We start from the raw sequence: 230,686 nt of genomic DNA, 5'->3' as shown, positions 1-230,686 counted from the left end.
AAAAAAATACAGGTATTAGCAATAGATATTGAAAGCAGGCATATCCAGCCGGACCAGGCATTCAAAAGAGTAGAAAAGATTGTAAAAAAAGCAAAGGCTTATGGTATAGAATATATCTATAAAAAGACTGACTCGACGCTAAGAGGAAATATAGGAAGTGAATTAACTGCATTGGTAAAGGCTGCCGGCAGCCAGGAGCTTATGTTTATACCCGCATTTCCGAATAATAACAGGGTTACTATAGACGGTTACCACTATGTTAACGAAATACCACTTGACCAAACGATTTTTGCACAAGACCCCTTTGAGCCGGTAAAACATAGCTATATACCTGATATTATTAAAGAACAAACTCAAATTAACGTAGTAGTGACGAATTATAAAAATTTTGAATTTATAGATAGTGATAATGAAAAGGTTGACACGATATATATTTTTGATGCAAAGGATAATAGTGACTTAAAAGAAATTGGCATTGTTTTAAAAAGGAAAGATAAGCTGAAAGTTATGGCAGGATGTGCAGGATTTGCTGAAATTTTATCTGAGTTACTGGAATTGGAGGCTAAAAATATACATTTCAAAAAAAATAGTATTGGAACATTAGTGATTTCAGGCAGTATTAATGAGGTTTCTATAAATCAAATGAATTATGCACAAAAACATGGGTATGAAAGTATTACATTAACTCCTGAACAAAAATTGCAGGAGGATTATTTAGATACCCATGAAGGAGAAAAACTTTTAGAGCGCATTGTTGAGAGGATAAGCATCAACGAAGACTTCATTATAAAAGCAGTTGAAAACCGTGACCAGATGCATGAAACTGATGAATATGCAAATAAGTTAAATATTGCTATGAATAAGGTGCATTTAAAGATCGCTGAAAACATGGGAAGGCTGGTCAAAAAAATATTGGATAAAAAGCATGTAGGAACGTTAGTTGTCTTCGGAGGCGACACTGTGCTGGGAATTATGAAGGCTATAGAATGTTATGGCATAATTCCCAGGGAGGAGGTTGTCCCGGGAGTTGTAGTTTCTGACGTAATAAGTGATGATTATAAACTCAATATTATTACCAAAGCAGGAGGCTTTGGTAATGAGGATATATTAATTCAGATAAAAAACTATTTGAAGAAGGGTGAGTAAAATGTTAATAGGAATTACAATGGGAGATGCAAGTGGTGTAGGACCGGAGTTGATACTTGGAGCTTATAAACAAAAAGCAATACAAAAGGATTTTATAGTTATTGGAGACTATGAGGTTTTAGAGTATTGCAATGAACTATTAAATTATGGAGTGCCATTAAGAAGGATTGCTGATGTAACTGAGGTGCAGGAAGGTTATATAAATGTCCTGGACTTAAAACTGTTGAAAAAAGAAGAACTTGAAATAGGCAGGATTTCCAAAAAATCAGGCTATGCTGCCATGAAATATGTTGAATACGCGACACAATTAGCTTTAGATAAAAAAATAGAAGCAATCGTAACCCTGCCCATGAATAAAGAAGCAACGAGACTCAGTAATGAAAACTTTTCAGGACATACAGAATTAATAGCGAAAATATGCGGCCAAACCAACTATACAATGATGCTTGCATCAGAAAAATTGACTGTAACCCATGTCAATACCCATGTTTCCATGGAAGAAGCAATAAAAAATGTAAAAAAAGAGAGGATCTATAATGTAATCAAGCTAACACATGATGCTCTAAAAAGATTTATAATCAAGCCTAAAATTGCGGTTGCAGGGTTGAATCCTCATGCGGGTGAAGGCGGTTCCTTCGGAAGGGAAGATATTAATGAGATAAAGCCGGCGGTATTGAAGGCGCAAGAAGAAGGCATTTATGCAGAAGGCCCTATCCCGCCCGATACCGTCTTTATTAAAGCATGTAAAAAACAATATGATGCTGTTGTTTGCATGTATCATGACCAGGGACATATTCCTATAAAGCTTTTGGATTTTGAAGGTGGGGTTAACGTAACGCTAGGGTTGAAAGTAATAAGAACTTCGGTGGACCATGGGACGGCTTTTGACATTGCTTATAAAGGGATTGCTTCTACACGGAGTCTGACAGAAGCATATAAGTTTGCGATTAATCTTGTTCAGGGCAAATAATATCATATGAAACTACTGAAAAAGTCCGATTTAGCAGGAAGAAGGGGCAAGACTCGCGGACTGGACCTCCTATAGAATTTTTAGTATCCTTTGATGTTGTAATATGTGAGATTATGTGGTAATATAGAATTACTATATTACTTAAGAGGGTGGATAGATGTTAGCTGTAAATAGACAGGAAAGGATACTTAAGCTGCTCCATGAAAAAGGCTTTGTGAAAGTATCCGATTTGAGTAAAATGTTTGACGTATCAGAAGAAACGATACGAAGAGATATGGAAAAATTGGAGAACCAGGGCCTGTTACAAAAAATCCATGGAGGAGCCACTCTTATCGGAGAAGTAAATGATGTACCTCCTATATCGCTTAGAAAAGAAATCAACCTGGAAGGCAAAAGGAAAATAGCGCAGGAAGCAGTGAAATATGTGAAAGCCGGCGATTCGATAATATTAGATTCAGGAAGTACTACACTTATGCTTGCGCACCTATTGCCGGACATTGAAATATCTGTTATCACCAACGATATTAATATCGCCTATGAACTTTCCAATAAAGAGCGGGTTAATTTGATTCTAACAGGAGGAACCCAGAGAAAAGGGTCTTATTCTTTGGTTGGACCGGAAACTGAGAAATTTTTTGAAACCTATAATGTTCAAAAGATTTTCCTTTCAACCAGCGGTATAAAGCTCGGCCAGGGTTTGTCTGTTTCAAATATATTAGAGGCACATATAAAGAAAAAGATTATTTCATGTGCCCAGGAAGTAATTTGTCTTGCTGATATTACGAAGTTTGGTAAAACTGCGCTGGTTACCTTTGCTCCGATAAACCAAATTCATAAATTAATTTGTGATCAAAAGATTGGCAAAGAATATGAAACGTATTTGAGGGATAGGGGGATACAGGTAATTATTGCAGATGAGGCTGCTGATAAAAAATTTTAAGCTTAAGTTATTGGGATGAGCTGGTATGTTTTTTAATTAAAAAATTCGCTTAGTTTGAATTTGTTTATTGAAAAATGTTGATAAGTGTGGTAATATATTTTTAAAACGACATATTAATGTGACTTTTACCAAATTGAAAGAGGTGAAAAAATGAAGATAATTATAGCGCCCGACTCATTTAAAGGAAGTAATACAACAATCGCTGTTGCAAATACAATAGAAAAAGGCATCCGAAAAGTATTTCCAGATGCAGAAATAGTCAAAATACCAATCGCTGACGGGGGAGAAGGCACTGTAGATGCATTGGTTTTAGGTGCTGGAGGAAAATTTAAGGAAATAACCGTTACCGGTCCACTAGGGGAGAAGGTACAAGCAAAGTATGGAATACTGGATAATGGTGCGGCTGTTATCGAGATGGCAGCGGCTTCTGGCTTACCTTTGGTGCCGGAAAACAAGAAAAACCCAATGGTAACCACTACCTATGGTACTGGTGAGTTAATTAAGGCGGCATTGGATGATGGATGCAGGAAAATCGTAATCGGTATTGGGGGTAGTGCAACCAATGACGGTGGACTGGGAATGGCGCAGGCTTTAGGTGTTTCATTTAAGGATAAGGACGGAAAAGAGCTTGGCTATGGCGGCGGTGAGCTTGAAAAACTTGCAGTTATAGATGTTTCCAATATTGATCCGCGAATCAAAGATACGGAAATTATCATTGCTTGCGACGTATCCAATCCTCTTTGCGGCGAAAAAGGTGCTTCAGCTGTATACGGACCTCAAAAAGGGGCAACTCCGGAAATGGTTAAGCAGCTGGATGCAAACCTCAGGCACTTTGCCAGAATCATAAAAGAACAGTTGGGACAGGATATTATTGATGTCCCGGGAACCGGGGCAGCCGGCGGCTTGGGTGCAGGCCTGATCGTCTTCTGCGGTGCCCAGCTTAAGTCCGGTATAGAAACAGTACTGGATGTAGTAAATATAGACCGGCACTTACCGACTACCGACCTGGTTATTACCGGAGAAGGTAAGATTGATGGACAATCCATCTACGGAAAAGTTCCCGTAGGTGTTGGACAGAGGGTTAAAAAGTATAATCTGCCTGTCCTTGCTATTGTAGGAGATATTGGCGATGGAGCTTCAGCAGTATATGACTATGGAGTAGATGGTATCATGAGCACAGTTAATAAAGCAATGCCGCTCAGCGAAGCAATGGGCAGATCATCAGAATTATTGGAAGATGCCGCTGAAAGGGTAATGAGAATTATTAAAATTGGAATGGTGATGAGAAGGAGTGACATTTTATGAATGAATCTATGTACAAATACATGAAAGTAGGTTTAATCCATTTCATGGCCTACCCGTCTACTATTAAGGGCGAAGGTCCAATTGCAGAAACCATTAAAAAAATAGCTGTAGATGATTATTTTAATGCAATTGAAGTTAGCTGGATGAAAGATCCTGAAGTAAGAAAACAGGTTAAAAAGATGTTTGAAACGAGCCATATGACCGTAGCTTATGGCGCACAGCCAAGATTACTCACTACTGGCTTGAACATCAACGACCTTAATGAAGAAGGAAGGCAAAAAGCTGTTGCTACTTTAAAGGAAGGTATTGATGAGGCCTATGAATTGGGAGCTGTTGGGCTCGCCTTCTTAAGCGGAAAATACGAAGAAGCTACTAAAGAAGAGTCTTTCCAGGCATTAGTAAAATCCACTAAAGAATTGTGTGCTTATGCAAAATCCAAAGGTAGTCTAAGAATAGTATTGGAAGTATTTGATTTCGATATAGACAAAAAGAGTATCATTGGACCAGTTGCACTGGCGAAGAGATTTGCAGAAGAGATCAGAAAAGAATATGATAATTTTGGGTTAATGGTTGACTTAAGCCATCTTCCTTTATTAAGAGAGACAGCAGAACAGGCTATTCTTCCAATAAAAGAGTATCTTGTACATGCTCATATTGGTAATGCTGTTGTAAAGGATCCATCCTTTGAGGCATATGGGGATGCACATCCAAGATTTGGGTTCCCTAACGGTGAAAATGATGTTCCGGAATTGGTAGAATTCTTGAGGGTATTAAAAGATATTGGATTCTTAAATACTCAAAATCCACCAATTGTAAGCTTTGAAGTAAAACCATGGGGAGATGAAGACCCGGATATTGTAATTGCTAATGCAAAGAGGACATTAAATGAAGCATGGGCAAAACTATAATATTTATATCATAATTTTTCAAGTTCCGAGATAAAAGAAAGGGGATTGAATATGAAAATAGTAGTATTAGATGGATATACACTAAACCCAGGTGACTTAACATGGGAAAGATTAGAAAAGCTTGGAGACCTGACAGTATATGACCGTACTCCAGCAGATAAAATTTTAGAAAGAATAGGCGATGCAGAAATTGTTTACACCAACAAAACTCCGCTGACTAGAGAGACATTTGAGAAAGCACCTAATATAAAATGGGTAGGCTTATTAGCAACAGGATACAATGTTGTAGATGTGGATGCAGCAAAAGAAAAAGGTATTCCTGTAGCAAACATTCCGACTTACGGGACTGCAGCAGTGGCACAATTTGCTTTTGCATTGTTGTTAGAAATGTGCCATCATGTATGGGCGCATAATGAAGCAGTTAAAAAAGGTGAATGGACAAACTGTCCTGATTTTTGCTTCTGGAATTATCCATTAATTGAATTAGCAGGAAAAACAATGGGTATTATTGGATTCGGAAGAATTGGCCAGGCAACAGCAAAAATTGCACAAGCCGTTGGTATGAAAGTACTGGCGTATGATGAATACCAAAATAAGGCATTGGAAAGCGATACATTAAAATATGTAGAATTAGATGAATTATTGGCAAAATCCGATGTAATCAGCTTACACTGCCCATTATTTGAAAGCACAAAAGGAATCATCAACAAAAATACAATCGCAAAAATGAAGGATGGAGCAATGATTATAAATACATCAAGAGGGCCATTGATTGTAGAAGAAGATTTGGCAGAAGCGTTAAACAGCGGCAAAATAGCTGGAGCAGCTGTAGACGTTGTATCCACTGAGCCAATAAAAATGGATAACCCATTATTGAAAGCGAAAAACTGCATCATCACCCCACATATCGCTTGGGCTCCAAAGGAATCAAGAGAACGTCTTATGAATATTGCAGTAGACAACTTAGAAGCATTCTTAGCAGGAAATCCTGTTAATGTAGTAAATAAATAATTTTGTGAAGAGGTATTAGAACTTCCGGACGCAGTGTCAGAGTAGCAGGCGCATTGTTTGAGCGAAGCGAGTTTGCGCCTGCCTGACACAAGCCTTGGAAGTTCTTTACCTCGAAACTCTGCGGGTGAAACAATGCACCTTTGTACGCAGTGTATTTTCATCATTTTTGTGCTGAGACCACTTGGCATGACGATTAACATGTATTAAACGGCAGTGTATTTATATACGCTGCCGTTTTGAATTTATAGATGACAACATATTAAATTTTTATTTAACTTTAACAAATGTAGACTTCTCTTGTGATTCAAGACAGGCAAGTATGATTTTAAGTGCTTTATATCCTTCTTCACCAGAAATTTCGGGGGCTCTATTATTTAGAATACAATCAACAAAGAGTTCGCTAACACCGCTATTTACCTGTTTGAGGTTGGTAGCAATATCCCCGACATTATAGCACTCTCTGGCACCATCTCTATATGTCACAGTTACCTGGAATTCCGGGTCATAACCAATCTTAAGAACACCTTTTTCACAGTACAGGATAGTGCCATTGTCTTCATCGCCCTTATAGGTCCAACTTGCGATCAAAGAACCTAAAATACCGCTTTCGGTCTTCAGAATGCAGGTAGCATTATCATCCACATTAATTATTTGACCATTCTCATATTTCTTTTCTAAAGTAGCAATAAAAGCAGCTACTTCAGTGATTTCTTCTCCTAATAGCCATCGTATCAAATCAGCCTTATGTACACCGAGATCGCCCATAGCTCCTACAAAAGCTTCGTCCTTTTTAAAGAACCATGTATCTTTAGATTTAGCTGCACTCCATTGTTCAGGGCCTCCATGTCCAAACGTTGTTCTGAAGGTAAGCACTTTTCCCAGTCTTCTGCTGTCTAATATTTCTTTAGCTTTTATATGAGGTTTCATTAGTCTTTGGTTGTGTCCAATCATCAGAAATTTATTGTTTTCTTTTGCAACCTTGATCATTTCTTCAGCTTCTTCAGCAGAAATAGCCATAGGTTTTTCGCAAAGAACATGCTTTCCAGCTTTTAAAGCGTAAATACTCATAGGAGCATGTAGATAATTGGGGGTACATACGATGACAGCATCAACCTCTTCATTAGCCAGAAGTTCCTTGTAATCAGTATAGGCCCTCATACCGTATTGTTCGGCAACTTTTTCCGCCCTTTCCTTTACAATATCACATACTGCTACTAGTTCGACATTGGGATTTTCAGAGCATTCACTGATATGCCTTTTTTGTGCAATAGACCCTGCACCAAAAACAGCTATTTTGACCTTTTTCATAATAGAGTTAAACCTCCTTAAAATATAATATTATTGATTTTATTATAGCCGGGGTGAAATTGGTTTGGTAAAAAATAAGAAATCTTAGAACTTCATAATTTACGTGAAAATTACTACATTTGAAGCTGTGGGAAAACGTATATAACGTGGCATATTAAAATATAGAAATGCCACATAAAACCATAGAAAAATCAGTAAAAATATATATGATTATTAAAAAACATAAAAATAACTATCAAACTTTATCACATGCAGAAGTTTTTTGTAATGGATTACAAAGCATAATAAATATTAAATATAAAAAATATCCTTTATCAACCTTATAATGAAAAATATTTTACCTTTATTTTCTAAAATGATGGTAACATATGGTTGGTATTCTTGTCAAGTTATTATTTAATGTTTATAATTAATAACGCTGAATTTTTAAAATATTTTAGCGATTTTCACAAAAAAGCTCATATTTATTTCATTTTACAGGATTCATACCATAAATAAAAGGAATTATTTGCAAGATTGAGTAAAAAAATAGAATCTATGATTTATTTAAGTAAATAAGAAAAATATGTGCCAAAATCAGGTTGAAAAACTAAAAAAGCTAGTTTATAATGTAATTGATTACATAAAAATAATCTCTCCAAGATGACAAAAAGACTTCCAATTATTATAAAACAAAGATAGAGGAGAAAAGGTGATTGAATGGCTACAATAAAAGAGGTTGCAGAGCTTGCAGGTGTTTCTGTTGCTACGGTATCGCGGGTATTGAATAATAGTGATAGTGTACTGCCAACTACCAGGGATAAAGTACTTGAGGCGATGGAACAACTTCAATATCAACCAAATTTACTGGCTAGACACTTGAGATGTTCAGAGACGAAATTAATATTAGTTATTATACCGAGCATAGCAAATCTTTTTTTCTCTGAGGTAGTAAAAGGCATGCAGGATGCAGCTCGCACTTACGGGTATAATATCTTGCTTTGTGCTACTGAAAATGATGCTGAAAGATTGCAGGTTTATATCAATTTGTTGAAATCCCGTCAAGCAGATGGTGCGATATTTGTTTCAACAATTATCGATGATAAAACTCTAACTGAAATTGCTGATTCATATCCTGTTGTCCAGTGCAGTGAATACAAGGAAGGTCTAAATATTTCCTATGTAACCATAGATAATAGGCTGGCAGCTTATCATGGTGTACAGCATTTAATAAAAATCGGTAGAAGGAGAATTGCTTTTATTAATGGAAGAGAAGATCATCTATCTACTAGATTAAGATTAGAAGGCTATAAGCAGGCCCTGAGTGATTATAAGATAGAGTATTGTGAGGAATTAGTGCGCAATGGGCTTTATGGAATAAAGAGCGGACATAGAATAATGAGGCAGCTTTTAGACCTCAAGGAACCTCCGGACGGTGTACTGGCTAGTTCTGATATGATGGCCATCGGTGCAATTAAAGTAGCTAAACAAATGGGGTTTCAAGTCCCGGGTGATATAGCGGTAGTAAGTTTCGACAATACAAGGTCTGCAAGCATTTTCGAACCCTCCATTACAAGTATTGCCCAGCCTATGTACGACTTGGGACAGTGTTCTGTAGAAATTCTTATCAAGAAAATTAACAGCCAGGACAAATACGAGGAGAAATTGGTACTGGAGCATGAGCTTGTAATAAGACAGTCTACTATAGGATAATTTTTTAAATAAATTCTAATTTAACCTAAATTTATCAAATTAAAGGGGGAACAATGTATATGAAACTAGGTGTATTTACAGTTTTATTTTCACAAAAACCGTTTGAGGAAATGTTGGACCATGTGAAATCAAAAGGTATTCAAGCAGTTGAAATAGGAACAGGCAATTACCCTGGCAATGCTCACTGCAATCCTGACATTCTCTTGGAAGATGAATCGAAATTAAAAGCTTTTACTAGGGCAGTAGAGGACAGGGGATTAGTAATTAGTGGCCTAAGCTGTCATGGTAATCCGTTGCACCCCAATAAGGATATTGCAAAAAACCATCATGATACTTATGTGAAAACAATTAAATTGGCACAAAAGCTTGGGGTAGGAGTAGTTAATTTATTCTCAGGCTGTCCAGGAGATTCTGACAATGCAAAATATCCTAACTGGCCTGTAGTGCCCTGGCCGGGCGAATATCCGGAACTTTTTAACTGGCAGTGGGAAAATAAAATCATTCCCTATTGGAAAGAATGGGGAAAATTTGCAGCCGACCATGGCGTAAAGCTGGCTTTTGAAATGCATGGAGGTTTTTCGGTCCACAGTCCTGCAACTTTAATGAAATTAAGAAATGCTGTGGGAGAAGTGATTGGAGCAAACTTTGACCCAAGCCATCTTTTCTGGCAGGGTATCGATCCGGTAGCTGCAATAAAAATCCTCGGGAAAGAAGGGGCTATCTATCATTTCCACGCAAAAGATAATATTGCAGATGCCGATAATGCTAATTTCCGGGGAATATTAGATACAACAAGGTTTGACGATATGGTCAACAGACCCTGGATGTTTAGGACAATAGGCTATGGACATGACATTAAGCAGTGGAAGGATATAGTAAGTGCTCTCAGACTTGCCGGATATGATTATGTATTAAGTATTGAACACGAGGATTCATTAATGTCTATTGAAGAAGGATTTGATAAGGCTGTTGCATTATTAAAAGATATTATTCTAGAACAACCTCTGCCTAAAGTTTGGTGGAGTTAATTTAGAGAGGGTGTCGATGTTGAAAGCTGGTATTATAGGATGCGGAAATATATATGGGATGCATGCAATTTCTTTGAATTTATTAGATGACGTAAAGCTTGCAGCCGTATGCGATGTAAAAGAAGAAAGGGCAAAAAATGCAGCACAGCAATATAACTGTACATACTATACTGATTATAAAAAGATGATTGAAAATGAAGGATTGGATGTAGTACATATCTGTACACCTCATTATCTTCATGCTGAAATGGCTGTATATGCCGCCAATAAGGGAGTCAATATACTTACTGAAAAGCCCATGTCTATCAAACTGGAAGATGCTGAAGCTATGATAAAAGCTGCAAAAGATAATAACGTTGTCCTGGGAGTAATCTTTCAAAACAGGTATAATCCCGGGTCTAAATTGATAAAAGAGACGCTGCAGTCCGGGAAGTTAGGGAAAATCATATCAGGAAGAGCTTTAGTAGCGTGGCACAGGCCGGATGAATATTATATCAAAAGCGACTGGAAGGGGACCTGGGATAAAGAAGGTGGAGGCGTAGTGATTGACCAGGCCATCCATACCCTGGACTTACTAAGATGGTTTGTTAATGATGAAATTGAATATGTGGATGCAAATATTTACAATAGAGCCCATGAGATTATTGAAGTAGAAGATTCAGCCGAAGGGGTCATAAAATATAAAAACGGAGTTATTACAGGCTTTATGGCAATCAACTACTATGGGTATGATGCACCGGTAGAGATAGAGTTATATTGCGAAAATGGTATTGCAAAAATGACAGGACATCAGGCGACAATAAAATTCAATGACTTTACAGAAATATCGGCCGACAGGAATCCAAACGAAGGCGAACATTTAGGAAATGGATTCAAGCTATACTGGGGAATTAGCCATAAAGTTCAAATTACAAAGTTCTACGATGCCCTGAAAAAAGGGGAAAAGGTCGATATTACCGGAGATGAAGCGATAAAGACTCAGAAAATGATTTGTGCTATATATGATTCAGGGAAATCAGGTAAAAGGATTTATTTTTGATTATTAATAGTAAAAAATTGAAATGAGGGTGTGGAGTTAAGATGGTTAGGAAAATAATGGTCACTGTATGGAATGAAAATTACCATGAGAAGGTCAATGAGAAAGTTTCGAGTATATACCCTGAAGGAATACACGGTACCATTGCGAAATTTCTTAGTTCACAAGCGGATATGGAAGTCAGGACTGCAACCCTTGATGAACCTGAGCATGGCTTGACGGATGAGGTGCTTAATAGTACTGACGTACTAACCTGGTGGGGGCATAAAAAACATAAGGATGTAAATGATGAAGTGGTAGAGAAAATCTATAAAAGAGTGCTGGATGGGATGGGCCTGATTGTACTCCACTCGGGACATTTTTCAAAAATATTCAAAAAACTGATGGGGACCAGCTGTGATCTAAAGTGGAGAGAAGTCGGAGAGAGAGAAAGGCTTTGGGTAGTCAACCCGGGTCATCCTATCGTAGAAGGAATTGGTGAATACATAGAAATCCCTCATACAGAAATGTACGGAGAAAGATTTGATATCCCTCAACCGGATGAGCTTGTCTTTATAAGCTGGTTTGAAGGTGGAGAGGTGTTTCGCAGTGGATGCTGTTATAACCGTGGGCGTGGAAAAGTTTTCTATTTTCGTCCGGGGCATGAAACTTTTCCGATATATCATCAGATTGAAGTACAAAAAGTAATAACAAACGCAGTACGCTGGGCAGCCCCAGTGAAAGGGCCAATACCAATTTTTGGAAAAGTACAGCCTTTGGAAAATAAATAACTTAAGTATATATTGCATTTAGAAATATGAAAGAGATTCTCGATACACCAAAATGATGGAATGTGTTGAGAATCTTTTTGTTTTGTGGTATTGTAATCAATAAAATTCCCCAAAAAGGTACAATTATTAAGTTATTTGTGGTAAAATAAAAAAGTTGGTTTATAAAACAACAAGATATTATTAAAAACATTATAGGATAATATTAAAAGGTTTTATATTACAAATTATTCAAACAGGAGGAAGAAGATGATGAATAAAAATCAAATATACGTTATTTATGGCAATACGCCTAAGACAATGATTAAAGAAATCCTTACCAAAGCAAGGATTGAAGAGGAAATAGACAAGAGCGCTTTAATTGGTATCAAACCCAACCTGGTAGTAGCTAAGCCTTCTACCTCCGGGGCTACTACCACCCCTGATCTTGTTGCGGGAGTGATAGAGTATTTGCAGTCAAAAGGGTATCAAAACATTATCATCCTTGAGGGTTCATGGGTAGGGGACAGAACTTTCAGGGCTTTTTCAGTATGCGGATATGAACAACTATCAAAACTTTACAATGTACCATTAGTTGATCTTCAGAGAGATAAATACACAGAATATGATGCAGGTGGCGTAAGGATAAATGTGTGCAACAAAGCGATGGAAGTGGATTATCTTATTAATATGCCGGTTCTAAAGGGACACTGCCAGACAAGTATGACATGTGCGCTGAAGAATATGAAAGGCTGTATTCCTGACAGTGAAAAAAGAAAGTTCCATACCATGGGTTTACACAAGCCTATTGCATACCTGAACCGGGTTGTAAAAAGTAACCTTATTATTGTAGATGGACTGATGGGCGACCTGACTTTTGAAGAAGGCGGTACACCGGTACAAATGAACCGTGTCTTTGTAGGGAAAGACCCGGTCCTAATTGATGCTTATGCTGCTGAGTTGATGGGGTTCAATTTGAATGAGATTCCCTATATCCAGATGGCTGAGCGGATAGGAGTAGGAAGTGCTGACGTAAGTAAAGCAGAAATTATCGAATTAAATAAAGACTGTGATGTAAGGAAGATAACCCGTTCACATAAAGTGGAGAGATTGTCAAAATATATAGAAGAGAAGGACGCATGTTCAGCATGCTACGGAAGCTTGATCCATGCCCTCGAAAGGTTAGATGAAAGAGGCCTGTTAGCTAGGTTGAGAGGAAAAATTTGTATTGGACAGGGTTATAAAGGGCAGCAGGGCGAAGGAATCGGAATAGGAATATGTACAAAGGGATTCTCAAAGGGGATACCCGGTTGTCCTCCAAAAGCAAAGGATATTGTAGAGTTTATTGAAAAAAATATTTAAATCAGTTCGTAGAAATTGAAGGGGTAGATCTGCGTGTCTACCCTTGCTATAATCTTTGAACCGTGAGTTTACCTTTACATTGACATCTTTCTTCTTGTATTATTCGTTCTTTTACACTATAATCCTACATGTTGATTATCGAAAGAACCGCACATTGTTTTACCATCAATAGCTGCAACTGCTCCGTTTGACATCCTGACAATTTCTTTTTACCATATCTGAATATCTAACATGTAATTTTATCAGAATAAACATTTAATCCGTATCATTGTTAAAAGTTTATCATTGTATTACAATAAACCAGAGGATAAAAAACTAATTAAAATGTTAAGGAGGTTTCAATAATGAAAGGTTTTGCGATGCTTCGTATTGGAGAAGTAGGTTGGATAGAAAAGGAGAAACCAGTGGCAGGGCCATATGATGCAATTGTCCGCCCTCTTGCAGTTGCTCCTTGTACTTCTGATATTCATACAGTTTTTGAAGGTGCAATAGGCGAAAGACATAACATGATTTTAGGTCATGAAGCTGTTGGAGAAGTTGTAGAAGTTGGTAGTGAAGTGAAAGATTTTAAACCTGGTGACCGTGTAGTTGTTCCTGCTATTACACCCGATTGGCGTTCAATCGAGGTTCAGGAAGGCTATCATCAGCATTCTGAAGGAATGCTTGCGGGCTGGAAGTTCTCAAATGTTAAAGATGGTGTATTTGGAGAGTATTTCCATGTCAATGATGCCGATATGAACCTTGCATTGCTTCCGGATGAAATTTCTTTGGAAAAAGCGGCCATGATTCCGGATATGATGACTACCGGATTCCACGGCGCTGAACTTGCTGATATCAAGATAGGTTCTACGGTTGCAGTCATTGGGATAGGACCGGTAGGTCTTATGGGTGTGGCTGGTGCTGAATTATGTGGCGCAGGCAGAATCATTGCTGTCGGTAGCAGACCTAATTGTGTAGAAGTAGCAAAATCCTACGGTGCTACAGATATTGTCAACTATAGAAATGGTGATATTGTTACGCAAATTATAGATTTAACGAATGGTAAAGGGGTTGATTCCACAATTATAGCCGGTGGTAATCCTGATGTTATGGAATCAGCAGTAAGAATGACAAAACCAGGTGGAACAATCGCAAACATTAATTATTTTGGTGAAGGAAAAATTTTACCAATTCCACGTTCTGATTGGGGTTGTGGAATGGCACATAAAAATATCAGAGGAGGACTTTGCCCAGGCGGCCGTCTCAGAATGGAAAGACTTATTAATATTGTGAAGTATAACCGTGTTGATCCGGGTAAGTTGGTAACTCATGTATATCACGGTTTTGAGAACATGGAAAAGGCACTTCTTCTTATGAAAGATAAACCAAAAGATCTAATTAAACCTGTAGTAATCCTTGACTAATTCAACAAAAAACTGGGGTTTGTTCCATTAATGACCCCAGTTTTATTTTTGTTTTCTACACTATTCGCTTATTTGAGCAAATAAGCAAAAAATAGAAAAAATAAATTTTTCATTGATATTTTAGCTGTTTTCTATCTAAAAGTGTAACAGGTGACGGTTCGAAACTACTGAAAAACTTGTGTCATTAATGCATATTCTCAATTATAATCACATAAATACTAGTAAGACTTAAAATAATAATACAGATAATGTGAGGTGATTATATTGAGAATATTAAGTCTGGGATCTGTGGGGACCGATGTAATGAAGGTACAGGCAGTTTTGAAGAAAATAGGATATAATCCCGGTCTTATAGATGGGGTATTTGGTGAGCAGATGCAGCAGGCGGTTATACAATTTCAGAAAAACAACGGACTGAATTCTGATGGCATTATAGGACCAGATACATATCAAATTCTTGAGAGGTTTCTGTTAGGTTATGATCTTTATAGAATAACACCCAGAGATACATTATACAATCTAGCAGGAAAATATTACATAAATGTGAACCGTATACTTGTTGCAAATCCAGGAATAAATCCCAGCAGCTTAAGAGTAGGACAGGAAATTGTAATACCTTACAGTATGAATGTAGTAGATACAAATATAAACTATACTTATGAAATTATGGAGAGGGACATTAGAGGCATTAAGGCAAGATATCCGTTTATAGAGGTTGGTATTGCAGGGCAAAGTGTTCTAGGCCGGAATTTATATTACATCAAGTTGGGCGATGGACCTAATCAGGTATTTTATAATGCAGCACATCACGCGTTGGAATGGATTACATCTGTGGTATTGATGAAGTTTGTTGAAGACTTTGCAAGTGCTTATGCAGAAGGAAGAAGCATAAGAGGATACAATGTAAGGGATATAGGGAAGCAAAGCACAATATACATTATGCCAATGGTCAACCCGGATGGCATAAGTTTGGTGCTTGATGGCTTGCAAGCAGACAATCCGTATTATGAAGAATTGATCGGGTGGAATAATGGCAGAACGAATTTTTCAGAAGTATGGCAGGCCAATATCAGAGGGGTAGACTTAAATCATAACTATGATGCAGCTTGGGAATTATCAAAGCAGGCGGAACCGCTTTACGGGATATACGGGCCGGGACCGACAAGATATTCAGGACCCTGTCCGGAATCCGAACCGGAATCAAAAGCCGTTGCAGATTTTACAAGAACCCATAATTTCCGACTGGTGCTGGCATATCACAGCCAGGGAGAAGTAATATACTGGGATTTTATGAATATGGCTTCTCCGAAAGTCAGAAAAATAGGAGAGGCATTATCTCAAATTACCGGTTATGCGTTGGATGAAACTTACGGGATAGCTTCTTTTGCTGGATATAAAGACTGGTTTATCCAGGAATATAGAAGGCCAGGATATACCATAGAGGTTGGGTTGGGGAAAAATCCACTGCCTATTTCACAGTTTGACAAAATATACAATGATAATATTAGGTTGCTGCTGCAGGCAGCATTAGAGGTCTGTTGATATAGATGACTATTTGGAATAGCCGCAGGGTTTTACTGGCTTGCTTTTCATACACTTAGCTTTGATTTTACAGATACGGGCAACAGGGATATATGGGAAGGTTAAAACCACCCTGTAAAATTACAGGGTGGTTGATTTTAATACAGATGTTCATTTTTCTTCAAAGAATTCCTGGTAAAGTGCCCTTACGGCCTTGACAATATCCTCTGATTTAATGCCGAACATCATACTGATTTCGGAAGATCCTTGATTGATCATTTCCAGGTTGACGCCTGCCCTTGCCAAAGCCCTGGTCGCTTTTGCCGCTACACCGACTGCACGGCTCATTCCTTCACCAACAATAATGATTAAAGCCAGGTTGCGTTCAACAGCAATATCATCAACCTGAAGTTCAGACTTGATACGTTCAACTACGCGTACCTCAGTATCATGATCGAGTTGGCTTTCATCCAGTATGATTGAGATATTGTCAATTCCTGAGGGCATATGTTCATAGGATAGGCCTTCATCTTCGAGAATCTGGAGAAGCTTGCGTCCAAAACCAATTTCGCGGTTCATAAGATATTTACTTATATAAATGCTGCAGAAACCGTCATCGCTTGCAATTCCTGAGACGGTTCCGATCCCGGTAACCGGAACATCCGCAATTTGCCGGTTGGGAACAATCATTGTTCCGGGGGCAGAAGGATTGTTGGTATTCCTTATATTTACAGGGATACCGGCGCGATATACGGGAACAAGAGTTTCTTCTTGTAAAACACTAAAACCCGCATAAGAAAGCTCTCTCATTTCCCTGTAGGTGAGCCGTTCAATAGATTTTGGATTGGGTACGATATTAGGGTTGGCGACAAATACCGAATCAACATCGGTGAAATTCTCATAGATATCTGCACCTATCGCAGCAGCTAAAATAGAACCTGTAATGTCCGAACCGCCGCGTGGGAATGTGACAACATCACCTTCTGGTGTATATCCAAAAAATCCAGGGAAGATCATTATACCGGTTTTATTTTTAAGTGCCTTGAGATTCTCATAAGACTCAGGGAGTACCTGGGCATTTCCGTATTCATTGCTTAGCAGCAAGCCTGCTTCTTTCGGGTTGATATAATATGCTTCAACACCCAGGCTGCAAAGATATTGTGCTACAAGCTTGGCACAATTATCTTCACCGGCTGCTTTTAATGTATCCATGAATTTTTCCTTGTTACTTGTATCTGTTTCAAGGCGACTTCGAAGGTCAGCAGCTATTGTTTGGACGATTTCTTCAGATAACGCAAGTTCCTGTGCAATTTCTGCATAGCGCTCGACGATAAGATTTAATTCTTTTTCAGCTGATTTATATGTAAGATATTGTTGTGCACAGGCAATTAAAAGGTCTGTTACCTTCGTATCATTCTTGAAGCGTTTACCCGGTGCTGATACAACAATGAGGCGACGTTCAGGGTCTGACAGTATGATATTACAAACTTTTTTAATCTGTTCTGCAGTAGCTACTGAGGAGCCACCAAACTTTGAAACTTTCATCTTTGAGACCTCCAGTTTTTATTTTTATTTCATCGTGAATAAAGCTGCGCAGTAACAAGCGCATAGACATATTTCCAATATTATCTTATGCAATTTGACCTCACAAAGTAGCAATTATTTTATCAAATTTTTTGAAAGTAGTAAATGGTTTTCCTGCAAAAACTAGCAAAAGAACTTATAGAAATTGTTAAAAAATATATAATGTCTTTATTATAATATCCACAATTCTTTCTTCCCTGTAGAAGCTCCCAGGGCTCCCGCCTTTAGTATTTCAATAATATCTTCTTTACTGTCTATCAGTCCTCCTGCAATGACGGGGCAGGATAGCTGGCAGTTTATGCGCTTTATAATTCCCGGCATTACACCGGGCATAATTTCAATCATATCCGGCTGTATGGATTGGACAGTTTTAATAGTAGTTTCATAGGATAGGCTGTCTATCAGGAAAAAACGCTGTATTGTAAATATGCCTTTTTCCTGTGCGTATTTGATACTGCTGCTTTTAGTGCTGATAATACCGTCAGGACCAATTACCTTACTGATATAATCAATAGCTTTATAATCTCTTCCAATCCCTTCTAGAAAATCAATGTGGATGAAAACGCTTTTATTACCGTTTTTTACCCGGTCGACAAGCGACTTTATATTAAAAATATCTGCATGAAGTAGAAAAACAGTAGTTACCTGGGAAGTAACAGCAATGTCTACATCCTCTTCTTTCCTGATTGCCGCAATGATTGGATTTTCTTCGATTTTTTCAATGATTTCAATTTTATTCATATACCCGGACCTTTCTCTTTTGGAATCAATGCCAGCTCTAAATATTTTATATATTTAAACCCTGTGATATAAATATTTATTTAATACTGTCACCATATAGAGAATTATAGCAAAAAAAGAATTTCGGGTAAACATAGAAAATTTCCAGACCCAATGTAACAAGAAATATTATTGCAGCATATCATGTATTATGAGGTTTTATGTTAATGATAAATATGCCTTTGATATTTTATAAATGTATTGGGGATAGGGAGATGAACAGGACTAATTATTTAATAGAGGTATTCTGTATTTCGGGTGTTATTGGAATTATATCAAGATTTTTAGGAGGTATTGAAACATCTTATATAATATTATTGGTGCTGGTTGTTATTGATACTCTTACAGGGATGGCAGTAGCCATAAAAAATAAAAGATTTAACAGCAAGGGTCTTTCCAAATTTATTAAAAAAGTTGTTACTTATTCAGTATCCATCATGACAGTCAGGTTACTAGAGATAGGTATTTTAACGCTAGTTCAAACAACTTTGTTATCCCAAATAATGGTGGCCTTTCTTGAAGTTACAGAAACAGTAAGCATTTTAGAAAACCTAACGCTTCTTGGGGTACCAATACCTAAGAACTTTATGTCGTTATTATTAACTCATTTAAAAATACCTGGATTGGGAAGAATCGACATACCTGGAAATAGTGAGGACAACCTTTCAGATATTGAAGAGCTGATAAAATATCAGATACCTACTTTTAATGATCAATATATAAAAAGGTTATTGGAAATCAAGTTTGAAGTATGGAAAAGTGTAGCACAGCAGGTCAATATTATACTCCGGGAAAAAGATGCAGATAATAATGAACTCATATACTATAAAATTATGGCCGAGATAGAGTTAGGATTTAAGGAAATCGAAGAAAAGCTAAAAGAAGAAAAAATTCCCCGAGAATATATTGAAGAGTGCAGCAGATGTTCCCAACATAAAGTGGACAAATGGCTTCAAAAGGTTAAAAGTATTTGTTTTTCCCAGGAATCAATAGAAAATAAAAAAGAGCAGTTTATTGAAAGTCTCATGGTTTTCTTGTATCAAACCATCCTGTCAGCCCGTAAAGGTGCAGACAATAATGGAGAATAAACAGTAGAAAAATACCCTCTATAATAATTTGCTGATGCAGGAGGCAGCAATTTGAATTACAATTAGATTAATGTTGCAAAATTACCAAAACTGTTATGCTAAAAAGCCATATAATAGTTTAATATTGCAAAATGATGAATTTTTATAAAATAATACTTGCAAAAAAAATATTTGTATGCTATACTTTAATCAAGTTATATAACATGACAATAATTATTTTATGGCTGCGGCAGCTTACAATTGAATAGTTAAACACAGGAAGGCGTTTGGAAGTTTTTCTGTGTGACGGTGAAGTCTTTTAAAGGATGTTGGGTATGGCACTGCGATGTGTGATACACGGATACTTTAAAAGACTTTTTTATTATTTTATAATTCAATTATTTTGAATAATTTCAATAATATTCAATTTAAGGGGGTAATTTTATGAGACAGGTAGCTATTTATGGAAAAGGCGGTATAGGTAAGTCTACAACAACACAGAACTTGACAGCAGGTTTAGGAGAAATGGGAAAAAAAATTATGGTCATAGGATGTGACCCGAAAGCAGACTCAACCCGATTGTTACTGGGTGGGCTTGCACAAAAAACAGTTTTGGATACTTTAAGAGAAGAAGGAGAAGATATTGAGCTGGACTTAATCATGAAGACAGGTTTTGCAGGCATTAAATGTGTTGAATCCGGGGGACCTGAACCGGGTGTAGGATGCGCAGGCCGGGGAATTATTACATCTATCGGAATGCTGGAAAGATTGGGGGCCTATGAGGCAGATCTTGATTATGTTTTTTACGATGTATTGGGAGATGTTGTCTGCGGCGGTTTTGCGATGCCCATCCGTGAAGGTAAAGCACAGGAAATATATATTGTTGCCAGTGGTGAATTGATGGCAATGTATGCAGCCAATAACATTTCCAAAGGTATACAGAAATATGCAAATTCCGGCGGTGTCCGTCTGGGCGGCATTATCTGCAACAGCAGAAAGGTGGATGGAGAACGTGAGCTTATTGAAGCCTTTGCAAAGGAACTGGGCAGCCAGATGATTTATTTTGTACCTCGTGACAATATCGTTCAAAGAGCTGAAATCAACAGGAAAACAGTTATCCATTATGATCCGACTGCGCAGCAGGCCGATGAATACAGAGGTCTTGCAAAGGCGATTGACGGCAACGATATGTTTGTCATACCGAAACCAATGACGCAAGACAGGTTGGAAGCGCTCATGATGGAGCATGGAATACTTGATATTTAAAGGGAGGTTGACAATATGTTAATGGTTAGAGCAATTATCAGGCCGGAGAAGGTAGGGGTTGTATTATCCGAATTGTGTGATGCAGGGTTTCCGGCGGTTACAAAGATTGATGTAGTAGGTAGAGGAAAACAAAGAGGTGTGAAAGTGGGAGATATCCACTATGATGAGATTCCGAAAGAAATGCTTCTGCTGGTTGTAAATGATGAGGATAAGGAGGATGTAGTGAAAATTATCATGAAAAATGCAAAGACCGGTGAAAAAGGTGCTTTCGGGGATGGTAAAATATTTGTCAGTCCTGTAGAAGAAGCATATACCATCAGTACGTCCAGCAAGGGATTATAAAAAAGGGGGAAACCGGGATGAAAGAAATCATGGCTATTATCAGGCTCAACATGATCAATAAGACAAAAGATGCACTGCTAAAAGAAGGCTTTCCCTCCATCACCTGCAGAAAAGTACTTGGAAGAGGTAAAAAGAAGGTTGATTTTTCATTAATAGATGTAATTTCACAAAATGTGATGGAGTCCCCCCGGCTGGCAGAAGAGCTTTCAGAAGGTCACAGGCTTATTCCCAAAAGACTGCTTACTATGGTTGTTAAGGATGAAGATGTAAAGAAAGTGGTTGACACAATTATGAGTGTCAACAGTACCGGGAATCCGGGGGACGGAAAAATATTCGTACTGCCTGTTATGGAAGTAATAAGGGTCAGGACGGGAGAAACAGGAGAAACTGCTATCTAGCAAGTGAGGTGAATGTTATGGGTCAAGTATTGGAAAAAGTGCTGGAAAAATATCCTGCACGGGTGTATAAAAACAGAAAAGAGCATGTCATTGTAAAAAAAGACGGTGAAAAAAATGAAATACAGGCCAACACAAGAACTATACCCGGGATCATAACCAACAGGGGATGCTGTTTTGCCGGCTGTAAAGGGGTTGTTCTCGGACCTCTGAAGGACGTGGCTCTTATCGTCCACGGTCCGATAGGATGCGCATACTACAGTTGGGGTACCAGAAGGCATAAAGCAAGAAAAGAAGAAGATGCAAAGAGTTTTCTGGAGTACTGTTTTTGTACTGATATGCAGGAAAGCGACATTGTATTCGGTGGAGAGAAAAAATTAAAGCAGGCCATTAAGGAAGTTGTTGAAATATTCGACCCTGCAGCAGTCATGATTTGTTCCACCTGTCCGGTAGGTCTGATAGGAGACGATATTCATGCTGTTGCTGCAGAGGCTGAAAAACTTTACGGCAGAAAAGTTGTTGCTTTTAGCTGTGAAGGGTATAAAGGTGTAAGCCAATCGGGAGGACACCATATTGCCAATAATGGATTGATCAAGCATATTATCGGTACAGGAGACCGTGAACCTAAAAAGTATGCAATCAATATATTGGGAGAATACAATATCGGTGGAGACGGCTGGGAAGTTTCAAGAGTGCTGAAAAGGATTGGATATGATATTGTCTCAGTTATGACCGGTGATGGAAGCTACAGAGATTTAAAAAATGCTCACAAGGCGGATTTAAATATTGTACAGTGCCATCGGTCTATCAATTACATTGCTGAAATGTTACAGACTAAATACGGCACTCACTGGATTAAAGCTAATTTTATTGGGGTTAAAGGTACCATTGAAACTTTAAGGGCGATGGCCAAATATTTTGGCGATGAGGAGTTGATCCAGCGTACCGAAGAGGTGATTGCTGATGAATTGGATGATATTCAGGATGCGATAGATTACTATAAAGAAAAACTGAGGGGGAAAACAGCAGCATTATTTGTAGGAGGCTCCCGTGCCCATCATTATCAAATACTGCTAAAAGACTTAGGGGTGGAAACGGTCCTGGCAGGCTATGAGTTTGCCCATAGAGATGATTATGAAGGCAGAGAGGTAATACCGTTCATAAAAGAAGATGCTGACAGTAAAAATATTGAAGAATTAAAAGTTGAAAAAGATGAAAAACATTACCGCGTATTTTTAACTCCCGAAAGATATGAACAGCTCAAAAACGAAATACCCCTTGATTATTATGCCGGTATGATCAAGGAAATGCCCGACGGCAGTATTGTGGTAGACGATTTGAACCATTATGAGACCGAAGAATTCCTAAAAATATTAAAACCCGATATATTCTTTTCGGGAATCAAAGATAAATTTGTTGCACAGAAGGCGGGAATATTGTCCAGGCAATTGCATTCTTACGATTACAGCGGACCTTATGCCGGTTTCAAGGGTGCTGTCAACTTTGCCAGGGATATTACCATGGGGCTCTATACGCCTACCTGGAAATATACAACGCCGCCGTGGAAGACCGAACCGTTGTTAGAAGGGACATTTATTGGAGGTGAATTGTAATGTTGGACCTGACACCAAAAAAAGTATCAGAACGAAGCGCATTAAGGATTAATCCTGCTAAAACATGTCAACCCGTCGGAGCGATGTATGCAGCCCTTGGTATTCACAGGTGTCTGCCACACAGTCACGGTTCCCAAGGATGTTGTTCTTATCACAGGACATTTTTAACAAGACATTTTAAAGATCCGGCAATGGCTTCTACCAGTTCATTTACTGAAGGAGCTTCGGTTTTCGGAGGCGGGAGCAACCTTAAAACCGCTATCAAAAACGTATTTGAGATATACAATCCGGATATCATTGCGGTACACACCACTTGCCTGACAGAAACCATAGGAGATGACCTTTATTCAATTATCCAACAGATACAGATCCCCGAAGGAAAGTATGTAATACATGCCAATACACCCAGTTACGTAGGTTCGCATATTACAGGTTTTTCCAATATGGTAAAAGGAATGGTAAGCTATCTTTCCAGCAGTAATGGGTTCATCAATGACAAGGTAAATGTCATTCCCGGTTTTGTAAATCCGGGTGACATGAGGGAAATCAAGCGCATAATGGAACTGATGGGAATTGAATACATCATGTTCCCTGATACCAGCGGCGTGCTGGATGCCCCCATGACTGGAAAGTTTGAAATGTATCCTAAGGGTGGTACAAAGATTGAGGATATCATAGATGCGGGTAACTCTATTTTAACCCTGGCATTGGGTGCATTTGCTTCGGAAGCCGGAGCGGTGGAACTGGAGAAAAAATGCAAGGTACCGTTCAAGGTATTGGACCTGCCTATCGGCATTGAAGCAACCGACCGGTTTGTGATGAGTCTCATGAAGGTTGGAAATAAGGAAGTGCCCTATGCACTGGAAGAAGAAAGAGGCCAACTGGTGGACATCATGATAGATGCACATCCGTACTATCATGGCAAGAAAGTAGCTATATTTGGTGACCCGGATACCGTACTGGGATTAACAGAATTTGTACTTGGGTTAGGTATGATTCCTAAATACGTAGTAACCGGAACCCCGGGAGAAGCCTTTACTACCAGAGCCAACGAGATGCTTCAGCAAGCAGGTATTGACGGAATTGCAAAGAGTGCGGGAGATTTATTTGAACTGCATCAGTGGATTAAAAATGACCCTGTTGATCTTCTCATGGGGGGCACTCACGGCAAATATATTGCCAGAGCTGAAGATATTCCGTTTGTAAGGGTGGGATTCCCCATCATGGACAGATATGTACATCCCTACATGCCTATCGTAGGTTACAAAGGAGCAATGAGACTGGTTGAGATGATTGCCAATGCGTTAATGGACAGGCAGGACAGGGATTGCGCGGATGAAGATATGGAGATGGTAATGTAATCACAGCAGGGAGTGGGGAGCAGGGAGAACCCTTTATACCAGCTACATGACGCATGATACAAATCCCTCTCCGGATTTTAAAATAGCTGTTTTTTCACTCCATTCCCCACTCCCAATTATTAAAACAAGGAGGCTGAGGAATATGAAAAGTGCCGTTGCAGTTGATATTCTTAAAGAAAGGCAAGATTTCATTATTTGTAATTCCAAAGAACAGGCAGGAAAACTGAAATGTGATAAAGACAGCGTTGCAGGCTCGGTAAGCCAGAGGGCATGCGTCTATTGTGGTGCAAGAGTGGTTTTAAATCCCATAACTGATGCTTTTCATATTGTCCATGGCCCCATAGGATGTGCAAGCTATACATGGGATATCCGAGGCAGTTTGTCAAGCGGTGCGGAGACATACCGCAACAGTTTTTCCACTGATATCAGGGAACAGGATGTTATTTTTGGAGGAGAAAAGAAACTTTCCAGCGCAATTGATGAAATTATGAACAATTTTGGTCAGGATGCCAAAAAAGCTCCAAAAGTAATATTTGTCTATGCCACTTGTATTATCGGAGTTATCGGCGATGATATAGAAGCAGTATGCAAAGCAGCAGAAAGGAAATACAATATCAGGGTCATTCCTGTAAAATCTCCGGGGTTTGCAGGAAATAAATCTATGGGTTACAAAGCTGCGTGTCATGCACTCATCAACTTAATGGGAGAAAATAAACCTGACGAAAAGATAGAAGGCATCAACTTTTTGGGAGACTTTAATCTGGCAGGTGAGATGTGGATTCTCATCAATTATCTCAAACAAATCGGTCTGAAGGTTGTTTCAAAAATTACAGGAGACGGAACATGTGAAGAAATTATGCAGGCACCAAAAGCAACATTAAATATTGTACAATGTGCGGGTTCTATGACTTATCTTGCCAAACAGATGGAACGACTTTATGATATTCCTTTTATCAAAATCAGTTTTTTTGGAATAGAGGATACTAAACTTTCATTAATGAGGATTGCACAAGCAATAGGAAATAAGGAAATTATTCAAAAGACAAGACAATTTATTTATGAACAGGAACAGACAGTGCAGCCCAAACTGAATTATTACCGCAGCAGATTAAAAGGCAAAAAGGCTGCAATATATGTAGGTGGCGGATTTAAAGCCATTTCTCTCATTAAACAGTTTAATGACCTCGGTATGAAGACAGTAATGGTAGGAACTCAGACCGGGAAGGAAGAAGACTATGAAATGATTAAAAATATATCGGATGTTGGTACTGTCATTTTAGATGATACCAATCCCTACGAATTGGAAAAATTTATTTTGGAAAAAGGTGCGGATATCCTTGTCGGAGGTGTCAAGGAAAGACCGCTTGCATATAAATTGGGGATCGCATTTTGTGACCATAACCATGAACGGAAGCACCCTCTTGCCGGATTCGAGGGAGCAGTGAATTTTGCCAAAGAGATTGATCTGACAATCAACAGCCCGGTGTGGAAACTTATCTCAATTGTCAATTAAATCGGGGGTATCAAAATGAAGAATCGAAATTTTGTAAATCTTAATATAAACCCATGTAAAATGTGTATGCCTATGGGGGCGGTAATGGCTTTTAAGGGAATAGAGAACAGTATGATGATTCTTCACGGTTCCCAGGGCTGCAGCACATATATTAGAAGACATATGGCCACTCATTACAATGAGCCTATTGATATTGCTTCTTCATCACTTACCGAGCAGGGGACAGTATATGGAGGAGCAGAAAATCTAAAAAAGGGCATTAAAAATGTGATGAAGCTTTACAACCCGCAAATTATTGGCGTTGCTACCACATGTCTTGCGGAGACAATAGGCGAAGACATATCACGTATTGTTACAGAATTTCTGCAACAGGAAAATATACGCGATGTAACTGTTATTCCCGTTTCTACACCCGGATACGGTGGGACCCAGTTCGAAGGATATTATAGTGCACTCAAAGAGATTATAAAATCTATTGCTAGAGACACTACAAAGAATAATAAAATTAACATCATTGCGGCCAATCTAAATCCGGCAGATATTAGACACATCAAAGAAATATTGAAGCTTTTCAACATCGAATATATACTTTTACCGGACATATCCACAACATTGGATGCACCCTATTCAAAAGAATACAGAAGAATACCGGAAGGGGGGACAAAGATTTCTGACATTGAAAGCATGGCAGGTTCGATAGCGACTATTGAAATGAGTATTACAATTGATGACAGATATTCACCTGGTAAATATCTTGAAGAAACCTTTGGTGTACCATTGTATAAATGTTCAATCCCAATGGGATTAAGAAACACTGACGAATTTATGAACCTTATCTCACAAATCTGCGGCAGACCCATTCCACAGCAGTTAAAAGAAGAAAGAGGAAGATACTTGGACGGAATGATTGATTCCCATAAATATAACGCGGAAGGCAGAGCAGTTGTATTTGGAGAACCGGAACAGGTGTATGCAGTAACCCGGCTGTGTTGTGAAAATGGAATCAAGCCTTTGTTGATTGCAACCGGAACCAAAAGTGAATTATTGAACAGTTATTTAAAAGAAGACCTTGACAGTGTTGGAGAACCCTGTTTAATTCTGGATGATACTGACTTTGAAACCATACAGAAATACGCAAAAGCTTTTCATGCTAACCTTCTTATTGGAAATTCTGATGGAAAATGGATTGAAGAAAAAGATGGAATCAGCTTGGTTAGAATCGGCTTTCCTGTACATGACCGGGTAGGCGCCCAGAGGAAAGTCAATACAGGATATGATGGGTCTATGCGGTTCCTGGACGATATTACAAACACTCTTTTAGAGGATAAAGAAAAGAAATATAGAAAGAGTATGTACCAAAAATATTATAAGGATGGCGGAAAGGGGGAAGAAAGGACAATGAGAAACATGGTACAGGTTGTCAGACCAGATCTTGAAATAAAGAGTAATGACGGGAAAACTGCCACTCACCCCTGTTACAATCAGGAATCACATGATTGTGCCAGAATGCATATCCCGGTAGCTCCAAAGTGTAACATCAGCTGTAATTATTGCAGCCGAAAGTACGATTGCCCCAATGAAAGCAGACCTGGGGTAACAAGTGAAGTATTAACCCCGGAACAGGCTCTTGAAAAATTTATTGAAGTAAAAAGTAAGCTGGAAAACTTGACAGTAGTGGGAATTGCAGGACCGGGAGACGCTCTTGCCAATTTTGACAAGACCAAAAGGGCATTGGAGCTTATAAGACAGATAGATCCGGAAATAACTTTTTGTTTATCTACTAATGGTTTAATGCTGCCGTTTTATGCTAATGATTTAATTCAATTGGGAGTATCCCATGTAACCATTACCATTAACGCAGTAGACCCGAAAATTGGTGCAAAAATATATAAATATGTTGACTATCTAGGAAATAGATTAGAAGGTGAAGAAGCGGCTTGGATTCTAAGGTACAATCAACTGTCAGGGCTTAAATATCTAGCTGACAGAGGGGTTATATGTAAGGTTAATATTGTTATGATCAAAGGAATCAATGACCATCATATTCAGGAAGTAGTCAGGAAAGCAAAAGAATGCGGAGCATTTATGACCAACATCATGCAAATGATTCCGGCACCGGGGAGTGTTTTTGAAAGCATGCCCTTGGTAAGCAATATAGAATTAAATGAGATGAGGAAAAAATGCGAGGTTGATTTAAAGCAGATGTACCACTGCCGGCAGTGCCGGGCTGATGCAATTGGCACATTAGCAAATGATTGTTCCATTCATTTTAGAAACAAATCCTGTAATGCATCAGGATGTATTTCTCAAAAAAAGGAAAATGAGATACCGGCAAAATATAAATACAGGTTTGCTGTGGCTTCCAAAAGCGGAATGCTTATTGACCAGCATTTCGGTCATGCAGAAGAATTCTATATTTATGAATATAGAAACGGTGAAATCACATTTATAGAAAAGAGAAGCGTAAATAAATATTGTACAGGAACAGAAGATTGCGATATACATGAGGATAAGATTCAAAAAATCATCCGGACAATTAAGGATTGTAATGGAGTACTTGCTTTAAGAGCAGGCTATGAACCTATAAAAAAACTAAAGCAGCGGGGAATTAAAGTTATACAGATGTATGAGGAGATTAATAAGGGAATTGTACGTGCAGTAGAACAGATGGAGACTGAAGAGGTTTGTGCTGTAAATTAATGAAGGAGGAATTTATCGTGGTAAAGCCAAAATATCATATTTTTGTTTGTACAAGTTCAAGACCTAATGGTCAGCAGAAGGGATTTTGCCATTCCAAAGCTGGCGTTGAGATTGTGAGCAGATTTATGGAGGAAATTGAAGAACGGGAGTTAAGTGATGAAGTAATGGTTACCAATACGGGATGTTTCGGAATATGCAATAAAGGCCCTATTGTGGTAATATACCCGGAAGGGACCTGGTATGGCAATGTATCTCCTAACGATGTACAAGAGATTGTTGAGTCTCATATTGAAAATAATCAAAAAGTAGAAAGATTGGAGATATAATGAGAAATGAATATAAAAAAATGAAAGCGATCATAATTAGTTTAGCAGTGGCAATTACTTTGGTTTCAGGCTGTGAATCTAAAAAAGGGTTGTGTCAGCACAACCTGAAGAAATCATGGTATTTGCTGCAGCAAGCTTAACCGAAAGTTTCGAAGAGATTGGAGAAAAGTTTAAAGAAAAGAAAAATGTAAATAAAGAATTCTGCTTCAACAAAATACTGGATATTATGGTACTTAAAGGCTGGATACAGGAGTGAATTACATGGCTGTTGTTTTAGACGAAAAATTAAAATTTATTACTGACAGGACAATTCCTGAAATTTTAAAATTTAACAGAAATATTAGAAAAAAAGATTTGTTAAAGTTTTGTATCATGCTTGGCAAACTGGGTGTTGATTTTATAGAGATCAACAGGGATGCTTTTGAAAAGATAGAAGTTCTGCTCCGGGGTATGGAATTTATTTATAGAATTGAAGATGAGAAGGATATAGCAATATGTGCCGATAACCATTTTAAACATTGTGTAGTGAATTGCAAACAATTTTTATATAGTCAGTTTGAGCTTGTACAAAGGCTAAAAGCTGCCAATATAACCATCGAAATTAATCTGAATGATATAAGCCGGGGATACAAATTGACCCGTTTAAGAAGCTTTATAGATTTTAGCAATATATACTGCCTAAGAATTTACGGGTTAAACAAATTCATATTACCTGAAGGGATAAGTATGGCTAAGAAAATCAAAGAAAGCCTGAATGTGAAAGTGGATGTTTGCCCTGAAAACAAATATTTTATGGCTACGGCAATAGCAGTGGAAGGGATAAGGCATGATGCAGATTTTATAACTACTGCTTTTGCAGGGTATGGAGGCAGATATGGATTTGCTGCTCTGGAGGAAGTACTGTTAGCACTGCAAATAATAGATAGCTTGAAAATAGATGGAGATACCGGACTATTCCCTCAAGTATGTAAACTATATAGAGGACTCACAGGGATAGATATACCAAAAATGAAGCCAATTTTAGGTGAAGACATTTTTAAATATGAGTCAGGAATTCATGCAGATGGTATAGAAAAGAACCCTTGTAACTACGAGCCTTATGAGCCGGATAAAGTCGGGCAAAAGAGGAGGCTGGTCCTGGGAAAACATTCAGGAACAAGGGCGGTAGTAAGTAAGTTAAGAGAACTCGGGGTTAATCACGAAAATATAGATATATCCCGTGTGTTAGGGAAAATTAGAGAAAAAAGCATTGAACTGAAGCGGGAAATTTTTGACCATGAATTAATTCAGATTTGTGAAGATAATTCATTCGGCAGATTAAAAAAGGCAATTTAGAATGCGCCTTTGTTCCCATGAATACCAATGGAAGACGGTGAAATGTATGGAGGTTTACATTGTAGATACTACGCTGCGTGATGGAGAGCAGAAGGCCGGGTTGGCGCTTGGAAGCAAGGACAAAATTGAAATTGCTAAAATCCTCGACAGAATAGGTGTCTATCAAATTGAAGCAGGTACACCGGCTATGGGTGGGGACGAGAAAAAAAGTATAGAAAAAATGATGGAACTCAATTTGAAAAGTAAGATATCTGCATGGAACAGGATGAACCTTAAAGACATTGAACAGTCAGTGGAATGTGGTGTGGATATTATCCACATTTCGGTACCGTCGTCGGATATTCATATCAAGTCAAAATTGAATAAAGATAGGATCTGGGTAGTGAATAATATGAAAAGGTGTATTTGCTTTGCTAAAGAAAAAGGCTTTGAAGTAACAATTGGACTTGAGGATGCTTCCAGGGCTGATTTTATGTTTTTAATTCATATCTGTGAAATAGCGTTGAGTCTGGGGGTTCGGCGGATAAGATATGCAGACACGGTAGGTATATTACATCCACAAAGGATATTTGAAGAAGTGAAGCAAATATGCACAACGGTAGATGTAGATGTGGGAATACATGTGCACAATGATTTTGGAATGGCGGTAGCAAATTCCATTGCTGCAGTACAGGGTGGGGCAAAATATGTTGATTGTACTATTGGAGGAATCGGGGAAAGAGCAGGGAATTGTAATTATGTTCAGTTCATCAAAGCGTTGGATGCATTTTCATACATTAATAAAAAAACAGACATAAAGAATTTAAAGGAAGCAGAAAGAGAGATAAGAAATATTTTTAACAGTCCATTATTTACAAGGCATTGATTTTAAGATTCATTTTGATTTCTATAAATTGTTAACCATAACTATAAACTTATTGATGAATTAAATGTCCATCTTAAGTAATAATATCTCCATATCAGTAAACAATATGTAATGGAGGTGGTGAAGGTTGGACAACAAAACATTATCACAAATGGAAAAACTGCAGATGCAGGAATTGATGAAAACGCAGGCTTTGTGTTTAAAGAAGGCTAAGATGTACGCAAACCAAGCTCAGGATACAGAGATCAAACAGGTACTGGAGATTTTAACAAGCAGGAATGAAGGGCACATATATAACTTATCTTTGGTAATGCAGGAAAATGGTATATCTACCGATGAATTAATACAGTAATGGAGGGAAAACATGTATTCTTTAGGCATGTCCAGTGATACGCAATTGAATGAAAAAGAGATTTTAACCGATATGCTGCAAGGGGCAAAGCATATGGCTGCTTGCTATATAAATGCAGCACTGGAATGCAGCAATGATGTAACAAGAGAATCCCTTGCAAAACTGGCACGGGAAAAGGTAAGAGATGCCGGCTTGATATATAAAGTTATGAGCCAAAAAGGGTGGTATAAGGTAGAGCCCGCAAAAGATGTACGGAAATCTACAAGTATCAATCCGGATAATATCCAGTAAGGGAAGCAGGGACGTAAATTTATAATAGAAACAATTGTTAACTTATTTTATAAATTGGGTTGACAATTGTTTTTTTTTCATTTATTCTATTTAGTATAAGGGAAGTATATTTGAAGAATATTATGAAAACAATATTTGAATAATACTTGGGTGCATTTAATCTAGTTGATGAATGTTATGGAAAGAACGTAAAAAAATATACATCCATAATACTCTTCAAAATAAAAAAATGCACCTTAGTGTAAGTTACATAATTAAAATAGAATAAGAAAGTGAGGTCAATCAAATGAATTTCAAGACAAAGGATATGATTTTAGTGGCATTATTTGCTGCATTGACAGCCATAGGAGGTTTTATTAATATCAAAGTATACGCAGTTCCCTTAACACTGCAACTGTTTTTTTGTTCCTTTGCAGGTATTTTGCTAGGCGCAAGACTCGGAATGATGTCTCAGCTAATTTATGTAATGGTAGGATTAATAGGAATTCCCGTATTTGTATACGGAGGTGGACCGGCATATGTGCTTAATCCGACTTTTGGATATTTAATAGGATTTATTGTTGCAGCTTATGTGATGGGTAAAATTGTTGAAACCTTCAAGGAACTAAGCTTTATAAGCATGATTATTTCTGTAATGACAGGATTTGTTATAGCTTATGCAATTGGAATTCCATATTTTTATGCTATATATAACTTCTACCTTGGCAAATCTTTACCTTTTCTAAAGAGTATAACCATGATGACACCTTATATGGTTAAAGATTTGATATTAGCTTTTGTTGTTGCGCTAACAGCATGGAGAGTACTTCCTATATTAAGAAGTACCGGAATAGTTCCGGCACCCAAAAAAATAAGTGCTTAAAATTTTATATTGCATAGTTTTCTTTGTGGGGGCAGCACATTGGGCTGCCCTTAAAATTGTAAAATGCGAACTGTGAATTTTTAAAGCAAAGGGGAAAGTAACATGATCAAAGCAATGGAAGAGAAAGTCATGAATGGTCAGCCAATAAGCTTTGAAGAAGCTATTATGCTGATGCAAACTGACGACGTGGAAAGGCTGTTCACAGCTGCAAACAGGATACGTGAGAAATTTAAGGGCAACAAGGTGGATTTGTGCACCATTATGAATGCAAAATCTGGAAAATGTTCTGAAAACTGCAAATACTGTGCACAGTCGGGCCATTATCACACAGGAGTGCCGGAATATCCGCTTGTGAGCATAGAAGAAGCTATCAAAATGGCTAAGGAAAATGAAAAAGACGGTGCTCACCGCTTTTCATTAGTCACCAGCGGAAGAGACCTTTCGGGTGAAGATTTTGATAAAGTAATTGAGATCTATAAAGTTTTGAAAAGGGAAACAAAACTACAATTATGTGCTTCTCATGGGATCATATCTTATGAACAAGCAGTAAGGCTTAGAGAAGCGGGAGTAACCATGTATCACCACAACATTGAGACAAGCCGTGATTATTTTGATAAGATTTGTGACACCCACTCCTATCAAGACAGGATAGACACTATCAAAAATGTAATGGCTGCAGGCCTGGATGTGTGCTGCGGTGGTATCATCGGGATGGGGGAAAGTATGGAGGACAGGATAAAAATGGCTTTAGAAATAAGAGGATTAGGTGTTAAATCCATTCCTGTTAACGTGCTCAATCCAATAAAAGGAACTCCTCTGGAAAATGCAGAAAGGCTAACTCCTATAGAAATTTTAAAGACTATGGCTGTGTTCCGGTTTATCATTCCTGATGGGTTTATAAGATATGCCGGAGGCAGAAATGCACTAGGGGAACTCCAAAGACTAGGGTTTAAAGCCGGGGTGAATGCAGCTCTGGTGGGAAATTATTTGACTACTGTAGGAAATGTAATATCTGAAGATATTAGAATGATAAAAGAAGAGGGTTTGGAAGTTTGAGTGAGACTAAGGCAGTTAATTTCAATTTAACGTGTAGAAAAGTCAACTATTTTTATTGACATACTTTTAAAACTATGTTATTCTCAAAATGTAAAATTTTTCTTGTTAAAAATTTGACTTATTTTACTTTCAAGCTGCAGGAATGTAGCAAAAATTAAGTTCAGAGGGGGAGAGTTCTTGTGAAAAAAGTATTACTCATGGGTGTTACATCTCTCTTAGTATTATCCATGCTGGCTGGTTGCGGTACTAAGCAGGCAGAAGCACCTAAAAATGCAGCCCAGGAACCAGCAAAAGAAGCAACTAAGGAGACACCAAAGAAAACACAGCAATCGGAATCAGGTGTAAGTTATAAAGACGGTACATATAAAGCAACTTACAGCCATTTAGATAGTCATGGTTGGAGACCGTTAGTAGAAGTTACTATCAGTGGCGGTAAAATTACAAAAGCTGCTATGAACTATGCTAAACCTGATGGAAAATTAAAATCTGACGATGCTGACTATGCTAAAAATATGAAAGCTAAATCCGGTATTACTCCAGCAGAAGCTTATGCGAAAATGAATGAGGACCTAGTAGCAAAGCAAGATATTGCTAAAGTTGATGTAGTTACAGGTGCTACCAGTTCATCTGAATTTTTTAAAGAACTAGTTGCTAAGGCTTTGGAAAAAGCAAAAACCGGTGATACTACCGAAACAGTATTGCCTATGAATGATACTTATAAAGCAGCTGATAAACCTGACGAACGCGGCTGGAAAGCTGAGCTTGCTGTTACTTTCAAAGATGGTAAAATTGAGAAAGTGGTTTATAATGAAGTGAACGACAAAGGTGAAAAGAAAAGAGAAAGTAAAGAATATAATGATAAGATGAAAGAAAAATCTGGCATCACTGCAGCAGATGCCCAGGCTGCTTTAGAAAATGCGTTGATGAAGAGTCAGGATCTTGAAAAGGTTGATGTTGTAACAGGTGCAACTAGTACTTCCAAGAGATTTCAAGAGTTGGCAAAACAGATTGCTGCTCAAAGGGTAGAATATAAAAAATAATAGTTCTAAGAGTAAGGAGCACGGGAATAATAACCAGGCTCCTTATTTTCATGGGTGGAAATGATATTTTAATTTGATTGTTTCATTTCTCTGCCAGAACCTTAACTGTCTCATCAAATATGGCATAATATAGTGGTCTAATCCGAAAGCTCTTCCCGCGCCTCCTAACATAGGAATATGGGCAAGCAGTAAATAAAGCTGTCCTGTTCCGGACAGGAAGAAATTAATATTCATAAATATAGCTGCGACGGCACCCAAGAAGGTGAAGGCTCCACTTAAGAAAGCCGCTGCAATAAATAGTTCGGTTAAAGTAATGGTAATCTGGAACAGCAGTGGGTTTGCATATATTATATTTTCCACAAACCAGATATAAAATGCTGGTGAATTTGGACCTATAAGCTGTAATGAAGCTCCGGATACCAGTTTGTCTCCAACTGACAGCCAACCATGAGATACCTTATCAATAGCAGAAAATAACCATACAAAGCCTAAAGCAATTCTGGTGATGGCCAGCCAGTAAGACCTTGAACGTGCATTAAAGTGATCAATCAATGTTTCTAGAAGCAGCGGTTTGCGCCTTGTCCTGGATAGAAAGTGGTGCTGTAAATATTCTATGCAACTTTCAATTCCGCCCACTTCGAATAAATAATGCAGATTTACCATGTGCTTCATAGCAGTTGCAAACAGCCATGACATTCCAACACCCATGATATCTGCCACAGCATAAATGCTGCCGATGGATACCATTATACCGTGGAATTTGGGTTTAAATTCCTTCTTTTCTTTGAGACCTTTAATATCATTAGCAAGGTTGTGAGCAGCAACATCAGCAGTTTGTAAAGCTGCCTCAACAAAAGGAGGAACTCCATTACCCTTTTCATCAGTAGAATAGGCGTTATCGCCGATTGCATATACTTCCGGATGGTTTACGGCCTGAAGATATTTGTTTACTTCTATTCTATTTCTTTTTGTTAATTTTAATCCAATTTCTTTTACGATGCTATTTGCCTGTACACCGGAAGTCCATATTACCGTTTGAGTCTTAATGGTTTCTCCAGTCTTGAGGGTAACAGAGTTTGGAGTAACTTCGGTAATAGCAGCATTGGTGATAATTTCAACCCCATTTTTGGTAAGATAGTTTACCCCTTTTTTATTAATCTACGCAGAGTATAAAAAAGCAGCATGAGGTAAAATGATGCATATAAACTTCTAAAAAAGTAAATACTTATCTATGAAATTAGCACAAGTTATTAGCATGCAGTACTAATCAACTGCTAATAGCCCAAAATCTATAAATAGAGAGGTGAGAGTATGAAGAAACTATTCGTAATCATGCTATGTACATTACTAATTGTTGGTACAGTAATTGGTTGCGCAAGGGCAGGTACACAACCTTCGCCAGCACCATCGCCAACTCCGGCAGCATCGCCAACACCGGTACCATCACCGACAGCATCGCCAACACCGGTACCACCGGCTGCCGGAACTGCTCAAGGTTTAAAGGATGGTACTTACGAGGCTGAGTCTACCCGCAGTGAAAAAGGATGGTATAAAGGCAAAGTCACTATTAAAGATGGTAAATTTACTGTCATGGAATTTACAAAATATGACAGCGAGGGTGAAAAGGTGGACTTAACGCAGTACAAATATCCACAAGGAGTGGAAGCAGTTCAAACATATCCAAAAAAGTTTATAGAAGTCCAGGATGCTTCAAAAGTTGATAAAATTTCAGGTGCAACAACTACTTATAACGCATTTCAGGAAATCATAGGAAAAATCAGGCAACAGGCAGCAAAATAATGATACTTAAATATAACAGGGATGATCGAAAACATATCCCTGTTATATTTTTTATGAAGATAATACTTTAAATAAAGTGTTTTATGTGCTATTATTTTAACGGATAATTTACAAACAGGTGAGTTTTACAGTTGTTAGGTTTATAATATTTGTTTGCACTGTAAAATCATAAACTTAGATCTGGGGGAAGCTTACGTGAAATTTATTTTGAGACATTTAAAGCCGATATTAACAATATTGTTCATTGCTATTATTTTTTCAGGATTTACCCTGGTTAATCCCTTAGAAGAAAAATCATTTTCTAAGACAAATTTCGCGCTATCAACAGTGATAAGTATCAAAGCATTTGGGAACAATTCGGAGAAAGCCGTAGAGGCAGCTATGGACAGGATTCAAGAGATAGAGAATAGGATGAGCGCTTACATAGAGGGCAGCGATGTATGGAATGTGAATCACAGCGGATCTAAAGAAGCTGTAAAAGTTAAGCCGGATACCCTTCAGGTTGTGAAGAGAGGATTATATTATTCCCGGCTTACAGGAGGAAATTTTGATATCACCATTAAGCCCCTGGTAGACTTATGGGCAATCAATACCGAGCGCCCGAGGGTACCTGAGCCTCAACAAGTTAATGAGGCAATCAAAAAGATAGGATACCAAAAAGTGCAGATAGATGAGAAGCAGGGGACTATTAAATTATTACAGGAAGGAGCCGGCATTGACCTCGGTGGAATTGCAAAGGGATATGCTGCCGATGAAGTAATTAGAGTTTTAAGGGAACATGGAATTAAAAGGGCCTATGCAGATCTAGGTGGAAATGTAATAGTCCTGGGGAAGAAAAAGATCGGATTGATGGAATATATTACTTCCTGGATCAGGGGTAAAAAAGTTCCTAGGGAACAGGACTGGAAGATAGGTATTCAGGATCCCTTTAAAGGCAGGGGCTTATATATGGCGATAGTAGAAGTCTCGGATAAGGCGGTTGTAACTTCAGGCCCTTATGAAAGAAATTTTGAAAAAGACGGAAAACTGTATCATCACATTCTAAGCCCCTATACCGGATACCCTTCTGCAAGTGGTTTGGTAAGTGCTACAATTATTGCTGATAACTCTACAGACGCTGATGCGCTATCCACCAGCCTATTTCTATTGGGGGAGGAAAAAGGGCTGCAGCTTATTGAATCACAGCCGGGAATTGAAGCTATCACCATTAATCAGTATAAGCAGGTACGGATAACAAAGGGATTGGAAGGGAAAATAAGAATAACCGATAAAGAATATCAACTAAAATAGTATGATGTAGGCGCATTTAATATTTTTGAAGAATATTATGGAAAGAACGTTGCGAAAAGGCTTAGAGCCTAGAATAATATTTTTCAAAAATAAAATATACGCCCGTATGATGTAATGTATTAAGTGCAATTTACATAGATATGTAGGTGAGTTATGAATATATTATCCAACTATCCGCAAATAATAGAAGAAATGAACTTAATAGAGGAGACACTGCTTCGCAGCATTCGGTCCAAGCAGCCTTTAGTTACCAAAGCTACTCAGGATTTATTAAAGTCAGGTGGAAAAAGATTAAGGCCGTTACTCATGGTACTTTCTGCTATGCAGGGAGAGTACGATAGAAAAAAGATTATTCCTTTAGCTGCAGCAATTGAGATCCTGCATATGGCAACATTGATACATGATGATATTATTGACGATGCACATCTGCGCAGAGGTTCTCCAACCATACAGTCCAAATGGGGAAAGGACATTGCGGTATTTACAGGGGACTTTTTGTTTTGCAAAGCATTTTTGTTGATTTCAGGCTATAATGATATAGAAAATACAAAAAAATTGGCCCGTGCAATCAGGGTGGTATGTGAGGGCGAAATCCAGCAGTACCACTATAGATATAGAACTGATTTAAGTGTGATTGGCTACCTTAAAAGGATAGCTGCTAAAACAGCCATTCTATTTAGCGTAAGCTGCTATATTGGAGCTTATGAGGCAAAATGTAATAGAAAACTGGTTAATGCTTTAGCGAATTTTGGAATGAATATGGGAATGGCGTTTCAGATTACTGACGATATCTTGGATTTTACCGGTGAAAATGTTTTAATGGGTAAACCGGCAAGTAACGATTATACCCAGGGGATTTATACATTACCTATCATATATGCGCTGCAAAACGGGGATTATAGCAAAATGCTGAAAGAATATCTTTTAAAAGAGCAGCATACTGACGAGACATTCATACAGATTTCCAATATTGCCTTTCAATCGGGAGGCGTAGATTATGCACGAAAGCTGGCAAAAAAATATCTTGATAAAGCACAGCGCAATTTAAAAGCATTACCAGAAGGAGCAAGCCGGGATATTATGCAGGATGTGTTGGATAGGTTAATTAATAGGAATGCTTGAATTACTGGAGGGCTTATCAATGTCATATAAAGATCTTCAGGAATTTGTTCAAATTCTTGAAAAAAAGGGTTTATTAAAGAGGATAAAGGTAGAAGTAGATGCTGAGTTGGAAATTACAGAAATTACAGATAGAGTTTGCAAAAAAGGAGGACCGGCTTTACTGTTTGAAAAGGTAAAAGGTTCAAAGTACCCTGTATTAATGAATGCGATGGGTTCTTATGAAAGAATGAATCTTGCCCTGGGTGTAAATAATCTTGATGATATCGCACAGGAAATTCGGGAATTGATAAAACCTTCAAACTATATAGGCTTTGTCAATAAAGTAAAAGCTGCTCCTAAATTGCTGCAACTGGTAAATATTTTTCCTAAGAAGGTAAGCAAGGCGCCCTGCCAGGAGGTTGTGGAGGAACCTAACCTGGATACCCTTCCTGTTTTGAAATGTTGGCCGGGGGACGGCGGCCGGTTTATTACATTGCCTCTTGTATTTACCAGGGACCCTGAGAGTGGAAATATCAATATGGGAATGTACAGGATGCAGGTTTATGATCAAAAAACTACCGGAATGCACTGGCACCTGCATAAAGATGGCCGGGAAAATTTCAACCGTTATAAAGAAAAGGGAAACAGGATGCCTGTTTCGGTAGCGATAGGGGCGGACCCTGCCGTTATATATTCTGCTACAGCGCCATTGCCTAAAGAAATCAGTGAATACTTGTTTGCCGGATTTTTAAGAAAGAAGCCGGTGGAAGTAGTAAAATGCATCACAAATGATATTGAAGTACCCGCTCATGCAGAATTCGTTCTGGAGGGTTATGTAGACCTGAATGAATTGAGGGTGGAAGGGCCTTTTGGGGACCACACAGGATATTATTCCTTAAAGGATAAATACCCTGTTTTTCATGTGACATGTATCACCCATAAGAAGAATCCGATATATCCTGCCACGATCGTGGGAAAACCTCCCATGGAAGACTGTTATATAGCCAAGGCGACTGAGCGGATTTTCCTTCCGGTTTTGCAGATGCAAAATCCGGAAATCGTGGATATTAACATGCCGTTGGAAGGTGTTTTTCATAACTGTGTCATTATTTCTATCAAAAAAAGCTATCCCGGGCATGCAAAGAAGATAATGAATACTGTCTGGGGCATGGGGCAGATGATGTTTACAAAAATGGTTATTGTAGTAGACCATACCGTAAATCCTCACGACCTATCCACGGTTGCCTGGAAGGTTTTTAACAATATAGATGCGAAAAGAGACGTGCTCATTGTAGATGGACCGCTCGATGCTTTAGACCATTCATCACCTCTGCCTCATTACGGACATAAAATGGGAATAGATGCCACAAAAAAATGGCCGGAAGAAGGACACAATCGCGAGTGGCCGGAGGATGTAGAGATGAGTAAAGAGATCAAGGAATTGGTGGATAAAAAGTGGAAAGAGTATGAGATAGACTAATTCAATTGAAAATTGAGAATGCATAATGCAGAATTAGTTTTATGTAGGGGTGGCCCTATGGGAAGTGAAATGCAAAAATTAAAGGAGATATGGATGTGGGAATATTACAGTATGGTAGTAAGATAATAACAAAAGTTAAACATTTCAGTGACATGGTAATTTTCCGGCATACCCTGTTTGCCCTGCCTTTTGTTTTTATAGGGGTATTGGTGGCACAGGATGGGATACCGTCAATTTCAAAATTAATATGGATATTACTTGCCCTGCTGGGAGCCAGGAACGGGGCAAATGCCTTGAATCGTCTGGTGGATAGCGATATAGATGCGGCAAACCCAAGGACAGCGGTCCGGCATATTCCCAGGGGAATATTAAAAAAATGGGAAGTGCTGTTATTTATCATAGGCTGCTTTATATTGTTTATTGTTTCAGCGTTTATGCTTAACCCTATCTGCGTATACTTACTACCTATACCGTTATTTTTATTTATTATATATTCTTATACAAAGCGGTTTACCTGGCTTTGCCACTTTGTCCTGGGAGCAGCTGTAGGGGGAGCGCCTATGGGCGGTTGGCTTGCAGTCAAAGGACAATTAATTTTTCCTGAAATTATTACGCCGTTCATATTTTGGGCTGTAGTTGCTTTATGGGTAGCTGGTTTTGATATTATCTATGGGACACTGGATTATGAATTTGATACCAGGCATGGAATTCATTCCGTTCCGGCTCGTTTTGGTATAAAAGGGGCTTTGAAAATTTCTGCGCTATGCCATTTGGCTGCGCTTATTTTACTGTGTATAGTGCCTCTGTTTTATACAATGGGTTGGGCTTACTATATAGCTGTTGCCATCGTAACAGCCATGTTAATTTATGAGCACAGGATTGTATCGCCTGAAAACCTTACAAATGTCCAAATTGCCTCATATAATGTGAATGAATTGGTAGGTATTGTGATTTTAATAGGAGTATTTATTGATGTTATTTTTGGCTGACAGTATTATATAAATATTTGAAAACTAATAGTATGAAAATAGTGGGGAGTGGACAGTGGGGAGTAAAACCGAAAGCACAAAAAAATCCGTTTTAGCAGGAAGAAGGGCTTCGACATGGGGACGGTTCGTCTGTCGAATGCGCTTTTCATGCGACTGAGGAACCGTCCCCATGTCGAAGCCCTGAGCAATCAAGCATATTTTCATCATTATTTGTGCCGGGTGCGCCCGGCGTGGCAGTTAATATGATAAAAATTTTTTGTGAATAGAAAAAAATAGAAAATATTTTCATTGACAAACATATAATGCTATGATATATTAAATGTGCGAGTCTTTCTATAGTAAATAAGTATATATTATATCTCCTTTTTGCTTGGAGTCATAATGAAACATACTATTTTACAATAAGAAGGTCCAAGTCTTTAAAAAAGGAGGTATGTATAATGGCAGATATCAATTTGACATGTAAGGATTGCGGAAGCGAATTTGTTTTCACAGAAGGTGAACAGCAATTTTACGCTGAAAAGGGTTTTACAAATCAGCCTACAAGATGTAGAGACTGTAGAGCGACAAAGAAAGCTCAAAGTAGAAGACCTTTTGGTAACAATCGTAGCGGTGCGTTTAATAGCCCAAGAATATCAAGATACTAAAAACAAGCAAGCAACCGGATTTTCCGGTTGCTTTTGTTTTATCACATATTATGTTCGAAATCTTGCTAAAGGACCATTTGCAGCAAAGGTGTCTGATATGGAGGCAAAGGAAATGTTGAATTCTGGAATTCCGTACGCATAAGGGGTATATTCATATAATTGATAATAAAGAACTATATCTTTTTCTGTTAAATAGAATTTTTGGTTATCTTTGATGCCTTGAAAATCTACCAGCAATGGAATATTCTTTTCTCTTATTTCCTTCTTGATGGTCCTATTAATTCTTTCTATATAGTTGCTGTTCGGGTCAAATAAATCTTTCAACTCATATACTTTAGCTGTTTCCAGATCAACTGTCACAGACTTCATTTGAGTTGTGCCATGAGCCGCTCCTGTCGCATATGAATATTGTTCCAATACCAGGCTCAGTATACCTTTTTGGTTAAGTTTTACCTTATAGCCTCCCTTGATTTCCGACGCATTTCTTATCTGATCATAGACCAACTGCTGTACCTGATCTACAATCAATCCATTTATTTTATCCTGGATTTCTGAATCTTTTAATCCAGCGATTTGAGGATAACTAATATCAAGCCCCCGTCTTCTTATCCTTCTTTCAATGATTTGTGCAGTAATTTCTTCAGCTTGCACTATATCCTTTTTTACTTCCGGTTGTATTCTAATTTCTTTATCTCTATCTTTATCTGTATCTATATCTATATCTTTTTCAATAGGTTTTTCTACTTCTTTCTCTACATTCTTATCTGAACCCTTCACGGCGTATGCATAAGTGCTTTTGCCGACGAACAGCAGAATGATTGCAAAGAAAAACAGCCCGGGTATAAAGTAGTTTTCTATGCTTTTAACTTCTGATTCTGACATAACATCTTGCTCCTTTCCCATTTTATAAAAGCTAAATTCCGTACAATAGCTAATAAAGTTTATTTCTACACTAGCTATGTTATTCTGAATCAGGATAAGATGTTCCAAAAACTAAAATTAAAAAATGAAATAGTACTGGAAATCGGAATAGAATTAATGTATGATGGACTAGGTAAGTTTTATGGCAGAAAGAAGGATTAAAATTGAACGGGAATCATAGACGTTACGTAGTAGGGATAACTGGAGCCAGTGGTGCTGTTTTGGGGCATCGGTTGGTTGAAGAACTCCTGCATAAAGAGTGTAAAGTAGATTTGATTATTACCGGTGCCGGATGCAAAGTGCTTCAGGATGAATTGGGATTATCAGAAATAAAGAAGCAACCCGGACTTAGTATTTATGATATAGATAATATTGCCGCTCCGATTGCCAGCGGCTCAGTGAAGACTCATGGCATGATTATCATTCCATGCAGTATGGGTACACTGGCAAGCATTGCAAACGGTATCTCTTCCAACTTGCTGCAAAGGGCAGCAGATGTTACAATTAAAGAAAGGCGTAAATTAATTTTGGTGCCGAGGGAAACACCACTAAGTACCATTCATTTAAATAACATGCTGCACGTTGCACAAGCAGGTGCAATCATTATCCCCCCCATTCCGGCGTTTTATACTAGGCCTGCTACTGTAGACGATATAGTGAATTTTATAGTAGGCAAGGTTCTCGACCAGTTGGAAATCGAGCATGAGCTTTATGTTCAATATAGTGGATAGTGAGGAGTGGAGATTAGTCTAAACTTAATAAAAGTACTAAGTTCATGGTTTACAGTTAACAGTAATTTTTCCGCAGGTATAAAATTTGTGAACTGAGAGTTATTTTATAAAGGAGTGCATTGTATATGAAAAGGTTGCTTACCATTATTCTATTTTTTATACTATTATTAACTTTTTCTAGTTGTGGTCAATCCAAAAAACAAGAAGTTGTTATCGGTGTAATGCCGGATGTAAATTCAGTGCCTTTTATTATTGCAGCAGAAAAAGGACTGTTTGATGAACAGGATGTAGATGTTGATGTACAGTTATTTATGAGTGCCGTGGAAAGGGATACTGCCTTACAGGCAGGGAAAATAGACGGATGTGTATCGGATATTCTTGCTGCTGTCTTTTCCATACAGGGAGGATTTGATGTAAAGATAACCTCGGTAACTGATGGAGATTACATATTGTTGGCCTCTAAAGATTCAGGTATAAGCAGCATACAACAATTTAAAGCTGCCGATATCGGTTTATCTACCAATACTGTTATTGAGTATACTGTAGACTCAATTTTTGAGAAAAATAGTATAAAAGAAAATGAAATAAATAAAGTGGCTGTACCCAAAATTCCAATAAGGCTGGAGATGCTGGAAAATGGAAAGCTTAAGGGGGCATGTCTTCCACAGCCTTTCGCTGCCCTTGCGCAGTCAAAAGGTGCAAAAGTCATTGCCGCCAGCAGCCAGCAAGGGCTGGCACCCAGTGTGATGGTTTTTAGCAGTAAAGCATTAGGACAAAAGAAACAGGAACTTAAGAAGATTTACAAGGCATATAATAAGGCTGTAGAACTAATCAACAGCAGCCCGGCATCTTTTGTGGAGTTAACCATAGAAAAGGCAAAGTTTCCAGCGGAAGTGAAAGATATATTTCAACTGCCTCATTATGAGAACGCAAAGCTTCCCAAGGAAGAAGATGTACAAGATGTATTGAATTGGATGAAGGAAAAGGGATTGTTAAAACAGGAATTACAGTATAAAAATATGGTTGAAAAGGGTCTTTATGATGATAGAGGTTTTTGACTTAATAAAGCGGTATGTTCATAACGGTACACAATTAACGGCAATAGAGCATTTGGACCTTATTATCAACAAAGGTGAAATTTGCTCTATTATTGGGCCTTCAGGTTGCGGGAAAACAACATTGCTATATATCCTTGCAGGAATTATTGAAGATTATGAAGGTAATATATATATTGATAAACAGCCAATAAAAAATAAACCTGCTAATGTAAGCCTAATTTTACAGGATTATGGGCTTTTACCATGGAAAACAGTATGGCAAAATGTTGTACTGGGATTGGAAATAAAAAGACTAAGTAAGAAAGAACAAAAAGAACGTGGAGAACAGGCGCTTCATCAGGTTGGCCTGTTGGATTACAAATATGCCTATCCTTCCCAGCTGAGTGGAGGACAGAAACAGAGGGTTGCAATTGCACGGGCACTGAGTATGGATGCCAACATTTTATTAATGGATGAACCCTTTTCTGCCCTGGATGCCATTACAAGGGAAGAAGCCCAGGAAACATTTCTCAACCTGTGGGCCAGATCCGGTATGACAGTGGTACTCGTGACCCACAACATCGAAGAAGCCGTATACCTGGGAAATAGGATTGTCATCATGTCACCTTCACCGGGAAGGGTTTTACATGAGATTCAAAATCCTTACCAAGGAAATATAAATTTAAGAAATAGTCCCGAATTTTACGAAATGTGTTCAGAGATTCGAAGAAAATTAAAAAAGTGATCAATACAATATGGTGATAGTATGAAAACTGTAAAAAAGTTTGTAATTCCTGTATTAGTGGTATATATAACGTGGTGGCTTGGAGCAATTTTGATCGATAGGCCGGTGTTGCCTGTTCCGCATAAAGCCATTGTGCAATTTTTTAAAATTCTTCCCAAACAGCTTTGGCGGCATATGTTGGTAAGCCTGTATAGAGTGGTAAGTGCGATGGGGCTTGCATTATTGTTGGGATTGCCTTTAGGACTGTTGATTGGACGCAATAGAGAAATGGATAAAATGATTTCTCCGGTTATTTATTTGCTGCATCCCATTCCTAAAATTGCATTTCTTCCCGTAATAATGTTGTTGTTTGGATTGGGAGATTTGGCAAAAATATTTACTATTGCAATGATTGTTTTTTTCCTGGTATTCATAACTGCAAGAGATGCAGGGAAAAATATTGATAAACAGATATATTATTCGTTAGTTTCAATGGGAGCAAGTGAACTGCAAATTTATCAGCATGTGGTCATTCCGGCGGTAATGCCGGCGGTATTTACCATTCTCCGGTTGAGCATCGGCACTGCCATTGCTGTTTTGTTTTTTTCAGAAACCTTTGCTACCAATTATGGTGTAGGTTTCTTTATCATTGATGCATGGACGCGGATTGTCTATGAGGAAATGTTTGCAGGAATTATAGGATTAAGCTTGATAGGTCTTATCTTATATGCTATTGTAGATTTATTGGAAAAACGCATATGTAAATGGAAAAATATATAAAGCGCTAATAAAAGAAAGGAGACAAAATTTATGTATGACATTATCATTATTGGTGGAGGAGCTGCCGGGCTTACAGCAGGATTATATGCAGGACGAGGTGGCTTAAAGGCACTGATTATCGAAAAAATGTTTGTTGGCGGGCAAGCTGCTACTACATATGAGGTAGATAATTACCCCGGTTTTAGTGAACGGATTAGCGGTCCGGACCTAATGATGAAGATGGAAGCCCATGCCAAAAAGTTTGGTACTGAAATTGTATATGAAGACGTGATTGAAGTTGATGTAGAAGGAATAAAAAAGACGGTTAAAACTAACAAAAACACTTATCAGGCCAAAGCGCTTATTTTAGCAATGGGGGCAAATCCTAAAGAATTAGGATTGGAAAAAGAAAGAAAGTTTAGAGGAGCAGGAGTATCCTACTGTGCGACCTGTGACGGTGCTTTTTATCGTGATAAGGTAGTTGCAGTTGTGGGTGGAGGAGATACTGCTGTTGAAGATGCACTATTCCTTTCCAGATTTTGCCCTAAAGTCTATCTTATTCACAGGAGAGATTCATTGAGAGCAGTAAAAGTTTTACAAGATGCAGCCATGGCTAATGATAAAATTGAATTTATTTGGAATACAACAATAGAAAAAATACTGGGTGAAGAAAGTGTAGAAGGAATCACCATAAAAAATGTAAAGACAAACGAAGTAAAAGATTTAAACGTAGATGGCTTATTTATTGCAATAGGTGTAGTTCCCAACAGCGATTTGGTTAAAGGGAAAGTGGAAACCAATGAAGCAGGTTATATTATTACTGATGAAAACATGCAGACAAATAAATTTGGCGTATTTGCAGCAGGAGATATTAGAGAAAAAATTCTTCGCCAAATCGTAACAGCTGCTGCGGACGGAGCCATAGCCACCTATGCGGCGGAGAGATATATTAATGAGAATAGATGGTAATAAATGAATTGAGAATTGACTATTGAGAATTATGAACTATAAATGCAGGAATGACATAATGGATTGCCGATATCCTGAATATTAAATCCTTGAAGAGGTTTATTTATATATAAAGCGATAATGATTTTACATTGGAGTTACAATTGCTACGCATATGCAAAATACAAAAGTTAATGTAAAATCTTTAATGCGTTCAATATAGAATAATTCTTACTTCAAAAAACGGGGGGGGAAATATCTTGCTGCTTATAAAAAATGGTAAGATTCTGACTATGGATGGAACAGATTATGAAAATGGATATGTACTAATAGACAATGGGAAAATTGCAGGAGTTGGGAGTGCAGATACTTTTGATGAAAGTCAATTCAGTATAGATAAAATAATAGATGCTCAAGGTGGGTATGTTCTTCCAGGATTTATTGATGCACATTGTCATGTGGGAATGTGGGAAGATTCAGTTGGCTTTGAAGGGGATGACGGAAACGAAGATACCGATCCGGTAACGCCTCACCTTCGTGCGATAGATGCCATCAATCCTAACGACAGGGCTTTTGAAGAGGCGAGGGAAACAGGGGTAACCACCGTTGTAACCGGGCCGGGAAGTGCCAATGTAATAGGCGGACAGTTTGCTGCCATTAAAACTTATGGCAGAAGAATCGATGAAATGATTTTAAAGGAACCTATTGCAATGAAGGTTGCTTTTGGTGAAAATCCCAAAACAGTCTATCACCAGAAAAACCAGTCACCCGTGACACGAATGGCTACAGCGGCCATACTTAGAGAAAGTTTGATGAAAGCAAGGGATTATAAGAGGACGATGGATGAGTATAACGCAGATCCTGAAGAAAATGACAAGCCGGATTTTGACTTTAAAATGGAGAGTTTGTTAAAGGTATTAAATAAGGAAATACCTTTAAAAGCCCATGCCCATAGGGCTGATGACATTTTTACGGCTCTCAGGATTGCCAGGGAATTTAATCTAAACATTACTCTTGAACATTGTACAGAAGGGCACCTTATAGCAGATTATCTTAAAGAAGAGGCTATACCGGTAAATGTAGGTCCTTCGCTATCTGACCGTTCAAAAGTAGAGCTTAAACACCTTACATTTAAAACACCGGGAATACTGGCAAAGGAAGGCTTGAGTGTAGCCATTATCACTGACCACCCGGTAACGCCCATACAATACTTGCCTCTATGTGCCGCCCTGGCAGTACGGGAAGGCATGGATGAATATGAAGCTTTAAAAGCAATCACCATTAATGCAGCAAATAACTGCGGTATAGATGATAGAGTCGGATCTATAAAAGCAGGAAAAGATGCTGACATTACCATTTTTAACGGGCATCCTCTCGATTTTAGAACAAGGGCGGAGTATGTATTAATTAATGGGAAAATTGTATATGAACGAAAAGAATGATTCACCATGAAGACGGCAGGGCGTATGGAAATACACAAAAAAATTCTGTTTATTCTATTCAATATATTGACTATTTATACCATTTTGTGATATAATCCCATATTTGACACTTGAACAAAACAAAAATCCTGGAAAGCCTTGATTTAAAAGGTTTTGCAGGATTTCTTATTGTTATAAAAAGTGCGTAATGTTTTTATTTTTTCGTTTCTTTAAAAATTTTTTTCATCATACTCGTAGTAACAATCTGGTAGTCGGTACGAAAGTTAAAAACATCATGAAGCGCATCGGTAAAATCTGTTCTTGTGTAGGTTGGAACATAGCCTTCGCCTTTAACTTCTAAAAAATCCATATCTCTCAGCCCGCCAATAATCTCATGACATGTGAATTTTTCTTCGAGCTTTTTTTCGAGCAGCCTGTAAATAATCAATGATATAAAGCAAGTGATAAAATGTGCTTCTATCCTGTCATCGTTGCTTAAGTACACGGGTCTTGCTTTGAATTCACTTTTCATAATCCTAAAGCATTCTTCAATCTCCCATCTTCTGTGATTCACCTTGATTATTTCAGATACATCATCCTCAAGGTTTGTGCAAACCCCATAAAAACCATCAAAGGCTTCTTCCTTCTGGATTAGAGCAGAATCAATGCTGTATATCTCGTTTTCTGCAACTTCTCCATCAGCAGTACAGCTTGTTTTGGTAATAAACCTTTTGTAATCGTTAGCATTGCATTTCTTGATTTTTGTCGGGTTGTTTTCTATTGCCTTTTGAGCTCTTTCTATTTGAGAGTTGCGGATTTTACGCTGATAATCCCTGTATTTGATAGAATACGTTATAATCAGCCTTTGTTCAAAATCTTTTTCTTTAATCCAGCGCTCCTTATAAAATACTTTTGCCCTTATTTTCGTTTTATCTTCAGGAGAAGCTTTATCTACCATTTCATCAAGTTTGGAAATGTCATAGGTTTTATCGCTGCCCGGGAGTTTCCAGCCATTTGGAGCAAGAGCCCATTTTTTTAAATGTTCCTTTAATTTTTTGATAGACTGTGTTGTAATAAATGCCCGGCCATCCTTGTCGTTAAACTTTCGATTATCTTCAGAAGCAAGGCCTGCATCTGTGCAAACAATAAACTTAGAAAGTTCAAAGTCAGAAATAATTTTCTTTTCTAATGGCTTTAAAGTCAGTTGTTCATTCATATTCCCTTTGTTAATGCTGAAAGCCAGAGGGATTCCATCTCCGTCCATAAACAGTCCCATTTGAATGATCGGATTGGGTTTGTGATCTTTAGAAGGACCATATTGCTTGTTGCCATCCTCCTGTTCAATTTCAAAAAAGTAATTGGTGCAATCATAGTAAAGAATACCGGTATTTCTTTTGGAAACCTTCAGGCTGTTTTCATACAAGGAGGACTGGATAAAATCTGTCTCCTTAGCAAGGATTTCAAGAGCCCTGTATATTTGATGCAAATCAAAATTCGGCTGTTCTAAAAATTTTTTGGAAAGCTCACAGGTTGCAAGCTTGGAAGAAGGGAAGATCACTCTTGCGTAAATCAATCTTGAAAGAATGGAATTCATGTCAAAATCGAATTTATATTTCTGTGAAATTTCTTTGCAAATCTTATGGAGTCCGAGTTCATGGTATATTTTTTGCAGGAATAGGTACCCGCCATTAAAGGTACGCTGTTCTCCTTTGTTGACAAGTTTTGTAGGCGAATACTTTACAAGTACTTCTCGCTTCTCTTCTTTTTCTTTCTTATTAAGTTCTTCAATATATTTCTTTGCCCATTCGATGGGGTCTTGGCCGTTTAGTTTCTTAAGAAGTTCATTATAAGTCCCGAGTTTTTCAACAATTTGTGTATGCTCTTTTCCATTGGTATATATAGTTTTTATAACATAAAATGAAGCTGCATTTTTTGATCTAGATATCTGTAATCTCATGGCAATATTCCTCCAAACACCTATATTATACCAAATAACGCAAAACTACGCAAGTTAAAACACAAAAAATTGACAAAAAAACAATAAAAAAAGCCCTATTACTAAGGCTTTCAGAAAACTTGTACTTTATTCAACTGTCAAAGACCCGAGTGCTCTTGGATTTTATTATAACAATAAACAGGCTGCAAAGGGTGGAACGAAATTTATAAACAATAGATGGACATACCCCAAAATTTAATTTAAGAAACCAGCAAGCTCTTGCAGTATCTGAGTTCGAAGAGACTCAGCTGCTGCGATTTGGGCTTCTTTTTTGTATAGTTCAAAAATTCAGCAATACCAGTTTTGTGTTTCTTAAGCACTTCATAAATTCCATCCGCGGTACTGTAGTAAGGGAAAGGTGGTATGCCATGTACTCTTTTGGATATCTCCTGCAAAATAAAAATCATCTGCCTGCTACTTATGGATTTTGAAGTAAGAGAAATATAGCTCATTGCCATGGTTAATAAAAAGTTTATGTTTTTAAGCCTTTGATAGGACTGGACTCTTACATCTTCAAGCTTGTATTGATTTTTCTTAAATCTTATGAACTCTTCTACATTCCATCTGGATATGTAGCAAAGTATAGGTCTTAAACAGTCTTTACCATCTTTTATATCAAGGTTAGTTAAAAGCATAAGCCCTTTTCTGGCATACACTATTACAAAGACAAGGTTACATACTTTGCCAGTACTCTCAGGCAACTCTATAGGCAGAAAACCGAACTGAATTTTTCTTTGCTTACCGTTCTTTTTCTTTATGATTGTTGAATATTTACCCTTATATTGTTTAACAAGGTCGACAATATTTATTTCCTTACCTTTGAAAATGACATTGCGGTTTTTCTTAAGCCTTATGACAAACTTTTGAGAGTTGTTTTCAAAATAATTAAAGAACAGTACATTGTCCATACCTCTATCCATGGTGTAAATGCCCTTGGTCCCGTATAAGCGTCGGAGCTTGTCTAAACACTTTATGATTTCTTCATTTTCACTTTTAAATCCCGGTTCACTTGGAGAGAATAAATCTGAATATATTGGGACAAGAAGCTTGTCTCCGTGGTTATATATAAGTGCTTCAAGTAGATAGTACCCGTCCATATTGGTTTCTTTTGTGCTTCCATCCCTGATCTTGCCCATATTTTCAAAGACTACGCCGTACTTTTTAACAATATCACTTAAGTCGATAATGATAGGCGTATCATGGTGAATATACCTTTTAACTTCAGAAGAGAGGTTCTTAAGTACATCATCAGTATAGGAGAATTTTTCAAGGTTTCGGGAAAGGCGTTCTATAGTCTTTTTTAACTTTATCTCCTCATTTAAAGAACGGGATATTTCAGCCAGTATTACTGTTTTGGATGCGAGTATGCCAAAGACCATGCAGGATAAGAATTTCTTAAAGGGAACAGGGAGACCCTGAGCCAATCTGGAACAAAAATTACAAATACTTCTTTTCAAATCATATGCTGTTTTGCTATAATCAAACATGTAGGAAAGCCCCTTTCTATGTGGTTTATGTGTTTTTTTTCGATATCTTAACAATACCATAAATTTGGGGGCTTTTCTCGTGTTTTTACAAATCTGTGGACAAATTTCTCAAATCTCCTGATAACTTCTCATTTTCAGCTTCTTTTTGTGGATAATTTTATTAAAAGAAAAAAATGGGGTATGTCCATAAACAATAGATCTTGAATTAATGCAGCTGTTATCCCAAGTTTGACACTTGGCGAATACAAAAAGCCTGATAAGGCTTGATATTAAAGGGTTTCAGGCTTTTGATTAAATAAAAAATTTGCGTACTTTTTTAAAATCCTTGCTAATGCTGCATTTGCTGTCATTTAATAAATCGGCAGATATGATTTGAAAATTAAGATTAAAATAATAAAATCACTAGAAAGTACGCACTTTTAGAAAATCAAATTTGACACAAAAATGTGCTATTTTTAAGGCTTTGAGCACTGTTTGAAAAGTTGCAACTGTCAAAGACCCGTTTTATTAAAAGAAAAAAATGGGGTATGTCCATAAACAATAGATCTTGAATTAATGCAGCTGTTATGTTATAATATTTATGAAACGATGTTTCATAAAGTGGGACGTGGTGAAATGGCGGAAAAAGGAGTTCAGGCATTAGATAGGGCATTAGATATACTAGAATTGCTTGCAACAGAAAAAAGGGGTCTTGGGGTTACTGAGATTGGTAACCGTGTTGGACTTCATAAAAGTACAGTTCATAGATTGCTCAGTGCTCTTGGTGAAAGAGGATATGTGGAGAAAAATGCTGATTTTGGTACCTATCAACTGGGTATGAAACTAGTTGAAATCAGCAGTCTTCATCTGAATAGTATTGAATTAAAAACAGAAGCAGCACCGTATCTTAGAAAGCTTGCGGCGGAGAGTACGCAACCTGTACACCTTGCAACTTTTGTAGATGGTGAAGTTACTTATATCGAAAAGGTTGAAACACTGAATAGCATTCGTATGTATTCTCAGATAGGAAAACGTGTTCCGATGCATTGCTCAGCTGTTGGAAAGGCACTGCTAACTGGATTGCCCGATAATGAAGTTGAAGAAATGCTAAAAAAATATGATTTAAAGTTATATACCTCTAAAACCATGAATAATATAGAACAGATATTAAAGCAAGTCCAGGAAGCCAGAAAAAGAGGTTGGGCTGTTGACAACGAGGAGCATGAAGAGGGTATTCGGTGCATAGCAGCACCTATTTATGATTACAGGGGCAAAGTTATAGCGGCAGTAAGCACATCGGGCTCAAGTAATATTTTCACACCGGAAAGAGACCAGGAGATAAGCGAGTATGTAGTCAAAGCAGCCAGGGAGATATCTAAAAGAATGGGACACACCGCGAATTGAGAATTTAAAATATTCTATTATATATATAACACTAAGTATGTTACATTATTGTTATTTTTTTCACGGTTCACAGTTCTCAGTTCACAGAAATTAACCAAGAAAATCCTGTGAACCGTGAACTGTGAACTAAAATAGACAATGTAAAGTACTTAGTAATACTTATATAGTAAAATTAAATAGTTTATGAGTAGGCATATCCCTTAAATGGGATATCAAAATATAATCTTTATTAAAACGATGTTTCATATAGTAAAACCAATAGTATATTCTGAGAATTGGAATTGTAAATAGGTTATCGGTGCTTATTTAATTAATTCACCATTCTCAATTCTCAATTCTCAATTAAAAAATGGGAGGTTTTTTACATGATGGACAAAGAAAAAGTAATTACAAGGATTTGTGAAGCAGGGATTGTAGCAGTGGTGAGGGCTGAAAGCAGTGAGCAGGCTCTTAAAATTGCTGATGCCTGTATTGAAGGAGGGGTTGCAGCTATAGAGTTAACCTTTACTGTACCTGCGGCACACAGGGTTATTGAAGAACTGGCCAAGACCTATACCAAAGGAGAAATCATCCTTGGCGCAGGAACAGTAATGGATTCGGAAACTGCAAGAATTGCTATTCTTTCTGGAGCACAATATGTAGTAAGTCCATATTTTAATCTGGATACCGTTAAACTGTGTAATAGGTACAGAATACCGGTTATGCCCGGGGTTATGACCATTAGGGAAGTGGTTGAGGCGATGGAAGCAGGGGCAGATATCCTTAAGGTATTCCCTGGGGAAGCTTTTGGACCAAAGATTATCAAAGCAATCAAAGGCCCAATTCCATATGCAAAGATGATGCCTACCGGCGGAGTGGATGTAAATAACGTTGCTGAATGGATTAAAGCCGGTGCTGTTGCTGTAGGAGCAGGAGGAGCACTTACTGCCGGAGCTAAGACCGGAGATTATGCATCCATCACAAGAATAGGCAGGGAATTTGTTGAAAAAATAAAAGAAGCAAGGGGACAATAAAACATTAAGATTGAGGTGAAGAAAAAAGAAAGGATGGATTAAATGAGCAAAAAGGTTGTTACTTTTGGGGAAATCATGATGAGATTGCAGACGCCTGATTACCAGAGATTTGTACAGGCAAAGAGCTTTGATGTAGTATATGGCGGAGGAGAAGCAAATGTTGCCATTTCTCTTGCAAATTTTGGTTTGGATGCGGTGTTTGTTACCAAACTACCTAAAAATCTCATTGGAGATGCCTGCCGCAATGAAATAAGAAAATATGGGGTAGATACACAATACATAGCTAGAGGCGGGGAAAGATTGGGGATATACTTTGTTGAAAAAGGTGCTTCCCAGCGGGCTTCCAATGTTATATATGACAGGGCAAATTCTTCAATTGCTACAGCAAAATCAGGAGATTTTGACTGGAAGAAAATTTTTGAAGGTGCAGAATGGTTTCACTTTACCGGAATTACTCCGGCGATCAGCGATAGTGCTGCGGAACTTTGCCTTGAAGCTTGTAAGGCTGCCAAGGAAGCTGGTGTTACTGTAAGCTGTGATTTGAATTTCAGAAAGAAACTCTGGACTTCTGAAAAAGCAAATAGGGTTATGTCCGGTTTGATGCCTTATGTGGATGTAGTAATTGCAAATGAAGAAGATGCAGAGACAGTATTCGGAATTAAAGCAAAGGAAACAGATATTACTTCCGGACATTTAAGTGATGAAGGATATAAGGATGTTTGCAAGCAGCTTGTTGAAAAATTCGGGTTTAAGAAGGTGGCCATTACGTTAAGAGAAAGCTTGTCAGCTTCGGTTAATAACTGGTCCGGGCTTCTCTACGACGGACAGGGATTCTATAAATCCAAGAAATACAACATAACAATTGTTGATAGGGTTGGTGGAGGAGATTCCTTTGGTGCCGGCCTGATCTATTCGTTAATGAATGGTTTCAGCATGCAGGATACCATCGAATTTGCCGTAGCAGCTTCATGCTTGAAGCATACCATTGAAGGTGATGTTAACCTTGTAAGCGTTGATGAAGTTAAGAACCTTATGAAGGGTGATGGGTCCGGCAGGGTTCAAAGATGATCATATAGTTTATTCTACTTCCTAAATATTGGCTCTGGAGCTATTCCAGGGCCTTATTTCAGGTCTGGACATTGTTAAATAAAACACAATTATTGTAATTTTATTCATAAGCATGTATAATTAGTGTGGATTTTTAATAGTTGCAATCTATATAGTTCACAGTTAACAGTTCTCAGTTCACAGTAGTAAACGATTTAATAGCTTTTACTGTGAACCGTGAACTGTGAACTTATTTACTTTATCTGCCATGTAAAATCATTATCAGTAAGTATATAGCTATTAAAAAAAATATATAAATAAAATAGGGGGTTTTTGTATGGATTTATTGTTGTTAGCTCCAATAGGAGCAATCATTGCTCTTGCTTTTGCCGGCTACCTGGCTTATTCTGTCCTCAAGCAAAGCGAAGGCACGGAGCAAATGAAAAAAATTGCTGCCGCAGTCCGTGAGGGCGCCAATGCCTATCTCAAGAGGCAGTACACCGGTGTGGCCATCTTTTTCGCAGTAATGGTTGTTATTCTTTCTATTTTAGCATTTCTTGGCTATCTAAATCCGTTTGTTCCTTTTGCTTTCTTAACGGGTGGATTCTTTTCAGGGTTATCAGGGTATTTTGGTATGAAAATTGCCACAAGTGCAAATGCAAGAACAGCAAATGCAGCTAAAAACAGCCTTAACAGCGGTTTGAGAGTTGCATTTTCCAGTGGTGCGGTAATGGGCTTTGTAGTTGTTGGCTTAGGACTTCTGGATTTAAGCGTATGGTTTTATTTCCTGAAATGGATTTTTAGAAACTTGGATGAAGCGCAACAGATTCAGAATATTACAAGTGCCATGCTCACTTTCGGTATGGGGGCAAGCTCCATGGCCTTGTTTGCCCGTGTTGGAGGAGGCATATTTACCAAGGCTGCTGACGTAGGTGCTGACCTGGTAGGTAAGGTGGAGGCAGGTATTCCTGAAGACGACCCAAGAAACCCGGCTGTTATTGCAGATAATGTCGGGGATAATGTGGGAGACGTTGCCGGGATGGGTGCCGACCTTTATGAATCCTATGTTGGATCTATCGTTTCTACCAGCGCATTGGCAGTTGCAGCAGGGTTAGGTTTTAGTGGTGTAACCATACCCATGACAATGGCAGCTATAGGTGTCCTTGCTTCTATTATCGGTACTTTCTTTGTCCGTTCTGGAGAGCAGGCAGAACAGAAGGTCCTTCTTGCCGCTTTAAGAAATGGTACTTATGTAAGCGGTGGATTAATTGCAATTATTTCTTATTTCCTTGTAACTGCAGTACTGGGTACTGCTCATATCGGCGTTTATTATGCGATTCTCAGTGGATTACTGGCAGGTATCCTGATTGGATTTTTCACAGAGTATTACACCTCAGACACATATAAACCAACGCAAAAACTTTCCGGAACTTCCCTTACCGGTCCCGCAACAGTCATTATTGGCGGTATTTCCTTAGGAATGTTTTCTACAGCAATTCCTGTAGTGATTGTAGGTATCGCTGTACTTGCAAGCTACTATCTGGCAGGTGGTGCCCAGAGTTTTAGTATGGGCTTATACGGCGTAGGTATCTCTGCAGTAGGTATGTTGAGTACGTTAGGAATTACGCTGGCGACGGATGCCTATGGTCCGGTTGCTGATAATGCCGGTGGTATAGCGGAGATGTCCCACTTAGGTCCTGAAGTCAGAAGACGTACCGACGCACTGGATTCTTTAGGCAATACTACAGCAGCAACCGGCAAAGGATTTGCGATTGGCTCTGCAGCTTTAACTGCTCTTGCATTAATTGCAGCCTATAAGGAAGAAGTAGAACTAATTGTTAAAAAGGAAAATTTACAATTTGCTTTTGACCTGACAATTATTAATCCTCCGGTATTAATTGGGCTGTTTATTGGCGGAATGCTTCCTTTCGTCTTTGCTTCGTTGACGATGGAAGCTGTTGGCAGGGCAGCACAAATGATTGTTGTGGAGGTTAGAAGGCAGTTTAGAGAAATAAAAGGTCTCATGGAAGGTACTGCTCAGGCAGATTATGCAACCTGTGTTGATATCTGCACCAGGGCAGCACAAAAAGAAATGTTGGCTCCGGCACTATTGGCGGTAATTGCTCCTATCGTAGTAGGACTGATCTTAGGGGTAAATGGTGTAGCAGGTATGCTCGCCGGGGCAACGGTAACCGGATTTGTGCTTGCCATCATGATGGCAAACTCCGGTGGTGCATGGGATAACGCAAAGAAATATATTGAAGCAGGCAACCACGGCGGCAAAGGTTCCGACAGTCATAAAGCTGCAGTAGTTGGTGACACGGTAGGTGACCCGTTCAAAGATACTTCCGGACCTGCCATCAATATATTGATCAAGCTGCTTTCAATGGTATCTATTGTATTTGCAGCGTTCGTATTGCATAATTCATTATTGAAATAAATTTTAGCTTAATTCTTTGTTGTTTTTTTTATATTTTAATGGTGAAAAGCCTGTTATAGCTTTAAAAACTCTTCCAAAGTGGGTTATATTTTCATAGCCCACTTTTTCTGCTATCTGCGTAACATTTAACTTTGATTCTTTTAACAACCTTTGTGCTTCCTTTATCCGTACGCTATTTACATATTCCACAAATGTAAAGCCGGTTACTTCTTTAAAAGTTCTGCTGAAATAGTACGGGCTGATAAAGAATTTTTTAGAAATAGAAGTTAAAGTAAGATTTTCCATGTAATGATTATTAATGTGCTTTACAATATCAGATATTTTTTTGTGCACAGCATTAGGATATTCAAAATGATTAGTAGATACCTTGGCAACACATCTGGTGATAAATAATAGCAATTCTACCAGTGAAACTTTTAAATAAGTCTTAAAGCCTTCCGATTGCCTTTTATTTTCACTAACCATTTTAAAAAGCAGGTTTTCTATAAAACTTTGTTCAGTAATATTCAGCCTTAAAACATTGATATTTTGATGAAAACAGGAAAATAAATCAGTATCATTTATATCGTCAATCGTACTGCCTAAAAACTCCTTTTTAAATTCAATCAGAATTCTTTCATGCATGGTGTTGCTACTGTCCACATGGGTAGTTTTGTGAATTTCATTCTTGTTGATTATTACAAGGTCACCTTTTACGACATGATAAGTTCTGTCTTTAATAAAGTAATAGCGTTCCCCGGATAGCATATAGTAGATTTCATACCGATCATGATAGTGATTGGCAGGCATATTAAAAATATCTGTTCTTTTGCGGTATTCAACCATAAAAAGATCTGAAGCTTCATTTATATCTTTTTTATTCATCAAAACCACCTCAATCATATTTTACTATGTTTCCTGGATAAAAAAAAGCAAAATATGTAGAAAATAAAGAAAATGTGCAATAAATGTGCTGAATATCATTAATTTTTGCTGTATTATAAAATACAGATAAAAGAGTTAAGGAGCCAGTCTATGGATATATTGTTTTTAAAATTTATATAAATCAATGAGGAGGATAAAATATGCAATATGTAGATAACAAAGTGCTTGGGTTAAATATTGCCTATATTGGGGGAGGCTCAAGAGGATGGGCATGGAATTTGATGAGCGACCTTGCTCTGGAAGAACAGCTGTCAGGGACTGTAAAGTTATATGACGTAGACTTCCAGACAGCGTACAATAATGAAATCATTGGTAACAGCTTATCAAAACGTGAAGATGTAAAAGGCAAGTGGCAATATGCAGCAGTGAAAACATTGGAAGAGGCCTTAACGGGAGCAGATTTTGTTGTCATTTCTATCGTACCGGGTACTTTTAAAGAAATGGCTTCAGATGTACATTTACCTGAAAAATATGGCATCTATCAGTCAGTAGGGGATACGGTTGGCCCGGGAGGACTGGTAAGAGCGTTAAGAGCCATTCCGATGTATGTTGAGATTGCAGAAAGTATCAAGAGGTATTCGCCTAATGCATGGGTGATCAATTATACCAACCCAATGACACTTTGCACAAGGACACTTTATGAAATTTTCCCGCAGATAAAAGCTTTTGGCTGTTGCCACGAAGTTTTTGGGACCCAGAAACTGTTAGCTTCCATGCTGAAAGATCTAAAGGGTATTGAAAATGTAAAAAGAAGTGAGATAAAAGTAAATGTATTAGGGATTAATCACTTTACATGGATTGATAAGGCAAGCTATAAGAACATAGATCTTATGCCATTGTACAGGGAATTTGCTGATAAGTATTATGAAGATGGATTTGAAGATGGTGAAAAAGGACATTGGATGAACAGCTATTTTGCTTCTGCCAATCGGGTGAAGTTTGACCTTTTTAGAAGATACGGTTTGATTGCTGCCGCCGGAGACAGGCACCTGGCAGAGTTCATGCCTCCTTGGTACCTCAAGGATCCTGAAACGGTGAGAAAATGGAAATTTAGCCTGACACCAGTGAGTTGGCGGGTAGAACATAGGGAAGAATTGATACAAAAGGGTAAAAGGCTGGCGAAAGGAGAAGAACAGGTTGAATTAAAAGCATCAGGAGAAGAAGGAATTCGTCAAATAAAAGCATTGGTAGGATTAGAAGAATTTGTAACAAATGTAAACCTGCCGAATCAAGGACAAATGCAGGGAATTCCTATAGGGGCTGTTGTAGAAACAAATGCGTTATTTAGCAGGGACAGCATAAGGCCGGTGATGGCAGGAAAACTTCCTGATGATGTGCAGAATTTAGTAATGAGGCATGTGCTTAACCAGGAAACAGTCTTAAAAGCTGCCTTAACAAAAAATAAGTCTTTAGCTTTTAGAGCCTTCATTAACGATCCACTGGTAAACATTCCTGTTAAGGAGGCAGAAGAGTTATTTAATCAGATGCTTGAAAATACAAAAGAATATCTGCCCGGATGGGATATTTAACTTTTAATGTCAAGGGGACGGGGTTGTTGACAACACCTCCTAATCTATGATAATGTAGGTTAGGAGGTGTTTCGTATGTCAAGGAAAGCGAGAGAGAAGAGCAAAAGCGGAATATATCATATCATGATGAGAGGAATAAACCGACAGTGCATATTTGAAGATGAAGAAGACTGCACAAAATTTTTGCGGGTATTGGAACAATATAAAGATAAATGTGGATATGAAATATATGCATATTGTCTGATGGGAAATCATGTACATTTATTGCTAAAAGTTGGTGAAGAACCATTAGAACAAGTGATGCGTAGGATATGTGGTAGCTATGTATATTGGTATAATCTGAAATATGATAGGATAGGGAGTCTGTTTCAGGATAGATTTAAAAGTGAGCCGGTAGAAGATGAGGCATATCTTTTAACTGTTCTAAGATATATACATCAAAATCCACTTACAGCTGGCTTGGTGAAAGACATTGAAAAATATAAATGGAGCAGCTATAGTGAATACGTGGAGAAAGTAAAATTAGTTAATATTGATTATGTTCTTGAAATGTTGAATGAAGACCGGGGAAAAGCGATAAAAATTTTTATCAAATATAACCATGAGTTGAATAATGATGTATGTTTAGACATGAGTGAAAAGAATCGAATAACGGATGAAGAGGCAAGGACTATAATAAAAAAAGTGTGTAATATAAGGAATGTAACAGAAATGCAAACTTTTGATATTTTAACAAGAGATAAATATCTCAAAGAATTAAAAGAAAAATATTGTTTATCGGTAAGACAGCTTGAAAGATTAACAGGTATTAATAGAGGAGTTGTTTTAAAAGCGTAGGTTGTCAACAACCCCGTCCCCTTGGCACATACTCTTACAAAGTATCATATAAAAAGTTCTCAAGACTTCACTTTTATGCTAAAATAATTATATATTATTCATAAAAATTATTTTTTGATGGAGAAATTTATGAGAAATTTCTACAAAAATCTAAAAATAAAGAACAAACTATTTGTCATATTTCTGGCGGAAACTCTCATTCTTAGTTTATTGAGCATTATAGCGCTGCAAATTTCATTTTATATATATGATGAGCAGCTATATAATCAAGCTGTTGAAGTGCTTAACCTGTGGTCAACAAATGTGGAAAACAAACTTAAGCAAGTCAGCAAACTATCTTATAACATCATCTCAAACATGGAAGTACAGCAATATTTAATGACTATAAAGAACGACCCTTCAATGTATAATAAAGTTGTTGCAGGTGATAAGCTGGATGATAAACTATTGGCGTGGGCATTATCAGAAAAATATATTTTTTCCATACAGGTTATTGATACTAATGGAAACAGGTATGAAGGGGGAATAGATTCACTAAAAATAGACAAGGCGCGGTTAAACGATATTGTAGATAAGGCCAGTCGAGCAGAAGGGAAAGATTTATGGATTGAACCTTATGGACAGGACAAGGCCATCATATCTGCAAGAGTTGTGCGTGCCATACCTGAATTATCACTGGAGTCCCTCGGGACGCTTATAATTATTATTAATCCAGAAAAACTAATTGATAAATCCTCAAGCTTATCGTCAAGGTATGACCCTGATATAGTGATTCTTTCGGGGGATAATATTATATTTGAAGGCTATAAGGCATTTCCCATAAAACGATTGCTGCTGCCTAAAGGCCGGGAACAGGGTTATCTTATTACCCAAGTTGATGGAAAAAAATATCTGATTGCCTATACCACTTCGGACTACACAAATTGGACATACCTGAATGTTATACCGTATAAAGCCATATCCAAGCAGACATCGAATATAAGGATTATAATGACGGTTTTGTTTTTATGTATTTTTATAGTAATCCAGTACCTTGGTGTTAACTTTGCACGGGGAATCACCAAACCCCTTGAGAGACTAACCGAAGAGATGAAAAAGGTAGAGAACGGAAATTTTGAAGAAATTCAAAATGTAAATCTTACATCCAGCAATCGGAAAGATGAGGTAGAAAGTCTTGAATATGATTTCAGGCTGATGGTTGATAAAATTAACACTCTTATTAATGAAAATTATACAAAGCAGATCATGATAAAAGAATCTGAATTAAAAGCGCTGCATGCGCAGATTAACCCGCACTTTTTATATAATACACTTGATTCTATAAACTGGCAGGCCAAGTTAAATAAGCAGTATGAAATTGCTACAATGGTAAAGTCACTGGGAAATTTATTAAGGAACTCGATCAGTAAGAAAGACTATGTAATCACCATTGAGGAAGAAACACGGCTTTTAGAGGACTATATCGCTATTCAAAAAATCCGGTATGAAGAACGGTTGGAATTTAAAATGACCATAGACGAAGGACTGAACGAATATATGATTCCGAAACTGACGCTTCAACCGATTGTGGAAAATTCGATAAACTACGGTCTGGAACAACTGCCCGAGGTTTGTAAAATAAATATTTGCACACATTTATACCCTGATAAGCTGGAGATTACCGTTGAAGATAATGGACCCGGAATGGATGATGAGTTTCTTGAAAAGCTCCGGAAGGGTGAAATCAATCCAAGGGGTTCCGGAATCGGATTAAAAAATATCAATGAAAGAATAAAAATTTTATTTGGTGAACAATACGGTTTGTGTATTAATAGTAAAGTAAACGAAGGTACAAGGGTAAGTATTTATTTGCCCTATAAGAAGGAGGTCTGCTGATGTATAAGCTTTTACTCGTAGATGATGAAAGAATTATTCGAGAAGGAATAAAATGCATGGTAGATTGGACCGGCCTGGGAATTAGTATACAGGAAGCAAAGAACGGACTGGAAGCTTATGATATGATTGTAAATGAAATACCTCATATTGTGTTGACGGATATAAAGATGCCGGGTTTAAATGGGTTGGAATTAATTGAAAAGACAAAAGAGAGATTTCCGGATATCGTTTTTGTTATTTTATCCGGATACGGAGAGTTTGATTTTGCAAGTAAAGCGATGCAGTATGGTGTTAAATATTACCTTCTGAAACCATCCAATGAGAATGAAATTACAGATGTTTTGATAAAGGTTATTGCTGAATTAAAGGAGAAAATAGAGAAAGAAGAATTTATCAACAGTATAAAAAGTAAGCTGGAGAAAGTTATGCCTCAAGTAAAGGAGCAGTTTTTACGAGACGGCTTAATGAATAGATTTTATCAAGAAGATCAGATAGGAACGGAAATTGCACAGGCCAATTATGAGCATAATGCTCGAAGAAACAGCGTATTAATTGATTCCATCTTAAAGTGCATAGATGAGAATATACAAAATGAACAGTTGTCCTTATCGTGGATTGCAAAAGAGATATTATATATGAATGAGGATTATCTGGGAAAACTTTTTAAAAAGGAGATGAATGAAAACTTTTGTCACTATGTTAAAAGGGTAAGAATGGAAAAAGCAAAAAAACTGATAGAAGAGGTAAAGGACTGCAAAATTTGTGAAGTTGCGGAACAGGTGGGCTGTGGTAGCAATCCTCAATACTTTGCGCAGATATTTAAGAAATACACAGGATATACTCCAACAGAATATAAAAAGTTATTTGAATAGATAAAGTGAACAAATTATAATAGAATTTTATATGAAAAGTCGGTTTTTTGCACAAACAAATCGGTTTTTTTTATTCTTATCCTTTGTTTAATCCGGTACAATACAAATATAATCTTAAAAAATATTTCAAGGGGAGAGTGGCAAAATGAAAAAAGCTTTAGCATTATTACTAGTCGTAGTGCTAGCTATATCGGCACTGCTGGTTGGGTGTGGTGCAAAGACTGAAACCAAGGGAACTCCGAAAAGCGAGGCAACCAAGGAACAGGCGAAAGAAGCACCCAAGACACAGGCACCTGCTAAAAAAGCGGTATTAAGAATAATGTGGTGGGGTTCACAGGACCGTCATGACCGTACATTAAAGGTTATAGACATGTATCAGAAAAATAATCCGGGGATTACCCTTGAGCCGGAATTCACCAGTTGGGATGGCTATTGGGAAAAGATTGCTGCTCAGGCAGCTGCCAATAACCTTCCAGATATATTCCAGCAGGACTATCAGTATTTGAAGCAGTACGTGGATAAGGGATTATTGTTAAACTTAAACGACTTTGTTAAAGATAATAGACTGGACTTAAGAGATGCGGCTGAAAACAGTTATTCCGGTGGAGTTGTTAAAGGCGGGCTCTATGCGGTTAATTTAGGAACCAATGCATTAAACATTGCGTATGACCCTGAATTGTTTAAGAAAGCCGGTGTACCTGAACCACAACCAGGCTGGACATGGGATGATTATATGGATACAGCTGCCAAGCTCCATAAAGCTTTAGGAATTTATGCTGATGGCAATTTCCCCGGAGGATATTTCCATGGCCTTAAGCATTATCTAAGACAGCATGGAGAGGTTTTCTATGCAGAGGATGGAACAAAACTTGGCTATGAAGATGACAAATACTTTATAGAGTTCTTTGAGAAAGAATTACAATTGGTAAAAGCCGGAGTCCTTCCAAAACCTGACGTGAGACTGGAAATCAAGAGTGTAGAAAACGAACTGATTGTTACTCAAAAAGCAGCAATGCTTAGTGCTATGCATAGCAACCTGATTGTTGCAATGACCAAGGCGGCAAACAGACCGTTGAAATTGGCACTTCTGCCTACAGCCAAGGGTGAGAAGAAACCCGGTCATTATTTGAAACCTTCACAGTTTTTCTCAGTAGCAAAATCTTCTAAGAATGCAGATGAAGCAGTAAAATTTATAAACTATTTTACGAATGATATTGAAGCTAACAAAGTGTTACTAGCAGAACGTGGTGTACCAATTTCTTCAAAAGTTAGGGAAGCATTAAAACCATTGTTGAGTGATTCTCAGAAAGTAATGTTTGATTATATTGATCTTGTTATCAAGAACAGCAGTCCGATCGATCCTCCTGACCCTGCAGGACACCCTGAAGTGGATAAGTTGCTGAAAAACATCGAACAGGAAATATTGTATGAAAAAATCACTGTAGAAGAAGCTGCCAAAAAATTCAGACAGGGAGCTAATGAAATTTTAGCAAAAAATAAGAAATAGTTTATGAAGCTGTAGGGGCAGGTCTTGTGCCTGCCCGTGCTAACCTTTTTACTGAGTAACCATAAAGGATTACCTCCACAATTTTGCGATTTAAAATTTAGGTCTTAATTTGGAAAACTCTAATCGGAATGAGGTGTTAAATTGGAAATTGCAAAAACAATTCCTGAAAAACCACCTATACTAAAAAAAAGAAAATATAGGGGAGAATTTGACCATGCTGCAGGATATGTCTTCATATCTCCCTGGCTTATTGGCTTTTTTGTATTTACCATTATCCCGATCATTGCGTCGCTATATTTGTCATTTACTCGTTATGACATTTTATCTGCACCGGTATGGATAGGATTGGAGAACTATAAAACGATTTTCTTAAAAGATGAAAGGTTTTGGAAGGCATTAAAGGTAACATTTTTTTATGTATTTGTCCATGTTCCTATCAGACTTTCTTTTGCACTTGCGGTGGCCATGCTGTTTAGAGTTAATCGGCCTATGGTAGGTTTGTATAGGACTATATTCTATATACCATCTGTTATCGGCGGTAGCGTTGCTGTAGCGGTAATGTGGCGTCAATTGTTTGGTGTAGAAGGGGCATTGAACTCTATTCTTGTGGCTTTGGGAATAATCGAGAAAGGATTCGGTTGGATCGGCGATCCAAGAACGGCGATCTGGACACTTATCCTTCTGGCAGTTTGGCAGTTCGGTTCACCAATGCTGATTTTCCTCGCTGGGTTAAAACAAATACCAAACAGCTTATATGAAGCAGCTTCTATTGATGGTGCCAACAGGTGGAGGAAGTTTACGAATATTACAATTCCATCACTTACCCCAATTATATTTTTTAATTTTATTATGCAGACAATTAACGGATTTATGGCGTTCACGCAATGTTTTGTTATTACTGAGGGAGGACCTTTTGATAGTACTCTCTTTTATGCAGTATATCTATTCCAGAAAACATTTAGCTATTATGAAATGGGTTATGGTTCTGCATTAGCATGGATTTTACTTGTAATAGTCGCTATTTTTACCGGAATTATATTTAAGTCTTCATCTTACTGGGTTTATTATGAGTCAAAGGAGAACTAGTAAAATGAAAATATCAAAAAAAGCTACTAATACATTTTTATACTATTTTTTTGTATCGCTGGCAGCTTTTTTAATGGTTTACCCTGTTCTATGGTTGATAGCAAGTTCACTGAAAGAACATTCGGAAATATTTAAAAATTCCTATTCCCTTATACCTAAGCGCCTAAACTTTGAGAATTATGTTCAAGGATGGAAGGGATTTGGAGGAGTAACGTTTGCAACTTTTTTCAAAAATTCATTATTTATTGTTATACTTTCCACAATAGGGCAGGTTACGTCTTCTGCGCTGGTTGCCTATGGGTTTTCAAGGGTTAAGTTTTTTGGAAGGAAATTTTGGTTTGTTTGTATGATAACAACACTAATGCTGCCGCAGCAGGTATTGATTGTTCCACAATATATTTTATTTAATAAACTGGGTTGGCTAAATTCCTTTAAACCTTTAATTGTTCCGTCCTTTTTTGGAGTCCCGTTTTTTATCTTCTTAATCATGCAATTTATAAGGGGAATTCCAAACGAATTGGACGAGTCGGCGAAGATAGATGGCTGTGGAAAGTATGCAATATTTTTTAGAATTATATTGCCTTTAATTGTACCGGCACTTATTACGTCAGCAATATTCTCTTTCTATTGGAAATGGGAAGACTTTTTCGGACCTTTGTTGTATTTGCAGAAAACAAAGTTATATCCGGTATCGCTGGCTTTAAAAATGTTTGCCGATCCGGCTGCTGTTACCAACTGGGGAGCCATGTTTGCGATGTCTGTTGCATCACTTGTACCCGTATTTATAATATTTATCATGTTCCAGAAATATCTTGTTGAAGGTATTAGTACGAGTGGTTTAAAAGGATAGTTTGTGATAATTTAAATGAATGCTAATTGGTAATATTGGGAGTTCGGGATACTAAAGTATTTCGGACTCTTAATTTTAATTTATTATAATAACTATAATTCTTTATACATTAACGCATTGTGCTAGTTAAATTATATTCCAAGAATCAAGGAGTTCCAAGGCTAAGAGCTTGTAAATTTGCTCCGGGTCGCATCAAGTACGCTTAGCTCAAACAGGTGATGCGACTTCTCCTTCGCTGCATTAACAAGCTCTAAGCCTTTTCATTATATTCTTTCCATATTAATTTAACTAGAACAACAGGTTAAATTATCTATGAAAGAAGGATAGAAATGAGAAAGTACAAGGTTGGGTTAATTGGTATTGGTGGATTTGGGCGGGTTCATGCGGATACTATTATGGATTTAGCAGCAGAAGGATATCTGGAACTAACAGCCTTTGCAGAACCTTATATTCATTTAAGTAAAGCAACTTATGATAAACTAATTTCGGCAGGAGCCAGACATTACAGTGATTATAATGATATGCTGCAAAGCCACCCTGATATTGATTTTATAACCATTGCTACTCCTATCCACCTGCATAAGGATATGAGTATTGCAGTAATGGAAAAAGGATTTAACGTACTTCTCGAGAAACCCCCTGCAGTTACCATCCAGGATATAGATGCTATTATACAGGTGCAGCGCCTAAGTGGAAAACTATGTGCAGTAAATTTTCAAAATACTTCCGGGAAAGCCTTTCAAATGTTATTAGAAAAGGTAAAACAAGGCATTCTCGGAGAAATACAGAGTATCACCGGTGTCGGGATGTGGAAAAGGACACAAGCCTATTATAGTAGGACAGCATGGGCGGGTAAATTAGTAGTGAACGGTAAATATATATTGGATGGAACTATCAATAATCCATTTGCACACCTTTTGAACAATTGCCTTATCATTGCAGGTTATGGTAATACAACAAATGCTGCACCCCATTGGGTACAAGCAGAATTATATAAGGCACATAACATTGCAGGCGAAGATACTTCGTGCGTGAGAATTTATACAATAAATGGAGTTGAGATAAGATTTTTTGCCACTTTATGTAATAAGTTTGATGATATTCCGTATATATCAGTGCAGGGTAGTAAAGGAAAAGCCTATTGGAATTTTAATAATTTGTTACAAATTACCGATGAAGAAGGGAATAAAGAAAATTATTTGTTTGGGCAAGAAAATCTATTTAAAAATATTTATGATAATCTGATAGATGTTCTTGGAGACAACAATAAACAATTATTTAGTTCCATAGAATCATGCCGCAGCTTTATACTGGCTTCCAATGGAGCCTTTGAGTCATGCGGTAGAACGATAAAAATACCGGAAGAACACTTAATCATTTCACAAGAAAATGATACGGTTGCAACGTATATTAAAGATATTGAAGAAATCTTTCAAAAAGCATGTTCTACTGGCAAACTGTTTTCAGAAGTTTCTGCGGCATGGGCTTCAACAACAAAGCCATTCCCGATGAAGGGATATAATTGCTTCAATCTATTTTTGTGAAGGAGGAATGAGTACTTTGAAACTGACAGTTGTAACTGATGAAATTGACCAGGATTTAGAATCAGCAGTAAAATTTGGCATACGGTTGGGAGTATTCCGGTATGAATTAAGAAGTGGGTGGGGCAGCCGGTTTCCGCTGTTTTCTAATGAACAGATTGAGTGCATTAAAAGAATAAAGAAAGATTATAATATAGAATTTACAGCAGTTTCTCCCGGTTTATTTAAGGTACCATTAGACACTGATGAGATGAAAGAACATAGAGGCAGCTTACTGGAAAAAACTCTCTTTTTAGCAGAAGAACTCGAGGTGAAAAGAATTATTATTTTTGGAGTAAAACGTTCGGATGCAGATCAACCTGCTGACTATGAAAGAGTCCTTGACGTTTTGGGGGAGAGCAGTTTGAAGGCAGTGAGCAAAGGGTTCAACGTTAATCTGGAAAATGAACCGGGATGGTGGGCGGATACCAGTGAGAATGTTTATAGAATGTTAAAAGATCTGGAAGGTTCAGGGCTAAAGTTGAATTGGGATGTAGGAAATTTATTTAATGCAGGCGAAGAAAGTTATTGTGCAGGATATCAGTTACTTAGAAAATATATCGACAATGTTCACGTAAAGGATGTAAAAAAGACTGATGGTGGAAATATCTTTGTACCGGTAGGTTATGGAGAGATCGACTGGAAAAATCAGCTTAAAGATTTAAACACTGATGGATATAAGGGAAATATAGTAATAGAAACCCATTGTGAACCAAAGCGGGAAGCGACATGCAAGTCAATAGAGTATGTGCGCAATATTTGCAATATTTAAAGCAATAAAACCAAAGAATATGTATAAATATTAAGCTATAATAAAATTACATAAATACCGTAAGGGGGAACTTATAATGAGCAAATTTATTTTATCTGCCTTTGCAGATGAGATTGACATGGATTTAAAAACCCAGATGGACGTATTGGAGCAGCATGGTATTGGTTATATTGAGATGAGAGGAGTTAATGGGAAGAACCTTGTAGAATACTCATTAGATGAAGTAAGAGAAATTAAAAAACAGCTGGATGCCAGGGGATTTAAGCTTTCTGCCATCGGGTCGCCTATAGGAAAGATTAAGATTACTGATGATTTTGCACCTCATCTTGAGCTTTTTAAACATACATTGGAGATTGCAACAGTTATGGAAGCAAAATATATCCGAATGTTCAGTTTTTTTATGCCAAAAGGAGAAGATCCTGCAAAGTATAGAGATGAAGTGATGAATAGATGGAATCAGTTTATAAAAGCAGCAGAAGGTACCGGATTGGTACTTTTGCATGAAAATGAAAAGGATATCTATGGAGACACTGCAGAAAGATGTCTGGATTTATTACAAACTATGAACTGCAATTATTTAAAAGCTACTTTTGATCCTGCCAATTTTATACAATGTGATGAAGAGACATATCCTAAGGCTTATGAATTGCTAAAGGATTTTGTGGTTTACGTGCATATTAAGGATGCTGTGTATAGTGATCATCACGTGGTACCGGCTGGGGAAGGAGACGGAAAAGTAAAAGAAATTTTAACTGCACTTCATAATAGAGGATTTGAAGGTTTCCTATCCTTGGAACCTCACCTCGGAGCATTTGCTGGTCTGGCAGCATTGGAACTGGATCCTAAAATTCAAAGTCTTCCTGAAGGTGGTCCAAAACAATTTGCAATTGCTGCGCAAGCATTGAAAAAGATACTTGCTGGGATTGAAAAATGAACTAATGAAGGAGGTCAGCATATGGATAAAGTACGTATAGGTATTATAGGTATAGGAAATATGGGTAGTGCTCATGCCAAAAACCTGGTAAAAGGGGAAGTTCCAGGAGGAGAGCTGGTTGCGGTATGCGATAGCAACCCTGAAAGATTGAAATGGGCAAGAGAAAACTTGGGAGAGGATATCCAGTTATTTGATAATGCCCATACATTTTTTAATTCTAATAGTGTAGATGCTGTATTAGTTGCTACACCTCATTATGACCATCCACCCCTTGCTATAAAAGCTTTTGAATATGGGCTGCACGTATTAATTGAAAAACCGGCAGGGGTTTATACAAAGCAGGTCCGGGAGATGAACGAAGCAGCTGAAAAGAGCGGTAAGGTTTTTGGAATCATGTACAATCAGCGAACAAATCCTTTATATCAGAAATTAAAGGATTTGATAGAATCTGGTGAGCTTGGAGAGATTAAACGAACAAATTGGATTATCACCACATGGTACCGCTCGCAAAGCTATTACAACTCCGGTGGGTGGCGCGCCACCTGGGCAGGAGAAGGCGGCGGTGTATTGCTAAACCAGGACCCGCATCAGCTTGACCTCTGGCAGTGGATTTGTGGAATGCCAAAGCGAGTACGTGCATTCTGTGCTTTTGGCAAGTACCACGATATAGAAGTGGAAGATGATGTGACGGCTTATGTAGAATATGAAAATGGAGCAACCGGGGTCTTTATTACATCTACCGGGGAGACACCGGGAACCAACCGTTTTGAAATTGCCGGAGATAGAGGCAAGATTGTTGTTGAAGATGGAAAACTTACTTTTTGGCGTACAAGAATAGGAGAAAGACAATTTAACAGAGAATATACGGGAGGTTTTGGTGAACCTGAATGTTGGAAGTGCGAAATCCCCATCACTGGTAAAGAAACAGCCCATGTTGGTATTATGACAAACTGGGTGGAAGCCATTCTGAAGGGTACCAAACTTCTTGCACCAGGAGTTGAAGGCATCAAAGGTTTAACTATCTCTAATGCAATGCATCTTTCTGCATGGACCGATGCCTGGGTAGAACTCCCTATAGATGAAGACCTTTTTTATGAAAAGCTTCAGGAAAAGATTAAGAGCTCTACCTTTAAGAAAAAGGCTATAGAAAACAAAACCTTAAATGTGGATGGAACGTACTAGGCGGCAATGCTGCAATTGGCAATTGAGAATGGAGAATGAGGATTAGCATGAAAATAGTGGGGAGTAAGGAGTAAAACCCATGCAACCGCTGCCCAAGCTATTTTCATCATCATTTGTGACCTGTTGAGGCAGGTCATAGTAGTTAGTAGGATAAAGATTAGCGCAGCGTGAAATATACGAGAAGGTGGATGCTGTGAGGAAACTAAGGGTTGCCATTATAGGATGCGGAGCAATATATCGCGTACATGCTGATACAGCTATAAATAGTGCCTATGCAAAATTGACTCTGATAAAAAATTGACTCTGATAAAACGATAAAAGCTTACGGATTACACCCGTAAGCTTTTTAATATCTCAAAGTATCCGGGGAAAGATATATTGACAGCTTCTGCACCGTTAACAGTAGATTCAGATTCTGCTATTAATGCGGCTACAGCCATGGACATTGCGATGCGGTGGTCGTTGTAGGATTCAAACTGAGCACCTGTAATAGGATTACCTCCATTTATAATCATACCATCCGCCGTTTCCTGTATGTCCACACCAGCTTTGGATAATTCGGTCACTACGGTTTTGATTCTATTGGACTCTTTTACTTTCAGTTCCTGCGCGTCCTTGATAACAGTAGTACCCTTTGCTGCAGCAGCGGCTACGGCAATAACAGGTATTTCATCAATTAATCTTGGAATAATTGCTCCCTCAACAGTAGTACCGGCTAAGGAAGATGATTTTACGGTAATATCGGCGACCGGTTCATTATTTAATGTTTTCGTATTTGAGATATCAATTTTTCCGCCCATTGAGATAAGCACATCAATAATACCTGTCCTGGTTGGGTTGATCCCTACATTTTTAATTGTTATTTCGGAATTGGGTACAATCAATCCTGCAACTATAAAATAAGCAGCAGAAGAAATATCACCCGGGACAGTAATATGCTGCGGGTATAGTTCTGAAACAGGTGTGCTATGTATGCCAAGCTCATGTGTAATAATATTTGCACCAAAATAGTTCAGCATCAATTCTGAATGATCCCGGGACTTTTCAGGTTCTATCAAAAAAGTATTTCCTTCAGCATATAAGCTTGCCAAAAGCAAGGCGGATTTTAGCTGGGCACTGGCAATAGGCAGTTCATACCTGATTCCGTGCAACGGTTGGCCTTTTACAGCAAGAGGGCAGAGGTTGTCGTCCTTTTGTCCGGAGATGTCTGCACCCATCAGCTTTAGGGGCTTAATTACTCTTCCCATTGGGCGTCTCCTGATAGACTCATCCCCGTCAATCGTGCACTCAAAGTTTTGCCCTGCAAGTAGTCCAAGCAGCAGCCGGGTGGTTGTTCCTGAATTACCGGTGTACAAAATATCGGAAGGCGGTTGTAGTCCATACATACCTTTTCCATGCACTTTTACTTTGTTACCCGGTAAGATTTCAATGTGTATTCCTAATTTTCTAAAACAGTCAATAGTGCTCAGACAGTCTTCACCCATTAAGAAACCATCAATTTCTGTTATTCCGTTGGCGATGGAACCAAACATTACTGCCCTATGGGAAATGGATTTATCCCCGGGAACAGTTATTTCACCTTTTAAGGACTTTGCCGGACTGATTATCATACAATACACCTCACTTTCTATGGACAACCCGGTAACCGTGACCGGTTAGTATTTCATCAGCTTTTTGCAGGCTTTGGATATCAGGAAGACTGATAATAAGCACGCCGCCTTCAAATTCTCTGTTATTATTAACGTTGATGTTTTTGATATTAATATTGTTTTTACCAAGGATGGTTGCAACTTCTCCAATAATTCCGGGCTTGTCAACCACATCAATGATTAACTCATAGGTTCCGGGAATAAGACTGGTAACTCTTGACGCTAAAGAATCGCGAAATTCCTTTGCACTGCTAAAAAAGTTATATACTTCATTATCATTTCTGGACTCCAAGAAAAGTTTAAATTTAGAGAGCATAACAATATAGTTGTCCAGTATTTGTATAATAGCATCTTTATTGCTAAAGCATATATTATGCCACATTTCCGGATTAGAGGAGGAAATACGGGTAATATCCTTAAAACCTCCGGCTGCAAGCTTTTGCATATATTGTCCATCAGTATCGGAATTCTTTACGATATTTACCAGGGCAGCAGAGATAATATGGGGAACATGGCTGATAGCTCCGGTTACTTTATCATGTAATTGCGGAGAAAGTTCAACGGGAATACTCCCAAGATTTTTAACTACATTGATTAATATTTCTATATCCTCCTGGGTTGATTTTGAGCAGGGGGTGAGGATATAGTAGGCATTTTCAAACAGGTGGCTTTTACTGGCTGAAAAGCCTGATCTTTCAGAACCCGCCATAGGATGGCCCCCTACAAAATGAAATTCCCCGGGTATTTGTTCGATTTCGCTAACCAGCTGGGATTTTGTACTTCCTACATCAGTGATAATACAATCCGGGCGGACTGCAGGAATTACTTTTTTTATCCATTCCAATGTTTTGCTAACAGGAGTACATATAAAAACAATATCTGAATTATATATTTCAGGGACAATATCTTTAGAGCCTAAGGATATTATCCCTTCGTTCAATGCTTGTGTTAATGTATCCTGGTTGAAATCTATCCCTATTATGTTCTTTATACCGGACCTCTCCTTCAAGGCTTTGGCGATAGAACCACCTATTAGACCCAGTCCGATGATTGCTACACATTTAACGTTCATAATTACCTCCAAATAAACAAATCAAAAAACTCTCTATTCTATATATAATACACTTAATATGTTACGTTGGGGCAAGTCGCATCATATATTCCATGTTTTGCCGTCGGCTTATACCGGCATCCGTGCCGGGATGAGCCTAAAATCACCATCCATGGTGATTTTCCGGCTGCAACATTCCATACATGATGCGACTTGCCGTAATATATTTAGTGTTTTTTATATAAATTGTTAATATATTTATTGTTGTATATTGTTTAATTGATGAATATTATGAAATAATATTCATCAATTAAATTAAATGCATCTTATACTCACGATCAAGCAGGGAGGCAATTTTACTTATACTGTCGCACAGTTCAGAGAATTTTTCCGGTGTAAGGGATTGTGGACCGTCAGATAGTGCGCAGCGCGGATTGGGATGAACTTCTATCATGAGCCCATCGGCTCCTGCAGCAATAGCTGCACGGCTTAATGGCAGCACGTACTCCCACTTACCTGTGGCATGGCTGGGATCAACGATTACAGGCAAATGCGTCTTGCTTTTAATCACAGGGACAGCACTGATATCCAGCGTATTTCTGGTGGCAGTTTCAAAAGTACGGATACCTCTTTCGCAGAGAACTACATTGTAGTTTCCTTCACTCATAATATACTCGGCTGCATTCAACCATTCTTCAATGGTTGCAGAGAGGCCTCTTTTGAGAAGTACCGGCTTTTTGGTCTTACCAACCTCTCTTAACAAATAAAAGTTTTGCATATTTCTTGCACCTATCTGGAACATATCCACGTATTTGTCTGCAATTTCAACAGATTTTTGGCTGATTACTTCAGTTACGATTTTCATACCGGTTCTTTCTTTTGCTTCAGCCATATATTTTAAACCTTCTTCTTCCAGGCCCTGGAAAGAATAAGGTGATGTTCTGGGTTTGTATGCTCCACCCCTTAAAAATTGAGCACCAGCTTTTCTAATTGCGTCAGCAGCTTCAAACAGCTGTTCTTTGCTCTCTACAGCACAGGGGCCAGCCATAATTACTATTTCTTTACCACCGATTTTAACGCCATCTACATCTACTATGGATGATTCCGGCTTAAAGGTTTTGCTTGCCAGTTTATAGGATTCCATAATGGGGACTAACTTATCTACCCCGGGCATGAGCTCAAGGGGTACGTCATTAAGTACTGTCTTATCTCCAATAACGCCTATAATTGTTACTTGCTTACCTTGAGAAATATGTACCCCTAGGCCTAAGGATTCCAATACGTTGCATACTTCTTTGACTTGTTCTTCTTTTGAATTTGGCTTCATAACAATAATCATGATACCATTCCTTCCTTTCTACATTCCTGCTTTTTTTAGTATTGCATTCTACCATACTTCCATACTACTTCTTTTATATTAACTGCCACGCCGGGCATACCCGGCACAAAAAATAATGAAAATACGCTACTTTCATATTACTTCTTTCAGCGCCTCTACAAATTCTTCACATTCCTCTTTTGTTCCTATTGTCACCCGCAGCCACGTATTCATTCCAAAGACATATCCAGGTCTTACAATGATGCCTTTACGAAGAAGTGCCTGAAATACTTCTTTGCTGTCTTTTGCTGTATCTACCATAATAAAATTGGTTTCAGAGGGTAAATATCTTAAACCTATCTTATTAAACTCATTATAAAGGAATTCCTTGTTTTCTTTATTAGTCGAATAGCTTAACATTTTAAATTCTTCATCGTCCAGACTTGCAGTTGCTGCCACCTGGGCGTAGGTACATACATTAAAAGGACTACGAACCCGTTCTAAATAGCCAATCATTGTTTCATTAGAGATGGCATATCCTATTCTGGCAGAAGCAAGGCCGTAAATTTTAGAGAAAGTTCTTAAAATGATAATATTAGGATATTTATCAAGCAGCGCTAACGATTCAGGATAATCTTCACGGGTAACATATTCATAATAGGCTTCATCCAGCACAACTACGATATTTTCCGGAACTTTTTGAAGGAAAGCGTCCTGCTGTTCTCTAGTATACATTGTTCCGGTAGGATTATTGGGATTGCAAAGCCATATAACTTTTGTTCGTTTATTAATTTTCTCTGCCATAGCATCTAAATCAAAACAATAATTTTTATCTAATGGAACCTGCACACATATCCCGCCTGCCAGCTTGATGCTTGTTTCATAAAGAGGAAAGCTGGGAAAAGCCATAATGGATTCATCACCAGGCTCAATAAATGCCTTGGGAATCATTTCTATAATCCCGTCAGAACCTGCACCAAAGAAAAACTGAGTGGGCTTTAAACCCATTTTCTCTGCCAATGCATTGCGAAGGTCAGTACAATTACCGTCGGGATAAAGGGCAGATTTATTGATAGCATCAACCATCGCTTCTTTAGCTTTAGATGAACAGCCTAAAGGATTTTCATTAGATGCCAGTTTTATTACCCTTTCAAGTCCTAATTCTCTTTTGACATCTTCTATAGGCTTACCGGGAATATAGGGTGCAATGTCATTCAGTACATTTCTAATCTGTATTTTCATAGAATCAACTCTCAATTCAAAAAACTCCTCACTATTTTCATATTAACTGCCACGCCGGGCAAACTCGGCACAAATAATGATGAAAATATGCTTAATTGCTCAGGGCTTCGACATGGGGACGGTTCCTCAGTCGCATGAAAAGCGCATTCGACAGACGAACCGTCCCCAAGTCGCACCCCTTCTTCCTGCTAAACCGGACTGTTTCTGTGGTTTCGGTTTTACTCCCCACTCTCCACTCCCCACTATTTTCATATTATTATACAGGATTATATTAAAAAAAGGAATATATCTAAATAAAAAATTAGGAACCTGTCTTTTAATTTTCGGAGAAATCTTAGTGAAGTGGGTTTTCAAACTCTGGGATGTTTCCATGTATATACATACAATTATATGAAAAATATTACAGTAAAATAGTATATTAGTTACGAAATTAACAAGGTAAAATTTCAAGGTTTTATATAAAATATATATAAAAGATTAAAAATATTTCTTGAAAAATCAAAATAAAAAAAGGAAAATTGGAAAAGATAGCGAATAATATTAATATGGATTTAATATTCTCTTAACCTAAAAATTACAGTCTAAGGGGGAAAGTATATGAAGCAGTATCCAATATCAAAAATTAGAAATGTGTGCCTGATGTCTCACGGCGGAGCAGGTAAAACATCATTGGCGGAAGCCATATTATATAATACAGGAGTATTGGATAGATTCGGCAAAGTGGCTGACGGTACAACCACCACTGATTATGACCCGGAAGAAATTAAGAGAAAAATTTCTATCAGCACTGCAATGGCACCCTGTGAATGGAAAGGTAATAAATTAAATATCATTGATACACCAGGTTATTTTGACTTTGTTGGAGAGGTAATGGAAGGTGTTAGAGTAGCAGATGCAGCAGTAATTGTAGTAAGTGGAAAATCCGGAGTTGCAGTAGGAACTGAAAAAGCGTGGAAGTATGCAAGTGATAGAAAAATCCCCAGAATTGTATTTGTAAATAAGATGGACGAAGACAATGCAAATTTTTATGCAGTGTTGGACCAGTTAAGAGAAAAGTTTGGCAAAGCCATTGCTCCTTTCCAGGTCCCAATCAAAGAAGGAGAGCATTTTGTCGGCTTTGTAAATGTAGTAGATATGCAGGCAAGAAAATTTGATGGACAAAAGGTTGTAGATATTCCTATCCCTGCCGGAATGGAAGATAGGGTTGAACCTGTAAGGCAAATGATCCTGGAATCGGTTGCAGAATCCAGCGAAGAATTAATGGAAAAGTATTTTGTCGGAGAAGAATTTACAGTAGAAGAAATTCATCATGCTTTAAGGGTAGGAGTAGAAGAAGGCAGCATTGTACCTGTCTTATGCGGTTCGGCATTGACAAACACAGGAGTGCAGGTATTAATGGACGCAATTGTTGAATACTTCCCGGCTCCTGATGAAATGGGTAATATTATAGGAACAAAACCTGGCTCGGATGATACGGCAGAAAGAAAACCGGATGGGAAAGAGCCTTTATCGGCATTGGTATTTAAGACCATTGCAGACCCATATGTAGGTAAATTGTCGCTCTTCAGGGTTTTCTCCGGTACATTGACGGCTGATTCAACCGTATATAACCCCAATACCGATACAAACGAAAGAATAGGACATTTATATGTGTTAAGAGGTAAAAAACAAATAGAAGTAGACAAGATCACAGCTGGTGACATAGGAGCTGTCACAAAGCTGGTAAATACCAATACAGGAGATACCTTATGCGATCCTTTCAATCCTATAGTATTAGAAGGAATTGACTTCCCTGAGTCGGTTATTTCGCTTGCCATTGCACCCAAGGCAAAAGGAGATGAAGAAAAGATAAGCGCAGGACTCCACAGACTTACTGAAGAAGATCCGACACTCAAGATTGAACTTAATACCGAAACGCACCAGATGCTTATTTCCGGTTTGGGGGAGCAGCATCTGGACATTGTAGTAAGCAAACTGAAATCTAAATTTGGAGTATCAGTAGACCTGAGCATTCCTAAGGTTCCTTATAGAGAAACTATCCGAAAGAAGGTTAAGGTTGAAGGGAAGCATAAAAAACAATCCGGTGGGCATGGTCAATATGGTCATGTTTGGATTGAATTTGAACCAGGGGAAACAGAAGATCTCATTTTTGAAGAAAAAATATTTGGTGGGGCTGTACCGAAAAACTATTTTCCTGCTGTTGAAAAAGGGTTAAGAGAAAGTATGTTGCATGGCGTGCTGGCAGGTTATCCGGTAGTTAACCTGAAGGCAACATTGGTAGATGGTTCATACCACCCGGTTGACTCTTCAGAAATGGCATTTAAGGTGGCTGCCTCGCTGGCATATAAAAAGGGATTGGAGCAGGCAAGTCCTGTGCTCCTAGAGCCTATTGCACACGTGGAGGTTATTGTGCCGGATGACTACATGGGTGATGTAATAGGAGATCTTAATAAGAGAAGAGGAAGAATATTAGGTATGAACCCTCAAGCGGGGGGAATGCAACAGGTTGTTGCTGAGGTACCAATAGCGGAGATGTTTAAATATGCTACTGATTTAAGGTCGATGACCCAGGGCAGGGGAAGCTTTACTTCAAAATTTGAAAGATATGAAGAGGCGCCTCCTAATGTTGCCCAAAAGGTGATAGAAGAAGCAAAGAATAATAATGAAGAATAATATCGATAACCAATATTAAATTTAAAAATAAATTAATATAGTTATCGATGAAATTAACCAACTTTAAAATCACAATATTTAGTTTTAAAGTTGGTTAATTATAAGCATATTTTACTTCCTTCAAAAATATGATGTAGTAAGAATATTTTTAAGGAAGTGTATACTATGTTTATAGTTTCCTTCAAATTAAACCGTAAGAAATTAGCAATTGTTATACTTATAATTGTATTGCTTATTGTACTAGCAGTTTCAATCCTTGTAAAAACGAGAGAAGCAGGTATACTAAACACCCTGCAAAAAGAAATTACATATAATTTTTCGAATATCAAAACCAATGAAGACCGTATTAATTTTCTAAAACAATTTGGATGGGAAATAGAAGAGAAACCTATTGAAATTATGGAGTTGCAGATTCCGAAAGAATTTGACCAGGTATATTCAAATTATAATGAAATTCAGAAAGAGATAGGATTGGATCTAGAAAAGTATAAAGGAAAAAGAGTAAAAAGATATACATATAAGGTTCTAAACCATCCAACGAATAAGAATGATGAAGTCAGAGCCAATATATTGGTTTATAAAGACAGAGTAGTTGCCGGAGATATTATGACCACCTCTATTCATGGGTTTATGCACTCCCTGCTTTATAAGGTAAATAATTAAGAATAAAAACATATTTAAACACCAGCCGGATGAAGTTGGTGTTTAAATTTTTTTCTTGTGGTATAATACATTTAGTAAAGATTCGGATTAAGGTTGACAAAAGATGGGAGAGAGGTCATAAAAACGATAAGCATATAACTGATTATAATAACCATGAACGAGTGGATAATATAACAGTCAATAGCACAGCAGTTGGTTGATTTTATTGACGAGCATATCAGGCAAATGCCAAACGACATTCGAAGGGCAAAAATGAGCAGAATTCTGTATATGATTCCTCCGGCTTTTGACAGTGTTCAAGAAGTGATAGAATATATTTCTGATGCGATGGATTTGTGCAGGGATAAATATGAAAAACTGGCAGCAGTGGACGCGATAGGTCAGGTAATGGAGGATTATGGATATGTTCCTGCTAATTAAGGAGAAGAGTGAATTGCATGAAATTACCGCAGAAATTTTTAAATAGAATGAAAGAATTATTGCAAGACGAATATGAAGATTTTTTAAAATCCTATGATGAAGAACGGTATTATGGATTAAGAGTGAATACCTTAAAAATCAGCGTAGAAGATTTTGCAAAAATCTCGCCTTTTGAACTGGAACCGGTGCCCTGGACAAAGGATGGTTTTTATTATAAGGAAGGTGATGCTCCCGGAAAGCATCCCTATTATCATGCCGGACTTTATTATATACAGGAACCCAGTGCGATGGCGCCGGGGGCAATCATTGAAGCAAAGCCCGGGGAAAAGATACTTGACCTGTGTGCTGCTCCGGGAGGGAAAACAGTTCAAATTGCAGCAGGATTAAATGGACAGGGCGTGCTGGTAACCAATGATATCAATACCAGCAGGGTAAAAGCGCTGGTAAAAAATATTGAACTATATGGTATACGAAATGCAGTAGTCACAAATGAAACACCACAGCACCTTGCGGACAAGTTTGTCGGTTATTTTGATAAAATATTGGTAGATGCTCCCTGTTCCGGAGAGGGTATGATGAGGAAAGATGAACATGCCGCAAAAAGCTGGGAAAAATTTGACATACAAACCTGTTGCATCATGCAGAGAGATATATTAAGATATGCTGACAGGATGCTTAGAGATGGAGGTGTACTGTGTTATTCCACATGTACTTTTTCACCAGAGGAAAATGAAGGAAGTATAGAGTGGTTTTTAGATAAGTACCCGAATTATGAAGTGCTGGATATAGAGAAGATGGAAGGGATGGATCGGGGACAGCCGCATTGGATAAATGCAAGGGATGATCTTAGCAAATGTGTGCGTTTTTGGCCGCATAAGGCAAAAGGGGAAGGACATTTTGTTGCTCTCTTACAGAAAAAAGAACTGTTAAAACCTGTTCCTACCAAATATATGGTACAAGCAGTGGATAAGAAAGTTAAAAAACTATGGGAGGATTTTGTACAGGAAAATCTTGCATATATTCCTCCAGAAGGCATTGTCCAGGTATATGGCAGCAACATCTATCTGATACCTGAGGATTTGCCTGATATGAGAGGATTAAACGTTGTAAGGACAGGTTTGCAACTGGGAAGTGTAGAGAAAGATAGGTTTGAACCCTCACAAGCTCTGGCAATGGCACTGCCTATGCAGCATTTTAAGAATATTCTTAATTTGGATATGCAATCTCAAGAGGTATTTAAATATCTTAAAGGGGAAACGCTGATGATAGAAGGGAAAAAGGGTTGGACTGCAGTATGCGTGGATGGCTACCCATTAGGATGGGGCAAGCAGGGCGATGGAATGTTGAAAAACGGATATCCTAAGGCATGGAGGAAGATGGGATAGTAGGGAGGATATTATGGCAGACACACAAAGGTTGGACAAGGTACTGGCAAACAGCGGGTTTGGGACAAGAAAAGAAATAAAGCAGATGGTGAAAGCAGGACAGGTTGTGGTAGACGGCAAAGTTGTAAAGGATAGCGGGATGCATATCAACCCTGATAAAAATGAGGTTATTGTTAATGGGAAAAAATTAGAGTATAAGCAATTCATATATTTGATGATGAATAAGCCTGCCGGAGTTGTATCGGCTACCTGGGATAACAAGTTTAAAACGGTAGTTGATATCGTACCGGATGAATATAGGTACTTCAATATTTTCCCTGTAGGAAGGTTGGACAGGGATACGGAGGGACTGCTTCTTCTAACCAATGACGGACAACTAGCTCATGATTTGCTGTCCCCCAGGAAACATGTTCCTAAAACCTATTATGCTGAAATAGAAGGGAAAGTTACAGAAGAAGACGGTATGGCATTTGCGCAGGGGGTAATCCTTGATGACGGATATAAAACCCTTCCGGCGCAATTAGTTATACTAAAATCGGATAAACAGTCACAAATAGAACTTACCATTGTAGAGGGAAAATTCCATCAAGTAAAAAGAATGTTTGAAGCTGTGGGAAAGAAAGTAAAATATCTGAAAAGAATAAAAATGGGCTTCCTAGAATTGGACCAAGTCTTGGAGTTGGGGCAATGCAGGGAACTAACTGATGAAGAACTCATGCAGCTTAGAAAAAGTTAATAAAATAGCCGTGAAATATTTTCACGGCCATATACTATAAATAGCTAGATGCTTTTGCAGAAATCAATTAAATTTACAAAATTTATATAAAATGGATTTGGGTAATACCTACCTTACTTAAATCGCGGTAGCCAATCCCCATGTGCTTCGATTAAATCATCACACAGCGCTTTAATATCATCAATCGATAATTCGGAAGATGTATGCGGGTCAAGCATCGCTGCATAGTAAATATATTCTTTCTTTAAGGTTAAAGCCGCTTCAATGGTCAACAATTGCACATTGATATTGGTCATGTTGAGGGCAGCTAACTGTGGTGGCAATGCACCTACATAGCAAGGAGTTACGCCGCTCCTGTCTACCAAACACGGAACTTCGACACATGCCTCCTTGGGCAGGTTGGTAATCAGGCCGGTATTTAATACATTTCCGCCTATTTTATAAGGTATATCGGTTTCCATTGCTTCCATGATATATGAAGCATATTCATGGGAACGTTTATGTTCTATGTCCTTATTATTAACCAGTTTTTCTCTCATGGTTTCCCAATCTTTGATTTGTTTTATGCAGCGGCGTGGATATTCATCCAGCGGAATATTAAACCGTTCAATCAGTTCAGGGTATTTACTCTTAATGAAATAAGGCATGTATTCAGCATTATGTTCACTGGACTCAGTGACGTAGTAGCCGAACTGCTTCATGATTTCATAACGTACCATATCGTTATGGGGGGTTTCTCTCTTTAATGCCCTTTCCTTAATTTCCGGATAGAGATCTTTTCCATTCCGTGTAATTTCCAGCAGCCATGCCATGTGGTTAATTCCTGCAATTTTATACTGAATATTTTCTGTACTCATTCCCAGTCCTTCCAGGAGATGTGGGGCACATACCTGTACACTGTGACATAATCCAACGGTTTTTATACCGGTAGCTCTTAGCATGGCGCCTGTCAGGATGGCCATAGGGTTGGTATAGTTCAAAAACCATGCGTCGGGGCAAACTTCTTCCATGTCCCTTGCAAAATCAAGCATAACCGGAATGGTTCTAAGAGCTCTAAAAATGCCGCCAATCCCTAATGTATCTGCAATAGTCTGACGCAAGCCATACTTTTTAGGAATCTCAAAATCAGTTACGGTGCAGGGTTCATATCCGCCCACCTGGATGGCATTTACTACGTAATCCGCACCTTCCAGGGCCTTCTTTCTATCGGTGTAGGCGGCAATTTTTGCATGTCCGCCGTTATTTTTATTAATGTTGTTAAGCATATTTTCAGAGTCTTTCAGTCTCTGAAGGTCAATATCATACAGGGCGATGTGGGAATCTTTTAATGCAGGTGTCAGCATGCAGTCTCCTAATACATTCTTGGCAAAGATTGTGCTTCCGGCACCCATAAAAGTAATTTTAGGCATTATAATCTCTCCTTTGCAATCATTTATACCTTTATTTTAATCCATTCCTGTATAAAGTAAATGGAAATATGTTAAATAAATATGGTATAATGTTGGATAGTAGAATGAGGTTAATTAATATGAGGTGTTGTATGCTTGAAAATATCTTGATTAATAGATTGAATCACACGGATTTAAATATGTATCAATGTGGTATGGAAGATTGTGCGCCGGGACATCATTATGGTCCGGCCATCAGGGACCATTATTTAATTCATTATATTCTCAAAGGAAAAGGGTTTTTTCAGGTAGGGGATACTACCTACCATTTAACAGAGGGATATGGCTTTCTGATTTGCCCCGATATTATTACATATTACCAGGCAGATAGGGAAGACCCCTGGCATTATGCATGGGTGGGCTTTCATGGTCTTAAAGCGGAGGCCTATCTAAAGCACGCTAATCTTACGGCTGATAACCCGATATTTAAATATGATAAAGACGATTTTATAAAAGACTGTTTTATGCAAATGATTGCCACAAAACGATTCATTAAAAGCAGAGAACTTCGGTTATTGGGGCTGCTTTATCTCTTTTTATCCCAGTTGATAGAAATAGCTGCCAAAGATCGATTCTTAGATGCAGAGGGGGATAGACAGGAATTGTATATTAAGAAGGCAATAGAATTCGTTGAAATGAATTATTCAAGAAAGATAAGGGTTCATGAGATTGCCCACTATATTGCACTGGACAGGAGCTACCTCTGTTCTATTTTTAAAGAGCATCTTGGTATTTCTCCACAGGAGTTTTTGATTAATTTTAGGATTAATAAAGCATGTGAATTGATGAAGAATAAAAATCTTTCCATAGCTAATATATCTCGTTCAGTAGGATATGACGACCCTTTGCTGTTTTCAAAAATGTTCAAGAAAGTAAAAGGATTTCCTCCCAGAGAGTATAGAAAGGCACTATAAGAAACCACCTACTTTTTTATATTGAACTATGCTTTCTCCTGAATTCTCCTGGTGAAATATTTAAGTGCTTTTTAAAGAGGAAACTGAAATAGGGTATATTCTCAAAACCGCATTCAAGTGCAACCTCAGAGATTGGCTGATTTGTTTTTACCAGAAGTTCTTTAGCTTTGTCCAACCTTAATTTCGTAATAAAGTTATTTGGCGTAATACCCATTGTTTCACTGAAAATCTTATGAAAATGGTTAGGGCTTAAGCCAGCTAGCTCTGCCAGTTTTTGGAGGTTAATTTTATCTTGTATGTTTTTTTGGGCATATTCTACTACTTTTTTTAGAGTCATATAATGGGGTGACAAAGGCATGCCGGTATTCATCAAAGGATTTCGAATATCTTCATGCAGATGGTATAGAATTTGTAGTACATGTGCTTTAAGCAGCAGCGGGGATCCCTCTCCGGGGTTAATGAATTTTTTTAACACAGCGTCAAACAGATGGTGGTATTTTTCACCGGAAGCAGGATGAAATAAAGGCGGTATGCAATCAAGTACCGGATTGAGATAGTAATTTTGAAACTCCTGCTCTCTATCAAAGTCATAAGTTTCAGGGTCTTTATGGGTATTTCCCAAAAGGTCAAAACAGATCAGGTAGCAGCAGTAAGGCATAATTCCCTGCGTTGTTTGCCCTGGTTTTCTAAAAACAATATCGCCCTTATGAATCGGATACAACTTATCATCAATAAACATAGCACCGGAACTTTCCAAAAAGAATTCTATTTCATAATCATAGATATACCGTTTGTTTAGCTTATAACCTACGGGATAAGTCATACCCTGGGTAAAAAGAGAACTTTTCAGCACTTTGGGTGAAAACTCTTCTGCAGTTATTTTGACTCTCCTGATTTTTGTATTCATTTTTACTTCCCACTCCCCACTGTTGACTCTCCACTATTCTATCATAAGATTTTGAAAGAATAAATAATATTTTGAATAGTAAAATAGTTATGTACCGTTTATAATAAAATAAGATATTAATAGTAGTATCAAGGAGGAGAAGATAACAATGTCAAAAATTACATTCCCAAAAGACTTCCTATGGGGAGTTGCAACAGCTTCCTATCAAATTGAAGGGGCCTGGAAGGAAGATGGAAAAGGTGAATCTATATGGGACCGCTTCAGCCATATCCCTAAAAAAGTAGCAAATGGAGATACGGGAGATGTAGCTTGTGACCACTATCATTTATATCCGGAAGATGTAAAACTCTTAAAGGAATTAGGCGTAAAAACCTATAGGCTTTCCATTTCATGGCCGAGAATTTTCCCGGAGGGGAAAGGACAGCCAAATGAAAAAGGGATGGAGTTTTATAAGAATCTGATAAAATTATTAGTAGAAAATGATATAAAACCTGCCGTAACCCTGTACCATTGGGACCTGCCTCAAAAATTGCAGGATATCGGTGGGTGGGCTAACCGGGAAGTTGTGGACTATTATGAACAGTATGCCAGATATGTTTTTAAGGAGCTGGGCGATTTAGTACCAATTTGGATTACACATAATGAACCGTGGGTGGTTTCCTTTATAGGAAACTGGGAAGGAAGACATGCACCGGGAATTACTGATTTTTCTACTGCTTTACAGGTTTCCCATCACTTGCTCTTATCTCATGGTAAAGCAGTGAGGGCATACAGAGAAATGGGGTTTGAGGGAGAGATAGGAATTACACTAAACTTAGTCCCAGTGTATCCGGACCCATCATCTCACAATGAAGAGGACGCTGCCGCTGCAATAAGAAGAGATGGATTCCAAAACAGATGGTTCCTTGATCCTGTTTTTAAAGGCCGGTATCCTGCGGATATGATTAACTGGTATTCTAAAAAGGTGGTAGTCCCGGTGATTACCCAGGAAGATTTAGATATTATCAGTACACCTGTTGACTTTTTAGGGATCAATTATTATGCACCCGGATATATTAAAGCAGACCCGGATGCATGGCCGCTGGAGTTAAAACATGTATTTACCGGTAAAGATAGGACTGCAATGGGGTGGGAAATTTACCCGGAAGGATTGTATGATTTGCTGGTGCGTTTACATAAAGATTACAACGGTATAAAAATCATGGTTACAGAAAATGGAGCAGCATTTAACGATATAGTAAACCGTGAAGGGAAAGTAGAGGATGACAATAGGCTAGATTTCTTATACAAACACTTTATCCAGGCATATAGAGCCATCCAGGATGGTGTAAACCTCACCGGTTATTATGTATGGTCATTTATGGATAACTTTGAATGGGCTGAAGGATATGCCAAGAGATTTGGAATAACTTATGTGGATTATAAAACTCAGAAGAGAATTATTAAAAAGAGCGGACATTGGTATAAAGAGGTCATTAAAAATAATGGATTTGAAGTGTAATTTGAAGTGTAATTTGAAGTGTAATTTGAAGTGCAATTTGAAGTGGGCCTGAGGTAACTTGGTGCCCACTTTTTTCTTGCAATTGCTTTCCGTGTATTAGTATAATATAGGTATTATAGACGAAACGGAGGCAAAATATGGACGCTATAGTGCAGAGGTTGCAGGAAGAATTTAACTTAAAAACTTTTCAGGTAGAAAACACAGTAAAATTAATTGATGATGGCAATACCATCCCATTTATTGCAAGATACAGAAAAGAAATGACCGGAGAGCTAAATGACCAGACATTAAGAGAACTGTATGACAGACTCATGTATTTAAGGAGTCTCGAAGCAAGAAAGGAAGAAGTAAAGAGGCTCATTGAAGAACAGGGTAAGCTTACCGATGAAATTGCTGAGAATATCGCAAAATCGGAGACATTGCAGGAGATCGAAGATATCTATAGACCCTTTAGGCCCAAAAGAAGGACAAGGGCTACTGTTGCGAAAGAGAAAGGCCTTGAACCTCTTGCCGAGATTTTATTGGCACAGAATATTTATCAGGGTGACGTCGAGAGCTTGGCCCAACCGTATGTTGATCCGGAAAAAGAAGTCAACACCGTAGAAGATGCGCTAAATGGTGCTATGGACATTATTGCAGAAATTATATCAGATAATGCTGAATATCGAAAGGCAATAAGGAATATGACTTTCCGCAATGGAATACTGGTATCCAAAGCTGCCAAAGAAGAGGATTCGGTTTACAATATGTACTACGATTTTAAAGAACCGGTTGCCAAAATTGCAAAGCATCGTGTGCTTGCCATTGATCGGGGGGAGAAAGAAGGTTATTTGACCGTTTCCATAGATATATCTGAAGAAGAAATTATAAAATATCTATTAAAGGAAACAACACCGGAGAAGAGATCCATCACAACAGAATATGTGGAAAGAGCTGTAGAAGACGCCTATAAGAGGTTGATAGAACCGTCTATTGAGAGGGAAATAAGAAACGAATTAACAGAAGCAGCCCAGGAACAGGCAATAAAAGTCTTTGCAGCTAACCTGAAAAATTTACTCCTGCAGCCTCCGGTAAAAGGGAAAGTGGTATTGGGGTTGGACCCTGCTTACAGGACCGGGTGTAAGATTGCAGTGGTAGACGAAACCGGGAAGGTATTGGACACAACAGTGGTTTATCCTACGCCGCCTCAAAATAAGATAGAGGAGGCCAAAAAAGAACTAAAGAAGTTAATAGATAAGCATAAAGTAGATATAATTTCTATTGGAAATGGGACTGCCTCTAAAGAATCGGAAATCTTTGTTGCCGAGTTAATAAAAGAATTAGATAGACAAGTATTTTATATGGTAGTAAGTGAGGCCGGGGCATCGGTATATTCAGCTTCAAAGCTTGGTGCAGAGGAATTCCCCGATTTCGATGTGGCACTCAGAAGTGCGGTTTCTATTGCCCGGAGATTACAGGATCCTCTTGCAGAGTTGGTTAAGATTGATCCTAAGGCGATAGGGGTAGGCCAGTATCAGCATGATATGAACCAAAAGCGGTTGGGAGAAGCGCTGGGCGGAGTTGTTGAAGATTGCGTAAACAGCGTAGGGGTGGATTTAAATACGGCATCACCATCCTTACTGCAATATATCTCAGGTATCAGTGCTGCGATAGCAAAGAATATTGTAGCCTATAGAGAGGAAAATGGAAAGTTTACAAATAGAGAGCAATTGCTGAAAGTTAGTAAATTAGGGCCTAAAGCCTTTGAACAGTGTGCAGGATTCTTAAGAATTCCTGGTGGAGAGAATGTGCTGGATAATACTTCAGTACATCCTGAGTCTTATGAAGCTGCAGAAAAGCTGCTGCAAATGACAGGATATACCATGGAGGATGTAAAAGCCAATAATTTAAAAGACCTGAAGGATAAGGTTGCACAATTAGATGCCAAAAAGCTTGCGGAGGAACTTGGGATAGGAATACCCACCTTAAGAGACATTGTGGATGAACTTTTAAAACCCGGCCGTGATCCCAGGGATGAGCTTCCGAAGCCGGTGCTGATGAGCGACGTGCTTCATATAGAGGACCTGAAGACGGACATGATTCTGACAGGAACTGTGCGAAATGTCATTGACTTCGGTGCTTTTGTAGATATCGGCGTACACCAGGACGGGCTGGTGCATATCTCCCAGCTCAGCGATAAATATGTAAAACATCCGATGGATGTGGTAGCAGTAGGGAATATTGTAAAGGTGAAAGTATTAGAAGTAGACGTGGCGAGAAAGAGAATATCGCTGACCATGAAGGGGATATAAATAAGTAGATATATAGGGGCGAGAGAATCTCGTCCTTTTTCTGCTAAAAATTATTTAGGTTGAGCATATGAAAACAAAAATTGATATTAGGACAAAGGAGAATCTTGATATGTATGAAATTATTACAAAAGACAGTCTGGAGTGTAATGAACAATTGACCAAGCAGCAGGAGTAAATATTTGTGCAATCTTATATGACCTGAAAAAATAAAAAGTACTTATGTAATATCAATAAATATGATATAATTAATTATATTTACATAATAGATTATGTATTGTTTTGTATATTGCTACAGCGATCAATATGATTGGATGTGATAGCAGATGGACAGATTAAATATAACTTTGCTTAAAAAGCTTTTAAATATGTTTAAATCTCTGAATATTAGATCTCAGCTTATTTTTACCTATATACCTATTTCACTTGTATTTATATTGGCGCTCGGTATTGGAACCTTTAATATTGTTTCACACACCCTTAGAGAAAAATCTAAAACTTTTATAAGTCAAACACTTAATATTCTAAGCAATGACATTACTAAAAAGTTGGAAGAATATGAAAAAGTTTGCTCAACAATCGCATTAGATTATGATCTCTATTCTTTACTATCTCAAAAAACCACAGACTTTAAGAATTACTCACAATACAATACAGTTAAGCAAAAGCTGTACTATTTTACGTATAATGTACCAGATATAAAATCGGTATTTATTTATCCTGTTAATCGTTTAAATATTATAAGGTCGGATAGTAACATTATTTATTACGATCTTAATTATAAGGATACCGGCATGTTTAAAAGTCTTATTACTAATTATGATAAAAAAATTTGGACAACAGAAGCGTTAGCCGGTTCTGATCCGGTTAAGAATAATTATATATATCTACTTAGTTCAATACCTAGCTTTTATAGCGTAAATGGTGTAATACAGTTACAGATATATGAAAAAAGTATTTGTAAACTTTATAAAGACACTTATTTTGGAAATGAATCTACAATATTTATAATTGATGAACAAGGTTCAATCGTATCACATCCTGATAAAAATCGTATTTCAACTAAGATAGTTCCTATGTTGCTTGATAACATTAATAAAGCTTCTGGCACTTTTATTACTAAGATTGACAATAAAGAATATTTAGTGGTTTACTCCGCAATTGATAAAACACCATGGAAGATAATTTCTACTATTCCAATGAGGTTTATTGAATTGGAAATTAACCGTATTTTTACCACAGCTCTAATCGTTATTATATTGAGTTCTATCTTTATAATTAGTATTTCAGTATTACTTTCATCTAAAATAGCAATGCCGTTAGAAAAGCTAGGAAATGCTATGGAGAGCTTAGAGAAAGGGGACTTTAATACTAAACTTGACTTTGACGGAAGCAATGAAGTCGGAAAAATAAGCAAAAGGTTTAATACGATGGTTGCAGAGATCAGAAAATTAATGGATGATATTCGAGAAGAAGAAAGGGAAAAAAAGGAAGCGTATATTCATGCACTTCAAGCACAGATTAAGCCTCATTTTTTGTATAATACGCTATTTTCCATAAAATGCCTTGCTTCAATAAAAAAACAGGCTGAGATAGAAGAAATGTTGGATTCCCTTATTAGTTTATTAATGGCAAGTATTAACAAGGGTGGGGAATTTATTACTATTAACGAAGAAATTAAATATATAAAGAAATATATTTTTATACAATCTTATAAATATCGAGATAAATTTAAAATTATATATGATATAGACCCGGAAATTAAAACCTATTATACTCTAAAGTTATTAATTCAGCCTATTATTGAAAACTCTATTCTTCATGGAATTGAGAATTACTGTAAAGATTTTGTAATAAAAATCATAGGTAGAATGGAAGAAGATGCAGTTATATTTAAAATTCAAGACAATGGTAAAGGAATTAAGGAAGATATCTTGAAAAAAATGTTTCAGGATAAAAAGGATGAATACAAAAACGTGTTTAGTGGTATAGGAATAAAAAATGTTAATGAAAGGATTAAACTATATTTTGGTGACAATTATGGATTGTATTATGTAAGTGGGTTAAAACAAGGGACAGAAGCAGTAATTCGTTTGCCTGTTATTAAGGAAAAGGAAGGTGTGGAAAAGCATGTATAATGTAGTGATTGTTGAAGATGATGCACTGGTTAGAACATATCTGCGAAGTTTAATAGATTGGTCCTCATATAACTTGAAACTTATTGCTGAGAAAGAAAATGGTATGGAAGCTAAAGAATTCATTGAGAATAATCCTGCTGACATAATCATAACAGATATCAGTATGCCAATTATGAATGGAGTTGAATTAATAAAATATATAGCTGACAGTGGAAAAATAATTAAAGTAATAGCTTTGAGCTGCTACAGCGATTATGACTTTGTACGGGAAGCCCTTAAATGCGGTGCTTTCGATTATATCCTCAAGCAAAACTTAACAAAGGATTCTTTTATTAGTATTCTAGAAAAAGCAAAGAAATCGTTGGATGAAGAAAGACAGCATGCAAAATATAGGCAAAATTATAATAATGCTGATGCTTCAAATTTACTTAAAAATATAATGAGTAACATTATTATAAATGAAGATGAAATCATTCAACACTATCCAAATTACAGATACCTGTTTAAAGATGATAATAAATATTATGTTATTATTTTTAAATTTGATGATTACATAAGTATCGAAAAATCTATATGTTCAGATGAATTGAAATTCATTTATTCATCTGTGATTGAAACAATAGCAGGGTTTATTAAAGAGATAGTATCTGGTATAATTGGTTTAACACATAATAATGAATTTACACTTTTATTGAGCTTTGATGCTGATGAAGATATGTCGATAACTCATAAAAAAATTTGCAACATCGTTGAGAAGATTTGTGACTATATTGAAAAGAACACTCCGTATACCTTCAGTGCGGGTATAAGTAACGTGTGCGGTAAGTTTTCGCATATATACAAAGCTTATGGTTCTACAAAAAGTATGCTTGAAGGCTATATGCTGCTATATAAAAACAAAATACATTTTTTGAAAAATCAAAAACTTCGTCAAAATTGCATGTTAACACTAGAAGATGAAAAGAATCTTTTGGGGATTGTTATAGAGGGAGACATAGATAAAGCTGAAAAACTAATAGACAATTATATTAGCAGGCTAGAAGCATCTTTTATACACTTTAATAATCTAAAAATCTTTATTTTAGATTTGCTCAATTTAGTTATCAAGATAGCAATAAAATGTGAAGTAGAATTTCGACAACTGTTCGATTCTGATTTTAATCCATACGAAGAGATTGAAGCAAAACATAATATACATGAAATTAAAAGATGGTTTTTTTCAATTGTAAAGAAAATTATTGAGTTAAATAATGAAAAAAATATTTCTCATAGAACTGATATTATAAAAGCGATTGAATATATAGAAAGCCACTATAGCGAAGATATATCATTAAAAGATATTTCAGATTATGTAAATATTAGTCCTAATTATTTTAGTATGGTATTTAAAAAGGAAACAGGAGTAAGCTTTTCAAATTATTTGTTAAATGTACGGCTGGAAAAATCTAAAGAACTGCTTAGGAAAGGCAATATCAGAATTTATGAAATTGCTTATAGTGTTGGGTTTAATAATGATCAATACTTTAATCGGGTTTTTAAAGACAAATATGGTATAACACCTCTTATGTACAGAAAACAAAAAAGCAAATTATAGATTTGATAAGCTTAAAAAGAATAGCTGCTTATAAAAAGTATATAAACAAGTAAAGGTTTATATACTTTTTTAAATTATAAATCGAAGTGGAAAAAGGACACTTTTAGTTAGAATAATAAAAAAAGTCAAGATTATCAAAATATAATACAATCAATAGTATGGTTCAAGACTCATTGATAGAAATTAAAATTTTATACGAATAGTTTTTCATAATATAAGTCAATAAACCTGATAGAAAAATAAAATTATTTATATTCTGTATATGCTATTATTTAATTATAGATTGGTTGTAGGTAACCAAACAATCTATCTAATATGTTAGTTATTTTCTCTATAAAAGCATAGATTAAGGAGGTATATGTATGAATGTATGGACACCAAATAGTCCATTAGGAGGATTACCGTTTATTAAGTCGGCTAGATCGCTTAGAGAGTCTAGCTGGGATCGTACAGGAGGAAATAAAGATTTTTGGATTGTAGAACCAGGAGAAACTGCAGTAATGGCTAACATAAAAGGGACAGGATGCATCAAGCATATCTGGATGACAACCCGTTGTTATGCTCCACAGTATTTGAGAAAACTAATTTTGGAAATGTACTGGGATGGTGAAGAAAATCCGAGTGTAAGAGTACCTCTGGGCGACTTCTTTGGCATTGGACATGCTACATGTAAGCATTATGTTTCATTACCTTTAAGTATGGTATTTGGGGAAAAGAGAGGACCTAAAGGACCATTTGCTGCAGCGATGAATAGCTATTTCCCAATGCCTTTTGCTGATGGTGCTAGAATACAGCTGATTAATGAAAGTGAAGAGCAAATTAAAAATCTATTCTTTATGATAGATTATGAGCTGTATGAAGATGAAGTTCCTGAGGATCTTGGAAGATTCCATGCTGCATGGAATAGTGAAAATCCATGTAAAAAGGTGGTTCATCCGAAAGAAATGGATGATCCGGCACCATGGGATTTGCCAGGAAAAAACCTGACTGGAGAAGAAAACTATGTAATACTTGAAGCAGAAGGTAAAGGACATTACGTAGGTTGTGTATTAAATATTGACAATTTTGATGCTTCTAATCAAGTGTATACGTGGCCGGGTGAAGGAGATGACATGATATTTATTGATGGTGAGAAATGGCCTCCTTCCTTACATGGTACTGGTACAGAGGATTATTTTAATGCTGCATGGGGATTTCCAAGTGGCGAATATGCAGGACCATATCACGGAATATCTCTTGGAAGCGATGTGCAAGAGCATTTTGGCAAATGGAGTCTCTATCGCTTTCATATAGAAGACCCTATCCGATTTACCCAATCTATAAAAGTTACTATTGAACATGGACATGCAAATGATCAAGGAAATGAGTATTCTAGTGTGGCTTATTGGTATCAGTTAGAACCTCACAAGCCGCTAACAAAATTACCACCGGTTAAACAACGACTTCCGAGAAGATGGCCTGAACATGGATTATGGGATAAATGATAATATTAGTAAGTAACTTATTGTGCCCAGGCAGGAAGTAATATAAAGTATATATTTTATATTGCTTCTTGAAACAGGCACAATAAGTTTATCTAGATTATATTAAGAGGAGTGAAGGTTAATGTTCAGAAAAAGAAAAGTTGTAGTAGCTCTTTTGCTGGTTATTGCGATGATATTTACAACTTTCCTGACTGGCTGTGGTAGCAGTAAAGTAAATGATCAAAAAGCAAATGACCAATCTATCCAACAAGAAAGCAAAGGTAATGAGGAAGCTAAAACAATTGAGAACAAGGATTCAGGAGACAAATTTATTACTGTATTAGTTGAAGGTGGAAGTCCAGCTTATGCAGTAGCAAAGCAGACAGCTGATGAATTTAAAAATGCTACAGGATATGAAGTTAGAATTGATGCTGTTCCTTACATCGGTGTTTTTGATAAACTTCGTGCAGAAGTATCTTCGGCCGCAGGAGCATATGATGTTGCTACAATTGATATTTTGTGGTTCCCTGCACTTGCTAAAGGGTTACTCCCTATTGATGATCTCTTGACAGATGAAGTGAAAAGGGATTTGCTACCTGGATTGGTTGAAGGAGGAAGTTATCAGAATAAAGTTTATGGAATGCCGGTATGGACAAACTGTAAAACACTACTATATCGTAAAGACCTTTTTGAAGATCCAAAAGAAAAAGAAGCATTCCAAAAGCAATATGGCTATGAATTACAGCCACCAAAAACATGGAAGGAATATAGAGATGTAGCAAAATTCTTCACGCGTGATACTAACAATGATGGACAGATTGATATTTATGGTACCAGTGTATTTGGCGCAAATAACGGGGACTCCGTAGCAAGCTGGCTGGATCATGTAATGCAGGCCGGGGCAAGACCATTGGTTGTAGGTAACAATGGTGAAGTATTGGTAAACAAAGAACCTTATGTGAAAGCATTGGAATTTTTAACAACAATTTTAAGAGAAGATAAATCCGTACCACCAGGAGCTTTAGAAATGGCTTCTGCAGAGACATCAGAATTATTCTGGAATGGCAAGTTGGCAATGATGCTTGCATGGGGACATTTCTACGTGCCATCAAATGATCCTCAGAAATCAAAAGTAGCAGGTAAGGTAGGTACAGCACCTATGATTGCAGGTGATGCAGGGGTTGGTGCTATTCCTGGACCATGGTATCAGGTTGTTCCAAGTTCATCAAAAAAACAAGATATTGCAAAGAAATATCTTTCATTCCTATATGAGAAAAATGCCCTGTATATGGATGCTTTGGGAGTAGCTGCACGTAAATCCGTATTTGATGAATTCGGCAAAAAGAGTGGATATGAACACTTAAAATCACTCTCAGACACATTAGGGGGTCCTCAGACTCAAAATCGTCCTGCTTTGGCAGAATGGTCACAAATAGAAAATGAAGCATTAGTACCTGCTGTCCAATATGCTTTATCTGGTAAGAAAACTCCGCAAGAAGCTTTAGACTGGGCAGCGGAAATGATTAAAGAAATACTTCAAAAATAATAAATTTTGCTAGATATCACAAAAGCAAAGGATAGGAATGCTTCCTATCCTTTGCTACTAATAGAACTAGAAAAAGAAGGTGATAAATTGAAACTAAAAGAGCCAACCCTGTCAATCTTATTCTTTATACCTGCTGCCATATTTTTAATAGCGTTTTTTATATATCCTATTGTACTTCTTGTGGTTGATAGTTTCTACCAATATGACATCAATAAGCTCAACGTAAAAGAATTTGTAGGATTATCAAATTATATTAAAGCATTGACTTCAGATCGATTTATTAAAACTACAGCAAATACAGTACTATATGTTGTACTAGCTGTAGGAATAGAATTTATTTTGGGAATAATTCTTGCTCTTTTATTAAGCACAGGTTTTCGAGGAAGCAATATAATAAGGACATTATTGCTAAGCCCGCTTATGCTTGCGCCATTGGTAGCTGGGCTGATTTGGAAGTTTATGCTTAGTGACCAATTTGGTATTGTAAACTGGACACTTTATAATATTGGTATTCTTTCTGACCCACATAAAGTTTTATGGCTATCAGATGAGCGGTATTCATTAATATCGTGTGCAATTGCAGATATATGGCTTACTACACCTTTTATGATGTTGGTGCTGCTTGCTGGAATTCAAGGGATTTCTAAGGATTTATATGAAGCAGCTAAAATTGATGGTGCCAGCAGGAGCCAAACTTTTTGGTTTGTTACCCTCCCATCTTTAATACCGGTTGCAACTACGGCAATTATAATACGTGTTATTGATGCTGCTCGTTCATTTGATATTATTTGGGTATTGACGCAAGGGGGACCAAATTTTTCGTCAGAGATTCTAAGTACTTATATGTATAAGCAATTGGCGCGCTATGGCAGAATAGGTTCTGCAAGTGCAATGGCTGTTATTTTTATGATAATGTTGTTAGCTGTAAGTGCTTTATTCATGAAAAAAATATGGAATCCAAATAAGGAAGTAAATTAGTAGACAAGCGGATTGACGAAAAATGTTAGTTAATACAATATAAAGGGGCGATTCTATAAATGGACAAAAGAGTGAATGCAAAACTTGAATTTAATAGATTAATGGAGTATCCAATTGCAATTACTACATGCTTATTGGCTTTATTCTTTCTAAGTCCGTACATTTATCTATTGATTACATCATTTAAACCGGCAACGGAGGTAATTGCGTCTCCGCCAAGATTACTACCCACCATTTTTTCCTTAGAGAATTATAGAGGGATGATAGAATATTTGCCAATTGGCAAATATTTTATCAATAGTTTAATAGCTGCAGGGATTAGTATGTTTATAAGCGTATTTTTGGGATCGATGGCTGCATATGGATTTTCACGCTTTTCATCAAATATTGGCAATTACTTTTTACTTTTCACATTAGCTGTTAGAATTGTTCCATTAATTAGTATGGCTATTCCTATATATACAGTTATAAAAAATATTAACTTGGTAGATACAAAACTAGCGCTTATTCTTGTATATACTGCTATTAATATTCCTTTTGTTATTTGGATGATGATTGGATTTTTTGATGGAATACCAAAAGAACTTGATGAGTCGGCCAGAGTAGACGGATGCGGAAGATTAAGCGCATTTATTCGCATTATTTTGCCAATATCTTTGCCAGGTTTGGCGACTACTGCTATTTTTAGTTTTATGCTGTCATGGAATGATTTCCTCTTTGCATTGCTACTTACAAGTACCTCTTCAAAAACTGTTCCTGTAGGGATATCAGAATTTTTAACAGCGTATAATCTGGACCTTGGGCCGATGGCTTCAGCGGCAATTGTATTTAGTATGCCGGTTATGTTATTCTCTTTTCTGATCCAGAGATACATCGTAAGTGGCATGACTTTAGGAGCAGTAAAGGGGTAAAAGAGGGGGGCAGCAAAATGCTTAATAGTAAGATCAAGAGACCTAGTCACCAGGAATTAGTGGATAAAGCAAATGAATCGGTTGAGAGCGTCAAGGAGGTTGTTGCAAAAGACCCTCAACGCTGTGCCTATCATTTTATGGCACCCGCATATTGGATCAATGATCCTAACGGTCTTATCTATTTTAGAGGAGAATACCACTTATTCTATCAGCATAATCCTTATGGACCTCTATGGGGAGCCATGCACTGGGGCCATGCAAAAAGTAAGGATCTTGTTCACTGGGAATACCTTCCTATCGCTTTAGCGCCAAGTGAAGATTATGACTATCATGAAAGAGGCGGTTGTTTTTCAGGAAGTGCAGTTGATGATAACGGCCTCTTTACTTTGATTTATACTGGGACAGTATTGGAAAAGGATGGCCAGGTAAAGCAAGTACAATGTGTTGCTACAAGTACAGATGGTATAACATTTACTAAATATCCTGGTAATCCTGTAATCAATCAACCACCAGTAGACGGATCTTCAGATTTTCGGGATCCAAAGGTATGGAAGCATCATGATACCTGGTACATGGTGGTTGGGTCTTGTAAAAACGGAAAAGGTAAGGCATTATTGTATAAATCGTTAGATTTAAGAAATTGGGATTATGTTGGTGTACTGGCAGAAAGTGATGGAACGAAAGGAACCATGTGGGAATGTCCCGATTTCTTTCCACTAGGAGATAAGTATGTATTGATTGTGTCACCAATGGGAATGGACAATCACAAGGTAATTTATATGGTTGGGAACATGGACTATGGGACTGGTAGATTTACTTCGGACAGATATGAAGAAGTAGACTACGGATTTGATTTTTATGCTCCACAAACATTTTTAGATGGCCAGGGACGGCGAATTATGATTGGGTGGATGAATTCGTGGGATTGGATGCCGTGGTTTAAATCTTTTGGCCCAACTGTAACGAATAACTGGTGTGGAATAATGTCAGTACCACGTGTTCTTTCCCTTGATTCTGATGGACGGTTAATCTTCCAACCGGTAGAAGAATTAAAAAGTTTACGTAGACAACATCGGCAGTTTAAAGACTTTGAAATCGTACAGGACAGCAGCAACATTCTCGGAGATTTTAAGGGAAATTGCCTTGAGGTCATAGGAGAATTTGATCTTAACTCATGTAACGCTAACGAATTCGGCTTTAAGCTAAGATGTTCTTCCGATGGCAAAGAGCAAACGTATGTAAAATACAATACGAAAGCAAAGGAATTAATCTTTGTCAGAAATAAATTAGATGCTAGTAGTGAAGAGATACGCAGGTGTAAGGTAGAGATCAGTAATAATAAAACATTAAAGCTACACATTTTTATTGACCGAATTTCAGTAGAAGTATTTGTGAATGAAGGAAAGGTAGTAATGTCAAGTAATATATATCCGAGTCCTTCTAGCCAGGGAATAGATATATTCAGTCATGGAGGGACTGTTAAGATGATTTCACTGGATGTATGGCAATTAAAATCGATATGGCAGGAGGATAAGTCGTGTACGATATCGTTGCACCGGGAGAGCTTTTAATTGATTTTACACTTGCCGGCACATCGGAAAATGGGAATGTTCTATAAATCATAAAGAGTGTTAAGGCAGATAGTCTGAAACCATTGAAAAAGTCCAATTGAGCAGGAAGAAAAGGCACTTTTTCAGTGGTTTTATAGTCCTTAACACTCTTTATGATGGTTCAACCACGAATTTTGTGAAACGATAGATTCACCATAAATTACATTACCAGTCCACTGGTAAAAAGGGTACAAAAAATTCGATACATCCCTTATGATTTTAAGTGCAATCCAAAATAGAAAAGGGGGGGTATCGGATATGAATACCAATTATGATATTATCCGAAAACTAATTGGATTGCAAGGGATAGAGGTAATCTATTCCAATGTAAATAATGATATATTTGAAGTATTTGCAATATCTGCGTTTGATTTTGCCGTGTGTCCCCATTGTGGTCGTATCACGTATACCGTGCATGACAAAAGGTATCAGGCATATAAGCATCTACCTATATGGGGCATGGATACGGTTATCATGCTTGAGAAAAAGCGTATGTCTGCGATTGTAACCCAGAACATCCATTTGATGAATACTTTGCTTTTATCAGAAAATATCAGCGTTATACTATTGCCTATGAGCAATATATCTTTACGCTAGCCCATAAAAACACTATTAAAAATGTCAGTAATATTGTAGGCACTAGTGAAGGCGCATGCCAAAGGATATACAGCCATTATGCAAAAGAATCCCTTGCAGCATGTAAGCCTGGGCCACTTAGACTTTTAGGTATTGATGATATCGCCACTAGAAAAGGCCATAACTATGATATGATCATCTATAATCAGGAAACCGGTAAGGTAGTTGCTATTCTCTCCGGTAGAAAGAAGGAAGATGTAGTATCCTACCTTAAAAGTTTACCGGAAGATGTAAGGCTTGGAATTGAAGCAGTTTCTATGGACATGAGCAAAAGCTACTGCTATTCGGTATTAGAATGCCTGCCCAATGCAAAGCCGGTTATAGATAGATTCCATATATCACAACATCTTCATAACTGTGTAGATGATGAAAGAAAGCATATTCAAAATCATGCACGTAAGCATGGCGAAAAAGGTGAAGTATTTAAAATACGCTGGGCTATATTAAAAAACGTAGAAGACCTTAGCGCTGAGGAATATAACAATCTGCTGATGGCTTTTTCAAAATATGAGGAGTTAGAAAATCTTCATTACCTCAAAGAAGAATTCAGGATCTTCTTTGATATTACAACCAAGGAAGATGCTTTAGCATTCTTATCATATTACAAAGACCTGGTAGCAGAGTATGATATTCCTAAGCTAAAGGAATTCATAAAAACTCTTGATAACTGGATGCCATATATCCTAAATTATTACGACTATCCGATATCTAATGGCACTACAGAAGGCAATAACCATAAGGTTAAAAACATTAAGCGTAGAGCCTATGGATATCGTAACCGTGATAATTGGGAAATTAGAGTAAAATACGAATTTGAATGTGCTTAAATTTTTAGTTTTCAAGGTGCTTAGGATACATATAACTACTGTTATTGCTATAATTATCCTATATAGGGATAATAGCTATACATAGGAAAATATTCGGAATGTAGGAAAACTTATGTTTCCAATTTACAGGAAGATATATCAATAATTTTCCTGTAGACTATCTCTTGACAGAGTAGGTGTGCTATCTATCACAAAATTTATCGTTGAACCTTTATGGATTTATAAAGACTGTTACTTATTCAATTTCTGGTTTGCAATTTTGTCTATATGTGCCACAATTTTTGGATGGATGATTATGGAATTAATTTTATTTAACTGCTTTAAGCATTGCAATATCGGACATGTTTTTGCCAGATACGACTTGAAGTATGGATATCTCTTAATAAAAAATATCAACATAAATTATGAGAATAAAAACTAAATAGTGATACTTTTTTGATCAAAACGAATATATTGACCAATATTTGATACCTTATGTAAAACTACATACCTTTATAATATTTGTATAAATATTATAATTAATAATGTCTAAAAGTGTTTTAAAAATATAACCTATTTAGAGACATTGTGAAACCTAAGCTCTAAACCTAAATGTTATTTGCAGAACATCAACTGAAATAAGGTTTTTTGTTGAACAAAAAAATCAACTAAAGGGGGAAAAACATGAAATATTTAGAGAATAGGGTTACGGATATCAACCTTGCCTACATTGGCGGAGGTTCCAGAGGATGGGCGTGGAGGTTTATGAGTGACCTTGCATTGGAAGAACAGTTGTCAGGAACAGTTCGGTTATATGACATAGACTTTCAAGCTGCACATAACAATGAGGTCATTGGAAACAAATATTCCGAACTTGATCAGGCGAAAGGAAAGTGGAAGTATGTAGCAGTAAAAACATTGGAAGAAGCCTTAACAGAAGCAGATTTTGTTATCATTTCTATTGTACCGGGAACCTTCAATGAGATGGCGTCCGATGTGCATCTCCCTGAGAAATATGGTATTTATCAATCTGTAGGAGATACTGTAGGGCCGGGTGGATTGGTAAGAGCATTAAGGACCATTCCCATGTATGTTGAAATTGCAGAAAATATCAAAAGATATTCGCCAAATGCGTGGATCATCAACTACACGAATCCAATGACTCTCTGCACAAGAACACTTTATGAGGTGTTTCCTCAAATTAAAGCCTTTGGGTGCTGCCATGAGGTTTTCGGAACTCAGAACTTATTGGTTGCCATGCTTGAAGAATTAAGAGGAATCAAAGGGGTAACAAGAGAGGAAATTAAAGTAAACGTTTTAGGAATCAATCATTTTACATGGTTTGATAAGGCATCATACAAGAACATGGATCTTATACCTTTATATAGGGAACTTGTGGATAAATACTATGAAGAAGGATTTATGGATAAGAATAAGAACTGGTTAAACAAATGCTTTTCCTATGCAAATAGGGTAAAATTTGATTTATTTAGAAGGTATGGCTTGATTGCTGCAGCAGGAGACAGACATCTGGCAGAATTTATGCCACCATGGTATCTAAAAGATCCTGAAACAGTAGAAAAATGGAAATTTAGCATTACTCCGGTAAGCTGGAGAATACAGCACAGAGAAAACCTGATAGAAAAGAGCAACAGGCTGGTACGGGGAGAAGAGCCGGTTGAGATAAAACCATCGGGTGAAGAAGGAGTTCGTCAGATAAAGGCCTTGGTTGGGCTAAAAGACATCGTAACCAATGTCAACTTACCAAATGTGGGTCAAATGCAAGGCATACCTATGGGAGCTGTAGTAGAAACGAACGCATACTTTAGCAGAGATAATGTGCAGCCGGTAATGGCAGGCAAACTTCCTGATGATGTACAAAATTTGGTCATTAGACATGTGTTAAACCAGGAAGCTACTTTAAAAGCTGCTCTAACAAGAGATAAGGCCTTGGCATTTAGAACGTTTATCAATGATCCATTAGTAAATATTGATATAAAAGATGCAGAGGAGTTATTTAACCAAATGCTCCAAAATACAAGAGAATATCTGCCAGGATGGAATATTTGATCTATTTGCAGAATAGTAGACGCAAACTAAATTGTTAGGATTTTAAGATATTTAAGCGAAATTGGAAAGAGACTGCAAGCAATGTTATATAGGCGGTTGCATGCTTGCAGTCTCTTATAAGACTTAGGGAAATTCCGTGAGGAACGAGCGGTGCACTCTTATGTCTTGCCCAAACGATAAAGCACTGCTTTTTCAGCAGTTTCGTTGTTGTCCCACGTTATATAGGTATATACATATATACCGCTGTACCAAAACCAGATTTGCTCCTGATTTTGATTCCATATTGGTCTCCATAGGTTAGCTTTAATCTTTTGTTTGTGTTGAATAAGCCGATATGCTCGTTATATTCTTTTTCTTTCTGTAACTTTTCCCTAATTTCTATTAACTTCTTACGGTTGATACCTAGTCCGTTATCAACCACTGATATTTTTATAAAGGACTGAACAAAGTGTATCTTTATTTTGATGCAGCTTTTTCCTTCTTTTACTCTAATTCCGTGATAGATACTGTTTTCAATTAATGGTTGCAACAGTAACTTCGTTATTTCATGCTGAGTTAAATTTTCATCGTATTCCCAAATTACATCAAATTTTTCTTTATACCGGGCTTTTTGAATATTGATATAGCTTTGTGTATATTTTATTTCTTCTTTGATTGTTACACTTTTTTTGTCACTTTCCAATGAATATTTTAATATATCTGAAAGATTTCCGATCATTTCATTTATATCATTAGGGTGGCCTGTCAGGCTAAGAACTTTCCAATTGATGGTCTCCAAGGTATTAAACAAAAAATGAGGGTTTATCTGGGATTGTAAAGCTAACAACTCCATAGCCTGGACCTTATACTTTCGCTCAGATAACTGCACCTTTAAATAGCTATGTTCAACGAAGGTTTTTACAATATTATGCAGGATATAACTATATTCATCTTTTATTCGGGAGGGCAGTGCGGGCAATGGCTGGTTGTTTTCAGCCGAATCGATAATGGAAATTATGTTCTGAATATTTTTATAGTTTCTGCTAGTTAAATAATATGTTATACTTAATCCTGATATAAATGATAGCGCAAGTATAATAAAAGTAAAGGTGCTTAGCTTAATTGGAATTTCATATATTATATTTTGAGGAACAATTGATAAGTACTTCCATCCATACCGTTCTGACTGAATTTGAGAGATGGTATATGCCTTTTTGCGTATAAGTGGATTTACCTTAAAAGAAGGTTCCGACTGTCTGTAAATCTGCTCTATATTTGTGTGCTTCATTTTATTTGCCGAATGATTTCTAAAAATAATTTGATTATTTTCGTCTACAATCAGTATGCTTTGCTCAGGGAGAGTTTCCAAGTTATTTAGCAAACTTTCAATATATTTCGCGCAGATATTCAAAACAATAACACCGTCACTCGCAGTAGAACCTGGTGAATAAAGTTTCCTGTAAATGGTTAATACCTTCGTAGACTCTTTTGCAAAATCGTATTGTTTTATATCTCTCATTTCAGTCCATATTAATGTGTGTTTATCTTGATTTTCTACATTTGTATACCAGGAGGTATCATAGAAATTGTTCAACGTTGTTATCCCTGATGTTGTGGAAAGAAACTGGTTTTTATTGTTGTAGTAATAAACATAGATGGAATGTATATAAGGTCTTGAATTAGCTGGCGAATCTACGAAATTTTTAATCATTGATAGTTTATCAAAGTCATTCTTCGTTAAGGATTCATTATCATTTCTTAGAATTCGTTTTAGTCCAACATTAATTGCGGGATTAGTGCTAAAATTTAAATTAAGAGAATCTAGTTCGCTTAATATTAACTCAATATTCTCTTTTGTTTGCAATAACAAATTGATATTGTTCTTATTTATTTCTTCTTTAACATATTTTTGTGTAATGACAGTAGCTAATGTTCCAAGCGCAATTAAAGGAATGAGAAGCGGTATCAAAAATAAAATTAGATTTTTCAAAAAAAACCTCGAGTGCGTATTCTTTATCATGTAATGCACCTTCTTCCTTATATATGGCTGGCTGCTTGTATATAAACATGTTTATACTAAGCTATTTGCTGCATCTATTGTTCAGTTGTTAGAATTGCGGTATTCTCGCGGGCTCATGCCGAAATATTTTTTGAAAGTCCGGGTAAAGTTTTTGGGACTACTGTACCCAACCATATCACTAATCTCATAGGTTTTATAATTGATGTCATCCAATAATTCCGCTGCTTTTTTCATTTTAACCGTTATGACATAGTCAGAAAAATTTTGTCCTGTTTTTTGCTTAAAAAACTTACTAAGATAATAGGGATTCATATGGACTAATTCAGCTATGTTTTCCAATGTTACGTCTTTATAGTGTTTCTTTACGTGTGATTTTATGGTTGAAATAATTTTATCATGAAAATTAAGAGATATATCTGTCTCCCCATTCCTTACACAATCTGTTTTTGAATTTTCATTATTAAATTTTTCTGAATGCTCAAGATCTAACTCAGTTTTTAAATTAGAAAAGGTCTTGAACAGTTCATCGTATTTTGTAGGTTTTACGATATAACTCTTTACACCATAGCTTAGTGCTTGCTGGGCATATTCGAAATCTCTATAACCACTCAAGAAAATAATCTTAACTTGCCACTTTTCATCATATATTTTTTTCGCAAGTTCAATACCTGTCATAGTAGGCATCATGATATCGCATAGTATAATATCGATATGATACTTTTGAAGGTATTCCAAGGCTTGTTTCCCATTTTCTGCTTGAATTGCAACTTCAAAACCGATTTCATTCCATGGGAAATAATTGCAGAGACCATTTCTGATTTCGTATTCATCGTCCACAATCATTATTTTATACATTATTTCTCTCCTCCTTGTACAATTAATATTGTATTAAATCAGTGACCGAAGCCACTGTTCGACCCATTAAAAATCATTGTTAACATAACACTTCAAACTTCATACTTTTCTAAACATCAAGCACATCATACGGCTTCACATCTTAGCCATTATGCCAGCACCTGTTGGCCTGAACCTTGAAAATCATGTATAATATCTTCCGGACTTGGAAGGTGTGTGTATCACCTCCTGGGACGGACCTTAGCGGGCCGATTACCCGTGTGAAAGAGTATTTATCCATTCCGGTAAGTCTACATGATTTGGCTGGTTGAGGCCAGCTAATAAGCTGGTTCCTCGTGTCACATGCAAGGTTGTTTGCTTACATGGGAAGGAATGGAGGCTTTTAAGTCCATCAATCTTGTAAAGGAGGCATTTTTAATGAATTTCAGACCCATTGCAGGCATTGATGTGGGCAAGTTCTTCAGTGAGATGGCGATTCTTTCTCCATCCAATGAAGTAATTGCCCGCATGAAGATTCGCCATGATTCCAGTACCGACGTTGAAAGAGCCGTTGAATTGCTGAAAAAAACGGAAAAGGACTTTGATTCAAGGCCTTTCGTCGTCATGGAATCCACCGGGCACTATCACAAAATCCTTTTCCATTCACTTTGTAAAGCTGGATTTGAGGTTTCAGTAACAAACCCCATCCAGACTGATTCTATCAAAAATATTGGAATTAGAAAAGTGAAAAATGATAAAGTGGATGCCCGGAAAATTGCATTGCTCTACAGATTTCAGGAGCTTAAAACTACTAATATCCTCGATGAGGATATTGAATGCTTAAGGAGCCTTTGCCGCCAGTACTACAAGCTCTCTGACGAGCTTACTGCCTACAAAAACAGGTTTACGGGTATTGTTGACCAACTCATGCTAAACTTTAAGGATGTATTCCCCAACATCTTTTCAAAGGCTGCTCTTGCAGTCCTGGAGGAGTATCCTACGCCTGCCCATATTCTTAAGGCTGACAGGAACAAGCTGATTTCAATGATTCAGGAAAAGTCCCACAAAAGCCTTAAATGGGCAACTGAAAAGTATGAGCTTTTGGTCTCCAAGGCCAGAGATTTTGAACCTTTGAGCATTCACAATTCCTCAAATATTGCCATGCTCGGTGTGTACATCTCCATGATCAGAACCCTGGAGGAAAACCTGGAGAAAGTCCTTAAAGCCATCCATAAGCTGATTGATGAGGACCTGGCAAAGGACATGCCTGTACTTGCATTGACGCTTGAACTCTTGCAGAGCATTCCCGGCATAGGCCTTCTGTCTGCTGCCACCATTCTTGCGGAGATTGGCGACTTTTCGGCCTTTAAAAAGCCGGGCAAGCTGGTTGCTTATTTCGGCATTGACCCCTCTGTCATGCAGTCCGGAGAGTTTACCGGTACACGTAACAAGATGTCTAAGAGGGGTTCAAGGCTGCTTCGCAGGGTGCTTTTTACAATTGCTCTTGCCAATATCCGTACCAAGAGGGATAAGACAGCTTGCAACCCTGTGTTACTGGAGTTTTATCAACAGAAGTGCCGGAGCAAACCTAAAAAAGTAGCTTTGGGAGCTGTTATGCGTAAGCTTGTTAATTATATTTTTGCTGTTCTGAGGGATAGAAAGCCTTATCAGCTACGTAGCCCCCAAGAGCATGCGAAGAATCTTGCAGCAAAGCATACAGCAGCTTAATAGTACTTGTACTTGATGTTCAGTTTTCAAAGAGCAACTTATTATTTCAGACCAGCTATTTTATGTCTACTTCACTTAGGTGGTCTTGTTGTCATGCCTTTGATTAACGTCAGGAGTCTAAAAAAATTTCTCAAAATTTTTCTTAAAAACTCTTGACTTTAATTAGCTGGTCTTTTATGGAAGCAAGTGTGAATATAATAGAGCAAGACGGATCACCAAACATGTAGTTAGGTTAGCATATAATGAATACGGGTTATTGATTATAGAAAACATTATTAATAATTATACCAGATAGTTATACCAGCTGTCTACCTGTTTTAACAAGCAAAAAATGATAAGAAATGTTAAATTATGATTCTTTATTTATTACAAATAGGCTAATTATTGATACCTTATGTGAAATTATATACCTTACATACAGAAAGGCTTAATGTTATAATTATAACTGTATTTTAACAAAAAAAAATTAATCAAATCAAGTAAAGGGAGGAAGAACATCATGAAAAGGGCAATGAGATTAATCAGCACCCTTTGCATCATTTCAATTCTGGCTACACTGTTCATTGGGTGCGCAAAAGAGGCGCCTAAAACTGGAACGGATTCCACACAACAAGCTGCTGCAGACAATAAGGATAAGACAGACAAGAAAGATGCTGCACCAAAGAATGTCACAATGCGGTTCTCTTGGTGGGGAGGAGACAGTCGCCATAAAGCGACTTTAGCAGCTATTGAAGCTTATACCAAGAAAAATCCTCACGTAAAGATTGAAGCTGAGTATGGCGGTTTTGATGGATATTTCCAAAAACTAACAACTCAATTGGCTGGCGGTACTGCTCCTGATATTATGCAGGTCGACCAACCTTGGCTTCCTAGCCTGACTTCACAGGGAGATTTGTTTGTTGATATCAATACATTGAAAGAAATAGACTTAAGTGCGTTTGATAAAAAATTCTTAGATTCACAGCTTACCATTGGCGGCAAGCTTCAGGGATTGCCAACGGGTTTAATTGGAATCACGATGTTCTACAATAAAACCGCTTTCGAAAAATTTGGAATTTCTGCTGATACGCAATGGACTTTTGATAATCTTATTGAGATTGGCAAGCAAGTACATGAAAAGGATAAAAATATATATCTCTTAAATTTGGACATTAATAAGTACGATTGGATTATGAAGGCAATTGTGAAGGAAAAAACTGGTGAGCAATGGGTGAAGGATGACTACACCCTGGGGTTTGATAAAGCAATTCTTGTGGAAGGACTTACTTGGATAAAAAAAGCTGTTGACAGTGGTGCTGTACAACCTTTTGAAGAAATGATTTTATATGATAAAAAAGCAGAAACTAACCCTAAATGGGTTAATGGAGAACTGCTTATGAATATCAACTGGCCTTCTTCGTTTGAAAGATTTACGGAATCAGTTGCTAATAAGGATGCAAAATGGGATGTAACAGCTTTTCCGATATCAAAAGATGCAAAAAAATCGGGTGTTATAACAAGAGCTGCTCAAGTAATGTGTATTAATAAAAACTCAGCAAACATCAGTGAAGCTGCTAAATTTATTAACTGGATGTTTAATGATGATGAAGCTATTTTAATACTGGAAGATGTTAGGGGAGTACCTGCAACTGAAAAAGCTAGAAAAATGCTGACTGATAGTAAGAAGTTAGATGAAAGGATAGTACGTGCAACAGAAGTTGCAATAAAAAATTCCGGGGACCCTGAAAACGGACCTACAAACGATCCGGAACTTCTTGAAATTGATAGAGATATTATACAAAAAGTTGGTTATGGGCAACTTACTCCAGAAAAGGCTGCAGACGAGTTAATACAGAGGTATACAGAAAAGCTAGCCGAACTTAAAGCAAAAAAATGATTAATATGCAAGCATATTTTATAAAAGTACTGCCTTAAATTGGCAGTACTTTTATAGCACAGAAAGTAGTTAATATTTAAGTGATAATTCTATTAAATAAGAGCAAGAGGAGAGGATCTCACCAGATGAATATAGATGTAGCTTTAAAATCGCAGAAAGCAGCTTCTAAAACAAAAGCAGTTAGGAAGAAGTATCAATATGTAGCATTTTTGTACATTGCCCCGTGGCTTATTGGACTTTTTGTATTTCAATTGTATCCTTTTATAGCTTCTTTTATATATTCTTTTACTGATTTTACTATGCTTAAAAAACCAAGTTTTGTAGGTTTAAAGAATTATATTGATTTATTTACAAAAGATCAGCTGTTTTTACAATCACTAAAGATTACCTTTATTTACGTTATAATTGCGGTACCTTTAAAACTTGCCTTTGCTTTATTTATTGCAATGATTTTAAATATTAAATTGAGGTTTGTCAATTTTTTTAGGACTGTCTACTATATGCCGTCCATATTGGGGGGAAGTGTTGCTGTAGCAGTTCTCTGGAGATTCCTGTTTATGCGAGAGGGTCTCGTTAACAAAGTAACCTCAATATTTCATATTCCTGCAGTTGACTGGCTTGGAAACCCTAAGATCGCATTATATACAATAAGCCTTCTAACAGTATGGCAGTTCGGATCATCAATGGTACTTTTTCTTGCGGGTTTGAAAAACATTCCATCAGAATTATATGAAGCTGCTAGAGTTGACGGTGCTTCCAAACCTAGAATGTTTGTAACCATTACATTACCTCTCTTGACACCTATTGTTTTCTTTAATTTAATTATGCAAATGGTTCACGCATTTCAAGAATTCACAGGAGCCTTTGTCGTTACCAATGGAGGTCCTGCAAAGGCAACATATTTATATGGTTTAATGCTTTATCAAAATGGATTCCAGTTCTTTAAAATGGGTTATGCATCTGCACAGTCCTGGATATTATTTGCTATTATTATGCTTATGACGATGCTAGTATTTAAGTCTTCAGAATATTGGACGTTTTATGAAGATGGGGGTGATTTCTAATGAAGGTTCGTGTTCAAAATATAATTGCGTATATATTGCTAACATTATTAGGAATAGTGATGGTTTACCCATTGCTGTGGCTTGTTGCATCTTCTTTTAAGACCAATCAGGAAATTTTCGCTACAATCGGGCTTATCCCGAAGAAGTGGGTATTAGATTCTTATGCCCAAGGTTGGAAGGGGAGCGGCCAGTATACTTATACGACATTTTTTCTAAATACATTTATGTTGGTAGTTCCAACTGTAATTGCTTCGATTGTTTCTAGCGTATCGGTGGCTTATGGTTTTGCAAGATTTAAGTTTCCGTTTAAGAAAGTTTTGTTTGCCTTGGTAATCGCTACGTTAATGCTGCCTAACGCGATTATAATTATACCAAAGTATATACTATTTAAAAATTTTGGTTGGTTAAATACTTATTTAACATTTTGGATACCGGCATTATTTGCAACCTATTCATTCTTCATCTTCATGTTAGTGCAGTTTCTTCGTGGAATACCGAGGGAACTTGATGAATCTGCAATTATAGATGGGTGTAACTCTTTTACTATCCTGATAAGAATACTGATCCCGCTAGCTAAACCGGCACTCTTTTCAGTGGGTATATTCCAATTTATCTGGAGATGGAATGATTTCTTCAATGTTTTAGTTTACATTAATAGCGTAAGTAAATTCCCACTTGCATTAGCGCTTAGAATGTCTATTGACATTACCGATGTAGTAGCTTGGAACCGGCTTATGGCGATGTCAGTATTAACTATGGTGCCTCCAATCTTAATCTTCTTCTTTGCACAGAAGTATTTTGTAGAGGGTATTGCTACAACCGGACTAAAGGGTTAATAAAAAATCATTAATGCTTATTAAATCTCAGCATATTCATTTTCCTATTCATTATATTGGTACAACGATAGGGAAGATGGTATGCTGGATTTTTTATAATGCTTAGGCAAAGTATAATTATTCCTTGATTTATTGCTTTCCGTTAAAGGCATTTCAAGAAAGCTGTATATAATTATTGGAAAATAGCGGAATTGAAGCAATATTATAATATGGGCTATAAAGATATAATAAGGTTGTATAGTTTATAACAACTAAGTTTAAGGAGGGGGAAGAAGGCATGCAGGAATATAGATGTTTATATGGAAAGAGCTTTAAAAAATTTTACTTGAATGAAAATAACCTTATAACTGAACTGTTACCAAATCCTTTAGAGATTAATGCAGTAGGAGAAGATGAGGTAAAAAGAGCAATATCAAATCCTATTGGCTCGAAAAGGTTAAAGGACATCGTCAAGCCGGCTCAAAAAGTAGTCATCATTACCAGTGATATTACGCGGCCTATGCCTAGTAAACTGGTAGTCCCTCATGTAATTGAAGAATTACTTGCAGGTGGAGTTGGATGTGACGATATATCTATCATATTTGCCGTAGGAAGCCATAGGGAACATACTGAGGAAGAAAAAAAGTATTTGGTTGGAGAAGAGACTTATAATAGAGTAAAATGTATTGACAGCAATCCTAACGATTATGTACATATGGGGATGACTAAAAGCGGAACACCTGTGGATATCTTTAGAGTTGTTGCAGAAGCCGATATAAGAATATGTTTGGGGAATATAGAATATCACTGGTTTGCCGGATATAGCGGTGGAGCTAAAGCAATCATGCCTGGAGTTTCTACAAAGGCTGCTATACAACGTAACCATCGTTTTCTTGTAAGAGAGGAAGCAAAAGCCGGGGATATGGAGAATAACCCGGTAAGATATGATATCGAAGAAGTTGCAAACATTGTGCCTATACACTTTATAGTAAATGTAGTTCTTGATGAAAACAAAAACATTATAAAAGCGGTTGCAGGGCATCACATACTTGCCCATAGAGAAGGGTGCAAATTTCTTGACCAGTTCTATAAGGTACCTATCAAGGAACAAGCTGATATAGTTATTGTATCTGCTGGAGGATTTCCGAAGGATCTAAATCTTTACCAAGCACAAAAGGCATTGGATAATGCGAGACATGCTGTCAGGCAAGGAGGCATTATCATATGGGCAGGCCGCTGCCAGGAGGGCCTGGGTGAGGAGGTATTTGAAGACTGGATCATCAGTGCAAAAGATCCTCAAAGTATATTGGAGCGTATTCAGGTAGACTTTCAATTAGGTGGGCATAAAGCTGCTGCAATTGCAGGAGTATTGGTAAAAGCTCAAATCTTCTTAGTTTCAGAATTGGACCCTGAGTTAGTTAAGAACATATTTATGCAGCCTTTTACTGAAGTAACGGATGCGCTTGAAGAGGCTTTCAGGCAGTTGGGCAATAAATCCAAAGTTATATTTATGCCTGTAGGGGGTTCTACCTTACCGGTATTGAATAAATGAACGATAAGAGTAGTCAATAATATAAGTATTGTGCTAATAAAAAATATCAGGTACAGTTAATTAGATAGATAGGGGGAAAGAATATGCATGCTATAGAAAAGATACTTGCCCGGGCATCGGGTAATGAGAGAGTAGCTGCAGGGGAGATAGTCACTGCGAAAGTTGATATGGCAGAAGTAAATGATCTGTATCTGCAAGTGGTAAAATCTTTTAAAGAAATGGGCGGACAAAAAGTGAAACATCCTGATAAAGTATGCTTTGTTTTAGACCATTACGCACCTGCTCCTACAATCCAATCTGCAACCAACCAAAAAGCAATGAGGGAATTCGTTCAGGAACAGGGAATAAAATATCTATTTGATATCAATGAAGGAGTATGTCACCAGGTAATGCCCGAGGCAGGAATTGTATTTCCCGGCATGGTTTTAGTTGCTACAGACTCTCATACCACTACTCATGGCGCTTTTGGTGCATTTGGTACAGGAGTCGGGGCTACAGACCTTGCTACAATTCTAATATCCGGAGAATTATGGTTTAGAGTTCCTGAGGTAATAAAAATTCAAATTGATGGCATACCTCAAAAAGGTACTTCAGCCAAGGATATCGTACTACATATCATAGGGAAATTAGGTCCATCTATTGCCGTATATAAGGCAATTGAGTATTGTGGAAGTACGGTAGAGAATATGTCCATAGATGAAAGAATGGTTTTATGTAATATGGCGGTTGAAATGGGAGCAAAAACAAGCTACATTCAACCCGATGATAAAACCATGAGGTATATAAAATCAAAGATAGACAGAGAATTTGAGATCTTTACCACCGACAAAGATTACAAATATGCCAAAGAGTATTATTTCAACGTAGCGGATTTGACACCACAGGTTGCTAAACCAGATAACATTGATGATGTAGATGGTATCGATAATGTAGACAAGGTAGAGGTGCATCAGGCGTTCATTGGTACGTGTACTGGTGGAAGGCTAGAGGACATTGAGGTAGCTGTTCAAATATTAAAGGGCAAAACAATTAACCCCAGGACAAGACTGGTTGTAATTCCTGCTTCTAAAGGAGTCTATCTGCAAGCAGTGCAAAAAGGTTATATAGAAGAATTGATAAAAGCAGGAGCTACGATATCTGCACCGGGATGTGGCCCTTGTCTTGGAGCGCATCAAGGAGTACTTGCACCCGGTGAATATTGTGTTACCACGTCCAGTAGAAACTTTCCAGGGAGAATGGGAAGCACAGAAGCAAAGATATTCTGTGTGTCTCCAGCAACAGCTGCGGCAACTGCATTGGAAGGCAGGTTGGCTGATCCGAGAAAATACATTTTGATGGAGGAATAATAAAATGCACAGCATCATTCAAGGAAAAGTATGGACTTTTGGAAACAATATTGATACAGATCAAATTTATCCCGGAAGATACCTGGAACTTACGGAACATAGTGATATTGCAAAACACGCTATGGAAGGAGCTGACAGTAACTTTATCAAAGAATTTATAAAAGGTGGAATCATTGTAGCTGGAGATAATTTTGGCTGCGGATCCAGCAGGGAACACGCAACAATCACATTAAAAAATGCAGGGGTATCGGCAATTGTTGCAAATTCTTTTGCAAGGATATTCTATAGGAATGCTATAAATCTTGGTCTGCCTGTTATAACTTGTGATGGAATACTTTCAAAAGTTAAAAAAGGAGATACAATATCAATTGATTTGCAGAGCGGTATTATAAGGAATCTTGATAATAATGTAGTTATAGAAGGTGATAAACTTTCTGAACATGTTCTGAACATTATTGAAAGAGGTGGGGTTATTCCTTTTTTTAAGAAAGATCTATGATACCACTGTAAAAAGTCGCTTGTTAGGGGTGCATTTAATCTAGTTGATGAATAATATTCCAAGGAAAGAATTTCATTTGAAAAGAGACAAAAAAATAGTCTAAGATACCCATGAGAATTCAAATTTTTAGAAGGGGTGTCTTAGACCATGATAAAAAACTCAAATGAGATTTTAACACGAAATCTCATAAAAGGCGAAGGTATTTTAAGGAATTTTGTTGAGGAAGCAATCAGGTGAACAAAGTAAAGATTGAAAATTTACCGGATAATGTAGTGAATCTCCCTGTATATATGGAGAATAACCGTGAACGAATACGTTATAAAACTTTTAAAGAAAAAGGCTATTATATAGGCAGTGAAGCTATAGAAAGCGGTAATAAAATGGTGATTGGACAAAGGATGAAACAGGCAGGTATGCGCTGGAGCATCAATGGTAGCCAGTATATAGCTGTATTACGTGCAAAATATGAGAGTCATAGATGGGACGATGTTATAAAAGTTGTCAATGAATAGATGAAATAATATCCATGTAAAATAATATATCCATAAATTGGGTAGCTATGCCCATCTTCACTGGAAAGTTTATCACATATGTGAAAAAGTATCTTCTACTGTAAACTATATTATAATTTTTAAAATAATGGGTCATATATACTTTATGTACCTAGTGGTGTAAAATGTGTTGAAAAAAGCTAAAAATATGGTAAAATATTATTATATATTTAGTAAAATATAACAACATATTTCACAAAAAACAACAATAAGATTAATTTTCATTAGTAGGTGTTAAGTAGCGGGGGGGGTATATATGTCAAATCTGCTGGAGATAAAAGGCTTCATTCAAGAAATTGCAGAGGCAATTGCGGAAGCATTAGAAATTGATACTTCGGTAGTTGATCATAACCTTATACGTATTGCAGGAACTGCGCAAAAGCAGGTAACGCAGGTTATTTCTTCTGGGGTCATAAAGAAAGTATTTGAAACAGGGCAGTATTATTTGACGCATCATACCAAAGAAGACGTGCACTGCAACCAATGTCCGCAAAAACATAATTGTAAAGAAAAGGCTTTTATGCACTGCCCGATATTTTTTGACGATAAAGTCATCGGTGTTATGGGACTTATGTGCTTTAATGATACTCAGAGAGAGAAGCTAATATCTAAACAGGACTCCCTTCTATCCTTTATTCAAAACATGTGCGCACTGATCACCTCAAAATTAAAAGAATATGAAATGTATAAAAAAGAACAAGAAATGTATCAAAAAATCGAATATCATAATATAATGTTACATCAAATTCTAAATACCGTTTCAGATGGATACATCATTATAAATACTGAAAAAGAAATAACGCATATAAATGAGCACGCCCTGAATATTCTCGGTATGACCAAGGAAGAAGCTGAAGATAAAGTGATAACTGAGGTAATACCAGACTTAGAACTAAAAAGTATTTTGTCAAATAGAGAAAATGCATTTTACGATGAAATTAAAATCAATAAAAAAACATATGGTGTCTTTATAAGTGCCATGAAGGACAATAAAGAAACGGTAGGCGCAGTGATTAGTTTTAAGATAGTAGATAAGATTAGCAGCCGTGTTTTCAGTAAAGCTTTTTACACGAAAGAGATTACATTTAATGATATACTTGGAGAAAGTAGAAAAATTACTGATGCTAAGGAGTTAGCTAAAAAAGTATCAGTGAATAGTACAAATATCTTATTACTAGGCGAAAGCGGTACAGGTAAAGAGTTGTTTGCCCGGGCTATTCACTATGCCAGTGATAGACATGCAAATCCATTTATTGCTGTAAATTGTGCAGCAATTCCCGAGAGTTTGTTGGAGAGCGAGTTGTTTGGATATGAGTCAGGTGCTTTTACAGGTGCTAATAAAACAGGTAAACCTGGAAAGTTTGAACTTGCGCATACAGGTACAATATTTTTAGATGAGATTGGTGATATGCCTTTCTATCTTCAAGCTAAGATATTAAGAGTACTGCAGGATAAGACTATTGAAAAGATTGGTGGCGTTGTACAAAAAGATATAGATGTTAGAATTATAGCAGCAACAAATAGAAATCTAGAAGAAATGGTGCGTACAGGGAAATTTAGAGAAGATTTGTACTATAGACTAAATGTCATACCGATACAAATACCCCCTTTAAGAGAAAGAGAAGGGGATGTAGAATTATTGGTTGAATATTTTATAAAAAAGTATTCAACTATATTTAATGTAGGTATCAAAAAGATAAGTCCACAAGCTATTGAAATATTAAATACGTATCATTGGCCTGGCAATATAAGGGAACTTGAAAATTTGATACAGTATTTAATTTCTGTGAGTAATAGTGAAGTCATAGATGTAGATATATTACCCAATAAGCTTCTGGAGGGGCAAGTTCCAAGCGATGTAAAAAACAGCAATGTAAAAAAGATAAAGCGTGTTACACCTCTGGCAGAGATTGAAAGAGAAGCAATATTGAATGCTTTAGAATTGTTTGGAGACACAACGGAAGGAAAGTTTAAAGCGGCAAAAGCATTAGGTATTGGAAAAACTACTTTATATAGAAAATTAGCTGAATATAGTGTAGATATAAGCAAAGATTCCCAATGTCGGAATTATTAATTTCCACATTGGGAATTCTTTTTTATAATAGTATTTCTAAGGTTTAACGATTTTGTAAGTCATTCTTTTTTCAAAGCGGGAATTATAAATTTATGTAAATATTTGAAATGCCAGAATAACAGGCTTTTTAATTTGGCATAAAACTTGCTTATATTATAGGTGTACAGAAATATGTTGATGATAAATAGTTTAAGGATAATTTCATTGTGGTTTAAAGATGATTAGACTATTTATCATGATCCTGGTATTTCTGGTATCGTTAAAACAATCATTAACAACAATATGGCTGTAGAAAACAGCAAAAATAAGAAAGGTGGGATTTTAGGTGAATCCGGGTTTTAGAATTTATAAAACAATCAACAGACCTTCTAAGGAACTTATTGAGGCATTCAGAGATATTCCTGTAGCGAATATAGCAGATAATATGGGAAGGATTTCTTGTGTAGATTCCTACATAAAGCCTTTCAATAAGGTGAGGTTATTAGGTACTGCATTTACAGTCAAAGCTCCATTGGGAGACAATCTTATGTTTCATAAGGCTTTAGATATGGCAAAGCCAGGGGATGTCATTGTTGTAGATGGAGAGAGCGATATGAATCACGCCCTCTGTGGTGAGATAATGATGCGCTATGCAATGAAGAAGGGCATAGCTGGATTCCTAATTGATGGATGCATTAGGGACGCTGCGGCACTTGAAGATTTAGAATTTTCAGTTTATGCAAGAGGAGTAAATCCTAAGGGTCCATACAAGAATGGTCCTGGTGAGATTAATGTTCCAGTAAACTGTGGGGGTCAGGTAGTACTTCCGGGCGATATCATCGTCGGTGATTCTGATGGGGTAGTTATTATAAGGCCTGCGGATGCACAAGACATTTTGGAAAAGGCTAAAGCACAAAATCAAAATGAAATGAAGACATTTGAACAAATAGAGAAAGGCACTCTGGATAGGAGCTGGGTAGATAATACGCTGAAGGCAAAAGGATGTGAAATCATTGAGTAATGAACAAGTATTAAATATTGATTCTGAGTCATTAAGAGATTACTGCATAAAGCTGCTTAATAAAGAAGGTGTACCTGAAGAAGAAGCTTTTTACATGGCTGACAGTCTTGTGGTAGCGAATTTAAGAGGGGTAGATTCTCATGGTGTAAGCAGAATGCCTATATACATGAAACGATTAAGAGAAGGACTTGTAAATAGAAAGTGCAGCTTCGAAGTACAGAATGAAGCTCCGGGTTCCATGCTGGTAGATGCTCAAAATAGCCTTGGGCCAGTAGTAGGGGTAAAAGTAATGGAGCGGGCAATTGAAAAGGCTAAAGAAAGTGGTTCTGTGATGGTTGGCGTAAAGAACTCAAACCATTATGGTACAGCCTCCTACTTTTCGATGTTGGCCTTAAAAGAAAATATGATTGGAATATCAGCTTCCAATGCACCATCAACAATGGCTCCATGGGGAGGTATAAAGCCTTTCTTGGGGACAAATCCCTTTTCATTCGCGATTCCTACTGGAAATGAAAAACCTATTGTTATCGATATGGCAACAAGTGTTGTCGCAAGAGGGAAAATTATACTGGCTGCAAAGAATGGACAAAAGATTCCTGAGGGATGGGCAATTAATAAGGAAGGAGAAGTAACTACTGATGCAGAAGAAGCTCTGGTAGGTTCTGTTCTGCCATTCGCCGGACCGAAAGGCTACGCAATCTCACTTTTAATCGATATCTTAGCAGGAATTTTATCGGGGGGACCATACGGGCCTCACATTAACAACTTATATGAGAATTTTAAGGATCCACAATGTGTAGGACACTTTTTCGGAGTTATAAACATTGAAAAGTTCATTCCCGTAGAAAACTTTAAATCAATGGTTGATAGAATGATAAGAGAAATTAAGGGTGCACCAAAAGGTAAAAACACAAAAGAAATATTCTTACCAGGAGAGATTGAATACAATATTCAGACCAAACGGCTTCAAGAAGGTATCCCAATTACAATACCAGTTTTAGATGATCTAAAGGAACTTGGGGAAATATATTCTGTACCATTCACAGTGAAGGTGGTCAATAATGGTTAATATTACTGTGAATTTTTATCCTCCATTTTCGTATTATACAAAGAAAAAGCAGGCAGAAATTACACTGCAAGATGGTACTAGATTTATAGGCTTGCTTAAGCAGTTGATAAATACCTTTCCAGAATTGGTAGAAATGGTTCCGGATTTGAATGATGAATACATATTCTACAATAATGTTTTTCCTGTAATTAATAATAATTTGGTAAGTCTAGATGAAACATTACACAACGGAGATACTATTGACTTATTCGGATCAATAAGTGGAGGGTAAGCGTTATTGCAGTATCCCGAAAAGCTATAATATCTCATATAAATCGCAAAGTAAACAAAGCAAATTCAAAACTCAGCTTATCTGAAATTAACCACGCTAGGGAGTGAAAGATATGAAAGGGTACATGGGTAAGATTCTAAGAATAGACCTAAAGAATAATGCTATTTGGCATGAACCACTGGAGGAGAAGAAAGCCAGAATGTTTATTGGAGGAAGCGGGTTAGGAGCAAAATACCTTCTAGATGAATGTGATCCAAACGTAGATCCTCTTAGTCCCGGGAATCCATTAATTATTATGACTGGCCCTTTCTGTGGTACCAAAGTTCCAACCTCAGGGCGGCATGCAGTTGTGACAAAGTCGCCGCTAACCGGAATTTTTGCGGAATCCGACGTTGGAGGTACCTGGGGATATAAATTTAAGAAATCAGGTTTCGACGGTATTATTATTAAAGAAAAAGCATCAAAGCCAGTGTATATATGGATAGACGATGGAAAAGTAGAAATACATGATGCATCAAATTTATGGGGAAAAGATACTAGAGAAGTAGATGCTATCTTAAGACAACAGTATGGTGATGATATAGAAGTGATGAGCATAGGTGTAGCCGGAGAAAAACTTGTAAGGTTTGCAGCTATGATTACAGACGGAAAAGATGCGCGTGCTGCCGGCAGGTGCGGTGTTGGTGCAGTAATGGGGTCTAAAAACCTCAAAGCTATTGTCGTTAGAGGGACAATGGATGTAGAAGTGTATGATGATGCTTTACTTAGTAAATCCATAAAAGAGATCTCTCCTAAGATTGTAAAATCCAGTGCAGGAATGAACAAATATGGTACAGCAAGTGGTGTTATAGGACATGAAAGTTATGGTAATTTTCCTGTGAAGAATTGGACCCAAGGCAGATGGCCTGAAGGAGCAGAGAAGATTTCCGGTCAGAAGATGGCAGAAACTATTTTGACTGGAAACTATCGCTGTAAAAATTGTATAATCGGATGCGGAAGAAAAATAAAGATAGAATCCGGTCCATATGCCGGAGTAGACGGGGCAGGTCCAGAATATGAAACACTGGGTACCCTCGGCAGTTTATGTCTTATAGATAACCTGGAAGCTATTGCCTATGCCAATGAGTTATGTAATAAGTTTGGTATGGACACCATATCTGCAGGCGGCGTCATTGCCTTTGCGATGGAAGCATTTGAAAAAGGCATTATAACAGAAAAAGACACGGGTGGACTTGAACTGAAATTCGGAAACCATGAAGCTATGATTGAAATGATAAAACAGATTGCTAATCGCGAAGGGCTTGGCCGCTTACTAGGAGAAGGAGTAAGATTAGCTGCTGAAGAGATGGGGGGTTTGGCAAGGGAATTTGCAATGCATGTAAAAGGGTTGGAATTTCCTGCGCATGACCCAAGGGCCTTTAACGGCTTAGCGTTGTCCTATGCTACATCCAATAGGGGAGCATGTCACTTAGCTGCATTCTCTCACGGTTTTGAAAGAGCTTTGCCTATGCCTGAACTGGGTTATGACAAACCACATGATAGACTTACAGTTGAAGGAAAAGGTGAGTTTATTGCGAAAATGCAGAATGTATCCGGCATGTATGACTCCTTAAAGCTTTGTAAGTTCATGTGGAGCAATGGGATGGAGTTACATCGTCTAGTTGAATGGGTTTATGCGGTTACTGGATGGGATTATTCTTTTGAAGAGTTTATGGAAACAGGCGAGAGAATATACAATATAAAGCGGCTTTTCAATGTGAAATGTGGCATCAGCAGAAAGGATGATACCCTCCCACCAAGAAGTTTAGCACAAAAACGTCAAGGAGAAAACGTTGCAGTAAATCTGCCTCATTTAGGAAAGATGTTGAGCGATTATTATGAATATAGAGGTTGGTCAGAAGAGGGTATACCGACCGAAGAAACATTGCAAAAACTTAGCTTAATATAAAGCTTATTTAGTTTAATATAAAGCTTATAATGAACAAAGAGGGGGTTAACTTAATTATGTTATACACTTACAAAATGCCTACAGAATTATTTTTTGGTAGAGGTACTGCAGGTAAAGTAGGAGAGAAAGTCTTAGAATTAGGAGGAAAAAAAGCACTTGTTGTAACAGACAAAGGGGTGTTAGGGGCTGGGCTTCTTGGTGGTATAGAAGAATCTCTCAAAAATTCTAACGTTCCTTATGTGATATTTGATGAAGTAGAGTCAGACCCAAGTATTGAAACTGTAGCCAAAGGAACAGAAGTATTAAAAGAATCAGGGTGTGACATTGTAATAGGTATTGGCGGCGGAAGTTCCATGGACGCTGCGAAAGCAGTTGCCACCATGGCTACAAATCCAGGAAAGATCTTTGATTACATCGGTATAGATAAAGTGAAAAACAAGGCACTACCTATCATCGCAATACCAACTACTTCAGGAACAGGCAGCGAAGCTACTTATTGGTCAGTACTTACTGATAAGAAAACAAAATTCAAAACCGGTGTTGGTGGATGGGCACTCATGCCTACGCTGGCTATTGTAGATCCGCTTCTTACTAAAACATTACCACCAAAAGTTACCGCTTTCACAGGAATGGATGCGTTAACGCATGCAATGGAATCATATGTATGTAAGGCTACTCAACCGGTATCTGAAGGATTGGCTATTCATGCAATGAAACTAATAGCAAGAAGCCTTAGAAAAGCCGTAGCGAATGGTGATGACATTGATGCAAGAGAAGATATGATTATGGGAAGCCTGATTGCGGCAATGGCATTCAATGTTACTCGTCTTGGTTTGGCCCATGCGTTGGTTTCACCTCTGGGAGCAAACTTTAATGTGCCTCATGGATTAGGAAATGCAATACTATTACCACATGTAATGGAATTTAATATTATGGCTGTACCGGAGAAGTTTATAGAGATAGCAAAAATATTTGGAGAAAATGTTGATAACCTGCCTCAGATGGAAGCAGCTTATAAGTCTGTAGAAGCAGTAAAGAAACTCATGAAGGATATAGGCATAACCCAAGGACTGGAAGATTTCGGAGTAACAGAAGAAAGCTTAAGGCCTATCGCTGAAGAAGCATACAAGAGTGGAAATGTAACTGTAAATCCAAGAAAATCAACAGTTCAAGACCTTATAGATATTACTAGAAAAGCTATGAAAGGAATTAAATGAAATAGCTTAAATCGACATTCGTATTACGTGCAAAACGGACAAAACTGGCAAAAACAATTCTTAACATACATTTCATATTGTAGATATCCAATTGTAGATATATTTATTTATGAAGGCCGACCCATGTGTCGGCCCGAAATCCAATAATATGGCTTGACTGGGGCGGGCATGCGTGCCCATGTCTATAACCATATAAATTTGGTTTCTCAGTTAGAGATCTATGTCAAACTAATACATCACCGGTTAATTAGCTATTGGCCAGGTGTTTTCATCAAGTTGAATAGCTTAATTAATAGTCAGATTGTACACTTCAGATGATATTTAACAAATACTTATTTAAGCAATTAAATATTATCTAGAGCCTATAATTAGTGTACATTTCTCCTTTTTAACGAATAAGGAGGTGTAGAGATGTAGCTTTTTAAGAAACCAAAAATATTTTTGCAGTAAAGACTTTTAAATGAAAAGAGATTAAATGAGGAGGTTATTATGAAAAGGAACATTAATTTTTTAGTTGCCTGTGTGTTAATCTTGGCTATGGTATTCGTAATGGTAGGATGCTCTGGAAATTCTTCATCAGATAGTGAAAAATCTGATGCAGCTGCATCAAAACAAACAGATAACGCAGCACCAAAACAAGCAGAAAAAATTGTATTGAAATTAGGTCATGGAACAGCAACAAACTCACTATACCATGCTGGAGCTGAAAAATTTAAAGAAGTCTTAGAAAAAAAATCAAATGGTCAATTTGAAGTTCAACTCTTTTCGGATGGTAAACTGGGACATGACCGTGATTTGGTAGAAGGTATGAAGCTTGGTACTATTCAAATGGGTATGATCGGTGTTGAACCGTTAACCAACGTTGCACCAAAATTAAAAGCTACTAACCTGCCTTATATCTTTAAAGATAGAGAAACCGCATATAAAGTTCTTGATGGAGAAATTGGTCAGGAAATGGTTGCAGATCTTCCTCAAAAGCAAGGAATCCGTGTTTTAGGATATTTTGAAAATGGCTTTCGAAATGTAACAAACTCTAAACGTGAAATATTAACACCTAAAGATTTAAATGGTCTTAAAATAAGAACGCCTCAGAGTCCTGTTTCGCTTGCAATTTTCAAAGCATTAGGTGCTAACCCCACTCCAATGTCATTTGGTGAGTTATATACTGCATTAGAACAGGGCACAGTGGACGGACAAGAAAATCCATTAGCACTTATTGTTTCTGCGAAGCTATATGAAGTACAGAAGTACGTTTCTTTGACAGGTCATATTTATTCGCCTATGGTTCTTGTAATTAGTGAGAAGACTTGGAGTAAATTATCTCCAGAACAACAGAAAGTGATACAGGAAGCGGCTGATGAAGCTAAAAAATATGAACGTGATTTAAGCGCTAAGCAAGAAGGTGATTTAATTAAAGAATTAGAAGCAAAAGGAGTAAAGATAGGTCGACCAGATATAGCTCCTTTTATCGAAGCAACGAAGGATGTTCACGTGGAATTTGACAAGGAATACGGTGCAGATTTCTATGAAAAGCTTCTAAAAGCAGCAAAATAAAATTTGATGAAACTACAAAAAATGCGGGATTATTCATATAATCCCGCAATTATGGAGTGAATAAAATGAGCTTTTTAAATAAGATTAGATTAGCATTAAACAGTTTTTTTGAAAAATTGACCGTTTTAATTGTCATTGCAATGGTTATTGTTGTATTTGCCCAGGTATTTTTTAGATATGTCTTACATAATTCATTGTCTTGGTCAGAAGAGTTGGCAATATTTCTATTTATTTGGCTTACTTTCATAGGTGGTGAAATTGTATTAAGAAATGGAGGCCATATAGCTGTTGATGCACTTTTAAACACTTTGAAAGGTATTCCAAAATTAGTTTTAAGTATTTTTATAGATGTAGTTATTATTGTTTTTGCTTGTATAGTCCTGGCTAGTGGAATTGAATTGACCATATCTACAGTAAATCAGCCTTCTGCTGCTCTTAATGTTTCAATGAGTTGGGTTTATGCAGCTATTCCTGTTTCTATGACCATGATGATTATAAATACGTTCTATTCATTTATTACAAAACTTATAGTCAGACCAGCTCATACCTTAATGGATAATGTATCGGTAGATGAATGAGTTAATATAAGCAGTAGATAGTCCAACGTCTTAAATATATATCTCTGAAAAAGGTGAATAATTATGATTATTACAATTTTGCTAGGAGTATTTTTTATTTTTTTAGCAATTGGAGTTCCGGTATCTTTTGCAATTGGAATTGCTTCAATTGCTGCAGTCTTATATATTGGAGACCTTCCCTTATCTTTAATAGCACAACGTTTTGGAACGGGGGTTGAATCTTTCCCTTTGCTGGCAATTCCTTTCTTTATTTTAGCAGGTAGTATAATGAACAAAGGCGGATTAGCAAAAAGATTGGTAGACTTCGCAAGCTGCTTTGTGGGATTTATTCGTGGAGGACTTGCGATGGTGAATACAGTTGCTAACATGCTTATGGCCGGGATTTCAGGGTCATCCGTAGCTGATGCTGCAGCAGTAGGAGCTATTCTCATCCCTGCGATGAAGAAAAGGGGCTATGATGAAGCATTTGCACCAGCTGTTATTTCTGCAGCAGCAACTATCGGAATTATTATTCCGCCAAGTATTCCAATGATTTTATATGGAGTAATCGCCGGGGAATCGATCGGAAAAATGTTTTTAGCGGGAGCGATTCCTGGAGTATTAGTAGGATTAGGCTTAATGATTACTACCTATATTTTAGCTTTATTGCACCCGGAACAATTTCCTAAGGAACAATTTCCTACCTTAACAGTTATTTGGCATAACTTTAAAGAAGCTTTCTTAGCTTTATTGATGCCTGTATTTGTACTTGGCGGGATTATCGGCGGAATTGTTACACCAACTGAAGCTGCTGTCGTTGCTGTAGTTTACTCATTGCTTGTGGGTGCATTCGTTTATAAAGAGATCAAATTGACACATTTTAAGGAAATCATGCACGAAACGATAACAGGTACAGCCGGGACTATGTTTCTTGTCGGAACAGCATCTTTGTTCGGATGGCTGTTAGCCTATGAGCAGATACCAGAAATGATAGGCCAGTGGATGCAGGGGGTATCATCTAATCCTATTGTGATCGTGATGATTATTAACATTCTTCTATTGGTTACAGGAACATTCCTTGATCTTACAGCTGCACTTATTATTTTAACGCCAGTCTTATTACCGATTGCAGTTTCAGCAGGGATGTCTCCTATTCATTTTGGGGTTATGTTGATTATGAATTTAGCCATAGGACTTGTAACTCCTCCGGTAGGTGTTGTGTTATTTGTTTGCTGTAACATAGCAAAAGTATCTATTGGCAGAATATCAAAAGCGATAGTGCCTTTACTTATAGCTATGGTTATTGTACTAATTTTAGTCTCATATGTTCCGCAGATCACAATGTTTTTACCTAATTTAGTATCAGGAAAAATATAACAGTATTAAATACGGAAAGATATTAAGCACAAATTCCCAATATGGGATTAAAAATCCCGTATTGGGAATTTAGGGGTGTTACCGAGTTTGCAGCTGTAAGAATAATTATATTTTTGTTTTTCCTTAAAAGGGAATTGTTAGAAAATAGTCAAAGTTCAAATGCAGTAATAGCAAAGTTTTTAATTTGGTATCAATTTTGCTTATATTATTATATGTAAAAAGTATTGTAGGTCAACAATTAAGGTCTTATATATTTCCAGGAGAGGTTTCAAAATCTTAAAATAAGATAAGGAGTGAGGCTGTCATGGGTATAAATGAGCAAGTCAGAGAAAAGCTTGCAAACCTATGTAAAGCTGTATATGATAAAAACATGGTAAGTGGTTCGGGGGGAAATATAAGTATAAAGGTGGGAGATACCGTCTACATTACTCCGAGCGGATATTCATTGGGGAATATAAAACCGGAAGATATTGTAGAAGTAACATTAGATGGAGATGTAAAGGGTACAATTAGACCTTCAAAAGAATTATTTTTACATATGGAATCATATAAATCCAGACCAGATGTAAGTGCAGTAGTCCACGTCCATTCATACTATTCAATTCTTGTTGGAATTTTGGCAAAGGAAAATGACCTAGGCAGTCCAATGCCACCTTATACACCGGGATATGCGATGAGAGTTGGAAGTATGGCCCTTATTCCATTCTTTGTCCCGGGATCATCGGAACTTGCACAAAGTATTAGCCAAAAGATCAAAGAGTCTAATGTTGTGTTAATGAAAAATCATGGAATGGTGGTAGTGGGAAAAGAGCTTCAAGAAGCCTTTAATATAGCTGAAGAAGTAGAAGAGAATGCCAAAATGCATATTATGCTAAAGGGTCAAGGAGCTTTGTCTGAGCAGCAGGTAAAAGCAATTTTAGAGAAATATAAATAAACCATATCTGAAAACTAAAGTACTTGTGTGATAAGTAAATGTTTATAGAAAATGACTTAAATTTAATGAAAATGTAATGAGAGCAGTAAGAATGAGGAGGGAAAGAATGAGGGCACTTGTTTTTAAAAAACCAAAAGAATTTGCTGTTGAAGAGAGGCCTATACCGGAAGTGAAAGAGGGAGAAGTGCTCGTACAAGTAAAATATGCCGGTGTATGTGGTACTGATGTAAGGATATACAATGGGACAAAAAAGATTGGTGCGCCGAGAATTACAGGTCACGAATTTGCAGGTGAAGTTATAGAGATAGGCAAAGGTGTAACATCTGTAAAGGTGGGGGACAGAGTTACTGTATATCCTATGATTGCATGTAATGAATGTTACACATGTCTTTCAGGAAGGACAAATATATGTGTAAACCGTATTACGCTTGGCTATGAATTGGACGGAGGTTTTGCGGAATTTGTAAAGATTCCTAAAGAAGCTGTCGAGAGAGGAAATATTATCAAGCTTCCGCAGAATGTAAGCTATGAAGAGGGTGCTGTATCTGAGCCTATGACGGCAGCTTACCACGGAATTGAGCGTTCAGGATTAAAATCGGGCAATACAGTAGCAATAATAGGTACAGGCCCCATAGGTCTATGTCATGTGCAGTTGGCAAAGCTAAAAGGACCTAAAAAAATAATCATTGTAGAACCAGACGAACAAAAACGTAAACTAGCACTTGAATTTGGTGCCACTGATACAATCAATCCCTTAGATGGTGATGTCCACAATAAGGTGATGGATCTTACCCAAGGTGAAGGAGTAGATGTGGTAATACTTGATGTTGGATTACCTAAGGTGATTGAGGGGTCCCTTAGCTATGTGAAGAAAGGAGGAATGTTCTTACTCTTTGCAGGTTGTCCTGTAGGTTCCAGCATCACAATAGACCCTAACCTTATTCACTATAAGGAGATCATGTTTACAGGATCTTCTTCTTCATCCCCTGAGAATCAAAGTAAAGTACTGGAACTTTTAAGTACCGGAAAGATTAACTTAAAAAAACTTATTACCGGGACCTTTCATTTGGAAGATTGGGAACAGGCCTTTAATATGAAAGCAAATTATCAGGGGTTAAAATCCGTGTTTAAGATAGAAAAGTAAGTTGTGGAGGCAAAAAGATGGACTTACTGCTGGGAATAGATGTTGGAACTACTGGCTGTAAAGCCAGCCTGTTTGATATTGAGGGTCGGTTAATTAGTTCAGGTTACAGAGAGTACAAGATTATTTCCCCCCATGTGGGTTGGGCTGAAGAAGACCCTGAAGAATGGTGGTTGAAAGTTGCGGAAGCTATTCGAGAGTGTGTTGGTAAAGCAAAAATCAATGCAAATAGAATAGCAGGGGTTGCAATAAGCTGTACAAACGGTCTGGTAGCTGTAGATAAGGAAGGCAAGCCACTTATAAACGCAATTATGCAAATCGATAACAGGTGTCTCCAGGAAGTATCATGGGTTAAAGATACGATAGGGGAAGATGAGGTATTTGCTGTTACTGGAAACAGAATAGCTGCCGGTACTTTTTCTGCTCCTAATATCCTTTGGATAAAGAACAACCTGCCGGAAGTTTTTAAAAATACAAGCAAGTTTTTGGTGCCAACCGGGTTTATGGTGTATAAGCTTACGGGAGAATTTTCTATGGATTATACAAGAGCTTCTACCACCCTCCTTTTTGATATTAGGGACAGGCAATGGTCAACTGATTTGTGTAGCAAAATGGAAATACCTATGGATAAATTGCCAGACTGCTATCCTTCAGATGTAATAATAGGCAAAGTTAAAAAAGAAGCTGCAGAGATGACCGATTTAATGGAAGGCATACCGGTAGCAGTAGGACTTATGGATACAGCAGCTGCTGCAATAGGCATGGGAGCCATAGGAGTGCATGACCCGTTTTTGATTATCGGAACAGTAAGCAGACTTTCTATCGGTTTAAAAGAAAGTATATTTGATAAAAGATTTCTAAATGTATGTTACACATCTGAAACTCCTTGGATGGCAATGGCGCCAACAAATGGAGGCGGTATCTCTCTTAAATGGTTTAGGGATACTTTTGGAGAAATGGAGACCTTGACAGCTGACAATATGGGATTAAGTCCATATCAATTGTTTGATTTAAAAGCTTCCAGAATAAACGCAGGCAGCGATGGACTTATATATTTACCATATATAGCAGGAGAACGTTCTCCTATATGGGACTCGTATGCAAAGGGAGTTTTCTTTGGGATATCTCCGTCACATAAAAAAGCTCATTTTATTAAAGCGATTATGGAAGGCGTAGCTTTTGCTACAAAACATAACCTGGAGATTTTAGAAAAAGAGCTGGGAATACAGGTAAAGGAGATCAAAATAGGCGGTGGAGGAGCCTTGAGTCCATTATGGATAGAAATTATGGCTCAAATATTAGGCAAAACAATAGTAAAGCCCAGAATCGTAGAAACAGAAACACTGGGGAGTGCTTTTACAGCTGGTAAAGCTGTAGGAATATTTAGTAAGTATAATGAGGTCAAGAAAATGGTCCAAATACAATCAGAGTTCAAGCCAAAGGGAGAAGTTACCAATCTCTACGATAAGTACTTTCAACTGTACAAGACATTATACAGCCATCTAAAAGAGGATTACCAACATCTTCAGTCAATCTTATAAGTAAGATGTTTGTTAATATTGCAAAAACTCTGGATATATGCAAAAAGTTATTCTAGTATATAGATGTGTGATTGTAAAGTTGAAGGTATGTTGGTCAGGAACGTGACATGAGGACGATTCGAGATAGCTGCTAAAAGGAGGTGGTGGACAACATTAGATTGTAAAAGCATTCCCCAGATCAAAAAAATAAAGTAAAGGAGAAGGTAAGATGAAGAAAATTTTTTCTATGTTGTTAGTTGGTGTTCTAATTGCTACTACTTTAACGGGGTGTGGACAAAAACCTGGCACTTCCAGTGCCCCGAGCACATCAGATGCCCAAAAAGAAACCAAGCAAGAAGTTAAACCAGAAGAGAAAAAAGAGACTGCCTCTAAAGGAAAACAAGTCGAGATTGTTTTTGCAATCCACACTCAACCAAATACGAATGAAGTTAAATCGGCAGAAATGTTTAAAAAACTAGTTGAAGAAAGAAGTAACGGGCAGATTACTGTTAAACTTTTTCCGGGCGCTGCTTTAGGTGGAGAAAAGGATAACATGGAACAGCTAAAAGTAGGAGAAATTCAAATGAGTATTTTTGGTGATATACTGACTTCACAGTTAGCACCTGAATACGATCCTACTGTGATTCCTTTTATTTATCCTAACCTTGAAGAAGTATATAAAACTTGGAATGGTCCGCTAGGAGATAAAATTAAGAAAGCCTTAATAGATAGAGGCGGTGTGCAGCTAGTAGCACTTCAAAAAAGAGGTGCAAGAAACCTTACAGCTAATAAGAAAATTGAAAAACCTGAAGACTTAAAAGGTTTGAAACTAAGAGTACCAGAAATTCCTACATGGGTAACGGTATGGAAAGGTTTAGGTACACTGCCTACTCCTATCGCTTGGGCTGAAGTTTATAGTGCCTTACAAACGAAGGTTGTAGACGCACAGGAAAATCCTTATGAAAATATACTTAGTGCGAAGTTATATGAAGTTCAAAAATATACTATAAAAACAGAGCACCTTTATAACGTTTTCCACTGGGTTGTCGGTAAGAAATGGTTTGATGGTTTGAGTCCTGATCAGCAGAAAATCATTCTTACAGCTGCAGATGAAGCAACAAAATGGGGAGACCAGGAAAAGGAGAAACTTGATAAAGAACTTGAGCAAAAGCTAAAAGATGCAGGCAATGAAATCGTTGAAGTTGATAAGAAGTTATTCAGACAGGCTGCACTTCCTGCGATTAAGGAATTATCCAAGAATTGGGCACCAGGTGTTTGGGATGAAGTAAAAGGTTTCTTAGAATAAGGTAAAGAAAAATGAGATTTGGATGGCTAGTCCATCCAAATCTCATTAAATTCTGGATATTTGATGTTGTATATGTTTGATAATTAAAAAGGAGGAAAGAGCAGCTACATGAGTAAAAGTAAAGTTATAAAATTTGTCGAAGGGTTCTGTTTATTCATTTTTGTTATGCTTGTTTCATTAGTGATCTTACAGGTGTTTTTCAGGTATGTAGCAAAAACGTCTGTTCCATGGACCGAAGAGATTGCAAGGGTTTTATATATCTGGCTCGTTTTTATAGGTGTCGCTATTGTTGAAGCGGAAAACGCTCAAATTAGAACGACATATCTCTTGGAGAAATTGCCTTTAAAAGTAAGATATGTATTAGAAGTTATAATAAATATTCTCTCCATAGTTTTTTTAATAATCTTCTTTGTGGGCAGCATTAAAATGCTTAGAGAATCCTGGATATATATGCTAGGATCTATACCATGGATGAGTGGTGGTGTAATCTATATTCCTGCAGTAATTGGTGCACCTTTAGCTGCTTGGTATCTGATAAAACAGGTAATAAATTTTAATAAAAATATAGACAGTGGAGAAAGAAGGGGAGAAGGATAATGATTTTAACAATATTCCTTGGAGTTTTAGTACTACTATTTATACTTGGATTTTCTGTGCCTTATGCGATAGGCCTCACTTCGCTTGTTGTACTTATTTTTCAAAGAGGTATAACCGAAATACCTTTTGGTATTATTTCACAAAGAATGGTATATGGAATTAATAATTTTACTTTACTTGCAATACCTTTCTTCCTCTTAGCAGGAAAGTTAATGAATACTGGCAGCATTACAAAGAAAATATTTAAATTTGCCAATACACTTGTAGGCTATCTACCCGGGGGATTAGGACATGCAAATATTGTGGCAAGTATTATTTTTGCAGGTATGAGTGGGTCGGCAGTAGCCGATGCTGCAGGCTTGGGAACCATTGAAATAGAAGCAATGCAGGACCAGGGATTTGATAAAGAGTTTAGTGCTGCAGTTACGGCAGCTTCTTCAACCATAGGTCCGATTATTCCACCAAGTATACCATTGATTATGTATGGTGTTATGGGGGATGTTTCCATTGCAGCTCTTCTTTTAGCGGGAATCGTTCCAGGACTTTTAATGGGAGGAGCCATGATGGTGCTGGTTGCATATTATTCCATCAAAAGAAATTATCCTAAGATTCCTTTCCCCAAGTGGAAGGAAATTTGGCATGATTTCAAGGATGCTTTTTGGCCTTTATTGACGCCTGTCATTCTTATTGGCGGGATTTTATCAGGTATATTTACGCCTACAGAAGCATCAGCCGTAGCAGTTGTCTATTCTTTCATATTAACTGTTTTTGTATATAAAGAACTTTCGGTAAGGGATCTTATCAATATCTTTATGGAAACAATCAAAGAAACTGCGGTAATATTATTTATCGTTGCTGCTTCTTCACTTTATGGATATTTGCTTGTAAAAACGCAAATGCCACAGTACTTCATGGAGAAGTTGTTCGCTGTAAGCCAGAATCCAGTGATTATTTTACTGCTTATTAACGTCTTCTTATTAGTAATAGGATGTTTTATGGAGACCAATGCAGCGATTATCATATTAACACCTATGATGATACCATTAGCTGCAAAACTTGGTATTGATCCTGTTCACCTCGGTATAGTCATGGTATTGAATTTAATGATAGGCTTATTAACACCTCCTATAGGTATGTGCTTATATGCGGTAGCGAGGGTTGCTAAATTAAGCCTTGACAAAATGGTAAGGGCTGTAGCACCTTTCTATATACCTTTAATTGTAGTGCTTCTTTTAATAACATTGTTCCCGCAAATAGTATTGATATTACCTTCCTTAGCATTAGGGTATTAAATGAAAGTCATGTAAGGAGTTGAGAGATGTGTTTGATTTAAAAGGGGATATTGCCATAGTTACAGGTGGGTCCAAAGGTATAGGCAAAGCTATTGTCTGTGCTCTTGCATCAGCAGGTGCAACCGTGATTATAGCAGATATAGATGAAAGCAGCGGTCAACAGATTTGCGATGAGTTATCTGCTAACGGGCTTCAGGCTGAGATGGCAAAAACGGATATAACAGATAGTAAAAGTGTAGAAGCTCTTATGGATTATACCGTTAAGAAATATGGGAAGATTGATATCTTGGTTAATAACGCAGGGATACTGGGGGATGCTTCAATTACAGAAATCAGCGATGAGGACTGGGACAGACTAATGGCTGTAAACCTGACGGGCGCATTTTACTGCTGTAGGGCTGCAGTACGTCATATGCTGGGGAAAAGGAAGGGTAAAATTATTAATATTGCTTCAACTGGAGGCAAGCAAGGCTTCCCGCTGGCAGGAGTGCATTATTGTGCCTCCAAAGGAGCAATCATGGCATTAACGCGCCAATTGGCCTTACAGGTATCTCCTCAAGGAATTCATGTAAATGCGGTAGCACCTGGAACAACAGAAACAGAAATGATAAAAAACAGAAGTGAAGAAAAGAAAAAATTTATTATCAGCAGAATTCCCATGGGCCGTATGGGTAGACCGGAAGATACTGCAGCTGCTGTAGTGTTCCTTGCTTCCAAAGCAGGTGATTACATTACTGGTGAGACAATCGATGTAAATGGCGGACTGTATATGGACTAGGAGGGGGAAAAAGAAAAGTGGATTATATAAATTATTTTAAAGACATGCATACTCCTTTTTTAGAAGGTAAGGTGGCTATTATTACAGGCGCTTCTCGAGGAATAGGAAGAGAAGCCGCAGAATTAATGGCCGAATTAGGGGCGAAGGTAGTTATAAGTTATGCAAGGAATGATGAACTGGCGAAAGAACTATATGACATAGTGACCCAAAAAGGGCAGCAAGCGTTATTATTTAAAGGCGACTTAGCCCAATATGAGGAAGCTAAGCAGCTTATTGAAAAAACAATCGGAAAGTTTGGGAAGATTGATATATTGATCAATAATGCAGGCATTACCGACCCTAGATTCTTTCTTGAGCTATCGGAAGAAGACTGGGATAGAATGATGGATACCAATTTAAAAAGTATATATAACTGCTGCAAGCATGTAGTGCCCTACATGATGAAACAGGGCTATGGAAAGATCATAAATATGTCTTCTGTAGTAGCAAAAAGTGGTTCTATTGGAGCCGGTGCACATTATTGCGCAGCAAAGGCCGGTGTAATCGGCTTTACAAAGGCATTAGCCAATCAATTGGCTCCCCATGGCATTACTGTTAATTCTATAGCACCTGCCATGATAGATACCGAGATGATAAGATGGAGGACTCCGGAACAGATGAAGGAGCATGTAGAGTTGATACCTTTAAAAAGAATAGGTTTATGCAGTGAAGTAACACAAGCAATAGCCTTTTTATCCTCAAAATTTGCTGATTTTATCACCGGGTACTGTATGGACATAAATGGTGGATTATATATGGATTAAAAAGTGTGAAAAGCTAGTTGGCGTATAACCTATATTTTAAAGGATGAGGAAAGATTGATTATGGAGCGATACAGCAGAAATATTGGTACTTTATCTCCGGAAGAAAATGACAAAGTTCAAAACAGTAAGGTGTGCGTAATAGGATGTGGCGGTTTAGGCGGATATGTAGTAGAAATGTTAGGAAGAATAGGGGTCAGTTCTATTACAGCAGTTGATAAGGATGTATTCGAATTATCTAATCTTAATCGCCAGCTATTATCAAATGAAATAAATATAGGTAAAGAAAAAGTTTTTATTGCTCAGGAAAGAATGAGGATTGTAAATTCTTCGGTACAGGTTGCTCCTATTTATGGAAATTTTACCAAAGAAAATGGTAAAGAAATCATTTCAGGGCATGATGTGATTGTGGATTGCTTGGACAATGTTCAAACAAGATTAATCCTTCAAGAACTGTCAGAAGAGTCATCAATACCTTTCGTCCATGGTGCTATTGGCGGGTGGTATGGACAGGCAACTACTATTTTCCCCGGAGATAGGACATTAAACAAAATATATAGAAATATACCGATGGAAAAGTCAAAAGAAAAAATAGGAACCCCTACCTTTGGTCCGCCACTCATTGCATCAATTCAAGTAAGCGAAGTGATTAAGATACTAACTGGACGAGGGGAGTTATTGAGAAAAAAACTTTTATTTATTAATGTGTTAGAGAATGAATATAATGTTATACACTTATAATTACATAATGTTGGAGTATATTGTAACGCAAATTCCCATTATGGGGCAAATTCCCATAATGGGAATTTGAATTTTTGTTACCACATGGGCACGTTTAATCATTAATTACCATAATGGGAACTTATAATTCATTGATTTTAGGAAAAGGCTTAATTATCAAGGCTTCAATTTTGGCATCGATTTTGCAGTATATTATTAATGTAAAAAAAGAACGATTGCAATTGTTCTTTTTACAAACATACAGGTAGTATGGATACTCTTTAGGAGGTTTATAGATGTTTTCTGTTGGAATAATTACAGCAAGTGACAAAGGCGCTCAAGGACAAAGGGTCGATGAAAGCGGCAAAGTAATTCAAGATATTTTAAGTGAGAAAGGCTACATTGTAATAAGATATGTGGTATTGCCGGATGATTACGAACAATTAAGCAGAGAGATGATCTATATGGCTGACACTCTAAAGGCTAACCTGATCCTTACAACCGGGGGAACAGGATTTAGTGAAAGGGATATAACACCTGAAGCTACAAAGAGTGTAATTGAGCGTGAGGTACCGGGTGTTGCAGAAGCAATACGTGCTTACAGCCTTGCTTTTACCCCCAGAGCAATGCTTTCCAGAGGCGTATGCGGCATTCGTGGGAAAACAGTGATATTAAACCTTCCGGGAAGTCCAAAAGCGGTAAAAGAGTCGTTGGAGTATGTAATGGATAGTATACAACATGGTTTGGAAATATTGCTTGGAAAAACTGCCGAGTGTGCAAGACAATGATTTAGGGTTTAATTGAATAAGCTCAAAATATCCGAGCTGCCATTCTAAAGTGTTGGTACCATGAATGGTATGCCAATGGGTAAAAAGAGAAATCTTTTTGCCTCCCTTATTTGGAAAGGATTATTTTGACTCTTCGTTTTCATATAGTATCAATGATAAGAACAATAGTTTTTATTAAATGCTGTATGTGAATAAACTTGTCAAAATACAATCCTTCAGGGTTGTTTTTTTTTATATAAAAATAGAATTTGAGAGGAGTCCATCTATGAAGAGAACGTGCGCAATAATAACAATGATTCTTATTATAACTATATTTGCAGGATGTTCTGTTGCAGCTACCAAGGAGTCACCTGCTCCTGTGAATGAAACACCTGCTGCTGGCAATGAAACGGGAAAAGAAAGTCAGCAGCCATCTAGTATTATTTTAGCCACTACTACAAGCACAAGGGACAGCGGGCTTTTGGATTACCTGCTGCCTGCATTTGAAAAAGATACAAATATACAAGTAAAAGTAATAGCGGTAGGAACAGGAAAGGCACTTCAAATGGGGAAAGATGGAGAAGCAGACGTGCTTTTGGTTCATGCAAAATCTTCAGAAGAGCAATTTGTGAAGGAAGGTCATGGCCTTGAAAGATTTGATGTAATGTACAATGACTTTGTGTTGGTAGGACCCAAGGATGATCCTCTAAAACTGAAGGAAAAGTGCCCAAACAATATTGTTGAGAGTTTTAAATTGATCAATCAAAACCAATACAAATTTATATCAAGAGGAGACCAATCAGGGACGCATCAAAATGAACTCTCGCATTGGAAAGCATCAGGTATTGAGCCTAAAGGTGACTTTTACGTATCAGCTGGCAGCGGAATGGGAGAAGTTTTGAAGATGGCAGATGATGTGAATGCTTATACTTTAACTGACAGAGCTACTTATTTGAGCATGAAAGGCACATTAGACCTTGAAATTGTAGTGGAAAAGGATGGTAGACTGTTCAACCAATATGGAGTGATTGCGGTAAATCCGGAAAAGAATAAAAATATAAACCGTGAAGGTGCTGAGCAATTTGTAAATTGGATTCTTTCAGAAAAAGCACAGAAAATGATTGGTGAATTCGGCAAAGATAAGTTTGGTGAACCGTTATTTACGCCGAATGCCAAGAAGTAAGGAAACATCATAACGGTGAGAAAAGAAATATTAAAAATTTTTTTAGATTAGAGAGGGGGAGAGAAGATGGATTATATAGCAGAAGGGATAGTGCATGCTTTAAAATTGATATTTTCATTTGATATGGAACTTTATAAAATCGTTTTGCTGTCTTTAATTGTATCTTCTCTCTCTACTATTATTTCTTCAGTGATATCTATCCCTTTAGCAGTTTGGCTAGGTCTTAAGCATTTTAAAGGGGAGAGATTGTTTGCGAGGATTCTGCACACATTGATGAGTACACCCTCGGTGCTTGTGGGACTGGTGGTGTCTATTGCACTTTCAAGAAGAGGGCCTTTAGGTTTTCTAAAGCTGTTATATACTCCTATAGCGATGATTATAGCGCAGACCATACTTGTTACCCCTCTTACATTGGGATTAACATATAACCTAGTTAGAAACAGGGGAAAAGAGATTGAAAAATTAGGAATTACTTTGGGTGCTAGTCCGGTTCAAGTGATAGTGCTGGTTATTAAAGAGTTAGAGTTGGATTTATTTATAAATATAGTAGCAGCTTTTTCCAGAGCGATTTCTGAAGTAGGAGCAGTAATGATGGTGGGAGGTAACATAAAAGGGCACACAAGAGTAATAACGACGTCCATTGCTATGTGGAACTCTATGGGCAATTATACAATGGCGATAGCGCTCGGGTTGATACTTTTATTGATTTCTTTATTAATAAATAGTACGATTTATTCCTTTAGGGAAACGGAAATAAGATAGCTTACTTTATTGCCAACAATATTATCGAGGGGGAATTTAACTAAATGACTACTAAAAAGACAAATAATGATATAAATTTAGGTGAGGATTTTTATAATATTACGATAACCAAAGAGGGCTTTCTTACAATACCAAAAGCAGTTCTTAAGAAACTAGGTTTAACTAATGCATCAAAAGCAAAGCTGATTTTAAGAGAAGATAGGGTTGAGTTGTTAGCAAATATACATAGTCTTGCAAAAGTATATATTGAACCTACATCCAAATGTAATCTGGCTTGTAAAACATGTATAAGAAATAATTGGGATGAGCCAATGGGAGAAATGGATATTAAAATATTTGATAGATTGGTTGAACAGTTAAAAGATTTTGAAGATATACAATCCGTAATGTTTGGCGGTTTCGGAGAACCCACTTATCATAAGGATATATTGTATATGATTGGCAGGATCAAATCTTTAGGCTTGAAAGTAGCGATGGTGACAAATGGAACATTATTAGATGAAAAGTTTATTAATGGGCTAATAGAAAATAGATTGGATACTTTATGGGTATCTTTCGATGGTGTAAATGTAGATAATTTTGAAGATGTAAGAAAGGGGGCGAATTTTAATCAAATTGTTAATAGCCTAAGATATCTAGAAAAAGCTAATAAAGGAAGTTCTCACAAGATTGAGGTAGGAATTGCCTTTGTCGTTACGAAAGGAAACGTTAACGATTTAAAAAAAATACCTCATTTAGCTTGGCGTGTTGGAGCAAAAAAGATCTCAGTCAGCAATGTTTTACCTTATGATAAAAGCATGAGAGAACAAATGTTGTATGAAGATATAGTCAGTATTGACCCAATGGTTTATGCCTCTGTAGAACCAATGATTAATATTCCAAGAATACCAATCAATAATATTACACAAGAAGCACTATGTTCTTTGTTTAAGTTTAATCATAACATCTCTTTATTGAATCATAGGTTAAATATTAGTACTCAGACCTGCAAGTTTATTAAAGAGCGGTGTACCTTTATAAGATGGGATGGTAAAGTTGTCCCGTGTATGGGGCTGCTTCATTCGTATACAACCTACATACATGATTTTGAGAGATGTATAGACGCATATATTCTAGGAGATATCACTGCAATAAGTTTAAAAGATATTTGGAATTCAGAAGAATATTTAAGTTTTAGAGAAAAAGTAGATGCGTTTGACTTTTCGCCATGTCATAGCTGTGGAGGATGTGATAATCTTCAATCAAACAAGAAAGATTGTTTTGGCAATACTTTTCCTGTTTGTGGTGCTTGTCTCTGGGCACATGGATTTATACAATGCCCATAAAGAGAATAAGATAAACGTTAAAACTATTTACTTTGATATGTTATTTTCATAATAAAATGAGGGAGAAAATTGCAGATATCGATTCGTAATTTAAAAAAATTTTATAACGATAAACTGATTTTAGATATTGAACATTTAAATTTTCCAAATGGGAAAATAACAGGTTTGGTTGGTCCAAACGGAGCAGGTAAAAGCACTCTTTTAAACATTATTAGTGGACTGGATCAGAGGTATTCCGGTAGCGTAAGATATGATAATAAAAATCTGGATGAAGATGTGTTGAAAAAAATGACGTTGGTCTTTCAAAAATCATATCTACTTAGAAGAAGTGTATATGAAAATATCGAATATCCTTTAAAAATTAGAGGCATTCCCAAGTCTCAGCGGGAAAAAGAAGTAGAAGATATTTTAAAAAAACTGGGGATTGCAGAATTAAGGAATAAAAAAGCACATTTATTATCCGGTGGTGAAAGCCAAAAAGTGGCATTCGCAAGAGCATTGATCTTTAAACCGCAGATATTGCTTTTGGATGAACCTGCTTCGAACATAGATTCAGATACAGTGGAGGACTTTGAACGCCAAATCATAAACTTTAACAGAGAAATAGGGGCTACCGTTGTTATGATTACCCACAATACTAGACAGGCTAAACGAATTTGTGATAAAGTTATATATTTGAAAAACGGGAGGGTAGATAGACCAAATGAGATTTTTAAAAGTGCTTTCGGTGAATGAGGTAAAAGAAAGGTTAGCTGCAGTGTTTGCAAGCTTTACCTTATCTATAGAAAGCGTAGATATTATAGATTCATTCGATAGGATTTTAGCTCAAGATATTATATCGCCTGTTGCAGTTCCCCAATTTAACAGATCTACAGTAGACGGATACGCAATTCAAAGTTCTGACAGCCATGGAACAAGTGATTTTATGCCGAGTTTCTTAAAAGTAGTCGGAACGGTATCAATGGGTGAAAAAACGGCTCTTCAAGTATCGGCAGGGGAGGCTGTATATGTGCCTACGGGAGGAATGATTCCAGAAGGGGCGGATAGTGTAGTCATGATAGAACATATTGAAAAATTAGATGAAGATACCATCGCTATCTATAAACCCGTATGTGTAGGAGAAAATATCATTTATGCAGGTGATGATATAAAAAATGGTCAGTTTGTGTTAGAAAAGGGAAAAAAGCTTACTCCTCAAGATATAGGTGTGCTGGCAGCAATAGGAATTCCAAAAGTAAATGTTTATGCAAAGCCAAGAGTTTATATTGTTTCTACCGGAGATGAGATTATTGATTTAGATGAAGAGTTAACTCCAGGGAAAATTCGAGATATTAATGGATACGTGTTAAGCATGCTGGTTAAAAAAATGGGCGGTGAAGTTGTAAATAAGGTTATTGTAAACGATGATTTTGAATTGTTAAAAAGAGAAGTTAAAAAAGGAATGGACACTTCCGATATTATTATAATTTCAGGTGGCAGTTCAGTGGGAACAAGAGATTTTACGTATGACGTTATAAATTCTTTTGAAGGAAAAGGAGTTTTCGTTCACGGTGTATCCATAAAGCCAGGTAAACCAACTATCATTGGTGAGATAGAGGGAAAAGCAGTATTTGGCCTTCCAGGACATCCGGTCTCTGCTATGATAGTGTTTAAAGCTTTTGTAGAATACTTTATCAAGTCAATAATGAAGGCTAAAGAAAACCTAAACATGACAAAAGCTATACTTGATTTTAATGTGCATTCTTCACCAGGGAAAGAAACATATCAAGTTGTCAATTTACAAGAAAGAGATGGAAAGCTTTATGCGGTACCAAGCTTTGGCAAGTCGGGTTTGATTACTCTTCTTTCAAAAGCTTCTGGATATATTATTATTCAAGATCATATAGAAGGATTAAATAAAGGGGAGGAAGTAGATGTTTATTTTCTTTAGGGGGATGAAAGAGTGAATAGAGACGGGGCCAATGTATATATATCCAATAGAGATGAAGAACAAGTTAAAAAAGATTATTTTGAAGTAATAGGAGAAAAAGATATCAGTTCAGAAACAATTAATGTTATTGATTCTATTGAACGGGTAACCTTTGAGGCTGTTTATGCAAGATGTTCTGACCCGAGCTACAATGCAGCTGCGATGGATGGTATTGCAGTAAGAGCAGAGTGTACCTATGGAATAACAGAAATGAACCCCAAAATTCTGGAAGAGGGAAAAGATTTTCAATACGTCAATACAGGTAATGTGATTCGTGAACCTTATAATTCTGTCATCATGATTGAGGATGTCATCAAAATGGATGATGGAAAAGTAAAAATCATTACTCCTGCATATCCTTGGCAGCATATAAGGCCTATTGGTGAAAATATTGTCGCTGGGGAAATGATTATTCCGTCAAAGCATAAAATTAGACCTTTAGATATTGGAGCACTCATTTCAGGAGGAATCGAAAAAATAAAGGTTTATAAAAAACCTCGTATAGGAATTATCCCTACAGGTTCTGAATTGGTGGAAAGTTTTGATGCATTAGAAGAAGGAAAAATTATAGAATCAAATTCCAGGGTTTTTGCTGCCCTGGTTTCCCAATACGGAGGGAAACCAAACAGATATCCTCCTTGTGAAGATGATTATGAAGTTCTAAAAAACGCAATTATTCAAGGTGTACAAGAAAATGAAATATTAATTGTGAATGCAGGTTCCTCGGCAGGAACCAGAGATTATACTGCAAAGGTCATTGCAGAGCTGGGACAGGTTGTTGCACATGGAATAGCAATCAAGCCAGGCAAGCCAACTATTCTGGGACTAATAGATAAAAAACCGGTGATAGGTATCCCTGGATACCCTGTGTCGGCATATTTAGTTTTTGAAGCATTTGTTAAACCCTTACTACTGAAATATACAGGGCAAAAACATGATATGCAAGAAACAGTTTCTGCAACCATTTCGAAAAGGTTAGTTTCTTCTTTGAAGAATAAGGAGTTAGTGCGAGTTACGTTAGGCTACGTAGAAGGGAGACTTATTGCAACGCCTTTAGTACGGGGAGCCGGGGCGACAATGAGTCTGGTAAAAGCAGATGGCATATTTGAAATATCGAGGCAAAGTGAAGGAGTAGAAGCAGGACAAGAGATTCAGGTAAAACTGTTAAAGCCGCTGGAAAGCATAAAAGGTACTCTAGTCTCCATAGGAAGTCATGACTTGATTATGGATATTATCGCAGATCAGATGAAGCTTTCATTTGGACATGTAGGAAGCATAGGCGGTATCATGGCAATGAAAAGAAAGGAATGTCATATCTCTCCAATACACTTACTTGATGAAAGTACAGGTGAATATAATATCAGTTATATTAAAAAATACTTTCCAGACCGGAAGATGGCATTGATCAAAGGTGTAAAACGGCTGCAAGGTTTTATAGTTCAAAAAGGAAATCCAGACAATGTCAAGAATTTTGAAGATTTAATCAGGGAGGACATCTGCTTCGTTAATAGGCAGAGAGGTGCAGGTACAAGAATACTTTTAGATTATCATTGTAAAAGATTGGGTATCAATACGAATGACATAAAGGGTTATAAAAGAGAAATGGCAACACATATGGCGGTGGCGGTAAGTGTAAAAACAGGGTCAGCCAATGTGGGAATGGGGGTTTACTCGGCTGCAAAAGCTTTAGACTTGGATTTTATCCCTATTGCCTATGAAAGTTATGATTTTTTAGTCCCTCATGAATACTTAGATGATCCAAAGATTCAAGAGTTTATATCAATTTTGAAATCGGATGATTTTAGAAACAAAGTACTGGATTTAGGCGGCTATGAATTGGAAGACACGGGAGAAACTCAGAGAGTGGGTGAAGAGTGATGGAAGACTGCCATGGAAGGACCATAAATTATTTAAGATTATCAGTCACAGATCTGTGTAATCTGAGGTGTCGGTATTGTATGCCTGCTCAAGGAGTTTATAAGAAAAGTCATAAAGATATTCTTAAGTTAGAAGAAATAGAGTTGCTCGCACAGGAATTTGTAGCTTTAGGCATAGATAAAATTAGAATTACCGGGGGAGAACCTTTAGTCAGGAAAGGAATTTTAACATTAATTGAGAAAGTTGCAAGCATTGACGGATTAAAGGATTTCTCCATGACAACCAATGGAACTTTATTGAAAAAATTTGCAAAAGACCTAAAAGCTGCAGGCTTAAAAAGGCTGAATGTAAGCCTTGATACCTTGAATGATGAAAAATATTCTTATATAACAAGGGGTGGCAGCTTAAAACATGTATTGGAAGGAATAGAAGAAGCACAGAAAGCAGGTCTTAACCCTATTAAAATGAATGTAGTTGTCATTAAGAATTTCAATGAAGATGAAATTGACAATTTTATAAACTTGACAAGATATATAAATATGGATATCAGATTTATTGAATTAATGTCTATTGGTGAGGCGGCGAGATGGTCAAATAATAGATTTTTATCAAATACAAAAATATTAGACAAAAGAAAAGAGTTGATAAAAATGGCCAAGGAAGACCCTGCGTCACCGGCAGATTATTATAAACTACCAGATGGTATAGGACGTATAGGACTTATAAGTCCTATATCCTGCAAGTTCTGCCAAAGTTGCAACCGCATCCGATTAACTGCTGATGGAAGGTTGAAGCACTGTCTTCATTCTGATGATGAAATAAATTTGAAGGAATTATTGCCAAATAGAAAACTGGTTAGAGAAGTTATATCAAATTCAATTTTGCAGAAACCTTTCTCACATCACTTGGAAGAAGGAAAGTATATTATACGAAACATGGTGCAGATTGGGGGATAAGGGATGAATTTTACTCATTTTAACGAAAGTGGAAGGGCTCATATGATAGAAGTCAGTGATAAGGATGATACAAAAAGAATTGCCATAGCCCGGGGGCACATAAAAATGAAAAAAGAAACGGTTCAAAAAATACGTGAAGGTCTGATTAAAAAAGGAGATGTCCTTTCAGTTGCACAGGTTGGAGGAATTATGGCATCAAAGAAGACCAGTGATTTAATACCTATGTGTCATAATATACTATTGACAGGCTCTGATATTAGATTTTCTATCGCAGAAGATGAAATTCAAATTGAATCGGAAGTCAAAACTGTTGGGAAAACAGGGGTAGAGATGGAAGCATTGGTTGCTGTCGCGGCAACAGCGCTAACAATTTATGATATGTGTAAGGCGATTGATAAAGATATGATAATAGGGGATATATATTTAGTTAAAAAAACCGGCGGGAAGTCAGGAGAATATATAAAGGAGGAAGAACGATGATTTTAAAAGGAAAAGTGAGGTCTGTCAATATTAGTGAAAAAAAAGGAGTTATAAAAGAACCGATAGAGGTTGGAATATTCAAAGAAGACTATGGATTAATAGGTGATGCGCATGCTGGCAAAGGTCACCGGCAGGTAAGCCTGCTTGCAGTTGAAAGCATTGAAAAAATGAAGCAAATGGGAGCAAAAGGCTTATGCAACGGTAAATTTGCTGAAAACATTACTACTGAAGGAATTCAACTGCATAAAATACCTGTAGGTACTAGACTGCGCATAGGAGAAACGGTTCAGGAAGTAACCCAAATTGGCAAGGAATGCCATAACGGCTGCGCAATAAAACAACAGGTTGGACAGTGTGTTATGCCTAGGGAAGGAATTTTTACAAAGGTTTTAAAAGGTGGAAAGATAAAAGAAGGTGATTTAATAGAAGTAATGGAGTGCTAGGAGCATTTTTATTTAATTATCATACAATTTGATTGAAAAAGTTCTATCCTCTTATTAAGTTTTATATTATAATGTTAGTATGTGCTAAAGGTTATTCCATAAAGTATTAGATTTTTGATTTTACGAGTTTACAAATGGAGTGGGAAAATACACCATACACTTCGGTCTTGCGGCGGTTTTAGAAATGTCAAGGCAGAATCAACGCATATATGTTAATATATGTAATAAATTAATAAAAATTTTTGGAAACATTGAAGGAAATATATGAAGAATATTGGGGGTATGAGGTAAAGCTCAGACCTCATAACATAGGCCTCGGAAGCCTTATGAGTTTTCGAGAGCATTATTTTATTAACGGGAGGACCAATGAATTATATCAGTGTTATATCAGAGATATTTATTTTAATGTTGTATATTCTCATAGGATATATTGTAAGAAAAAGAAATATACTTACGGATAATGGGATTAAAGATATTAGCCAACTGGTTGTAAATATTGCATGGCCATTATTAGTGTTAGACTCCATGAATATACAGTATAAAGATGAGCATGCAGTGAATATTGGTATTATTGCAGTTGCAACGTTTGTGTTTATGCTATTTACTTCAATTGTTAGTAAGTATATTATAAAATTTATTCATGGAGAGGATAAACAAAATAAATCAATGAGATACTGTTTGATATTTGGTAATGCGGCCTTTTTAGGATATCCTTTATGTAATGCATTGTTTGGTCGTACAGGAATGCTTTATGCGTCCATTTATATAGCTGTTCAAAATCTATTTACCTGGACCATAGGAGTAAATATATACAAACAAGAAAAAATTAGTATTTCTACTTTAAAAAACTTAATTAACCCAGGGATCACTGCTATCACGGTTGGTTTAATTATGTTCTTTTTTAGTATTCGACCGCCTGTTATTGTACAAAAGGTAATAGAAGGAATCGGAGATATTGCTATTCCTTTGGCACTTATGGTGATAGGTGCTAATTTATATGGATTTCGTATAAAAGAAATCATTACGGAGAAGAAAACACAAGTTGTTGCAATCACAAAAGTTTTAATTTTTCCCTTGCTGTTTTTAGTTTTTTTATATTTTATACCAATGAATCCTATGCTAAAGTCTATTCTTACCATAGAAGCAGCAGCGCCAGTTCAGGCCTCGGCGGCAGTGCTTGCAAAAAACTATAAAGGTGACCCTGTAATAGCCTCAAAAAGTGTTTTCTTATCAACGATTTATTGTCTGATTACGATACCGGTATTTTTATTTCTTATTAATCTGTAGTATTTCGAACATTGTCTACCAGACATTACATAAAAGTGCTTATGTGCCATTCTTGCTAAGAAGATTAAAAATAATCTGGGATTATTTATAAAAGGTTATTCAATAGAAAAAGATAGGTGGGTTTCACCTATCTTTTTTATGTTCCTGTATGAAGGGCAACACACGAGGAAAGGTCCACTGTCATTTATTCAATTTCTGGTTTGCAATTTTATCTACATGTGCCACAATTTTTGGATCGATGATTATGGAATTAATTTTATTTAACTGCTTTAAGCATTGCAATATCGGCCATGTTTTTGCCAGATACGACTTGAAGTATGGATATCTCTTTTGAAAGATTATCTAATTGTGTTTTAATTTCCAAATGATTATTGGCATTTTTAGCTTCGAGGTCGATAATCTGTTCTTTGATAGTACGTACATCAGATTTAATTTCCTTAATATCATTTTCCATGGTATCAAAACGCTGTTCCATCTTATCAAAGCGCAGACCCATCCCGTCAAGACGTTGTTCCATCTTATCAAGGCGCAGATCCATCCCGTCAAGACGTTGTTCCATCTTATCAAAGCGCAGACCCATCCCGTCAAGACGTTGTTCCATCTTATCAAGGCGTAGGTCCGTTCCGTCAAGCCGTTGTTCTACCCTGTCAAGGCGTTGATCCAAACTATCAAGACGTTGATTGGTTGACAGTTGCGCAATTTTTAGGCCCTTTAATTCATCAAGAATCTGTCGTAAAATTTCATTTTCCATAATTATCATCCTCCGGCTGACGCAGATTTGTATTATGCTGACTAAATTATATTCTAAAATCTGCGAAGTATCAAGATGTTTAAAGGAAAATGCATCAATTATGATAAAGTAAAAATAGTAGAAATAAATATAGCAAGTTCCAGTATAAAAAATAATTTATCTGTTTGACAAATTCCTTGCATTTGCATATAATAAAAACATACCCACTGGGGGTATATTTGGTGAAGGAGGTATGTTCGATGAAAAAGTTAAACAAAATTATCCACAAATGGTCATGGTTATTACTTATTACTTATTGTATTGTAGGTTTGATTTATCCCGTTGTTGGGGTGATTGCCTTGGTATGTATGCTTGCACCCGTCGGAATGGCGTTCTTTAAAGGAAGAATGTGGTGTGGCAACTATTGTCCAAGAGGAAGCTTTAACGATATTATATTATCGAAACTGAGCCGAAAAAAAGGTATACCAAAACTGTTTACAAGTATATGGTTTAGAACTATATTTCTAATTATACTTATGAGTACTTTTGCTCTCCAGCTTATATTTGCATGGGGGAACGCAGGAGCCATTGGCATTGTGTTTGTACGAATGATTATTATTACTACACTCTTGACCATTATATTAGGTATTACATTTAACCAACGAACATGGTGTGCTTTCTGCCCTATGGGAACGATGGCTCATTATGTATCCAAGTTGAATCCTGTTAAGTCAAGAATCAAACATGTTACATTTGATGAAGCGAAATGTGTAAACTGCAAAATATGTACTAAGCATTGTCCAATTGGCATAGATGTTCTAGATCATAAGAAACAGGGAAAAGTACTGCATGCGGATTGTTTAAAATGTGAAGTGTGTGTGGAACAATGTCCGAAGAAAGCACTAGAAGTAGCTTGACATTTGACAGTTCATGGCCCACAGATTTAGTCTTTATAAAGGTTGTGAATTATGAACTTATTTTATTATGAGTAGTCCATAGTAGTGTTTTATGATAAAATAGTAAATAGAAATAAACAAATTAAAGAAAGAGTGGGACAATGATGGCAATAAAAGATCAAGAAGATCTTGGATTTGATTTAGATAAAATAAAAAGCTGTGTGCAAGCTTATAGTCATTCCATAGAATTAGAATGCAGCGTTGTAGACATTCATGGTCAAACACTGTATAATACCAGTCCAAACAAAGACGGCTGTAAGTTTTGTAAGAAGGTACAAGGCATATTTGATCAAAATCAAAGCTGCCAGAATGTCCATTTATACGGAAGCTATCAAGCGGAACGTTTTGGGGGGAAATTTATATTCTTTTGCCCTATGGGGCTGATTCACTGGGCATCCCCTATTATTGTAGATGGAGTACTAAGAGGTGCTCTGTTGGGTGGGCCCGTGCTTGCGGCAAAACCAGAAGAATTGCTGTTGGAAGACATCATAAGAAGGAATCACATAGATGAGTCATATGTGAATGAACTGAGACAATATGCTAATGAAATTCCTGTTGTGCAGTCCGATAGAATAAATAGTTTATCAGAACTGCTTTACTTGATTGCTTGTCATGTTTCAGATACTCAGACAACGCAGTATCTTGAAAGGAGAGAATACGAAGAGCAGCAGTCGGATATTTCCGAATATATAAACTATATCAGTACAATGGGGGGAAGCGACAGCGGCTTACAGAACTATCCATTAGAAAAAGAGAAGGAGCTTTTATCCCTTATATCCATAGGAGATAAGGCCGGCTCACAAAAAGTGTTAAATGAGCTGTCTAACCATATATTTGTTTCTGCTGAAGGAAATTTTGAAGTAATAAAAGCCAGAGTATTGGAACTTATTGTTCTACTATCAAGAGCAGCTTTACAGGGTGGTGCTGATGTGGAGCAGATTTTTGGTTTAAACTACAGGTACATGCAACAAATACATCGGTTCCATAAAGTAGAAGAACTTATGCAGTGGCTGTCTAACATCATGATGCGTTTTACCGATTGTGTATTCAATCTAGCCGATGTGAAGCATGTGGATGTAATTTATAAGGCTATCGATTATGTAAAGAAAAATTATATGAAAAAGATTACTCTGGAAGATGTGGCGTCTCATGTGCATCTAAGTGCATCCTACTTCAGCAAAACCTTCAAAGAAGAGATGAAATGCAATTTTAATACCTATCTCAATCAGGTAAGGATTGAGATGAGCAAGAAGTTATTGGCGGATGATTCCATATCCTTGGTGGAGGTATCAGATCTTGTCGGTTTTGAGGATTTAAGTTATTTCTCAAAAGTATTTAAGAAAATAACCGGCATTACCCCGGGGAAATTCCGCGAATCTAAGGGGACAGTTATTCCTTATTGACTTAGCTTTAAATAGATGGTAATATATTCATAAAAGGAAGAGCAATCAAGAAGATTGCAAACAACTAAAGTCTTTAGAATGAATATTTTAATGAAAAATAAAACCACGAAGGTTTAAGCTGTAAGAAGCAGCTTATTCTTTCATGGTTTTTTATGTTTTAGGAGGTATGATTATGCATATTCCTGACGGGTACATAGGTTTGGAAACTGCAATCCCTTTTATAGGGGCAATGATTCCTATCTGGAGAAAAGCATTACAAAAGATAAAAACAACACTAAAAAGAAGACATATACCGGTACTTTCTATCGGAGCTGCTTTTTCCTTCACTATTATGATGTTTAATGTCCCCTTGCCGGGAGGAAGCTCAGGGCATGCCGTAGGTGCTGTTTTATTAGCACTATTGCTAGGGCCGTGGGCGGCCTGCATTGGAGTATCTTTAGCGTTAATCGTTCAGGCACTAATGTTTGGTGACGGCGGTGTATGGGCGATAGGTGCAAACTCTTTCAATATGGCCTTTGCTATGCCGTTTGTGGGATATTATACATATAAATTGATAAGGGGAAATGCACAACCTCTTTCAAAAAAAGCAATTTTTGCTGCAGCAGTTGCAGGATATGTTGGATTAAATATGGCGGCTTTGCTTACCGCAGTAGAGTTTGGAATACAACCGTTACTATTTAAAGCGGCAGACGGCACGCCTCTTTATTGTCCTCATCCTCTATGGGTTTCTGTGCCGGTAATGATGTTTGAACACCTGCTGATTGCCGGTCCCATTGAAGGAGCTGTAACAGGATTGGCATATTTATATGTAGGAAAAACAAATCCTGAACTGCTTGGCATAAAAAGGACAGAGCATATGTACCAACAGATTACAGAGGGAGAGGTTATGTCATGAAAAAATATAAAAATCTTTGGGTTGCACTTGGGATAATGATATTGTTATCTCCCCTGGGGATGCTGGCAACCGGAACGGCATGGGGAGAATGGGGGACAGATGAGCTCCAAGAAATGATAAACTATATACCTAAAGGGCTGGAAAAGCTTTCCCAATCCTGGACCATAGCGCCGCTGCCTGATTACAGCATACCGGCATTAAATGATAGTTTGTTGCAAGGCGCAATAGGATATATCTTATCAGCAATAATAGGTGTACTGCTGGTTGTTGGTGTTATACAAACCCTAGGAAAGGTAGTTGCGGCAGAACAGGAAGGTAGCAATGAATAGGACGGATACAATTCCACAATGGTTGCTAGAGCCGGAGGAGCAATCCGGCTTGCAATTTAATAATCGACATATTAAGAAAAGCAAAAAAAACTTCATAACAAAAACACTTATGCAGCTATCTGATACGGTAAGAAATGAATTTCTTTCAGAAATGTATACTAAAAAAGATGGTTTACTGCAAAAACTGGATCCAAGGATTAAATTGATTACATTTGTTGCCCTGACGGGTTTTACAACGCTAACAAGAAGTGTAAGTGTTTTAATAGTAATATATCTATTTACATTACTTTTAATATTCTTATCGAAACTGCCTTTTCTCAAATTTATAAAAAGAATATGGATATTTATGCCCTTGGTAACAGCCATTATGGTATTACCGGCTATTTTTAACGTTATTGTTCCCGGCAGAGTCTTGCTCATTATACATGAATTTGACAAACCTATAGAATTATTTGGTATTCAATTTCCTCAAACTTTATCTATTACACAGCAAGGAATAATATCCGGGGTGGTGTTGATTTTAAGGGTAAGTATTTCAGTATCGCTGGGACTTATACTTACTGCAACAACTCCCTGGGCCAGGCTTATGAAAAGTTTACGCTTGATCAAAATTCCTGCTATTTTTATTACCATGCTGGATATGGCATACCGATATATTGCCGTCCTTATCAAAATATCCATTGAAATATTTGAAGCACGGAATTTAAGGACCATAGGCAAAATAAGCCATTCCAGCAATAAACAATTTGCTTCTAATTCAATCGGAGTATTATTTACAAAAAGTATGGATTACAGCGAAAATGTATATATGGCGATGGTGTCCCGCGGATTTACAGGACAGGTAGAGACAATTTCACCTTTTAAATTTATGAAACTGGATTTTATTTGGTTGTTTGCTATAATATTATTTATGATTGTATTATATGTATTCAGTTGAATACTTATATAAGGTTAATTTAATTCATTGTACTAATTTGAATTGGAATTATATTTAAATTAGCACAGCACATTGATTTAGAGGAGAGAATTAATTTGTTAGACAATATGCCAGTATTCGATTTATGTAACGTGCAGTATAGCTATTTAGATGGTTTTCCTGTCTTGAAAAACATAAACCTAAAAATCAATAGAGGCGAAAAAATATGTATTCTCGGAGCAAATGGCAGCGGTAAATCCACGCTGCTAAAGATTTTATGCGGGTTAATTTTTCCTATTGTCGGAGATTTTACTGCCTTTGGAGAGAAAATTACAGAAGAAAAATTGGAAAACGATAATTTTTCAAAACAATACCACAAGAAAGTAGGATTTATTTTTCAAGATTCAGATGTCCAGTTATTTTGCGGAAGCGTATGGGATGAAATAGCTTTTGGGCCGCTTCAGCTGGGCTTAAGTAAACAGGAAGTAGTAAAAAGGGTTGAAGATACCATTCATATGTTAAAGATAGATACACTTCGTGATAGGGCACCGTTTAGATTGAGTGGTGGAGAGAAGAAAAAAGTTGCAGTTGCCTCGGTACTTGTTACAAATCCGGAGGTTTTAATATTAGACGAGCCTACTAATGGCTTGGATCCAAAGAGCCAAAGATGGCTTGTAAACCTTCTTATTCAATTAAATAAGGCAGGTAAAACAATTGTTACAAGTACTCATAACTTAGAGTTGGTACAGGAGATTTCCGACCGCGTCATTGTTTTTAGTGAGGACCACCAAATTGTTGCCGATGGACCAACACACCAGGTATTGGATGATAGAGACTTACTAATAAGGGTAAATCTTATTGATGAATATTACCATAAACATGAGGGGGAACATTCCCATTATCATATTCATAATTATTAGGCAAGTATTTTTTTAATAACTTATTGCCAAATTGGTGAAAAGTATTTATAATGAAAGTAGAATAAATAACAAGCTGGAGGAGGCAAGATAAAATATGCAAAATGCCGCAGATGTTTTATGTGGTTTAAATAAAGAAAGTAGGACTGTTTTTAGCCTAATCCAGAAAAAAGGGCCATTAACAAAAAGCGAACTCTTACTTATTACCAAAATGAAATTAACTTCTCTTAATAGATTCATGCAGCCACTTGAAGATAAAAAATTAATAGTTCAGGTAGGTATTGGGGAGTCAACAGGAGGTAGAAAACCTGTAGTATACGATGTAAATCCCCTGCAATACTATGTAATAGGAATAGATATCTCTAGAACTTACACACAAATTGTAATTTCGAATCTAAAAATGGAAATATTAAACCAGCAACAATTCACCATGACTCAATCTTTCGCACCTGAAAAAACTGCAAAAGCAATTTCACATATAATCAAAAATATGTTAGGACAACTATCGATAGACAGATCAATGATTCTTGGAGCAGGGGTGGGCACTATAGGACCTTTGGATAGGAAGAAGGGAATAATTCTTAATCCAAAGAACTTTGCAGCACCAGGTTGGGTTAATGTCCCGATTAAGCAAATTTTAGAACAGGAACTTCAACTTCCGATTGTTATTGATAATGGAGCAAATACAGCCGTATTGGCAGAATCTCTTTTTGGGTGCGGGAAGGATTTTGAAAATATTGCATATTTTAATTGCGGTATAGGAATTAGGACCGGAGCTATCTCGGGGGGAACGATTGTAAGGACCATTAATGATGCAGAAGATGCTTTTGGACATATGGTCATAGATGTAGATGGAGAGCTTTGCAGTTGTGGTAATTATGGGTGTGTTGAAGCCTATTCTTCCATTCTTTCCATTACCAACAAATTTATGTCAGCCATAAAAAAAGGAAGGACTTCGATAATTTCTAAACCCTTAGAAACAATAGGGTATATAGATATATGTAATGCAGCAGAAAAAAAAGATGAGCTGGCAAGAGAAACTATAATAAGTGCAGCTACAATTCTAGGTACAGGGCTGGCAAACTATATTAACCTGTTAAGTCCGGATCTGGTTATCTTAAGTGGACCGTTGGTGAAACATTCTGAATTATTTTATGAAGTATGTACACAAGTAGCCATTAAGAAATACTACTTGAAACAAGAAAACAAGATGGTTTTTAGCAAAGGGGGGGATTTTAAAGATAACGCTATTGCTGTAGGTGCAGCCGCAGCGGTAGTAGAACAAATATTAAATAATACATTGTAGGGGGTAATTGTATGGAGGGAAAATCCAGTTTTAAATTGTTTATTGAAATTTTTAGTACTTTCTTTAAGATCGGTTGTTTCACTTTCGGTGGAGGATATGCCATGATTCCTTTAATCGAAAAAGAAGTTATAGATAAAAAACAATGGGTAAAGGCGAAAGAAATTATAGATATTTTTGCTGTTTCCCAATCTATACCAGGAGCCATTGCAATCAATTCGGCAACATTTATTGGTTATAAAATTGCGGGGAGAAAAGGTGCTTATGCAGCTACAATAGGGGTTGTATTACCTTCCTTTATAACTATAACGCTTATTGCAGCTTTCTTTGTCAAGTTTCAGGAAAATGCAGTTGTTAAGGCTGCCTTCATGGGTATTCGGCCTGCAGTTGCAGCACTTATCTTGATGGCTGTTGTAAAGGTAGGCAAGACGTCTGTCAAAGATAGAATAGGTTTTAGCGTTACTGTTTTAACGGTTATACTGGTTATTATGCTAAATGTACATGCGATATGTGCAATTATTGGCGGAGCGGTACTTGGCTTAATAATTTATAAGCTGTTTCCAGATAAGGCAAGGCAAATTATTGAGAAAGAAGGCGCTGGCAAATGATTTATTTTAAGTTGTTGGTCACTTTTATAAAAATAGGGTTGTTTAGTTTTGGCGGTGGATATGGGATGATTCCGCTTATTCAAAAGGAAATAGAGATGAATGGGTGGTTGAGTCCGTCTGAATTTGTGGACATCATTGCAATTTCAGAAATGACTCCTGGACCTATTGCAGTAAATTCTGCTACCTTTGTAGGATATAAAACAGCCGGTTTTTTAGGAGGAATGGCAGCAACTATAGGTGTAGCCATCCCATCATTAGCACTTATTTTAATTGTTTCAAATTATTTTTTTAAGTTTCAAAAGCATCCGCTAAATACATTAATTTTCTATGGAATAAGACCGGTTATTGTAGGCCTTATTGTAACTGCAGCGATTTTTGTTTCTGAAACAGCAATATTTAAACGTGAGTTTTCTGTCGAAGTTTTTAGCAGCATGATTAATAGTCCTTTTCAAGTCATTAATATAGGGAGTATAGTTATACTAGCTTTAACCTTAGTAGCTCTCACTAAATTTAAGCTCCATCCAATTCTTACTATTGTCGGATCAGGACTTATGGGTATAGTTCTATTTTATATATATGGTTAACAGTTCACAGTTCATAGTTCACAGTTAACTGTAATAAACGATTTAATAGCTTTTACTGAGAACAGTGAACCGTGAACTTATTTACTTTATCTGCCATGTAAAATCATTATCAGTAAATATATATATTAGATCATGCATAATGAATCATAAAATGTTGTTCTGTTTTTTATTTAATGAATCGAACTTATGTAAACAAAAGGAGTAGAATAACGAGGGCTTGTTTATGCAATGTTACTAAAATGAAATTTTCAATTTTGTGTAAATAACATCTAACATCCGGTATGCCGATATGCTATATTAAGAATATAAGAAATGCATACTTTTCCCTGAATAAACTTAATATCTTAAAAGAGGTAGAAAAGTATGAAATCAAAAGGGCTTTTCATATGTAAAAAGAAAATCTGAAGCCGTTTTGATGAATAGCGTCCGCACACTCGTGACTTCAGTAGAGTTAAGGACTCGAACTAGGGTAGGGACTACCCGAAGTTAAGCCTTTGGAGACTGCAAAGCAGTCGATGAATTAGGAATCCTGCGGCTTTAGTTGTGGGAGGTTCAATATAGAAAGTTAACTTACTTAAATTATTTAGGAGGGGGCACAATAATGGCAAGCTTAAAGCTAAAAAATGTTTACAAAAGGTATGCTGGCGGTGTTACAGCAGTAAGTGACTTCAATCTTGATATCGAAGACAAAGAGTTTTTGATCCTGGTTGGTCCTTCAGGATGCGGTAAGTCAACTACCTTGAGAATGATAGCAGGATTGGAAGAAATCAGTGAAGGTGAACTTTACATTGGTGACAAACTTGTTAACGATGTTGCACCAAAGGATAGAGATATTGCAATGGTTTTCCAGAACTACGCTCTTTATCCTCATATGACAGTTTTTGAAAACATGGCTTTTGGTTTGAAACTCAGAAAAACTCCTAAGGATGAAATTAAGAGAAGAGTTAATGAAGCGGCAAAAATTCTTGATATTGCTCACTTGCTTGACAGAAAGCCAAAGGCATTATCCGGTGGACAGAGACAGAGAGTTGCTTTAGGTCGTGCCATCGTTCGTGAACCAAAAGTATTCTTAATGGACGAACCTCTTTCTAACCTTGATGCTAAACTGAGAGTTCAGATGAGAACCGAGATTAGCAAACTCCATCAGAGACTTCAAACAACATTTATTTACGTTACCCATGACCAAACAGAAGCTATGACAATGGGTACAAGAATCGTTGTTATGAAAGATGGTTTTATCCAACAGGTAGATACGCCACAAACACTTTATGAAAAACCATGTAACATGTTCGTTGCTGGATTTATTGGAAGTCCTCAGATGAACTTTATCAATGTTAAGGTTCAAAAGAAAGAAGATGGTATACATCTTGTATTTGGCAAGAATGATATAAAACTTCCGGAAGGTAAAGCTAAGAAATTAGAAGGTACTGAATATATAGGCAAAGAAGTTGTTATGGGTATCAGACCTGAAAATCTTCATGATGAAGAAGCTTACCTTTCTTCAATGCCTGACAGTATTGTAGAATCCAAGATTGATGTTGTAGAAATGATGGGTGCCGAAACTTTCTTATACATGACTGTTGAAGGTGTAAACTTTACTGCAAGAGTTAATCCAAGAACTAAAGCTAAAGCTGGTGACACAGTTAAGATTGCTTTAGATGTAAATAAAATACATCTGTTTGATAAAGATACAGAAAGAACTATCATCAACTAATGTAAACTTATATAAAAAAAGGAGGAAATGTATCAAATGGATACATTTCCTTCTTTTTTTATTGTATAATTAAGTGTATACTATGTATAGGGGGTGTTATTGTGTCTAGTAGATTATTTCAAAATATTATTTATCAGATGAAAGATGTTATAGATCGAGAACTGGGAGTGCTGGATGAAGCAGGACTTATTATTGCGTGCTCAAATGATATGAAAAATGGAGAGCAATTTGAAGATTTGCCTGATGCTGTTCATGAAAATCAGGAAGCTGTGGCTTATAATGGTTTTACATTTAAATCTATCGGAAAGAAAAACAAAACAGAACATATCGTCTTCGTATCTGGTGATGATGAGCTTGCCGGTAAATATTGCTCATTAATAGCGATTAGTATAGATAATTTGAAGCAGTATTATGACGAAAAATTTGACAAGGGTAATTTTATTAAGAATGTTATACTGGATAACATTCTCCCTGGAGATATTGCAATAAAAGCCAAGGAGTTACATTTACAGCTGGATGCTCATAGAGTGGTATTTTTAATACGTACCTATGAGGGCAGTGATCTTTATGTCCATGATACCATTCAAAATTTATTTCCTGCAAAAAATAAAGATTTTGTATTTGTTATAGATGATTATAATGTTGTACTGGTAAAAGAGGTAAAGAGCAATTGTGAGTCTGAAGACCTTGAGAAGATTGCTAAAACCATTGTAGATACTTTGAATACAGAAGCTCTGGTTAAGGTTTATGTGGGAATCGGTACAGTAGTGAGCAATATTAAAGATCTGGCTAAGTCGTATAAAGAGGCACAGGTTGCATTGGAAGTAGGTAAGGTTTTTGATACTGAAAATTATATCATTAACTATGATAATCTCGGAATTGGCAGACTCATTTATCAGCTTCCGACGACGTTATGTGAACTATTTTTGGCAGAGGTGTTTAAAAAAGAGTCTATCGATGCACTAGACGAAGAAACTATGCTTACAATCAAGAAATTTTTTGAAAATAACTTGAATGTAAGTGAGACCTCAAGAAAGCTGTATGTTCATAGAAATACACTTGTATACAGATTGGACAAGATACAAAAAATGACCGGAATGGACTTGAGAACTTTTGACCATGCAATTATATTTAAAGTTGCAATGATGGTTAAAAAGTACTTGGACTCCAACCCGATAAAGATTTAAAAGGATAAACAGATAAGTGACTACCATGACGTAAATAATATAAATTGCTCGTAGTTCGTGGTTCGTTGTTAATAGTTTCTGAGTATTGTTCTATGGACTGTTGCTGTAAAACTACGAACCATGAACTAAGAACTATAAACTAAAAACGACACCTGGGAAATAATTACCCGGGTTTTTTTATTCTTATCAAATTTAGTCGATATATTGTGGATAATTTTACACATTCGTCTACATATAGTGTCAAATTTTAACTCCTAGATTTTTACAAAAAAAGATGGGAAATAAGAAGGAATTTTGATGTGTTATGTAGAATAATGTAATTTGGTTGTTAATTTTATTTTATTAGAGGTGTTAATAATTGATATTGTTGACGAATGTATCTAAAACATATAGTAATGGCACAATAGCGTTAAATAACGTTAATTTATCAATAAATAAAGGTGAATTTGTTTTTATTGTAGGTCCCAGTGGGGCAGGGAAGTCCACGTTGATCAAATTGTTGCTGAGGGAAGAAGAAGCCAGTTCCGGCAGCATTGTAGTGAATGATTTTGATGTGACAAATCTTCGCAGAGGTGAAATTCCATATTTGCGAAGAAGTATGGGTATAGTATTTCAGGACTTTAGGCTGCTTCCAAATAAAACAGTATATGAAAATGTGGCTTTTGCAATGAAAATCGTTGAAGCTTCTGCAAAGGAAATACGGCGACAGGTTCCGTTTCTTCTAAGCATGGTAGGGTTGAGCAGTAAAGCGAAAATGTATCCCCATCAATTATCAGGTGGAGAGCAGCAAAGGGTATCTTTGGCACGGGCATTGGCTAATAACCCTTCGGTACTTATAGCCGATGAGCCGACGGGAAATCTCGACCCTGAAACTGCATGGGATATTGTTAAGTTAATTAATGATATTAATAAGAGGGGGACTACTGTAGTAATGGCTACCCATGCAAAAGAAATTGTAAACAATATGAAAAAGCGGGTGATTGCTTTAGAAAAAGGTACTGTTGTTCGTGATGAAGAGAAAGGCGTGTATGGTTATGAAAGTTAGTACATTTAAATATTTTGTTAAAGAAGGTTTTTCAAGCATATGGACCAATCGGATCATGAGCTTGGCTTCAATAGGCATTGTGGTTGCATGTCTTATTATTTTTGGAATGTTTATGCTGTTTAGTACAAATATAAATTTTATAGGTGGTCAAATAAAAGACCAGTGGGAAATCAAAGCATTTATTGATGAAAGTATACCCATTGAGCAAGTTGATGAAATAGGAGCAAAAATTAAAAATATACGGTATGTACGGGAATGTGTCCTTGAAACTAAGGAACAAGCTTTGGAAAACTATAAAAAGCAGCTGGGCGAAGATGCGCACGTACTGGAAGGATTTGAGAAACATAACCCATTAAGACATTCATATATAATAAATCTTAGCGATATTCAGTATGCAGACCAGGTAGTACAGCAGCTAGGGACAATTCCTGGAATCGTGAAAGTCAAAAATCACAGGGAGACTGTGGAAAAGTTATTAAAGATTACAGAATTTATCAGGATGGGCAGCTTATGGGTAATGATACTTTTAGCATTTATCGCTGTATTTATTATATCTAATACCATTAAATTAGCAGTTTTTGCCCGCAGGAAAGAAATAAATATTATGAAATTTGTTGGAGCTACTGACTGGTTTATTCGTTGGCCATTTATTGTGGAAGGCATCGTGATCGGGCTAATAGGAGCACTGTTATCCCTGGTTTTGGTGGGTTATGGCTATAATTATATTTTGAAGCTCATCTATCAAAGTATAAATATCTTTAAACTTAGAGAATTTTCAGAGGTGTTTGAAGGTCTGGCGTTAATTTTTATTGTCATCGGGACAAGCATAGGTGCAATTGGCAGCGCAATATCGATTAGAAAATACCTTCGTGTTTAAACTATATAGTTCAAAGTTAACAGCTCTCAGTTCACAGTAGTAAACGATTTAATAGCTTTTACCGTGAACCGTGAACTGTGAACTTATTTACTTTATCTGCCATGTAAAATCATTATTAGTAAATATATAGTATAACACGTGAATCTATGACAATTAATTTACTATATGATAAAGGGGGATCCGAGGTCTGATGAACAAAAGAGTTATGACGATAGCAGTTGCCAGTATAACATTAATATTTATACTGGGAACAATTTTGCCTGTATATGCCGAAGGACTGCAAGATTTGGAAAAAAAGCTTAATAGGGTTAATAAGGAAATGAATGAGACACAGAAAGAGTTAAAAGCAGTACAAAACCAAAAAAAAGGAGTAATCAATGAAATAGAAAAGATTGAACAGGAAATTGATAAGACAGAAAATGAGTTGGATGAAATCAACAAGCTGCTTTCTCAAAGTGAAAAGAAGATTAAAGAAAAAGAAGAAGAGCTTGCAGAAGCAATGAGAGCAGCCGAACAACAGTTTGAAGTGTTAAAATTGAGAGCCAGGACGATGTATGAAGATGGAAATACTACTTATTTGGAGGTACTGTTAAACGCAACAAGTTTTTCTGATTTCATATCCAGACTGGAGATTGTAAAAGAGATTATACAATATGACAATAACCTTTTAGCACAATTAAAACAGAACAGGGACAATGTAGCTAAAGCCAGGCAGGCTGCTGAAGACGAAAGGAAAAATAGAGAAAAAATAAAAAATCGTGTAGCAGATACAAAAAGGGTATTGAATGAAAAGCAGGTATCAAGAAGTCAAACGCTGGCAAGACTAAGTTCACAGGAAAAAGAATATGAACGTGCTTTAGATGAATTGGAGGAACTATCAAAGCAGGTGGAAAAAGAAATACGAAAGTTGCAAGAACAAAACAAAAGAAAATATGCTGGAGGTAAATTGGAGTGGCCGGCGCCAAATTATTATAATATTACATCCCCCTTCGGCAATAGATATCACCCGATATTAAGGACGACAAGGATGCATACAGGAATTGATATAGGCGCTCCTTCCGGTGCGACCGTAAAGGCAGCTAATGCTGGAAAGGTTATTTTAGCTGCATCCAACGGGGGATACGGAAAATGCATTATCATTGACCATGGAGGAGGAATTGCAACATTGTATGCCCATAATAGTTCCCTTCTTGTTAGTGCCGGGGATGAAGTGAAAAAAGGACAGACAATAGCAAAGGTAGGAAGTACAGGATGGTCAACCGGACCTCACTTGCATTTTGAGGTTAGAGAAAATGGTACCCCTGTGGACCCCATGAAATATTATAATTAACCAACTTTAAAACTGAATATTGAGATTTTAAAGTTGGTTAATTTCATCGATAACTACATTAATTTATTTTTAGCTTCAATATTGGTTATCGATATAAATAGTTATAATTATAAATTTTATTTAAAGTTTAATGTTAAGAAGAGATTAAGATTTCAATTTTATTGTTATCTTAATCTTTTATTCTTTACAATAATAAGGTATAATAATTTAATGTACAAAATATTATAAACTAGAGAATAATAAGGGACTCAAAATGAAGCTTATCTTCATTATAAAGATTTCTTCAGCTTTGGGTAACTTTAAGGAGATGGGATTGATTGTTTAGGAAACGTAGTATATTGATTGGCGCAATTGTACTAGTATTAATTACTATATTTACAACCTTTATTGCAACAAGTGTTTTGTATCTTGTAGTAGGCAACCTGCCTCTCTATGGCATTTTTAATGTGCAGGGGGGAAGGACACAATATACAAAAATAAACCAGGTAAGAGAAATTATTAAAAAATATTATGTTGAACCTGTAGAAGAAGAAAAACTGATGGAAGGAGCTGCTGCAGGAGTAGCAGCGGCTGTAGGAGACCCGTATACAGTATATATGAATAAAAAAGAATACGACGATTTTATGACACAGACTCATGGCAGTTATGCCGGGATTGGTGTTGTAGTAGCTCCAGACCCAAAAGATAATCTTATTACTGTGGTAGCACCCTTTGAAGGTACTCCAGGGGAAAAAGCAGGGATATTACCTGGAGATAAAATCATTAAGGTAAATGGAAAAGATGTGTGGGCAGATAAATTGGAAGAAGCAGTGAGCATGATGAAGGGACCTAAAAATACAGAGGTCACTATCACCATTGTACGGGAAAATCTATCCCAGCCAAAAGATATAACTATCAAAAGAGATATCATTGTTTTGCAAACTGTAAAGCATAAAGTTATTGACGGAAATATCGGATATATCCGTATTACTATGTTTGATGAAAAAACAAGTAAAGACTTTGATGCCGCTTTGGACGATTTATATAGCAAGAATGTTAGCGGATTAATCATTGACGTAAGAGACAATCCCGGAGGGCTGCTGGACGAGGTTGTAAAAATTGCTGACCGCCTTCTGCCGGAGGGGTTAATCGTTTATACCGAGGATAAAAATAAGAATAGAGATACAAAATATTCGGATAAAGAAGAAATAAAAATTCCTCTGGTTGTACTTGTCAATGGCGGAAGTGCCAGTGCCTCAGAAATACTATCAGGGGCAATAAAAGACCACGGTAAAGGAAAGCTGGTAGGAACAAAAACGTTTGGAAAGGGCTTGGTTCAAACACTTTTCCCTCTTGGCGACGGTTCGGCGGTTAAAGTTACTATTTCCAAATATTATACTCCTAATGGCACGTCCATTCAGGGGGTAGGAATACAACCGGATATCGTTGTGGAGTTTCCGGAAGAATTAAAAAGGAGCATTGCTCAGATAAAAGAGGAAGAAGATGTTCAACTTAAAAAAGCAATTGAGGTAGTGAAACAAGGAATGTAACCAAAACCTCCGGAATTTTCCGGAGGTTTTGATTTTATTTTAAGTTAATTTAATAAATTAACATTGTTGCCCTGTTAATTTTGTGTTAAAATATTTAATATTATGGAGATAATTTTAATATTTATTTAAATGTATAGTTCACAGTTCTCAGTTCTCAGTTCACAGCAATCAACGATTTAATAGCTTTTACTGTGAACCGTGAACTGTGAACTTATTGACTTTATCTGCCATGTAAAATCGCTATCAGTAAATGTATAGATAACTATATAAGTTGCATTAGGATATTACATGAAAGTACGTAAGAAGGAATGTGACTTGGAGACAGTTTTAAAATTTGTTGATTATAGGATATTATGCTGAAATAATTCGTTGTGGTAGGTGGATAGTATGCGCAAACAGGTTGTACCAGGCAGTTTTTCTCTCATGAAAAAAATGAATACATCATTAATCTTAAATACTATTAGAGAAAAAGGACCTGTTTCAAGAGCAGAAATTGCTAAAATAACCGGTCTAACCCCTGCAACAGTTACAAATATTACTGCTGAATTAATTAAATGTCATTTAATTTTGGAAGCGGAAAGAGGAGAGTCCAGCGGTGGCAGAAAACCGGTAATGCTCCGAATTAATTCAAATGGGTATTATGTAATAGGAGTTTATATTGGTTCAAAGGCTGTAGAAATAATAGTAGCGAACCTGAATTCCGATAGTATTTATTCTGATGGTCTGGAAATTGACTCTTCTATTCCAAATGAGGTTGTACTTGATAAAATCGTTCAGAAAATAAGTACCTGGATGAAGGCTAATAAGGACAAGAAAATATTAGGTGTTGGTGTTGGAGTGCACGGATTAGTAAAATCCCGGGAAGGAATTTCTATCTATGCACCAAACCTTGGATGGGAAAATGTACCCGTTAAAGATATATTAGAAAGTGAATTAAATGTTCCTGTGTTTGTTGATAACGATGTTAGGACCATGACGCTGGGGGAAAGTTGGTTTGGTATTGCAAAGGACATCTCTAATTTTGTATTCATCTATGTAGGTTATGGAATTGGCGGTAGCGTAGTAATTGATAATCAACTTTACAGGGGGATAACTGAAGGGGCAGGGGAAATAGGCCATACTACGATTGAAGTGAACGGTCCGAGGTGTAGTTGTGGCAATTTTGGTTGTTTACAAGCACTAGCTTCAGAACAGGCAATAGTCAATAGAGTTAAGGAAATTTTGTCGAACGGTGAGAAATCTATCATCAATGAATGGGTAGGTGGAAATTTGTGTCGTATTTCCCCGGAAATAATTTTTGAGGCTGCCCTAAATAACGACAATGTCGCATTAAGAGTGGTGAAAGAGAAGGCTGCTTGCCTGGGAATCGGAGTAGCAAATTTAATCAATACCTTTAATCCTTCGATGGTTATTATTAATGGAAGAATCATAAAGCTTGGCAAGATTATCATGGAGTGTATTCAAAAGGAAGTAGGAAGGAGAAGCATGAAATACCTGCAGGATTCAACCAAAATAACTTTTTCCTCTCTAAGCCAGAATGCAGTATTGAAAGGTGCCGTGGCACTTGTATTGAGTGAAACTTTTGAAAATCCTGAAATTGTTTATTCATCGTATAAAACAAAGTAGTTGACGGTTCACAGAAAACTGTACATTGTTTATGTATAAAACTTGCTTTTCTCCATAAACTACCATGGAAAGGAGGCAGATTATGGAGGAAAAAGCGGTAACTAAAAAAGCAAATGAAGCTGACGAGAAGCTCAAGCTTGAAGTAGCGGAAGAGCTGGGCTTATTAGAGAAAGTAAAACAATTTGGCTGGAAAGGACTTACTGCAAAAGAAACCGGAAGAATTGGAGGAATTATGACAAGACGTAAAAGGATAATGAAAGAAAAGAGTCAACAGATTTGAGCTGTTGACTTTTGATATTTATTTTCTCACTCCTTTAATATGTATAAACCGTATATATGCCCAATCGTAATTGGTCAACGGGTAATAGTCCCGATCAATTGAATGCGCAGCAATTTGTATATTACTCACGTCGGGGATGGTACCTGTGCTGACAATGACAGGTGAATGATTAAAGTCATCCGGTTTATTGAAAGATAATTGTACAATATCCCCCGGTTGGACATCTTTTACATTCACTTCTTCTGCAAAGGGACCTCTGGAAGAATTATTTACGAGAAACTTATACAAAAAATCTACGCCGGTCCAGGATGGTGAACGATTATTTACATTAACGTAATACCATCCTGTATTGCGGGTGTAATTCATAATATTACTACCTGCATAAATCACCTGGGAGGCAAAATTAGTACAATCACCACCTATTTTTTCAAAGTCATAATATTGCGGATTACGTCTAAAGGCCCATGCATGAGCGTATTCTACAGCCTTTTTACGGTTATATTCCAAGATGTTTTGTATTTTACCGGAATTAACGATAAACATAAAAGTATCCTCCCCTTAGTTGGTTTTAACAATTTCAGAAATCAGAAGAATCTATCATATTACTTGCTAAAGTACAGGATTTATTTGTCATATTTTAAGGAAAAGTTAATATCTATATAATTATAATACGCAAGAGGAGGGATATAGTGAGTCGTTTAGGAATTATAACTATTTCTAAAGAAATAAAATTTAAATATATTCCTGATTTTTTCCATAATAAAATTCCACAAAAACTAATTGATATTTTAACTGTTCGCTTTAAGAAAAATGTATATAAATATGTAGACATCCCTGATACTGATATAAAACTTTATGTTGCATACTTACCTTTTACAGAATATCAATTAAGCTCAACAAAGCCTGTTGACATAGATAAGCTTTGTGGCGAAATCTTGGAACATTTTGAAATGGAGGGGATAAAATATGTAGTACTATCACAACATGTGAAAACAAACAAACAGATGTTTGAATACGTATATGGGAGCGGAAGATTCTTTCGGTTAAACAGCAAGAGATTGTTAATGTCTCTGTTGGTAGATATTCTCAGAAAGATATGCAAAATAGCAGGAACTGATATGTCACAGATAGATATTGGTATAGTGGAAAATAGCTTTACAGAAAAATCGAAAGCAATTATTAACATACTTTCTACTAATGTAAAATATGTTACACTTGTAACGAAGGATGTAAAAGAAGCACAGGTGTATACAGAGAAGGTATGTGAAGAGACAGGTCTGACTGTTCGGGTATCGGAAGACATTAGCAAGGCATTAAGCAGTATTGATGTAGTTTTTGTTTTAGATGATCTCGATAAATTGATAAGAAAAGCATCCCTCAGTATGTCAACGATTGTATTTAATCTTAGTACGAGCTCTATGGCAGAAAAAAGAATTAGTAATATTATTATCGATAGCGTCAATATCAGTATACCTCAAAATATTAAAGATGTAATAGGACCGTTGGGGGAAATAGATAACGAAGAATTAATAGAATGTATCATATCATTGAAATTGAATAAAAATTTAAATATGAATATGAATAACATTCAGCAGTATCTCGAGTTCAATAAAGAATTCTACAGTTCTGGATATAAAATTAACGTTTTAAAGGGATTCGGAAAGCCTATAGACATATCTAAGCTGGAAAAACTGGCAAAAAACTTGGCGGGTAGTAAATAATATTTATTGACAATGCATAAACTGTTGTTTATAATATAAAAAAATCAAGACATAAGTCATTTCATGAATAATTACAAAGTTATAGCATATATTATCAACATAAAAATTTGCAGCTGTATTATGTGGAATTTTTCAACACTGTGAAAATACTAGGATGGACTTAAAGGTAGATAATATTGCAAAATAAAGAAGAATATGAAGGAGAGACATCAAATGACTAATAGTAAACAAATTGTATTAACGTATGAGGGTCTTGAAAAACTGGAGAATGAGCTTGAATATCTCAAAACCGTAAAGCGAAAAGAGGTTGCCGAAAAGATTAAACAAGCAATAGCTTTTGGTGATCTGTCTGAAAATTCCGAATACGATGAAGCTAAAAATGAGCAGGCGCAAGTAGAAGTTAGAATAGTACAGCTTGAAAATATGCTTAAAAATGCTAAAGTTATAGATGAAGAAGATATAAATACGGAGATTGTTAGTATCGGTTCTAAAGTTAAAGTCTTAGATCTAGAGTTTGATGAAGAAGTAGAATATACAATTGTAGGTTCTACTGAAGCGGACCCAAGCAATTATAAAATTTCTGATGAATCTCCTGTGGGAAGAGCACTCGTAGGGCAAAAGGTAGGAAGTATTGTTGATGTGGCAGTTCCTGACGGGGTAATTAAGTTTAAGATTTTAGAAATCAAGAAATAGTAGAGAGTGAGGAGTGGAGAGCAGAAAAATGGCTTTTTACTCCTTTATTTATGTAATTATTATATAAAACGTACTAAAAATATTACATTTGGGCACGTAAGAAGGGGATGCGGCAATTTTTATTTTACAAAGGAAAGAATATAATATATAATATATTGCACAAAGTGATATACAGGAGGTTTTACTATGTCAGAGCACTTACAAGAGATGGAGTTAAATGAGATACTAAGGGTCCGTAGAGAAAAGTTAAAGGAATTACAGGAAAGCGGAAAGGATCCGTTTAAGATAGTAAAGTTTGATAGGACACACAACAATCAGCAAATAATTGATAATTTTGAAAATATGGAAGGTTCTATTGTCTCAGTAGCAGGCAGGCTTATGTCCAAAAGAGGTATGGGGAAAGCATCTTTCTGTGATTTGCAAGATAGATATGGAAAAATTCAGCTATATATTAGAGTAAATGAGGTAGGCGAAGAAACTTACAATCAGGTCAAAAAATTTGACATAGGAGATATTGTAGGTGTAAAAGGTGAGGTGTTTAAAACACATAAAGGAGAAATATCCATTAAAGTACTGGAAATCACGCTTTTATCCAAGTCTCTCCAACCTTTGCCGGAAAAGTGGCATGGATTGAAAGATATGGACTTGAGATATAGACAAAGATATGTGGATCTGATTGTTAATCCTGAAGTTAAGGACACTTTTATTAAGAGGAGCAAAATTATCAAATCCATTCGCGAATTTTTGGATGCCAGAGGATATATAGAGGTAGATACGCCTATATTAAATACTATTCCGGGTGGTGCTGCAGCAAGGCCTTTTATTACACATCATAATACACTGGATATAGATATGTATCTTAGAATAGCAACTGAGTTGCATTTAAAGAGGCTTATTGTGGGTGGACTGGAAAAAGTTTATGAGATGGGTAGAATTTTTAGAAATGAAGGCATGTCCATCAAGCACAATCCTGAGTTTACAACAATAGAGCTTTATGAAGCTTATACCGATTACAAGGGTATGATGGAATTAACAGAACAACTGATTTCAACTGTTGCAAAAGAAGTACTGGGTACAACAAAAATTACATACCAGGGTGAAGAAATTGATTTAACTCCTCCATGGAATAAGATGACAATGATTGAATCTATTAAAAGGTTTACCAATGTGGATTTTGCAACTATCACTACTGATGAAGAAGCCAGGGTTGCAGCGAAAAGCTTAAAGGTGCATGTTGAAGATAAGCATACCAGAGGGGAAATAATAAACCTTGTGTTTGAAGAATGTGTCGAAGAATATCTTGTACAGCCTACCTTTATTATGGATTATCCTGTAGAGGTATCACCGCTTGCAAAAAGAAAGCCGGATGCTCCTGAATTAACCGAACGTTTCGAGCTGTTTATTACACGCAGAGAAATGGCCAATGCTTTTTCGGAACTAAATGATCCTATTGACCAGAAAGAGAGATTCATTAAGCAGGTAGAAGCAAGAGAAGCCGGAGATGAGGAAGCAAATATGATGGATGATGATTTTATTAACGCTTTAGAATACGGCATGCCTCCTACCGGTGGACTGGGAATTGGAATTGACAGACTGGTAATGCTGTTAACTGACTCTTATTCAATAAGAGACGTACTATTGTTCCCAACTATGAAGCCAAAGGATTAAAATGTTGCTATAGATAAAGATAAAGGCAGAAACAAAAAATAATTTATTTATGTTCTTTATCTTTATCTTTTTCTTTATCTTTAATTTATTGATAATAAATGATTCCAGTAGTTTTATAACTTAAGATATGATAAAATAGTAATGCGGATAAAAAGGTAATGCGTGGGGGGAAAGATTCGTGAGTACTATTTTAAATATAGACAAAAAGAAAATCGAGAATTTCTGGTATTATTATAAAATCCACACATTTGTAGGAATTTTTGTTGCCATCATGTTGCTAATTACTCTTAAAGATTGTGCTAACAATGTTGTGCCTGATATCACTATCTCTTACGTAGGTAAAAACTACATTGCTGATGAAGTTGGTCAAAAACTTAAAGAAAAATTATCCGGAGTTATACAGGATATAAATAATGATAAGAAAAAAGAATTATTGTTTCAGCCGATGACTTTATCCGATGAAATAAGGAGTGAACAGGACATAGCAATGCAGCAAAAGGTTATGGTAACATTTGCTGCGGGAGATACACAAATATTTTTAATGGATAAGACGAATTTTTTAAGATTTGCTGAACAAGGTGCTTTTCAGCCCCTTGATGATGTAGCAGCAAAGTGTGGTGTGGATATTAATAAAAATCCCGAGATAAAGCTAACAGCCAGAGAAACAACGGAAGCCCATGTTTACGGTGTTCCTTTGGAAGGTAATAGCATGTTAGAAGAGATAGGCTTTAAAACTAAAGATACTTATATTGCTTTAAGAATCCTAGGTGAAAAAGATAAACAAAATGAGAAGAAAAAGGTTTTATATAATAATGTTTATGAAATCTTTCAAGAAATAGTAAAGTACAATAAAAAGTAGGTAATGATAATTTAGAGGGGGTATATTATGGCTTCGAACTTAGATATTTTTGAAAAAGAATTGGAAGATGCAGTAGTAGTTGAGTTAAGTGGTGAAATAGATATTTCTACTGTTACAGAGCTAAAGGAAAAGCTTTATGCTATCGTAGAACAAAAAAATAGGAGTGTAAAGCTTGACTGTACTAACTTAAATTATATTGATAGTACAGGCTTGGGAGTATTAGTAGGAGTTCTTAAAAAAGTAAAAAGCAATAATAACGATATTTATATAACTAATCTTAAAAATAATATCAAAAAGCTATTCTTGATAACCGGACTTAATAAGGTATTCATAATTGAGGAGTGAAACAGTAATGGAACAATTCCAGCAGAAAAATAACTCAATTACCAGGGAGATAGATTTAGTAGTGCCACTTTTACCTGAGATGGTGAGAATAGTAAGGTTAACTGTTTCCGGAATAGCCAGCAGAATAGGGTTTCAAATAGATGAGATTGAAGATATTAAGGTTGCTGTCGCGGAAATTTGTAATCGAATTATAACAAAAACTGACCCAACTTCAGAGCGATGCTTTATCAGGTTTACTATGGGAGATGAGCAGTTAAAGGTAAGTTTCAGCTTTGAAAATAGAAAACCGGAAGAGTTTGAACTGTTTGATGAAGAAGACATTCTTGGTATTTCTATTGTAAACTCCTTGGTGGATGAGGTAGATGTAAATTATTCAAAGCACAGTAAAGAAATTATTACTTTATCCATGTTTTTAAAGGAGAATTAGGCATGGCAGTAGCTAAAGAAATAGAATATTTAACTGAAGAACAAATGTTTGCTGAATATCGTGAAAAAAGGGACAAGCATTTAAGAGACTATATTATTAACAAGTATTTGTATATCGCTGATATACTAACTAAAAAATTTTTAAACCGGGGAGTCGAGTATGATGATATATATCAGGTAGCATGTATTGGGCTGCTTCAAGCAGTAGAACGGTATGATGTTACTAAGGGTGTAAAATTTTCGAGCTTTGCCACACCTACGATAATAGGTGAGATAAAAAGGTACTTTAGGGATAAGGGAAATATAATAAGAGTTCCAAGAAGAATATACGAGATATATCAAAAAGTAAATCAAGCAAGGCATATATTATCACAAACCTTGGGGAGAGCACCCAAAGTGGAGGAAATTGCAGAATATCTTAATTTATCCGAAGAAACAATACTTGAGATTATAGAATCTGCAAATATAAGTGCCGTTCAATCGCTAGAACAATCCTTGTATTCTGACGATGAGACAGCATTACAAGAACTAGTTGGTGAGGAAGATGCATCCTTTGCAAAAATAGAGAATAGAGATTTTATAGAGAAGAGCCTAAATCATTTTAATAAGGCAGAAAAAGAATTCATAAAACAGAGATATTACAATAAAAAGACCCAAAAACAAATTGCTGATTTGTTGGGAGTGTCCCAAATGTATATCTCCAGGTTGGAAAAAAAAGTACTGGACAAATTTAAACGATTGTATTTTAAAAGTGCTAATTAAATTTTAGCACTTTTTGTTTTATCTAATATTATATGTGGTAATTATAAACATGTTACCTATGTGAAAATAATAGATGTGTTTTGGGGGTTATGAACCGGGAATAATGAGCAATAAAAGGTGGGAGTAGGGTGAAAAAAGGTTGTTCGTGCGCTGTTGATATTCCGGCTGACACTGCTTATATCGGTTATTCGGTAGAGAAGATTGTTAATTTTCTACAAACAAATATAAAATTAACAGAGGAATTAATTTTTGAAATTAAAGTGATATTAAATGAGCTAATTATCAACGCTGTAGTACATGGTAACAAAAAGGATAAGAGCAAAAAGGTGCACATTAAAGCGGGAATATGCAACAATAGTGAGGTATACATTATTGTTGAAGATGAAGGAGAAGGAATAGCTGCTAAGATAGAAGATTGTAATTTGAAAAAAGGAGAACAGGAAGAATTAGAAGTATTTTGTCTTAATGAAAGTGGACGGGGTCTTGCAATAACATCTGCATTATGTGACTGTATAAAAAGAAATAAAAAGGGGAATAAAGTTATTATATTGAAAAAAACAAATTGAGAGTATATAAGTGTATAACGTTGAAAAAACAAGAAAAAAGTAAAAATAACTAAATAAATTGTATTAGTTATATTAAATAGAATGCTATATCAGTTGAAACAGAAAAAAGTATATGCTATATTAATATAGCTGTCGGCGATAGCGAGTGATGCAAACAGTGCAGGATAACTCGCTAAAAAATATAATTTTGTTATTGACAAATATAAATTAATGTGGTAACATTATAAAAGTCGGCGGTAAAAGTCGATTAATCACTCGAAAGAGTGAATATATGATAATTGGTCTTTGAAAAGTAAACAGCGTAAGAGGTTCTCGTTGATTATAGTTCACAGTTCACGGTTCGCAGTTCACAGAAGTGAGCGGTGAGAGTGAAAGTGTGAACAAAAAATGAGTAAACCTAGCGTACTTAATAAAGTAAGTTAGTAATAGTTTATGAGCTAAATTGAACGATTAATATATAACGGGGAACAGATTGGGTTGACAGAAGAGGTTCAGTGAACAGTGAACCGTGACCTGTGAACCGTGAACATATATTGAGAGTTTGATCCTGGCTCAGGACGAACGCTGGCGGCGTGCCTAACACATGCAAGTCGAGCGGAGGTATTGAAGGGAAACCTAAGATACCTTAGCGGCGGACGGGTGAGTAACGCGTGAGGAACCTGCCTTATACAGGGGGATAACACATCGAAAGATGTGCTAATACCGCATAAAGTCATCAGGACGCATGTCGTGATGACCAAAGGAGCAATCCGGTATAAGATGGCCTCGCGTCTGATTAGCTAGTTGGCAGGGTAACGGCCTACCAAGGCGACGATCAGTAGCCGACCTGAGAGGGTGACCGGCCACATTGGGACTGAGACACGGCCCAGACTCCTACGGGAGGCAGCAGTGGGGAATATTGCGCAATGGGGGAAACCCTGACGCAGCAACGCCGCGTGGAGGAAGAAGGTCTTCGGATCGTAAACTCTTGTCTTTAGGGACGAAAGATGACGGTACCTAAGGAGGAAGCCACGGCTAACTACGTGCCAGCAGCCGCGGTAATACGTAGGTGGCGAGCGTTGTCCGGAATTACTGGGTGTAAAGGGCGTGTAGGCGGGTAAGCAAGTCAGATGTGAAATACCGGGGCTCAACCCCGGGGCTGCATTTGAAACTGCATATCTTGAGTGCAGGAGAGGGAAGCGGAATTCCTAGTGTAGCGGTGAAATGCGTAGATATTAGGAGGAACACCAGTGGCGAAGGCGGCTTCCTGGACTGTAACTGACGCTGAGGCGCGAAAGCGTGGGGAGCGAACAGGATTAGATACCCTGGTAGTCCACGCCGTAAACGATGGATACTAGGTGTAGGAGGTATCGACCCCTTCTGTGCCGGAGTTAACACAATAAGTATCCCACCTGGGGAGTACGGCCGCAAGGTTGAAACTCAAAGGAATTGACGGGGGCCCGCACAAGCAGTGGAGTATGTGGTTTAATTCGAAGCAACGCGAAGAACCTTACCAGGGCTTGACATCCGGTGAATCCTCTAGAGATAGGGGAGTGCCTTCGGGAACACTGAGACAGGTGGTGCATGGTTGTCGTCAGCTCGTGTCGTGAGATGTTGGGTTAAGTCCCGCAACGAGCGCAACCCTTGTTGTTAGTTGCCAGCATTAAGTTGGGCACTCTAGCGAGACTGCCGGTGACAAATCGGAGGAAGGTGGGGACGACGTCAAATCATCATGCCCCTTATGTCCTGGGCTACACACGTACTACAATGGCTGTCAACAAAGGGAAGCAAGACCGTGAGGTGGAGCAAATCCCCAAAAGCAGTCCCAGTTCAGATTGTAGGCTGCAACTCGCCTACATGAAGTCGGAATTGCTAGTAATCGCGGATCAGCATGCCGCGGTGAATACGTTCCCGGGCCTTGTACACACCGCCCGTCACACCATGAGAGTCGGCAACACCCGAAGCCTGTGAGCTAACGGAAGAGGCAGCAGTCGAAGGTGGGGCCGATGATTGGGGTGAAGTCGTAACAAGGTAGCCGTATCGGAAGGTGCGGCTGGATCACCTCCTTTCTAAGGAGAGAAGTTCCAATTAATAATTAATAATTATTAAAGTAAGGAACGAATCCTATGGTCGATACATTACGATAAGTAATGTCTGAGAACGCTTACGCTGTTTAATTTTGAAAGACCAATTCATTAGTGGACAGTGAATAGTGGGGAGTGGGGAGAAAACCATTACCCATGAAAGCATGAAGCTAATAAAAGGTTTTTCAATAGTAGTGTAGAAGTGCAGAGTAGCAGAAGGGGAAACTCCCCACTAATCACTCCACACTCCTCACTGACAATGTACCTTGAAAACTAAACAATGTAAAGACATGAGGAAAAGATCATAGGGTAACTGCAGTGGAGAACACTGTATTACACTGTAATTTCAAAGGAAAACTTTACTCATATAATTCTAAAAACAGGAGAACACCAGAATGTTCAAAAAGTGAAGGATAAGGAAGTAAGGACTGGAGGAGGGAACTCCCCACTATCCACTTCCCACTCCACACTAAAACAAATGGTCAAGCTAGAAAGAGCGCAGGGTGGATGCCTTGGCATTAGGAGCCGAAGAAGGACGTGATAAGCTGCGAAAAGCTGCGGTGAGGCGCAAATAGCCTAAGACCCGCAGATATCCGAATGGGGGAACCCGGCCGGAGCAATATCCGGTCACCGTATAGTAAATCCATAGCTATGCGGGGGAATACCCGCTGAACTGAAACATCTAAGTAGGCGGAGGAAAAGAAAGAAACATCGATTCCCTAAGTAGTGGCGAGCGAAAGGGGAAAAGGCCAAACCAGGGGTAGAAATACCTTTGGGGTTGAGGACTGAAGACGGCATCACAGGAGCTAGCAGAACTACCTGGAAAGGTAGACCACAGGGGGTAAAAGTCCCGTATGCGAAAGCAAAAGTGAGCCATCAGGATCCGGAGTACCATCGGGCACGTGAAATCCGGTGGGAAGCAGGGAGGACCACCTCCCAAGCCTAAATACTACCTAATGACCGATAGAGGAAAGTACCGTGAGGGAAAGGTGAAAAGAACCCCGGGAGGGGAGTGAAAGAGAACCTGAAACCCTGTGTTTACAAGCAGACAAAGCACATTTAAGTGCGATGTCGTACTTTTTGTAGAACGGTCCGGCGAGTGTATGTATGCAGCGAGGTTAAGGTGTTAAGCACCGAAGCCGTAGGGAAACCGAGTGTGAAGAGCGCGTAAAGTTGCATGCATACGACCCGAAACCGGGTGACCTACCCATGGACAGGATGAAGCGGGAGTAAAGTCTCGTGGAGGTCCGAACCCACCACTGTTGAAAAAGTGGGGGATGAGCTGTGGGTAGCGGAGAAATTCCAATCGAACTCGGAGATAGCTGGTTCTCCCCGAAATAGCTTTAGGGCTAGCCTCGGATTAATCTTATGGAGGTAAAGCACTGAATGGGCTAGGGGCCTTATCCGGTTACCGAACCCTATCAAACTCTGAATGCCATAGAGATGATGTCCGGGAGTCAGACTATGGGAGATAAGTTTCATAGTCAAAAGGGAAACAGCCCAGACCAACAGCTAAGGTCCCCAAATAGGTTTAAGTGGTAAAGGATGTGGAGTTGCTAAAACAACCAGGATGTTGGCTTAGAAGCAGCCATTCATTCAAAGAGTGCGTAATAGCTCACTGGTCGAGTGATTCTGCGCCGAAAATGTAACGGGGCTAAAACCTATACCGAAGCTTTGGATACGCAAGTATGGTAGGGGAGCTTTCTATGGTAGGCAGAAGCATGACCGAAAGGACATGTGGACGAGATAGAAGTGAGAATGCCGGAATGAGTAGCGAGAATTATGTGAGAATCATAATCGTCGAAAGCCTAAGGTTTCTTGAGGAAGGTTCGTCCGCTCAAGGTAAGTCGGGAGCTAAGGCGAGGCCGGAAGGCGTAGTCGATGCACATACGGTTGAAATTCCGTAACCACCGAAGCCGAAAAGTATGCAAGGGACGCAGGAAGATAGTCTGACCACACCGTTGGTAGAGTGTGGCGAAAGGGAGCGAAAACAAGTAGCGAAGCAGATGAATCTACACTGACAAGAAAAGCTTGCATATTGGTGAGGTGCCCGTACCGCAAACCGACACAGGTAGGTGAGGAGAGAATCCTAAGACGAACGGGAGAAGCGTTGTTAAGGAACTCGGCAAATTGACCCCGTAACTTCGGGAGAAGGGGTGCCTGGGAGACCAGGCCGCAGAGAATAGGCCCAAGCGACTGTTTAGCAAAAACACAGGTCTCTGCTAAGTCGAAAGACGACGTATAGGGGCTGACGCCTGCCCGGTGCTGGAAGGTTAAGGGGAAAGGTTAGCGAAGAGCGAAGCTTTGAACTTAAGCCCCAGTAAACGGCGGCCGTAACTATAACGGTCCTAAGGTAGCGAAATTCCTTGTCAGGTAAGTTCTGACCCGCACGAATGGCGTAACGACTTGGGCACTGTCTCAACAGCGCGCCCGGCGAAATTGTAGTACCAGTGAAGATGCTGGTTACCCGCGACTAGACGGAAAGACCCCATGGAGCTTTACTGCAGCCTGATATTGGATTTTGGTATTTCATGTACAGGATAGGTGGGAGACTAAGAAATATGCACGCCAGTGTATATGGAGTCGACGTTGGGATACCACTCTTGAGATACCGAAATTCTAACCAGTACCCGTAAGCCGGGTATGGGACACTGTCAGGTGGGCAGTTTGACTGGGGCGGTCGCCTCCTAAAAGGTAACGGAGGCGCTCAAAGGTTAGCTCAGCGCGGTCGGAAATCGCGCAAAGAGTGTAAACGCAAAAGCTAGCCTAACTGCGAGACGGACAGGTCGAGCAGTAACGAAAGTTGGAGTTAGTGATCCGGCGGTAAGAGAGTGGAATTGCCGTCGCTCAACGGATAAAAGCTACCCTGGGGATAACAGGCTTATCTCCCCCAAGAGTCCACATCGACGGGGAGGTTTGGCACCTCGATGTCGGCTCATCGCATCCTGGAGCTGAAGTAGGTTCCAAGGGTTGGGCTGTTCGCCCATTAAAGCGGTACGCGAGCTGGGTTCAGAACGTCGTGAGACAGTTCGGTCCCTATCTGTCGCGGGCGCAGGAAATTTGAAGGGAGCTGTCCTTAGTACGAGAGGACCGGGATGGACGCACCACTGGTGCACCAGTTGTACTGCCAAGTGCACAGCTGGGTAGCTAAGTGCGGCAGGGATAAACGCTGAAGGCATCTAAGCGTGAAGCCCCCCCTAAGATAAGATTTCCCATAGCAAAAGCTAGTAAGGTCCCATGAAGACTACATGGTAGATAGGTCAAAGGTGTAAGTGCAGTAATGCACTCAGCTGATTGATACTAATAGACCGAGGGCTTGACCAAGAAAGCAATTAACAATGAATAATTATTAAAGACGAGGTTAATTGCGGGAAAGAATATATGAAGAAGGTTTTTGCAAAAACCTCATGTTTTACATTGTATAGTTTTGAGGGTACATGAAACAGTTCACAGTTCATGGTTCACAGTTCACAGTAGAAAGGTGAATGGGGAACATGCTGGTGAACAAGAAAGAGTACCTAAGGCAATTAAAAGAGCAGGTTAAGAATTCAAACCGTGACCTGTGAACCGTGAACTGTGAACTAGACACAGTTGAATTATCCGGTGACAATGACATGGAGGACACACCCGTTCCCATTCCGAACACGGTAGTTAAGCTCCATCGTGCCGATGATACTTGGAGGGGGACCTCCCGGGAAAGTAGGTCGTTGCCGGAACCGATATTCCTCAATAGCTCAGTCGGTAGAGCATGCGGCTGTTAACCGCAGGGTCGTAGGTTCGAGTCCTACTTGAGGAGCCAAAAAATAGAAGCTGATTAGTATATCTAGTCAGCTTCTATTTTTATACTCAATACATTATATTTTTATTCTGCTAATAAAACATAATAATCTACTTACCAGTTTAAAATTAGACAAATGAATGTGTATTTATTTTCACAGTTTAATTTCAATCTGAGTCTAAATCTGAATCTTTCCCGTTAATAAATTTTTCCACATCTTTGAGTATGTCATTGCCACCCACAACAACAATTACATCGCCTTCTTCCAATACTGCATAAGGGCCTGGAGAAACGATAAGATTATCTCCTTTTCTAAGTGCAACAACAGTACCGCCTGTATTTTGCCAAAATTTCATTTCTGAGATACTGCTGCCAATATACGGGCATTTTTCTGAGACTTCAACCTCAACAGGATTATATGGAGACAAATTTTTAAGTTTGTCGGAATATTCTATAATACTATTTAGCGTTTTTTCCAGTTCTTCATCTATTTGCTTTTTTTGTTCTATCAGTTTTTCAAGATCGTGCTTTAACGAGCTAACAGAGTCAAGATATTTAAATCTTTGAATAAAATTATACGCTTTATCGATTGAGTTTATAACAATTCCACTGCCTTGATTTACTTGAAGCACATCCATATCCTGCAGTAACGCTACAGCTTTGCGTATTGTCTCCGGTGATACATTATACATGCTGGCAAGGACAGACCTTCCGTGAATTTTTTCTCCAATACTGAATTCTTTATTCACTATCCGTTGTGCAATATCTAATGCAATTTGTTGATATCTCGCCGAAAGGCTGCTTTTTGACATATTTAACCTCCAATTTTTCTCGATATTTCATAAAAAATATTATACCCAATCTTATTTAAATTTTAAAGTATTTTGTTTATATATAAAGATTGAGATTAAGCAAAGCCTTTGGTCTGAGTAGTTTTAAAGTAATTATACTACAAATATTGACAAGTGACAACTTATTTAGTATAATAAGATTGTCACATACATATAATTATAATAAAATGAAATACATACAGGAGGGATAAAAATGGCGGATTTAATTCGTATTTGTTTAATTGGTTTGGGGAGAACGGGAAAAGAAATTGCCAGGGTTTTATTAAAGCAAATTGATATGGAATTAGTAATGGCTGTATGTAGTGAGAATAGTGATAAAATTGGTAAGGACTTGGGAGAAATATTAGAATCAAGAGATACAGGGATAATTATTGACAGTTGTAGTAACTTAGAAAAAAATATTTTTAAATATAAGCCGGATGTAGCAATTGATTTTTCAGACTCTGAAGCTACCATTCGGAATGCTGAGATTCTAGGTAAAATGAGAGTTCGTATGGTCATAGGAACTACGGGATTTACTGAAATTCAATCTAAGAAGCTTATGTCTATTGCGAAAAACAATAAGACAGGTATTGTACATGCCCCTAATATTACTTTAGGAGTAAATGTTTTGATGGTTCTTACAAACTTGGCTGCAAGCATTTTGGAAGGTTATGATTGCACTATTATCGAGTCTCACTTTAAAAATAAGAAAGACGCGCCTTCCGGTACTGCTAAGAAAATAGCTGAAGAAGTATTAAAAGGAATGTCTGCAAATAGTAATATTTATCCTCGTGACCTTGACTATAATGAAATACCTATTCATGCAGTAAGAGCTGGAGGAATTATTGGAAGGCATAGGGTCATAATGGCTGGAGAGTATGATAAAGTTGAGATAATACACGAATCATTTGCGAGAACGGCTTTTGCATTGGGAGCATTAAAAGCTGTAAGATTTGTTCATGAGAAGGTTGGTTTTTTTGAAATGACTGATGTGTTAGATTTAAAACGTATAATGACCAGATACTTGGAGAGAGAAGCTTATTTCAAAAAGCAAAGGCACTTTAATGTTGAAATGGCTGAAAATGAGATGTCTGTATAATGCAAATGAAAGAAATGGAAGTATAGAGTTTTCTATACTTCCATTTCTTTTTTACAGTAAAATAATTATGAATACTCACAGTTCATGGTTAACAGATTTTAGTTTTGTATCTAATTCTGTGAACTGTCAACCGTGAACTTATTGAAAATAGTATTGAAAAAATTGTAATTTAGATATAATATAAATATAGTGAAATATTTATATATTTACATATTTATATATATTTTAGCAGGAGGTGAATAGATGCCCAACGCTGAGGAACTTGCAGAAGTATTTAAAGCGTTATCCGATCCTCTAAGAATAAAATTATTAAAATTATTGTCAGCTAACAAACAGGCAAAAAAGAAAGAATTGTGTGTCTGTGAGCTGGCGGAAGCACTGGGAGTTTCACAACCTAACGTTTCACATCATTTAAAAATATTAAAACAAGCAGAATTAGTACAATGTGAAAAAAGTGATACTTTTTGCTACTATGTGGTAAACACTGAGAAGATACAAGAAACCTTTTATGACTTTCAGGACGAAATTAAGTAAATACAATGAGGAGGACGAGTAATATGCAATACAAAGAATACGGAAAAACCGGTAAAAAAGTATCTGTAATAGGATTTGGAGGAATGAGATTTAGAAAAGAAGATTATTCTAAGTCCATGGAAAAATGTGCAGCAGTTGTCAGAAGGGCAAGCGAATTAGGAGTTAACTATTTTGATACTGCCCCTAATTATTGTGACGATAAAAGTGAAGAAATCATGGGTGAGGCTTTTAAAGATATGCCAAATCCTTTTTATGTGTCAACAAAAAGTGCTATATGGAGTGAAAAAAACGCAGACGATGTAAGACGAAGAATAGAGAAATCCCTTAAAAGGATGGGCTTGGAAAAGATTACGTTCTTTAATATGTGGTGTATTCTTAATTTAGAGCAATATAGAAAGGTTATGGCACCGGGTGGTCCTTATGAAGGAGCTCTAAAGGCAAAAGAAGAAGGACTTATTGAGCATATTGTGTTTTCTACTCATTGTAATGGGGAGGATATTGAGACAATAGTGAATGAAGGCTATTTTGAAGGGGTAACCCTTGGCTATAATGCAACAAATTTTGCATTCCGTCAGAGGGGTATTAAAGCAGCCTATGAAAAGGGATTGGGAGTAGTAACAATGAATCCGCTTGGTGGAGGAATTATTCCTCAAAATCCTGAGTTTTACTCTTTTATAAAAGAGAATGAAAATGATTCCTTAGTTCAGGCTGCTTTAAAGTTCAATGCATCCCATAAAGAAATCACTGTAGTACTTCCTGGTATGGGTACAATAGAAGAAGTTGAGGAAAATGTAAAAGCAGGAGAAAACTTTGGTGAAATGACAGAAGAAAAACTAAACAAGATGGCAAAAATGTTGAACGAATCACTGGACGCGCTTTGTACTGGCTGCCAGTATTGTAAAGGATGTCCTAAGGACATTGAAATTCCTAAATACATGGATGCATATAATATGTATATTCTTAATAAAGAAAATACAGCTATCAGTGACCGATTAAAATGGCATTGGGGGATGAATAAAGAAAAAGCTGCTGAATGTATTGAATGTGGTAAGTGTGAGGCGCAGTGTACACAGCATTTGCCGATTATTGAGCGGTTAAAGTATATTGCAAATATATAGAGAATATAGTCTTAAACGGACAAAGTTAAATAGTCTTTAAAACCAACATAAGAGCAGCACTACCTGCTCTTTTTTCTATGTAAGTTATTCTATGATATTAATATAATTAGGAAGGCCAATTCCCCAATCCAGAGGGAAAATGGCATATGCTTAATTCTTCAATATTTTATATATCAATAAATAAGATGATACTTCCGAGTATCATCTTATTTATTGTTCTTTATTATTCCAAAATTACGCTATATTAAATATACTTCTAACAGTTAGCTTCTCTTTGAGTTCATCCAAGGTAATATTTCTGGATAAGCTATCCTTTTTAACCTCTACTTCTTTGATAGTTCCTGCCGAAATATCAAAGTAATTGTCGCTAAACTTACAGTCTGAATCTTTAATGTCCAGTTCCACATATTTAGCAAAAGTTTTTGATTGAACCGTAATAATAAATCTATCTGCTTGTTCTCCTACATCTACTATAATTTCAGGGTCAATAAACTCAAAATGTTTTGCTTTTGTAAATAATACCGTCCCGGCACTTATGCAGTTATTATCTATAATTAGTGAATACTCCAGATAGGTGCTTCTAAGCAGTTCTTTACTTGTGAGGACATCACTAAAATCCAATTGTTCACATATTGCGGCATTTAAAGCATCTACTGCAATTTCCTTTGAACCTTCCCGGATAATTTCTGATCTGTTATTTCTTAAACTCCATATAATTTTTCCTTTTACCTGGGCTAGTGTATCATTTGTTACATAAAGTCCTACTTGCGTTCCTTCTTCGCAGGCAGATAGTAAAACCGGTGCAAAGAACTTCTTGGCGAAATAGTGCAATGCCTTCCACCTGCCAAAGCTGTCTATACTAGACCAGGATGCCACCGGCCAGCAGTCATTCAACTGCCAGTAGATCGCACCCATACATCTTCCCCGATTGCGTCTCCAGTGCTCCACACCGTATTTTATTGCTTCCGCCTGCAGAATCTGTGAAGTATATAATAATGAATCAAAATCCTTTGGATACTTAAAGTTTTCAGAAAGATAATACAGTATTTTCCCATTTGCCGCACCGTTCTTCTGATGCTTTTCCATTACATAGGAGAATATATTCCTATCTTCAGGCAAAGTAAAGGACTCTACAGTCTTCAAGCATGGGAAAGACTGGAATCCAAATTCCGAAGCAAATCTGAAATAGTAATTTCTATAATCGGTAAAAGGCTTAAGTCCGTGCCACACATCCCAGTAGTGCACATCTCCCATATTTTCATTGTTGGGATCCTCAAATCCGCCGCCGGATGATGGGGATGCAGGCCAGTAAAAAGTATTTGGGTCTGTTTCTTTTGCTACCTGTGGCAGGAGAATCTCAAACTGTTTTATATAATCGGTCCTAAGTTTTGCAGTTTTAGGAAAATCCCAGGCTACCCAGCCCCATTCCATTTCATTATTGCCGCACCATAATCCAAGACATGCATGATGTCTGATTCTTCTTATGTTATCTTCCGCTTCCTTCTTGATATTTTCCGCAAATTCATCGTTCATCTCATATACGGCACAGGCAAACATCAAATCCTGCCATACAATCAAGCCGTATTTATCGCAGAAGTCAAAGAAGTAATCCTCGGGATATATTCCTCCACCCCATACACGGATACAGTTAAAATTAGCCTCTACACAATCCTTTATTAGCTTTTCAGTTCTTTCAGGATTGCATCGGGCAAGCAGGTTATCTTCAGGAATATAATCGGCACCCATTGCAAAAATAGAAATACCGTTTACATTAAACTCAAAGGACTCCCCCCACTGATCCTTTTCTTTTCTTACGGTAAGGGTTCTTAACCCTATATTATAATTCTTTTCATCCAGAATAGTCTCATTTTTCTTTAATGCTGCCTCAACCTTATAGAGTGGTTGTTTACCGTAGCCATTTGGCCACCATAATTGTGGATTCTCAATATCTATATTAATGTGATTTTCAAAACCGGATGCAACCGCATCTGCAGTAACTATCCCTCCATCAGGAGATGTCACCCTGACTTCGATCCTAAGATTTGCTTTATCCCACTGTAAATGCCTTACCCGAACATCCAACGACACTTTGTCTTTTGTATGGTTCTGTGTAACATAAACATCTTCCAGCCTGGCACAGCTATATCCTTTTAAAGAAATATTTCTCCAAATCCCTGAATCGGGTATCTGCGGACCCCAGTCCCAACCAAACATATAGTGTGCTTTTCTGAGATGCGGATAACCCGGAATAGCGTCCGCTACTCCCCATAATGGATTTTCCTTATGCTTTTGTTCAACAAATTTTAATGGAGAATGGAGGATGACATGAATATTATTCATCCCTTCTTTTAAAAGTTCTTTTATGTCAAATTCATAAGTCCTGTGCATGTTATCTGTGTTTGCGACCTTTTGATTGTTTATCCTTATTTCCGAAAGGGTATCAAGACCTTCACAGCATAAAACAATTTTATCCTGTTTGAACAACTCTCCATCAACATAAAAATCCCTTACATACTCATAATCATAGGATGCAATTTCTTTTGCCTGGTCTTCATTGTCCCTATAAAATGGGTCCTCTATCTTTCCTGCATTTAATAAATCATTAAAAACGGAACCCGGAACTTTACCTTCGATCCATTCTGAACTGACTGTTTGCTTCATCTTCCAAATTCCATTTAAACTTAAACTAACCATCCTGGTTCCCCCTTAAATCTTTTAACAAATTCGGACGCTCTCAAGTTCTTTTGTCCTTTTATTAAGTTCTATTATACAAGGGTTTACCTCTTAAATATACTTTGTTTTTGGTCATTTCTTTGCAGTTTTTGGTTTTTTTATAGAACTTGGCGGATAGTTTCTAACCCTTTTAAATACACGGTTGAAGCTGCATACATTAGAGAATCCTACATCATAGGCAACCTGCGTAATTGGTATATCCTCGGATAACAGCAGCTTTTCAGCTTCACATACCCTTACATAATCAATGTATTCCTTGAAATTTTTCCCTGTTATCTTCTTAAAATATTTTGAAAAGTAATGATAATTCATATTTACCATTTTTGCTGCCTTTTCCAGCGGTATTTCTTCAAAAAAATTATTCTCAATATATTTGAAAAGAGTATCCAATTTTTTTAATTTTTTTTCAAGGTCTACAGGCTGGTACGCCCTTAATATATTATTGCGAAGAAGGTAAGCAATCAGGTGATAAATATGGCCTTTTATTACAATTTCGTATCCTGTTTCTTTTTTCAAATATTCCTGGTATATTCCCATCATTAGATTAAATATATCCCTGGAATTTTTTAGAGTGTCTTCAATATGATAAATCTGATGATGTTGGCTGTTTAGAAATGTCATAATATACTTAGACTCAAAAGTGTTTGCATAGTTGGAATTTATGACTTCAGGTAAAAACTTGATTACCAGATATCTGGTGTCCTCTCCTTCAATGCATTTTACATCATGGACTACGCCGCTGTTAACAATTACAATATCATTTTTCCGGACTTGAAAATATCTATCGTTAATCTGCTGTGTCGCAGTACCTTCCAGCATATAGATGATTTCAATAAAGTCATGCCAGTGAGGTGCACCTTTTATATGATTTTTCAAGTTATTCGTTAAAAAAACCTCAACCGGAAAGGAAGCTTCAGATAGGATCGGATTTTCTTTATATGGCTGCATATCGTTCTCACCTCTTATCTACTATGATAGCACATTTATATATAATCTTTCTATCCGTAATAAGGATAGCTTATCCAGAAACATTGCCCTGATTTCATATAGGATATAGGGTGATTTTTAAATCGCAAAAAACAAAACAAGATAATACTTCCGGGTATCATCTTGTTTTGCTAATATAACATAGGCATTACGGCAAATACATAATCTAATATTTTTATCGTTTTGCTTCTTATTTCATAAACCTTCTGGCGAATTCTATCATTGCTTCGTCATGAAAAGGCAAAGCTTCATGTCCATGATGAGGATAGATTTTTAATTCTTTTGCGCAGGTCATATGGTTATAGGCTGCAAACATTGTGGAAGGCGGACATATTACATCCCTTAACGTGATCGCCATCAAAACGGGACAAGTAATTTTTGTCGCCAGATTCATGCCGTCAAAATAGCTGAGTGTCTGGAAAACCTTGTCTTCTGTCTTCATTTCCGGATCAAACCGTCTGAAATATTCAAAAAATTCCCGGTAAGGCCCTTCCTGGTACATTTCCATTGCCCGCTTGAAGTGGCAAAGATATGGAAATACGGGCATGGCAAATTTGGGTCTTTTGTCCAGCGCCGCAACAGCAATTGTTAAGCCTCCACCCTGGCTAGCTCCCAAGATACCTATTTTTTCAGTATCTATTTCTTCTTTCTCACATACAAAATCAACAGCTCTTACGCAGTCCATATATACGTTGCGGTAATAATATTCATATTTATCCAATATCCCAAGCGTCATCCAGCCGGTGATACCTCCCTGTGAGTATATGGCCGGGTCCGGTGTTTGTCCGCCCTGTCCCCTGACATTCACAGCAAAAACGGCATAACCCTGGATAACCCATTTTAAGTATTCCTGGATATAACCTTTATCCCCGGTGTAACCATGATAGTGGATGAGGACTGGGACTTTATTATTTTTGTCGGCTTCTAGGGGAAGAATGTACCAGCCATTGATACGTGCACCTTTAAATCCATTATAATAAGCGTTATATACTTTTACCTCTTTAACAGGATAATCATAAGGAATGAGTTCTCCATTAATGGGATATTTTTTACTTTCTTTTATGCTTTCTTCCCAAAAATCATCAAAATCATCTTGTTTTGTCAGTTCGGGCTTGTATACCCGCAGTTGTTCAAGGCTCAGATCTACTGCCGGTGGCATTGCCAACATCTCCTTTGATTGTAATTTATTCATACTATATATTCTCCGGCTATTCTTTTTTTCCTGCTTCCAAGTTTAAAAATATTTTAAAATATTTTTTATATATGTTTTACATTAAAGAATTTGCATTTTAAAATATATTGTTGACAAACAATAAACATATAAAGTATCATATATCCTGTAAGGTTAACGATAAACATATAAAAATTCTTATTACTGGGTGTTGTCAATATTAATAATATATGACAAAATTTTCTTAAATTTCATGTTAATTAGACAGGGTGCAGGTGGATGAGATTTTGAAATTAGGTGTTTCAACAGAATAATTGAGGTGATTATGTGAAAAATGGTGTTACAATGCAAGATATAGCGGATAAACTTAATGTGAGCTGTGTAACAGTATCAAAAGCCCTTAATGACAAAGAGGGAGTGAGTGAAGAACTGAAAAAAAAAATAAAAAAGCTTGCTGAGGAAATGGGATATCGTTATAATACGCTTGCAAAATCAATAAAAGAAGGTTATTCATATAATATTGGCATCATAGTGGCCGAACGTTTTACCGATATGAAAGAAATAAGTCAGTCATTTTATATGAAATTCTATCAGCATATTTCAAAAATGCTGGAAGAACACCAATATGCCGGCATTCTGCATATTTTAATGCAGGAAGATGAAGAACAGCTTAACTTGCCGAGGATATATCATGAACGAAAAGTAGATGGATTTATTATTCTTGGACAGGTAAGCAAAAAATACATTGAATTACTGCAAAACATTGAAATTCCTATAATTTTTCTTGACTTTTATGATGAGCATATGGATATTGATTCGATAGTTACCGATAACTTTTATGGAGCTTACCAGATTACAAACTATTTAATTCATAACGGGCATAAAAAAATAGCTTATGTAGGCAACATTTATGCCACAAGCAGCATACAGGACAGGTTTTTGGGATATTATAAAGCATTGCTGGAACATAGGATGGAATTGAACAATAACTATCTTATTAATGACCGCGACGAACGTGGGAAATATATTCCGTTTGCACTTCCGGAGGACGATATGCCGACAGCTTTTGTCTGTAATTGTGACCAGGTTGCTTACAACCTGATTCATAAGCTAAATGAACTGGATTATGATGTCCCCGATGATATTTCGGTTGTTGGGTTTGATAATGATATTTTTGCATCCATTTCGAGGCCCAGGTTGACAACGGTGGAGATTGACATGCAGGAAATGGCAAGGCTGGCGGTTGAATGTATTGTGAAAAAAGTGAGGAATGATGCTCTAAAATACGGAAGAATATTGATAAAAGGAAAAATTATATACCGGGATTCTGTAAAAAAAATAAAACAAGGCAGTTAAAAGCTGCCTTGTTTTATTTTTGCCTAGAGTAGTATTTTTAGTATTTTTAAATAATTTTTTTTAATATATTGACAGAATCTTGGAAACAATCTATAATTAAATCATAACCCCATATTTGACACTTACACAAAATAAAAATCCTGTAAAGCCTTGATTTAAGAGGTTTTGCAGGATTTCGTGTTGATGTAAAAAGTGCGTACTTTTTTTATTTTTTCGTTTCTTTGAAAATTTTTTTCATCATATTTGTGCTAACAATCTGGTAATCCGTACGAAAACCAAAAGCATCATGTAAAGCATCAGTAAAATCAGTTCTTGTGTAGGTTGGAACATAGCCTTCACATTGAGTATCATAGAATTCCATATTTCGAAGCCCGGATATAATTTCATGACAAGTGAACTCCTCATTAAGTCGCTTTTCAAGCAGCCTATAAATAATCAGAGATATAAAGCAAGTAATGAAATGTGCTTTAATCCTGTCATCATTGCTTAAATACACAGGTCTTGCTTTGAATTCGCTTTTCATAATTCTAAAGCATTCTTCAATCTCCCATCTTCTGTGATTAACCTTGATTATTTTAGATACATCATCCTCAAGGTTTGTGCAAACCCCATAAAAACCATCAAAGGCTTCTTCCTTCTGGATTAGAGCAGAATCAATGCTGTATATCTCGTTTTCTGCAACTTCTCCATCAGCAGTACAGCTTGTTTTGGTAATAAACCTTTTGTAATCGTTAGCATTGCATTTCTTGATTTTTGTCGGGTTGTTTTCTATTGTCTTTTGAGCTCTTTCTCTTTGAGAGTTGCGGATTTTACGCTGATAGTCCCTGTATTTGATAGAATACGTTATAATCAGCCTTTGTTCAAAATCTTTTTCTTTAATCCAGCGCTCCTTATAAAATACTTTTGCCCTTATTTTCGTTTTATCTTCAGGAGAAGCTTTATCTATCATTTCATCAAGTTTGGAAATGTCATAGGTTTTATCGCTGCCCGGGAGTTTCCAGCCATTTGGAGCAAGAGTCCATTTTTTTATATGTTCCTTTAATTTTTTGATAGACTGTGTTGTAATAAATGCCCGGCCATCCTTGTCGTTAAACTTTCGATTATCTTCAGAAGCAAGGCCTGCATCTGTGCAAACAATAAACTTAGAAAGTTCAAAGTCAGAAATAATTTTCTTTTCTAATGGCTTTAAAGTCAGTTGTTCATTCATATTCCCTTTGTTAATGCTGAAAGCCAGAGGGATTCCATCTCCGTCCATAAACAGTCCCATTTGAATGATCGGATTGGGTTTGTGATCTTTAGAAGGACCATATTGCTTGTTGCCATCCTCCTGTTCAATTTCAAAAAAGTAATTGGTGCAATCATAGTAAAGAATACCTGTATTTCTTTTGGAAACCTTCAGGCTGTTTTCATACAAGGAGGACTGGATAAAATCTGTCTCCTTAGCAAGGAATTCAAGAGCTCTGTATATTTGATGCAAATCAAAATTCGGCTGCTCGATAAATTTTTTAGAAAGCTCATATGTAGCAAGTTTAGAGGATGGGAAGATCACTCTACTATAAATCAATCTTGAAAGAATAGAATTCATGTCAAAATCAAATTTATATTTTTGTGATATTTCCTTGCAAATCTTATGAAGTCCGAGTTCATGGTATATTTTTTGGAGAAATAGATAACCACCGTTAAAGGAGCGCTGCTCATCTTTTGGAATAATTTTAGACTGCTCGAAAGGAACAAGTATTTTTCGTGTTTGTTCCTTTTCTTTTTCATTTAATTTTCTAATATATTCTTTAGCCCATTCATATGGATCTGCACCATTAAGTTTTTCTCTGAGTTCAGTTTCGGTTCCAAGTTTTTCGACAGTAATGGTTCGTTCTTTTTTATCTATATACACAGTTTTTGTTACATACAGTGAAGCTGAATTTTTCGAACGTGATACCTTTAATCTCATAAGCAACCCTCCAAACTGCTTATATTATATCATATCACGTAATATCACGCAATAGAAAAGTAAAAAATTTGACAAAAAAATAAGCCTGTTTCAAGGCTTTCAGGAATTTTTTCTTTATTCAACTGTCAAAGACCCGAGTAGTATTTTTAGTATTTTTAAATAATTTTTTTTAATATATTGACAGAATCTTGGAAACAATCTATAATTAAATCATAACCTAAACGATTAGGTAAATTAAACTAAAGGAGGATCTCAAATGAGGGGTAAAAAAGTTTTAACACTATTATTAGTCATCATGCTAATAGGCTCGGTTTTTGCAGGGTGTGCTAAAAAGCCGGAGGTGAGTACACCTGCAGATCCAAAACAACAATCTTCCGATAAGGAAGAGCAAAAAGCAACCGTAAAAGGTGAAATTACGTTTTTAACACATCGGACTGATGTAGTTGATACCCTGTTTCAGGATTACCTGAAGAAATTTAACGAAAAATATCCGGATGTAAAAGTCAAATTTGAAGCAATCACCGATTATGAAGGTCAGGTTAAAATCCGCCTAAATACAAAAGATTATGGCGATGTACTGGGAATTCCAAATATTGACGCAAATGAACTGCCAAACTTCTTTGTAGAATTGGGAACCGTACAGGAGTTAGGGAAAAAATACAGGTTTATTGATAAAAAAGCCCTGGGAGAGAAAGTTTACGGCATACCTCATGCAGGAACTGCCCAAGGTATTGTATATAACAAAAAAGTGTTTGAAAAAGCAGGTATTACCCAGCTGCCGAAAACTCCCGATGAGTTCATTGCTGCGCTCAAGCAAATTAAACAAAAGACAGATGCTATCCCGTTATATACAAACTATGCGGCAGGGTGGGCACTGGACCAATGGGAAGCAAACAGGACAGGAGTTTCCGGTGATCCAAACTATGTGAACAGCTTGGCACATACAGATGCACCATTTGCACAGGGTACGCCGCATTACATAATTTATAAATTAATGTATGATGTTGTTAAGGAAGGGTTGGTAGAAAAAGATCCTTTTACCACCGATTGGGAAGCTTCCAAACCAATGATTGCAGAAGGCAAAATCGCTACAATGGTATTGGGTTCATGGGCTATCGGTCAAATGCAGGCGTTTGCTCAAAACCCTGATGATATTGGGTACATGCCATTCCCATATACAGCAAAAGATGGGAAGATATATTCCGGTGCAGCTGCTGACTACTGCTTTGGTATCAATAAGAACAGTAAAAATATAGAGGCGGCAAAGGCATGGATGTACTGGTTTATCGATGAATCAGGCTTTGCGCAGTCACAGGGAATGATTCCTACGGGTGTTGACCAGCCATTCCCGGAATCTTTAAGAGCATTTCACGATATGGGTGTTGTCTTGCTGGAAGACGCTCCTACACCGCTGGCAGAAGCAGGCTGGGTTGACGCAATCGACAACAAGGCAGAAGTCGGTCTATGGAAGCCGGATTTTAAAAAACGTATTGTTGAAGCAGCTTTGGGGAACAGAAAGGAATCTTTTGATGATATTATGAATGATTTAAACAAGAGATGGGCAGCTGCCAGAAAAGAAGTTGTGAAATAAATTTCTATCAACAACAGTATTTTTAAAGTTTAAAATAAGGGAAAGTATCAAATTTCTTTCCCTTATTTTAAATGTGAAGTGCTGTGTATGTCGTGCTGTTTTACTAGATTGGGGGGATGTTCGTGTTTTCACGGTTAAATTATAAGACGCAGAAGAAAATTCTCATTACAGCCTTCCTGGCAGTACCATTGCTATTATTGGCGGTATTTTCCTACCTGCCTTTGGTGTGGATGTTTATATATAGTTTCCATGACTGGAACGGCTATAGTAAAAATATGGCGTATGTAGGACTGAAGAATTATATAGATTTATTTACCAGGCCGGAGTATTTTTCGGTTTTTAAAGTTAGTTTGTATTATTTTGGTGCTTCATTGGTTCAGATTGCACTAGCGTTGTATTTTGCTTCTGTCCTGAGCTTTAAATTAAAAGGGAAGGAATTTTTTAAAGGAGTCCTGTTTTTTCCCTATTTGTTGAATGGTGTTGCGATTGCTTTTATATTTTTATACTTTTTCAGACCGGACGGAACATTAGATACGTTATTAAGAATATTGGGGTTGGGTGACAGAATACAACTTTGGCTGGGGAATCCCCAAATAATCAATTTTTCTCTTGCAGGAACATCTGTATGGAGATATATGGGGTTTAATTTTATCCTGTTTTTAGGCTCTATTCAATCGGTTTCGGGAGATCTTTATGAGGCTGCCGAGCTTGACGGTGCAAACAGGTGGCATCAATTCTGGTATATTATATTTCCCAGTATCAGGAGAATTATTGAACTGAACCTTATTTTATCCATCAGCGGCTCTATTAGTGCATTTGAAATACCTTATATTATGACCGGCGGGTCCAATGGCAGCAAAACTTTTGTAATACAAACGGTGGATACTGCGTTTAAGTTTCAGAAATTCGGGATGGCATCGGCCATGGGTATCGTATTACTGTCAATTGTCATTGCGGTAACATTGATACAAAGGCGAATTTTTAGTGAGAAGGAGGTGTAAAAGGAATGCATAAAGTGAAATATTCTTTTTTTGATATTATAAAGTATTTATCCTTAGTTTTAGGTTCTTTTGTCGCACTGCTGCCGCTGGTAGTGGTATTATTTGCTTCGTTTAAGACACCGGAAGAATATGCTTCTACTAGTCCTTTAACGCCTCCTCAGAATTGGTTGAATTTTGTGAATTATCAACGTGCTTTTCTTGAAGGAAACATGCTGCGTGGTTTTTTAAATACTTTATTTATCTTGGCTGTATCCATTACCGGGACAATATTATTGGGAACAATGGTAGCGTATATCCTGAATCGCTTTGAATTTATGGGCAAAAAATTAATATTTACAAGTTTTTTATTTGCCACTTTGATACCAGGAGTTACAACGCAGGTAGCTACCTTTAAAATTATTAACACCTTGGGATTGTTTAATACCAGGGCAGCAGCCATACTACTTTATTTGGGTACTGATATTATTGCCGTATATATTTTTATACAGTTTTTGTCAGCAATTCCTGTGTCACTGGATGAGTCTGCCATGTTGGACGGGGCTTCTTATCTTACAATCTTCAGCCGGATTATATTCCCATTGATGAAGCCGGCGATTGCTATTGTTTTAATCATAAAGGGAATAGGGATCTATAACGATTTTTACACCCCATTCCTATATATGCCTAAAAGTGAGTTGCACGTAATATCGACGGCTCTTTTCAAGTTTAAAGGTCCTTATGGTTCTCAATGGGAGGTTATTTGTGCCGGTGTTATTCTTGCAATTTTTCCTACTTTAATTGCATTTTTATCGTTACAAAAGTATTTCTATAATGGATTTGTGCAAGGTTCTGTCAAGTAAGTGAAAAAATATGGAACAAATGATTCTGTTCACGCTAGTGTAAAGCATTTAGTACAATTTATATAAGACATAATATTAAAAATTTGTGATGTAAAGGAGTAACCGGAATGATAAAAGTCAAAATTATTGGGCAAAGTTTGCCAAATATTCCGTGGCAAGATAAACCTGAAGGATATTATGGACCCGTATGGAGACATACAGAAAATCCTATTATAAACCGTAATTTAGTAAAAGGAATTACGCGTATTTTTAATAGTGCGGTTGTACCTTATGAAGGGAAATTTGCAGGCGTTTTCAGGGCAGAAACAATCAATGGGCGTCCGCATTTGCATTTAGGATGGAGTGATGACGGGCTAAACTGGTCTATTGACGAAAAATGCATTGTGTTTACGGACGAGGAAGGAAGGCCTTATCAGCCGCGTTATGCCTATGATCCTCGTGTGGTAAAAGTAGAAGATACTTATTATATTATCTGGTGTACAGATTTTTATGGTGCCGCATTAGGATTAGCCAAAACAAAGGATTTCAAAAAATTCATCCGGCTTCCAAATCCGTTTTTACCGTTTAATAGGAATGGTGTATTGTTTCCAAGAAAAATTGACAATAAGTTTGTACTGTTGTCCCGTCCCAGTGATAGTGGGCATACTCCTTTTGGCGACATTTTCGTTAGCGACAGTCCGGATTTGAAATACTGGGGAAATCACAGGCACGTGATGAGCAAAGGTGGAAAAGGCTGGTGGCAGTCATTAAAGATAGGTGGAGGACCTGCACCCATTGAAACAACGGAAGGATGGTTGATGTTTTACCATGGTGTTACTCAAACGTGCAATGGTTATGTATATAGTATGGGAGCGGCCATTTTAGATATTGTCCAGCCTTCAAAAGTCAAATACCGGTGTGAAAACTTTGTGCTGACACCTGAAGAATGGTATGAGGAAAGAGGATTTGTGGACAATGTAATCTTTCCGTGTGCTACCCTGCAGGATGCTGATACGGGAAGGATTGCAATTTATTATGGGGCAGCAGATACCTATGTAGGAGTTGCTTATACAACAGTAGATGAAATAGTGAATTATATTATTGACAATCATGAAACGGTAGGAGAGGACCAGGAATTGGGAATCATCTGACTAACAGGCGAAAAGGTAAGTACCATGGGTTTTGTGCCCATGGTATAGAATATTTTATATTATAATGGTATTCGGAGGAGAAGGATGGAATATATTAAAGGTTTTACATTCGGTTTTTTAAGTAAGAAAGGTGATTTTTTAAATTCCAGAGCAAAGGAATCCCTTAAGCTGCTCAAAGAAAGGACCAATATCAATCATGTGATCATCTGCCTTGCAGCACTTCAAGATACAGCGCAATCTGTTGAGATAGATTATACAGGTCCTCACATTGTAAGTGATGAAGAATTGATGCATATGATTGATTATGCCAGGACATTGGGTTTGAAGGTTATTTTAAAACCTTTGGTCAATGTCAGGAATGGAACATGGAGAGCGCATATTAATTTTTTTGACGTGGACGTACCATGTGAACCAAAATGGAGTGAATGGTTTGAAAGTTATACAAATTACCAGTGCCACTATGCTGAAATTGCGCAACGCACCAATTGCGAAATGTTCATCGTCGGATGTGAGATGGTTCAGGCACAGCGCCGGGAGCAAGAATGGAGACAGCTTATTCAAGAAGTAAGAAAAATCTATCATGGGTGTATTTCGTATAATACCGATAAATATCAGGAAGATCATGTTACCTGGTGGGATGCTGTGGATGTCATATCCTCAAGTGGATATTATCCTATAAATGACTGGGAAAACCAGCTTGAAAGGATAGAAAAAGTAGTCATGAAATACAATAAACCTTTCTTTTTTGCAGAGGCAGGATGTCCAAGTCGTACGGGTTCTTCATTGATTCCTAATAATTGGGAGCTTGTGGGAGAAGTTAATTTGGAAGAACAGGAAAAATACTATAGGGTTATGTTTGAAAAAACAATGGAGAAAAAGTGGGTAAGAGGTTTTGGTTTGTGGGATTGGTCTGCTCTTTTGTATGATGAAAAAGATGCGTCAAAAGATAATGGATACGGTGTATTCGGTAAGCCAGCTGAAAAAGTAATCCGTCATTTTTATTCCTCTATATAGGGAGATGGAATAAAAGTACTAAAAATTTGACCGTGCAGTATTACAGATAGAGGTGGATTCAATAATGACAAGTCAGATATGTACATTCCAATCAAAGGTTAAAAATGAATTGACAACCAATATATTGCCTTTTTGGACCAACAAGGTGGTTGATGAAAAGAATGGAGGTTTCTATGGATACGTGTCCAATGACTTGACAGTTGATGAAAAAGCTGATAAAGGAGTAATCCTAAATTCCCGCATCTTATGGACTTATGCTGCGGCCTACAGGATATTAGGGGACAAGAGTTATCTTGACATGGCAAAGCGGGCATATGAATACATTATTAAGCATTTTTGGGACAATGAATTTTCAGGAGTTTACTGGATGGTGGATTTTAAAGGAAATTCCACTAATACCAAGAAGCAAATATATGCCCAGGCTTTTGTGATGTATGCCTTGTCGGAATATTACAGGGCGACCGGAGAGAAGGAAAGTTTAGAACGTGCAGTAGAGATTTTCAGAGCAGTAGAACAATATGGTTATGATAGAGAAAATAAAGGATATTTTGAAGCTTGTACACGGGAATGGGTAATCGCAGAAGATTTACGGCTGAGCAGCAAGGATTTAAACGAGAAAAAGTCCATGAATACCCATCTGCACGTTTTGGAAGCTTACACAAATTTGCTGAGGGTGTGGAATGACAATGTATTGAGAGGAAAGCTGAAAGAACTTATTGAAGTTACAATTGAGCATATCATTGACTCAAACACATATCATTTTAAACTTTTTTTCGATGAGTACTGGAATGTAAAAAGTGACCATGTTTCCTACGGCCATGATATCGAAGGAAGCTGGCTTCTGCTTGAAGCAGCTGAAGTGTTGGGGGATAGACAAATTATTGAAAAAGCAAAGAAGGCCGCTGTAAAAATGGCGCAGGTTACCTATGAAGAAGGGATTGATGCTGACGGAGCCATATTAAATGAAGCAAATGCCCAGGGATTAACCGATTCAAATAAAGATTGGTGGCCTCAAGCAGAAGCAGTGGTGGGGTTTCTTAATGCCTACCAGCTAACCGGAAAAGAGTACTTTTTTGATGCTTCCTATCGTTGCTGGCAGTTTATTGAACAATATATTATTGATAAAGAACATGGAGAGTGGTTCTGGGGAGTAACCCGCGAAGGGAAGGTACTTAAAGATAGAGAAAAGGTAGGTCCGTGGAAGTGTCCTTATCATAACAGCAGGGCTTGCTTTGAGACCATTGTACGTTTGGAAAGCTTGAAGCAGCATACATTAAAAAATAATTAAGATAAAGGGTGGTATTCTAATGAGTAAAGAATTTTTCAATGAAAGATTAAGTTTGCTGGTAAAAAAGCATAAAGAACTTGTAGAAAGAAAAAATGTAAAAGTTGAGGGTGGAAACGGAATTTTTGACAGGTATAAGTATCCTGTGCTTACTGCAGAACATACTCCATTATTTTGGCGTTATGACCTTGATTACCATACAAACCCTTACCTGATGGAACGTTTGGGTATTAATTGTGTTTTCAATCCCGGAGCCATTGAAATAGACGGTAAGTTTTATCTTGTTGCCAGAGTAGAAGGGACAGACCGAAAATCTTTCTTTGCTGTAGCTGAAAGTGATAACGGTATTGATAATTTTAAATTCTGGGATTATCCTATTGTAATGCCCGAAACAGATGACCCCGATATTAATGTTTATGATATGAGAGTGGTAAAACACGAAGATGGATGGATTTATGGTTTGTTCTGCACCGAGAGAAAAGACCCCGATGCTCCCAAAACTGACACTTCCAGTGCTGTAGCCCAGTGTGGAATTGCCAGGACGAAAGATCTTAAAACCTGGGAAAGACTTGACGATATAAAAACAAAATCCCCGCAGCAGCGTAATGTTGTACTGCACCCCGAATTTGTAAACGGGAAATATGCTTTTTACACCCGTCCTCAAGACGGATTCATAGATGCGGGCTCCGGCGGAGGAATCGGCTGGGGACTCAGCAACAGCATTGAACATGCCGTGATTGATGAAGAAATCATTGTAGATGACAGGCAGTATCATACTGTCAAGGAAGTAAAGAATGGCCAGGGTCCGGCACCAATCAAGACAGAGAAAGGCTGGCTGCATATTGCCCATGGGGTAAGAAACACTGCTGCCGGATTGCGTTATGTGTTGTATGCCTTTTTATCCAAGCTGGACCAGCCGGAAAAGGTTATTCACCGGCCCGGGGGGTATTTCATTGCTCCGGAGGGAGAAGAACGTATTGGAGACGTATCCAATGTGGTGTTCTGCAACGGGGCTATTGCCAGAGAAAATGGAGATGTATATATTTACTATGCATCATCCGATACCCGAATTCACGTGGCGACTACTACAATTGATAAATTGCTTGACTATGTCACCAATACTCCGGAAGATCCGCTGCGCTCCTATGCATGTGTAGCCCAGCGTAATGAGCTGATTACAAAAAATCTGGAATTGCTAAAGAAAACTGATGATGAACTACTAAAAAGTGTGATATAGAGTACGATCAAAAGGCAGACCCAAGGTCTGCCTTTTGATTACGGAGACAAATATGTGTGCTAAAAGAAACATAAAATAATAACCAATTCTTATATGCAAAACAAATAAAATCGTTTATAATTTATATAGGCATATAATATCCTACAGATTTTGATTATTTCTTATATAACCATGGTAAATATATTTATTATTATAAAAATTATTATTATAAAAAAGGAAGATAGCGTTGGATTTACAAAGAAAATATAATCATTTAAAACAATACATAAAGAATCTTGGAAGCTTATGTATAGCTTTTTCCGGTGGAGTTGACAGTACTTTTTTATTGGCAGCAGCCCATGAAGTATTGGAAGATAAAGCCATGGCTGTAACCGTTCGGTCTTCAATGTACACAAAAAGGGAATATGATGAAGCTAAACAATTTGCTGCAGGATTAGGTGTCAAACACATCATCATTGATGCAGATGAATACAGTGTAAAAGAATTTGTAGAAAACACAAAGGATAGATGCTATTTTTGCAAACATGCAATATTTACAAAAATTAAAGAGATTGCTGTGCAAAATGGAATTAATTATGTGGCAGACGGCTCCAATGCAGATGATAGCAATGACTTCCGTCCTGGAATGAAAGCTATTAAGGAATTACAAGTGATAAGCCCATTAAAATTTGCCCAGCTTACGAAACAGGAGATCAGGGAACTATCCAGGCAGATGAATCTCCCGACATGGGACAGGCCCTCCTTTGCCTGCCTTGCTTCAAGAATTCCCTACGGGATAAGGATTACCCGTGAAAAGCTAGCTATGATAGAACGAGGAGAAGAATACCTGATGGATTTAGGGTTTAAACAATTCCGTGTAAGACACCACGGTGATATTGCCAGGATAGAAGTATTACCTGAGGATAGGCAGAGATTCTTCAATGAAAAATTCCTTAATGATATAGTAAAAGAATTCAAAGCAATAGGGTTTACCTACGTCGCACTGGATCTTGAAGGATACAGGACAGGTAGTATGAATGAAGTATTAACAGAAGAGGAAAAGAAAATTTAAAGGGTGTGAGTTTTATGGATATGGAAAGGCTGCGTTTGCTCCTGGAAAATGTAAAAAATGGAGAAACTGATATAGACACTGCATTGGAAAGGCTAAGGACACTTCCTTATGAAGATTTAGGATATGCCAAGGTAGACCATCATAGAGCGATAAGAAACGGCTATCCTGAAGTGATCTACTGTCCAGGTAAGTCTTTGGAACATATAAAAGGGATTGTAAAACATATGATAGAACACAAAGACAACAACATTCTTGCCAGCAGGGCGAGCAGAGAAGTGTATGAGGCAATTAAAGAGGTTACGGAAGATGTAGAATACTACGAACTTGCCAGGACAGTAGTTGTTAAGAAAAGAGATATACCAAAGACTAAGAAAAAGATATTGGTAGTAACCGGAGGTACTGCGGATATCCCGGTGGCGGAAGAAGCGGCAGTGACAGCCGAAACCCTGGGGAATACGGTTGAACGTCTCTATGATGTTGGTGTAGCAGGGATTCACCGTTTGCTTTCAAAAACCGATGTGCTCATGCAGGCCAATGTACTCATCGTAGTTGCAGGAATGGAAGGGGCCTTGGCCAGCGTAGTTGGGGGCTTGGTGGACAAGCCGGTGATTGCCGTACCTACCAGTGTAGGCTATGGTGCCAACTTTGGAGGCCTATCAGCGCTTTTATGTATGCTTAACAGCTGTGCAAGCGGGGTAGGTGTAGTGAATATAGATAATGGATTTGGGGCAGCCTATTTGGCGAGTATGATTAACAAAATTAGTGGGGAGTGAGGATTGGATAGTGAAGAATCTCGTGATTCTATGATAAAGCTTATAATAATTTATATAACTGTTAAATGAAATGTGTTTAAATTTGTTGGGATTAGGATGAATTAGAGGGATTTATCTCCCCACTAATCACTCCCCACTCCCCACTCCACACTATAACAATGGAGGATATGAGATGAAGGTACTATATTTTGACTGTTTCGCCGGTATCAGCGGCGATATGACATTAGGTGCATTGCTTGACTTAGGGGTAGACAAGGATGTGCTTTTAAATGAATTAAATAAATTAAACGTAAGCGGTTTTACAATTGATATTTCTAGAGCAAAAAAGAATGGGATAGAAGGGATGAATGTTGATATAAGGCTTGATGCACACAATCATAAGCATGAGCACAGAAACCTGCATGATATTGAAAAAATAATAGATGAGAGTGCTCTGGATGAAAATGTAAAAAAAATAAGTAAAGCAATGTTTATGAAGGTGGCGCAGGCTGAAGCAAAAATACATGGTACCACTATAGAAAATATCCATTTTCATGAAGTAGGTGCACTGGATTCGATAGTGGACATAGTTGGTGTAGCGATTTGCATGAATATGTTAAAAGTAGATAAAGTGATCAGCTCACCCTTGCATGATGGGACAGGTTTTGTCAAATGCCAGCACGGTTTAATACCTATTCCAGCCCCTGCAGTGCTGGAAATTCTGCGTGAAGCATCAGTGCCATTTTATTCAACAGGCATTAAAAACGAGCTGGTCACACCTACCGGGGCTGCAATTATTGCTACTTTGGCTGAAGAATTTGGCAATATGCCAGAGATGGTTGTAGAAAAAGTAGGCTATGGCGCAGGCAAGCGCAATATGGAAATTCCAAACCTCTTACGAGTAACCCTCGGAGAGGTCAAAAAAAAAATAACTCCTAATGATGAAGTAATCGTAATGGAAAGTAACATTGACGACATGACCGGTGAGGTTGCCGGGTATGTAATGGAGAAACTTTTTAGCGCTGGTGCATTGGATGTATTCTATACGCCCATATATATGAAGAAGAACCGCCCTGCAGTAAAATTAACAGTAATATGTTCGCAGGAAAAACTTGGAGCCATTGAGCATATTATTTTAAGTGAAACCTCAACCATAGGGATACGAAAATATAAAACTGAAAGGATATGTATGGACAGAAAAATCATTACTGTGAATACTCCTTATGGTCTGGCAAGAGTGAAAGTATCCAGTCTGGGAGATATAGAGAAATATGCTCCAGAATATGAGGATTGCAAAAAGCTTGCGCAGATAGCACATTTACCTTTAAAAGATATATATGAAATGGTAAATGCAAATATTAAAGCAAGTGATGCGCAAGCGTAGATAGAGATAAAGATTCGAATAAATTTATCCGAATCTTTATCTCTACTTTATCTCTATCTTATCGCCTTTGCAGCTTCTCTTACTTTTGCCTGATGCTGTGAGTCAACTTTATTGGACCCGTGAGTTTTACTTCCTAAAAAGTGTATATCAAAATGGCCATCCATACCATTTCCTTTTATGGCATCCAGATTAACACCATATCCGTAACCAACACTTCTATTACTAACATTTACATTTGCAGGTTGGTCATCCCGGCCTGCGTGAGGCATCCCTGCCATAGAGGCTGCGATTTTCTGCCCATTAATTTCAACAATAACGGCTCTTCGTTCCCAGCTCCAGCTGCCTCCGTAAATTTGTTTCAATATCTTTGTATCTTCGAGGGTAAGTGTTTCCACATCAGCATGGTTATAGCCATAGGTCCTCTTAACTTTGAAATTAAGTCCGGTTGCTACATCTGTTACTTTTGCAACAGACCCGATTGAGAAAATCTTCTCAGCTTGTCCAAACCATGGCAATGCAGCATTGCTGCTAGTAGAAGAATTTCTTGATACAATTTTTTTTTGTACGGCAGCAGTTTCTGGAATTTCAGATTGTTTAACAACTGTAGAAACATCGGTAGTTTCAGGTTGTTTATCCGCTTGCTGCTGGTCTTCTTGTGGAATATTTACAGGCTCTGCGGAAGCTATGCTAAAATTTTCAGTTGATTCAATGCTTAAATCTTCTGTTTGCTTAGTTTCAGGTTGCATTTTTTTTACAACACTATGTGGCTTATTGTTTTCAGCTAGATTAACTGCCTGGGTTGATACTATGTATCCCGATGATATCAAAAGACCGGATATTACAACAGGAATAAGATATTTTTTACTAAAATATTTTTTATAATGAGTCATATGAATCCCCTTTCAAATTTCTGGAACTGTATTTATTATTATGTTAACACTTCCGTATGTAATATATAATACTAAATATTACAAAAATATTAAATACCAAAAATATGGAAAAAACCTAGAATGTTGATTATACATAGGTTTGAAAGGATAAAAAATTTTAAATAGTAAAAAATAATTAAAAAAATGTTAACAAATATTAAAAAACTACATGGAGGTTTTAAATTTCCACGTAGTTTTCTAAATAATTATTTAACTTTCTTTATAGCTTTTTCAGCGAATTCAGTTGTTACAACCTTATTATAAGGAACTTTCTTATCAAGCTCTCCAGCTTCTGAAATGATTTTTTGGAGCAGGTCAAGAGCTTCCGGTTTTAATATTGGATCTTTTGCCCATGTATCCTGGTCTTTATATCTCTTTACAACTGTTACTAATAAATCATCCTTTGCATCCGGGAAGAAAGGTTTGATAGATTTTGCAATTTCTTCATAGGAGTGCTTTTCAACCCATAGTTGACCTTTATATATAGCATTGGTAAATTTCTGAATGATGTCTTTGTTTTTCTTTATGTAACTTTTCTTTGCAGAGTAAACTGTATAAGGCAGTTCACCACTGTCTTTACCAATAGATGCTACGATATAACCTTTGCCTTCCTTTTCTAACATGCTAGCTGTAGGTTCAAACAGTGCAACATAGTCCCCGGTCCCACCGGTAAATGCACCAGCCATCAGGTTAAATTGAACAGTTGTGTCGCATTTTACATCCTTGTTAGGTATCATGCCGTGTTTACGGATGACGTATTCCAGAGTCATCTCAGGCATGCCGCCTTTTCTGCCTGCAATAATATGTTTGTCTTTTACCTTATCCCAGGTAAAGTTAGGATCAGGTTTTCTTGCTAGTAAGAAAGAACCATCCCTCTTTGTTAACTGGGAAAAGTTAACAGGATGGTCTTCTTTACCCTGGTTGTAAACATATAATGTTGCCTCCGGACCCATAAAACCAATGTCGCACTGTCCTGACAGCAATGCGGTCATAACTTTGTCAGCACCGCCGCCATTGGTAAGTTCAATTTCCAATCCCTCTTCCTTGAAGAATCCCTGGCTGATGGCAACATATTGGGGTGCATAGAAGATAGAGTGAGTAACTTCATTAACTCTTACTTTGGTTAAAGCTTTCTTAGTGCATCCGTTAAAGTTTAGAGCAATAAAACTGAAAATTAAGATAGGAAGTAATAATAATTTTACTTTTCTCATTCTGAGTCACCTCCTTCCACTTAGTATATTATATTCTCAATTAGGAATTTGGTGACAATAGGGAAATTGTCTTAGAATATGTAATAGCAAAAAAATGTGTAAAGGTTGAAAAATGCTAAATTTTGTGCTAGACTACCTGTATAACAACATACCGTAGGTGATATTATCCTTATATGCTGGAACTTAAAAAGTTAAAAAATTAACAATAAAGCCGGAGGGTGGGTGATGGTTTATGGGAATAAAACCAATTAAGCGTACTAATATTAGTAACAAAGTTTTTGAACAACTAAGAGATCAGATTATTACGGGGGAATGGAAACCTGGAATTAAAATTCCATCTGAGAATGAACTTGCTCAACAATTAAATGTAAGCCGGATTACAGTTAGACAGGCTTTACAAAAATTAACAACTCTAGGATTGCTGGAAACACGTCCTGGAGAAGGCTCTTATGTAAAAGAATTGTCTCCGGGTATATATATGAACTCTTTAATACCTTTAGTTTTTCTTGGTGATGCTGCTACAATGGAAGTATTAGAGTTTAGGCAGGTCATTGAAGTTGAAACGGCTGGCTTAGCAGCTGTAAAAGCAACTAAAGAAGATATAGATAAGCTTGAAAAGATTTTAGAAAAAATGCATGAATATAAAAATGATCCTGAAGAATTTGCTGCTGAAGATTTAAACTTTCATAAGACTTTAGCTGAAATTACTAAAAACTCGTTAATCATACAAGTAAATTATATTATTAAAGATATTCTAAGTATTTCCATGAAAGATATAGTAAAAACTTTAGGATCTGATATTGGTTTGTATTATCATGAAAAGATAATTGAAGCATTAAAGACAAAAGATAGGGCTAAAGCTAGACAAATAATGGAAGAACACGTATTAACAACTATGGAAAATATGTTACAAAAGAAAAATAAAAATAATACATCAAACAGTTAAGTTGATTTCATACTGCTGGCTTTTACTGGGATATTAAAATGTATTATATAAAATTAATAAAAAATTACAAAAAATAATAAGATAATAAGATTTTTTTATTGACAATATATAAGTAAGGTTGTATAATTAGGTTGTAAAAATATTTTTAGTAAGCATACATGTATAACAACTTACAACTGACATATAGTGTATAACATCTAAAGACTAACAACTATTAGCCTTTAGAGATAAGTTTTATAGCATTATTTGATGTAATCAAAAGTTTTTAAACATATCTGTAATATAACTATCAGCTAATATATATCAACGAATTTCTAATATACTAGCAGATGATGGGCAAATAGCTGTGTTTACTTACTGTGCTAGTAGAATTCACGGAATTAAAAAAAGTCATGAAAATCTGTATATCCGCAACACAATTAATAGCTCATATATAATGATATTCATTATATAAAAGAAAAAGAATAGATACTTGAGCTAGTCAATCGTCTAAATTTGGCGCATTTACAACATAACCGTTCTTCTAAAACCGCAAAGCAATATTATTTTATATAGTTAACTCATTGTGGCTAGCTTAAATATGGTGGAAAGAACGTTGCAAAAAGGCTCTAGGTTTTGTAGCTTAGTTCTTGGAATCATATTTAAGCTAGCACAACACATATAGTTATCTTAATTTATAATCATAAAGAAAGAAGGGACGTATATGGTATCTAAAGAACTGGTAGAAGCAATAGAAAAAAAAGCCTTGCAGTTAAGAGAAGATATTGTAGACATGATTGGTGTGGGGAAGGTAGGCCATCTTGGGGGTTCCTGTTCCTGTGCTGATATTGTGGCCGCTTTATATTTTCATAAGATGAAAGTAGACCCTAAAAATCCAACTAATGAGAATAGAGACAGATTTCTGCTTAGTAAAGGGCACGCAGCCTTGGTGCAATATGCCGCTTTAGCGGAATTAGGGCATTTCCCAAAAGATGAGCTGAAGAAAGTAAAAACATTAGGTTCCATGCTCCAAGGACATCCGGACATGACAAAAACACCAGGGATAGAAGCAAACACTGGATCTCTCGGTCAGGGCCTGTCCATCGCCAATGGAATGGCACTGGGACTTAGATTGGATGGCAAAAAGAATAAAGTCTATGTCATCATAGGGGATGGGGAACTGGCAGAAGGACAAATCTGGGAAGCAGCAATGGCAGCTGCAAACTTTAAGATTGATAACCTGGTAGCCATTGTAGATAGAAATAAGCTGCAGGCAACCGGGCCTATAAAAGAAAGGTTCGACACAAACCCTATTGCTCCCAAATGGGAAGCTTTTGGATGGAACGTAATAGAAATAGACGGTCACAATGTTGAACAAATCATAGAGGCATTAGACAAAGCAGATGAAGTAAAAGGGAAACCAACTGTGATAATTGCTGAAACTATCAAAGGAAAATATATCTCCTTTGCGGAAAACAATGCAGCATTTCATAATGGTGCAATGACTCAGGAACAATATGAAACGGCTAAAAAAGACCTGGAAAAGTTAAAGGTGTGAGGTGAGGAAAATGAGTACAAAAAGCCTAAGAATTGCCTATGGGGAAGCGCTAGTTGAGCTTGGAAAAGAAAACAAAAATATAGTAGTGTTGGAAGCAGATTTGGGAAAATCCACAATGTCCTGTTTATTTCAGCAAGAATTCCCGGAAAGATATTTTGAAATGGGAATAGCTGAGCAGAATATGGCCTCTACAGCAGCGGGACTGGCGCTAACAGGAAAAATCCCATTTATCAATTCCTTTGCTGTATTTGCATCAGGAAGAGCCTATGACCAACTAAGACAAACCATCTCCATCGCTAAGCTAAACGTGAAGATATGCGGATCAAGTTCCGGACTTTCTGATTTTGGTGACGGTTCAACCCACCAGGCAATAGAAGATATGGCAATCATGAGGGCAATTCCCAATATGACGGTATTGGTACCGGTGGATGCCGTAGAAACCAAAAAAATGGTAGAAGCAATGGTAAATTACCCTGGACCTGTCTACATAAGAATTAACAGGAATGACTTGCCTATCTATACAAGTGAAGAAGGAGAATATGAAATAGGCAGGCTATACCCAATAAAAGATGGGAAAGACGTAGTGATATTTGCAAACGGTGTGATGGTATCCAAGGCAGTGGAAGCAGCTGAGCAGTTAGAACAAGAAGGAATATCAGCCAAGGTAGTCAATGTAAGCACAGTAAAGCCGTTAGACCAACAAGCAGTAATAGAGATGGCAAGGGGATGCAAGGCAGTAGTAACGGCAGAAGAACATAGTATCATAGGGGGCCTGGGCAGTGCTATTGCTGAGGCTCTAAGGATGGAGACTAACCTGCCAATAGAATTTGTAGGGATAAAAGACAGCTTCGGAACCTCGGCAAGTAACTATGATGAGCTGTTAGAATATTACGGTTTAACTTCTAAAGCAATCGTAGATGCTGTGAAAAAAATAGCTAACAAATAATTTGAAGAAATGATGGTTATCAATTCTAAAACACACAACAAGGAGGCATAAAAACATGAAAATAGGGTTTATAGGACTTGGAATTATGGGAAAACCCATGTCAAAAAATTTGTTAAAAGCAGGTTATGACCTTGTGGTATACGACATTAATAAAGAAGCAGTAGCGGAAGTGACCGCAGCAGGAGCAAAAGAAGGAAGGTCCGCAAAGGATGTTGCAGGACAATGTGAATACATTATTACCATGCTGCCAAATTCTCCTCATGTGAAAGCAGTAGTATTAGGGGAGAACGGTGTGCTGGAAGGTGCTAAACCGGGAAGCATCTTAATTGATATGAGCTCCATTGCGCCAATGGTCTCTAAAGAAATAGCAGCAAAATTAGCAGAAAAAGGGATGGAAATGCTGGATGCTCCAGTAAGTGGGGGAGAGCCGAAAGCAATTGATGGAACACTATCCATCATGGTGGGAGGAAAAAAAGAAGTATTTGATAAATGTTATGACATCTTAAGCAAAATGGGTGCATCAGTAGTGCTTTGTGGTGAAATCGGAGCAGGAAATATTACAAAGCTTGCAAACCAGATTATTGTAGCATTAAACATTGCGGCCATGTCAGAAGCTTTAGTACTGGGCACAAAAGCAGGAGTAGACCCGGAAGCGATTTATAAAGCGATCCGGGGAGGACTTGCCGGAAGTACAGTATTAGATGCAAAAGCGCCAATGGTAATGAAAGGCAACTTCAAACCTGGATTTAGAATTGATTTACATATAAAAGATCTGGCAAATGCAATCGAAACAGGGAGAGAAGTAGGTGTACCGCTTATGCTTACCAGTCAGGTAATGGAAATACTACAAGCATTAAAAGTAGATGGTAAAGGACAACACGACCACGGTGGTATTATTCAGTTCTATGAAAAACTTGCTAAAGTAGAGGTAAGAAAGTAAAAAGAAAAATATGAAAAAATTTGTCTGACAATAATGCATAATTACTATAGGTGCATTTAATTTAGTTGATGAATATTATGGAAAGGACGTTGCGGAAAGGCTTAGAGCCTGTTAAATAATATTCATCAACTAAAAAATATGCACCTAATTACTATAGAAAATAAGTAGAGATTATTAATATAGATATAGGAGACTGATAATTATGAAAGCATTAGTTTACCATGGCCCGGAAGACCTAAGATGGGAAGATATAGATGATGTACGTCCTGGTAAAGATGAAGTGTTGATAAAAATAAAGGCTGTGGGAATATGTGGTTCAGACGTACACGGGTTTTTGGGCATAACAGGAAGAAGAATTCCACCTATGGTAATGGGACATGAGTTTTCCGGGGTAATTCAGGAAGTAGGTGAAGGGGTTGCCACATTAAGAGTAGGGGACAGGGTTGCACCATATCCAGTTATTTTTTGTGGAGAGTGTGAGTTTTGTAAGCAAGGTAAAACTCATATTTGCCTCAATAAAAGGTCATTGGGTGTATTGGACTGCAATGGAGCAATGGCAGAGTATATATGTGTTCCTGCTAAGCTGATTTTTAAGCTTGCTGACAATGTATCCTATAATGCAGGTTCCATGATCGAACCTATGGCAGTTGCTTACAGAGGTGTAAATACTGCTGGAGAGCTCAACGGCAAGAATGTTCTGATTGTAGGTGCAGGAACGATAGGGCTGCTTGTCTTGGTGATTGTCAAGATGCGCAATCCAGCCAAAGTATTTGTTTCAGATTTGAGTGATAGCAGACTGAGTGTCGCCAAGGCAATGGGAGCAGATTTTGTAATTAATCCATCTAAAGATAATATCAGCGATATTATTAAGGCTGAAACTGGCGGATTAGGTGCAGATTTTGCTTTTGAGGCAGTAGGGGCCACTTCGACAGTGCAGCAGGCGATGGCCAGCTTAAAAATTGGTGGGACGGCTGTATGGATTGGAAACTCTGCCAGGATGGTCAATATCAATATGCAGGAAATTGTAACAAGAGAGCTGAAGGTATTTGGTACTTTTATTTATACCTTCCAGGAATTTGGAGAAGTTGTGGATCTGTTGAGCAGCGGTAAACTTAATGTTGAACCTATGATAAGCCTTACAGCACCTATGGAAAAAGGGGTTGAACTCTTTAAACAATTGGCAAAAGATCCTGGTCCATTGATTAAAGTTATTTTAACCGACTAGTTTTAGATAATATAAGTAATCGTAGAGCATCTCTGAAATAAGAAAGCATTAAATAGTATCAATTACAGCGCATATCTGAAAACCAGACAAATAAGATATATTCCTATGCCAGTTGAATCAGCTTACACCACCTGGCAGGCATATGTGGCAGATTTGCCAATTCAGGGATAACGACAGGAACCCTGTTTTCAAACGAAGAATGAGGCCTTAAGAAGTTAAAATATGCAACAAACTAAGACCAAAACTATTATAATATTGTTCATAGTGACACTTACTCCTTTCGTTGAAAAGTGTTTTGGCGAACAATATTTTAACAGAAAGGCAGGGGGTGTCACCTTCTTTTTTGACATTTCCCTTTAAGTCAAGGCTTTTAAAGCATGTTAATATATAAACTTTTTACACTAACCCATCGCCAGAGGGGGGCATCTGGTACACCCAGAGTTCTGGGAAGTTCCTGACAATGGTGTTCCTTGCAAGGAAAATCCGTCGTATATCAGACTTGATGGACGTTTTTTCTTTATGATATGTATGGTGAAATGGTGTATCATCCGGATTTCAGTAGAATCTTTAATAATACATATGATGAAAAACAGTTATTTAATTATTTTACAGACTCGGCAGGTGTTACCAGTGCAAGATTTGCTGGAAAGGATTCTTTAGTACAATATAGCACGATACCCTATACAAATTGGAAAATTGTCAATGTCATTCCAAGAGATATACTGATGCAAAAATCTTTCAAATTAAAAAGGCAAACACAAATATTTGGAATTATTTTTATTGTTCTGGTAGTGCTTATGGCTTCTTATACGTCTATTTATATTTCCACACCGATTACAAGACTAGCAAAAGTTGTAAAAAAAGTAGAGCTTGGAGATTTAAGTGTAAGGGTAAGTGTAGATTCAAAAGACGAAGTGGGGCAGCTTGGCGTGGCATTTAATAATATGCTTGCCCAGATCAATAATTTAATGAATAAGGTTTATCAGGAAGAGAATAAAAAAAGAGAAGCCGAATTAAAAGCCTTACAAGCTCAAATAAATCCCCATTTTCTTTATAATACGCTCAATACTATCAAGTGGATGGCAGTAATACAAAAGGCTGACAGCATAAGTAAAATGATTGTTTCGTTAATAAAACTTCTTGAGTTCAGTGGAAAAAGAATTGGAGAATTTGTTTCTATAGAACAAGAGCTGGAACACGCTAAAAATTATATATTCCTGCAAAAAATCCGTTATAATGATAAATTTATAGTTAATTACGACATTGATGAAAAATTGTTGCACTATAAAACAATTAAGCTAATTCTACAGCCAATTATTGAAAATGCTATTTTTCATGGAATTGAGCCTAAGGGTGGTGTAGGAACAATACAAATTACGTTATCGCAGATAAATGATAAACTAAAATTTGAGATTATTGATGATGGTATTGGTATGGATATTAATATTGATAAAGATAGAAAATTTTCCGGATTAGGTATTGAGAACGTAAATGAAAGATTGGTTAGATATTTTGGAGAGCAATCCAGCCTGAAAATATATAGTAGTATCAATAGAGGAACAAAAGTAATGTTTTATCTGCCAATAATTATCGATGAAGGGACGGGTGAAAATGCATAAGATTATGATTGTGGATGATGAGTCCCTAGTGAGAATAGGGATAAAATCTTGCATCAATTGGGAAGAAAATGGTTTTGAGGTGGTTGGAGAAGCTTCTAATGGTGGAGAAGCTGTCGAACTGTTTGAAAAGTTGAAGCCCGATATTATTTTAACAGATATTAAAATGCCTTTATTGAATGGTATTGAAATGATAAAACGAATCAAATGTATAAATCCGAATACGAAGATTATTGTGTTGAGTTGTTTGAATGAGTATGACTATGTGAGGGAAGCAATGAAGTATGGTGCGGTTGACTATCTTTTTAAACCTACTATGACACCGGAGGATATCTTAAATGTTTTGAAAGAAATAAAAGAAAAAATTGTTTTAGAAAGAAATAAGAATAAAGAAATAAAAAAGCTTGAAGAACAGGCGAATCAAAGCTTAAGTTTATTGAGAGAAAGATATTTAAATAATCTGTTGAACAGTGGCATTAAAGATTTACAAAATATAAAAAACGATTTTGACAGGTTAGATATAAATTTTGACCCGGAACACTTTATACTCCTTTTAATTGAGTTTGATGATTATGAAAAAATAAAAGAAAAATATACCTATAATGACATACAAATGTTGTACTTATCATGTATTAATGCTGTAAATGATATCATGAAACAATACAATAATGGTGTGTGCTTTATGCATGAAACCAGAAAAATCGTTGTGCTGTTTAACGTTAATCATTACAGCCAAAAATGCGAAAATCAAAAAGTAATTGAAGTTAATAAAAAAATTCAGATAGCAATCAATAACTATTTAGGGATATCCGTAACTATAGGAGTTAGTAATGTATCAAACAGTATTAATAATATAAGTATTGCTTTTGAGCAGGCTCTACAAGCATTGAACCAAAAATTTGTTTTAGGAAAAGGAAAAATAATAAAATTCAAAGATATAGCTTGTAATAGCAAAAATCTAAAAGAGGTTTTTGCTTTAGAGTTAAATGATTTGTATGAAGCAGCAAGAGCTAAGAATATAGAAGATATCTTCAAAAATATAACCATCTTGTTCTCCGCTATTAAAAAAAAGGAAATACCTCAAAAGGAAGATGTCTGCGCGTTAGTCATTGAGATTATTATTGAATTTTTAAGAATTTTTAGAGATGAAATTACTTTGGAAGATTTTTTTGGAGATAGACACAATATGCTGCACGAAGTATATAAGAACGATACTCTTGCTGAAATAGAAGAATGGGTTAAGAAAATAATTACCATGCTTATTGATAATATACAAAAAAAGAAAAACAGCCATTATTCTCCTGCCATAGCCGAAGCTTTAAGATATATTACAAGACATTATGCCGATGAAATATCTTTGGAAAGTATCTCTAATCACGTTAATATGAGTAAAAATTATTTTAGTATGCTCTTTAAGCAGGAAGTAGGGATAAATTTTATATATTATTTAGCGAAGGTCAGAGTGGAAAATGCCAGAAGATTACTTGAAGAGAATATCAAAATCTATGAAGCAGCCCGACTAGTTGGTTATAACGATTACAGGCATTTCTGCAGGGTATTTAAAAAAGTGACGGGTGTAACTCCTTCAGAAGTAAAAAAAGCATGATTATGCCGGTAGTGAAATAAAAGTTGGGAGATAAATCTATAATCCAACATAATATTTAACACACATTATTAATAAAAGCTACATTCAAAAATATTGGATCATATCATTTTCAACAGCAAAGTAAGAAAAGTGATATTTTGTTAATATGTGCCATTGTATATAGAATTATTATACATTATTATTATATTAAAGGGAGGGACTTACTATAGAAAAGAGCAATAGAATGATTTCTATTCGTCTATAGGAGGTTGCATAATGAGAAAACCTATTTCTACAACACTAATTATAGCTTTAGCAATCTCGGTAGTATTGGTTGGAGATTGGAAAAATAAAGGTGTAGATACTAGTTCTAGAAAAGAAATAACCATTAATGAATCAGTCAAACAGGTTGAAGGGGACACACCTGAGAATATTGAAGGGGAAATAACTGTATGGATTTGGGAGAATGCGAAGAAGGTTTTGGATGGATTACAGGGAGATTTTAGAAAAGCATATCCTAATTTGACAATCGCATATGAAACAATGCCAAATGAAGATCTCTATAAAAAGTTTATACTTGCTGTGCAGGCTGGAGAAGGTGGGCCGGATGTATTTGCAGTTGAATCAAGAAATATGCCTCAGATGATTAAAACTCAAGGTCTAATGGATTTAACAGACAGATTAGGGGAAGACATAAACAAAATTAACAAGCATAAAGTAAAGTTGGCAACAGGTCCTGATGGAAAGGTTTATGCAGTGCCTTGGGATAGCGGCCCTGTAGCACTGTTTTATAATAGAAAGATTTTTAAAGAAGCCGGGCTGCCAAGCGAGCCGGAGGAAGTATCTAAATTAATAAATACTTGGAAAGACTATTATGAAATAATGGAGCATATTAAAAAAAATACCGGTGCTTTTGCTATTGCTGAATCTAAAACAAAAGCAAACCCGGCACTATTTGAAATTATTTTGTCGCAAAAGGCGGAAAGCGAGAATATATGGATTTTTGACAAAGAAGGCAATGTAAAATTAGATTCGCCGCAAGGTATAAGTGTAGCTAGATTTTTGACAAGCTTGTTTGACCAAAACTTAGTTTATGATGCTTATAGGGAAAGCCCGCCATTTTATACAGCAATTAAACAAGATAAGATAGCATCAATCATTAATGCAGCATGGTTTAACCCACTTTTAAAAAAAGCTTATGGAGAAGACAGAAATGGTAATTGGGGAGTTATTCCATTGCCTGTTTGGGATGAAACAGATGCAAGAACGGCAGAAAGTGGAGGTTCAAACTTAGCTATTTCCAAGCAAACCCAAAATGCAGAAGGTGCTTGGGCATATGTCCAATTTCATATACTTAATGACTCTTCACAATTACACCAGTACAAATATGGTTTTTTCCCATCTTGGGAGCCTGTTTATGGAAATCCTGAAGTATCTAAGGCAGATCCGTTCTTCGGTTACCAAAATGAAAGAAAATTGTTTGAAAATACAGCTAAAAATATTGTTCAAGTGAATTATACTGAAGATTATCCCAAAGCCCGGTTCATAGTATCTCGAGCATTGGAACTATGCTATAACGATAAAAGCAAACCCGTTGAGGAGCACTTAAAAGCGGCTGCTGATGAGTTAAGAAAAATGACTGGCAGAAAATAAAAAGCTGGTACTACTTAAATTAAGTATGCAGTCTGATATTAAACAGGAACACTTATACTTTTACATGATTCTTTAAATGTATAGAGACAAGATAAGAATTGCAAAGGAGTATTTGTGAAAAATACAAGAGGGGGGTGGAAATAGGCGGTATATGTAAAAGCATAAGGCTTAGTTCAAGTATTTGCTATGGTGAAATCTTATATTGAAAGGGGTAGTATTAATGAAATTCAAAAGGTTAGTGGCTGTATTACTTAGTATGATTATGCTTATCTCATTATTTGGAGGGTGTTCATCAAAAAAGCCGGATACTGTAACAAATGAACAGGAGCAGAAGACAAGTGATAAAGCACCCGACGCAGTGCAGAAAAATGAAGCTAATAAAGAAAACGATATAAAAGGCGAAATTACGATAGCAGCATGGAATGATCAGGCAGATTCCATGGAAGCGGAGATAGAAGGGTTTAATAAAAAATATCCTAACGTAAAAGTTACTGTTCAACGAGTAACGGGTACATATGAGAAAATTATCCCGCCTTTGACAGCAGGCATGGGAGCCCCTGACATCGTTCAAGTTCAGCAAAGAGATTATCAAAATTTTCTAATGAAATTTCCAGATCAATTCGTAGATTTGACAGATAAACTAAAAGCACATGAAAAAGAATTTGCCGAAGCAGCATGGATATCGGTCGTAAAAGATAATAAAGTGTATGGAATACCTATTGACCTTGGGCCTGTAGGCGTTTATTACCGCAAAGACTTTTTTGAACAGGCAGGTATTGACGCAAAATCTTTGACAACTTGGGATAAATTTATTGCAGCAGGGAAAGAACTTCAAAAAAAATTACCTAATGTAAAAATGACTACATATGATACCACCGGCCCCGATCTTTATACACCTTGGCAAATATTAATGAATCAACTGGGCGGAGAATTCTATGATGCTAACGGTAACATCGATTTTACCCATGAACCTGCATTTAAAGCGATGGAACTGCTAAAACACATGAAAGATGAAGGTTTGGTTTTCAGTACACCTACATGGGACGATAGAGTTCGTGCGGTGGCTAACGGAAATACGGCGACAATTATATATCCGGTTTGGTATGCGGGTACCATTCGCCATCAAGCTGCGGATTTGAAAGGTAAATGGGGCGTTATTCCTCTACCGGCTTTTGTTGAAGGTGGGCCGAATCAAGCCGCTTCAGGGGGATCTGTTTTTGGTATTACGACACAATCTAAAAATAAAGAAGCAGCATGGGCATTTGTGGAATATTGTTTGTTGACTAATGAAGGGCAGTCAGTTCAGATGAAGTACGGTTTATTCCCAGCCTGGGCACCGTATTATGATACTGAAGATTTCAAAAAGGATGACGAATATTTTGGATTTTCCATCGCGCAAACTTTCGCTGACCTCTCTACCAACATTCCACCATTACACTATGGAGTATATTTTTTGGACTTCAGAAAGCCACTCCTTGACGCATTTGGAGCTGCTATCAGTGGAGAGATGAGCATCGAAAAAGCATTTAAGCAAGCTGAAGAACAGTCTGCAAAAGCGACTGGTTTAAAAATTGCCGAATAGTTGAATTATCCCCTGGTTTTTGCCAGGGGATACTGTAATCAATAGGGGGGAACTTACTTGCTGCAACAAAAAATAAATACAAATAAAATAAGAAAAGAACCGGTTTATCAGGCTAAGAGTAACCATTTTAGGAGAACAGATTTCATTCCATATATATTTATATCTCCTTTTTTCATTATGTTTATGATATTTATGTTGTATCCGATCATGTATTCACTGGTGTTAAGTTTCTGTAAATGGAGTTCAAGCAAAATGAATTTTGTAGGATTTCAAAATTATAAACGTTTGTTAACAGATGACGTTTTTTTAAAAGCACTAATAAATACTGGAGAGATACTTTTGATACAGGTCCCGGTAATGCTTTTACTGGCTACATTGATTGCCGTGATGGTTAACTCTCAATTATTAAAATGCAAGACTTTTTTTAGAACCTCGTTCTTTTTACCTGTGCTTATTGATTTGGTAACGTATTCTTTGGTTTTTTCTCTTCTATTTAATGAGAATTACGGATTGATTAATCAGGGAATAAAATTTTTAGGTGCTCAGCCCATCGGATGGGGAACCAATGCTATTTGGGCTAAATTAATGGTGATTATCGCTATAACATGGCGATGGACTGGATATAACAGCGTCATTATCTTATCAGGATTACAAATAATACCTAGTGAGTTGTATGAAGCGGCTAGCATAGATGGCGCTTCAAGTGCAGTTATTTTTTTTAAGATAACCATTCCTCAATTAAAACCTGTGCTGTTATTCTGTATGATACTTTCCACTATTGGGACATTAAAGCTTTTTGTTGAGCCATATATGCTTACGAGGGGCGGGCCAAACAACGGAACGCTTACAGTCATGTATTATTTATACGATACGGCATTTGGCTCATTCAACTTTGGCCTTGCTTCAGCAGGAGCTTATATCGTGACAATACTCATTGCAATTTTATCGTACTTTCAAATGCGGTTATCTAAGGGAGGGGAGAATTAATATGAAGAACAGCATACAAAAAACTATCTCTCAGCTGCTCATGTATTTATTTCTTGGAATAGGTGCAATCGTATCCATTTACCCCTTTTACTGGATGTTTGCAGCTTCTACAATGACAGAGCCGCAAATTTTTAAGATACCTCCAAGATGGCTGCCAGGAGGGAATTTCTTTGTTAATCTAGAACTGCTGCAAAAAACAATGCCCATTTGGAAAGGATTATTCAATAGTATTTTTGTGTCATCAATTACTACATTGAGCACCGTTTTGCTTGGTGCACTTGCTGGATATGCTTTCGCTAAATTCAAATTTAAAGGTAATAATTTTCTCTTTAGTATTGTTCTATTGACCATGACGCTACCTTTTCAGGTAACAGTTGTTCCATTATTTATTACTATGACGAAATTAGGCTGGATTAATTCATATAAAGCATTAATTCTTCCTTTTATGATTACACCGTTTGGTGTATTTTTAATGAGACAGCAGTTGCTGGGGTTTCCGGATGAATTGATTGAATCTGCACGAATAGATGGGTCCAATGAATTTGCCACATTCTTTCGTATTGTTCTCCCAACCATGAAACCTGCTTGTGCTTCATTGGCAATCGTTACTTTCATGCAGCAGTGGGGAAGCTTTATGTGGCCGTTAGTTGCTGTCAACTCGAAAGAAATGTACACAGTTCCGTTGATGCTCTCTATGATGGTTGCACCGGGCAATGTTGTGAAATATGGAACGGTTATGGTTGGGTCTGTATTGGGAATAGTACCAATGATTTTGTTGTTTATATTCTTTCAAAAGTATTTTGTTTCAGGGGCGTTTAGCGGATCGGTTAAAGGGTGATTGGATAGAAATAAGACAACTACACATCCATTGCAGCGAAGCTTGAAACTCTGTAAAATGTATATATTATGTAATTGACAAATAGGGAGGTCATATCAATGAATGTTATTACTAAATATTGGGAAAACCCGGATATTCTTCATGTAGGCTGTGAAGAGCCGAGGGCATATTTTATTCCATATCATAACCAACAATCAGCAGAAAAAGGAATAAGAGAAACATCGGAACGATTTTATAGTTTGTGCGGAGTATGGAATTTTCTTTATTATCATTCTGTTCATAAAATCAATGAAGAGTTTTTTGGTAAAGATTATAGTCCTGCCGATTATGACAAGATTTCTGTTCCAGGATGCTGGCAGGTTACTGAAAAAGGACTTAAAGGGGAATATGACACCCCAAACTATACAAACCATGCTTATCCTTACCCGACAGATCCGCCCTTTGTGCCGAACGAGAATCCGGCAGGGGTATATTTCCGGGATTTTAACATTACGCCAAAGCAGCATAAAAAATATTATATAAACTTTGAAGGTGTAGATAGCTGTTTTTATTTGTGGATAAATGGTGTGAATATCGGATACAGCCAAGTCTCTCATATGACCAGTGAATTTGATATTACAGATTATATCAGGGACGGTAAGAACCGCATAACGGTTCTGGTACTGAAATGGTGTGACGGAAGTTACCTTGAAGACCAGGACATGTGGAGAATGTCGGGAATATTTAGAGATGTGTACATTCTAGAACGTGACAAAGTACATATAAAGGATATATTTATAAAGCCAACTTTAAATGAAGATTTTTCAGCAGGCAAGATTGATATTGATTTAAAGCTCTCTGATGCTGCAGATATTACGCTTTTAATAAAGTCTCCCGACAATAAGGAGATTCATAAAGAGCATTTTCAAAATTTTACTAGTGGGACAATAGGGCCTATTTCTGTTATGAAGCCGGATTTGTGGTCAGCTGAAACGCCAAACCTTTATTCGGTATATATTTACTGTGGTGAAGAAATTATCTTAAATCACATAGGATTTAGACGGATAGAAGTAAAAAATGCCGTAATGTATATTAACGGTGTTAATGTCAAAATAAAAGGCGTCAACCGTCATGAATCACACCCGGAGCTTGGCCATACGGTTCCCGTTGAACATATGGTGAAAGATCTTTTACTAATGAAACAATTCAATGTAAATGCGATAAGAACATCCCACTATCCAAATGATCCCCGTTTTTATGAATGGTGTGATAAATTGGGTTTTTATGTGATGGATGAGGCGGATCTTGAATGTCATGGAGCTATACATACAGGAGATGGACATATGATATCCAATATGCCTATGTATGAGAAGTCATATGTGGATAGAATGGAGAGGATGGTTGAACGTGATAAAAATCATCCGTGCATTGTCATATGGTCATTGGGAAATGAATCAGGACATGGGACAAATCATGATGCTATGGGGAAATGGGTGAAGCAGCGGGATACATCCCGGCTTGTCCATTATGAGCGTATATTCAAGCCAAGTGCACTTGAAGGCCGTTTAAACTATAGAGAGCTTGACATCGGATATATTGATTTGTACAGCAGAATGTACCCGGCAATTGATTGGATTGCAAATGAATTTTTAAGCGATACAGATGAACCGCGCCCGCTAATCCTATGTGAATACTGTCATGCCATGGGAAACGGACCGGGTGACCTTTACGATTATTGGCAGTTATTCTATGAGCATCCTCGTCTGGCAGGAGGTTTTGTATGGGAATGGTCGGACCACGCTGTGAAAGTAAAGAATAAAAACGGTGACTATTATTGGGCATATGGTGGTGATTTTGGAGATATCCCTAATGATGGGAATTTCTGTGCAGATGGATTAACCTATCCGGACCGGCGCCCCCATGTGGGACTCTATGAGCATAAGAACGTAGTTGCACCAATAAAGATAGAAGAAATGGCAATCAACGATGGGAAGATTAAAGTAACCAACCTGTATGATTTTATTGATTTATCTCACTTGTCCTTAAAATGGCGGGTTGAGTTAGATGGTAAAACAACGCAAGACGGGCTGATTGCTCTACCGCCGGTAAAGCCCAAAGAATCCGAAATTATTTCAATTCCACTGAACACGGCCGGATTATGTGGTGAATGTTATCTAATTGTAGAAGCAGTTTTGGCAAAATCCACACAGTGGGCAGAGGCTGGACATCAAATATATCTTTGGCAGCAAAAAATCAAGACAGATAAAAAAGAGTATATGGTAAAGCTTTCTTGTATGCCTTTAATAACAGTTTTTGAAAATGATAGTGAAATCATTATCCATGGGAATAATTTTATGTACACTTTTGCAAAAAGCAAGGGTGGATTTATACAAATTCAAAAAGACGGACATGAATTTATATCCAATGTTCCTGAGTTTACCATTTGGCGGGCACCTCTTGACAATGATAGGTACATCAAAAAAGAATGGATCAATGATGGCTATCACCAGATGAAAAATCATATTTACAGTGTTAAAATTGCAAGTGCAGACGATAGAAAAGTGGAGATATCGGTAGAATATTCTCTAGGTGCCTTTTCAAGATTACCGCTTATAAAAGGGGTATGCTTGTGGACCGTATACGGCAGTGGAGATATTGAATGTAAAACGGATGTTACAGTAAATCATAAGGAATCTCCACTGTTTTTACCCAGGTTTGGGCTAAAGCTTTGTATGCCCGAGGAATTTAGCAATGTAAAATACTTTGGCTATGGACCGTTTGAAAGTTATATTGATAAACATCATGCTTCATATATAAGTCAATTTGATACAACAGTAGGTGAGATGTTCGAAAATTATATTATGCCACAAGAAAATGGAAGCCACTACAGAACAAAATGGGCAGCAGTCACCGATTTATCAGGAAACGGTATGATGTTCGCAGGGGAATTTTCATTCAATGCTTCGTATTATACGCAAGAAGAGCTTACTCGTGCAAAACACCCCTATGAGCTTGTAAAAAGCGGAAACACCATTATACATTTGGATTATATGATGAGTGGCGTAGGTTCAAACAGCTGCGGACCTAAACTGATGGAAAAATATCAACTTCTCCAAAAAGACATTACATTTACATTCCGTATGTGCCCTGTAAATATTAATAGTATTGATTTATCAGATGAAGCGATTAAACAAATAGTAGATAACAAGTAGTATAAATCAAAAGAAATATTTTGAACACGAAAAATTACTAATTAATCATTTATGTCAGATTACCCTTTAACATTAGTTAAAGGGTAATTTTTCTTTTCCAGCCTGAGAAATTGATTGATATAATATTACCCTTTAACATTAGTTAAAGGGTAATCTGACAAATAAATAAAAAATTTCCACTAATGATTATTCATATGAGTATAGAAATAAGCGTTCCTAAATTGTGTAGGAGTAAGATTTTCATAACTTTTGAATAATTTCATAAAGTACTTTTCGTCATGGAACCCAACCTTATAAGCGATTTCTTTTATACTATTGTCTGAATGCAAAAGCATTTCCTTTGCCTTGGAAATTTTAAGGTGATGAATATATTTTTGTAAGCTCATACCGGTTTTTTGTTTAAAAAGCCGTGAAAGATAGTCTGCATTATAGTTAAACCGTCTGGCGATATCTGACACAGAGATATCTATCGCTGTATTTATTCGGACCCATTCCAGAACTTCCATGAATTTACTGTTATTATCATCGTCTCTTGATGCAGCAAGATATTCGGATAAGGTTTGTTGAGTTAATTCAACCATTAATAAGGTCAGCAAATAGTTTACCCCATATTTGGTGTAATAACCGGAGTTTGATATATGAAGCAGTTGATTAAAAAGGATATTAATTCTGTCAATGCTTTTAAATAAAGAAAAAATAGGAGCAAGTACATAGTCGAAGCTATTAGTATGGTATGCCGTATGATCCAACAGAAGCATTTTTTTTTCAGAATCCCGTTTATCTATAATATCATAAGGGCTTTCACAATGAAAATGACACCAATAATAAGATAAACTTTGTTCTGATTTTTTATAGCCAAGGTGGGTCGTGTTGGGAAGTAATATTAAGACATTTCCAGGCTTCACTTCATATTGTTCATTGTTTTGCTGGATATAGAGAGAACCATGTAAACCCACTATTATTACAAAAGTGTCGATATTACGTTTGGTATGAATCCAGGGTGTATTTGAAACAAAACGTCCGCTTGAAACATGTAATAATGGAGGGTTTATTGGCATTTTAACAAAATACATAAGTCGGTTTACACCACCTATTATAATATTTCAACTACTGACTTATATAAAAATAATTGATATTATTATTATACAAGAATATATTAAATAATTCAATATTAGGAAATTAATAGAAAAAATAAACATAATATGGGAATTTTTTTCAATACTAAATATCAGAAATATTACAGATCTTAATTGCTCTTTAATACGAGAATATGGATTAAATTGTGTTTTAACAAAAATTTTCCTAGAGGATTGGGAAAATGAGTGATAGTGACCAGAAATTTTTCAGTTGATTTGCCGACTCAAATTATGTTACAAAACATGTACTATTAGTTTAGTAATCCATGTATGGACAATTTAATTATTAGACTATCAAACAACAAATAGGTAGACATTTTCGTAGATTGTATATATCATAGAAAGTTTACATATTCAATATGTGAATATAGCATGTGGTGTACTACAGTGAATTGCAGACTTTCTAAAGGTAAAGTTACTTCTTTAATTTAATGTAGCTGGTAAATATAGCTGGAATATGTCAGTGCTTTATAATTCATGTCATCAATCCAATAGGAAGAATTTTGTTACTCATAATATTTTATTCAGAAGGAGGTTTTTACAATGAAAAAGCTTTCTATATTTTTGGTACATGTATTAGTATTTGTTTTGTTGTTCAGTGGGTGTTCAAATGGTGGCAGCAAGAATTCAGATGCAGGAAATTCAAACGAATCTTCAAAATCAGAAGAACAGGTAAAAAAAGGAGAGGGTAAGTCTTCAGAAGGAAAAGTAACCCTGCAGTTTATGGGATGGGAAGCCAGTCCCTTGGAAACTGAAAGTGTTAAAAAAGGCTTGGAAACTTTCATGTCTTCAAACCCTAATATCAAAGTGGAGTATACTCCCGTGCCGAATGCCCAATATGCTTCAAAATTACTTACAATGATGGCTGGAGGAGCTGCCCCTGATGTTTTCTTCTGCGGAACTGACACTTATCGTGCCTTTCAATCAAAAGGAGAGTTGTTGGACCTTACAGCTTACTTTGATAGTGAATATAAAATTGATGATTTTATACCTTCTGCAGTAGAAATAATGAGAATAAATGGTCGTATATACGGTGTGAGCAGTTGTACCGTTTCGCCAGTCCTTTACTACAATAAGGAGATCTTTGACAAGGCAGGTCTGCCGTACCCTCCAAGTAACCCTGACAAAGCATGGAGCTGGGAAGAATTCGTAAATGTTGCAAAAAAACTGACAATAAAAGATGGCGACAAGACTACTCAATTTGGTGTATATGGTTTGGAAAACTTCTATATGACTACGGCAGCTATTCTATCAAATGGTGGTAAGGTGTTCAATAATGATATGTCCAAATGTGCGCTTAATACATCAGAGACAAAACAGGTTTTACAGGCAATTTTAGATTTGAGAAAGAAAGAGGGAGTCAGTCCTGAGGCTATGTTCCTGGAGCAGATAGGAATGAAAGGTTCCCAGATGCTGCAGACTGGTAAAATTGGAATGCTAATAGACGGGTCATGGGCTTTACAGGAGCTTGCACAAATGAAGTTTCCTGTTGGAGTTGGTGTTTTACCAAAATTTAAGGATGCCGTTACCCATGGTCAGGCCCATGTACACGCTGCCTGGGCAAAAACTCCCAATCCGAAAGAAGCCTGGGCTCTAATTAGTTTTCTTTCTTCAGAGAAATATCAAACTGATTTAATAAGGGCTGGATTATGGATGCCCAACCGTAGATCGTTATATACTGAAGAAGGTATAACCAAATGGTATAATAAAGATGCACACCCTGAAGGATTCAAAGAGTTAGTTCCATACTTTGAGAAAGCACAAGTTTATCCACAGGCATTAAATTATAAAAACAAAGTAAATGACATTATAAACGATGAACTTGAGGCTTTCTGGTATGATAACCAACCAATAGACCAGGTATTGGCACGTATCGAACAAAAGGTAAATGAAGAATTAGCAAGTAAATAGACTGGACACCAGCCCCAGGCCTCGTGTCCTGGGGCTATCTTCTTTTGGTGAGAGGTGAGTTGCATGCGGTTAAAGAAGCTTTTATATAGTGATAGTGCCTGGGCAGTAGTTCTGCTGCTACCCAATTTTCTTGGCTTTTTAACATTTGTATTTTTACCTGTAATAGCTGCTTTTGTTCTTAGCTTTGCTCAATGGGACCTTATAAATCCTATAAAATGGGTAGGGTTTGGAAATTACATTGAACTATTTAAAGATGAGGTTTTTATAAAGGTATTTTGGAATACTATCTACTTTTCAGTTGGAACAGTTCCGGTAGGAATTGCTCTTTCGCTTCTACTAGCCATAGCATTGGATCAGAATATTATGGGGATTAAATTTTATAGGGCTGCTTATTTCCTTCCGGTAATCTCTTCAATGGTGGCTGTAGCCGTTGTATGGCAGTGGATTTACAATCCGGAATATGGGTTGCTTAACTTTCTTTTGAGTGTGATAGGGATCAAAGGACCTAGCTGGTTAAGTAGTACCACTTGGGCAATGCCGGCAATTATGATAACTAATATATGGAAAGGATTAGGGTTCAATATGCTTCTTTTCTTAGCAGGACTTCAGGGAATATCAGAAAGTTACTATGAAGCTGCTGATATGGATGGAGCCAGTTGGTTTGCAAAGTTCCGCCATATAACCATTCCTCTTCTTTCTCCAACAACCTTTTTTGTTACGGTGATGTCTATAATAAATTCTTTCCAGGTATTTGATTCGGTATTTTTGATGACAAAAGGTGGCCCCAACCGTTCAACGTCAGTCTTGGTCCATTATTTATATCAAAACGCTTTTCAGTACTTTAGAATGGGATATGCCAGTGCCATAGCCTATGTACTCTTCTTCCTGGTATTGTTCTTTACGCTTATACAGCTTTGGCGGCAAAAAAGCTGGGTAGTATACTAGAGAGGAGTGTGAAACAATGAAAAGAAGTTACAGTTCTCGAATGATTGCCCATATATTCCTTGGTATAGGAGCTTTGACAATGATTTTTCCATTTATATGGATGGTCAGCACTTCACTAAAGTCTCTGCGGGAGGTGTTTATATTTCCGCCAATACTGTTCGGTGAGACAATCCATTGGGAAAATTATTTAAAAATCTCCGATAGGTTTCCATTTGTTCAGTTTTTTATGAATAGTATCAAAATTTCAGCGGTTGTAGTGGTAGTCCAGGTATTGACCAGTTCTATGGCGGGGTTTGTCTTTGCTCGGCTAAGATTCCGTTTTAGAGATACATTATTTGCATTATACCTTGCTACTATGATGATTCCTGTTCATGTAACCCTGGTACCGACTTTTATATTAATGCGCTTTTATGGATTAGTTGATACTCATGCTTCCCTTATTTTGCCCAATCTGGTTTCTGCCTTTGGTACCTTTTTAATGCGGCAGTTTTTCTTAACAATTCCGGCTGCTCTTGAAGATGCAGGTAAAATAGATGGCTGTACCCCGTTTGGTATATATTGGAGAATTTTTCTTCCCTTATCACAACCGGCTATAGCCACTCTGAGTGTATTTGTTTTTATGGGAATATGGAATGATTTCATAAGGCCTCTTGTATTTATCAATACGTTGAAACGTATGACATTACCCCTTGGATTAGCATCACTGCAGGGGATGTATTCTACTGACTGGCCGGTATTGATGGCTGGGACAGTGATTAGTCTTTTGCCGGTTATAATAGCCTTTTTATTAGCCCAGGATTTCTTCATCCGTGGGGTGACACTGTCCGGATTAAAAGGCGAGTAAGGGGTGGTATATCGGCATATTTATATTACAGGTGTATTTTAGCTGGGTATGTATATAAAATGAATTAGTTTTTCAGTATGTATTTAATTTAATAATAAATAAAAATGAAAGGATTGAAATTATTTATGAAGCAGAGAAAGGATTCTAAAGAGTTATCACAGAAGAATGGTTTAATGATACCGGTGTCCCATAAAAATGTTAACATCAACGATGGGTTTTGGACACAATACATCGATTTAGTGAGAAATGTGGTGATCCCATACCAATGGGATGCATTAAATGACCGTATCCCTGGCGCGGAGCCCAGTCACGCAATTGAAAATTTCCGTATTGCTGCCGGTGAGACAGAAGGTGAATTTTATGGATGTGTTTTTCAGGACAGCGATGTTGCAAAATGGCTGGAAGCAGTCGGGTATAGTTTAGCTGCACATCCAGATTCCGAATTAGAAAGGACAGCAGATGAGGTTATTGATATTATTGCTAAGGCCCAGCAGGAGAATGGGTATTTGAATACTTATTTTACAATCAAGGAACCGGATAAAAAGTGGACCAATCTTCGTGATTGCCATGAATTATATTGTGCCGGTCATATGATAGAAGCAGCGGTAGCTTACTACAAAGCTACCGGGAAAAGGAAACTGCTTGATGTGGTGTGCCGCTTTGTAGATCACATTGAAACTGTATTCGGACCAGAAACGGGAAAAAAGAAAGGATACCCGGGGCATGAAGAGATTGAATTGGCACTGGTTAAACTGTATAGAGTGACAGGAGAAGAAAAGTATCTTCGCTTAAGTAAATTTTTTATTGATGAACGGGGAAGAAAACCATATTATTTTGAGATAGAGGCAGAAGCCAGAGGAAATAAAAATTTTTATAATATGTGGGATAAGATGGGTCCCAGCTATTTTCAAGCACACTTACCGGTGCGCGAACAAGCCACGGCTGAAGGGCATGCGGTTAGAGCAGTTTATCTGTATTCCGGTATGGCTGATGTTGCAGCTGAAACAGGTGATAAGGAGTTGCTGGAAGCCTGTAAGAAGTTATGGGACAATATAATATCAAAGAGAATGTACATCACTGCCGGTATAGGTTCTATGTCCATTGGTGAGGCATTTACATTTGATTATGATCTGCCCAATGATACTGCGTACGCTGAAACATGTGCAGCAATAGGTTTGGTATTTTTTGCTCATAGAATGCTTCAAATTGATATTAATAACTGTTACTCGGATGTTATGGAGAGGGCATTGTATAATTCAGTGCTTAGTGGTATGTCACAGGATGGCAAAAGATTTTTTTATGTAAATCCTCTTGAAGTATGGCCGGAAGCATGCGAAAAGAATAAGATTAAAGAACATGTTAAGGTTACAAGGCAGCCTTGGTTTGGATGCGCTTGCTGCCCGCCAAATGTTGCAAGATTGTTGGCTTCGCTTGGTCAGTATATCTATTCAATAAATAAAGATGAACTATATACTCATTTATATATTGGGGGAGAGGCCGAGGTTGATATTTTAGGACATAAAGTAATTATAAAGCAAGAAACTCAGTATCCGTGGGATGAAAAAGTGGTAATCAAGGTTCTTACAGCGCAGGAAAAAGAATTTGCACTGGCATTACGCATTCCTGGCTGGTGCAATAATGCAAAAATCAGTGTTAATGGTGAAGGGATAAATATTGATGATATTAAAGTCAACGGTTATGCTAAAATAAAGCGGAACTGGAAAAATGAAGATGTCATTGAATTAGTTTTGCCAATGCCTGTACTTCGTATAAAAGCCCATCCAAATGTAAGAGAAAATATTGGAAAAGTAGCTTTGCAACGGGGACCAATAGTTTACTGTCTTGAAGAAGTTGATAATGGAGCTAATTTACATGATATATTGCTGCCTAAAAATTCTGAATTCAGAGTTGACTTTGAAAGTGAGCTTCTAGGCGGTGTATGTGTAATTACAACAGTGGCAGAGCGTGGCAATTACATAACCTGGGGAAATGAACTATATAAACCGGATGTCAATGTTGAGAGCGAGCCGGTTACAGTCAAATTCATTCCTTATTATGCATGGGCAAATCGTACACCTGGTGAAATGGTCGTTTGGGTGAGAGAAAAAAAGTTTTGAGACAGTAGGATATTTATCCTTTGGTTCATGTTTGTGTATATCAATGAAATTTTAGAATTATCAAAAAGCAATAAAATGGACAATAATGCAGAAACGATTTGTAAATTGCTATCAACACTTGCAGGAAAACTGAGAGTACATTTAGCAATTGAAGACAAATCACTGTATCCTCGGTTTTTAGAGCATAAGAACTCTGATGTAAAGATGATTGCTAAACATTGTCAAAGTGGGAGAGGTTCAAGTGTTGTAAGATTTATATATTGCTAATAAACATGAAAGATTTTTATATTTTATTATTTTAATCACAATAATTACAAAAAATATGCAACATAAAAAGCCGGCCTTAGTAATATTCTTAGTTCTTCCTATACTGAAATCGGTGTAGGTCTTGCGAAAGATAAGAATGGTACAAACTACTGGACACAAATGTTTATAAAACCTTATTAATTTTAAAACTTATAATAAAAGATTATGAATGAACCCCTTGGCACCTTATAATGTCAGGGGGCTAGTTCACTATATACTTTAGGAAAGAAAGCGATGGAAATTCTTTTAAAAAAGATAAAAGGCGAGAAGGTAGAAGATATCGTAATGAAAACAGAACTGATTATTAGAAATTCTACAGCGTGAACAAAACTTACAAAATTTCGTTCATAATGACCAAAAAAAACAGAAATGTAGATACGTTTTTGATATTATGCTATACTAAAAATGATTATTTTTGGGTGAGAAATAAAGTTTGTTAAATAACAAACATTTATAGCTTAAGGATGAAAGCATAATTATAATTATGCGTTTTTTGATGGTTAGGTTTGACAAAAAATTAACTATCAAAACCTTGCGAACTAAATTTATTCCTTAGTGGCTCATAAAATTTTAAGGGGGTAAAATTGTGAGCAGCAAGAAAAAAGTGGTTATTCTTGGTGGCGGTTACGGTGGAGTTTTAACTGCAAAAAAACTTGCAAAGAAGTTTAAAAAAGATGACAGTGTAGAAATTACACTAATCGATAAAAAGCCATATCATACGCTACTTACTGAACTTCATGAGGTTGCGGCCGGAAGAGTTGAAGAAGATGCTATCAGGATTGACTTAAAGAAAATATTTGCAGGTAGAAAAGTCAATGTCGTACTTGATGAAATTACAGATATAGATTTTAAAGATCAGGTACTAAGGTCGGGGAGAAGCTCTTACAAATACGATTATTTAGTAATAGGTACCGGATGTAAGCCAACGTTTTTTGGTATACCGGGGGCAGAGGAATATACCCAAAAGTTATGGTCTTATGAAGATGCTGTTCATCTGCGGGAACACATTCTGAACATGTTTAGAAAAGCTGTCAAGGAAACGAATGAAGAAGCAAGACAAAAACTGCTGACTTTTGTTGTAGTGGGTGGCGGTTTTACCGGTATAGAAATGATTGGTGAATTGGGTGAGTGGAAGGATAGACTATGTGAAGACTTCCATATCGAGAAAGAGGAAGTTAAATTATACGTGGTAGATGTTTTGCCTACAATCCTACCAAATTTACCTAAGAATTTAATTAAAAAAGCTGAAAAAAGGCTTGAAAAATTAGGTGTCAACATAATAACCGGTGCTGGCATCACAAAAGTTACAGAAGATTCGGTTACATTAGGAGATAAAGAAATCATAGACACATATACTGTAATCTGGGCAGCTGGCGTTGAAGGTTCGGACCTTGTTGGCAAGATGGACCTTGAGCAGAAGGGTAGAAAAAGGATAGTTATAAATGACAAGCTGCAGGCTCCAGGTTATGAAAATGTTTATGTTGTTGGGGATAATATGTTCTATATTCCTGAAGGTGAGGAACGTCCTGTCCCACAGATGGTAGAAAACTGTGAGCATGCCGCGCCTATCATTGCACATAACATTTATACCGATATAAAAGGTGGCCAAAAGAAGTCCTATAAACCGGAATTCCACGGTGTAATGGTATGTATAGGCGGGCGTTACGGGGTAGCACATTTGGGTGTTCCGGGCAAGTTCATTAGCTTATCCGGCTTTTTTGCAATGTTTATAAAGCATTTTATAAACCTGGTCTACTTCTTCCAGGTAGCCGGATTTAATAAATGCTGGTCCTACATGCTGCATGAATTCTTCCATGTGAAAGATAGGAGAAGTTTTGTCGGCGGGCATTTTGCGAAGGCGTCTCCAAACTTCTGGTTGGTACCGCTTAGAATTTTTGTTGGTTACAAATGGCTAGAGCAGGGTTTGCATAAGTTGCCTGGAATATTACAAGATCCTTCAAAGATCTTCTTAATACCGCCTCCACCAACAGCAGATGCTGTAACAGGGGCATCACAAGCAGCACAGGCGGCTGTTGATGCTACAAGTGCCGCAACAGCTGCAGCGGGAGCAGCAGGGCAAACAGTGTCTCAATGGGGAACGGCTTTACCGGTACCGGGCTTTATTGACAGCATTGTTAAATGGTCCATGGATATATTTTTCTATACACCCGATGGAGGATATACCGTTTTAGCCCAGATATTCCAGGCAGGTATGGTAATAGGTGAGATAGTGGTAGGATTGCTGTTAATCGCCGGATTATTTACAGCAGTTGCATCCATTGTTTCGGTTGCAATGGGTATGATGATATGGGCTTCAGGTATGGCACCATACGAGATGTTGTGGTATCTAAGCGGGGGTATAGCCC

General features: G+C 37.1%; 195 protein-coding genes, 1 tRNA gene, 3 rRNA genes, 2 pseudogenes and 1 riboswitch (2 of these 202 cut by a window edge). Of the genes and pseudogenes, 174 read left to right on the top strand and 27 right to left on the bottom strand.

Annotated features, from left to right (window positions below):
* The 6 genes from CIB29_RS14325 to CIB29_RS14300 form a co-directional block, all read left to right on the top strand.
* Positions 1-1,146, top strand: the 3' portion of a protein-coding gene (locus CIB29_RS14325; RefSeq protein ID WP_094550796.1) for a four-carbon acid sugar kinase family protein. The gene continues 126 nt to the left of window position 1, outside the view; only the last 1,146 of its 1,272 coding nucleotides appear in the window; its start codon lies off the left edge, out of view; it ends in the stop codon at positions 1,144-1,146.
* A 1-nt stretch (position 1,147) separates the two neighbouring features.
* Complete coding sequence (pdxA, locus tag CIB29_RS14320; RefSeq protein WP_094550794.1) at positions 1,148-2,116, top strand: 4-hydroxythreonine-4-phosphate dehydrogenase PdxA; 969 nt, start codon at positions 1,148-1,150, stop codon at positions 2,114-2,116.
* A gap of 157 nt (positions 2,117-2,273) precedes the next feature.
* Complete coding sequence (locus tag CIB29_RS14315) at positions 2,274-3,056, top strand: DeoR/GlpR family DNA-binding transcription regulator (RefSeq protein ID WP_094550792.1); 783 nt, start codon at positions 2,274-2,276, stop codon at positions 3,054-3,056.
* 150 nt (positions 3,057-3,206) lie between these two features.
* Positions 3,207-4,361: a glycerate kinase gene (locus CIB29_RS14310; RefSeq protein ID WP_094550790.1), complete on the top strand. Its 1,155-nt coding sequence runs from the start codon at positions 3,207-3,209 to the stop codon at positions 4,359-4,361.
* Positions 4,358-5,269: a sugar phosphate isomerase/epimerase family protein gene (locus CIB29_RS14305; protein WP_094550788.1), complete on the top strand. Its 912-nt coding sequence runs from the start codon at positions 4,358-4,360 to the stop codon at positions 5,267-5,269. The genes CIB29_RS14310 and CIB29_RS14305 overlap by 4 nt, the downstream gene beginning before the upstream one ends.
* Before the next feature lie 51 nt (positions 5,270-5,320).
* On the top strand, positions 5,321-6,280 hold the full coding sequence (locus CIB29_RS14300) for a D-2-hydroxyacid dehydrogenase (RefSeq protein ID WP_094550786.1): 960 nt from the start codon (positions 5,321-5,323) through the stop codon (positions 6,278-6,280).
* 267 nt (positions 6,281-6,547) lie between these two features.
* Here the strand turns inward: CIB29_RS14300 and CIB29_RS14295 are convergent, their stop codons facing one another.
* Entirely contained in the window at positions 6,548-7,588 is a 1,041-nt protein-coding gene (locus CIB29_RS14295) for a Gfo/Idh/MocA family protein (RefSeq protein ID WP_094550784.1), read from the bottom strand.
* Positions 7,589-8,287: 699 nt separating this feature from the next.
* On the opposite strand from CIB29_RS14295, the gene CIB29_RS14290 reads away from it, so the two are divergent.
* The 7 genes from CIB29_RS14290 (at position 8,288) to CIB29_RS14260 (ending at position 16,397) form a co-directional block, all read left to right on the top strand.
* Positions 8,288-9,280, top strand: a complete 993-nt coding sequence (locus CIB29_RS14290) for a LacI family DNA-binding transcriptional regulator (RefSeq protein WP_094550782.1) — start codon at positions 8,288-8,290, stop codon at positions 9,278-9,280.
* Positions 9,281-9,339: 59 nt separating this feature from the next.
* Positions 9,340-10,308: a sugar phosphate isomerase/epimerase family protein gene (locus CIB29_RS14285; protein ID WP_094550780.1), complete on the top strand. Its 969-nt coding sequence runs from the start codon at positions 9,340-9,342 to the stop codon at positions 10,306-10,308.
* A 16-nt stretch (positions 10,309-10,324) separates the two neighbouring features.
* Entirely contained in the window at positions 10,325-11,347 is a 1,023-nt protein-coding gene (locus CIB29_RS14280) for a Gfo/Idh/MocA family protein (RefSeq protein WP_242965236.1), read from the top strand.
* A 41-nt stretch (positions 11,348-11,388) separates the two neighbouring features.
* A complete protein-coding gene (locus CIB29_RS14275) occupies positions 11,389-12,114 on the top strand; it encodes a ThuA domain-containing protein (RefSeq protein ID WP_094550776.1) in 726 nt (241 codons plus the stop codon).
* Between the two features lie 246 nt (positions 12,115-12,360).
* Positions 12,361-13,452: a DUF362 domain-containing protein gene (locus CIB29_RS14270; RefSeq protein ID WP_341444440.1), complete on the top strand. Its 1,092-nt coding sequence runs from the start codon at positions 12,361-12,363 to the stop codon at positions 13,450-13,452.
* Between the two features lie 344 nt (positions 13,453-13,796).
* Positions 13,797-14,855: an NADP-dependent isopropanol dehydrogenase gene (locus tag CIB29_RS14265; protein WP_094550774.1), complete on the top strand. Its 1,059-nt coding sequence runs from the start codon at positions 13,797-13,799 to the stop codon at positions 14,853-14,855.
* A 264-nt stretch (positions 14,856-15,119) separates the two neighbouring features.
* A complete protein-coding gene (locus CIB29_RS14260; RefSeq protein ID WP_094550773.1) occupies positions 15,120-16,397 on the top strand; it encodes a M14 family metallopeptidase in 1,278 nt (425 codons plus the stop codon).
* 150 nt (positions 16,398-16,547) lie between these two features.
* On the opposite strand, the gene CIB29_RS14255 is transcribed toward CIB29_RS14260, so the two are convergent.
* Together CIB29_RS14255 and CIB29_RS14250 are read right to left on the bottom strand one after the other, a co-directional pair.
* Positions 16,548-17,921 (bottom strand): aspartate kinase, encoded by a 1,374-nt coding sequence (locus tag CIB29_RS14255; RefSeq protein WP_094550771.1) that lies wholly within the window; start codon positions 17,919-17,921, stop codon positions 16,548-16,550.
* 210 nt (positions 17,922-18,131) lie between these two features.
* Complete coding sequence (locus CIB29_RS14250) at positions 18,132-18,701, bottom strand: glycerol-3-phosphate responsive antiterminator (RefSeq protein ID WP_094550769.1); 570 nt, start codon at positions 18,699-18,701, stop codon at positions 18,132-18,134.
* Between the two features lie 254 nt (positions 18,702-18,955).
* Here CIB29_RS14250 and CIB29_RS14245 point away from each other — a divergent pair, with 254 nt between their 5' ends.
* The 17 genes from CIB29_RS14245 (at position 18,956) to CIB29_RS14170 (ending at position 35,124) form a co-directional block, all read left to right on the top strand.
* Positions 18,956-19,828: a phage holin family protein gene (locus CIB29_RS14245; protein ID WP_157910312.1), complete on the top strand. Its 873-nt coding sequence runs from the start codon at positions 18,956-18,958 to the stop codon at positions 19,826-19,828.
* 423 nt (positions 19,829-20,251) lie between these two features.
* The gene (nifH, locus tag CIB29_RS14240; RefSeq protein ID WP_094550765.1) at positions 20,252-21,073 is read left to right on the top strand and encodes a nitrogenase iron protein; all 822 of its coding nucleotides are present in this window, start codon (positions 20,252-20,254) and stop codon (positions 21,071-21,073) included.
* A 15-nt stretch (positions 21,074-21,088) separates the two neighbouring features.
* Positions 21,089-21,415 carry a P-II family nitrogen regulator gene (locus tag CIB29_RS14235; RefSeq protein ID WP_094550763.1) on the top strand — a complete coding sequence of 109 codons (327 nt, stop codon included), beginning with the start codon at positions 21,089-21,091 and terminating at the stop codon, positions 21,413-21,415.
* A gap of 17 nt (positions 21,416-21,432) precedes the next feature.
* Positions 21,433-21,813 (top strand): P-II family nitrogen regulator, encoded by a 381-nt coding sequence (locus tag CIB29_RS14230; protein ID WP_094550761.1) that lies wholly within the window; start codon positions 21,433-21,435, stop codon positions 21,811-21,813.
* A 17-nt stretch (positions 21,814-21,830) separates the two neighbouring features.
* Positions 21,831-23,423, top strand: coding sequence for a nitrogenase molybdenum-iron protein alpha chain (gene nifD / locus CIB29_RS14225; protein WP_094550759.1), 1,593 nt, complete (start codon positions 21,831-21,833; stop codon positions 23,421-23,423).
* Positions 23,423-24,784, top strand: a complete 1,362-nt coding sequence (gene nifK, locus CIB29_RS14220) for a nitrogenase molybdenum-iron protein subunit beta (protein ID WP_094550757.1) — start codon at positions 23,423-23,425, stop codon at positions 24,782-24,784. The genes nifD and nifK overlap by 1 nt, the downstream gene beginning before the upstream one ends.
* Positions 24,785-24,926: 142 nt before the next feature.
* Complete coding sequence (nifE, locus tag CIB29_RS14215) at positions 24,927-26,297, top strand: nitrogenase iron-molybdenum cofactor biosynthesis protein NifE (RefSeq protein WP_094550755.1); 1,371 nt, start codon at positions 24,927-24,929, stop codon at positions 26,295-26,297.
* A gap of 15 nt (positions 26,298-26,312) precedes the next feature.
* Positions 26,313-28,997: a nitrogenase cofactor biosynthesis protein NifB gene (gene nifB, locus CIB29_RS14210; RefSeq protein WP_094550753.1), complete on the top strand. Its 2,685-nt coding sequence runs from the start codon at positions 26,313-26,315 to the stop codon at positions 28,995-28,997.
* Between the two features lie 17 nt (positions 28,998-29,014).
* On the top strand, positions 29,015-29,323 hold the full coding sequence (locus CIB29_RS14205; RefSeq protein ID WP_094550751.1) for a 2Fe-2S ferredoxin: 309 nt from the start codon (positions 29,015-29,017) through the stop codon (positions 29,321-29,323).
* A gap of 91 nt (positions 29,324-29,414) precedes the next feature.
* Positions 29,415-29,579 (top strand): hypothetical protein, encoded by a 165-nt coding sequence (locus CIB29_RS18635; protein WP_157910311.1) that lies wholly within the window; start codon positions 29,415-29,417, stop codon positions 29,577-29,579.
* 5 nt (positions 29,580-29,584) lie between these two features.
* Entirely contained in the window at positions 29,585-30,658 is a 1,074-nt protein-coding gene (locus tag CIB29_RS14200; protein ID WP_094550749.1) for a homocitrate synthase/isopropylmalate synthase family protein, read from the top strand.
* 46 nt (positions 30,659-30,704) lie between these two features.
* Positions 30,705-31,523, top strand: a complete 819-nt coding sequence (locus CIB29_RS14195) for a beta/alpha barrel domain-containing protein (RefSeq protein WP_094550747.1) — start codon at positions 30,705-30,707, stop codon at positions 31,521-31,523.
* 127 nt (positions 31,524-31,650) lie between these two features.
* Positions 31,651-31,875 carry a hypothetical protein gene (locus tag CIB29_RS14190; RefSeq protein ID WP_094550745.1) on the top strand — a complete coding sequence of 75 codons (225 nt, stop codon included), beginning with the start codon at positions 31,651-31,653 and terminating at the stop codon, positions 31,873-31,875.
* 12 nt (positions 31,876-31,887) lie between these two features.
* Positions 31,888-32,166 (top strand): spore coat protein, encoded by a 279-nt coding sequence (locus tag CIB29_RS14185; RefSeq protein ID WP_094550743.1) that lies wholly within the window; start codon positions 31,888-31,890, stop codon positions 32,164-32,166.
* A gap of 286 nt (positions 32,167-32,452) precedes the next feature.
* Entirely contained in the window at positions 32,453-33,028 is a 576-nt protein-coding gene (locus CIB29_RS14180) for a biotin transporter BioY (RefSeq protein ID WP_094550741.1), read from the top strand.
* Between the two features lie 102 nt (positions 33,029-33,130).
* Positions 33,131-34,084, top strand: a complete 954-nt coding sequence (bioB, locus tag CIB29_RS14175; protein WP_094550739.1) for a biotin synthase BioB — start codon at positions 33,131-33,133, stop codon at positions 34,082-34,084.
* 179 nt (positions 34,085-34,263) lie between these two features.
* The gene (locus CIB29_RS14170; protein ID WP_094550737.1) at positions 34,264-35,124 is read left to right on the top strand and encodes an FMN-binding protein; all 861 of its coding nucleotides are present in this window, start codon (positions 34,264-34,266) and stop codon (positions 35,122-35,124) included.
* Between the two features lie 48 nt (positions 35,125-35,172).
* Here the strand turns inward: CIB29_RS14170 and CIB29_RS19270 are convergent, their stop codons facing one another.
* Together CIB29_RS19270 and CIB29_RS19665 are read right to left on the bottom strand one after the other, a co-directional pair.
* Positions 35,173-35,844, bottom strand: a complete 672-nt coding sequence (locus CIB29_RS19270; protein ID WP_242965234.1) for a hypothetical protein — start codon at positions 35,842-35,844, stop codon at positions 35,173-35,175.
* A 123-nt stretch (positions 35,845-35,967) separates the two neighbouring features.
* A pseudogene (locus tag CIB29_RS19665) lies at positions 35,968-36,282 on the bottom strand (FAD-dependent oxidoreductase); the annotation flags it as partial.
* A 153-nt stretch (positions 36,283-36,435) separates the two neighbouring features.
* Between CIB29_RS19665 and CIB29_RS14160 the strand changes: the two are divergent.
* The 6 genes from CIB29_RS14160 (at position 36,436) to CIB29_RS14135 (ending at position 42,431) form a co-directional block, all read left to right on the top strand.
* Positions 36,436-36,924 (top strand): FMN-binding protein, encoded by a 489-nt coding sequence (locus CIB29_RS14160; RefSeq protein WP_094550735.1) that lies wholly within the window; start codon positions 36,436-36,438, stop codon positions 36,922-36,924.
* Between the two features lie 195 nt (positions 36,925-37,119).
* Positions 37,120-38,214 carry an FAD:protein FMN transferase gene (locus CIB29_RS14155; protein ID WP_198543897.1) on the top strand — a complete coding sequence of 365 codons (1,095 nt, stop codon included), beginning with the start codon at positions 37,120-37,122 and terminating at the stop codon, positions 38,212-38,214.
* Between the two features lie 153 nt (positions 38,215-38,367).
* A complete protein-coding gene (locus tag CIB29_RS14150) occupies positions 38,368-39,336 on the top strand; it encodes a polyprenyl synthetase family protein (RefSeq protein ID WP_094550733.1) in 969 nt (322 codons plus the stop codon).
* 19 nt (positions 39,337-39,355) lie between these two features.
* Positions 39,356-40,795: a menaquinone biosynthesis decarboxylase gene (locus tag CIB29_RS14145; protein ID WP_094550731.1), complete on the top strand. Its 1,440-nt coding sequence runs from the start codon at positions 39,356-39,358 to the stop codon at positions 40,793-40,795.
* Between the two features lie 95 nt (positions 40,796-40,890).
* The gene (locus CIB29_RS14140) at positions 40,891-41,784 is read left to right on the top strand and encodes a UbiA-like polyprenyltransferase (protein WP_242965232.1); all 894 of its coding nucleotides are present in this window, start codon (positions 40,891-40,893) and stop codon (positions 41,782-41,784) included.
* A gap of 440 nt (positions 41,785-42,224) precedes the next feature.
* Positions 42,225-42,431, top strand: coding sequence for a zinc-ribbon domain-containing protein (locus tag CIB29_RS14135; protein ID WP_094550727.1), 207 nt, complete (start codon positions 42,225-42,227; stop codon positions 42,429-42,431).
* Positions 42,432-42,479: 48 nt separating this feature from the next.
* Here the strand turns inward: CIB29_RS14135 and CIB29_RS14130 are convergent, their stop codons facing one another.
* Entirely contained in the window at positions 42,480-43,313 is an 834-nt protein-coding gene (locus tag CIB29_RS14130; protein WP_198543896.1) for a DUF3298 and DUF4163 domain-containing protein, read from the bottom strand.
* Between the two features lie 203 nt (positions 43,314-43,516).
* Here CIB29_RS14130 and CIB29_RS14125 point away from each other — a divergent pair, with 203 nt between their 5' ends.
* The 6 genes from CIB29_RS14125 to CIB29_RS14100 all read left to right on the top strand — a co-directional run bounded on the left by CIB29_RS14125 (position 43,517) and on the right by CIB29_RS14100 (position 48,993).
* Positions 43,517-44,083 (top strand): UbiX family flavin prenyltransferase, encoded by a 567-nt coding sequence (locus CIB29_RS14125; RefSeq protein ID WP_094550723.1) that lies wholly within the window; start codon positions 43,517-43,519, stop codon positions 44,081-44,083.
* Between the two features lie 125 nt (positions 44,084-44,208).
* Entirely contained in the window at positions 44,209-45,141 is a 933-nt protein-coding gene (locus tag CIB29_RS14120) for an ABC transporter substrate-binding protein (RefSeq protein WP_094550721.1), read from the top strand.
* On the top strand, positions 45,122-45,865 hold the full coding sequence (locus CIB29_RS14115) for an ABC transporter ATP-binding protein (RefSeq protein ID WP_198543895.1): 744 nt from the start codon (positions 45,122-45,124) through the stop codon (positions 45,863-45,865). Before CIB29_RS14120 ends, CIB29_RS14115 begins: the two co-directional genes overlap by 20 nt.
* Before the next feature lie 21 nt (positions 45,866-45,886).
* Positions 45,887-46,624, top strand: coding sequence for an ABC transporter permease (locus tag CIB29_RS14110; RefSeq protein WP_094550717.1), 738 nt, complete (start codon positions 45,887-45,889; stop codon positions 46,622-46,624).
* Positions 46,625-46,654: 30 nt separating this feature from the next.
* The gene (gene trxB, locus CIB29_RS14105) at positions 46,655-47,572 is read left to right on the top strand and encodes a thioredoxin-disulfide reductase (protein ID WP_094550715.1); all 918 of its coding nucleotides are present in this window, start codon (positions 46,655-46,657) and stop codon (positions 47,570-47,572) included.
* A 239-nt stretch (positions 47,573-47,811) separates the two neighbouring features.
* Complete coding sequence (locus CIB29_RS14100) at positions 47,812-48,993, top strand: amidohydrolase (RefSeq protein ID WP_094550713.1); 1,182 nt, start codon at positions 47,812-47,814, stop codon at positions 48,991-48,993.
* A gap of 193 nt (positions 48,994-49,186) precedes the next feature.
* Here the strand turns inward: CIB29_RS14100 and CIB29_RS14095 are convergent, their stop codons facing one another.
* Together CIB29_RS14095 and CIB29_RS14090 are read right to left on the bottom strand one after the other, a co-directional pair.
* Positions 49,187-50,929, bottom strand: a complete 1,743-nt coding sequence (locus tag CIB29_RS14095; RefSeq protein WP_094550711.1) for an IS1634 family transposase — start codon at positions 50,927-50,929, stop codon at positions 49,187-49,189.
* A 239-nt stretch (positions 50,930-51,168) separates the two neighbouring features.
* Complete coding sequence (locus tag CIB29_RS14090; protein WP_157910310.1) at positions 51,169-52,455, bottom strand: transposase; 1,287 nt, start codon at positions 52,453-52,455, stop codon at positions 51,169-51,171.
* Between the two features lie 615 nt (positions 52,456-53,070).
* Here CIB29_RS14090 and CIB29_RS14085 point away from each other — a divergent pair.
* The 4 genes from CIB29_RS14085 (at position 53,071) to CIB29_RS14070 (ending at position 58,338) form a co-directional block, all read left to right on the top strand.
* Positions 53,071-53,838 (top strand): IclR family transcriptional regulator, encoded by a 768-nt coding sequence (locus CIB29_RS14085; protein ID WP_094551141.1) that lies wholly within the window; start codon positions 53,071-53,073, stop codon positions 53,836-53,838.
* A 368-nt stretch (positions 53,839-54,206) separates the two neighbouring features.
* The gene (locus CIB29_RS14080; RefSeq protein WP_094551138.1) at positions 54,207-54,851 is read left to right on the top strand and encodes a bifunctional 2-keto-4-hydroxyglutarate aldolase/2-keto-3-deoxy-6-phosphogluconate aldolase; all 645 of its coding nucleotides are present in this window, start codon (positions 54,207-54,209) and stop codon (positions 54,849-54,851) included.
* Between the two features lie 42 nt (positions 54,852-54,893).
* The gene (locus CIB29_RS14075) at positions 54,894-55,919 is read left to right on the top strand and encodes a sugar kinase (RefSeq protein ID WP_094550707.1); all 1,026 of its coding nucleotides are present in this window, start codon (positions 54,894-54,896) and stop codon (positions 55,917-55,919) included.
* Between the two features lie 316 nt (positions 55,920-56,235).
* Positions 56,236-58,338: a sodium-translocating pyrophosphatase gene (locus CIB29_RS14070; protein WP_094550705.1), complete on the top strand. Its 2,103-nt coding sequence runs from the start codon at positions 56,236-56,238 to the stop codon at positions 58,336-58,338.
* Positions 58,339-58,341: 3 nt separating this feature from the next.
* On the opposite strand, the gene CIB29_RS14065 is transcribed toward CIB29_RS14070, so the two are convergent.
* Complete coding sequence (locus CIB29_RS14065; RefSeq protein ID WP_094550703.1) at positions 58,342-59,202, bottom strand: AraC family transcriptional regulator; 861 nt, start codon at positions 59,200-59,202, stop codon at positions 58,342-58,344.
* Between the two features lie 200 nt (positions 59,203-59,402).
* Here CIB29_RS14065 and CIB29_RS14060 point away from each other — a divergent pair, with 200 nt between their 5' ends.
* The 11 genes from CIB29_RS14060 (at position 59,403) to CIB29_RS14010 (ending at position 72,286) form a co-directional block, all read left to right on the top strand.
* Entirely contained in the window at positions 59,403-60,791 is a 1,389-nt protein-coding gene (locus CIB29_RS14060) for a family 4 glycosyl hydrolase (RefSeq protein ID WP_094550701.1), read from the top strand.
* 75 nt (positions 60,792-60,866) lie between these two features.
* Complete coding sequence (locus CIB29_RS14055) at positions 60,867-61,628, top strand: transposase (RefSeq protein ID WP_094550699.1); 762 nt, start codon at positions 60,867-60,869, stop codon at positions 61,626-61,628.
* A gap of 129 nt (positions 61,629-61,757) precedes the next feature.
* Positions 61,758-63,503 carry a sensor histidine kinase gene (locus tag CIB29_RS14050; protein WP_198543894.1) on the top strand — a complete coding sequence of 582 codons (1,746 nt, stop codon included), beginning with the start codon at positions 61,758-61,760 and terminating at the stop codon, positions 63,501-63,503.
* On the top strand, positions 63,503-64,375 hold the full coding sequence (locus CIB29_RS14045; RefSeq protein WP_094550695.1) for a response regulator transcription factor: 873 nt from the start codon (positions 63,503-63,505) through the stop codon (positions 64,373-64,375). The genes CIB29_RS14050 and CIB29_RS14045 overlap by 1 nt, the downstream gene beginning before the upstream one ends.
* A 145-nt stretch (positions 64,376-64,520) precedes the next feature.
* Positions 64,521-65,882 carry an ABC transporter substrate-binding protein gene (locus CIB29_RS14040; RefSeq protein WP_094550693.1) on the top strand — a complete coding sequence of 454 codons (1,362 nt, stop codon included), beginning with the start codon at positions 64,521-64,523 and terminating at the stop codon, positions 65,880-65,882.
* 141 nt (positions 65,883-66,023) lie between these two features.
* On the top strand, positions 66,024-66,968 hold the full coding sequence (locus CIB29_RS14035) for a carbohydrate ABC transporter permease (RefSeq protein ID WP_341444439.1): 945 nt from the start codon (positions 66,024-66,026) through the stop codon (positions 66,966-66,968).
* A 4-nt stretch (positions 66,969-66,972) separates the two neighbouring features.
* Entirely contained in the window at positions 66,973-67,818 is an 846-nt protein-coding gene (locus tag CIB29_RS14030; RefSeq protein ID WP_094550691.1) for a carbohydrate ABC transporter permease, read from the top strand.
* Between the two features lie 329 nt (positions 67,819-68,147).
* Positions 68,148-69,362 (top strand): Gfo/Idh/MocA family protein, encoded by a 1,215-nt coding sequence (locus CIB29_RS14025; RefSeq protein ID WP_094550689.1) that lies wholly within the window; start codon positions 68,148-68,150, stop codon positions 69,360-69,362.
* Positions 69,363-69,369: 7 nt separating this feature from the next.
* Positions 69,370-70,170 (top strand): sugar phosphate isomerase/epimerase family protein, encoded by an 801-nt coding sequence (locus CIB29_RS14020; RefSeq protein WP_094550687.1) that lies wholly within the window; start codon positions 69,370-69,372, stop codon positions 70,168-70,170.
* A gap of 76 nt (positions 70,171-70,246) precedes the next feature.
* The gene (locus CIB29_RS14015; RefSeq protein WP_094550685.1) at positions 70,247-71,104 is read left to right on the top strand and encodes a sugar phosphate isomerase/epimerase family protein; all 858 of its coding nucleotides are present in this window, start codon (positions 70,247-70,249) and stop codon (positions 71,102-71,104) included.
* A 21-nt stretch (positions 71,105-71,125) separates the two neighbouring features.
* Complete coding sequence (locus CIB29_RS14010) at positions 71,126-72,286, top strand: Gfo/Idh/MocA family protein (RefSeq protein WP_094550684.1); 1,161 nt, start codon at positions 71,126-71,128, stop codon at positions 72,284-72,286.
* 329 nt (positions 72,287-72,615) lie between these two features.
* Here the strand turns inward: CIB29_RS14010 and aroA are convergent, their stop codons facing one another.
* The 4 genes from aroA to hisC all read right to left on the bottom strand — a co-directional run bounded on the left by aroA (position 72,616) and on the right by hisC (position 77,561).
* The gene (gene aroA, locus CIB29_RS14005) at positions 72,616-73,896 is read right to left on the bottom strand and encodes a 3-phosphoshikimate 1-carboxyvinyltransferase (RefSeq protein WP_094550682.1); all 1,281 of its coding nucleotides are present in this window, start codon (positions 73,894-73,896) and stop codon (positions 72,616-72,618) included.
* Between the two features lie 10 nt (positions 73,897-73,906).
* Entirely contained in the window at positions 73,907-75,007 is a 1,101-nt protein-coding gene (locus CIB29_RS14000; RefSeq protein ID WP_094550680.1) for a prephenate dehydrogenase, read from the bottom strand.
* 289 nt (positions 75,008-75,296) lie between these two features.
* Positions 75,297-76,325 (bottom strand): 3-deoxy-7-phosphoheptulonate synthase, encoded by a 1,029-nt coding sequence (aroF, locus tag CIB29_RS13995; protein ID WP_094550678.1) that lies wholly within the window; start codon positions 76,323-76,325, stop codon positions 75,297-75,299.
* Positions 76,326-76,457: 132 nt separating this feature from the next.
* A complete protein-coding gene (hisC, locus tag CIB29_RS13990; protein ID WP_242965230.1) occupies positions 76,458-77,561 on the bottom strand; it encodes a histidinol-phosphate transaminase in 1,104 nt (367 codons plus the stop codon).
* Positions 77,562-78,143: 582 nt separating this feature from the next.
* On the opposite strand from hisC, the gene fusA reads away from it, so the two are divergent.
* The 5 genes from fusA to CIB29_RS13965 all read left to right on the top strand — a co-directional run bounded on the left by fusA (position 78,144) and on the right by CIB29_RS13965 (position 83,423).
* Positions 78,144-80,219: an elongation factor G gene (fusA, locus tag CIB29_RS13985; RefSeq protein ID WP_094550676.1), complete on the top strand. Its 2,076-nt coding sequence runs from the start codon at positions 78,144-78,146 to the stop codon at positions 80,217-80,219.
* A 165-nt stretch (positions 80,220-80,384) separates the two neighbouring features.
* Positions 80,385-80,882, top strand: a complete 498-nt coding sequence (locus CIB29_RS13980; protein ID WP_094550674.1) for a DUF4830 domain-containing protein — start codon at positions 80,385-80,387, stop codon at positions 80,880-80,882.
* A gap of 192 nt (positions 80,883-81,074) precedes the next feature.
* Positions 81,075-81,302: a hypothetical protein gene (locus tag CIB29_RS13975; RefSeq protein ID WP_094550672.1), complete on the top strand. Its 228-nt coding sequence runs from the start codon at positions 81,075-81,077 to the stop codon at positions 81,300-81,302.
* 17 nt (positions 81,303-81,319) lie between these two features.
* Positions 81,320-82,687, top strand: a complete 1,368-nt coding sequence (locus CIB29_RS13970; protein WP_094550670.1) for an RsmF rRNA methyltransferase first C-terminal domain-containing protein — start codon at positions 81,320-81,322, stop codon at positions 82,685-82,687.
* Positions 82,688-82,700: 13 nt separating this feature from the next.
* Positions 82,701-83,423: a 16S rRNA pseudouridine(516) synthase gene (locus CIB29_RS13965; protein WP_094550668.1), complete on the top strand. Its 723-nt coding sequence runs from the start codon at positions 82,701-82,703 to the stop codon at positions 83,421-83,423.
* Positions 83,424-83,536: 113 nt separating this feature from the next.
* Here CIB29_RS13965 and melA read toward each other — a convergent pair whose 3' ends face one another.
* Positions 83,537-84,832: an alpha-glucosidase/alpha-galactosidase gene (melA, locus tag CIB29_RS13960; RefSeq protein ID WP_094550666.1), complete on the bottom strand. Its 1,296-nt coding sequence runs from the start codon at positions 84,830-84,832 to the stop codon at positions 83,537-83,539.
* 131 nt (positions 84,833-84,963) lie between these two features.
* On the opposite strand from melA, the gene CIB29_RS13955 reads away from it, so the two are divergent.
* Positions 84,964-85,785 (top strand): AraC family transcriptional regulator, encoded by an 822-nt coding sequence (locus tag CIB29_RS13955; RefSeq protein WP_094550664.1) that lies wholly within the window; start codon positions 84,964-84,966, stop codon positions 85,783-85,785.
* A 16-nt stretch (positions 85,786-85,801) separates the two neighbouring features.
* On the opposite strand, the gene CIB29_RS13950 is transcribed toward CIB29_RS13955, so the two are convergent.
* Positions 85,802-86,692 (bottom strand): helix-turn-helix transcriptional regulator, encoded by an 891-nt coding sequence (locus CIB29_RS13950; RefSeq protein ID WP_094550662.1) that lies wholly within the window; start codon positions 86,690-86,692, stop codon positions 85,802-85,804.
* 148 nt (positions 86,693-86,840) lie between these two features.
* Between CIB29_RS13950 and CIB29_RS13945 the strand changes: the two genes are divergently transcribed.
* The 12 genes from CIB29_RS13945 to CIB29_RS13885 all read left to right on the top strand — a co-directional run bounded on the left by CIB29_RS13945 (position 86,841) and on the right by CIB29_RS13885 (position 104,233).
* On the top strand, positions 86,841-88,193 hold the full coding sequence (locus CIB29_RS13945; protein WP_094550661.1) for a GH1 family beta-glucosidase: 1,353 nt from the start codon (positions 86,841-86,843) through the stop codon (positions 88,191-88,193).
* A 137-nt stretch (positions 88,194-88,330) separates the two neighbouring features.
* Positions 88,331-90,484, top strand: coding sequence for a Tex family protein (locus tag CIB29_RS13940; RefSeq protein WP_094550659.1), 2,154 nt, complete (start codon positions 88,331-88,333; stop codon positions 90,482-90,484).
* Positions 90,485-90,807: 323 nt separating this feature from the next.
* Positions 90,808-92,619 (top strand): sensor histidine kinase, encoded by a 1,812-nt coding sequence (locus tag CIB29_RS13935; protein ID WP_094550657.1) that lies wholly within the window; start codon positions 90,808-90,810, stop codon positions 92,617-92,619.
* A complete protein-coding gene (locus tag CIB29_RS13930) occupies positions 92,612-94,213 on the top strand; it encodes a response regulator transcription factor (RefSeq protein WP_094550655.1) in 1,602 nt (533 codons plus the stop codon). Before CIB29_RS13935 ends, CIB29_RS13930 begins: the two co-directional genes overlap by 8 nt.
* A gap of 362 nt (positions 94,214-94,575) precedes the next feature.
* Positions 94,576-95,697 carry a glycoside hydrolase family 172 protein gene (locus CIB29_RS13925; RefSeq protein WP_094550653.1) on the top strand — a complete coding sequence of 374 codons (1,122 nt, stop codon included), beginning with the start codon at positions 94,576-94,578 and terminating at the stop codon, positions 95,695-95,697.
* 121 nt (positions 95,698-95,818) lie between these two features.
* A complete protein-coding gene (locus CIB29_RS13920) occupies positions 95,819-97,222 on the top strand; it encodes an ABC transporter substrate-binding protein (protein WP_242965229.1) in 1,404 nt (467 codons plus the stop codon).
* Positions 97,223-97,228: 6 nt separating this feature from the next.
* Positions 97,229-98,200 (top strand): carbohydrate ABC transporter permease, encoded by a 972-nt coding sequence (locus CIB29_RS13915; RefSeq protein WP_242965228.1) that lies wholly within the window; start codon positions 97,229-97,231, stop codon positions 98,198-98,200.
* A gap of 59 nt (positions 98,201-98,259) precedes the next feature.
* Complete coding sequence (locus tag CIB29_RS13910) at positions 98,260-99,111, top strand: carbohydrate ABC transporter permease (RefSeq protein WP_242965227.1); 852 nt, start codon at positions 98,260-98,262, stop codon at positions 99,109-99,111.
* Between the two features lie 17 nt (positions 99,112-99,128).
* Entirely contained in the window at positions 99,129-100,682 is a 1,554-nt protein-coding gene (locus tag CIB29_RS13905; RefSeq protein ID WP_094550651.1) for a glycoside hydrolase family 32 protein, read from the top strand.
* 297 nt (positions 100,683-100,979) lie between these two features.
* Entirely contained in the window at positions 100,980-101,318 is a 339-nt protein-coding gene (locus tag CIB29_RS13900) for a transposase family protein (protein ID WP_157910308.1), read from the top strand.
* On the top strand, positions 101,264-102,184 hold the full coding sequence (locus CIB29_RS13890) for an ISL3 family transposase (protein ID WP_242965252.1): 921 nt from the start codon (positions 101,264-101,266) through the stop codon (positions 102,182-102,184). The genes CIB29_RS13900 and CIB29_RS13890 overlap by 55 nt, the downstream gene beginning before the upstream one ends.
* A gap of 663 nt (positions 102,185-102,847) precedes the next feature.
* Positions 102,848-104,233, top strand: a complete 1,386-nt coding sequence (locus CIB29_RS13885; protein WP_094550645.1) for a family 4 glycosyl hydrolase — start codon at positions 102,848-102,850, stop codon at positions 104,231-104,233.
* Positions 104,234-104,450: 217 nt separating this feature from the next.
* On the opposite strand, the gene CIB29_RS13880 is transcribed toward CIB29_RS13885, so the two are convergent.
* Both CIB29_RS13880 and CIB29_RS13875 read right to left on the bottom strand, forming a co-directional pair.
* Positions 104,451-106,232 (bottom strand): sensor histidine kinase, encoded by a 1,782-nt coding sequence (locus CIB29_RS13880; protein WP_094550643.1) that lies wholly within the window; start codon positions 106,230-106,232, stop codon positions 104,451-104,453.
* 81 nt (positions 106,233-106,313) lie between these two features.
* Positions 106,314-107,087, bottom strand: coding sequence for a response regulator transcription factor (locus CIB29_RS13875; protein ID WP_094550641.1), 774 nt, complete (start codon positions 107,085-107,087; stop codon positions 106,314-106,316).
* A gap of 417 nt (positions 107,088-107,504) precedes the next feature.
* Here CIB29_RS13875 and CIB29_RS13870 point away from each other — a divergent pair, with 417 nt between their 5' ends.
* From CIB29_RS13870 to CIB29_RS13690, 37 genes are all read left to right on the top strand, one after another.
* Positions 107,505-108,794 carry an IS110 family RNA-guided transposase gene (locus CIB29_RS13870; protein ID WP_094547847.1) on the top strand — a complete coding sequence of 430 codons (1,290 nt, stop codon included), beginning with the start codon at positions 107,505-107,507 and terminating at the stop codon, positions 108,792-108,794.
* Positions 108,795-109,293: 499 nt separating this feature from the next.
* Positions 109,294-110,670: an ABC transporter substrate-binding protein gene (locus CIB29_RS13865; RefSeq protein WP_094550639.1), complete on the top strand. Its 1,377-nt coding sequence runs from the start codon at positions 109,294-109,296 to the stop codon at positions 110,668-110,670.
* Between the two features lie 80 nt (positions 110,671-110,750).
* Positions 110,751-111,734 (top strand): carbohydrate ABC transporter permease, encoded by a 984-nt coding sequence (locus tag CIB29_RS13860; protein WP_423241307.1) that lies wholly within the window; start codon positions 110,751-110,753, stop codon positions 111,732-111,734.
* A complete protein-coding gene (locus CIB29_RS13855; RefSeq protein ID WP_094550635.1) occupies positions 111,734-112,570 on the top strand; it encodes a carbohydrate ABC transporter permease in 837 nt (278 codons plus the stop codon). Before CIB29_RS13860 ends, CIB29_RS13855 begins: the two co-directional genes overlap by 1 nt.
* Before the next feature lie 277 nt (positions 112,571-112,847).
* Positions 112,848-114,101 (top strand): nickel-dependent malate racemase, LarAH6 family, encoded by a 1,254-nt coding sequence (larAH6, locus tag CIB29_RS13850; RefSeq protein WP_094550633.1) that lies wholly within the window; start codon positions 112,848-112,850, stop codon positions 114,099-114,101.
* Between the two features lie 83 nt (positions 114,102-114,184).
* Complete coding sequence (locus CIB29_RS13845; RefSeq protein WP_094550631.1) at positions 114,185-115,447, top strand: 3-isopropylmalate dehydratase large subunit; 1,263 nt, start codon at positions 114,185-114,187, stop codon at positions 115,445-115,447.
* A 4-nt stretch (positions 115,448-115,451) separates the two neighbouring features.
* The gene (locus CIB29_RS13840; protein WP_094550629.1) at positions 115,452-115,946 is read left to right on the top strand and encodes a 3-isopropylmalate dehydratase small subunit; all 495 of its coding nucleotides are present in this window, start codon (positions 115,452-115,454) and stop codon (positions 115,944-115,946) included.
* 233 nt (positions 115,947-116,179) lie between these two features.
* Positions 116,180-116,458: a hypothetical protein gene (locus tag CIB29_RS13835; protein ID WP_094550627.1), complete on the top strand. Its 279-nt coding sequence runs from the start codon at positions 116,180-116,182 to the stop codon at positions 116,456-116,458.
* A gap of 295 nt (positions 116,459-116,753) precedes the next feature.
* Positions 116,754-118,571 carry a sigma-54-dependent Fis family transcriptional regulator gene (locus CIB29_RS13830; RefSeq protein ID WP_094550625.1) on the top strand — a complete coding sequence of 606 codons (1,818 nt, stop codon included), beginning with the start codon at positions 116,754-116,756 and terminating at the stop codon, positions 118,569-118,571.
* 325 nt (positions 118,572-118,896) lie between these two features.
* Positions 118,897-119,571 carry an RraA family protein gene (locus tag CIB29_RS13825; protein ID WP_094550623.1) on the top strand — a complete coding sequence of 225 codons (675 nt, stop codon included), beginning with the start codon at positions 118,897-118,899 and terminating at the stop codon, positions 119,569-119,571.
* Positions 119,564-120,640: an Ldh family oxidoreductase gene (locus tag CIB29_RS13820; RefSeq protein WP_157910307.1), complete on the top strand. Its 1,077-nt coding sequence runs from the start codon at positions 119,564-119,566 to the stop codon at positions 120,638-120,640. The genes CIB29_RS13825 and CIB29_RS13820 overlap by 8 nt, the downstream gene beginning before the upstream one ends.
* The gene (locus CIB29_RS13815; RefSeq protein WP_094550619.1) at positions 120,633-120,911 is read left to right on the top strand and encodes a MoaD/ThiS family protein; all 279 of its coding nucleotides are present in this window, start codon (positions 120,633-120,635) and stop codon (positions 120,909-120,911) included. Before CIB29_RS13820 ends, CIB29_RS13815 begins: the two co-directional genes overlap by 8 nt.
* Positions 120,912-121,023: 112 nt before the next feature.
* Positions 121,024-122,859: an aldehyde ferredoxin oxidoreductase family protein gene (locus tag CIB29_RS13810; RefSeq protein WP_094550617.1), complete on the top strand. Its 1,836-nt coding sequence runs from the start codon at positions 121,024-121,026 to the stop codon at positions 122,857-122,859.
* A gap of 56 nt (positions 122,860-122,915) precedes the next feature.
* On the top strand, positions 122,916-124,076 hold the full coding sequence (locus tag CIB29_RS13805; protein WP_094550615.1) for an iron-containing alcohol dehydrogenase: 1,161 nt from the start codon (positions 122,916-122,918) through the stop codon (positions 124,074-124,076).
* A gap of 489 nt (positions 124,077-124,565) precedes the next feature.
* A complete protein-coding gene (locus tag CIB29_RS13800) occupies positions 124,566-125,630 on the top strand; it encodes a TRAP transporter substrate-binding protein (RefSeq protein WP_198543891.1) in 1,065 nt (354 codons plus the stop codon).
* Positions 125,631-125,695: 65 nt separating this feature from the next.
* Entirely contained in the window at positions 125,696-126,208 is a 513-nt protein-coding gene (locus CIB29_RS13795) for a TRAP transporter small permease (RefSeq protein WP_094550613.1), read from the top strand.
* 63 nt (positions 126,209-126,271) lie between these two features.
* Positions 126,272-127,564: a TRAP transporter large permease gene (locus CIB29_RS13790; protein WP_094550611.1), complete on the top strand. Its 1,293-nt coding sequence runs from the start codon at positions 126,272-126,274 to the stop codon at positions 127,562-127,564.
* 304 nt (positions 127,565-127,868) lie between these two features.
* A complete protein-coding gene (locus tag CIB29_RS13785; RefSeq protein WP_094550609.1) occupies positions 127,869-128,498 on the top strand; it encodes a class II aldolase/adducin family protein in 630 nt (209 codons plus the stop codon).
* A 106-nt stretch (positions 128,499-128,604) separates the two neighbouring features.
* Positions 128,605-129,642 (top strand): alcohol dehydrogenase catalytic domain-containing protein, encoded by a 1,038-nt coding sequence (locus CIB29_RS13780; protein ID WP_198543890.1) that lies wholly within the window; start codon positions 128,605-128,607, stop codon positions 129,640-129,642.
* A 17-nt stretch (positions 129,643-129,659) separates the two neighbouring features.
* Positions 129,660-131,180, top strand: coding sequence for a xylulokinase (locus CIB29_RS13775; RefSeq protein WP_094550605.1), 1,521 nt, complete (start codon positions 129,660-129,662; stop codon positions 131,178-131,180).
* Positions 131,181-131,388: 208 nt separating this feature from the next.
* Positions 131,389-132,465 (top strand): TRAP transporter substrate-binding protein, encoded by a 1,077-nt coding sequence (locus tag CIB29_RS13770; RefSeq protein ID WP_094550603.1) that lies wholly within the window; start codon positions 131,389-131,391, stop codon positions 132,463-132,465.
* Between the two features lie 108 nt (positions 132,466-132,573).
* Positions 132,574-133,062 carry a TRAP transporter small permease gene (locus tag CIB29_RS13765; protein WP_094550601.1) on the top strand — a complete coding sequence of 163 codons (489 nt, stop codon included), beginning with the start codon at positions 132,574-132,576 and terminating at the stop codon, positions 133,060-133,062.
* Complete coding sequence (locus CIB29_RS13760) at positions 133,062-134,354, top strand: TRAP transporter large permease (RefSeq protein WP_094550600.1); 1,293 nt, start codon at positions 133,062-133,064, stop codon at positions 134,352-134,354. The genes CIB29_RS13765 and CIB29_RS13760 overlap by 1 nt, the downstream gene beginning before the upstream one ends.
* Positions 134,355-134,382: 28 nt before the next feature.
* Positions 134,383-135,132 carry an SDR family NAD(P)-dependent oxidoreductase gene (locus CIB29_RS13755; protein ID WP_157910306.1) on the top strand — a complete coding sequence of 250 codons (750 nt, stop codon included), beginning with the start codon at positions 134,383-134,385 and terminating at the stop codon, positions 135,130-135,132.
* 17 nt (positions 135,133-135,149) lie between these two features.
* Positions 135,150-135,935 carry a 3-oxoacyl-ACP reductase family protein gene (locus CIB29_RS13750; RefSeq protein WP_198543889.1) on the top strand — a complete coding sequence of 262 codons (786 nt, stop codon included), beginning with the start codon at positions 135,150-135,152 and terminating at the stop codon, positions 135,933-135,935.
* A 60-nt stretch (positions 135,936-135,995) separates the two neighbouring features.
* Positions 135,996-136,673, top strand: a complete 678-nt coding sequence (locus CIB29_RS13745) for a HesA/MoeB/ThiF family protein (protein WP_094551123.1) — start codon at positions 135,996-135,998, stop codon at positions 136,671-136,673.
* Positions 136,674-136,948: 275 nt separating this feature from the next.
* The gene (locus tag CIB29_RS13740) at positions 136,949-137,440 is read left to right on the top strand and encodes a MogA/MoaB family molybdenum cofactor biosynthesis protein (protein ID WP_094550596.1); all 492 of its coding nucleotides are present in this window, start codon (positions 136,949-136,951) and stop codon (positions 137,438-137,440) included.
* Between the two features lie 17 nt (positions 137,441-137,457).
* A riboswitch (molybdenum cofactor riboswitch) is annotated at positions 137,458-137,577 on the top strand.
* A gap of 128 nt (positions 137,578-137,705) precedes the next feature.
* Entirely contained in the window at positions 137,706-138,602 is an 897-nt protein-coding gene (locus tag CIB29_RS13735; RefSeq protein WP_198543888.1) for an ABC transporter substrate-binding protein, read from the top strand.
* Positions 138,603-138,668: 66 nt separating this feature from the next.
* Positions 138,669-139,364, top strand: coding sequence for an ABC transporter permease (locus tag CIB29_RS13730; RefSeq protein ID WP_094550594.1), 696 nt, complete (start codon positions 138,669-138,671; stop codon positions 139,362-139,364).
* Between the two features lie 44 nt (positions 139,365-139,408).
* Positions 139,409-140,689 (top strand): radical SAM protein, encoded by a 1,281-nt coding sequence (locus tag CIB29_RS13725; protein WP_094550592.1) that lies wholly within the window; start codon positions 139,409-139,411, stop codon positions 140,687-140,689.
* Positions 140,690-140,758: 69 nt separating this feature from the next.
* Positions 140,759-141,424: an ABC transporter ATP-binding protein gene (locus CIB29_RS13720; protein ID WP_094550590.1), complete on the top strand. Its 666-nt coding sequence runs from the start codon at positions 140,759-140,761 to the stop codon at positions 141,422-141,424.
* Positions 141,393-142,619: a molybdopterin molybdotransferase MoeA gene (locus CIB29_RS13715; RefSeq protein ID WP_094550588.1), complete on the top strand. Its 1,227-nt coding sequence runs from the start codon at positions 141,393-141,395 to the stop codon at positions 142,617-142,619. Before CIB29_RS13720 ends, CIB29_RS13715 begins: the two co-directional genes overlap by 32 nt.
* Before the next feature lie 12 nt (positions 142,620-142,631).
* Positions 142,632-144,536: a molybdopterin biosynthesis protein gene (locus CIB29_RS13710; RefSeq protein ID WP_094550586.1), complete on the top strand. Its 1,905-nt coding sequence runs from the start codon at positions 142,632-142,634 to the stop codon at positions 144,534-144,536.
* Positions 144,536-145,492 (top strand): GTP 3',8-cyclase MoaA, encoded by a 957-nt coding sequence (moaA, locus tag CIB29_RS13705; protein ID WP_094550584.1) that lies wholly within the window; start codon positions 144,536-144,538, stop codon positions 145,490-145,492. The genes CIB29_RS13710 and moaA overlap by 1 nt, the downstream gene beginning before the upstream one ends.
* Positions 145,493-145,495: 3 nt before the next feature.
* On the top strand, positions 145,496-145,972 hold the full coding sequence (gene moaC / locus CIB29_RS13700; protein ID WP_094550582.1) for a cyclic pyranopterin monophosphate synthase MoaC: 477 nt from the start codon (positions 145,496-145,498) through the stop codon (positions 145,970-145,972).
* On the top strand, positions 145,969-146,415 hold the full coding sequence (locus tag CIB29_RS13695) for an MOSC domain-containing protein (RefSeq protein ID WP_094550580.1): 447 nt from the start codon (positions 145,969-145,971) through the stop codon (positions 146,413-146,415). Before moaC ends, CIB29_RS13695 begins: the two co-directional genes overlap by 4 nt.
* Positions 146,416-146,781: 366 nt before the next feature.
* Entirely contained in the window at positions 146,782-147,702 is a 921-nt protein-coding gene (locus CIB29_RS13690) for an AEC family transporter (protein WP_094550578.1), read from the top strand.
* Positions 147,703-147,958: 256 nt separating this feature from the next.
* Here the strand turns inward: CIB29_RS13690 and CIB29_RS13685 are convergent, their stop codons facing one another.
* Positions 147,959-148,453, bottom strand: a complete 495-nt coding sequence (locus CIB29_RS13685) for a hypothetical protein (RefSeq protein ID WP_094550576.1) — start codon at positions 148,451-148,453, stop codon at positions 147,959-147,961.
* 239 nt (positions 148,454-148,692) lie between these two features.
* On the opposite strand from CIB29_RS13685, the gene CIB29_RS13680 reads away from it, so the two are divergent.
* The 17 genes from CIB29_RS13680 (at position 148,693) to CIB29_RS13600 (ending at position 165,931) form a co-directional block, all read left to right on the top strand.
* On the top strand, positions 148,693-149,349 hold the full coding sequence (locus tag CIB29_RS13680; RefSeq protein ID WP_094550574.1) for a 4Fe-4S binding protein: 657 nt from the start codon (positions 148,693-148,695) through the stop codon (positions 149,347-149,349).
* 140 nt (positions 149,350-149,489) lie between these two features.
* Positions 149,490-150,791: a PocR ligand-binding domain-containing protein gene (locus tag CIB29_RS13675; RefSeq protein ID WP_094550572.1), complete on the top strand. Its 1,302-nt coding sequence runs from the start codon at positions 149,490-149,492 to the stop codon at positions 150,789-150,791.
* A 172-nt stretch (positions 150,792-150,963) separates the two neighbouring features.
* On the top strand, positions 150,964-151,686 hold the full coding sequence (gene cbiM / locus CIB29_RS13670) for a cobalt transporter CbiM (RefSeq protein WP_094550570.1): 723 nt from the start codon (positions 150,964-150,966) through the stop codon (positions 151,684-151,686).
* Positions 151,683-152,015, top strand: coding sequence for a PDGLE domain-containing protein (locus CIB29_RS13665; protein WP_094550568.1), 333 nt, complete (start codon positions 151,683-151,685; stop codon positions 152,013-152,015). The genes cbiM and CIB29_RS13665 overlap by 4 nt, the downstream gene beginning before the upstream one ends.
* A complete protein-coding gene (gene cbiQ, locus CIB29_RS13660; RefSeq protein ID WP_094550566.1) occupies positions 152,008-152,952 on the top strand; it encodes a cobalt ECF transporter T component CbiQ in 945 nt (314 codons plus the stop codon). The genes CIB29_RS13665 and cbiQ overlap by 8 nt, the downstream gene beginning before the upstream one ends.
* Before the next feature lie 107 nt (positions 152,953-153,059).
* Entirely contained in the window at positions 153,060-153,851 is a 792-nt protein-coding gene (locus CIB29_RS13655; RefSeq protein ID WP_094551119.1) for an energy-coupling factor ABC transporter ATP-binding protein, read from the top strand.
* A gap of 94 nt (positions 153,852-153,945) precedes the next feature.
* Complete coding sequence (locus CIB29_RS13650) at positions 153,946-155,154, top strand: ROK family protein (RefSeq protein WP_094550564.1); 1,209 nt, start codon at positions 153,946-153,948, stop codon at positions 155,152-155,154.
* A gap of 11 nt (positions 155,155-155,165) precedes the next feature.
* Positions 155,166-155,759 carry a chromate transporter gene (locus CIB29_RS13645; protein WP_094550562.1) on the top strand — a complete coding sequence of 198 codons (594 nt, stop codon included), beginning with the start codon at positions 155,166-155,168 and terminating at the stop codon, positions 155,757-155,759.
* Positions 155,756-156,343, top strand: coding sequence for a chromate transporter (locus tag CIB29_RS13640; RefSeq protein WP_094550560.1), 588 nt, complete (start codon positions 155,756-155,758; stop codon positions 156,341-156,343). The genes CIB29_RS13645 and CIB29_RS13640 overlap by 4 nt, the downstream gene beginning before the upstream one ends.
* Positions 156,344-156,944: 601 nt before the next feature.
* Positions 156,945-158,057, top strand: coding sequence for an ABC transporter ATP-binding protein (locus CIB29_RS13635; RefSeq protein WP_094550558.1), 1,113 nt, complete (start codon positions 156,945-156,947; stop codon positions 158,055-158,057).
* 101 nt (positions 158,058-158,158) lie between these two features.
* Positions 158,159-159,244: a PucR family transcriptional regulator gene (locus CIB29_RS13630; protein ID WP_094550556.1), complete on the top strand. Its 1,086-nt coding sequence runs from the start codon at positions 158,159-158,161 to the stop codon at positions 159,242-159,244.
* A 358-nt stretch (positions 159,245-159,602) separates the two neighbouring features.
* Entirely contained in the window at positions 159,603-160,289 is a 687-nt protein-coding gene (ftsE, locus tag CIB29_RS13625) for a cell division ATP-binding protein FtsE (protein WP_094550554.1), read from the top strand.
* Positions 160,279-161,166 (top strand): permease-like cell division protein FtsX, encoded by an 888-nt coding sequence (gene ftsX, locus CIB29_RS13620; RefSeq protein ID WP_198543887.1) that lies wholly within the window; start codon positions 160,279-160,281, stop codon positions 161,164-161,166. The genes ftsE and ftsX overlap by 11 nt, the downstream gene beginning before the upstream one ends.
* A 190-nt stretch (positions 161,167-161,356) precedes the next feature.
* Entirely contained in the window at positions 161,357-162,496 is a 1,140-nt protein-coding gene (locus CIB29_RS19515; RefSeq protein WP_094550550.1) for a murein hydrolase activator EnvC family protein, read from the top strand.
* A 317-nt stretch (positions 162,497-162,813) separates the two neighbouring features.
* Complete coding sequence (locus CIB29_RS13610) at positions 162,814-164,025, top strand: S41 family peptidase (protein ID WP_094550548.1); 1,212 nt, start codon at positions 162,814-162,816, stop codon at positions 164,023-164,025.
* Positions 164,026-164,412: 387 nt separating this feature from the next.
* Complete coding sequence (locus CIB29_RS13605) at positions 164,413-165,651, top strand: ROK family transcriptional regulator (RefSeq protein ID WP_094550546.1); 1,239 nt, start codon at positions 164,413-164,415, stop codon at positions 165,649-165,651.
* An 82-nt stretch (positions 165,652-165,733) separates the two neighbouring features.
* Positions 165,734-165,931: an alpha/beta-type small acid-soluble spore protein gene (locus CIB29_RS13600; RefSeq protein ID WP_242965225.1), complete on the top strand. Its 198-nt coding sequence runs from the start codon at positions 165,734-165,736 to the stop codon at positions 165,929-165,931.
* Between the two features lie 18 nt (positions 165,932-165,949).
* Here the strand turns inward: CIB29_RS13600 and CIB29_RS13595 are convergent, their stop codons facing one another.
* On the bottom strand, positions 165,950-166,474 hold the full coding sequence (locus CIB29_RS13595) for an amidase domain-containing protein (protein ID WP_094550542.1): 525 nt from the start codon (positions 166,472-166,474) through the stop codon (positions 165,950-165,952).
* A gap of 146 nt (positions 166,475-166,620) precedes the next feature.
* Here CIB29_RS13595 and CIB29_RS13590 point away from each other — a divergent pair, with 146 nt between their 5' ends.
* The 12 genes from CIB29_RS13590 to CIB29_RS13535 all read left to right on the top strand — a co-directional run bounded on the left by CIB29_RS13590 (position 166,621) and on the right by CIB29_RS13535 (position 178,833).
* Complete coding sequence (locus CIB29_RS13590; protein ID WP_094550540.1) at positions 166,621-167,652, top strand: hypothetical protein; 1,032 nt, start codon at positions 166,621-166,623, stop codon at positions 167,650-167,652.
* Between the two features lie 213 nt (positions 167,653-167,865).
* Entirely contained in the window at positions 167,866-168,345 is a 480-nt protein-coding gene (gene greA, locus CIB29_RS13585) for a transcription elongation factor GreA (RefSeq protein WP_094550538.1), read from the top strand.
* Positions 168,346-168,531: 186 nt separating this feature from the next.
* On the top strand, positions 168,532-170,013 hold the full coding sequence (gene lysS / locus CIB29_RS13580) for a lysine--tRNA ligase (protein WP_094550536.1): 1,482 nt from the start codon (positions 168,532-168,534) through the stop codon (positions 170,011-170,013).
* Between the two features lie 178 nt (positions 170,014-170,191).
* Positions 170,192-170,872, top strand: a complete 681-nt coding sequence (locus CIB29_RS13575; RefSeq protein ID WP_094550534.1) for a type 2 periplasmic-binding domain-containing protein — start codon at positions 170,192-170,194, stop codon at positions 170,870-170,872.
* 27 nt (positions 170,873-170,899) lie between these two features.
* On the top strand, positions 170,900-171,217 hold the full coding sequence (locus tag CIB29_RS13570; protein WP_094550532.1) for an STAS domain-containing protein: 318 nt from the start codon (positions 170,900-170,902) through the stop codon (positions 171,215-171,217).
* 7 nt (positions 171,218-171,224) lie between these two features.
* Positions 171,225-171,644, top strand: coding sequence for an ATP-binding protein (locus CIB29_RS13565; RefSeq protein WP_094550530.1), 420 nt, complete (start codon positions 171,225-171,227; stop codon positions 171,642-171,644).
* A 2-nt stretch (positions 171,645-171,646) separates the two neighbouring features.
* On the top strand, positions 171,647-172,405 hold the full coding sequence (locus CIB29_RS13560; protein ID WP_094550528.1) for a SigB/SigF/SigG family RNA polymerase sigma factor: 759 nt from the start codon (positions 171,647-171,649) through the stop codon (positions 172,403-172,405).
* A 128-nt stretch (positions 172,406-172,533) separates the two neighbouring features.
* The gene (locus CIB29_RS13555) at positions 172,534-172,971 is read left to right on the top strand and encodes an ATP-binding protein (protein WP_094550526.1); all 438 of its coding nucleotides are present in this window, start codon (positions 172,534-172,536) and stop codon (positions 172,969-172,971) included.
* Positions 172,972-173,500: 529 nt separating this feature from the next.
* Positions 173,501-175,019: ribosomal RNA gene (locus CIB29_RS13550) — 16S ribosomal RNA — on the top strand.
* A gap of 495 nt (positions 175,020-175,514) precedes the next feature.
* Positions 175,515-178,358, top strand: a 23S ribosomal RNA gene (locus CIB29_RS13545).
* A gap of 275 nt (positions 178,359-178,633) precedes the next feature.
* Positions 178,634-178,750, top strand: a 5S ribosomal RNA gene (rrf, locus tag CIB29_RS13540).
* Together the 16S, 23S and 5S rRNA genes with 1 tRNA gene alongside form the textbook arrangement of a ribosomal RNA operon.
* Before the next feature lie 7 nt (positions 178,751-178,757).
* Positions 178,758-178,833, top strand: a tRNA-Asn gene (locus tag CIB29_RS13535).
* 146 nt (positions 178,834-178,979) lie between these two features.
* Here CIB29_RS13535 and CIB29_RS13530 read toward each other — a convergent pair.
* Positions 178,980-179,624 (bottom strand): GntR family transcriptional regulator, encoded by a 645-nt coding sequence (locus CIB29_RS13530; RefSeq protein ID WP_094550524.1) that lies wholly within the window; start codon positions 179,622-179,624, stop codon positions 178,980-178,982.
* Between the two features lie 232 nt (positions 179,625-179,856).
* On the opposite strand from CIB29_RS13530, the gene dapB reads away from it, so the two are divergent.
* The 3 genes from dapB to CIB29_RS13515 all read left to right on the top strand — a co-directional run bounded on the left by dapB (position 179,857) and on the right by CIB29_RS13515 (position 182,396).
* A complete protein-coding gene (gene dapB, locus CIB29_RS13525; protein ID WP_094550522.1) occupies positions 179,857-180,744 on the top strand; it encodes a 4-hydroxy-tetrahydrodipicolinate reductase in 888 nt (295 codons plus the stop codon).
* A 243-nt stretch (positions 180,745-180,987) separates the two neighbouring features.
* A complete protein-coding gene (locus CIB29_RS13520; RefSeq protein WP_094550520.1) occupies positions 180,988-181,278 on the top strand; it encodes an ArsR/SmtB family transcription factor in 291 nt (96 codons plus the stop codon).
* Between the two features lie 23 nt (positions 181,279-181,301).
* Entirely contained in the window at positions 181,302-182,396 is a 1,095-nt protein-coding gene (locus tag CIB29_RS13515) for an aldo/keto reductase (protein WP_094550518.1), read from the top strand.
* Between the two features lie 234 nt (positions 182,397-182,630).
* Here the strand turns inward: CIB29_RS13515 and CIB29_RS13510 are convergent, their stop codons facing one another.
* The 3 genes from CIB29_RS13510 to CIB29_RS13500 all read right to left on the bottom strand — a co-directional run bounded on the left by CIB29_RS13510 (position 182,631) and on the right by CIB29_RS13500 (position 187,308).
* Positions 182,631-185,090, bottom strand: a complete 2,460-nt coding sequence (locus CIB29_RS13510; RefSeq protein ID WP_094550516.1) for a beta-mannosidase — start codon at positions 185,088-185,090, stop codon at positions 182,631-182,633.
* Between the two features lie 111 nt (positions 185,091-185,201).
* Positions 185,202-186,077 carry an AraC family transcriptional regulator gene (locus CIB29_RS13505; protein ID WP_094550514.1) on the bottom strand — a complete coding sequence of 292 codons (876 nt, stop codon included), beginning with the start codon at positions 186,075-186,077 and terminating at the stop codon, positions 185,202-185,204.
* A gap of 229 nt (positions 186,078-186,306) precedes the next feature.
* Positions 186,307-187,308, bottom strand: coding sequence for an acetylxylan esterase (locus CIB29_RS13500; protein ID WP_094550512.1), 1,002 nt, complete (start codon positions 187,306-187,308; stop codon positions 186,307-186,309).
* A gap of 306 nt (positions 187,309-187,614) precedes the next feature.
* Here CIB29_RS13500 and CIB29_RS13495 point away from each other — a divergent pair, with 306 nt between their 5' ends.
* Positions 187,615-188,643, top strand: coding sequence for a substrate-binding domain-containing protein (locus CIB29_RS13495; RefSeq protein ID WP_198543886.1), 1,029 nt, complete (start codon positions 187,615-187,617; stop codon positions 188,641-188,643).
* Positions 188,644-188,848: 205 nt separating this feature from the next.
* On the opposite strand, the gene CIB29_RS13490 is transcribed toward CIB29_RS13495, so the two are convergent.
* Positions 188,849-190,591 carry an IS1634 family transposase gene (locus CIB29_RS13490; RefSeq protein ID WP_094550510.1) on the bottom strand — a complete coding sequence of 581 codons (1,743 nt, stop codon included), beginning with the start codon at positions 190,589-190,591 and terminating at the stop codon, positions 188,849-188,851.
* A gap of 256 nt (positions 190,592-190,847) precedes the next feature.
* Here CIB29_RS13490 and CIB29_RS13485 point away from each other — a divergent pair, with 256 nt between their 5' ends.
* The 10 genes from CIB29_RS13485 to larC all read left to right on the top strand — a co-directional run bounded on the left by CIB29_RS13485 (position 190,848) and on the right by larC (position 201,875).
* Positions 190,848-192,182: an ABC transporter substrate-binding protein gene (locus tag CIB29_RS13485; protein ID WP_094550508.1), complete on the top strand. Its 1,335-nt coding sequence runs from the start codon at positions 190,848-190,850 to the stop codon at positions 192,180-192,182.
* A gap of 116 nt (positions 192,183-192,298) precedes the next feature.
* The gene (locus CIB29_RS13480; RefSeq protein WP_094550506.1) at positions 192,299-193,183 is read left to right on the top strand and encodes a carbohydrate ABC transporter permease; all 885 of its coding nucleotides are present in this window, start codon (positions 192,299-192,301) and stop codon (positions 193,181-193,183) included.
* A 5-nt stretch (positions 193,184-193,188) separates the two neighbouring features.
* Complete coding sequence (locus tag CIB29_RS13475; RefSeq protein WP_094550504.1) at positions 193,189-194,022, top strand: carbohydrate ABC transporter permease; 834 nt, start codon at positions 193,189-193,191, stop codon at positions 194,020-194,022.
* A 107-nt stretch (positions 194,023-194,129) separates the two neighbouring features.
* Complete coding sequence (locus tag CIB29_RS13470; RefSeq protein ID WP_094550502.1) at positions 194,130-195,152, top strand: glycoside hydrolase family 130 protein; 1,023 nt, start codon at positions 194,130-194,132, stop codon at positions 195,150-195,152.
* 84 nt (positions 195,153-195,236) lie between these two features.
* On the top strand, positions 195,237-196,166 hold the full coding sequence (locus CIB29_RS13465) for a glycoside hydrolase family 113 (RefSeq protein WP_094550500.1): 930 nt from the start codon (positions 195,237-195,239) through the stop codon (positions 196,164-196,166).
* 64 nt (positions 196,167-196,230) lie between these two features.
* Positions 196,231-197,454 (top strand): AGE family epimerase/isomerase, encoded by a 1,224-nt coding sequence (locus CIB29_RS13460; protein ID WP_094550498.1) that lies wholly within the window; start codon positions 196,231-196,233, stop codon positions 197,452-197,454.
* Positions 197,455-197,473: 19 nt separating this feature from the next.
* Positions 197,474-198,688, top strand: a complete 1,215-nt coding sequence (locus CIB29_RS13455; RefSeq protein WP_094550496.1) for a glycoside hydrolase family 130 protein — start codon at positions 197,474-197,476, stop codon at positions 198,686-198,688.
* A gap of 226 nt (positions 198,689-198,914) precedes the next feature.
* Entirely contained in the window at positions 198,915-199,739 is an 825-nt protein-coding gene (gene larE, locus CIB29_RS13450) for an ATP-dependent sacrificial sulfur transferase LarE (protein ID WP_094550494.1), read from the top strand.
* 14 nt (positions 199,740-199,753) lie between these two features.
* Positions 199,754-200,512, top strand: coding sequence for a nickel pincer cofactor biosynthesis protein LarB (gene larB / locus CIB29_RS13445; RefSeq protein WP_094550492.1), 759 nt, complete (start codon positions 199,754-199,756; stop codon positions 200,510-200,512).
* A gap of 172 nt (positions 200,513-200,684) precedes the next feature.
* Positions 200,685-201,875, top strand: coding sequence for a nickel pincer cofactor biosynthesis protein LarC (larC, locus tag CIB29_RS13440; protein ID WP_094550490.1), 1,191 nt, complete (start codon positions 200,685-200,687; stop codon positions 201,873-201,875).
* 53 nt (positions 201,876-201,928) lie between these two features.
* On the opposite strand, the gene CIB29_RS13435 is transcribed toward larC, so the two are convergent.
* A complete protein-coding gene (locus CIB29_RS13435) occupies positions 201,929-202,765 on the bottom strand; it encodes a hypothetical protein (protein ID WP_094550488.1) in 837 nt (278 codons plus the stop codon).
* 245 nt (positions 202,766-203,010) lie between these two features.
* Positions 203,011-204,015, bottom strand: a complete 1,005-nt coding sequence (locus tag CIB29_RS13430; RefSeq protein WP_094550486.1) for an ABC transporter substrate-binding protein — start codon at positions 204,013-204,015, stop codon at positions 203,011-203,013.
* A 232-nt stretch (positions 204,016-204,247) separates the two neighbouring features.
* Between CIB29_RS13430 and CIB29_RS13425 the strand changes: the two genes are divergently transcribed.
* The 13 genes from CIB29_RS13425 (at position 204,248) to CIB29_RS13365 (ending at position 221,061) form a co-directional block, all read left to right on the top strand.
* Positions 204,248-204,961 (top strand): FadR/GntR family transcriptional regulator, encoded by a 714-nt coding sequence (locus tag CIB29_RS13425; RefSeq protein ID WP_094550484.1) that lies wholly within the window; start codon positions 204,248-204,250, stop codon positions 204,959-204,961.
* 703 nt (positions 204,962-205,664) lie between these two features.
* On the top strand, positions 205,665-206,498 hold the full coding sequence (locus CIB29_RS13420; protein WP_094550482.1) for a transketolase: 834 nt from the start codon (positions 205,665-205,667) through the stop codon (positions 206,496-206,498).
* A 10-nt stretch (positions 206,499-206,508) separates the two neighbouring features.
* Positions 206,509-207,444, top strand: a complete 936-nt coding sequence (locus CIB29_RS13415) for a transketolase family protein (RefSeq protein ID WP_094550480.1) — start codon at positions 206,509-206,511, stop codon at positions 207,442-207,444.
* A 22-nt stretch (positions 207,445-207,466) separates the two neighbouring features.
* Positions 207,467-208,384 carry a 2-hydroxy-3-oxopropionate reductase gene (gene garR, locus CIB29_RS13410; RefSeq protein WP_278335866.1) on the top strand — a complete coding sequence of 306 codons (918 nt, stop codon included), beginning with the start codon at positions 207,467-207,469 and terminating at the stop codon, positions 208,382-208,384.
* A gap of 202 nt (positions 208,385-208,586) precedes the next feature.
* Positions 208,587-209,609 (top strand): zinc-dependent alcohol dehydrogenase, encoded by a 1,023-nt coding sequence (locus tag CIB29_RS13405; protein ID WP_094550476.1) that lies wholly within the window; start codon positions 208,587-208,589, stop codon positions 209,607-209,609.
* A 424-nt stretch (positions 209,610-210,033) separates the two neighbouring features.
* Positions 210,034-210,132: a hypothetical protein gene (locus CIB29_RS19660; RefSeq protein WP_157910322.1), complete on the top strand. Its 99-nt coding sequence runs from the start codon at positions 210,034-210,036 to the stop codon at positions 210,130-210,132.
* A gap of 1 nt (position 210,133) precedes the next feature.
* The gene (locus CIB29_RS13395; protein ID WP_094550474.1) at positions 210,134-211,228 is read left to right on the top strand and encodes a sensor histidine kinase; all 1,095 of its coding nucleotides are present in this window, start codon (positions 210,134-210,136) and stop codon (positions 211,226-211,228) included.
* On the top strand, positions 211,221-212,831 hold the full coding sequence (locus tag CIB29_RS13390) for a response regulator transcription factor (protein ID WP_198543884.1): 1,611 nt from the start codon (positions 211,221-211,223) through the stop codon (positions 212,829-212,831). Before CIB29_RS13395 ends, CIB29_RS13390 begins: the two co-directional genes overlap by 8 nt.
* A 255-nt stretch (positions 212,832-213,086) precedes the next feature.
* The gene (locus CIB29_RS13385) at positions 213,087-214,463 is read left to right on the top strand and encodes an ABC transporter substrate-binding protein (protein WP_094550470.1); all 1,377 of its coding nucleotides are present in this window, start codon (positions 213,087-213,089) and stop codon (positions 214,461-214,463) included.
* A gap of 220 nt (positions 214,464-214,683) precedes the next feature.
* Positions 214,684-216,045 carry an ABC transporter substrate-binding protein gene (locus CIB29_RS13380; protein ID WP_094550468.1) on the top strand — a complete coding sequence of 454 codons (1,362 nt, stop codon included), beginning with the start codon at positions 214,684-214,686 and terminating at the stop codon, positions 216,043-216,045.
* 57 nt (positions 216,046-216,102) lie between these two features.
* Positions 216,103-217,032 (top strand): carbohydrate ABC transporter permease, encoded by a 930-nt coding sequence (locus CIB29_RS13375; protein ID WP_242965224.1) that lies wholly within the window; start codon positions 216,103-216,105, stop codon positions 217,030-217,032.
* Position 217,033: 1 nt separating this feature from the next.
* On the top strand, positions 217,034-217,870 hold the full coding sequence (locus CIB29_RS13370) for a carbohydrate ABC transporter permease (RefSeq protein ID WP_094550466.1): 837 nt from the start codon (positions 217,034-217,036) through the stop codon (positions 217,868-217,870).
* A 98-nt stretch (positions 217,871-217,968) separates the two neighbouring features.
* Positions 217,969-221,061: a glycoside hydrolase family 2 TIM barrel-domain containing protein gene (locus CIB29_RS13365; protein WP_094550464.1), complete on the top strand. Its 3,093-nt coding sequence runs from the start codon at positions 217,969-217,971 to the stop codon at positions 221,059-221,061.
* Positions 221,062-221,240: 179 nt separating this feature from the next.
* Here CIB29_RS13365 and CIB29_RS13360 read toward each other — a convergent pair whose 3' ends face one another.
* Positions 221,241-222,134 (bottom strand): AraC family transcriptional regulator, encoded by an 894-nt coding sequence (locus CIB29_RS13360; RefSeq protein WP_094550462.1) that lies wholly within the window; start codon positions 222,132-222,134, stop codon positions 221,241-221,243.
* Between the two features lie 606 nt (positions 222,135-222,740).
* On the opposite strand from CIB29_RS13360, the gene CIB29_RS13355 reads away from it, so the two are divergent.
* The 6 genes and pseudogenes from CIB29_RS13355 to CIB29_RS13325 form a co-directional block, all read left to right on the top strand.
* Entirely contained in the window at positions 222,741-224,108 is a 1,368-nt protein-coding gene (locus tag CIB29_RS13355; protein ID WP_094550460.1) for an ABC transporter substrate-binding protein, read from the top strand.
* A 63-nt stretch (positions 224,109-224,171) separates the two neighbouring features.
* Positions 224,172-225,053: a carbohydrate ABC transporter permease gene (locus CIB29_RS13350; RefSeq protein ID WP_094550458.1), complete on the top strand. Its 882-nt coding sequence runs from the start codon at positions 224,172-224,174 to the stop codon at positions 225,051-225,053.
* Positions 225,054-225,069: 16 nt separating this feature from the next.
* Positions 225,070-225,897: a carbohydrate ABC transporter permease gene (locus CIB29_RS13345; RefSeq protein ID WP_094550456.1), complete on the top strand. Its 828-nt coding sequence runs from the start codon at positions 225,070-225,072 to the stop codon at positions 225,895-225,897.
* 125 nt (positions 225,898-226,022) lie between these two features.
* On the top strand, positions 226,023-228,014 hold the full coding sequence (locus tag CIB29_RS13340; protein ID WP_094550454.1) for a glycoside hydrolase family 127 protein: 1,992 nt from the start codon (positions 226,023-226,025) through the stop codon (positions 228,012-228,014).
* A 345-nt stretch (positions 228,015-228,359) separates the two neighbouring features.
* Positions 228,360-228,461: pseudogene (locus tag CIB29_RS13330) on the top strand (CAP domain-containing protein); the annotation flags it as partial.
* Between the two features lie 445 nt (positions 228,462-228,906).
* Positions 228,907-230,686 carry the 5' portion of an NAD(P)/FAD-dependent oxidoreductase gene (locus CIB29_RS13325; RefSeq protein WP_094550450.1) on the top strand. 149 nt of this gene lie beyond the right edge of the window, so the window shows 1,780 of its 1,929 coding nt (coding positions 1-1,780); the start codon lies at positions 228,907-228,909; the stop codon falls past the right edge of the window.

The organism is Petroclostridium xylanilyticum (genome assembly GCF_002252565.1).
Lineage (GTDB): Bacteria > Bacillota > Clostridia > SK-Y3 > SK-Y3 > Petroclostridium > Petroclostridium xylanilyticum.
Note: the sequence above shows the minus strand (reverse complement) of the source record. Positions and strands in the feature narration are given on the sequence as shown.

What these genes read in the sequence shown, in the direction of transcription:
- pdxA (WP_094550794.1), top strand. Translation starts at nt 1,148, where the DNA reads ATGTTAATAGGAATTACAATGGGAGATGCAAGTGGTGTAGGACCGGAG.
- CIB29_RS14315 (WP_094550792.1), top strand. Translation starts at nt 2,274, where the DNA reads ATGTTAGCTGTAAATAGACAGGAAAGGATACTTAAGCTGCTCCATGAA.
- CIB29_RS14310 (WP_094550790.1), top strand. Translation starts at nt 3,207, where the DNA reads ATGAAGATAATTATAGCGCCCGACTCATTTAAAGGAAGTAATACAACA.
- CIB29_RS14305 (WP_094550788.1), top strand. Translation starts at nt 4,358, where the DNA reads ATGAATGAATCTATGTACAAATACATGAAAGTAGGTTTAATCCATTTC.
- CIB29_RS14300 (WP_094550786.1), top strand. Translation starts at nt 5,321, where the DNA reads ATGAAAATAGTAGTATTAGATGGATATACACTAAACCCAGGTGACTTA.
- CIB29_RS14295 (WP_094550784.1), bottom strand. Translation starts at nt 7,588, where the DNA reads ATGAAAAAGGTCAAAATAGCTGTTTTTGGTGCAGGGTCTATTGCACAA.
- CIB29_RS14290 (WP_094550782.1), top strand. Translation starts at nt 8,288, where the DNA reads ATGGCTACAATAAAAGAGGTTGCAGAGCTTGCAGGTGTTTCTGTTGCT.
- CIB29_RS14285 (WP_094550780.1), top strand. Translation starts at nt 9,340, where the DNA reads ATGAAACTAGGTGTATTTACAGTTTTATTTTCACAAAAACCGTTTGAG.
- CIB29_RS14280 (WP_242965236.1), top strand. Translation starts at nt 10,325, where the DNA reads ATGTTGAAAGCTGGTATTATAGGATGCGGAAATATATATGGGATGCAT.
- CIB29_RS14275 (WP_094550776.1), top strand. Translation starts at nt 11,389, where the DNA reads ATGGTTAGGAAAATAATGGTCACTGTATGGAATGAAAATTACCATGAG.
- CIB29_RS14270 (WP_341444440.1), top strand. Translation starts at nt 12,361, where the DNA reads ATGATGAATAAAAATCAAATATACGTTATTTATGGCAATACGCCTAAG.
- CIB29_RS14265 (WP_094550774.1), top strand. Translation starts at nt 13,797, where the DNA reads ATGAAAGGTTTTGCGATGCTTCGTATTGGAGAAGTAGGTTGGATAGAA.
- CIB29_RS14255 (WP_094550771.1), bottom strand. Translation starts at nt 17,921, where the DNA reads ATGAAAGTTTCAAAGTTTGGTGGCTCCTCAGTAGCTACTGCAGAACAG.
- CIB29_RS14250 (WP_094550769.1), bottom strand. Translation starts at nt 18,701, where the DNA reads ATGAATAAAATTGAAATCATTGAAAAAATCGAAGAAAATCCAATCATT.
- CIB29_RS14245 (WP_157910312.1), top strand. Translation starts at nt 18,956, where the DNA reads ATGAACAGGACTAATTATTTAATAGAGGTATTCTGTATTTCGGGTGTT.
- nifH (WP_094550765.1), top strand. Translation starts at nt 20,252, where the DNA reads ATGAGACAGGTAGCTATTTATGGAAAAGGCGGTATAGGTAAGTCTACA.
- CIB29_RS14235 (WP_094550763.1), top strand. Translation starts at nt 21,089, where the DNA reads ATGTTAATGGTTAGAGCAATTATCAGGCCGGAGAAGGTAGGGGTTGTA.
- CIB29_RS14230 (WP_094550761.1), top strand. Translation starts at nt 21,433, where the DNA reads ATGAAAGAAATCATGGCTATTATCAGGCTCAACATGATCAATAAGACA.
- nifD (WP_094550759.1), top strand. Translation starts at nt 21,831, where the DNA reads ATGGGTCAAGTATTGGAAAAAGTGCTGGAAAAATATCCTGCACGGGTG.
- nifK (WP_094550757.1), top strand. Translation starts at nt 23,423, where the DNA reads ATGTTGGACCTGACACCAAAAAAAGTATCAGAACGAAGCGCATTAAGG.
- nifE (WP_094550755.1), top strand. Translation starts at nt 24,927, where the DNA reads ATGAAAAGTGCCGTTGCAGTTGATATTCTTAAAGAAAGGCAAGATTTC.
- nifB (WP_094550753.1), top strand. Translation starts at nt 26,313, where the DNA reads ATGAAGAATCGAAATTTTGTAAATCTTAATATAAACCCATGTAAAATG.
- CIB29_RS14200 (WP_094550749.1), top strand. Translation starts at nt 29,585, where the DNA reads ATGGCTGTTGTTTTAGACGAAAAATTAAAATTTATTACTGACAGGACA.
- CIB29_RS14195 (WP_094550747.1), top strand. Translation starts at nt 30,705, where the DNA reads ATGGAGGTTTACATTGTAGATACTACGCTGCGTGATGGAGAGCAGAAG.
- CIB29_RS14185 (WP_094550743.1), top strand. Translation starts at nt 31,888, where the DNA reads ATGTATTCTTTAGGCATGTCCAGTGATACGCAATTGAATGAAAAAGAG.
- CIB29_RS14180 (WP_094550741.1), top strand. Translation starts at nt 32,453, where the DNA reads ATGAATTTCAAGACAAAGGATATGATTTTAGTGGCATTATTTGCTGCA.
- bioB (WP_094550739.1), top strand. Translation starts at nt 33,131, where the DNA reads ATGATCAAAGCAATGGAAGAGAAAGTCATGAATGGTCAGCCAATAAGC.
- CIB29_RS14160 (WP_094550735.1), top strand. Translation starts at nt 36,436, where the DNA reads ATGAAGAAACTATTCGTAATCATGCTATGTACATTACTAATTGTTGGT.
- CIB29_RS14150 (WP_094550733.1), top strand. Translation starts at nt 38,368, where the DNA reads ATGAATATATTATCCAACTATCCGCAAATAATAGAAGAAATGAACTTA.
- CIB29_RS14145 (WP_094550731.1), top strand. Translation starts at nt 39,356, where the DNA reads ATGTCATATAAAGATCTTCAGGAATTTGTTCAAATTCTTGAAAAAAAG.
- CIB29_RS14135 (WP_094550727.1), top strand. Translation starts at nt 42,225, where the DNA reads ATGGCAGATATCAATTTGACATGTAAGGATTGCGGAAGCGAATTTGTT.
- CIB29_RS14130 (WP_198543896.1), bottom strand. Translation starts at nt 43,313, where the DNA reads ATGTCAGAATCAGAAGTTAAAAGCATAGAAAACTACTTTATACCCGGG.
- CIB29_RS14120 (WP_094550721.1), top strand. Translation starts at nt 44,209, where the DNA reads ATGAAAAGGTTGCTTACCATTATTCTATTTTTTATACTATTATTAACT.
- CIB29_RS14115 (WP_198543895.1), top strand. Translation starts at nt 45,122, where the DNA reads ATGATGATAGAGGTTTTTGACTTAATAAAGCGGTATGTTCATAACGGT.
- CIB29_RS14110 (WP_094550717.1), top strand. Translation starts at nt 45,887, where the DNA reads ATGAAAACTGTAAAAAAGTTTGTAATTCCTGTATTAGTGGTATATATA.
- trxB (WP_094550715.1), top strand. Translation starts at nt 46,655, where the DNA reads ATGTATGACATTATCATTATTGGTGGAGGAGCTGCCGGGCTTACAGCA.
- CIB29_RS14095 (WP_094550711.1), bottom strand. Translation starts at nt 50,929, where the DNA reads ATGAGATTACAGATATCTAGATCAAAAAATGCAGCTTCATTTTATGTT.
- CIB29_RS14090 (WP_157910310.1), bottom strand. Translation starts at nt 52,455, where the DNA reads ATGTTTGATTATAGCAAAACAGCATATGATTTGAAAAGAAGTATTTGT.
- CIB29_RS14085 (WP_094551141.1), top strand. Translation starts at nt 53,071, where the DNA reads ATGGCGGAAAAAGGAGTTCAGGCATTAGATAGGGCATTAGATATACTA.
- CIB29_RS14080 (WP_094551138.1), top strand. Translation starts at nt 54,207, where the DNA reads ATGGACAAAGAAAAAGTAATTACAAGGATTTGTGAAGCAGGGATTGTA.
- CIB29_RS14075 (WP_094550707.1), top strand. Translation starts at nt 54,894, where the DNA reads ATGAGCAAAAAGGTTGTTACTTTTGGGGAAATCATGATGAGATTGCAG.
- CIB29_RS14070 (WP_094550705.1), top strand. Translation starts at nt 56,236, where the DNA reads ATGGATTTATTGTTGTTAGCTCCAATAGGAGCAATCATTGCTCTTGCT.
- CIB29_RS14065 (WP_094550703.1), bottom strand. Translation starts at nt 59,202, where the DNA reads ATGAATAAAAAAGATATAAATGAAGCTTCAGATCTTTTTATGGTTGAA.
- CIB29_RS14060 (WP_094550701.1), top strand. Translation starts at nt 59,403, where the DNA reads ATGCAATATGTAGATAACAAAGTGCTTGGGTTAAATATTGCCTATATT.
- CIB29_RS14055 (WP_094550699.1), top strand. Translation starts at nt 60,867, where the DNA reads ATGTCAAGGAAAGCGAGAGAGAAGAGCAAAAGCGGAATATATCATATC.
- CIB29_RS14050 (WP_198543894.1), top strand. Translation starts at nt 61,758, where the DNA reads ATGAGAAATTTCTACAAAAATCTAAAAATAAAGAACAAACTATTTGTC.
- CIB29_RS14045 (WP_094550695.1), top strand. Translation starts at nt 63,503, where the DNA reads ATGTATAAGCTTTTACTCGTAGATGATGAAAGAATTATTCGAGAAGGA.
- CIB29_RS14040 (WP_094550693.1), top strand. Translation starts at nt 64,521, where the DNA reads ATGAAAAAAGCTTTAGCATTATTACTAGTCGTAGTGCTAGCTATATCG.
- CIB29_RS14030 (WP_094550691.1), top strand. Translation starts at nt 66,973, where the DNA reads ATGAAAATATCAAAAAAAGCTACTAATACATTTTTATACTATTTTTTT.
- CIB29_RS14025 (WP_094550689.1), top strand. Translation starts at nt 68,148, where the DNA reads ATGAGAAAGTACAAGGTTGGGTTAATTGGTATTGGTGGATTTGGGCGG.
- CIB29_RS14020 (WP_094550687.1), top strand. Translation starts at nt 69,370, where the DNA reads ATGAGTACTTTGAAACTGACAGTTGTAACTGATGAAATTGACCAGGAT.
- CIB29_RS14015 (WP_094550685.1), top strand. Translation starts at nt 70,247, where the DNA reads ATGAGCAAATTTATTTTATCTGCCTTTGCAGATGAGATTGACATGGAT.
- CIB29_RS14010 (WP_094550684.1), top strand. Translation starts at nt 71,126, where the DNA reads ATGGATAAAGTACGTATAGGTATTATAGGTATAGGAAATATGGGTAGT.
- aroA (WP_094550682.1), bottom strand. Translation starts at nt 73,896, where the DNA reads ATGATAATCAGTCCGGCAAAGTCCTTAAAAGGTGAAATAACTGTTCCC.
- CIB29_RS14000 (WP_094550680.1), bottom strand. Translation starts at nt 75,007, where the DNA reads ATGAACGTTAAATGTGTAGCAATCATCGGACTGGGTCTAATAGGTGGT.
- aroF (WP_094550678.1), bottom strand. Translation starts at nt 76,325, where the DNA reads ATGATTATTGTTATGAAGCCAAATTCAAAAGAAGAACAAGTCAAAGAA.
- fusA (WP_094550676.1), top strand. Translation starts at nt 78,144, where the DNA reads ATGAAGCAGTATCCAATATCAAAAATTAGAAATGTGTGCCTGATGTCT.
- CIB29_RS13980 (WP_094550674.1), top strand. Translation starts at nt 80,385, where the DNA reads ATGTTTATAGTTTCCTTCAAATTAAACCGTAAGAAATTAGCAATTGTT.
- CIB29_RS13970 (WP_094550670.1), top strand. Translation starts at nt 81,320, where the DNA reads ATGAAATTACCGCAGAAATTTTTAAATAGAATGAAAGAATTATTGCAA.
- CIB29_RS13965 (WP_094550668.1), top strand. Translation starts at nt 82,701, where the DNA reads ATGGCAGACACACAAAGGTTGGACAAGGTACTGGCAAACAGCGGGTTT.
- melA (WP_094550666.1), bottom strand. Translation starts at nt 84,832, where the DNA reads ATGCCTAAAATTACTTTTATGGGTGCCGGAAGCACAATCTTTGCCAAG.
- CIB29_RS13955 (WP_094550664.1), top strand. Translation starts at nt 84,964, where the DNA reads ATGCTTGAAAATATCTTGATTAATAGATTGAATCACACGGATTTAAAT.
- CIB29_RS13950 (WP_094550662.1), bottom strand. Translation starts at nt 86,692, where the DNA reads ATGAATACAAAAATCAGGAGAGTCAAAATAACTGCAGAAGAGTTTTCA.
- CIB29_RS13945 (WP_094550661.1), top strand. Translation starts at nt 86,841, where the DNA reads ATGTCAAAAATTACATTCCCAAAAGACTTCCTATGGGGAGTTGCAACA.
- CIB29_RS13940 (WP_094550659.1), top strand. Translation starts at nt 88,331, where the DNA reads ATGGACGCTATAGTGCAGAGGTTGCAGGAAGAATTTAACTTAAAAACT.
- CIB29_RS13935 (WP_094550657.1), top strand. Translation starts at nt 90,808, where the DNA reads ATGGACAGATTAAATATAACTTTGCTTAAAAAGCTTTTAAATATGTTT.
- CIB29_RS13930 (WP_094550655.1), top strand. Translation starts at nt 92,612, where the DNA reads ATGTATAATGTAGTGATTGTTGAAGATGATGCACTGGTTAGAACATAT.
- CIB29_RS13925 (WP_094550653.1), top strand. Translation starts at nt 94,576, where the DNA reads ATGAATGTATGGACACCAAATAGTCCATTAGGAGGATTACCGTTTATT.
- CIB29_RS13920 (WP_242965229.1), top strand. Translation starts at nt 95,819, where the DNA reads ATGTTCAGAAAAAGAAAAGTTGTAGTAGCTCTTTTGCTGGTTATTGCG.
- CIB29_RS13910 (WP_242965227.1), top strand. Translation starts at nt 98,260, where the DNA reads ATGGACAAAAGAGTGAATGCAAAACTTGAATTTAATAGATTAATGGAG.
- CIB29_RS13905 (WP_094550651.1), top strand. Translation starts at nt 99,129, where the DNA reads ATGCTTAATAGTAAGATCAAGAGACCTAGTCACCAGGAATTAGTGGAT.
- CIB29_RS13900 (WP_157910308.1), top strand. Translation starts at nt 100,980, where the DNA reads ATGAATACCAATTATGATATTATCCGAAAACTAATTGGATTGCAAGGG.
- CIB29_RS13885 (WP_094550645.1), top strand. Translation starts at nt 102,848, where the DNA reads ATGAAATATTTAGAGAATAGGGTTACGGATATCAACCTTGCCTACATT.
- CIB29_RS13880 (WP_094550643.1), bottom strand. Translation starts at nt 106,232, where the DNA reads ATGATAAAGAATACGCACTCGAGGTTTTTTTTGAAAAATCTAATTTTA.
- CIB29_RS13875 (WP_094550641.1), bottom strand. Translation starts at nt 107,087, where the DNA reads ATGTATAAAATAATGATTGTGGACGATGAATACGAAATCAGAAATGGT.
- CIB29_RS13870 (WP_094547847.1), top strand. Translation starts at nt 107,505, where the DNA reads ATGAATTTCAGACCCATTGCAGGCATTGATGTGGGCAAGTTCTTCAGT.
- CIB29_RS13865 (WP_094550639.1), top strand. Translation starts at nt 109,294, where the DNA reads ATGAAAAGGGCAATGAGATTAATCAGCACCCTTTGCATCATTTCAATT.
- CIB29_RS13855 (WP_094550635.1), top strand. Translation starts at nt 111,734, where the DNA reads ATGAAGGTTCGTGTTCAAAATATAATTGCGTATATATTGCTAACATTA.
- larAH6 (WP_094550633.1), top strand. Translation starts at nt 112,848, where the DNA reads ATGCAGGAATATAGATGTTTATATGGAAAGAGCTTTAAAAAATTTTAC.
- CIB29_RS13845 (WP_094550631.1), top strand. Translation starts at nt 114,185, where the DNA reads ATGCATGCTATAGAAAAGATACTTGCCCGGGCATCGGGTAATGAGAGA.
- CIB29_RS13840 (WP_094550629.1), top strand. Translation starts at nt 115,452, where the DNA reads ATGCACAGCATCATTCAAGGAAAAGTATGGACTTTTGGAAACAATATT.
- CIB29_RS13830 (WP_094550625.1), top strand. Translation starts at nt 116,754, where the DNA reads ATGTCAAATCTGCTGGAGATAAAAGGCTTCATTCAAGAAATTGCAGAG.
- CIB29_RS13815 (WP_094550619.1), top strand. Translation starts at nt 120,633, where the DNA reads ATGGTTAATATTACTGTGAATTTTTATCCTCCATTTTCGTATTATACA.
- CIB29_RS13810 (WP_094550617.1), top strand. Translation starts at nt 121,024, where the DNA reads ATGAAAGGGTACATGGGTAAGATTCTAAGAATAGACCTAAAGAATAAT.
- CIB29_RS13805 (WP_094550615.1), top strand. Translation starts at nt 122,916, where the DNA reads ATGTTATACACTTACAAAATGCCTACAGAATTATTTTTTGGTAGAGGT.
- CIB29_RS13800 (WP_198543891.1), top strand. Translation starts at nt 124,566, where the DNA reads ATGAAAAGGAACATTAATTTTTTAGTTGCCTGTGTGTTAATCTTGGCT.
- CIB29_RS13795 (WP_094550613.1), top strand. Translation starts at nt 125,696, where the DNA reads ATGAGCTTTTTAAATAAGATTAGATTAGCATTAAACAGTTTTTTTGAA.
- CIB29_RS13790 (WP_094550611.1), top strand. Translation starts at nt 126,272, where the DNA reads ATGATTATTACAATTTTGCTAGGAGTATTTTTTATTTTTTTAGCAATT.
- CIB29_RS13785 (WP_094550609.1), top strand. Translation starts at nt 127,869, where the DNA reads ATGGGTATAAATGAGCAAGTCAGAGAAAAGCTTGCAAACCTATGTAAA.
- CIB29_RS13780 (WP_198543890.1), top strand. Translation starts at nt 128,605, where the DNA reads ATGAGGGCACTTGTTTTTAAAAAACCAAAAGAATTTGCTGTTGAAGAG.
- CIB29_RS13775 (WP_094550605.1), top strand. Translation starts at nt 129,660, where the DNA reads ATGGACTTACTGCTGGGAATAGATGTTGGAACTACTGGCTGTAAAGCC.
- CIB29_RS13770 (WP_094550603.1), top strand. Translation starts at nt 131,389, where the DNA reads ATGAAGAAAATTTTTTCTATGTTGTTAGTTGGTGTTCTAATTGCTACT.
- CIB29_RS13765 (WP_094550601.1), top strand. Translation starts at nt 132,574, where the DNA reads ATGAGTAAAAGTAAAGTTATAAAATTTGTCGAAGGGTTCTGTTTATTC.
- CIB29_RS13760 (WP_094550600.1), top strand. Translation starts at nt 133,062, where the DNA reads ATGATTTTAACAATATTCCTTGGAGTTTTAGTACTACTATTTATACTT.
- CIB29_RS13745 (WP_094551123.1), top strand. Translation starts at nt 135,996, where the DNA reads ATGGAGCGATACAGCAGAAATATTGGTACTTTATCTCCGGAAGAAAAT.
- CIB29_RS13740 (WP_094550596.1), top strand. Translation starts at nt 136,949, where the DNA reads ATGTTTTCTGTTGGAATAATTACAGCAAGTGACAAAGGCGCTCAAGGA.
- CIB29_RS13735 (WP_198543888.1), top strand. Translation starts at nt 137,706, where the DNA reads ATGAAGAGAACGTGCGCAATAATAACAATGATTCTTATTATAACTATA.
- CIB29_RS13730 (WP_094550594.1), top strand. Translation starts at nt 138,669, where the DNA reads ATGGATTATATAGCAGAAGGGATAGTGCATGCTTTAAAATTGATATTT.
- CIB29_RS13725 (WP_094550592.1), top strand. Translation starts at nt 139,409, where the DNA reads ATGACTACTAAAAAGACAAATAATGATATAAATTTAGGTGAGGATTTT.
- CIB29_RS13715 (WP_094550588.1), top strand. Translation starts at nt 141,393, where the DNA reads ATGAGATTTTTAAAAGTGCTTTCGGTGAATGAGGTAAAAGAAAGGTTA.
- moaA (WP_094550584.1), top strand. Translation starts at nt 144,536, where the DNA reads ATGGAAGACTGCCATGGAAGGACCATAAATTATTTAAGATTATCAGTC.
- moaC (WP_094550582.1), top strand. Translation starts at nt 145,496, where the DNA reads ATGAATTTTACTCATTTTAACGAAAGTGGAAGGGCTCATATGATAGAA.
- CIB29_RS13695 (WP_094550580.1), top strand. Translation starts at nt 145,969, where the DNA reads ATGATTTTAAAAGGAAAAGTGAGGTCTGTCAATATTAGTGAAAAAAAA.
- CIB29_RS13690 (WP_094550578.1), top strand. Translation starts at nt 146,782, where the DNA reads ATGAATTATATCAGTGTTATATCAGAGATATTTATTTTAATGTTGTAT.
- CIB29_RS13685 (WP_094550576.1), bottom strand. Translation starts at nt 148,453, where the DNA reads ATGGAAAATGAAATTTTACGACAGATTCTTGATGAATTAAAGGGCCTA.
- CIB29_RS13680 (WP_094550574.1), top strand. Translation starts at nt 148,693, where the DNA reads ATGAAAAAGTTAAACAAAATTATCCACAAATGGTCATGGTTATTACTT.
- CIB29_RS13675 (WP_094550572.1), top strand. Translation starts at nt 149,490, where the DNA reads ATGATGGCAATAAAAGATCAAGAAGATCTTGGATTTGATTTAGATAAA.
- cbiM (WP_094550570.1), top strand. Translation starts at nt 150,964, where the DNA reads ATGCATATTCCTGACGGGTACATAGGTTTGGAAACTGCAATCCCTTTT.
- CIB29_RS13665 (WP_094550568.1), top strand. Translation starts at nt 151,683, where the DNA reads ATGAAAAAATATAAAAATCTTTGGGTTGCACTTGGGATAATGATATTG.
- cbiQ (WP_094550566.1), top strand. Translation starts at nt 152,008, where the DNA reads ATGAATAGGACGGATACAATTCCACAATGGTTGCTAGAGCCGGAGGAG.
- CIB29_RS13655 (WP_094551119.1), top strand. Translation starts at nt 153,060, where the DNA reads ATGCCAGTATTCGATTTATGTAACGTGCAGTATAGCTATTTAGATGGT.
- CIB29_RS13650 (WP_094550564.1), top strand. Translation starts at nt 153,946, where the DNA reads ATGCAAAATGCCGCAGATGTTTTATGTGGTTTAAATAAAGAAAGTAGG.
- CIB29_RS13645 (WP_094550562.1), top strand. Translation starts at nt 155,166, where the DNA reads ATGGAGGGAAAATCCAGTTTTAAATTGTTTATTGAAATTTTTAGTACT.
- CIB29_RS13640 (WP_094550560.1), top strand. Translation starts at nt 155,756, where the DNA reads ATGATTTATTTTAAGTTGTTGGTCACTTTTATAAAAATAGGGTTGTTT.
- CIB29_RS13635 (WP_094550558.1), top strand. Translation starts at nt 156,945, where the DNA reads ATGGCAAGCTTAAAGCTAAAAAATGTTTACAAAAGGTATGCTGGCGGT.
- ftsX (WP_198543887.1), top strand. Translation starts at nt 160,279, where the DNA reads ATGAAAGTTAGTACATTTAAATATTTTGTTAAAGAAGGTTTTTCAAGC.
- CIB29_RS19515 (WP_094550550.1), top strand. Translation starts at nt 161,357, where the DNA reads ATGAACAAAAGAGTTATGACGATAGCAGTTGCCAGTATAACATTAATA.
- CIB29_RS13605 (WP_094550546.1), top strand. Translation starts at nt 164,413, where the DNA reads ATGCGCAAACAGGTTGTACCAGGCAGTTTTTCTCTCATGAAAAAAATG.
- CIB29_RS13600 (WP_242965225.1), top strand. Translation starts at nt 165,734, where the DNA reads ATGGAGGAAAAAGCGGTAACTAAAAAAGCAAATGAAGCTGACGAGAAG.
- CIB29_RS13595 (WP_094550542.1), bottom strand. Translation starts at nt 166,474, where the DNA reads ATGTTTATCGTTAATTCCGGTAAAATACAAAACATCTTGGAATATAAC.
- greA (WP_094550538.1), top strand. Translation starts at nt 167,866, where the DNA reads ATGACTAATAGTAAACAAATTGTATTAACGTATGAGGGTCTTGAAAAA.
- lysS (WP_094550536.1), top strand. Translation starts at nt 168,532, where the DNA reads ATGTCAGAGCACTTACAAGAGATGGAGTTAAATGAGATACTAAGGGTC.
- CIB29_RS13570 (WP_094550532.1), top strand. Translation starts at nt 170,900, where the DNA reads ATGGCTTCGAACTTAGATATTTTTGAAAAAGAATTGGAAGATGCAGTA.
- CIB29_RS13565 (WP_094550530.1), top strand. Translation starts at nt 171,225, where the DNA reads ATGGAACAATTCCAGCAGAAAAATAACTCAATTACCAGGGAGATAGAT.
- CIB29_RS13560 (WP_094550528.1), top strand. Translation starts at nt 171,647, where the DNA reads ATGGCAGTAGCTAAAGAAATAGAATATTTAACTGAAGAACAAATGTTT.
- CIB29_RS13530 (WP_094550524.1), bottom strand. Translation starts at nt 179,624, where the DNA reads ATGTCAAAAAGCAGCCTTTCGGCGAGATATCAACAAATTGCATTAGAT.
- dapB (WP_094550522.1), top strand. Translation starts at nt 179,857, where the DNA reads ATGGCGGATTTAATTCGTATTTGTTTAATTGGTTTGGGGAGAACGGGA.
- CIB29_RS13520 (WP_094550520.1), top strand. Translation starts at nt 180,988, where the DNA reads ATGCCCAACGCTGAGGAACTTGCAGAAGTATTTAAAGCGTTATCCGAT.
- CIB29_RS13515 (WP_094550518.1), top strand. Translation starts at nt 181,302, where the DNA reads ATGCAATACAAAGAATACGGAAAAACCGGTAAAAAAGTATCTGTAATA.
- CIB29_RS13510 (WP_094550516.1), bottom strand. Translation starts at nt 185,090, where the DNA reads ATGGTTAGTTTAAGTTTAAATGGAATTTGGAAGATGAAGCAAACAGTC.
- CIB29_RS13505 (WP_094550514.1), bottom strand. Translation starts at nt 186,077, where the DNA reads ATGCAGCCATATAAAGAAAATCCGATCCTATCTGAAGCTTCCTTTCCG.
- CIB29_RS13500 (WP_094550512.1), bottom strand. Translation starts at nt 187,308, where the DNA reads ATGAATAAATTACAATCAAAGGAGATGTTGGCAATGCCACCGGCAGTA.
- CIB29_RS13490 (WP_094550510.1), bottom strand. Translation starts at nt 190,591, where the DNA reads ATGAGATTAAAGGTATCACGTTCGAAAAATTCAGCTTCACTGTATGTA.
- CIB29_RS13485 (WP_094550508.1), top strand. Translation starts at nt 190,848, where the DNA reads ATGAGGGGTAAAAAAGTTTTAACACTATTATTAGTCATCATGCTAATA.
- CIB29_RS13480 (WP_094550506.1), top strand. Translation starts at nt 192,299, where the DNA reads ATGTTCGTGTTTTCACGGTTAAATTATAAGACGCAGAAGAAAATTCTC.
- CIB29_RS13475 (WP_094550504.1), top strand. Translation starts at nt 193,189, where the DNA reads ATGCATAAAGTGAAATATTCTTTTTTTGATATTATAAAGTATTTATCC.
- CIB29_RS13470 (WP_094550502.1), top strand. Translation starts at nt 194,130, where the DNA reads ATGATAAAAGTCAAAATTATTGGGCAAAGTTTGCCAAATATTCCGTGG.
- CIB29_RS13465 (WP_094550500.1), top strand. Translation starts at nt 195,237, where the DNA reads ATGGAATATATTAAAGGTTTTACATTCGGTTTTTTAAGTAAGAAAGGT.
- CIB29_RS13460 (WP_094550498.1), top strand. Translation starts at nt 196,231, where the DNA reads ATGACAAGTCAGATATGTACATTCCAATCAAAGGTTAAAAATGAATTG.
- CIB29_RS13455 (WP_094550496.1), top strand. Translation starts at nt 197,474, where the DNA reads ATGAGTAAAGAATTTTTCAATGAAAGATTAAGTTTGCTGGTAAAAAAG.
- larB (WP_094550492.1), top strand. Translation starts at nt 199,754, where the DNA reads ATGGATATGGAAAGGCTGCGTTTGCTCCTGGAAAATGTAAAAAATGGA.
- larC (WP_094550490.1), top strand. Translation starts at nt 200,685, where the DNA reads ATGAAGGTACTATATTTTGACTGTTTCGCCGGTATCAGCGGCGATATG.
- CIB29_RS13435 (WP_094550488.1), bottom strand. Translation starts at nt 202,765, where the DNA reads ATGACTCATTATAAAAAATATTTTAGTAAAAAATATCTTATTCCTGTT.
- CIB29_RS13430 (WP_094550486.1), bottom strand. Translation starts at nt 204,015, where the DNA reads ATGAGAAAAGTAAAATTATTATTACTTCCTATCTTAATTTTCAGTTTT.
- CIB29_RS13425 (WP_094550484.1), top strand. Translation starts at nt 204,248, where the DNA reads ATGGGAATAAAACCAATTAAGCGTACTAATATTAGTAACAAAGTTTTT.
- CIB29_RS13420 (WP_094550482.1), top strand. Translation starts at nt 205,665, where the DNA reads ATGGTATCTAAAGAACTGGTAGAAGCAATAGAAAAAAAAGCCTTGCAG.
- CIB29_RS13415 (WP_094550480.1), top strand. Translation starts at nt 206,509, where the DNA reads ATGAGTACAAAAAGCCTAAGAATTGCCTATGGGGAAGCGCTAGTTGAG.
- CIB29_RS13405 (WP_094550476.1), top strand. Translation starts at nt 208,587, where the DNA reads ATGAAAGCATTAGTTTACCATGGCCCGGAAGACCTAAGATGGGAAGAT.
- CIB29_RS13395 (WP_094550474.1), top strand. Translation starts at nt 210,134, where the DNA reads ATGTATGGTGAAATGGTGTATCATCCGGATTTCAGTAGAATCTTTAAT.
- CIB29_RS13390 (WP_198543884.1), top strand. Translation starts at nt 211,221, where the DNA reads ATGCATAAGATTATGATTGTGGATGATGAGTCCCTAGTGAGAATAGGG.
- CIB29_RS13385 (WP_094550470.1), top strand. Translation starts at nt 213,087, where the DNA reads ATGAGAAAACCTATTTCTACAACACTAATTATAGCTTTAGCAATCTCG.
- CIB29_RS13380 (WP_094550468.1), top strand. Translation starts at nt 214,684, where the DNA reads ATGAAATTCAAAAGGTTAGTGGCTGTATTACTTAGTATGATTATGCTT.
- CIB29_RS13370 (WP_094550466.1), top strand. Translation starts at nt 217,034, where the DNA reads ATGAAGAACAGCATACAAAAAACTATCTCTCAGCTGCTCATGTATTTA.
- CIB29_RS13365 (WP_094550464.1), top strand. Translation starts at nt 217,969, where the DNA reads ATGAATGTTATTACTAAATATTGGGAAAACCCGGATATTCTTCATGTA.
- CIB29_RS13360 (WP_094550462.1), bottom strand. Translation starts at nt 222,134, where the DNA reads ATGTATTTTGTTAAAATGCCAATAAACCCTCCATTATTACATGTTTCA.
- CIB29_RS13355 (WP_094550460.1), top strand. Translation starts at nt 222,741, where the DNA reads ATGAAAAAGCTTTCTATATTTTTGGTACATGTATTAGTATTTGTTTTG.
- CIB29_RS13350 (WP_094550458.1), top strand. Translation starts at nt 224,172, where the DNA reads ATGCGGTTAAAGAAGCTTTTATATAGTGATAGTGCCTGGGCAGTAGTT.
- CIB29_RS13345 (WP_094550456.1), top strand. Translation starts at nt 225,070, where the DNA reads ATGAAAAGAAGTTACAGTTCTCGAATGATTGCCCATATATTCCTTGGT.
- CIB29_RS13340 (WP_094550454.1), top strand. Translation starts at nt 226,023, where the DNA reads ATGAAGCAGAGAAAGGATTCTAAAGAGTTATCACAGAAGAATGGTTTA.